The following is a 230,686-nucleotide window of genomic DNA, read 5'->3' as shown; positions in this document are numbered from 1 at the left end:
CAACGCCAAGAGGATGTTTCAGCCCGAATCGAGGACGCTCTACATTGCGCGCTGGTTGCAGCCCGGGCAGCGTGCCTTCCAGCTGGCCACCCAGATCGCGCTGCTGACCCAGGCCGAATTGATCAGCGGTCTCCTGGCGGCCGACGACCAGCTCAGCGACGACGCGCGGGGTGTGGCCCGCATCGGGTTGGCCAACTACTTCGCCGGCGCGCTGTTGTTGCCGTACCAGAGATTTCTGCAGGCCGCCGATAGCGTGCGCTATGACGTCGATCGGCTGTCACGACGATTCGAGGTGGGTTTCGAAACCATCTGCCACCGCCTGTCCACCCTGCAACGCCCCAGCGCGCGCGGTATCCCGTTCATCTTCGTCCGCACCGACAGTGCGGGAAACATCTCTAAACGCCAGTCCGCCACGGCGTTTCATTTCTCCCGCGTCGGCGGCAACTGCCCGCTCTGGGTGGTGCATCACGCGTTCTCACGACCCGGTCAGTTCCTGACGCAGGTGGCCCAGATGCCCGACGGGCGGACCTACTTTTGGATCGCCCGGACGACCACGACGGGTCCCGGTCGCTACCTCGGGCCCGACAAGAGCTTCGCGATCGGCCTCGGGTGCGACGTGGCTCATGCCGAGAAGCTGGTCTATTCGGTCGGCGTGGACCTGACCGACGCCGAGGCGACGGTGCCGATCGGTGCGGGCTGCAAGATCTGCGACCGCCTCGCGTGCCCGCAACGGGCCTTCCCCTACCTCGGCCGTCCGGTGCGGGTGGATCCGCACGCGAGTTCGGACCTACCGTATCCGGCGGCGACTGCCCTCGAAGCCTAGCCCGGCCCGCCGTACTGCCAGACCAGGCTGTGACTGCCCGTCATGGTCGGGTTGCACCACATCGTCTTGCCCTCGGCGTCCTGGGTGGTGGCGTGCAACACCGTGCAGGAATCACCCGGGGACGGCGCCTGTGCTCGCGCCGGACCGCTGCCGGCGACGAATGCGATTGTCGCGGCGGTTACCCCGACCGCCCATCTCAGGTACCGAGGTCCGCGCATGCTCCCCACTCCCTTCGCCCCGTAGCTCACGGTATCGCCCGTGGCGGCGGCTGACCAAGGATTCGGTGCGGTGTGCTGGGCAACTGGCTAGAACACGTTCTAATCTGTGAAACCATGGGATTTCTCAAGCCCCAATTGCCCGAAGTCGACATCGCCGAGTGGAGCAAGGGCACCCGCAGCGAGAAGATCCGCCCGATGGCCCGGCACTGGGCCGAGGTGGGCTTCGGCACGCCGGTGGTGATGCACCTGTTCTACGTGGTCAAGATCCTGCTGTACATCTTGGTGGCGTGGCTGATTGTGCTGGGCACCAAAGGTATTGACGGATTCACCAACGTCCGTGCCTGGTACGCCGAGCCGATCGTCTTCGAGAAGGTCGTGCTGTACACGATGCTCTTCGAGGTGGTGGGGCTGGGCTGCGGCTTCGGCCCGCTCAACAACCGCTTTTTTCCGCCGATGGGCTCGATCCTGTACTGGATGCGCTTCGGCACCATCCGGCTGCCACCCTGGCCGGACCGGGTGCCGTTGACCTTCGGCACCAAACGCAAGCCGGTGGACGTCGCCCTCTATGCCCTGCTGCTGGTGTTGCTGGTGACGGCGTTGTTCACCGACGGCACCGGCCCGATCCCGGCCGTGGGAAGCAAGGTCGGGCTGCTGCCGATGTGGCAGATCGTGGCGATCCTGCTGGTGTTGGCTGCGGCGGGGCTGCGCGACAAGGTGATTTTCCTGGCTGCCCGCGGTGAGGTCTACGGCTCGCTCACCGTGACGTTCCTGTTCGGCGGCTGGAACGCCATCGACATGATCGTCGCGGCCAAGCTGGTGTTCCTGGTGATCTGGATGGGCGCGGCGACGTCCAAACTCAACAAGCACTTCCCGTTCGTGATCTCCACGATGATGTCCAACAACCCGCTGTTCCGGCCGCGGTTCATCAAGCGGATGTTCTTCGAGAAGTTCCCCGACGATCTGCGGCCCGGACTCTTGTCACGGCTGTTCGCTCACGTCAGCACGTTCATCGAGATGTTCGTGCCGTTGGCGCTGTTCTTCTCCCATGGCGGGTGGCCCACCACCGTAGCAGCGATTGTGATGGTGTGTTTCCACCTGGGCATCCTGACCGCAATCCCGATGGGGGTGCCGCTGGAGTGGAACGTGTTCATGATCTTCGGCGTGTTCTCGCTGTTCGTCGGGCATGCCCAGCTGGGCATCAGCGACGTCAAACACCTTGCCCCGGTGGCGATGCTGTTCACCCTGCTGGTGGGCATCGTGATCTTGGGCAATATGTTCCCGCGCAAGATCTCGTTCCTGCCGGGCATGCGCTACTACGCCGGCAACTGGGACACGACGCTGTGGTGCGTCAAGCCGTCCGCGAGCGAGAAGATCGCGCGGGGCATCGTCGCGATCGCCAGCATGCCGCAGGCGCAGCTGGAGCGGTTCTACGGCAAGGATCGTGCGCAGATCCCGATGTACCTCGGGTATGCGTTCCGCGCCATGAACACTCACGGCCGGGCACTGTTCACCCTGGCGCACCGCGCGATGGCCGGACAGAACGAGGACGACTACGTCATCACCGACGGAGAGCGCATCTGCAGCACCGCGATCGGCTGGAACTTCGGTGACGGCCACATGCACAATGAGCAACTGATTGCGGCGATGCAACGGCGCTGCCGATTCGAGCCCGGCGAGGTGCGCGTGGTCCTGCTGGACGCGCAGCCGATCCACCGGCAGATCCAGCGTTATCGGTTAGTCGATGCCGCCACAGGCGAATTCGAGCACGGCTATGTCCGGGTGGCCGACATGGTGACCCGCCAGCCCTGGGCCGACGACGTCCCGGTCGTGGTGGAGGACTGACGCCGGCGAGCTGGCGGCACCTCCCGCTTGCGGGGGAACGCAAAAGCACCTCATTTCGGCACGAAATGGGTGCCTTTGCGGTTGTTCCCGCTACTCGGCCCGCACCTGTTGCGCGGCGGTGACCATGTTGCGCAGTGACGCCGTCACCTCGCCCACGTTGCGGGTCTTCAACCCACAGTCCGGATTCACCCAAAGCCGTTCAGCGGGGACGGCTTTGAGTGCAGCCCTGAAAGACGCGGCCATCTCCTCGGTGCTGGGCACCCGCGGCGAGTGGATGTCGTAGACGCCCGGTCCCACACTGTTGGCGAAGCCGATCGCGTTCAGGTCGTCCAGCACCTCCATGTGCGAGCGCGCCGCCTCGATGGAGGTGACGTCGGCGTCCAGGTCTGCGATCGCGGAAATCACCTCGCCGAACTCCGAATAGCACAGGTGGGTGTGGATCTGGGTCGAGTCCGCGACGCCGGAGGTGGCCAGCCGGAAAGAGCTCACGGCCCAGGACAGATACTCGTCTTGGTCGGCCCGGCGCAGCGGCAGCAGCTCCCGCAGGGCCGGCTCGTCGACCTGGATCACCGCGATACCCGCGGACTGCAGATCCACCGTCTCGTCCCGGATCGCCAGCGCCACCTGGTTGGCGGTGTCGGCCAGGGGCTGGTCGTCTCGGACGAACGACCACGCCAGAATGGTGACCGGTCCGGTCAGCATGCCCTTCACCGGCTTGTCGGTCAGCGACTGCGCATAGGTGATCCAGTCGACCGTCATCGGATGGGTGCGGGCCACGTCACCGAACAGGATCGGCGGACGCACGCAGCGGCTCCCGTAAGACTGCACCCAGCCGTTGTGGGTGGCGAAAAAGCCGTCCAGCTGCTCGGCGAAGTATTGCACCATGTCGTTGCGCTCGGGCTCACCGTGCACCAGCACGTCAATGCCCAGTTCCTCCTGCAGCGCGATGACGTCGGCAATCTCCTGCTTCATCCGCCGCTCGTACTCGGTCTGGTCGATCTCACCGGAACGCAGCGCGGCTCGGGCGATTCGGATCGCCGAGGTCTGCGGGTAGGACCCGATCGTCGTGGTCGGCAGCACCGGCAGTCGCAGGCGGGCCCCCTGGGCGGCCCGACGCTCGGCGGGATCACCACGGTGAACGCCGGACGCGACGATCGAGTCGATGCGGGTCCGCACCTGGTCGTTGTGCAACCGAGGGTCGCTCATGCGGGAGGCCGCCGTGGCATTGGAGGCCGCGATCTCGTCGGCGATGGCGTCGCGTCCCTCGCGTAGCGCCCGGGCCAGCACGACCACCTCGCGGACCTTCTCCTCGCCGAAGGCCAACCAACTGCGCAGGTTGTCGTCGAGATCGGTCTCGAGGTCCAACGCATACGGCACGTGCAGGGTGGAGCACGAAGTCGAAACAGCCACTGCGCCCACGGATTTCAGCAGCGGCGTCAGCTTGCCCAGCGCGGCCTCCAGATCGGTGCGCCAGACGTTGCGGCCGTCGACGATGCCGGCCACCAGCGTCTTGCCCGCCAACTCCGGAACCGCCGCCACCGCGGTATCGGGTCCGTACACCAGGTCGACGCCGATCGCCTCGACCGGCGTGCGGGCCAGCCCCGCCAACGCGGCGCCCGGGTCACCGAAGTAGGTGGCGACGTGGATGGCCGGGCGATTGGCCACCGTACCGAGGGAGTTGTAGACGGCTTCGGCCAGCGCGGGAGCGTCGGGGGAGATGTCGGTGACCAGCCCGGGCTCGTCGAACTGCACCCACTGCGCCCCGCCGTCGGCGAGCAGGGACAACAGCTTGGAATAGATCGGCATCAGCTCCTGCAGCCGCTCGATCGGTGGGCTCGCCCCGTCCACCGCCTTGCTGAGCAGCAGGAAGGTGATTGGCCCGATGATCACCGGACGTGCCGGAATATCTTGGGAATGAGACTCTTTCAACTCGGACAGCACCTTGTCCGCGTTCAGCGAAAACCGGGTCGACGGCCCAATCTCGGGAACCAGGTAGTGATAGTTGGTGTCGAACCACTTCGTCATCTCCAGCGGGGCGACCTCGTCGTTGCCGCGCGCGGCGACGAAGTAGCGGTCCAACTCGTCGGAGATCCCGCTGACCCGGGCCGGCAGCGCGCCCAGTAGCACCGAGGTGTCCAGCATCTGGTCGTAGTAGGAGAACGTGTTGATCGGCACCGAGTCCAGCCCGGCGGCCGCCAGCTCCGACCAGGTGTCGCGGCGCAGGGTGGCCGCGACGGACTCCAGGTCGGAGCGACTGGTGCGGCCGGCCCAGTACCCTTCGGTAGCCCGCTTGAGTTCGCGGCGCGGGCCGATCCGGGGGGAACCGGTGATGGTGGCGGTGAACTTCCGAAAATTTGTTGTGCTCACAAGCGGTCCTTCATTCGACGGTATGGTCACCGCCCGCGGACGCGCAGCCGATCAGCCGGGCGGTGCGCTGGAACCCGCGTACCACCTCGGCTGGCTGGCCAAACGCCCTTTCCACGAGGCGATGTGCCGCCGGGCGCGGCGCGCCCGGCACAGCTGGCAGGTCTTCGGACTCGCGGGCGCGCACCGAGAAGATGCACCTACTGGCCGTCGCTTCCCAGTCCCAGATCGCTCCAAGGACCAGTGCTGTGTGACGGCGGTCGTTCCTGCATACCGCTGCGGGACAGTCCCGGATTCTCACCGGGTTCCCTCTCGCGAGGCGGGTGTGCCTCGCTCGATGCCGGCGCCGCGGGGGCGTCGGCAGACCAGTTGCGAGGCTAACGCTACTCTGCCCGGCGCGACGGTCAGCGCACGGGAGCTAGTGCGTCAGCGATCGGGACCTCCCCGTTGTTGAAGTCGATGGTGCGGCGGATCGTCGCATCGTCGGCCAGCGCGGCCGCGACGACGGCCGCGACATCCTCCCGCGACACCTCGCCCTTGGCTTTGCCCACCGCGATGTGTCCGGTGCCTGGTTCCAGGGTCAGCCGGCCCGGCCCGAGCACGGTCCAGTCGAGATCGCTGGCGCGTAGGTGGGCGTCGGCGGCGGCCTTGGCTTCGGCGTACGCGAAGAACGAATTCTCCGGCGGGACGCCATGTCCGGGCCCCGCACCGAAATACGACACCATCACGAAACGCCGGACGCCGGCCCGGCCGGCGGCGTCGATCACGCGGATGGCCGCATCGCGGTCCACGGCGTACGTGCGTGCCGGGGTGCCGCCACCGGCCCCGGCGGTGAAGACGACCGCGTCATGTCCGGCCAGTAGCTTGGCCAGCGCGTCGGTGTCGAGTTGCTCGATGTCGGCGGTGATCGCCTCGGCGCCGGTGGCCGCCACGTCGTCGCCGTGGTCCGGGTTACGGAATACCGAGCTGACGCGGTCACCGCGCCCGGTGAGAATCCGGGCCAAGTGCAGAGCGACCTTGCCGTGGCCGCCGATAACAACGATGTGCGCCATGCTTCGACGCTACCCGCGCTACTGCCCGGCGCGAACCGCGACACCGCGCAGGACGGTGTCGCGAGCGAGGATGAGCGACGAACGGGCGCCCACCGCGCGCAAGATGTTCTCCGGTATCCACTGCATGCCGATGATGCTGCGGGCCAGCATGGTGATGCTGGGCGCGTCGATCCGGATTTCTGCGGAGCGAATGCCTTCGGACAGAAGCGATTTCATCTGTCGCAGGCGAGTGGTGTACGACCAGCCGGGGTTGGCGGTGTTCGGGGGTGACTGACGCATCCAGGCGAGCTGGATCCGGAACTCGTCGGAGAACTGGCCCAGCGCATTGACGTTGACCCAACTCAGCGCGTCCAGCTTCTCGACCGGCGTCGCCTGGGCGCGCAACACATCCACCCAGCCCGCTTCCACCTTCTGGCCGAAGGAACGCATGATCGAGGCCAGGAGTTCGTCTTTGGACCCGATGACGCGATATACGGTCCCCGTGCCCAGACCCGCCGCCGCCGCGATGTCTCTGATCGTGGTGACTTCATATCCCTTGCGGCCGAACTCCGTTCGCGCCACCGCGCGCAACTGGGCCGCCTTGTCGCTGGGGCCGGCCTCGCTGTCGTCGGCCCAGGATGCGATGACAGCGCCGGCCGCGGCGAAGGCCTGCGACCCGTCCAGAGCTTCGTCGGCAGGCGGCCGAGAGGCCAACCCCTGCAGAATAATCCGGCACATCAGGGCGGCCACCTGGTCGGCGGAGGAGTTGTGCCGAATGACGTCGAGCCCGACTTGCAGCATGGTCTGGCAGATCCGGTCGGCCAGCGTCGGGAGATCGATATCGGCCTTGATGTAGCCGCTCCATCTGGCGGCGCGCAAGGTCTGCAGCATCGCCTCCTGGATGGCGGCCGGCCGCTGCTGCGTCAGCTTCATCAGTTCGGGATCGGTGCTCGGACCCTCGTAGAACGACATTTGCAGGGCGGCCCGATGGCGAACGGCGCAGTTGGCGATCGCCGAGCCCAACTCGATGATCTTCTCGGCGGCCGGCCGCGAGTCCGGTTCGTCCAATCTGGCCTGGGCGCTCTGCCCGATGCGGGTCAGATCGGTTTGGTAGCGGCGAATGAGTTCGACGAGGATCGCTTCCTTGGACTCGAAATGGTGGTAAAGGCTGCCCGGCAGGATGCCTGCCGCATCGGCGATCTCCTGCAGTGAGGTCCGCAGGCCCGACGAGGCGATCAGCGACGCCGCGGTCTCGAGGATTTCGGTCCGGCGAGTGCCGGATTCGAGGGAGCTCCCGGTCATGGTCGGCTGAAAGCGCAGGAGCGCTGTGCCGGCAAGGTGCGCAAGTCGTCCTCCTGCTGAACCAAATCTTTGGTAGAGGCTATCAGACTCGCCGGGCCAAACGTGCTGCTGAGAGACCGTTGCCGGGGCGGGCGAACCCATCATCCTAGGGCGCAGTCGGCGCGCCCGTCAGCCTCCGACACCGCGACGGGCGAGCTGCAAAGAGCCGACCGAGTCCGCGACCGGCGCCGGTGGCGACCGCGACCTGGCCGGCGAAATCCACAGCGTCAGTTATCGTGGCTCTTCTTTACCAGGAGTGCACCGACTTCGGTGAGATAACGGTCCGATCCGCCGTGGAACGCGCTCCAGCCCAACAGGCGCTTGAGATAAAGGTGAGCGTCGTGCTCCCAGGTGTAGCCGATACCGCCGAAAATCTGTATTGCCGTGTCGCCGACGGTGGCCAGCCGCCCGGCGTAGGCCTTGGCCCGCACGGCGGCGAGATGTCTTTCCGCGGTAAAGTTCTCGGCCGCCCACAGGGCGTGGATCACCCCGCTGCGGGCCAGCTCCACTGTCTCGAACATGTCGACGCACAGGTGCTGTATCGCCTGGAAGGACCCGATGGGCGCGCCGAACTGATTGCGTGTCTTGGCATATTCGATGGCCATGCCCATGACGGCAGTGGCGGCTCCCAAGGCATCGGCGGCCATGGCGATCAGCACGTCGTCGATGACCGCTTGGACATCCTCGGGTTGCAGTGTGCCCAGCCGCTGCGCGCTCGCATTGTCGAACTCAACACGAAAATGCTTGCGGCTCTGATCGATTGCGGGTTCGGCCGTCAGCGAAACGCCGGCCGCCGCGGACTCGACCGCGAACAGCCCGGCGCCATCCCAGACCAGCAGCACGTCGGCCGCCGCCGCGTCCGGCGCGGCCAGTGGTGGCGAGCAGACGCAAATGTCCCCGTTGCGGGCAGAAACGAGAGGCTCTTGCATCTGCTCGCCCAAACCTGGCACCGCGACGACGGTGGTGCCGGCCGCGATCCCGGCCAGCAGGTCAGCGGCCTGCTGGCCGGATGCCCGGCCCAGCACACGCGTGGCCGCAACCGCCGTCGACAACCAGGGCCCCGGGTGCAGAGCGGCGCCGAGTTCCTCGGCGACGATGCCCGCCTCGACCATCGTCATGCCCGCGCCGCCGAATTCGGCCGGCACCAGCACACCGATCGCGCCCAGCTCGGCCAGGCCCCGCCACACGGTCGGCGTCGTCCCGGTCGGATCGTCGAGCATCGGCCGCACGTGCCCCGAAATCGAGGCCCGCTCAGCAAGAAAGTGCCGTAGCGTGGCGGCCAGCGCGTCCTGTTCGTCGGTCGGTTCGAGGTTCATGTGCGTGGCAAACCCAATACCCGCTGCGCGGTGATGTTCTTGGTGATTTGGGTGGTGCCGCCCGCGATGGTCAGCGATCGCGAGGTCAACCGGTAGTCGCTCCATCGGCCGTGCCCACCGCGAGTGCCCAGCACGTCGAACGCCAGCGCGGCCAGGTCCTGCCCGATCTCGCCCCACACCGTCTTGGCCAGGCTGGCCGACCCGAACGCCGTCTTCTCCGAACCACCGTGCAGAGCGGCCGAGATGGAGCGCTGACAGAGCACTTCCAGATACTTGATGTGGAGGGCGATTTCGCCCAGACGCCGCAGCACCACCGGCTCCGTCAGCGCCGCGCCGCCGTCGACTTCGGCGAGGTCGGCCACCAGTTCGTCCAGGCGCAATTCCAGTTCCGCATACAGGCGGGCCGCACCGGCGCGTTCATGGCTCAGCGTCGTGGTGGCGACCTGCCAGCCGCCGTTGAGCGGCCCGAGCAGCGCATCGGCCGGCACCCGCACGTCGTGGAAGAACACCTCGGCGAAATCGGTGTCGCCGTTGAGGGTTACCAGTGGACGCGCCTGGATGCCGGGCAGGGTCATGTCCACGATCAGACAGGAGATGCCCTTGTGCTTGGGCGCTTGCGGGTCGGTGCGGACATACAGCTGACACCACTTCGCCTTGTGGCCCAGCGACGTCCAGATCTTCTGTCCGCTGACGACGAAATCATCGCCGTCGCGGACCGCTCGGGTGCGCAGCGCTGCCAGATCGGATCCGGCCTCCGGTTCGGACATACCCTGACACCAGATGTCGTCGGCGCGCATCATCCGGCGCAGCAGCGTCGTCTTCTGCGATTCGGTGCCGTACTGCATGATCGCCGGGGCGATATTGTTCATGCCGATCACGTTCAGCGGCAACGGCGCCCGGGCCCGCGTGGTCTCTTCGGTGTAGACGAGTTGCTCCAGGACGGTCGCACCGCGGCCGCCGTACTCGACCGGCCAGGACACCGCTGCCCAGCACGCGTCCGCCATGGTCGCGTTCCACGCCCGCAGCTTGTCGAATACGGCGTCGTCACGACCGGAGGGCCGACGGGCAGCGATCAATTCCTCGGTCAGATTGGCCGCCAGCCAGGCGCGCAATTCGGCGCGGAACCGCTCCACCTCGGCCGGGTATGAGAAGTCCACGTCTGCTTACGAACCCCGTGTTGGTCTGAGCCTGATTGACTGCGCCTGAACCGGACTCTACGTTGGAACAGATATTTGGTCAATCCAGAGTCGGCCGGAGGTGTGCGCGTGGACGGCACCCAGGCAGACCGGTCCCGCACACTAGACATGGTGGCTTCGGCGGTGGCGGGCATAGCCGTTGCGGTGGCTGAGCTGCCACCCGGCGTACCTGCCTGGACGGACGGCCAGACCATCTATGTCGACGGCTCTGCGGGGGCGCGGTTGCGGCTCGAAGCGGTCGCCGTGCAGGCCGCATTGATCGCCGCCGGCAGCCTGGACGCCGACGTCATGCGCCCCCTGGTCCGGCATCCTCGACTGACCAGGCGCTACCTGGCGATCGAGGGTCACCGCGCGTTGGTCGCCAGTGCCGGTCTGCTGCCACGCATCCTGGCAGAGCTGGGCGATCGCGAGATCGCACGGCGCAGTGACTCACCACATCAGTCGCTGCGCATCGCTGCGGGGCGGGCGGTGATCGACGAGCCGGCGCCGGCGCTCGGCGTCATCCGCCCGTCGAAGCTGCTGGCGGCGCGCACCCGGGCGCCCGAACGGTCGGATCCATCGGCGTGCCAACACGTTCCGCGCAGCGATGCCTCCCGTCAACTGGAAGAGCTCGACGACGGTGAAACCGACGACTCCGACGACCCGGACCTGTTCACCAGCCCGGTCGGCGGCGGTGGCTTCATCGGCAAATGGCTGAAGAAGATGCTCTCCTCGACGCGCAAGACACACGGTGGCGGACCGCCCGGCTCGGACACACCCACGCACCGGACCAATTCGGGCAGACGGCGACCCCACGCCGTCTCATCGCTGGCCGCCACCTCGAACGAGGACGTCGACGACCATGCCGCACAACCCGCCGACGGCCTGCGGTACCCGGAATGGGACGCCACACGCAAGCGCTACCGCCGCGCGTGGTGCACGGTGCGCGAGGTCGAACCGAAGATCGACGCGGCGGCCCGGGCGATCCCGGATATCGAAGCGGCGATCGGCGTGCGGCGCCCACTGGCGCGGCTGGGCATGGGATTGCACCGCCGCCACCGTCAGTCGCAGGGCGACGACATCGATATCGACGCCGCCGTCGAGGCGCGGGTCGAGGTGCTGGCCGGGGCGGTGCCCGCCGAGGCGGTGTACCTCGACAGCCTGCGGCGGCGCCGCGACCTGTCGGTGTTGCTGCTGCTGGATGTGTCGGGTTCGGCGGCCGAGCCGGGGACGCTCGGGCGCACCGTGCATGAACAACAGCGGGTGGGTGTCGCCAATCTGACTGTGGCGCTTCATGATCTGGGCGACCGCGTGGCTCTCTACGCCTACTACTCCAACGGCAGGAGTGCGGTGAGCATGATCCCGGTGAAGCGCTTCGACGATCATCTCGACGCCCGGGTGATGCAGCGGCTGAACAGCCTGGAATCCGGCGCATATTCGCGCCTGGGCGCTGCCGTCCGGCACGGTGCCGCGGTTCTGGAGTCCCGCGGTGGTACCTCGCGCCGGTTGCTGGTGGTGCTGTCGGACGGCCTCGCCTACGACCATGGCTATGAACGGCCCTACGGGGCCGCGGACGCGCGGCGCGCCCTGACCGAAGCCCGCCGCCGGGGCACCGGCTGTGTCTGCTTGACGATCGGAGCCGGGACGGACGTGCCGGCCCTGCGTCGCGTGTTCGGCAGCACCGCCCATGCCACCATCGGGCACCCCGACCAACTTGCCGGTGTCATCGGTCCGCTGTTCCGGTCCGCCCTGCGTTCGGCGGAGGTGCGCCGCAGGCCCACGGTCGCAATGCCGGCTTGAAAACAAACATCTGTTCCGGTTAGCTTCCGGGCGGTCACAGAAGGGAAGGCGGAAGGGAAGTCATGGCCCACGAGTCCGCACTCGCTGCGCGCGCCCGTGCCGAGTCGGAGCCGGTGCGGCCCTACTATCGGGCCGTCGGCAACGAAGAGGCCGTCTTCAAGGCCGCATACCGGCAGCATCTGACGGTCCTGCTCAAGGGCCCCACGGGGTGCGGCAAGACCCGCTTCGTCGAGGCGATGGCCCACGACCTGGGCCGGCCGTTGATCACCGTCGCCTGCCACGACGATCTCACCACCGCCGATCTGGTCGGTCGTTATCTGCTACGGGGCGGCGAGACGGTGTGGGTGGACGGGCCGCTCACCAGGGCCGTGCGGGACGGCGCGATCTGCTACCTCGACGAGGTGGTGGAGGCCCGCCAGGACACCACCGTGGTGCTGCACCCGCTCGCCGACCATCGCCGCCAGCTGCCCATCGAGCGCCTCGGCGTCACGCTCGACGCGGCCGAAGGATTCGGGCTCGTGGTGTCGTACAACCCGGGCTATCAGAGCGTGCTCAAGGACCTCAAGGATTCCACCCGCCAGCGCATGGTGGCCATCGAATTCGGCTTTCCTGCAGCCGATGTGGAACAGGGAATCGTCGCACACGAAGCAGGCGTGGATGCCGCGACGGCCGCTGAGCTGGTGCGTCTCGGCCAGGCCATCCGCCGGCTGGAAACCGGGGGACTGCGCGAGGTCGCCTCCACCCGGGTGCTGATCGCCGCGGGCCGGCTCATCGTGGAGGGGCTGAGCATGTCCGAGGCCGCCCGCGCCGCGATCGCCGGGCCACTGACCGACGATGTGGCGGTGGGTAGGGCGCTGGGCGAGATGATCGAGGTCTATCTGGGTAGCGCCGGCGGAGTCGGCAATTGACGGTCTAGGTGTGCCCGGTTAGGATTCGGAACAAATATTAGGTTTCATCAGGCGGCGGCGCTGGATGAGTCCGGGGAGGTCACATGTCCTACGAAAGCACCGCGGAGCCGATCAAGGTCGGCTACCTGATGGACTTCAAGCTCCCGCCTGGTTTTCCGGAGGAACTGTTCGCCTCGTTCACCCAGACCTTCGACCTCGTCTTCGAAGAGGCTCTCGCCCAGGGTTTGATGGACCGTTCGGTGCAGATGGTCTATCGCGAAGTGGAGGGCCTTCCCAAAGGCTCGGTCAAGGCCGTGATCGACGCCTACGCAGAACTGGTCGACGAGGGCTGCCTGGTGGTCTTCGGTCCGAACATCACCGACAACTGCGTACCATTGCGGGAGGAGGTCGAGGAGCGGTTCAAGGTTCCGGCGATCAGTGTGACGGGGACCGATGACTGGTTGGGGGAGTGGACCTTCGCCTTCCCGCAGGGCTCGATGACCGATGAGCCGATCTTCCTGGCCGACCTCATCGCCAAGCGAGGCATCAGCGAGATCGGCGTGCTGGTCGAACAGAGCCTGATCGGCGAGAGCTACCTGAAAAACCTGCGAAGTGCGTGTCGTCGCAAAGGCATTCGGATCGTGGCGGAAGTCTCGGTCGCCCAGACGGCCCAAGATGTCAACGCCGCGGTGCAGACTCTGCATGAAGCCAAGTCCGAGGCAATCGTGCACCTGGGATTCGGCTTCGGGATCGTGTTCGTGAACCCGGCGCTGGAATCACTCGGCTGGGACCCGCCCCGTTTCACCACCACCGCCTGGCAGAACGCCTGGGTCAACCCGATCATGTGGAACGCCTTCATGGGTTGGACCGGGGTCGACCAGTACGACGAAGCGAACCGGGTCGGTCAGGAGTTCCTCGACTCCTACGCGGCGAAGTACAACGGCAGCCGGCCCGAGTTCTGCGTGACCGTGGTGAATCGCGACGTTGCCGCGACATTGGTGCGCGCCTTCACCGACGCCCATCCACTGAGCCCCCGGGGCGTCAAAGAGGCTTTGGAGCGGGTGAAGATGCTGCCCGCCTCGTCCGGTGCGCCCGGCACGCGAGTGTCGTTCGGCAAATGGACCCGCCGCGCCTGGATGGGCGCGGGCTACCTCGTCGCACGGACCCTCGACGTCGACGGGGTCAACTCGCACCTGGTCGATCGCTTCGGAGAGTGAGGGCGCGGAGATGAGCACTGAGCAATCCATACCGGTTGCCGCCGAAGAAAAGCCGACGTTCCCACGGCGAGGCACGAAACAAGGCTGGGGTGGCTGGATCGCCGGTGCGGCGCTGGCGGCGTTCGCATTGTTCTTCATCGCGAACTGCCGCACCGCCCTCGACCCACGGGTGGCCAATCCCCATGTGCAGGGCCGCCCGCGTCCTGTCGAGTTCATGTTCGGCTTGGACTACATCGCGTTCCTGGACAGCGCCACCGCGGTGGCCCTGGTCGTGCTCCTGGTGGTTTTCGTCAGGGGCTGGCGGCGCAATCCGGGCAGTCCGGCGATGCTGATGTTCCTGTGCACGACGCTGATCGTCTGGCAAGACCCGATCATGAACTGGGCGCCGTTCGCGGTCTATAACCCCGATCTCATCCACTGGCCCGAGTCCTGGCCTTTGGTGTCCCTGTCGCCGACCGTGGAACCCTTCGTGGTGTTCGGCTACGTGATGTTCTACTTCGGCCCTTACTTCCCGGCGGTTGCGATCTTGCGCAAACTGCAGGCAAAGAATGGGCCAGCGCATTTCGTGTCGAGGCATCCCTTGGTCGGCCTGGGCCTGATCACGTGCGCGATCGGCTTCGTCATGGACGCGTTCCTGGAGAACACGTTGATCCACTGGGGGATGTACATCTATTCGCAGGTGATTCCCTGGGGTTCGGTGTTCACCGGCACGACATTCCAGTTCCCGCTGATCTGGGAGTCCTTGTCGGTGACGTTCGTGATGGTCCCCGCGGCAATCCTGTGTTATCGCGACGACACCGGGAAATCGGTAGCCGAGAAACTCGCCGCCAAGGCGAAACTATTTCCGAGCCGCCCGGTACTCGGCACGTTTGTGGTGATGTTCGCCATCATCAACGTGTCTTACTTCGCCTACGGGGCCTGGTTCTGGGCCATCAAGGTGAGCCACGCGGCCACCTCGGTCGCCTGCCCGTGGCCCTTCCCCGAAGCCAAAGTCTATGATCCACAAGGGTTTTACGAGAAGTCCGGTGCCCAGGGTCCGTACTCGGTGGGCATCTGGTCGACCTGGGCAAGCGGGGAGCCTGACGGGCGGCCGCACGTCGATCCGCCGCCGCCCGGCGCGGGTGCCTGCGCAACCCCCAGCCGGCATGGGTGAGCCCCCTAGCGTCGTCATCACCGGCGCTTCCCGCGGCCTCGGCTTCGCCTCGGCGGTTCGGCTCTATCGCGACGGGTGGCGGGTGATCGCGGCCATGCGCAGCCCGGAGCGGGCATTTCCGTTGCTGCAGAGGGCGACCGGAGCGGCCGATGATGACCCACGGCTGGTCCCCGTGCAGCTCGACCTCACCGACGCCGCCTCGATCTCCGCAGCGGCGAAGGCCATCGAAGAAGCCGTGGGCACCCCCTACGGAATAGTGCACAACGCCGGGATCTCCGCCGCCGGAGTGGTCGAGGAGACCGATACGGCGTTGTGGCAGAGGATGTTTGCGACAAGTGTGCTAGGACCCGTCGCGCTCACCCAGGCACTGCTCCCGTCGATGCGCGCCGCGGGCGAGGGTCGTATCGTGCTGGTGTCCAGCGCGGCCGGGGTCCGGGGCCAACCGGCGACCGCGCCGTACTCGGCCGCCAAGGGGGCCCTGGAACGCTGGGGTGAGTCGATGGCGGGTGAGATCGCGCCATTCGGTCTCGGCGTCACGGTGTTGGTGGCCGGCACCTACGACACGGAGATCATCACCGACGCCGGCACCACCGATGACCGCGACTTCGGCGGCCCCTACGCCCGGCTGCACAACACCATGGACACCCGAGGCAGGCTGGCGATGAGGCTTGCCAGGCCACCCGAGCGGTTCGCCGACGGACTACTCAAGGCCCTCGGTGACACGAAGCCGTTCTGCCGCCGCGGCGCAGGGCCGGACGCTTCGATGCTGCTGGGACTCAACAGGATTCTTCCCGCCGCGGGCATGCACCACCTCTCCCGGCTGGTGTTGGGCATACCGAAACAGGGCTCGATGCGGGATGGGGCGTACCCGTTGACCGCCGGACAACGGGCGATGGTGCTCACTGCGCGTGTGCTTCCGCAGCCGGTGCTGCACCGCTTGGCGGCACTTGCCACCAAGCGACAGTCGGGCAAGGGCAAGGGGATTGAGGGGGACTGACAATGGAACAGCTATTCGACGATCTGGAAGACTTCGGCGCCTTCGACGACGCCATTTCCGGGGACGTGCGCGACCCGTACACCGAGTTGGCGCGGTTGCGCCGCGAGGAACCCGTGCAGCGCCTCGACACCTCCGGTGCGCTGCCGCACGAGGAGTCGTTGCCGATGTTCATCGTGTATCGGCACGAGGACGTCCAGCAGATGCTGCGCGACAACGAGACGTTCTCCTCGGCAGCCGTCATCGCGGCGTTCGGTCCGGTGCTGGGCGAGGGTGTCATGCTCGGGATGGACGAACCGGTGCACGGCCGGCTGCGGTCATTGGTGTCAAAAGCTTTCTCGCAGAAGTCATTGGCACGTTGGCAGGACGAACTCGTGGCCCGGGTGGCGAATAGCCTCATCGACAATTTCGCACCCAATGGCAGAGCAGATCTGGTGAAGGAGTTCACCTTCGACTATCCGAGCCAGATCATTGCGGGCCTGCTGGGCCTGCCGGAACAGGACTACCCGCAGTTCCAGCGCTGGTCGATCTCGCTGCTGAGTTGGCTGATGAATCCGCAACGGGGACTTGCGGCCGCGGCGGCGCTGTGCCGTTATTTCGCCCCCATTCTGGAAGCTCGGCGCGCCGAGCCGAAAGACGACCTGATCAGCGCCCTGGCCGCGGCCGAAATCGACGGGCAGAAGCTGGCCGACGAGGAGATCTTCTCGTTCCTGCGGTTACTGCTGCCTGCCGGGGTGGAGACCACCTACCGGTCGCTGGGCAGCCTGCTGCTGGCGCTGCTGTCCGATCCCGGGCAACTCGAAGCGATCCGGGCGGATCGGTCGCTGCTGCCGCAGGCTATCGAAGAGGGCGTGCGTTGGGAGCCTCCGCTGCTCACCATCACCCGGGTGGCCACCCGCGACACCGAACTCGGCGGGGTGGCGATCCCAGCCGGCGCCACGGTGATGCCGATGCTGGGATCGGCGAACCGTCAGGAGGATCGCTATCCCGATCCCGACCGGTTCGACATCCACCGGCAGGCCAGAGCCCACCTGGGTTGGGGGCACGGCGTCCACGTCTGCCTGGGCATGCACCTGGCGCGTCTGGAGATGCGTACGGCGATCAACCTGCTGCTGGACCGGCTGCCCAATCTGCGGCTGGATCCCGACGCCGACGACCCGCACATCCGCGGCCAGGTCTTCCGTTCGCCGACGTCGCTGCCCGTGCTGTTCGATCCCCAGTAGGTCCTTGGGTGCTTTCCGGTAAGGCTCACCGTAGAGTTACTGTCTATCGGGTGGCCGATTACGTCCCGGCGCTCTCACCAGCGCCTTGTCAAAAGAGAGCTGAACAGATATGGCTGACACTGTAAAGGTCCGGTTCGAGCCGAAGATGATGATCGACGGCAAGCTCGTCGACGGACAGGCCGGCACGTTCACCAACATCAACCCGGCGACGGAGGAGTCCCTCGGCGAGGTCGCCGACGCCTCCAAGGAGGACATGCACCGGGCCATCGACGCCGCCCGGCGCGCCTTCGACGAGACCGACTGGTCCACCAACCGCGAGTTGCGCAAGCGCTGTCTGCTGCAACTGCACGACGCGATCGAGGAGGAGAAGGAGGAGCTGCGCGAAGAGCTCATCCTCGAAGTGGGGTCGCCGCGGGCGATCACCTTCGGTCCCCAGCTGGACGCGCCGCTGGCCGACGGCCTGAAGTACCCCGCCCGGCTGATCGACGACTACCCGTGGGAAACCGATCTCGGCGACCGGGTGATCAGCCTGACCGGCGCCAACACGTCCATCAGGCAATGGCGCGAGCCGGTGGGCGTGGTCGGCGCCATCGTGCCGTGGAACTTCCCCTTCGAGGTGACGCTGAACAAGCTCGGCCAGGCACTGGGCACCGGCAACACCGTCGTGCTCAAACCGGCACCCAACACTCCGTTCAACGCGACCCGGCTCGGCCGGCTGATCGCCGAGAAGACCGACATCCCGGCCGGCGTGGTCAACGTCGTCACCGCATCCGATCACTTTGTGGGAGAAGAGCTTACGCTCTCGCCCAAGGTGGATTTGATCTCGTTCACCGGCTCGACGGTGGTGGGCAAGCGGATCATGGAAAAGGGCGCGGCCACCATGAAGCGGCTGTTCCTGGAACTCGGCGGCAAGTCGGCCACCATCGTTCTCGAGGACGCCGACTTCGGGCTGGCCTGCGCGATCGGCATTGCGCCCTGCATGCACGCCGGTCAGGGCTGCGCCAACCCCACCCGGATGCTGCTGCCGCGGTCACGCTACGACGAGGGTGTCGCGATCCTCAAGAGCATCTACGAGAACGTCACCTGCGGTGACCCCCAGGACCCCGGCACCCTGTGCGGCCCGGTGATTTCCGAGCGGCAACGCGATCGCGTCATGGGCTACATCCGCAAGGGTGTCGAGGAGGGAGCCACCGCCCTGGTCGGCGGGCCGGACGCGCCCACCGGATTCGACAAGGGATTCTTCGTCCGCCCAACGCTTTTCACCGACGTCGACAACTCCATGACGATCGCCCAGGAGGAGATCTTCGGCCCGGTGCTCTCGGTCATACCGTTCGACGACGAAGAGGACGCCATCCGCATCGCCAACGACAGCGTCTACGGCCTGGCCGGCAACATCATGTCGGGTTCCCTCGAGCACTCGCTGGCAGTGGCGCGGCGGACCAGGGCCGGCTTCATCGGCGTCAACGGCGGCGCGCCGTACGGGGCCGACGTACCGTTCGGCGGCTACAAGGAGAGCGGCGTGGGACGGCAGAACGGCATCGCCGGATTCGACCAGTACACCGAGATCAAGTCGGTGGGTTACCCGGTCGGATAATTTTTCGGGCGAAGTGTCCTGATCGGCACCACGCGGTTCGTCCTCTTGATGAGATCGGGGAAATGCCCCGACCATGATCGGCACAGGAGGACACCATGCCGCAATACGCCGCACTCACCTACACCAGGGACGTCGACTGGTCGGCCCCCGAACAGGCCGGTGACATGGCCGAGTACATGAAGTTCGGCCAGGACCACGGTGCCGCGATCCGCGGTGGCGCCGCGCTCTACCCGACCGGCACCGCGACCACCGTCCGGGTCAGCGGCGCCCGCGGCGGCGACGTCGTCACCAGCGACGGCCCGTACGCCGAAACCAAAGAGGCCCTCACCGGCTTCTACCTGATCGAGGCTGCCGACCTGGACGAAGCGCTGCGCATCGCGGCCGAAATCCCCGCGGCCTGGGACGGCGCCGTCGAAGTGCGTCCCGTGATCGAATTCGGCGGCTGACCACCGCAGTCGGTCGATGGACACCGACGCGGCACTGGCCGAAACCGTCCGGATGGAGGGCACACGCATCCTGGCGACCCTCATCCGGACGGTCGGCTCGCTACCCATCGCCGAAGACGCGGTGCAGGAGGCCGCACTGCGGGCACTGCGCGAATGGCCCCGCACCGGGGTGCCGAAGGAACCACGCGCCTGGCTGACGGTGACCGCGCGCCGGGTGGCGATCGACCTGCTGCGCCGGGAAGGCGCCCGGGCGCAGAAGGAGCGTGCCAGCGTGGAACTCACGGTTCCCGACCTGCCTCCCGAGAGTGTGGTGGCCGATGACCGGCTGCGGCTGATCTTCACCTGTTGCCACCCGGCGCTGGCGTTGGAGGCCCAGGTCACGCTCGCCCTGCGCACGCTGTGCGGGCTGTCGCCGGCGCAAATCGCGGCGGTGCTGCTCACGAGTGAAGCAGCTGTTGCCAAGCGTCTCACCCGGACACGGAAAAAGATCGCCACCGCGGCGATCCCGTACCGGGTGCCGGCCGACGAGGAGTTGCCGGCGCGTCTGGCAGCGGTGTGCGCGGTGCTGCACACGTCGTACACGATCGCGCACACCGCGGCCGGCGGCGAACGGCTGACGGACGTCGACGGCACCCGTGAGGCGCTGCGGCTGGCGCGCCTGGTCCACGACCTGATGCCCGACGAGCCCTCGCCGATGGCGGTGCTGGCCCTGCAGCTGCTGACCGAATCCCGGCGGGCCGCGCGCGTGGACGCGGCGGGCGAGCCGATCCCGCTGGCCGAACAGAACCGCTCGCTATGGGACGCCGATGCGATCACCGAAGCGCTTGGGCTGCTGAATGATTCACTACGCCGCACCGGCGCGGTCGCCGACCCCTACCAGTTGCAGGCCGCGATCGCCGCCGAGCATGCGCGGGCCGCGTCGTACCAGGCGACCGACTGGTCCGAGATCGTGCGACTCTACGACCTGCTCATGTCCGTCCGGCCGAGCGCCCCGGTAGCCCTGGCCCGGTCCGTCGCGATCGCCGAACGAGACGGGCCGGCAGCGGGATTGCAGGCGCTGGATCAGCTGGTGACTGACCAGCGCTGGTACGCGGTGCGTGGCGAATTGCTGGCCCGAGCGGACCGGTTAGCCGAGGCCGTGGCTGCTACCCGGGCATCGTTAACCGGGGCGGTTGCGGCCCCGGAACGCCGATACCGCGAGCGGCGGATCGCCGAGTGGTCGCAGCGAGTAGTTAAGTGACATGACAGTGAGTTCTGCTCATATCGACGTGGATGAGCCACCCCTTCATCGACCGTGTTGACACACGAACCACTGACAGCGCGCAGAGTCCACGAGCGGCCGGCAATCCTGGCAGCGTCACAACGCCGCACTTGGCGCGGCGCCGGTGCCGCCGGCCCCACCCTTCCCTCCAGAGCTAAACCCCGCATCCGCCAGCAAAAAGTACTGGCCGAGCTGGCCGGCCCCGGGTGGTCCGCCCGGCGTCCCGTTGCTGGCGCCGGCGTTGCCGCCGCTACCGCCGTTGCCGCCGCTGCCGCCAAAACCACCTTCCAGTTGGGCGCCACCTTGTCCCCCATGGCCGCCAGTTCCTCCGAAGCCGCCGATGCCCCCACCGTCCCCGCCGACCCCGCCGCGACCACCAGTCCCGCCATCACCGCCCGTACCGCGGTCGAAGGCCGGTCCACCCGCGCCACCGGAACCTCCCGCGCCGCCAACCCCTCCGCTGAGTACACCGTAACCGCCCGTGCCGCCCACACCGCCGGTGCCACCGCTGCCACCACCAACACTGAACCCGATACCTCCGTCGCCGCCGTCTCCTGCGGCTCCGCCAGCACCGCCGTTAGCACCAGAACCTCCCGTACCGCCCTTGCCTCCATTCCCGCCAGCCGCGAAGAAGGCGAGAGCATCCGCCGCCCCACTGCCCCCTTGTCCACCCAGCCCGCCGGTGCCGCCGTCGCCGGCGGTTCCGGCTTTGCCGGTGGTGGCGCCGGTGCCGCCGAGTCCGGCTGCCCCGCCGGTGCCGCCGGTGCCGCCGGTGCCGCCGGTGGTGGCGGTCGTGGTGGCGGTGGCGTCGGTGCCGCGTCCGCCGGTGCCCCCGGTGCCCCCGGTGCCCCCGGTGCCGCCTTGGCCGCCGGCGCCTTGCTGGCCGGCGGTGCCGCCGTTGGTGGCTCCGGCCGCGCCGCCGCTGCCGCCGGTGCCTCCGGCGGCGCCGCTGCCGCCGCTGCCGCCCTGCTGCCCGGGTGCGGCGGTGCTGGTGTTGTCGGCGCCGCGCCCGCCGCTGCCGCCGGTGCCGCCGGTGCCGCCGTCGCCGGCGGTTCCGGCTTTGCCGGTGGTGGCGCCGGTGCCGCCGAGTCCGGCTGCCCCGCCGGTGCCGCCGGTGCCGCCGGTGCCGCCGGTGGTGGCGGTCGTGGTGGCGGTGGCGTCGGTGCCGCGTCCGCCGGTGCCCCCGGTGCCCCCGGTGCCCCCGGTGCCGCCTTGGCCGCCGGCGCCTTGCTGGCCGGCGGTGCCGCCGTTGGTGGCTCCGGCCGCGCCGCCGCTGCCGCCGGTGCCTCCGGCGGCGCCGCTGCCGCCGCTGCCGCCCTGCTGCCCGGGTGCGGCGGTGCTGGTGTTGTCGGCGCCGCGCCCGCCGCTGCCGCCGGTGCCGCCGGTGCCGCCGTCGCCGGCGGTTCCGGCTTTGCCGGTGGTGGCGCCGGTGCCGCCGAGTCCGGCTGCCCCGCCGGTGCCGCCGGTGCCGCCGGTGCCGCCGGTGGTGGCGGTCGTGGTGGCGGTGGCGTCGGTGCCGCGTCCGCCGGTGCCCCCGGTGCCCCCGGTGCCCCCGGTGCCGCCTTGGCCGCCGGCGCCTTGCTGGCCGGCGGTGCCGCCGTTGGTGGCTCCGGCCGCGCCGCCGCTGCCGCCGGTGCCTCCGGCGGCGCCGCTGCCGCCGCTGCCGCCCTGCTGCCCGGGTGCGGCGGTGCTGGTGTTGTCGGCGCCGCGCCCGCCGCTGCCGCCGGTGCCGCCGGTGCCGCCGTCGCCGGCGGTTCCGGCTTTGCCGGTGGTGGCGCCGGTGCCGCCGAGTCCGGCTGCCCCGCCGGTGCCGCCGGTGCCGCCGGTGCCGCCGGTGGTGGCGGTCGTGGTGGCGGTGGCGTCGGTGCCGCGTCCGCCGGTGCCCCCGGTGCCCCCGGTGCCCCCGGTGCCGCCTTGGCCGCCGGCGCCTTGCTGGCCGGCGGTGCCGCCGTTGGTGGCTCCGGCCGCGCCGCCGCTGCCGCCGGTGCCTCCGGCGGCGCCGCTGCCGCCGCTGCCGCCCTGCTGCCCGGGTGCGGCGGTGCTGGTGTTGTCGGCGCCGCGCCCGCCGCTGCCGCCGGTGCCGCCGGTGCCGCCGTCGCCGGCGGTTCCGGCTTTGCCGGTGGTGGCGCCGGTGCCGCCGAGTCCGGCTGCCCCGCCGGTGCCGCCGGTGCCGCCGGTGCCGCCGGTGGTGGCGGTCGTGGTGGCGGTGGCGTCGGTGCCGCGTCCGCCGGTGCCCCCGGTGCCCCCGGTGCCGCCTTGGCCGCCGGCGCCTTGCTGGCCGGCGGTGCCGCCGTTGGTGGCTCCGGCCGCGCCGCCGCTGCCGCCGGTGCCTCCGGCGGCGCCGCTGCCGCCGCTGCCGCCCTGCTGCCCGGGTGCGGCGGTGCTGGTGTTGTCGGCGCCGCGCCCGCCGCTGCCGCCGGTGCCGCCGGTGCCGCCGTCGCCGGCGGTTCCGGCTTTGCCGGTGGTGGCGCCGGTGCCGCCGAGTCCGGCTGCCCCGCCGGTGCCGCCGGTGCCGCCGGTGCCGCCGGTGGTGGCGGTCGTGGTGGCGGTGGCGTCGGTGCCGCGTCCGCCGGTGCCCCCGGTGCCCCCGGTGCCCCCGGTGCCGCCTTGGCCGCCGGCGCCTTGCTGGCCGGCGGTGCCGCCGTTGGTGGCTCCGGCCGCGCCGCCGCTGCCGCCGGTGCCTCCGGCGGCGCCGCTGCCGCCGCTGCCGCCCTGCTGCCCGGGTGCGGCGGTGCTGGTGTTGTCGGCGCCGCGCCCGCCGCTGCCGCCGGTGCCGCCGGTGCCGCCGTCGCCGGCGGTTCCGGCTTTGCCGGTGGTGGCGCCGGTGCCGCCGAGTCCGGCTGCCCCGCCGGTGCCGCCGGTGCCGCCGGTGCCGCCGGTGGTGGCGGTCGTGGTGGCGGTGGCGTCGGTGCCGCGTCCGCCGGTGCCCCCGGTGCCCCCGGTGCCGCCTTGGCCGCCGGCGCCTTGCTGGCCGGCGGTGCCGCCGTTGGTGGCTCCGGCCGCGCCGCCGCTGCCGCCGGTGCCTCCGGCGGCGCCGCTGCCGCCGCTGCCGCCCTGCTGCCCGGGTGCGGCGGTGCTGGTGTTGTCGGCGCCGCGCCCGCCGCTGCCGCCGGTGCCGCCGGTGCCGCCGTCGCCGGCGGTTCCGGCTTTGCCGGTGGTGGCGCCGGTGCCGCCGAGTCCGGCTGCCCCGCCGGTGCCGCCGGTGCCGCCGGTGCCGCCGGTGGTGGCGGTCGTGGTGGCGGTGGCGTCGGTGCCGCGTCCGCCGGTGCCCCCGGTGCCCCCGGTGCCCCCGGTGCCGCCTTGGCCGCCGGCGCCTTGCTGGCCGGCGGTGCCGCCGTTGGTGGCTCCGGCCGCGCCGCCGCTGCCGCCGGTGCCTCCGGCGGCGCCGCTGCCGCCGCTGCCGCCCTGCTGCCCGGGTGCGGCGGTGCTGGTGTTGTCGGCGCCGCGCCCGCCGCTGCCGCCGGTGCCGCCGGTGCCGCCGTCGCCGGCGGTTCCGGCTTTGCCGGTGGTGGCGCCGGTGCCGCCGAGTCCGGCTGCCCCGCCGGTGCCGCCGGTGCCGCCGGTGCCGCCGGTGGTGGCGGTCGTGGTGGCGGTGGCGTCGGTGCCGCGTCCGCCGGTGCCCCCGGTGCCCCCGGTGCCCCCGGTGCCGCCTTGGCCGCCGGCGCCTTGCTGGCCGGCGGTGCCGCCGTTGGTGGCTCCGGCCGCGCCGCCGCTGCCGCCGGTGCCTCCGGCGGCGCCGCTGCCGCCGCTGCCGCCCTGCTGCCCGGGTGCGGCGGTGCTGGTGTTGTCGGCGCCGCGCCCGCCGCTGCCGCCGGTGCCGCCGGTGCCGCCGTCGCCGGCGGTTCCGGCTTTGCCGGTGGTGGCGCCGGTGCCGCCGAGTCCGGCTGCCCCGCCGGTGCCGCCGGTGCCGCCGGTGCCGCCGGTGGTGGCGGTCGTGGTGGCGGTGGCGTCGGTGCCGCGTCCGCCGGTGCCCCCGGTGCCCCCGGTGCCCCCGGTGCCGCCTTGGCCGCCGGCGCCTTGCTGGCCGGCGGTGCCGCCGTTGGTGGCTCCGGCCGCGCCGCCGCTGCCGCCGGTGCCTCCGGCGGCGCCGCTGCCGCCGCTGCCGCCCTGCTGCCCGGGTGCGGCGGTGCTGGTGTTGTCGGCGCCGCGCCCGCCGCTGCCGCCGGTGCCGCCGGTGCCGCCGTCGCCGGCGGTTCCGGCTTTGCCGGTGGTGGCGCCGGTGCCGCCGAGTCCGGCTGCCCCGCCGGTGCCGCCGGTGCCGCCGGTGCCGCCGGTGGTGGCGGTCGTGGTGGCGGTGGCGTCGGTGCCGCGTCCGCCGGTGCCCCCGGTGCCCCCGGTGCCCCCGGTGCCGCCTTGGCCGCCGGCGCCTTGCTGGCCGGCGGTGCCGCCGTTGGTGGCTCCGGCCGCGCCGCCGCTGCCGCCGGTGCCTCCGGCGGCGCCGCTGCCGCCGCTGCCGCCCTGCTGCCCGGGTGCGGCGGTGCTGGTGTTGTCGGCGCCGCGCCCGCCGCTGCCGCCGGTGCCGCCGGTGCCGCCGTCGCCGGCGGTTCCGGCTTTGCCGGTGGTGGCGCCGGTGCCGCCGAGTCCGGCTGCCCCGCCGGTGCCGCCGGTGCCGCCGGTGCCGCCGGTGGTGGCGGTCGTGGTGGCGGTGGCGTCGGTGCCGCGTCCGCCGGTGCCCCCGGTGCCCCCGGTGCCCCCGGTGCCGCCTTGGCCGCCGGCGCCTTGCTGGCCGGCGGTGCCGCCGTTGGTGGCTCCGGCCGCGCCGCCGCTGCCGCCGGTGCCTCCGGCGGCGCCGCTGCCGCCGCTGCCGCCCTGCTGCCCGGGTGCGGCGGTGCTGGTGTTGTCGGCGCCGCGCCCGCCGCTGCCGCCGGTGCCGCCGGTGCCGCCGTCGCCGGCGGTTCCGGCTTTGCCGGTGGTGGCGCCGGTGCCGCCGAGTCCGGCTGCCCCGCCGGTGCCGCCGGTGCCGCCGGTACCGCCGGTGGTGGCGGTCGTGGTGGCGGTGGCGTCGGTGCCGCGTCCGCCGGTGCCCCCGGTGCCCCCGATGCCCCCGGTGCCGCCGTCGCCGGCGATCCCGGTCGCGCCACCACTTCCGCCACCGCCTCCTGCCCCGCCGGCGCCACCCGCGCCTCCATTGGCGTTAGGGCTTCCGGTACCGCCAGTCGCGGCAGCAGCCCCTGCGCCACCCGCTCCGCCCGTTCCGCCCGTGCCCCCGATGCCGTCAGTGCCACCGGTTCCGCCTACACCGCCGGCTCCGCCATTGCCGCCGGAGCCGCCTGGTGTGACGGCGTCGGCGCCGGCCCCTCCCGCGCCACCGTTGCCGGCTCTCGCAACAGCGCCGGCTGCCCCATCGACTCCCATGGCCAAGCCGGTGCCGCCGGTGCCGCCTGCTCCGCGCAAACCGCTATGACCGCCACTACCGCCGACTCCTCCGATACCCGTGCTGTTGTTGGCAAAGGTGCCGGCGGCGCCGGTGCCCCCATCACCGCCCACACCGGCCGCGCCGCCTCTGCCGCCGGCTCCACCAGCGCCGGGGTGGCTGCCAAGTCCGCCGAGGTATTCGCCACCGCTCGGGCCACCGGCGCCGCCATCGCCGCCCAACCCGCCGCTCCCGCCGGCTCCACCGTTGCCGCCCGCTCCGTTATCAGTCGAAGTCCACGTTCCGGTCACACCGTTGCCGCCCGAACCGCCGGCACCCCCGGCCCCGCCGAGCCCTCCCGTCCCGCCGTCACCCCAGATCAGTCCGCCGGCCCCGCCGTTTCCGCCGCTGCCACCGAGACCACCGTCGGAGCCGTTTCCGCCGGTGTTGCCTGCCACGCCGTTGACGCCTGCACCGCCTGTTCCACCCGTACCGCCGAGGCCGAACAGCCCAGCATGACCCCCGTCGCCGCCCCGACCGGCTGTGACGCCGGGGGCCAGAGCAGCCCCGCCGCTACCGCCGGCGCCACCGCCGCCCAAGAACCAGCTGCCGTTGCCGCCGGCGCCGCCGCTCCCGCCATTGACCCCGCCGCCGCCGCCGGTCCCGCCATTGCCCCAAAGCCAGCCACCATTGCCACCAACTCCACCAGGCGCGCCCGGACCGCCGGCACCGCCGACGCCTCCGTTTCCGATGAGTCCTGCAGCACCTCCAGCGCCGCCGGCCGTGCCGGGGCTGGCACCGGGCGCACCGTGGCCGCCGTTTCCGTAAAGCAAGCCCCCGGCGCCGCCGGGTTGCCCGGGCGCCGAAGCGTTTGCGCCGTCGCCGATCAACGGACGTCCCAGCGTCGCTTGAGTGGGTGCGTTGAGCAAGGCCAGAAGTTCGTCCTGCATCAGAAGCGGAAAGTTGATCGCTTCTGCAGCCTCGTAAGCCATTCCTGCGCCACTCACCGCCTGCACGAATTGGCCATGGAAGGCTGAAACTTGTTCGCTCACCATCTGGAACTCCTGGGCGTGGCTGCTGAACAACGCCGCGACCGCAACTGACACCTCGTCTTCAGCTGCGGCGAGGATATCCATCGTCGGGGTTGCCCCGGCCCGTTGAGCCGCGGCAAGAGTCGATCCAATTCGTTTCAGATCTGCGGCCGACGCGGCCACTAGCTCCGGCATCACCGTTAGATATGGCATGCTGACCTCCCGTCTAGCGGTGCACGACGGCCAGCGGTCGTTCGGTCGCATGGCGATCTCCGAAAGATGGCTCGCGAGTCCCTAGATTGTTCAAGTCCGGTCCTGACAAACGTTGGCACCGGTCCACGCCGGGGTCCATAACAGGATTGCGAACATACCGATGCGTTCGACGCAAGGGTCCTCGTCGCGCTCGCATGGTGAGTGTCGGGTCACTCTGATGGTGACCAACGCGGCCATGCCACCCCGCCCCGTGCTCTCCCAACCGGATGGTTGACAATCTAGGTAACCGCACGTGTCAAAGGAGACATTCTCATGGCTGAAGCAGTCATCGTCGAGGCAGTTCGTTCCCCCATCGGCAAGCGCAACGGAGGACTGTCCGGGGTGCACCCGGCCGAGCTGTCTGCCCAGGTCCTCAACGGTCTGGTGACCAAAGCCGGCATCGACCCCGAGCTCGTCGACGACGTCATCTGGGGCTGCGTGATGCAGGCCGGCGAGCAGGCCCTCGACATCGGCCGCACCGCGCTGCTCACCGCCGGCTGGCCCGAGACGGTGCCCGGCGTGACCGTCGACCGCCAGTGCGGGTCGAGCCAGCAGTCCGTGCACTTCGCCGCGGCCGGCGTGGTGGCCGGTCATTACGACGTGGTGGTCGCCGGCGGTGTCGAGTCGATGTCGCGGACCCCGATGGGTGCTTCTTTGGCCAACGGCGGGCGCCCCTACCCGGAGAACTTCCTGAGCCGCTACGAGGGCAAGATCCCCAATCAGGGCATCGGCGCGGAGATGATCGCCGAGCAGTGGGGCTTGTCCCGTCTCGACCTGGACCAGTTCTCCCTGGACTCGCACGAAAAGGCCGCTGCCGCACAGGATGCCGGTGCTTTCGACGACCAGATCGTCGCCATCAAGGACTCCGAGGGCAACGTCGTGCTGAAGGATGAGGGCATCCGCCGCGGCACCCCGATGGAGAAGATGGCCTCGCTGAAGCCGGCGTTCAAAGAGGACGGCGTGATCCACGCGGGCAACTCCTCGCAGATCTCCGACGGCTCGGCCGCCCTGCTGTTCATGTCGGCCGAGAAGGCCAAGGAACTGGGCATGAAGCCGATCGCCAAGGTGCACACGGCGACGTTGGCCGGGGCCGACCCGGTGATCATGCTGACCGCGCCGATTCCGGCTACCCAGAAGGTGCTCAAGCGCTCCGGGCTGTCCATCGGCGACATCGGCGCCTATGAGGTCAACGAGGCGTTCGCGCCGGTTCCGCTGGCCTGGCTCAAGGACATCGGCGCCGACGAGAGCAAGCTGAACCCCAACGGCGGGGCGATCGCGCTGGGCCACCCGCTCGGCGGCTCCGGTGCCCGAATCATGACCACGCTGCTGTACCACATGCGGGACAAGGGAATTCGTTACGGCCTGCAGACCATGTGCGAGGGTGGCGGGCAGGCCAACGCGACGATCCTGGAGCTGCTGTGACGGACGTTCCCGGCGCTCTCGTCGAGCGACGCGGCAACGTCATGATCATCACCATCAACCGTCCAGAGGCCCGCAACGCGGTCAACGGTGCGGTCAGTATCGGGGTCGGCAACGCCCTCGAGGATGCCCAGCACGATCCCGACGTGCGGGCGGTGGTGATCACCGGCGCGGGCGACAAGTCGTTCTGCGCCGGTGCCGACCTGAAGGCAATCTCGCGGCGGGAGAACATCTACCACCCGGACCGTCCGGAGTGGGGATTCGCCGGTTACGTGCACCACTTCATCGACAAGCCCACCATCGCCGCCGTCAACGGCACCGCCCTGGGTGGCGGCACCGAGCTGGCACTGGCCAGTGACCTGGTGGTGGCCGACGAGCGTGCCCAGTTCGGGCTGCCGGAGGTCAAGCGCGGGTTGATCGCCGCCGCTGGGGGCGTGTTCAGGATCATGGAACAGCTGCCGCACAAGGTCGCGATGGAGTTGCTGCTGACCGGTGAACCGCTGACCGCCTCGGACGCCTACGAGTGGGGCCTGATCAACCAGGTGGTCAAGGAGGGGGCGGTGCTGGATGCCGCTCTGACGCTGGCCGCACGGGTGACCGGAAATGCGCCGCTGTCGGTGCAGGCCAGCAAGCGCATCGCCTACGGCGTTGACGAGGGTGTGATCACCGCCGAGGAAGTGGGCTGGGACCGCACCATGCGCGAGATGCGTTCGCTGATCAGGTCTGAGGACGCCAGGGAAGGTCCACTGGCGTTCGCCGAAAAGCGCGACCCGGTCTGGAAGGCGCGCTAGATCGCGGGGAAAGGTCAGGACGCCAGGACGTTGACGCCCCACTGGAACAGGGGCGGCAATGCCGTGCAGGCCGGGACGATGGCGCGGCGCACCGCATGCGGCGTGCTGGCCAGCACCAGACCGCGGGTGAGCAGCCGGTAGTCGCGGGTCACCCGGTGCCAGGCGCGCTCGTAGGCCTGCGGGGTTTCTTCGGCGAGCGCGCCGACCGCGGCGGCGGCCTGCTTGACGGCGAGGCTGATGCCTTCACCGGTCAGCGCGTCTTCGTAGCCGGCAGCGTCGCCGACCAGCAGCACCCGACCGGCCACCCGGCGCGAGACCACCTGCCGCAGTGGGCCGCACCCGCGCGGCGACGTGCGCTCGGCACCTTCCAAACGCTTTGCCAGCCAAGGAAACCAGTCGAGTTCGGGGCGTTGGCGGGACAGGATCGCCACGCCCACCAGATCCGGCTCTACCGGGGTCACGTACGCCTCACCCCACCGCGACCAATGCACTTCGACGAATTCCGACCAGACGGGCACCCGGTAGTGCCACCGCAGGCCGTGGCGGCGCGGTGTGCCGCGGGTCGCGGCGATCCCGACGGCGCGGCGCACCGTCGAATGCAACCCGTCGGCGCCGACCAGCCACCTGGTTCGGACGCCCGCTGCGGATACACCATGCGCATCCTGCTCGACGAAGCTCACCTTGGTCCGGATCCATTCGGTATCAACCACTTTCGCACGCGCCTCCAGCGCCGCGTGCAGCGTGGTCCGTCGCACCCCCCTGCCCGGGCCGCTGCGGAACAACGCCTCGGCACGGCGATGTTCACTGGCATAGGCGATTCCGCGAAACGGCATACCGGCAGGATCGACGCCGAGTGATGTCAGCTCTTTAAGGCCGCCGGGCATCAGTCCCTCACCGCACGCCTTGTCGATAGGACCTTCCCGGGTTCGGCTACAAGGACCGAAAGTCCTTGGCGCCGTGCATGCAACGCGGCGGCTAAACCGCCGGGGCCGCCCCCGACGACCAGCAGGTCGGCGTCGTAATCGGTCATGCGTAACCTAGCACCGAGTTCTCGACCCGCAACCGGACCGACAGCAAGGCGGCATTGGCCAGGGTGAAGACAACCGCGGTCAGCCAGGCGGTGTGCACCATCGGCAGGGCGACGCCTTCGGCCACCACCGCAACATAATTCGGGTGGTGCATGAATCGGTAGGGACCCTTCTTCACCAGCGGCGCGTGCGGCAGCACGATCACCCGGGTGTTCCACCTCTTGCCCAGCGACGTGATGCACCACCAGCGCAGGCCCTGGCTCAACGCCAGCACCACGACCATCGACCAGCCCAGCCACGGGATGAAGGGGCGGTGCAACGCCGATGGTTCCACCAGGCAGCCCACCAGCAGAGCGGTGTGCAAGATGACCATGACGACGTAGTGCGGCCGGCCGAACTCCTTGCCGCCCTGGGCAAACGACCACTTGGCGTTGCGCCGCGACACCACCAGCTCGGCCAGGCGTTCCAACACGACCGCCAGGATCAACAGGTAATAGGGAACTAGCATTGCAGCGGCACCAGCTCCGAGCAGAACGCCGACACGATTGCGATCAGTTCGATCGAACTTCTTGGTGGCGGGCAGAAAAGTTGTGGGATTAGGCGCATCCAGCACCACCGGCAAGATGTTGCCATGGCTGAGCGACGATTCTCGGGCTTCGTCGATTGCCGCGGGCAGGAACACCTAACCCGCTTTCGACCGCCTCGATCACCCAGGGCCAGCCGGGTTTGCATTCCGGGTTGGGCACATCCTGACGCGCCAACCCAGGGTGGGCAAGGACGTTGCGCATTAATTCCTGCGGTAAGCCTTCGGTCATGCTCGCCCGATTGGCCGACAGAATAATGGTTAGACCATCACTGCCGGGCTCCTGCCGAAGGCACGAACTTATGGGATTCGCCACGCGGTCATTTTCGTGCTGCATAGTTAAACAACCTAACCCTAACCGACCGTGGCTCAGCTTACCTACGTCGACATGAGGAAGCCGCGGCGGTGCGCTGAGCGGTTGCGTTGGGTCGTACCCAGTGTGGGGCATGAATGTAGCTTGGGCGCTGTCGATCACTCGGTGAGGGCGCTGATCTTGATGAGGTTGTGGGTTAACCCGCCGTGTCCGGTCCAGATCGGGTTCCTTCAATGCCGTCGATGCGGGGCCGATCCCAGCCGTTGACCTGTGAGGTCCCAAGACATACGCGACCTGTTGTCGTCGGGACATGGTTACCGTTGGCGGGGGCGGTGGGCGTTGAAGTTGCGGATGGGTTTGGTTGACGTCCGTGCGTGCAGTGATAGCTCTGTAGTGCCGTCCAGCACGCGGAAGTGGTGGTCATCGACTACGACGGTGACGATCGTTCCGACATGCGTTCTGCCGACACGCAGACGTTGGTCGGCGATCATGATTACGCCGTCTTTGGGGACTCGCCGCTGAACGCTTTGGGGGCCGGACGGTGGGGGCGGCGGAAGCGGCGATGCTGCGGGTCTGACCCCCTTGAGCTGCTGGACTTCATTGCTGCTGAATGGGTTTGGCAGTGTCTTGAGCAACATGTTCCCTGCAGTCGCGTGGATGAGGCCACCGTCTAATCTCAACGTCACTCTGGTGCCGGCGATACCCGTACCCAGGGCCAGGTCGCGACCAGCGACCACAACGATGCCGTCGCGGCTTGCTGTGCGGTCGATTTCGATGGGTCCAGGTCGGTTACCCGCGGACACGCCTGTCGCGGCGGGCTCAACCGGGTCTGCTCGCCCGGCGCGGACACCGCGCAGCGACAGGTGCTTAAGGCCAGCGGTGGTGACTCGGGATGGGACAGTTTTGATGACCTCGTCGCCAGGCACGACATGGATGCGGGCGAGGTCAATCCATAAGGTCACCGTCAGGCCGGCGTAGTTCTTGCCGACCCAGAGTTGCTGCAGGCCGGCGATGGCCACGACACCCGAGGAGGGGACGCGGACGTCCATCTCGATGGGTCCGCAGGCGCGGATGTCGGTGGGTTGCAACAGCGGTGCGGCATTGGTGGTCTGGTCGGCGGAATGGGTCTCGTCTGACGGCGTGAGTGTGGATTCGCCAGCCCGGTTTCGAAACAGGCTGGCCGGTGTGGCCATGTCCAGCGATTGGTGTGGGCGGACCGTGTTGTAGGCATGTACCCATTCGTCGATCGCGGCCTGGGCCGCCTCAATGGATTCGAACGCACCGACTTCGTCGAGCAATTCGCGCCGCAGTGTGCGGTGGAAGCGCTCGACCTTGCCGGTGGTCGTCGGCGAACGACGTCTGGTCAAACGAGCCGTGATGCCGTTCTCGCGGCAGATCCGCTCGAAGAGCACCTCGACGGGCAGTGGCCGGGTGAATTTTCCGGTGAACTGCTTACCGTTATCGGTCAGCACCTCAAAGGGTGCACCCCAGCGGTTGATCGCCGCGAGGAACGCCTCACATACCGCAGGGCCGGACGGCTGCGGCAACACGGTGGCAGCGACGACGAATCGGGAATGGTCGTCGATGGCGGATTTTGTGTTCGCGTCCGTTGACCAAGAAGACCCCACCGACGATGTCGAGTTGCCACAGGTGCATCGGCGCCTCCCGCGCCCACCGCTTGTAGACCCGTTTATGTTGCTGCTCTTGAGTATTCACAAGACCGTTGCGCAGCAGAACCCGATGCACAGTCGAACGCGACGGAGCCTGTCCGCCGATTTCACGCTTCAGCTCATAAGCGATTCGTCGCGCTCCCCACCGCCGATGATGCCGGCGCATCTCGCAGATCAACGCTTCAACATCGGCGGCGATGCGGCCCGGGCTGGAATGCGGGCGACGGGACTGATCGGCCAAAGCCTTCAAGCCGCCGGCCTCGTAGCGTTTGCGCCAGGCAGTGACCGTCTGGCGCGTGACGCCATAGCGTTCAGCGACCTCACCAACGGGTGCACCGTCGCTGACTTCAGTGACAGCGCGCAGGCGGACCTCGATCGTGACGCGCGCCGCAACATCGGAATCTGATTCGTAAATCTCTGGATTGACCTCCACCAGCCACGGATTGCCCGTCAACGATGTCCTGGTGACGATCGGTCAACGATGTCCTGAACCCATACACGTCACCGTAGCCACGTTTGAGGGTGCTAGATGCGGCCTTCACGTCCGTTGCGCTACGTGACGGTTTGCCTGAAGCTAACCGGTGTTCTTTGGCTGGTCGCACCTGGGAAGGTTTGCCTTTGCGAGGTATCACTACCGTGCGTACGCCTAGGTCGTGCTGGGCGTCGTCGACGCCTTTCTCGCAGTATCCGCGGTCGGCGGTGATGGCGGCGACCGCGGATGCCCTGGCGCTGCAGATACGCCCACAACTTGAGGCTGCTGTACAAGCTGCCCGCACCGACTCGAGTCTGCCAGCGACCCAGCAGCTGACCGTCTTCTGACGCTCTGACTGGGATGACGTTGCGCTACTCGCTACTTGAGATTGGCTCCGCTCGAAAAGTAGCGGGTTAAAGGGAGATCTCAGCGTCTGCTGCAGCGTAGGTGCTTGGGGTACCTGGACACCATGTCAAGCGAATCCGCTCGGATCAAAGTGCTTCGCCCATGGCGACATCAAGGTGTTTCCAGTAGAGAAAGTTGGCTAGGGCAGAGCGCTGGGCGGCGGGGTTGGTAGCGGCGTAGGCCTCGTTGACGGCGACTTCTCGCGCGTAAGCAGCGTAGGCGTGGAATGCACGAAAATGAGCCCTTTCGTGGCCGGGGGCGTTGCTGGTCATGGGTTTCATCACCTCGAACCATAATTTGGAACCGCGGTCGGCCGGCGGATCGGCGTTTGCAGACGTCGGCCACAACAAAGTGAAGAGGTCGCGCAGACCGCCGGCTTTCCTGAGCTCATCAGCTCCTTTAGCATCCACCACTTCGGGCATTGGACGCGGTTCACGCGCAGGAGCGGGATATGCCGGGGCGGGCGGCAACAGGTCGATTAATCGCCCATCGGTGGTGCCTGCGAGCTGAACTGCTGCCGCGGGGTCGACTACCTCCAACCGGGAACGGCCGAGCATCGCGCCTTTGCGTGGGATGTCTTCCGGTTCGAGCACCACCGTGGCCACGCCAGGGTCGGAATCGACGAAGCGCTCCTTTGCTCCGATGACTGCACGCAGGTGTGTGTTGTGGTGGCTGACCCAGCATTGCAACGCAAACAGCGGCTGGGTGGACCAGCGTGCCCGCTCGGCGACGGGGATGCGCGCGTCGGCGCTAGCCATGGTCACACACTCCGGTAGTTGCAATCCTTCGGGAATGTAGGCCAGTCCATAGCTGTTAGCCACCAAGATCGCACCGTCGTTGGTTACCGCAGCAAGCCAGTAGAAACCGTAGTTTCCCTCATCCTGGTCGGGCGCATGCAAGGCGGCCGCGATGCGTCGCGCCAAGATCAACGGATCATTTCCACCGCTCTTGCCGCGCGGCGGATTGGCCGTGCAGGCCGCGATAGCAGCGTCGCGTGCGGCGCGCGCCGCCGAAACCGGGATCGGTGCCGCAGCAGAATCCGGCCCCGGAGTGTGATCTGCCGCCTTCGGGCGCACAGCGGACTCGCTTTGGGCAGGGGCGCCGGGACTGCGAGTGGTCGCGGCATGGTTGGGTAGCCGGCCCGAGGGCCGCGGTCCGGCACCGGACCCTGCCACCGCGCCGCTCGCGACGGGACTCGATCCGGCCGGCGTCATAGTGGTGGGCGGCGTGCCGGTCGAGGCGATGGGCGCGAACGGCATCGACGAGTCTGGCGCATGGAAAAGACCAACAGGCTGCTGTGCCGACGATGCCTCGCTCAGCCCCTCAGCCCGCCCCGTTGAAGATGCCCGCTGCGTTGCGACCGGAGTCACCGGAACGGCAGGTTCACCCCGCGGCGCACTCGACGCTGCAGAACCGGGTTTGCTGGAGATCGGTGGCGACGATTCAGTTGGCTTCGCAGGTGGTGTAGGTGTCTGTGGGGTCAGGTTGGGTGTCACGTTCAGTGTGGTCGTCCCTGTTGGCGTCGGACGCCATCCAGATGATACGGACGAAGCAATCGTTGGGACACATGAAATGGGGTCGGGCTGGTGCTCAATCCCCTCCCCGACGAGTGGCTTTTCTGGGTTCGATGAGACATGAGAATTGACTGGAAGTGGGCTCGCCGGCGGTGTTTTCTGGTCGAGCAGTTCCGCTAATGCATTGTTTGGAGGCATCCAGGTGCGGCTTTCATGAACCTGCTCGACGAAGTCGGCGACTACACTGACATTGGCACTGCGTGTCGCGATTACCAGAGCATTGATGGCGGAAGTTCGCTGAGCCGGGTCCATGGTGCGGTTGATTTCCAATGCGTTGATCTCGCGGTGAGCAGCCTCCACATTGTCGCTGACGTGCGATTTGGCCTGTACGATCGCCTCGGCGATATATTCGTGCCAGGTAATCGCGGTGACGAGATCGTCTTGCAGTGTTGTTAGTAGCCGTATGTGTCTGTCGAGTTCGCTATTGGCCGCGTCAGCGGCACCCCCTGACCAGATACCGCCGTCGAAGATCTCAGCCTGCTGGCGCCGGCTGGTCGCGAAGACATCGCTGGTCTCTCGCAGGACCTCAATAAAGGCCCGCCTCCGGTCATAGAAAGTGTCTTCGTCGACGTCCGGCCACCCGGACTGACCGACCATCTGGTCGACATGGCTACCTGTCGGCCTTGAAATTCCCACCGTTCATTCCTCCTCTATCGCCGGAATCCGCGTAGTTCACCTCAGTCACTCAGCTGGCGACGAGCAGTGTCATGATGTCGAAGGTAATCGATGTGAAGTCCGTTCACGGGCGGCAAATCGGAGGCTAGCGTCGTGAACGTTGCGTAGCGGAAGTGATCTATGTCGACGGCGCGCACTAGTCGGCTGTTCTCACACGCTTTCCAGAGCTCATCTTCGGGCGTCCGTCGGATGGTAAAGGCCGCCGTTGGGGGAATGCATCCTTCCAGGGGAGCGACCCGGGCGTCGTCGGGCGCCGGCGCAAATGCGTGGATAGGTCCGCTGGCTGGAACACTGCGCTCAGTGGCTGCAACACCAACGCAAGGACGGGCAGAGACGACGTCTCAATGTTCAGCGCTGCACGTTGGTGGCAGGAAAACTTGCGGGCGGCGCAAATATTTATTCGCAATCTTCTTCTAGACGCCTGTGTGCGGCACGCATAGCTTTTCTCGTGACGGTTCTCGCGGGGTTTCAGCCGCACGGGTGCGGGCTTCGCGGCGATAACTGATTTCGCAATTCGCGTCCTGCGGACTGCGGTCAAGTCGGCCTTCGACAAGTGAGGGGCATCTCTTTGGCGAACGTGACGGCGCTGTCGGTCACGCTGGCGTCATCTGGCGTTGATGTGGGGTGTCTCTTGATTAGTGAACCCTCCGCGGGGAGGGAGGCCATTGCCGCAAGCGTGGCACGGGCTGCCCACAGAAGAGGGGCCACCCAATGACGCAACCCCAGGCATCGAGTGTGGAGTTACAGGAACTCTTGTCCCGAGCCGAGGAATTAGAGGTCTCCATCGGACAACTCTATGAGGACAAAATCCAAGCGCCGTCTAACCTCTCAATGGCGATTAAGGCGGTGGAGCAACTTGAATTCTCCGCCTACAACGTGCGGGCTTATATCTCCGCAGGGCAACGGGAGTGGGCAATATTGGCTAAGTCGCTCCGAAACGCGGCCAAAGCCTATGAACAAGTAGACGAGGGCGCTGCCCAGGCCCTGAGTTCGGGCAGCAATTCGGTAGCGCCGGTGATGCCCAGTCTTACCGGCGGGGATCTTCAGGCGGTACCGCCGCTCGGCGCCACACAGCTAGCGGCGACGGGACCCACGTCGCAGTACCAGGATCTTGAACAGCGGGCGTTTGATATAGAGCAAGGTGATAATGGGCCATCGTTAGACGCCTTTGCTGATGCATGGGAGGCGACGCAAGAAGCGTTGCAGCGGGCTGTTTACCGATTTCGACCTTTCTTAAATTGGGATGGCGCCGCGGCCGAGGCTGTCGAGGCAAACTTTGGGCAACAAAGAGCGTGGTCCGCACAGATTGCGGAACTGTGCGGAACGATGGTCTCGCAAGCTCGAGCCCTCGCAGCAACACAACGCTGGGCTTACCAGGAACATATTTTGTACAAGGATGGGAGAGTCGGTTATAAGGACCTAGTCGAGTTCTTAAGCCGGCCTCTTCCTCCTAATCTGATGCCTGATCCAAGACGCTTATTCCTGCAAGTCGTTGCAGAATTGCAACAGAAATCGGATGACGTGATAGCCCAATACCCAAAGAGAGCGGGCCTGCCGCTACCGCCGTTGAATCCGCCGAGTCCTCCCACCGCTTACGCACTGGATCCGCCCTCCGACCACCCGCCGGTAAATCCGGATCCTTCGCCCAGCCTCAACCTGGGCCCTGCCCCCACTGTCAGTGGCGGAGTCCCGCCTTCCCAGACGCTTCCCAACCTGGCTGGATTGCCTCCTATGCCGTTCGGCGGCGCGCCAAGCATGCCGGCTAGTGCGATGCCGGCCCAAGCTTCGACGAGCCGCAATGGGGCCAGAGGCTCGCCCGGAACGGGACTTACTCCTGCGTCGATCCGAGGCGGTGGTGCAATGCCGTCGATACCAATGCAGCCGGCCCCGGGAGCCGGTGAGGCAACATCCCAGGGCGCCGTGCGTCAGGGCTTCGGCATGCCCGGCGCAAATTCCACCGCAGGCAACGCACCGGGCGGTGTTGGCACCGGGTTGGCGCCCACCGGAGCCCCGGGTGCGAGCCAGGGCGGGGCTAACAAGGGCTCACGCGCGCAACAAGACGACGAGCCGCTCTACACCGAAGACAGGCCGTGGACCGAGGGACTCATCGGTATTCCTCCAACCAATGCCATCCCAGACCGCAAGGACTCTAGATGACGACCGAAATGCATCCCCAAGTGGCAGAGGCACTCAGGCAGATGAGGCGGATTCAATCAGCGCTCGAAGATGAGGAACGCCAAGCGAATACTGCGTCTTTCGCGGGAACCGACGAAGCCAAGACCGTCAAAGTAACACTCGATTGGCGCCATTGGTTGACCGATCTGTACATCCAGGATGGCTTATTGAAGCACGGTGCCGAATTGGTAGCACAGCGCATCAACGCAGCGCTGCGCGACGCGGAAGCGAACGCGGCCGCAACGCTTAGGGAGCAGGACCAGCGGCTGAGTGCGTCACTTGCGGACATAGTAAGTGAACTACAGAAGGGCTTAAATTTAACCCTGAAATCTGCTACCTAGTACTGCGGATGTTCCATGCGCAAACTGACCGAAAGACCACTAGGACAAAGGCCCTTCCGTCGCGCTCGTAACGAGTGTGTAACCCAAAATAAGGAATTGCAAAGATGATTGCTGATTCCGTTCGCCTCATTGCTAATCTGGCTGGCATTGGTCAGCAAGCCGCCGGTGCAGGAATTGGTGGCGCCGGTATGGGCGGCAGCGCAAGCGGTGAATATTACGCTTCAGTGTTTTCCAGCGTTGCCGGAGACGCACTGGCTCCTTTTGCGAAACGCATGGCCACATCTCTCACCACATCATTGGTTGATCGATATTTGAGTGTTGCCACTGGAATGCAAGGCGCGGGTTCGGCGGCTGTGGGCTCCGCTGCCCAGATCATCCTGAAAGTTATTGCTGTTGTTGATGTGTTGGAGTTGATGACGGGGTTTGGGCCGCCTGCCGATGGGGGTGACGTGGAGGCTGGTTCGGCAGAATTCAGCGCGCTTTGTGGGCAGTTGAAGTCGGCTCTTCCGGATTCGCGTTGGCAGGGTTCGGCGTCGCAAGCTTATGCTGCTCAGGACACGCTGCTGCAAAATCTTGCGCAGCGGTTGGCGGAGTTGGATCATGCGTTTGCTGGGTTGGTGAAAGATCAGGCCGATTGGGTGGTGCATACCCGGTTGGCGATGGGTGTGGTGAAGGACATCCTTGTCGCGGCGTTCCTGTTGACGTTTGTTCTGGCATTTTCGCCGTGGGCTGGCCCGGTGGTCGCGCGGGTTTTTGCGCTTACCGTTGCTGCGCTTGCGATGTCAACTGTGCTGGGTATGGTTGGCGCTTTGGTTAATTTTTCGGTGAACAATGGGCGTGAGGCTGACAGTTTGGCCGGCGAATATCGTGAAGTCGTCACGGCTGCGGGTGTGGTGTCGCCGAGCGGGTTGGCCAAGGCTGCGGGGTCTGTGCAGGGGCCGGCGGCTGTGCAGTCCGGTGTGGGTAGCGCCGGGTCGGTGGCGGAGGGTGGGTCTGGTGAGTCGGCGATGCCCAGTGTTGCTGTGTTGGCTGGCTCGGGGATGGCGAGCCAGGGCTCTACGGTGACGCAGCGCGCCACGCTGGGTGCGTTGACCGGGGATGGTGCCGGGGTGGGAGACGGCTCGGTGCCCGCGTGGCCCGGGCTGCCGGTGCCGGGGGGCGCGAGGCTGAGCTGGCCTGTCGCCCCCGGGGTGGCGGCGGTGACGCGCGCGGGGCAGGCGAGCGGTGTGTCCGGGTCTGGGGGCCCGCCGGGCAAGGCGGTCGACCAGGGGGGTGCGCCGCTGGGGCTGGTCGCTGCCATGGCGGGTAAGGGTCACGTGCCAGCACCCGCTGCCAGGACTGCTGCCGCGCCGGGGGCGCCGGCGGGGGTCGATCCCCATGACGCGGCTGCTCTGACGGGGGACCTTGAGGGTGCTGGGCCCGACACGAATAGCCAGCTTGGCGAGCGGGCGCCGATCGAGGCTGGTGCGCGCGGTGGCGGAACGGCGCAGCAGCCACACCCCGCACCATGCAACGGGTGAGAAGTGCTCACGTCGTCACGATCGCAGACAGCCACACCATCGCCAGAAAAAGTAAGGAACCCAACTCGTGCCGGACTTAACTGTCACAGCAGGCTACTTGGAACAACTAGCTGCCATGCAGGACCAGGCCGCGACCGCGGCCGGATCCGCGGCCGATGCAGCGTCGGGGATCAAGACCGAGGTGTGGGTCACACACGGTGTGATTTGCGGAGCATCCAACATTGCGTTCACCGGTGCCGAGGAAGTACGCCGCGCAGCGGGTGAGGCTATGAAGCAGGCCTCGATCAACCTCGCGGCAAAGCTGCGGGCCGCCGAAAGTGGTTACCACGGCACCGATGAACAGACGCGGGCAAGTATCGACCAGCAGGTGGTTTCGTCTTGATCGGGCCTGGCGCTGGTTACACCGGCTTTGGTCGGCGCGGTCGGTGTGGCCAATATCAATGCCAGAGCGCTGATGGTGCGGTGTTGGTGCGGGAATGTCGGTTTGGTGATACCCCGCGAGGACCGGTGTTGGCCGGATAGAAAGCTTCCCAAAGAAGCCGTCCTTTGCAGTACATGATCAGAAGAGGGGGCCCATGCGGCAGTGCTTACCCGGAGGCGACGACGACCACGAGGACCTCGGCGCCCTGAACTTTTCCCACGCCGATAGAGAAGACGACGAAGGACTGACCGCTGATGCGTTGCGCGCCTACGCACTGACGGAGCCAGAAGATTGTGAAACCGACTTGGCCGCGATCCGATTCGACTCTGACCAGGACCAGAACTCAGACGACGAGGATCCCGTGGCGTTGTTCACGGTAGCCAATCCCCGCGAAACTGTTTGCGTCTCGGCGGGTCTAGACGGCCGGATTCACCAGGTCGATCTTGCACCGGAGGCGACGAGCATGAATGAATCCGAGCTTGCTGACGAAATTCTCGTTCTCGCGGTTCTGGCCCGGCACAAGGGTTTGGCCGGTCAGCATGCCTATCTCTCCGACGAGGATTCGCTCCCGGAAGCCCTCTGTGAATTGGAATCTTTAGACGGCTGCAAGGTCTTGCATGAGCTTATTGCCACTGGCGTCGCGGCGTGGACACCTGAGCAGGCTGCCGTCGCTCAAGATGAACTGTTTGCCGTCCGATATCAGAGAAACAAATGACTGTGGAGGTGCAAGCTGATTGAGTATTGTGCGCCGAGAAGAATTGCTCACTGGCTCGCTTGTTGCGGAAATTTCTGATGAAAGGAAGCACAGGTGGTTCTCGGTGAAGCCCTGCAGCTGATTGGCAATTTGGTCGGGGTGGGGCAGCAATTCGCTGGCGCAGGACTCGGCGCCGCTGGTATTGGTGGGAAATCGAGTGATGAATATTACGCATCGATGCAGACCAGTATGATCGGCGACGTGTTAAGATATCCGGCTGGAAAATTCTGGTACTTGGACATCATGGATGGCCTGTCGGGCCCGTATTTCGAGCACATAGACGCGTTGTCAGAAGACCAAATAGATTCCTTTCTGCAAGCGGGTGAGATCATCCTGAAAGTTATTGCTGTTGTTGATGTGTTGGAGTTGATGACGGGGTTTGGGCCGCCTGCCGATGGGGGTGACGTGGAGGCTGGTTCGGCAGAATTCAGCGCGCTTTGTGGGCAGTTGAAGTCGGCTCTTCCGGATTCGCGTTGGCAGGGTTCGGCGTCGCAAGCTTATGCTGCTCAGGACACGCTGCTGCAAAATCTTGCGCAGCGGTTGGCGGAGTTGGATCATGCGTTTGCTGGGTTGGTGAAAGATCAGGCCGATTGGGTGGTGCATACCCGGTTGGCGATGGGTGTGGTGAAGGACATCCTTGTCGCGGCGTTCCTGTTGACGTTTGTTCTGGGATTTTCGCCGTGGGCTGGCCCGGTGGTCGCGCGGGTTTTCGCGCTTACCGTTGCTGCGCTTGCGATGTCAACTGTGCTGGGTATGGTTGGCGCTTTGGTTAATTTTTCGGTGAACAATGGGCGTGAGGCTGACAGTTTGGCCGGCGAATATCGTGAAGTCGTCACGGCTGCGGGTGTGGTGTCGCCGAGCGGGTTGGCCAAGGCTGCGGGGTCTGTGCAGGGGCCGGCGGCTGTGCAGTCCGGTGTGGGTAGCGCCGGGTCGGTGGCGGAGGGTGGGTCTGGTGAGTCGGCGATGCCCAGTGTTGCTGTGTTGGCTGGCTCGGGGATGGCGAGCCAGGGCTCTACGGTGACGCAGCGCGCCACGCTGGGTGCGTTGACCGGGGATGGTGCCGGGGTGGGAGACGGCTCGGTGCCCGCGTGGCCCGGGCTGCCGGTGCCGGGGGGCGCGAGGCTGAGCTGGCCTGTCGCCCCCGGGGTGGCGGCGGTGACGCGCGCGGGGCAGGCGAGCGGTGTGTCCGGGTCTGGGGGCCCGCCGGGCAAGGCGGTCGACCAGGGGGGTGCGCCGCTGGGGCTGGTCGCTGCCATGGCGGGTAAGGGTCACGTGCCAGCACCCGCTGCCAGGACTGCTGCCGCGCCGGGGGCGCCGGCGGGGGTCGATCCCCATGACGCGGCTGCTCTGACGGGGGACCTTGAGGGTGCTGGGCCCGACACGAATAGCCAGCTTGGCAGACCGGCGCGGCCAGCCACCATTGACAGCGGCGTAGTAGCACCTTCACGCCCGCCCTTGAACTCAGGGTCAACGCCCTAGATTCGACCTTGCGGCCGGGCTTATCGGGCAGCACCCGCGATGCCGTTGAGGCCTACCTGACCTTCGTGTTCATGGCACTGGCCCGCAGCCGCGAAGTCGAACTCATCGACGTCCGACTGACCGCGTTCGCGGCCCGCCCACCTACCCTGCGGCGATGAAGACCTGCTAACTGATCGCGCAGACCTGACCGCCTACCTGCGGTTCCCGCCCTTAACGTCAGCGCCGTACTTCGGCACTCGAACTTCATCGGACGCGCCTTCGGTGAAACTCGCCGCTGCACAAAGGTTATCGGCCGCTTCCCCGGCGAAACCAGCTGATTCAGCTTCAGCTGGGCCGTACTCGACGGGTCTGCTGCAACGATCCGTTGACAGCACCCGCCCCACACCACCGTCTGCTCACACTAACTGAACGGTATTGCATTTGGGGCGCCTAGACCGAGGCGGCTGCCCAGGGAGGTGCGTTCGTCGGGGGTTCGGGCCTGGCTCTGGGACTGGAGATCCCGATCACCCGCGTTCATGTCGTTGACAGACGTCTCTGGAGCCGGAGGCGGGCCCGTGCTGCTATCGATACCGAGCTGCGTCGGTAAATGGCCACTACCCGAAAGGCTACTCGTGGCGGCCTGCATGAACTGGGGCAAGCTCTGCGCGAGAGGAACGACTGCCGCGACCGCGGTGGCCGGAAGCGCCGACGACGAACCAAGCTGCGATGCCATCTGGGAGCACTCGGCTGTCATTTTGCCGGGTTGCGGCGACGCGGCGTTCAGCTGACTGAGCGCATGCCCCAGCTTCTGATCAATTCCGGCATATATGGCGGCCGCGCTAGAAATGTTTGATCCCGCCTCCTCAAAGGCCTTCCTGGCGGCAGCCAACCCGTCAGTCACCGGCGATTCTATACTCGGCAAGACAGAATCGATCGCCGCAGCAGCCGGATGCGTTCCGGTCACTGCCGCGGGTTCCGGAGCAACCGGGAAAGCCATGCGTTTTAAAGTATTTGCCGCGGCGCTTAGAGCGGAAGTATCAACGGATAGGACTGTCGTCATCTCACGTCTCCTATGCGACTCTAGCGTGAAAAGTGGTATTGCCTGGCGGACGATACGAGTTGAAAAACGGAGCGAGCAACCGCCACTCCCGCCCGGATCTTCTCCGCCAAGCTACGTGAACATTGCGCTTACCGCTGACTCGGTTTGCGCCATCGCTTGGCCCGATTCACTAATCGCTCGAGCTAAGCTTTGCAGAGAGGAGTTTAATTCGTTGGCGGTATTGTCCCATCTCTGCTGGACCGTTTGATAGCTTTCTGAACCGGTTCCACCCCAGGCTGCAGCGAGATTCGTGAGTGACTTCTTCCCATCTTCGAGCAGGCCTTGGGCCATTTGAAAATATCCGAGGATTTCACTTGCGCCTACCTCGATGCCGGCGAAGTTCCAGTGCTGAGTTGTCATTGCTTGACCTTGTCTGTCTGCGGAGGGATCAGAACTGCATCTGTGCGGCGAGCGTTCGATGCTGTTCGTCGTCGGCTGCGGCGTAGTGCCTTCCGGCGGCGTGAATGTTCGTCGAGATTTCGTTGAGCTCTTCGATTTGCTTGATGGCCGCCGCTTGGAAGCGACGCAGAGCGGCCTGCGCGGCGGCACCCGCCTGGCCATGCCACTGGCCGGCCAACGAACTCGATGTCGACTCAACCCTCGCGATCACGCTCTTGAGGTCGCTGGAGATGCGTTCGAAGCTTCTTGCCTCCGTAGCGAGGACCGCGGCATCCGTTGTCAGCTCTGCCATGCTGGACTCCCTTCTTTTATTTCTAGGTGTGATGTCGCTATGCGACGGTGAGTCTTCCGGCGCGGATGGCCGCGAAGTTTTTCAAGTGGCGGCGGTTACCAGTCCTCGTAGCGATCGTCTAAGTACTGTTCTGCGTCGTTTGGCGCGTCGTCGAGTTGTTCGGGTAACGCCATTACCGGGCGGGAATAAGCGTTGGAATGAGGGGAGTGGCCCTTAACGCCGAGTGGGGCTGCGGCGCCTACCGCAGCCGACTCGTCGCTGGCGGCGGCAGGCGCTACCTCGGACCTAGCCGACCCATTGATCAGGTCGGCCATCTGCGATGTTTGGGCTAACGACCCGCCGGCGCCAGGCAAAGAGTCCGCGCGTATCAGTCCGGCGCCCACGCTGGGGCCCGCTCCACCAGCCAAGGGATGGTTGGACAGCGGACTGACCTGGAGCATGCCCGCCTGCGCGACTTCCTGTGCAACATGGCCGCCACCGAAGTTGACTACCGGGCTGGACATTGATCCCGCTTCGTGAAGAGGCTGGATCAGCTGCGTAATTGAACAGCCGGCTTGCGAGGCGATCTGGGTTGCCGCTTGCTCGAGCGGCAACGCGCTATCCGCGATACCGGATTTAGGCGCTGCTGCCGCAATCTGCGCAACAGCGCCGACCAGTCCATTCCATTCCGTGCCGCCCGCAACGATCTGCGGCATCGCCTCAAGCTTCTCGAAGCGCGTGTTGGCAGCGGTTTCCGCCTCATACACTTCCATTGCCGCCGCGGCCTGATTCCACAAGTGGACGAAATAGTCCATTTCCTTGAGTGCCAACGGCACCGCGTTGATACCGAAAAAGTTAGTGACACTGAGGATCGCGTGAGTGATGCGGTTAGTCGCAATTTCGGGCAGCGACGGCGTTGTAGCCAACGCCTGTGTGTACGCTGTGGCCTGCGCCGCGGCCTGCTTCGCCCGCAGTTTCGCTTGTGTTGAGGCGGCTTCTAGCCAAACGACCATCGGCATCGCGGCGGCAATCGCGCGTTCGCTGCTCGACCCAATCCAGAGTTCGCCGAGGGAATGCAGGTGTCGGGCTAAGCTGAGAGCTTGAGCGTCGAGCGCCGCTGCGAAGGTCTCCCAGCCGGCGGCGGCTTCCAACATTGGTGCTGGGCCTGCGCCTGCCATGAGCCGCACGGTGTTCAGCTCTGGTGGCATCGCGTGCCATATCACGGTTACAACCTCCGTCTTTGCGTCGATTTCGCGATTCGATCGTTACATCAAGACTTGTATGTATGCGTCTTTTTTGAACCGGCTTAGAATCATTGTTAATTCGGTGAAGCTAACAAGCAAGCGTTGACCAGCCGAATTGCCAAGCAAGCGTTGACCAGCCGAATTGCGATGCAAATGTCACGCTGGGCATGACTTAGTTTGAACGGCCGAAATCCGCCGATGGGCCATCCGACTTCTACGCTGCGATTCGGTTGGCGTTACGGTGAATGTTGACGATATTGCCGCGTTCGGAATTCCATGTTCTTCACATTGAGGATGCTGCGGGATGGGTCAAACTCGTCACTATCACATCGCAGTGAGCAAAGGCGCGTTTGGTTTCCTTTCGACATGGTCCCCGGCTAATAAAAAGCACGTTACGCAGCCAGGAGTGGCAGCGTCCAGTACAAGGTTGTGAACATAATGTTGTCTTTCCTGCAACTATTGGGGTGGCCTTCGTGCGGGAAGTGCACCGGTTTCGAGTAAGAAGGGGTCGTATCGCGAGGCCAGGAATTGTGCATCCGCTGACGGCGCGTCTTCGACGCCGTGCAGGCCTTCAATCTCCCAGGCTCTAGCTAGCTGACGAAGCGTGCCGATTCGTAGTGACTGCATATTGGGTACCCCCGGATGACAGCTCCGCTGCTGCGCAGTTGTGTGTTCCGTGAGTCGCCCCAAGACAGTTAGGTTGAAACTATGCAAATTCTGGTGACAGGCGCCACCGGCTATGTGGGTTCACGCCTGGTCACGGCGCTACTCGAGGATGACCACGAGGTGGTGGCTACCAGCCGAAACCCAAATAGCCTCAAGCGCTTTGGATGGTCAGATGACGTCAAGGCGGTCAAGCTGGACGCCTCGGATCCGGACTCGGCGCGTGCGGGCTTCGAGGCGGCCGGGCCGGTCGACGTGGTCTATTACCTGGTACACGGCATCGGCCAGGCCAATTTCCGCGAAGCCGACAACGCTTCGGCCGGCAACGTCGCCGCCGCGGCTCGCGATGCCGGCGTGCGCCGCATCGTCTACCTGGGCGGATTCGTGCCCGACGACGGAACGCTGTCCGAACACCTGACCAGCCGGGCCGAAGTGGCCGAATCCCTGATGGTGGCGGACGGTCCGGAGTTGGTGTGGCTGGGCGCGGCGCTGATCATCGGAGCCGGGTCGACCTCGTTCGAGATATTGCGCTACGTCGGCGACCGGTTCCCTTTCATGCCGATGCCGAGCTGGATGCACAACCCCCTCGACCCGATCTCCATCCGCGATGTGCTGCACTACCTGGTGGCCGCGGCTGACCCGGCCCTGGTCCCGCCCGGCGCCTACGACATCAGCGGTCCCGAAACCACGTCGTACCGGGACCTGCTCAAGCGATACGCGCGCATCTCCGGCAGGTGGCACGCCGCATGTCGCGTCCCAGGCATCGACACCTCGATGGCGTCGCTGTTCGCGGCGCTAGCGCTGCCGGTTCCCCGAGGACTGGCCGGCGACCTGGTGGAGTCGCTGGACCATCCGATGCGGGCCTCGGGCAGTGGCCTGCAGAACACGGTGCCGGACCCGCTGGGCGGTCCGATGGGCATCGACGAGGCGATTTCACTGGCCCTGTCCGGACATACCGAGCACCCGCCGCGCCCGGTCAGCGCGCTGGCCGACCCGCATCACCTCGCCGACACCGATCCGGTCTGGGCCGGCGGGGACGCGTTGCGCATCCGGCGGCTCGCTCGGACTGTCACGCCGCCTATCGTGCGGCCCACCCTGCGACTGGTTAACATCGTCCCCGGCCCCCTTGCCGGTGCGTTGCGTACCAGCCTGGACATCCTGCTAACGCTCACCCCGAGGATCCGCACGGCATGACCCAAACTGACACCCCAGAACGCACCAGCGCTTTTCACGAGATCCGCCGCGCGATGGTCAACGTCGCCGTGCCGCATCACGAACCACCCGGGGTGGTGCTGCGCCGGCGCATCGTCGTCGCGATCACGCTGGTGCTCGGCGCGGCGATCCTGGGCGTCTCGCTACGGACCCGGCCGGGCGAGGCCAGCTTCTACTGGCTGACGCTGTCGCTTGCGGCGGTTTGGTTGCTCGGTGCGTTCGCCTCCGGACCGCTGCATCTGGGTGGGATCTGCTGGCGCGGCCGCAACCAGCGCCCCGTCATCACCGGCACCACGATCGGTCTGATCCTCGGCGGCATCTTCGTGGTCGGCGGCATGATCGTCCGCGAGATCCAACCCATCGACGCATGGATCAGCCGTGTGCTGCAGTACGCACACCAGGGGCCGTTCCTGCTGATCGTGCTGATCACGGTGGTCAACGGGGTCACCGAAGAGGTGTTCTTCCGCGGCGCGCTCTACACCGCGCTGGGCCGGCATCACCCGGTGGCCATCTCGACGGTGTTGTACGTCGCGGCGACCATGGCCAGCGGGAACCCGATGCTGGGCTTCGCTGGGGTGATCCTGGGAACCGTGAACGCATTGTCGCGGCGCGCCACCGGCGGTGTGCTCGCTCCGATGCTGACACACTTCGTGTGGGGTCTGATTATGGTGCTGGCGCTGCCGCCGATGTTTGGAGTCCTCTAGGCCCCTAAAGGCCGCTGCCGACGTCGCGGGCCAGCTTACGAAGCTCAGCGGTGTGCAGCGGGCGGAAGAGGAACCAGTACAACCGGCCGGGGATCCCTCGGGGGTAGAAGATCGCCCGTTGCCTGTACTCGCTCGTGCCGTCTGGGCACGGCGTCGTCGTGACCTCCAGCCACGCCTGCCCGGGCGCGCGCACCTCGGACCGCAGCCGCAGTTCGGCGCCCGGCTCGCTCTGCGCCACGCTCCACCGGGTGGGTGATTGCCGCCGCCGCGGCGCCAACGGGAACGAGTACCACCGGCCTCGGTTCGCGGCATGCTCCGCCGCTTTGCACAACTCGCCCGGCGCGGCCGAGGTCACGGCTGTCTGTACATCGTCGAAGATGATCTCGCCGGCCCAGTCCGGGTCGCTCGGCAACAGCTCGGCCGGCTCGGACTCCAGCGACTCCCAGGTGGGATCGGGTAATCCGGCGAACGAGCGACTGAGTGCCACGGCGACGGCACGGCGGTAACCCGTCAGCCCGCCCGGCGGTCGCTCGATGATCGAGTCGATGTCGGAGTTGTGCATCACCGCGTCGCACTCCAGGGACTCGATCAGGGGCCGGGCCAGACCTGGCGGGATCGGCGTCACAGTGCCCACCCACAGGCTCGCGATCGTCGGTGTCAGGAACGGCAACACGATCAGATAGCGCTTGTGCAGGCGGGCTACCTCGGCGTAGATCCGCATCATGTCGCCGTATTCCAGCACGTCGGGACCGCCGATATCCCAGGTGCGCGATGACGGGACGGGCACCGTGGCGGCCGCGACGAGGTAGTACAGCACGTCGCGCACCGCGATCGGTTGAATCTTGTTGTGCACCCATTTCGGGGTGGTCATCACCGGCAGCCGGTCGGTCAGATGCCGGATCATCTCGAACGACGCACTGCCGGACCCGACGACCACGCCGGCCTGCAGCACGACGGTCTCGATCCCGGATTCGATCAGGTGATCTCCGACCGCCTTGCGCGAGCGCAGGTGCGGGGAGAGTTCCTTGTTCTCGGGATGCAGGCCGCTGAGGTAGACGATCCGGCGCACCCCGGCTTGGCGCGCGGCCGTCACGACATTGCGTACCGCGCGGTCCTCCTCGGCGGCGAAGTCTTTCGCGCCGCCACCCATCGAATGCACCAGGTAGTAGACGACGTCCATCCCGTCGAACGCCTCGATCAGGGATTCGACGTCGCCGAGGTCTCCGCGCGCCACCTCGACGTCCGGCCGCCATGGCACCCCGTCCAACTTGCCGGGGTTTCGTGCCAGCGCACGCACGCGATGTCCTTCGTCCAGCAAACGCGGCACCAGCCGCGCGCCGATGTAACCGGTCGCTCCGGTCACCAGGCAATGAATCGGTTCAGCGGCCACAGCACCCCGTTCGTTCACGTTGACCAATTATTCGGAGTAGACGCAAGAACGGATTGGTAATCCTGTCAGGCGTCGGTGAAATCGGGGGCGCGGCGTTCCTGGAACGCTCTGACTCCCTCTTTGAAGTCGGGCGCCTGCAACAGGTCGCGTTGCCCGCTCAATTCCCGCTCGAGGGCGGGACCGAGTTCGGTCAGCGTGGCTTCGTTGATGGCAGCCTTGGTCTTGGCGAATGCCACCGCTGGTCCGGTCAGCAATCGCGAAACTACTTTCTCCACTTCGGCGTCGAATTCCTCGGCAGGATAGACCGCGCTCACCAGGCCCCATGACAGCGCCTCGGTGGCCGTGAGCCGCTCGGGTAGCAACGCCATCCGCAGGGCCCGGATGCGGCCGACCGCCGCGGCGACCAGAGCCGACGCCCCGCCGTCGGGCATCAAGCCGATCTTGGTGAACGCGAGAATGAAAAACGCATTCTCCGAAGCCAACACGACATCGCAAGCCAAAGCGATGGACACCCCCACGCCGGCCGCGGGCCCCTGCACGACGGCAACCACCGGGCGCGGCAGCGTGGTGATCGCCCGGATGAGGCGGTTGATCTCCAGGATGATCTCGTCCGGCGTGACTCGGCTGCCGGCCGTGTCGCCGGCGCTGATGCCGGCCCCAGAGCTGAATCCTCGTCCGGCGCCACCGAGTCGCACCACCCGGACGGCCGGGTCGGTGGCGGCGGCTTCCATCGCGTCGGCGAGGCCGGTGAGGACCGGAGTGATCAGCGAGTTGAGGCTGTCGGGCCGGTTAATCGTCAGCGACAGCACGCCGTCGGTCAGCGCGACGTCGAGCCCCGGGACACGGGCGAGAGCGGCAATTCCAGATTCGGACATGCGATTTACAGTAAGCCTGGGGAGGCGACCCGGATTGCGTGGGCGGTTGTGGTGGCTGCGAAGATGCAATCAACCGGTTGTTAGGGCGTCAAAGCGGACGAAAGGTCGGTGCACCCATGGCGGGACCGCTGCAAGGTTTACGTGTCGTCGAACTGGCGGGGATCGGGCCGGGCCCGCACGCCGCCATGATCCTGGGCGACCTCGGCGCCGACGTGGTGCGGGTGGACCGTCCCGGTCCCGGCGGTCCGGTGAAGGACGCCATGAGCCGCAACCGCCGGATCGTTTCGGCTGACCTCAAGTCCGACGTGGGCCGCGAGCTGGTGCTGAAGCTGGTCGCCAAGGCCGACGTGCTGATCGAGGGTTACCGCCCAGGGGTCGCCGAGCGGCTCGGTCTCGGCCCGGAGGACTGCGCGAAGGTCAACGAGCGCCTGGTTTACGCACGAATGACCGGCTGGGGCCAGACCGGCCCTCGCAGCCAGCAGGCCGGTCACGACATCAACTACATCTCGCTGAACGGCATTCTGCATTCCATCGGCCGGGCGAATGAGCGGCCGGTGCCGCCGCTGAACCTGGTCGGCGACTTCGGTGGCGGCTCGATGTTCCTGCTTCTCGGCATTCTGTCGGCGTTGTGGGAACGGCACGGCTCGGGCAGGGGGCAGGTGGTCGACGCCGCGATGGTCGACGGGTCCAGCGTGCTGGTGCAGATGATGTGGCAGATGCGGGCCTCGGGCCTGTGGACCGATGCGCGCGGCACCAACATGCTCGACGGTGGTGCGCCGTACTACGACACCTACGAATGTGCCGACGGTCGTTATGTCGCGGTCGGCGCGATCGAGCCGCAGTTCTACGCCGCGATGATCGCGGGCCTGGGGCTGGACGCCGCGGCCTTGCCGCCGCAGAACGACGTCACGCGCTGGCCCGAATTGCGGGCGCTGCTGGTCGACGCGTTCGGCAGCCGCGACCGCGACCACTGGGCCAAGGTTTTTGCCGACTCTGACGCGTGCGTGACGCCGATCCTGGCGTTCGGCGAAGCGCACACCGAACCGCACATCGCCGAGCGGAACACGTTGTACGAGGTGGACGGCCATCTGCAGCCGATGCCCGCCCCGCGGTTCTCCCGCACCCCGGCCGATACGCCCCGCTCGGCGCAACCGGTGGGCGACATCGAAGCGATCCTCGCGGACTGGGTATAGTCCCAACCAACCAGTAGGTTGGGAAATGAAAGGAATACTCGCGTGGAGATCAGGGACGCCGTCGCAGTCGTCACCGGAGGGGCATCCGGCCTGGGACTGGCCACCACCAAACGGCTGCTCGACGCCGGGGCGCACGTCGTGGTGTTGGACGTGCGGGGCGAAGAGGCGGTGGCCGCCCTCGGCGACCTGGCGCACTTCGCGCAGACCGACGTCACCGACGAGGACGGCGTCGCCAAGGCGCTGGATCTCGCCGAGTCCCTGGGCCCGGTGCGCATCAACGTCAACTGTGCCGGCATCGGCAACGCGATCAAGACGCTGTCCAAAGACGGGCCGTTCCCGCTGAAGGGCTTTAAGAAGGTGGTCGAGGTCAACCTGATCGGCACCTTCAACGTGCTGCGCCTGGCCGCTGAGCGGATCGCAAAGACCGAGCCGCTAGGGGGAGAGCGGGGCGTCATCATCAACACCGCATCCGTCGCCGCCTTCGACGGCCAGATCGGCCAGGCCGCGTACTCGGCCTCCAAGGGCGGCGTCGTGGGCATGACGCTACCGATCGCCCGGGATCTGTCGCGCGAGCTCATTCGCGTGGTGACCATCGCGCCGGGATTGTTCAAGACCCCGCTGCTGGGTTCCCTGCCCGAAGAAGCGCAGAAGTCGCTGGGCAAGCAGGTCCCGCACCCGGCCCGGTTGGGTGACCCGGACGAGTACGGCGCGCTCGCCGTGCACATCATCGAGAACCCGATGCTCAACGGTGAGGTGATCCGACTGGACGGCGCCATCCGGATGGCGCCGCGCTGAAAGCCCCTCGCCGAGCCTGCATTGTGGTCAGAGGCTTACTTCGTCGCACTTTCGCTGCAGATTTTCAGGCTCGGCGACTGCCGAGACTCCCAGTCCCAAAAACCGAAGAAGCCCCCCGCAATCGCGGGGGGCTTACATCGGAACCACTAGGTGGCTATCGACGAAACCATCGGGAGACGGTGGGTTCGGCCATCAGTAGTCGTGCTATTACGCCCATGGTGTTTACCTCAGCTTGCTGTCGGCAGGGGTTGCCAGTCTTCGAACTGCTCCGAGGTCTCACCTTCGACGAGCATGTCGCCGTGGTAGAGAGCTTCGAAGTCAGCCTTGATGACGTCGGCACTCGAGTCGTCGATCCACATGACATTGAGCGTAAGAGCCTGCATTAAGGAATCCGTGAGTCACGGTTCGGAAAATGGTGGCAATTCTTACCGGTGGGTAGGGTGCGCCGCGAAGCGCGGGGATACCCGATTTGCGCCCCGTTGAACCATCTCCCACCTGCACTCGTATCCCTGCTGGGGTCTTGTTTGACACTTGTAAGTTAGCGTTGCTAAGTTAGCGCCGATAGCTGTGCGATAGCCCGGGATGGCGCGCGGCCAGCGGCCGGAGGGGGACACGACATGCTGCAGGGGATCGCACGACTGGCCATCGCGGCCCCACGACGAATCATCGGGATCGCACTGCTGGTGTTTGTCGCTGCCGCAATCTTCGGCATCCCGGTTGCCAACAGCCTCTCCCCGGGTGGTTTTCAGGACCCGAACTCAGAGTCGGCGCGCGCCATCACGCTGCTGACCGACAAGTTCGGGCAGAGCGGTCAGCAGATGCTGATCCTCGTCACCGCGCCCGGGGGAGCCAGTAGCGATCAGGCCCGCAGCGCGGGCACCGACCTCGTCGACCAGCTCAAGAAGTCGCCGCTGGTGTTCAACGTCACCTCGGCCTGGACGGCGCCGCCGGAAGCCGGCGCCGACCTCATAAGTAAGGACGGTAAGTCCGGCCTGATCGTCGTCAACCTCAAGGGCGGCGAAAACGACGCGCAGAAGAATGCCCAGACCCTGGCCGATCAGTTCGTGCACGACCACGACGGTGTCACCGTCCGCGCGGGTGGCTCGGCCATGGAGTACGCGCAGATCAACAAGCAGAACCAGGCCGACCTGCTGGTCATGGAGATGATCGCGATCCCGTTCAGCTTCCTGGTGTTGGTGTGGGTGTTCGGCGGGTTGTTGACAGCAGCGCTACCGATGGCCCTGGGCGCTCTGGCGGTGGTCGGATCGATGTCGGTGCTGCGGTTGGTCACTTTCACCACCGAAGTGTCGATCTTCGCGCTGAACCTGAGCACCGCCCTGGGACTGGCGCTGGCCATCGACTACACCCTGCTGATCATCAGCCGCTACCGCGACGAATTGGCCGAGGGCTGCGACCGCGAACAGGCGCTGATCCGCACGATGGCCACTTCCGGGCGCACCGTGCTGTTCTCAGCTGTCACTGTGGCGTTGTCCATGGCCGCGACGGTGGCCTTCCCGATGTACTTCCTCAAGTCATTCGCCTACGCCGGGGTGGCGACGGTGGCCTTCGTCGCGACGGCCTCGATCGTGGTCACCCCGGCCGCCATCGTGCTGATGGGTTCGCGGATCGACGCGTTCGATGTGCGACGTCTGCTGCGCCGGGTCTTCCGGCGCTCCGAACCGGTGCACAAGCCGGTTGAGCAGTTGTTCTGGTACCGCTCCAGCAAGTTCGTGATGCGCCACTGGCTGCCGATCGGTTCGGCCGTCGTCGCGCTGCTATTCCTGCTCGGGCTGCCGTTCTTCTCGGTGAAGTGGGGATTTCCGGACGACCGGGTGCTGCCCACCTCGGCGTCGGCGCATCAGGTGGGCGACCAACTGCGCGACAACTTCGCGCGCGACTCGGCGACCGCCGTGCCCATCGTCGTCCCCGACGCCCGCGGCCTGACGTCGGATGACCTCAGCCGGTACGCGGCCGGCCTGTCCCTGGTAACCGACGTGTCGGCGGTCTCCGCCCCAACGGGGACGTTCATCGGTGGCCGGCCGTCGGGCCCGCCGGTCGCGGCCACCGGGATCACCGACGGCAGCGCCTTGCTGACCGTGAGCAGCACCGCGCCGCTGTTCTCGCAAGCCTCGGACAACCAGCTCAAACGGCTGCATCAGGTGGCCGGGCCGGGCGGGCGCAGCGTTGAGATGGCCGGCGTCGCGCAGGTCAACCGGGACAGCGTCGACGCGGTGACCGACCGGCTGCCTCTGGTCCTGGGGTTGATGGCCGCGGTGACCTTCATCCTGCTGTTCCTGCTGACCGGCAGCGTGGTGCTGCCGGTGAAGGCGCTGGTGCTGAACATGCTCTCGTTGAGCGCCGCGTTCGGCGCGCTGGTGTGGATCTTCCAGGACGGCCACCTCGGCGCACTGGGCACCACCCCGAGCGGGACGCTGGTGGCCAACATGCCGGTGCTGCTGTTCTGTATCGCTTTCGGGTTGTCGATGGACTATGAGGTGTTCCTGGTCTCCCGTATTCGGGAGTACTGGCTGGCCTCCGGGGCGGCCCGGCCCGCGAAACCCAGTCCAGCGCAGGCGCACGCCGCCAACGACGAAAGCGTGGCGCTGGGGGTGGCTCGTACCGGTCGGGTGATCACCGCGGCAGCGCTGGTCATGTCGATGTCGTTCGCGGCACTGATCGCCGCGCACGTGTCCTTCATGCGCATGTTCGGTCTGGGCCTGACGCTCGCGGTAATCGCCGACGCCACCCTGGTGCGCATGGTCCTGGTCCCGGCGTTCATGCATGTGATGGGCAGGTGGAACTGGTGGGCGCCCAAACCCCTGGTGTGGATACACCAGCGCTTCGGCATCAGTGAGGGCGGCTCCAGCGAAGAGCCTGCCGGGATTGCCGGCCACCGGGTGCCGAGTGAGGCCGACACCGCCATAATGCCGTCGCAGCGCAATGGACACGACGTCCACGCGTCGGTGACGCGCCGTGGTTGACGTCTCGGTGCACGGGCTGCGCCGCCAGCGCGCCCCACGCGGCTCGGGTGACCGGCTGCGTCACGAAATCCTGGATGCAGCAACGGAATTGCTTCTTGAAACCGGGCAGGCCCGGGCCGTCTCGATTCGATCGGTCGCGCAACGCGTCGGCGTCACATCACCGTCGATCTACCTGCATTTCCAGGACAAGAATGCGTTGCTGGATGCGGTGTGCGCGCGGTATTTGGCCCGACTCGACGAGGCGATGGAGCGGGCCGCAGTAGGGCACGCCGGCACCGTTGAGGTCCTCCGTGCCCAAGCGATGGTCTATGTGCGGTTCGCGCTGCAGACTCCGGAACTGTATCGGCTCGCCACCATGAGCGAGTGGCGCTCTGGGAGCAATGTCGATACGGCACTGGACAGTTCGGCGTTCCGGCACATGCGTGCCTCGGTCCAGTCGCTGATGGATGAGGGCGTCTACCTGACTGACGATCCGACCAGGATCGCCTTGGAGTTGTGGACCGCCGCGCACGGCGTGGCAGCCATTTTGATCGCCAAGCCGCACCTGCCGTTCGGCGACGTCGAGACGTTCGCACAGCGGGTTCTGGGCGCGGTACTGTGCGGTCATATGGTGGCAGGGCTCGTCGGCGCCGACGCGACGTCCCAGCGGTTGGTGGATTGGGTGCTCGAACAGCGCCCCGCGCAGGAGGCGTAGTGATGACCCCGAGCGTCGACAACCCCTTCTTTGCCCGGGTCTGGCCCGTTTTCGCCACCCACGAAGCCGAGTCGGTCCGCGCGCTGCGTCGAGAGAACCTGGCCGGCCTGTCGGGCCGGGTCCTCGAAATCGGGGCCGGCAGCGGAACCAACTTCGCCTACTATCCCGACGCCGTCACCCACGTACTCGCCGTCGAACCCGAGCCGCGGTTGGTGGATCTGGCCAGGGCGGCGGCGGCCGTTGCGCCGATTCCGGTAGTGGTGACCCACGAGACCGCTGAAGAGATCGGCGACGTGGAGCCGTTCGACGCCGTGGTCTGTTCGCTGGTGTTGTGCTCGGTGCAAGATCAGGGGGGCGTGCTGCGACGCTTGCATTCACTGCTGCGGCCCGGCGGGGAGTTGCGCTACCTCGAGCATATTGCCAGCGCCGGCGCGCGGGGCCGCCTGCAGCGGATCGCCGATGCGACCATCTGGCCCAAAATGTTCGGCAACTGCCACACCCATCGCGACACCGAGCGTGCGATCGTCTACTCCGGTTTCGAGGTGCGCACCGCGCGGCGGGAGTGGACGTTGCCGGCGTGGGCACCGCTTCCGGTATCCGAATTGGCGCTGGGTCGGGCGCACCGGCCCTAGTTTCGGCACCGAGTCTGCGCTGAGGGCGTCGGGGCTGCGCTGAGGGCGTCGAGTCTGCGCTGAGGGCGTCGGGCCTGCGCTGAGGGCGCCGTTCCGGCGTTTTGCGCGATCCCACAGCAGTCTCGTTGCCGTCAGCGCAGATTCGACTTCCGACATTCCAGTGCGTCGCGCACTCTGCCCATGATGTTGTCGGGACGATCGGTCATGGTCACCCGGACGACGATCCATCCCAGCCGTTCCAGAGTCTCCCGCCGGTGGTTGTCTTTGGTGTACTGCCAACGGTCGGTGCGGTGGTGTTCGCCGTCGTATTCAACCGCGACCATCAAGTCCTCCCAGCCCATATCGAGGTAGTACACCTTGCCCTCCTGCATGGTCACCGGAATCTGGGTGGCTGGGCGTGGTAGCCCTGCGCGTATGAGCAACAGCCGCAACGACGTTTCCTTCGGTGATTGGGAGCCCGTGTCGACGAGCCCCAGCGCCGTTTCCAACTGTCTGAGTCCCCGTGCGCCCGGGTGCTGCTCGGCTACGGTGTGCACCTCATCGGCGGTGATGGTGGTGGCACGCATCAGGGCGTCCAGGTTGGCGACCGCCGAGCCAAGCGGCGTACGACGGCCGATGTCAAAGGCGGTGCGTCGCGGCGTGGTGATCGGTAAGCCCGCCAGAAAGGCCCCCTCGCCGGGCAGCAGCTGCATGTCGTAGGTACGGACTCCGCGAGGTGGCCGCGCATTCCGCCAGATCAACTCAATCGGCAGATGTTCATCCACCCATTTCGATCCATGCCAGGCGGACGCCGAGAGCCCGGCGATCACACCCTCGCGGCGTGACCACAACCAAGCCGCTACGGTGCGCTGTCGCAACGTAAGGACTTCGTCGCGCGGGATGTAGACGTCGGGCAGGACCGCACGGTAGCGAGAACGCAACTGGTGTCGCCGCAGCTTCCCGCTCGTCACTGCCTCGCTGCCGAGGAATGGGAAAGACGGCTCCGCTCGCATCACGAGCCGCAGCATTACCGATGGTCAGGATGCAAGTCGACCGATCCGGCGACAGCGGGGCCCTACTGTGGACGAAATACGATCTGTGCGCAGGCTCGTCCCCGTAGCGCTGTTCGGGCTAGTTGAACAGTGCGGGCAACCGCTCCAGCAGCCCGGGCAACGCCTGGCTGGCCGACTCGCGCACACATAGTGTGGCGTGTGGCGACAACGGCGTGTCCTCGGGATTGACTTCTATCACTGCGGTGCCGCGGGCCAATGCCAGCTCGGGGAGCCCGGCTGCCGGATAGACGACCGACGAAGTTCCGACCACCACCACCACATCCGCGTTTTCGGTCGCATCGAGTGCGCTCTGCCACGGACCCTGCGGCAGCGACTCGCCGAACCAGACGATGTCGGGCCGGATCAGGCCGCCGCAGTGACACACCGGCGGCTCCACCTCGATTGCGGCCTCCGTCATCACCGGCAGCGGGTCGGTATATGGCAAACCACAACGCGCGCAGCGGAATTCAAAAAGGCTGCCGTGCAGGTGGTGTACCGCTGTGCTGCCCGCACGCTCGTGCAGGTCATCGACATTCTGCGTGACGACGGTGACGGCACTGACCTCCGCGTGTTGCTGCCACTGCGCGATCGCGCGGTGGCCCGCATTGGGTTGCACGTCAGCAACCAGGTAATGGCGCCACAGATACCAGCCCCACACCCGCTCGGGATTGCGCTCCCAGCCCTGGACGCTGGACAGCTCGTACGGGTCGAAGCGGGCCCACAATCCGTTCTTGTCGTCACGGAACGTCGGGACGCCGCTCTCCGCCGAGATCCCCGCGCCGCTCAGCACCGTCACTCGCATCCCACAAAGATAGCCGCGTGTGGGCAATACTGGTCATGTGGAGTTGCGCGATTTGTTGAAGGTCGATGTGAAGGCGGGCAAACCGATATTCGACCAGCTCAGAACGGGAGTGATCGACGGGGTCCGAGCCGGTTCGTTGCCGCCGGGCACCCGACTGCCGACGGTGCGCGACCTGGCGGGTCAGTTGGGCGTCGCCGCCAACACAGTTGCGCGGGCCTACCGCGAGCTCGAGTCCGCGGCAATAGTCGAAACGCGGGGACGCTTCGGCACTTTCATCTCACGGTTCGATCCGACCGATGCCGCGATGGCGGCGGCGGCCAAGGAGTATGTTGAGGTTGCCCGGGCGCTGGGGCTGACCAAGTCCGACGCCATGCGCTATCTCACCAATGTGCCGGACGACTAGAACTTCAAGAGCGTCAGATTCGGGCGCAGCGGGTCCAGCAGCGGTACGCGGTATATCGCCGACAGCGCGGTGTTGAAAATCAGCCCCCTGCCCTTCGGTAGCCGCACGTCGTGAACCGCGGTGACGCCCGGCACCGTTCGGGCGAGATCGGCCGCCTCAGCGACCGAAAGACTGAACGGCATGGCCGGCACTTTGTAGCGCAGCGAAGTGCGGATGCCCAGTCTGCTCCACAGGCTGAACCAGCGCGGCGGCAGGTCGAACAGCATCTGGCCGCCCGGAAATCGCTTCGCGCACTGGGCGATTAGCTCTAGCGATTGTTCGGGTTGCAGATACATCAGCAGCCCCTCGGCGGTGATGAACACCCCGTTCGAGGGATCCAAAGAGTCTATCCAGCTGTAGTCCAGCGCCGACTGGGCCAGGACCGAGATCCGCGGTGACGACGGCAGCAGGCGCTTGCGGATGTCGATGATGGGTGCTAAATCCACTGTCAGCCAACGGAATTGACTCTGAGGAAGAGAGGCTTCCAGGCGCCAGAAGCTGGTTTGCAGACCTTCGGCCAACGCCACCACGGTGGCCGCCGGGTGCGTGCTCAGATATGAGCGGGCGGCGGCGTCGAAGGCTTGCGCCCGGATTGCAATGTCTTGGCGGGTGGGGCCGAACTTGGCGAAGTCGAAATCGATGGAGTCGACCAGCGCGACGGCCATCGGGTCGTCAATGAGCCGATCGTCGCCCCGGCGCGCCTCGGTGGCACGGGCGTTGAGCGTCAGTAAAGCGGTCTCCGAGACGCCGGTGAGAGCGACCTTATGTGTTGGGGTCTTGCTCACGAGAGCACCTTCGCCAGGGTGCGCAGATTGCGCGACGTGGTCGAGGACTTGTAGCGCTTCATGCCCATCGTCTTGCCGATAGTGCTGTCCAGGGTGCCGCCCTTGGGCACCTGCCAGTAGATGACGCCCTCGCCGCGCTCAATCTTCTCGTCCGGGCCGGGGCGAAGCTGTGCTAATTCGTCGAGAATGTCGGCGTCGGTCACGAAGGTGACGTAGGACTGCTGGCCGTCGACGTCGCGATCGAAGGGATAGGCCTCGTTGACGGCACGCACCGTGTCCAGGTCGTAAGCCAGCACCCAGGCGTCGTAGCCGAACCGTTCGCGCAACGCGGTCTCGGCCTTCTTGCGCACTGTCGCGACGTTCGCGGACGATTCCAGAAGCACATTGCCGCTGGCCAGGATGGTGCGCACGTTGTTGAATCCGGCGTCGGTCAGGGCGTCGGCCACTTCGGCCATCCTAAGATTGACCCCCCCGACGTTGACGCCGCGCAGGAATGCCGCGTACTTGGTCATGACCTGATTTCATCAGCCCGTCGGAGAAGGCCGCAACGCGACGTAGGCTTTCGGCATGGGACGCCACGTCTTCGACGACAAGCTGTTGGCCGTGATCAGTTGCAACAAGATCGGAGTGTTGGCCACCATCAAACGAGACGGGCGGCCTCAGTTGTCCAACGTGTCGTACTACTTCGATGCGCGGGGTTTGGTGTTGCAGGTGTCGATCACCGAGCCGCGCGCCAAAACCCGTAATCTGCGCCGGGACCCGCGTGCCTCGCTGTTGGTCGATGCCGATGACGGATGGTCCTACGCGGTCGCCGAGGGTGTGGCCGAACTGACTCCGCCCGCGATGGCGCCCGACGACGACACCGTCGAGGCTCTGATTGCTTTGTACCGCAACATCGCTGGTGAGCATCCGGACTGGGACGAATACCGTGAGGCGATGGTCACCGATCGCCGGGTGCTGCTGACGATGCCGATTTCGCATGTGTACGGCATGCCGCCCGGCAGGCGGTAGTAGATCTGTTCCGGCCCGCTGCGTCACCCGATAGGCTGCCGGTATGGCCGACACGAACCCCCCGGAATCGTCCGAAACCCCGGAGGACGACAACAAGCGCAAGTTCCGCGAAGCCCTCGAACGCAAGATGGCCAAGTCCTCGGGCGGCTCCGACCACCGGGAGGGAGGCGGCAAGCAGTCGCGGGCTCACGGTGCCGCCGGCAACCGTCGGGAGTTCCGTCGTAAGAGCGGCTAGCCGTCTAAAAAGATTGTGCACCAATTCTTTTGGGCGCTGAGTCGACGCTGACACGGTGCGGCGACGTGATCATTCTAGACTGACATCGTGCCGAAACTGCAGCTTGTTCAAGATCGCGCCGCCGACGCGTTGCTGGAGTCCAACCCCTTCGCGCTGCTCGTGGGGATGCTGCTTGACCAGCAGATTCCCATGGAGACGGCCTTCGCCGGCCCCAAGAAGATCGCCGATCGGATGGGCGGTCTCGACGCCGCTGAGATCGCCGACCACGACCCCGACAAGTTCGCCGCGCTCTGCTCGGAAAAGCCTGCGATTCACCGGTTTCCGGTATCGATGGCCAAGCGCATCCAAACGCTGGCACAGACCATCGTCGACCGGTACGACGGGGACACCGCGGCGTTGTGGACGGCCGGGGACCCCGACGGCAAGGAATTGCTGAAGCGGCTCAAGGCGCTTCCCGGGTTCGGCGAGCAGAAGGCCAAGATCTTCCTTGCACTGCTCGGCAAGCAGTACGGCGTGACGCCGACGGGCTGGCGGGCGGCCGCGGGAGAGTACGGCAAAGCGGGCACGCACATGTCTATCGCCGATATCGTCGATGCTGAGTCACTGGGACAGGTGCGGTCGTACAAAAAGCAGATGAAAGCGGCATCGAAAGGAAAGGCGGCAACGTGAAGACACACATAACGTGCCCGTGCGGGGAAGCCATCGTCGGTAAGGACGAGGATGAGTTGGTCGAAATGACTCAGGCTCACCTGGCCAGCGTTCACCCCGGTCTGGACTACGACCGGGACGCCATCTTGTTCATGGCCTACTGACGTAGCGCGCGCGAGCACGCGCGTGTGGACAACGCCACGCCGTGGCCGGTGTACACATGCGCGTGCTCGCGGCAACGCTAGGTGATCAGGGCACCACCGTCGAGCCGATGGTGGGCATGAACTGGCACTGACGATCCTTCGTGGTGACCTGCCCGAAGATCGTCGACATGATGCTGCCCGATCCGGTGTCCACAATGGCGGTCAGCGTCGTCGGACCTTCGCCGTTGATGTCGGTGCGCGGCTTGAGGGTGGCACTGCCCGATTTGCCGGTGGTGAGGTTGACCCACGTGACATTCAGGGGCAGCCGCTGCACCTCCGCGGGCCCGGGGGTACCGACGGCGGTGAACACATAGGCGGTCTGGCCCGGTCCGGGACCCGGCGTCGGGATGGGGGCCGGCCCGGCCACCGATAGCGCTGTGGCCAGGGCATTGGTGCCGTCCCCGAGGCAGTTCGTGCCGATCGACGGGTACATGAAGTCCTGGGTGGGCGGGGCGTCAGGGCCGAATACCGGAGCGGCGGCCGCCGGTGCGGCAGCGGGAGCGGGAGCCGGCGCCGGTGCCGGAGCGGGAGCCGGCGCTGGTTGAGCGGCTGGGGCCGGAGCCGGCGCGGGCGCGGCGGCTGGTGCGGGAGCCGGAGCCGGCGCGGGCGCCGCCGCGGGTGCGGGCGCCGCCGCGGGCGCGGCGGCTGGTGCGGGTGCGGGTAGCGCACGGGGGGCGGGTTCCGGTCCGGGCGGGGGCGGAGATACCGGCCGGGGACTGACCACCGAGGGGACCGCGTCCGGTGCCGCGGGACCCGCTGCGTGGCTCGGGTCGACGCCCGTCGGCAGATGCGGGAGCGTGCCGGGTTCGACGCCGGGCGGCGGCACGTGCGGCACCGCCGCCCCTTCGGGCGGGGTGCCACCGGGAGGTACCTGGCTGCTCAGATGCGGTGTGCCAGCGGGGTCGGCCACGAACTGGTTGACCGACGAGGCGACGTTCTTGGCCTCACTGGGTGCTGTCGGATTGTGGGTGAAGGCCTGCGCGGCGGCCATCAGAAGCTGCGTCGCCTGCCCCGGATTTCCGGCTGCCTGCTGGATTATCGGGCTCAACTCGGTCAACGCCGGCAGGCCCGGAAGCTGTTGAGTGGGGTTGGGCGGCGGTGTCGCCGGGTCGGCTGCCGCGCTCGGAACGAGCATGAGCGCGGCAGCCGAAGTGACGACGACTGCGGCCAAACCTTTGGACAGATTCCAAGTGCTTGCCACGGTGTTTTCTCCCGGTTTGTTGGTAGTAGGTCAGCCGTCGGTGGTGACTGAGCTCAGGGCAGCGCGGCGAGCAACGTCTGCGGACCGCTCGCCCCGGGTGCGCCGGCGCCCGAGAGCCCCGGAATCCCCGACGTGATGGCCGGCAGCGCCGCTTGGGCGAGTCCTGGAATCGAGCTCGCCAGACCGGGCAGTGACGCCGCCGGGGAGGCGGGCACGGCCGGCGCCGCGGGAGCGGTGACACCCGGGATCGGTGTGTTGACCCCGGGGATCGGAATCGACGCCGGGGCGGGTGCCGCCGGAGCGGCCGGCGCGGTGAGGCCCGGCAGCGGTGCGTTCACTCCGGGAATCGACGGAACCGATGCCGGCGCCGGTGCGGCCGGGGCAGCCGGGGCCGCCAGGCTCGGGAGTGGTGCGTTCACTCCGGGAATCGACGGAACCGAAGCCGGGGCGGGTGCTGCCGGGGCGGCGGGTGGGGTGAGACCGGGCAGCGGTGCGTTCACTCCGGGGATGGATGGTGTTGCCGCCGGAGCGGTGGCGGCGGGGGCCGGAGCGGTCGCCCCTGGCAGCACCGACGGCAGGTTCAACCCGCCGGGTGCGGCCGGAGCCGGGTCGGGTGCGCGCAGCACACCTTGGGGTGCCGGCGGAGTGGCACCGAGAGCCGTTGCCAGGTTCTGCAGAATCTGCGGCGCGTTGGCTGCCGACGCGATCAGCTGCTGGGGGATGTTGGGCTGCGCCGGAGCGGGCGCGGGGTCGGCGTGGGCAATGCCGCCGGTGAGTAGCGCGGCGGACGAACCGACCAGGACGGCGGCGGCTCGGACGTAAGTCCAGATGGTTGGCATGGCTCTCCCTGATTGCTGATTGTTCGATGACTGGTCCCAGAGCCGAAGCTATCTTGGTACAGAAGTGACTCAAGTGACACGTGTGGCATTTATGGGATCGTTACCGATACGAGCGGAGGCGGTGACCGCCGACCTGGGAATCGTGTTCGCACCGTTATCAAAGGGCCGGACGCGCGCAGCGCCGGCCGAGTTGTCGGCAAGGCCGTCGGTAAAGTCGGTCCGATAGACACCACTTCGGCCGCTGCGGCGGCACGTGCCGCTGGGCGGCGGGGAGCATTGCTGCACAAGCTGGCGCTGCCGCTGTTGATCCTGAGCATCTCGGCGCGCTTCGCCTGGACGTACCTGGCGCCGAACGGCGCAAACTTCGTCGACCTGCATGTCTATGTCGGTGGCGCCGCTGCCCTGGATCATCCCGGCACCCTGTACAGCTATGTCTACGCCGACCAGACGCCGGACTTCCCGCTGCCGTTCACCTACCCGCCGTTTGCTGCAGTGGTCCTCTACCCGATGCACTTGGTGCCGTTCGGGGTGCTGGCTTTCCTGTGGCACGTCGCGATAGTGGCGGCGCTGTACGCCGTGGTGCGCGTCAGTCAACGGTTGATCGGGACCGCCGCGGACCGGCGGGCCGCGATGTTGTGGACCGCGGTGGGCATCTGGATCGAACCGCTGCGCAGCAATTTCGACTACGGCCAGATCAACGTGTTCCTGGTGCTGGCCGTCTTGTATGCGGTGTACACCACCCGGTGGTGGCTGTCCGGGTTGCTGGTGGGGTCGGCGGCGGCCGTCAAGTTGACTCCCGCGGTCGCGGGCATCTACCTGTTGGGTGCGCGCCGCTGGTCTGCGGCATTGTTCTCGCTGGCGACCTTCCTGTGCACGATCGGGGTGTCGCTCTTCGTGGTCGGCGATCAGGCCCGTTACTACTTCACCGATCTGCTCGGCGACGCGCACCGGGTCGGACCCATCGCCACCTCGTTCAACCAGTCCTGGCGCGGCGCGATCTCTCGAATCGTCGGCTACGACGCCGGCTACGGGCCGTTGGTGCTGGCCGCCCTCGTCGTCACCGCCGTCGTCGCCGTGCTGGCCTGGCGGGCGCTGGCGGAGTCCGACGCGCTGGGCAGGCTGCTGGTGGTCGAACTGTTCGGCCTGCTGCTCTCACCCATTTCCTGGACACACCACTGGGTCTGGCTGGTGCCGCTGATGGTCTGGCTGATCCACGGGCCGCTGGGGGAGCGGCTCGGGGCAAAGGTCCTCGGGTGGGGCTGGCTGCTGCTGACCGTGACCGGCGTGCCGTGGTTGCTGAGTTTCGCGCAGCCGACCATCTGGGTGATCAGCCGACCGTGGTATCTGGCCTGGGCGGGATTGGTCTACGTGGTGGCGGCGATGGCGACGCTGGGGTGGATCGCCGCGACGCGGTCGGCGGGTCGCGCCACACAGGCGTGACGCTCGGCATCGACCGCCGCGCGGCGTGCTGCCCGGCGAGGCGAGTCGAGGCCGACCGGCTCGACTACGCGGACGAGGCGTCCCCGACGATGCCGTTGATGTCGCGCGCCATGTCGACGTCTTTCGGTGTGATCCCGCCCTCGGAATGCGTGACCAACGCGAAAGTAACTGTCCGCCAACGGATGTCGATGTCGGGGTGATGGTCTTTGGCTTCCGCTCGCTCACCCACCCGGCGCACGGCGTCGATACCGGCCAAGAATGACGGGAATTTGATGGAGCGGCGTAACGCACCATCGGCGCGTTCCCAGCCGTCCAGTTCGGGCAGTGCGGCGTCTACTTGCTCATCGGTGAGAACAGCCATGACACCGACGGTATACCGTCACTGGCCATGCCGACCCAGATCGTCGTCGCGGGCGCCATCATAAGCCGGTCGTCGGTATTGGTGGCGCAGCGCAGCCGGCCGCCCGACCTTGCCGGCTTGTGGGAGCTGCCCGGCGGCAAGGTCGCCGACGGGGAGACCGAGCCCGAGGCGCTGGCCCGCGAGCTGGCCGAGGAGTTGGGAGTGGAGGTCAGGGTCGGTGAACGCCTAGGTGAGGACATCACGCTGAACGACACGCTGACGCTGCGCGCCTACCGTGTCGAGTTGTCACGCGGAGAACCACACCCACGTGATCACCAGGCGCTGCGCTGGGTCGCCCCGGCAGAACTCACCGACGTGAATTGGGTGCCGGCCGATCGCAAGTGGCTGCCGGACCTGTTGTTGGCGCTGAGCTGACCGGTCAGCGTTTCGGCGCAGCGGTGCCGACCCGCCGGGCGAGCACGTGTGCGAAGGCGCCGGCGAGGAGCAACAGGGCGCCGACACCACTGGCGATCTGGTAGTTCAGCGCATCGAAGTTCGTCCAATGGCCGATGTAACCGGTCCAGCCGATCAGGCTTAAGGCCAAAATAACTGTGGCACAAGACATACAAGTGCGGGCCAGCGCCCGGCCAGGGTAAACATAGGCGGGAATTGCCAACAGCAGCGAGCCGACCAAGGCCAGCAGCAGAGCCACCGTCGGCGGCACCACGACTGTCCAATGAAGCAGGAGCGGAGCGGGTGCCAGCACGAGTAATCCCCAGCCTGCGACGGTCAGGTCGGCGTACCTCCGCCCCCGTCCGGCCAGCAGCAACGCGACTCCCGGGATCACGCCCAGCAGCAGCATCCAGACCAGAATGCTCGAATAGGTGTACCCGTCCCGCAGGTAGTAACTCAGCTTGAAGTGGCCGCGCCACGGCGCAATGAGGGCAGCGACTGCCAAGGCGAGCGCGGAGACACCGATCAGTGCAGCAGCGAGAGCCCCGGTGGCGGGCGCACGCTCGGCAGGCCGTTGCGGTGCCTGTCGCCGAAGCCACTGACTCGCCAGGCCGCCGGCAGTCGTCACGACCAGGCCCATCGCGACACCTGAGAACAGTGCCATCGCATGCAAGTTCACCCCTTTGAGGGGCGCCTCGGCCAAGTCGAAAAAGCCCAGAGCCAAGACAGCGGAACCACACATCACGTAGGCGCGGGCAAGTGAGCGGGTGGGGGCGGGGAACAGGGCGCCGACCAACAGCACTGACCCGATGACGCCCAGTCCAGCGCTCACGGCGACCAGGTCGCCGGGGAAGAGGACGCGGCACAACGCGGTCCCAACACCGGTGGTGACCAGAGCGGTACCCACGATCGTCCGATCGGGAAAGGCGCGACCGCGGCCCTTCGCCAGCAATACAAGGCCTGGGATCAGGCCGAGAAAGCTCAGCCACATCAGCACGCTCGGCACGAGGTAGCGGATCAGTTGCCACGAGCCACTCCGCCATGGAACGAGCAGGTACGTGGCTGCCAGCGACAGCAAGGCGACACCGGCCAGCGCACACCCCAGCCTGCTTGCGCCGATGGTCGGTCGGGACTCGGCAGGCGCAACGAGGGTGACGGCTTGCTGCGTGGGCAGGTTGGCATGCTGTTGGGTGCCGGGCATGGTCGGGGCAACCGGCCTGACGGGCGACGGGGGCGCCGGGGGCGCCGGTGGTCGCGGTGTCGGGGGAGAACCGCTGATCGCGTCGTGAGCGGCGGCGGCGAGCTCCCCGGCGGTCTGATACCGCTCGTTGGGCTGTTTGGCCATCCCGCGGGCGATGACGTGGTCCAACGCGCTGGGAACGGCGGGGTTGAGCTTGCTGGGTTTCGGCGGATCCATGGTCAGGTGTCCGGCGATCTGCTGCTCCATGCTGTCGCCGGGGAAGGGCCTCGCACCGGTGAGGCATTCGTGCAGCACGCAAGCCAGCGCGTAGACGTCGGCGCGGGCATCGACGGATCCGGCCAGAAATCGCTCGGGCGCCATGTAGGCGAAGGTGCCGACCATCATGCCGGTCTGGGTCATCCGGGTGGCCGAGGCGTCGTGCGCGATGCCGAAATCGATCAGGTACACATGCTCGTCAGCGGTCAACAGCGCGTTGGACGGCTTGACGTCGCGGTGCACCAGCCGGTTGCGGTGGGCGACGCTGAGTGCCGCAGCCAACTGCTGGATCACCCGCACCGCCCGCGCCGGGTCCATCGGGCCCTGCCGCGCCAGCAGTGTCTGCACGTCCACGCCCTCGATCACCGGCATCACCAGGTAGAGGCGGCCGTCGATCTCGCCGGTGTCGTGGATCGGGACGATGTGCGGCTCGGTCAGCCGGGCCGCGATCTGCGCCTCGCGGCGGAATCTCTCCCGGTAACCGGGCAAACCGGCCATTTCCGGCGGCAGCACCTTGATCGCCACCTCGCGGCCGATGACGGTGTCATTCGCCCGGAACACCTGGCCCATGCCGCCTTCGCCGATCAACTCGATCAGCCGGTAGCGCCCGAACGCCACCTCGTCCATAGCGGGGATGTTACTCAGGCACAGACGTCGTGAGCTGGCCAATTCGCCGCCAGTTCGCTATCGGGGGTCCCCCGCTGCCACAATCACCGACGTGCCATTCCGCAATGTCGCCATCGTCGCCCACGTCGACCACGGCAAAACAACCCTGGTCGACGCGATGCTGCGACAATCCGGTGCGCTGACCCACCGTGGTGACGACACCCAGGAACGCATCATGGACAGCGGTGACCTGGAGAAGGAAAAAGGCATCACCATCCTGGCCAAGAACACGGCCGTGCACCGTCACAACGCGGACGGAACGCTGACGGTGATCAATGTCATCGACACGCCCGGTCACGCCGACTTCGGTGGCGAGGTGGAACGCGGCCTGTCCATGGTGGACGGGGTGCTTCTGCTGGTCGACGCCTCGGAGGGCCCGCTGCCGCAGACCCGCTTCGTGCTGCGCAAGGCGCTGCAGGCGCATCTGCCGGTGATCCTCGTCGTCAACAAGACCGACCGGCCGGACGCCCGGATCGGCGAGGTGGTCGACGCCAGCCACGATCTGCTGCTCGACGTCGCCTCCGACCTCGACCCGGAAGCGGCCGCCGCGGCCGAGCATGCGTTGGGCCTGCCGACGCTGTATGCCTCCGGGCGGGCGGGCATCGCCAGCACCGAGCAACCCGCCGACGGTGAGGTGCCCGCCGGCGACAACCTCGACCCGCTGTTCGAGGTGCTGATGGAGCACATTCCGGCACCTCTGGGAGACCCGGAGGCGCCGCTGCAGGCGCTGGTCACCAACCTCGACGCATCGGCCTTCCTGGGCCGGCTGGCCCTGATCCGCATCTACAACGGCAAGCTGCGCAAGGGCCAGCAGGTGGCGTGGATGCGTGAGGTGGACGGAGTGCCCGTCATCACCAACGCCAAGATCACCGAATTGCTGGCCACCGAGGGCGTGGAGCGCAGTCCGACGCAGGAGGCGGCGGCGGGGGACATCGTGGCGGTCGCGGGGTTGCCCGAGATCATGATCGGCGACACACTGGCCGATCCCGACCACGCCCATGCGCTGCCGCGTATCCACGTCGACGAGCCGGCCATTTCGGTGACCATCGGCACCAACACCTCGCCGCTGGCCGGCAAGGTGTCCGGCCACAAGCTGACCGCGCGCATGGTCCGCAACCGGCTGGACGCGGAGTTGGTCGGCAACGTCTCGATCCGGGTCGTCGACATCGGCCGGCCCGACGCGTGGGAGGTCCAGGGCCGCGGCGAGCTCGCGCTGGCCGTGTTGGTCGAGACGATGCGACGGGAGGGATTCGAGCTCACGGTCGGCAAGCCGCAGGTGGTCACCAGAACCATCGACGGCAAACTGCATGAGCCGTTCGAGGCGATGACCATCGACTGCCCCGAGGAATTCGTTGGCGCCATCACGCAACTGATGGCCGCCCGCAAGGGTCGCATGGAGGAGATGACCAACCACGCTGCCGGATGGGTCCGGATGGACTTCATCGTCCCCAGCCGCGGCCTGATCGGTTTCCGCACCGACTTCCTCACCCTGACGCGCGGGACCGGCATCGCCAACGCCGTGTTCGACGGCTACCGGCCATGGGCCGGTGAGATCCGCGCCCGGCACACCGGTTCGCTGGTGTCCGACCGCGCCGGCGCCATCACGCCGTTCGCGCTGATCCAACTCGCCGACCGAGGCCAGTTCTTCGTCGAACCCGGCCAGGACACCTACGAGGGCATGGTCGTCGGGATCAATCCGCGGGCCGAGGATCTCGATGTCAACGTCACCCGGGAAAAGAAGCTCACCAACATGCGGTCGTCGACCGCCGACGTCATCGAGACCCTGGCCAAGCCGCTCGAGCTGGACCTGGAACAGGCGATGGAGTTCTGCGCCCAGGACGAATGCGTCGAGGTGACTCCCGAGATCGTGCGGGTCCGCAAGGTCGAGCTGGACGCCACCTCGCGCGCCCGCAGCCGCTCGCGCGCCAAGGCTCGCGGGTAGGCCGCGTGCGCCTCGATACCCTGATTGGCGTGCTGCACCGAGCCCGCCACGTCCTGGTGGCGATCGGCGTGTTGGTGGCGGCTATCGGCCTGGTGTTGTCGGGATGCACGGTGAGTCCGCCGCCGGCGCCACAGAGCACCGACACCCCGCACAACGCGCCGCCACCGCCGCAGCACCCCACCCAGATCATCATGGGTATCGACTCGATCGGTGCGGGGTTCAACCCGCACCTGCTCTCGGACCTGTCCCCGGTGAACGCGGCGATCAGCGCCCTGGTGCTACCCAGTGCTTTCCGTCCGGTGCCCGATCCCAACTCCTCGACGGGTTCGCGGTGGGAGATGGACCCGACACTGCTGGTGGCGGCCGACGTGACGAGCGAGAACCCGTTCACGGTGACCTACAAGATCCGGCCCGAAGCCCAGTGGACGGACAACGCGCCGATCGCCGCGGACGACTTCTGGTATCTGTGGCGGCAGATGGTCAGTCAGCCCGGGGTGGTGGACCCGGCCGGCTATGACCTCATTACTGCTGTGCAGTCGCTCGAAGGCGGCAAACAGGCTGTCGTCACCTTCGCGCAGCCCTACCCGGCGTGGCGGGAGTTGTTCAACAACCTGCTGCCCGCGCACATCGTCAAAGACGTGCCGGGTGGGTTCGCCTCCGGCCTGGCGCGGGCATTGCCGGTCACCGGTGGGCAGTTCCGGGTGGAGAACATCGACCCGCAACGCGACGAGATCCTGATCGCCCGCAACGACCGATACTGGGGACCGCCCGCCAAGCCGGCGTTGATCCAGTTCCGGCGGGCCGGCGCCCCGGCCGCCCTGGCCGATTCGGTGCGCAACGGCGACACCCAGGTGGCCCAGGTGCACGGCGGGTCGGCAGCCTTCGCCCAGCTGTCCGCGATCCCCGATGTCCGGACCGCCCGCATCGTGACCCCCCGGGTCATGCAGTTGACGCTACGGGCGAACGAGCCCAAGCTGGCCGATTCCCAGGTCCGCAAGGCGATCCTGGGGTTGGTCGACGTCGACCTGCTCGCCGCGGTGGGAGCCGGCAGTGACAACACCGTCACCCTGGCCCAGGCGCAGATTCGTTCGCCCAGTGATCCGGGATATGTGCCGACCGCACCGCCGGCCATGAGCACGATGGCGGCGATGGGACTTCTGGAGGCCGCCGGCTTTCAAATCGAAACCAGCACATCGGTTTCGACGGCGCCCACTTCGACGGCGCCGGTGAGCACCGGACCGCCGGAAGTCATCCGCGGCCGAATCAGCAAGGACGGCAAGCAGTTATCGCTGGTGATCGGGGTGGCGGTGAACGACCCGACGTCGGTTGCGGTCGCGAATACCGCCGCTGACCAGCTGCGGAACGTCGGTATCGCCGCCAGCGTGCTGGCGCTGGACCCGGTGACGCTGTACCGCGACGCGCTGAACAACCACCAGGTGGACGCGTTGGTGGGTTGGCATCAGGCGGGCGGAAACCTGGCCACTTCCTTGGCTTCCCGGTTCGGGTGCCCCGCATTGCAGGCGACCGAGGTGCCCGCCCCGAATACTTCCATTACCCGACGACAACCGCGGCGACATCCCCGTCGCCCTCCGGTGCCACGACGCAGGCAGCACCGGACACCACGTCGGCCCCGACGACCCCCAGCCGCCAGCCCGAGCCGGGTGCCCTGGTGAAAGCACCGTCGAACCTGACTGGAATCTGCGACCGCAGTATCGAATCGAACATCGACGCCGCCCTCAACGGATCCAAGAACATCAATGACGTGATCACCGCGGTGGAGCCACGGCTGTGGAACATGGCGACGGTGCTACCGATCCTGCAGGACACCACCATCGTGGGAGCCGGCCCCAGTGTGCAGAACGTCAGCCTGACCGGCGCGGTCCCGGTCGGCATCGTCGGCGACGCCGGGCAGTGGGTCAAAGTCGGGCAATAGCCCGAATTTCATGCGATCCAAATCATTTGGTCATCTTCCCGAAACTGCGAGCATGCCGCGGGGCTTCGTGCGGACCCACCAATTGGGACTGCGACAAATTGTTACAAAAATCCACGTTTAGAAATCGCACGCTCCGGTCAACCCCCGCGATACGCTTCGGTCGGGGGTAGAGGGCACCTGATCGGGCCGGGGTAAGCCAGCAATCACTGCGGTCAGGGGTCGGTCCATGTCATTTGTCTTTGTCGAGCCACAAATAATGTCGGCGTTCGGCGCAGATCTGTCCGGTATCGGGTCGGCGCTGGGCGCCGCCAATGCGGCAGCGGCTGCGTCAACCACGGGCGTGCTAGCCGCGGCCGCCGACGAAGTGTCAGTGCAGATAGCCGCGCTGTTCTCGGAGAATGCCGCGGGGTATCAACAGGTCAGCGCGCAGGTCGCGGCGTCCTACGAACGTTTCGTGCAGGCCGTGACGGCGGGTGCCGGTGCCTACGCGGCGGCTGAAGCAAATACCGTGCAAGCGTTGGTCAATGGGCTGGCGGCGCCGTCGTTGTCGCTCGAAGGGTTTGGCCAGGCGTGGGCGGGCTTCACCGCCAATGTGGTCAATGCCGAGGTGTCGTTCAACCAGTCGCTGGTGGGCGCCGAGGTGGCGCTGCGGCAGGCCTTGTTGGGTGGCGGCAACGCACTGTCCAATGCTGCCGACGTCGGTCTGAACTTCGCCAACTCACTTGTCGGTGGGGGACAGCAGGCCGTCAATCTGCTTCTCGGAGCACAGGTTCCGGCCAACTTCAATACCAGCCTGGTCATCGACAGCGCCCTCGACGCCAACTTCGGGCCCGGCCTGCTCACCGGTGCCTTCAGCGGCGGGCTCTCCGGCCTCGGCGCACAACTGAACGCTGCCCTGTCCGGCAATCTCAGTGGCGGGCTGCCGGACTTCGCCGCTCTGGGTAATGCGTTCGCGGCCAACGTGAATGGCGGCCTTGCGAGTCTGGCTCAGACCGGCGGCATGCTTACGACCAGCCTGAGTTCCAGCCTGGCCGGGTTGGCTCAGACCGGTGGCAGATTCGCGGCCGACATCAGCGCTGCCTTGGCCGGGCTGCCGAGTTTCGAGGTGACCCTGCCGGCGCTGACGGGTGGGTTCGCCGCGAATCTGCCTGGGCTGGTTGCCAATCTGACCGGCGGGTTCTCGGGACTCGGCGCTCAGCTCAGCACCGCACTGAACGGCGCCTTGTCGGGGAACTTCGCGCTGCCGAACTTCAACTTCGCGCTGCCGAACTTCAACTTCGCAGTGCCCAACTTCGCCGCGTTCACCGAGGCCGGCGCCACCCTGGCGAGCAACCTCAGTGCCGGACTGGCCAACCTGAACGTCAGCCTGCCGGCGCTGGGCGGTCAGGTCAGTGCGGCACTGAGCGGCGCAGTCAACGGCGATACGGCGGGCTTGAACGCGTTGGTGAACGCGGTGGCGGCGCTGCCGACGACGGGGTTGGCTGGCTTCGAGGAATTGCAGAGCGGCATCTTGGGCGGTCTGGTCAGCAACGAAATCGCTTTCAACGAGGCACTTGTCGCCAACGAGATCGCGCTGTTCGGCGCACCGGCGCTGGCCGGACCTCTTGGCTACGCCGTCAACGCGGGGAACTTGCTGGTGGGTACCGGTGAGCAATTGGTCAACGCTGTGGTGGGCGCGCCGGCCGCGGGCCTGACGAGTAGCTTGATCGTCAACGGCGCGCTGGAGGCGCCCGGATTCCCGATCGGTGGAGGTCTGACCGGTGTTGCCCACCAACTGCTTTCGCTGAATGCGGCGCTGGGCGGCATACCAGGTCTCGACACGTCGTTGCTGACACAGCTGAACCTCACGCCGGCCAGTTTGCAGGGTTTGGTGGACAGCCAGTTGGCATTCAACGCCAACCTGGTCGCCAACGAGCAGTTGTTCCAGACAATGGTCTTCGGGACGGGCGGCGCTCTCAACGGGGCGGTGAACAACGCCTTCAACGGGCTGAACCTGCTGCTGGTCGGCACACCGCAGGGAGTCGTCAACGCCCTGCTGGGCGCCCCGGCCGTCGACCTGACCGGCAGCTTGCTGGTCAGCGCTCCGGGAGACGTGTTCGGCGGCGTCACCGCCGGTGGCTTACTGGGCGCGTTCGAGCAGAAGTGGCTGTTCGACGCGGCGGTGCTGAGCAGTCTCTTGTCGCCGATCCAGGTGACCCTCACCGGCGGGTTGCCGAGCCTGCTCGCCAACATCAACGCGACGTTGACGGGCGTACTCACCGGCACTGGCACGATCGGAGGCACCGTCGGTGTCGGCGTCGGTGGTGAAATCGGCGGGGACCTCTAGCCGCTGCGCACGGTACATCCCCTGATCGGCCCGTCATCTACCCGGTGGCGGACCGATCGGATTCGCCGCCGAGTTCGCTGGGCGAAGCGATATCCCCGTCGCGAACAGTTGTTTCGGCTAGCTCCCGGGATATCGGCACAGGGGAGTGCTGTTGCCGAGCAGGGAAACGGGCAGACGTGCCCATTTGGGGGTCGTGCCGGACTATCTGGCATCTGCGGCAACTGATCTGGCCAGCATCGGCTCGCTGGCCGGAGCCGCCGGTTCGGCCGCCGCAGCGGCGACGACCTCGGGGTAGCCCGCTGGCGCGGACGAGGTATTCGCCGCTACGTCAGCACTATTCGGGCACGTACGGGCAGACCTTTCAGGCCCTCGACGCACAGGCGCCACAGTTTGACGACCAGTTTGTGCAGGCCATTCGATCGGCGGCGGCAGGCGCAGATCGCCTTCGATTCGAATCTGGTGTTCGACGAGATCGGCTGAGAGCAAGCAATCTTCGGCTCTGGCAAGGCTCTAGACGGGGTGCTCACGTGCAGGTTCGATCTGGGCAGGGCACCGGCGGACTCGGGCGGGTATGCCGTCAATGCGCTTGTGGGTGAGCAAGTTCCAGCGAACCTCACGTAAAGTCGGTCGACGGGCAGCCGTGCACAGGGTCTTCAGCGGCGGCGCCATTGGTGGTTCGCTGCTTTCGACCGGCGCTTGGCGGCCGGGCTGGATCTGGCTGGTCTGATTACCGGCGGCTGAGTGGCGCGACGTTGCAGCGGATGTCAATTAACATGCGCTGCCTTGCTTTTGGGTGGTATGACGGTATCCACGATCAGCGCCAGTTCCCGGCGGGTCGGCGGTGTGCCGGTGAGCATGAAGTGCTGGTTGATCAGAGCCGATCCGATGCGCGCAGTCAACGGGGTGATCGTCGCCGGATCGATATCTCCATCGTGGACCGCGGCTTTCAAGATCGACTCGACGATCTTGACCCGCGGGACCACCACGGCGTCGACGAAGATCGCCCGCAATTCGGGCTCGTGAATCAGCTGGCTGATGATCGCCAGGCCGGGGAAGTCGGTCTTGCCCGCCAGTACGTCACGATGAGCCGTGAACACCGCGAGCAGATTCTCCCGGGCCGAGCGGCCGGCGCGCGGCTCCGGCAGCGGTGGCACGTTGTGGGTCATAGCGGCCTGTACCAGGTCATGCTTGCTTGCCCAGCGCCGGTATAGCGCCGCCTTGCCGGTGTGTGCGCGGGCCGCGATGCCCTCCATGGTCAGACCGCCGTACCCGGCGGAGGCCAGCTCCGCCAAGGTTGCCGAGTAGAGCGCACGTTCGAGCACTTCGCCGCGCCGGCGGCTGCGGCTGGCGCTCGATGTGGTCCTGGTCCCCTGCGACATTGGTCGATAGTAGCCGTTAGCGTTCCTATCGTTCGCTGAAGGCGGATTTTCCGGCCGCTGACCGGTCGGCGGTAGGGTTCGTCCATGCATGAAACGCCGCGGCTGATGTTCGTCCATGCACATCCCGACGACGAGAGTCTGGCCAACGGCGCCACCATCGCGCACTACACCGCACGCGGTGCGCAGGTCCATGTCGTGACCTGCACCCTCGGGGAGGAAGGTGAGGTTGTCGGGGACCGGTGGGCTCAACTCGCCGTCGACCACGCGGATCAGCTCGGCGGTTACCGCATCAGCGAACTCAGCCGGGCCTTGCACGCACTGGGTGTCGACGGTCCGGTTTATCTTGGCGGAGCGGGCCGTTGGCGCGACTCCGGCATGGCCGGGACCGAGCCGCGCAGCCGGCGCCGATTCGTCGATGCCGACGAGCGTGAAGCCGTCGGCGCCCTCGTCGCGCTGATCCGCGAACTGCGCCCGCATGTGGTGGTGACCTACGACCCCAACGGCGGCTACGGCCATCCGGACCACATCCGCACGCACGCCGTCACGACCTCGGCGGTGGCTGCCGCCGGCGACGCGGACGACTTCCCCGGTGACCCGTGGCCGGTGCCGAAGTTCTACTGGACGGTCCTGGGCCGGAACGCCATGGTCGCCGGCCTGCGATCGTTGGTACCTGAAGACCTGCGTCCCGAATGGATCCTGCCGCCCGAGGACATCCCCTTCGCCTTCCTCGACGAGGACATCAACGCCGTCGTGGAGGCCGGTGCGGACGCACACGCAGCAAAGGTCGCCGCGCTCGCCGCGCACGCCACCCAACTCACCGTGGGCGCGACCGGACGGGCCTGTGCCCTGTCCAATAACCTTGCACTGCCCATCGTCTCGCAGGAGCACTACATTCTGGTCGCGGGTTCGGCAGGGGAGCGGGACGAACGCGGCTGGGAAACGGATTTGCTTGCCGGTCTGGGCATCACCGGCCCGGGCAACTAGGCTTTGACACAGGCCGCCTCGAAAGGAAGAGGAAGGAACTCGCATGGACCCCGACCTGGACCCTAATCTGCAGCACTGGCAGGACCGACTCGACAGCCTGCAGTGGGTACTCGGTTCGATCGCCTCGCAGATCGACAGCGTTCCAACCTGACCGACACACAGCCACGCGTCGTCTCGACTGAGGAGACCGGCGCGACGGATCCGGCCATCCGGTTTGTTGTCTTGGCGTTGCTGGCCGTCGACGGGGTGCTTTCCGCGCTGGCCGGGGCGCTACTGTTGCCCTCCTATATCGGATCGATGCCCTTTCCGATCAGCGCGTTGATCAGCGGTCTGGTCAACGCCGCCCTGGTATGGGCAGCGAGCCGCTGGACCACCTCGCCTCGCATGGCCGCACTCCCGTTGTGGACCTGGCTGCTCACCGTGGCGGTGGCCAGTTTGGGTGGTCCCGGTGGCGACATCATCCTCGGCGGTCAAGGGGCGATGGCGTACGCGGCGCTGGTCTTGATCGTGCTCGGCGTCGCGCCACCGGTATGGGTGCTGTGGCGACGGCGAGCCCACGCCTGAGCGTTACAGCGGCGGCCAGGGCGGCAGCGGCGGGAAGAAGCTCCGGATCCAGTACCACTCGGTGTAGAGGAATTGGTTGATCGACGCCGACGTCGCCGACCAGAAATTGGACAGCCCTTGGCTGAAGGTGATGGTTCCGCTCAACCAGTCCAGCGAGTTGAACAGGGCAGCCTGGACCATCGGTTCGAAGAGGTTGTAGAAGAAGTTGATCTGCGGGGCCAGAATCCCCACGTACGGCAACCAGCCCGCGAAGTACGAAGCCAGGTTGAATCCGTAAGCCACATAGGGCTCAACCGCGTTGTAGAAACCCTCGATAGCGGTCGCCCAAGAGACGGGGATCACCGCCGCCGTCGCCGCCTGCGCAGCCAATGGCCCCAGCAGGGCGCCACTGGCGGCCACGCCGCCCGATCCGCCGGTCGGGGCCAGTCGCAGCGCACTCAGCAGGTTGCCGGCGCCGGCACCTTGGAATGCGCTCTGAACCTGCTTCGCGGCGGCGGCGACCAGGTTCGGGGCGCCCGGACCGATCAGCGGGTGGCCCAGCAGTTGCCGCGCCGGCGCGCTGACCGCACTGTCCAGGGTCCGTGCCGCGCTGGTTTCGGTGTTGGCGTAGGACGCGGCGCTTGCGCCGAGGGCCTGCACAAACTTTTCGTGGAACGCCGCAACCTGGGTGCTGAGCTGCTGGTATCCCTGGGCATGAGACGAGAACAGCGCTGCGACCTGGGCGGAAACCTGATCGGCGGCGGCCGCTACCAGGCCGGTGGTGGGCAGCGACGCCGCCGCGTTGGCCGAGCTGATCTCCGAGCCGATGCCGGCGATGCTGGAGGCGGCCGCCTTCAGCGCCTCGGGCGACGCGTGCAGAAAAGCCATCTCGCTCACCCCCTTTAAATATCAGATTCGGCCAGTCGGTTCGAAATCTGCCAAGCCTTGCTCCGGCCGGCGGACAAGCTTCGATTTTATCGTGGTCGCGGCCGGTGGTGGCTGTACTTGGTGAAATGGGTCGTCAGTATGCATGCTGTCAGTCGCGTGCCGGTCGCCGCCTGCCGCTACTGTTGCGGAGGTGGGAGCGGGGTGCCCGCTTCCCGCGGCGCGGATCGTTCCCACCAGGTGGGACGCGCGGATGAAATCGGAGAGTGGGGAAGTTACACCAACGTGCCAGTAACACCGGGGCCACCGGAGCCGACGGTATTGCCCAATCCCGTCGTGCCACCCAGAGTCAGTAGCTCGGCGTTGCGCCGGGTGTTGCGCCGGGCCCGGGACGGGGTCGCCCTGAACCTTGACGAGGCCGCCGTCGCGATGAGCGCACGCGGAAACGATCTTGCCGATCTGTGCGCCAGTGCGGCGCGTGTCCGGGACGCGGGCCTGGAAACGGCCGGGCGTCGCGGTGCCACCGGACAGTTGCCGATCAGCTACTCGCGTAAGGTGTTCCTCCCGGTCACCCACCTTTGCCGGGATAACTGCCACTACTGCACCTTCGTCACCGTTCCCGGCAAGCTGCGTTCCCGGGGCATGGACATGTACATGGAGCCCGACGAGATCCTCGACGTCGCCCGCCGCGGAGCCGAGCTCGGTTGCAAGGAAGCGCTGTTCACTCTCGGTGACCGGCCCGAGGACCGGTGGCCCCAGGCCCGGGAATGGCTCGACGAGCGCGGCTACGACTCGACCCTGGCCTACGTGCGCGCCATGGCGATCCGGGTGCTGGAAGAGACCGGGTTGCTGCCGCATCTGAATCCCGGCGTCATGACCTGGTCGGAGATGTCCCGACTCAAGCCGGTGGCGCCGTCGATGGGCATGATGCTGGAGACCACCTCGCGGCGGCTGTTCGAAACCAAGGGTCTGGCGCACTACGGCAGCCCGGACAAAGACCCGGCCGTGCGGTTGCGTGCGCTGACCGACGCCGGACGGTTGTCCATTCCGTTCACCACCGGCCTGCTGGTGGGTATCGGTGAGACGCTGGCCGAGCGGGCCGACACGTTGCACGCGATTCGCAAGTCGCACAAGGAATTCGGGCACATCCAGGAAGTGATCGTGCAGAACTTCCGGGCCAAGGAGCACACCGCGATGGCCGACGTCCCCGACGCTGGCATCGAGGACTACCTAGCGACGGTCGCGGTGGCCCGACTGGTGCTCGGACCTGGCATGCGCATCCAGGCGCCGCCGAACCTGGTGTCCCGGGACGAATGCCTGGCGTTGGTCGCGGCCGGCGTCGACGACTGGGGTGGTGTCTCGCCGCTGACGCCCGATCACGTCAACCCCGAACGGCCGTGGCCGGCGTTGGATGACCTGGCCGCCGTCACCGCGCAGGCCGGGTACGACTTGGTTCAGCGGCTGACCGCGCAGCCGCGGTACGTGCAGGCCGGCGCGGCATGGATCGATCCCCGGGTGCGCGGACACGTTGTGGCGCTAGCCGATCCGGCTACCGGTTTCGCCCGCGACGTCAATCCGGTGGGCAAGCCGTGGCAGGAACCCGACGAGGTGACGTCCTCAGGTCGGGTGGACCTGGGCGCGGCGATCGACACCGAGGGCCGCAACAGCGAGGCACGAAGCGATCTCGACAGCGCTTTCGGGGACTGGGAATCCATCCGCTCGCGCGTGGACGAACTGGCGTCCCGCGCACCGGAACGGATCGACACCGATGTTCTGGCCGCGCTGCGCTCGGCGGAACGCGACCCGGGCGGCTGCACCGACGACGAATATCTCGCACTGGCTACAGCCGACGGACCGGCGTTGGAAGCCGTTGCCGCACTTGCTGATACGCTTCGCCGCGAGGTAGTCGGCGAGGACGTGACCTATGTGGTGAACCGCAACATCAACTTCACCAACATCTGCTACACCGGCTGCCGGTTCTGTGCGTTCGCGCAGCGCAAAGGGGACGCTGACGCGTACTCGCTGTCGGCGCAGGAGGTTGCCGACCGCGCCTGGGAGGCGCACGCGGCCGGGGCAACCGAGATCTGCATGCAGGGCGGCATCGACCCCGAGTTGCCGGTGACCGGTTACGCCGATCTGGTGCGGGCGGTCAAGTCTCGGGTGCCGTCGATGCACGTGCACGCGTTCTCCCCGATGGAGATCGCCAATGGCGTGACCAAGAGCGGGTTGAGCATTCGCGAGTGGTTGACCGGGCTGCGCGAGGCCGGACTCGACACCATTCCGGGCACCGCCGCCGAGATTCTCGACGACGAGGTGCGGTGGGTGCTTACCAAGGGCAAGTTGCCGACCTCGTTGTGGGTCGAGATCGTGACCACGGCCCACGAGGTTGGCCTGCGGTCGTCGTCGACCATGATGTACGGCCACGTCGACAGCCCGAAGCACTGGGTGGGGCACCTTAATGTGCTGCGCGGCATTCAGGACCGCACCGGCGGGTTCACGGAGTTCGTGCCGTTGCCGTTCGTGCACCAGAACTCGCCGCTGTATCTGGCTGGTGCCGCGCGGCCGGGGCCCACCCACCGCGACAACCGCGCGGTGCACGCACTGGCCAGGATCATGCTCCATGGGCGCATCGCGCACATTCAGACCAGCTGGGTCAAGCTGGGGGTGCAGCGCACCCAGGTGATGCTCACCGGCGGCGCCAACGACCTGGGCGGCACCCTGATGGAGGAAACGATTTCGCGGATGGCCGGCTCCGAACACGGCTCGGCGAAGTCGGCGGCCGAACTGGCCGCCATCGCGGAGGGAATCGGGCGACCCGCGCGCCAACGGACCACGACCTACGCGACGCTGGTCGCCTAGGTTTCTTTTCGATGGGTGCACCCGCCTCATGTGGAAACGGATTCACCGGGAGGCGGGCGCCCCGAGGGACGAGATGGGCGCAAAAAGCCGCAAGCGCAACGCCGGCTTGACCCCGAAGGATCACGCCGCGGCGTTACGCTCGCGGGTCGAACTCAGTAGTTGTTGCAGACGCCGGCGACTTGACTGACAACGCCGATGTACTTGGAAGCCCCTGGCATGGCCTGCAGCTGCGCGGCCATCTGGGCCCGGGCGGGCGGCGGCGACGCCAGGAAGCGCTGCAGGTAGCTCTGCGCGAGCGGCGAGGAGTTGAACTCCGCGGCGGCGCCAGGGTCGGTCGCGTTCAGCGCGGCGATCACCTGCGGGTAACTGCAGGTGGTGTTGACTACTCCGTCGTACGGGTCTGCCGAGGCGACGCCGGCTCCCAAACCCAAAGACATGGCGGCGGCGCCAGCGGCGACACCCATTCCGATAAACGACAACCTCATATTGTGGACACCTTCCCCAACTATTGCACCGCTAGCTTCAACGGCGACGACATCTGCCCAGCGGTTGCCGTCTGCGGTCAAGGCTACCAGGCCCCCTGGACTTGCTACTACGCAAATTGTTATCGCACGGCAGTGTGCGAATGTAACTATGCCCAGGTCAGGAGCTTGTAAACCAGGGTTTCGCGGTGAGCGAAATCCAGCGCCCAGGCTCCGGTCACAGCCGGGCCGCGAGTTCGGTGCCCTGTCGGATGGCGCGCTTGGCGTCGAGTTCGGCAGCCAACGCGGCGCCGCCGATGACGTGTGCGGCCACGCCGAGGCGGCGCAGATCGCTGTCGAGGTCGCGCACCGACTCCTGGCCGGCACACAGCACCACGTTGTCCACCGGTAGCAGCTGGGGCCGATTGTCGCCGACGCGGACGTGCAGGCCATCGTCGCTGATGCGCTCGTAGCTCACTCCGGAGAGCTGGCGGACGCCCTTGGCGCGCAGCGACGCCCGGTGCACCCACCCGCTGGTTTTGCCCAGCCGTGCTCCCTGCGGGCCCTTGGTGCGCTGCAGCAGGTAGACCTCGCGGGCCGGCGGCCGGGGCTGCGGAGTCGTCAGGCTGCCGCGCGCCGGGTGTGCCTGACCGGGATCGAGGTCTGGGGCGAGGACGCCCCACTCGGCTCTCCATTCCTTGATGTCGAGCGTCGGCGACTGATCGGTGACCAGCAGCTCGCTGACGTCGAATCCGATGCCTCCGGCACCGATCACCGCGACGGATCGGCCGACCCTCCTGACCCCGGTGATTGCCTCGGCATAGGTCAGCACCTTGGGGTGGTCGATCCCTGGAATGCGGGGCCGGCGCGGCAGGACGCCGGTGGCCAGCACGACATCGTCGTACCCGGTGAGGTCGGCGGCGGCGGCTCGGGTGCCGAGCCGGACGTCGACGCCGCGTCTGTCGAGCGTCGTCGCGAAGTAGCGCAGGGTCTCGCTGAACTCCTCCTTGCCGGGGATGCGCCGGGCGAGGTCGAACTGGCCGCCAATGAAGTCGTTGGCGTCGAAGAGGGTGACGCGGTGCCCGCGCTGGGCCGCGCCGACCGCGGTGGCCAGTCCGGCCGGTCCGGCTCCGACGACGGCCACCGAACGCGCCCGCCGCGTCGGCGACAACGTCAACACCGTCTCGTGTCCGGCCCGCGGATTGAGCAGGCATGACACCGTTTTCTTGGCAAAGGCGTGGTCCAGGCAAGCCTGGTTGCAGGCTATGCAGGTGTTGATCTCATCCGCGCGCTCAGAGCGCGCCTTGAGCACCCAGTCTGGATCGCTCAACAACGGTCGGGCCATCGAGATCAGTTGCACGTGAGTCTCAGCCAGGATCTTTTCGGCACCCTGCGGCATGTTGATCCGGTTGGACGCCATGACCGGAACGCTGACCCGCTCGGCCAACGCGCTGCTGATGTCGACGAAGCCACTGTTGGGCACCGAGGTGACGATCGTCGGGATCCGCGCTTCATGCCAGCCGAACCCGGAGTTGATGATGGTGGCGCCGGCAGCCTCCACTTCGACTGCCAGTGAGACGATTTCGTCCCAGCTCTGGCCTTGCTCCACATAGTCGGCCATCGACATCCGGTAGCAGATGATGAAGTCGGGTCCGACGGCGGCGCGGGTGCGGCGCACGATTTCCACCGTGAACCTGCGTCGGTTTGCCGGCGTTCCGCCCCACGCATCGGTGCGCCGGTTCGTGCGCGGCGCCAGGAACTGATTGATCAGGTACCCTTCGCTGCCCATGATCTCGACACCGTCATAGCCGGCCTCCCGGGCCAGCCGTGCGCACCGCACGAAATCCGCGATGGTCGATTCAACGCCCCGGCCGCTCAGAGCCCGAGGCCGAAACGGGTTGATAGGCGCCTTGATTGACGACGCGCTGACCGACAGTGGGTGGTAGGCGTAGCGCCCGGCGTGCAAGATCTGTAACAGGATCTTCGCGCCTTCGTCGTGCACCGCCGTGGTGATCCGCCGGTGCCGCCGGGCGTCGGCCGAAGAGAGCAGCTGCGCTGCGAACGGCAGCAGCCATCCGGTGCGGTTGGGTGCGTAGCCGCCGGTGATGATGAGTCCGACGCCGCCACGGGCCCGTTCGGCGAAGTATTCGGCGAGCCGGTCGGTGTGGCCGGCCCGGTCTTCCAGCCCGGTGTGCATCGAACCCATCGTCACCCGGTTTCGCAGGGTGGTGAAGCCAAGGTTTAACGGAGACAACAGGTTCGGGTACGGCGTCACGGTTTCTCCTGCAGTGCCCGGGCCACCTCGTCGAGCCACTCGACGACGCTTTCCTCGGCGCGGACGCCGCCGCGCAATACCAGGTACTGGTGCAACGCGGCATCGCGCAATGCGGCCGGGTCGGGGAAGTAGCGCTGCTGCAGTCCACGGTAGGTGTCCAGGGACTCGGCGCGCTGCGTGCGCAAGGCGGCGACTTGGGCGCGCACGGCGGCGATGTCGCCGTAGACCGCACCGCGCAGCTTGACGGCGATGTCGCGGGTGCCGTTGTCGCTCAACGCACTACCCCGCCCGGGCCGGGTCGGCCGGAGTGGTTCGGCGATCCAGCGGGCCAGTTCCTGACGTCCGCCGGCGGAGACGGTGTAGACGCGCTTGTCGGGCCGGCCGTGCTGGGCCACTGTTTCGGCACCTACCCAGCCCTTGTTCTCCATGTCGCGCAGCGTCCGGTAGATCTGCTGATGCGTGGCGCTCCAGAAATAGCCGATCGAGCGGTCGAAGCGGCGCGCCAATTCATAACCTGAACCGGCTTGTTCGCACAGCGAGACCAAGATGGCGTGAGGCAGTGCCACCTCGGCACCCTAGACAGGGCAGCGGGTCATATGCAACCAAGTTCATAGCCGTTACCTGGCCGACGGGTGTGCCAATTGCCGGAGTTGTATCTGCGACGTTTAGTATCAGTAACCGAACGCTCACCCTCGAAGCCCCTGGGGTGATGCGACCTGCAGCCCGTTCATGGAGGACACGTTGAGGAGACGTCCGTGACGTACGTGATTTCCCAGCCTTGCGTCGATATCAAGGACAAGGCGTGCATCGAAGAGTGCCCGGTCGACTGCATCTACGAGGGCGCCCGGATGCTCTACATCCACCCCGACGAGTGCGTCGACTGTGGAGCCTGTGAACCGGTGTGTCCCGTCGAGGCGATCTACTACGAAGACGATGTGCCTGACCAATGGAGTCAGTACACCCAGATCAATGCCGACTTCTTCGCCGAGTTGGGCTCGCCCGGCGGCGCGGCGAAGGTCGGCATGACCGAGAACGACCCCCAAGTGGTCAAGGACCTGCCGCCGCAGGGCGAGGACGACTGAGCACGCGGCAGCAACGCCGGGTGTCGGCGGCGCTGCCGGAGTTTCCCTGGGACACTCTGGCAGCGGCGAAAGCTGTCGCCGCGACGCATCCGGACGGCATCGTCGACTTGTCGGTCGGCACCCCGGTAGATCCAGTCGCGCCACTGATACGGCAGGCGCTGGCAGGCGCCAGTTCGGCGCCGGGCTACCCGGCCACCGCGGGCACCGCACGCTTGCGGGAGTCGGTAGTGGCCGCACTGGCCCGCCGCTTCGGCGTCATCGGCCTGTCCGAGGCCGCGGTGCTTCCCGTCATCGGCACCAAGGAATTGATCGCGTGGCTCCCGAGTCTGCTGGGGCTGGGGGCCGCCGATGTGGTCGTCGTGCCGGAACTGGCGTACCCCACCTATGACGTGGGTGCGCGGCTGGCCGGGACGCAGATCGTGCGGGCGGATTCGCTGACGCAGCTCGGCCCGCAGTCCCCGGCGTTGATCTATCTCAATTCGCCGAGCAACCCCACTGGCCGGGTGCTGGGTCCTGATCACCTGCGCAAGGTTGTCGGGTGGGCCCGGGAGCGTGGCGTGCTGGTGGCCTCCGACGAGTGTTACCTGGGGCTGGCCTGGGACGCCGAGCCACTCTCGGTGCTGCACCCGTCGGTGTGCGACGGCGACCACACCGGGTTGTTGGCGGTGCACTCGCTGTCGAAGAGCTCGTCGCTGGCCGGGTACCGGGCCGGTTTCGTCGCCGGTGACCCCGATGTGGTCGCCGAACTGCTGGCCGTGCGCAAGCATGCCGGCATGATCGTGCCGACGCCCGTCCAGGCCGCCATGGTGGCCGCGCTGGACGACGACGAGCACGAGAAGCTGCAACGCGAGCGGTATGCGCAGCGTCGGGCTGTGCTGCTGCCGGCACTGCGGGCCGCGGAATTCTCGGTGGACCATTCCGAGGCCGGACTCTATCTGTGGGCCAGCCGCGGACAGGGCTGCCGAGAGACGGTGCAGTGGCTGGCCGAGCGCGGCATCCTGGTAGCCCCCGGTGAGTTCTACGGTCCCACCGGCGCTCGGCACGTCCGTGTCGCGCTTACTGCCACCGACGAACGCATCCACGCCGCCGCCGCCCGAATGCTGAGCTAGCCTTCTTACCGCGAGCAGACGCAAAGGCACCCGAAATCCGCGTGTTCGGGGTGCTTTTGCGTCTGCTCGGCGAGGAACGAGGCAGGGGGTGCGGTCTTGGCAAGTCCGGCGGCCAGGTCGGTGAGCAGGTTGCGGATCCCGCTGACCCTCGGCGACGTCCTTAAGCGGGTGTTTCTGGGCAAGCCGCTGATCACCGAGCAGCTGGCCGGTGAGCGGTTGTCCAACCGGGTGGCGCTGGGCGCGCTGTCGCCGGACGCCATCTCGTCGACCGCCTATGGTCCCGAGCAGATCCTGATCGAACTGCTGCCGAACGCCGGGCTGGCGGCATTCGCGTTGCTGCTGCCCGTCACCGGCGTCATCCTGCTGATTCTGTTGCTGGTGGCGGCGTCCTACCGGCAGGTCGTGATGGCATACACCCGGGCCGGCGGCTCTTACATCGTTGCGCGCGACAATTTCGGGCCCCGGGTCGCGCAGGTCGCCGCCGCCGCGCTTCTCATCGACTATGTGGTGACGGTTGCCGTGCAGTCGGCGGCCGGGACGGTCGCGGTCGTCTCGGCGGTCCCCGTTCTGGGGCCGTTCAGCCTGGAGATCACGGTCGGTGTGGTCATCCTTATCTGCTACCTGAATCTGCGCGGAATGCGGGAGGCGGGAACGCCTTTCGCGGCCGCGACGTATTTCTTCATCGTCATGGTCGCCGGCACCATCGTGGTGGGCGTTGTCCGCCATCTGTTCTGGGGTTTACCGGTCTACGATCCCAGCCACCTGCCCGGGACGGTGCCCGTGCATCAGGGCGACGGTCTGGTGATGGGTGCGACGATCCTGGTGTTGCTGCGGGCCTTTGCCAACGGCGGTTCGTCGCTGACGGGGGTCGAGGCGATCTCCAACACCGTGGATCTGTTCCAGAAACCGCAGGGCCGCAACGCGCGTCGGGTGCTGACCGCCATGGCGTGCATCCTGGGTTTCCTGTTGGCCGGCGTCGCCTATCTCGCCTACGCCACGCACGCCACCCCGTACCTGACCGAATATCCCTCGGTGCTGTCCCAGATAGGTCGGGCGGTGTTCGGCAACGGCGCGATCGGCAACGTCTTCTTCATCCTGGTGCAGGCGTCGACGGCGGCCATTCTGTTCACCGGGGCCAACACCAGCTTCAACGGGTTCCCGGCGCTGGCCAGTTTTGTGGCCGAAGATCGTTTCCTGCCAAGGCAACTGATGAAACGCGGGCACCGTCTGGTGTTCTCCAACGGCATCATCGCACTCACCGCGCTATCTGTGGTGCTGTTGGTGACGACCGGCGGTTCGGTCAACGCACTGGTGCCGTTCTATGCGATCGGTGTGTTCACCGGTTTCTCGATGGCTGGCTACGGGATGACCAAACATCACCTGACGCACCGGGAACCGGGCTGGCGGCACCGGCTGGCGATCAACCTGTCGGCAGGCATCCTGTCGACGATCGTGGTCGGTATCTTCGCGGTGGCCAAGTTCACCGAGGGGGCCTGGCTGGTGGTCGTGGTCTTCCCGCTGCTGGTGTTCATGCTGATCCGGCTGAATCGCGAATACCGGGCCGAGGCAGCCATTCTCGAGATGTTCCGCACTGACCGGCCCGAACTGGTGAAGTACGCGCGGCACCGCGTGTACATCTTCGTGAACTCGGTCGACCTCGCGGTGATGGAGGCGCTGCGGTACGGCAGAGGATTGCGGGCCGACGAACTGATCGCGGTGCATTTCATGGTGGACGCCGCGCACGCCGCGCATCTTCGAAAGCGGTGGGACGATTTCGGTCTCGACACCCGGTTGCGCATCGTGGACTGTCCCGACCGGCGGATCAACCGCGCCGCGCAGATACTGGTCGCCAAGACGAGCAAGGAGCATCCGGACACCAACGTCACCGTGCTGCTGCCGCGCCGCACCTACGCGCCGCTGCTGGGCCGACTGCTGCACGACCGCACCGCGGACAAGATCGCCCGCGCGGTGAGCCTCATCCCCGATGCCGCGGCCACGATCGTGCCCTACGACGTGGAATCGCGGGTCAAGGAGGCATATCCCGACCGGTTCGAGCAGCGGATCGCGCGGAAACTCGACAATCTCGAAGCCTGGGTCTCCCAGGGCGAGGACCGCAACGTCGAGGCTTACGAACACCCTGAGCGACCGGAAGCGGTGATCACGGTGGCCGGACTGATCCCGGGACAACGCACGACGATCGAAGGCCGGGTTCGCGAGGTCGAGGACATCGGCGAACGTCGGCGCACGGCGCGGCGGGTCGTCGTCGGAGACGAGAGCGGCGATCTGACCGTCACCTTTCGTGCCGGACACGGCGGTGCCGACATCCAACCTGGACAAGTTCTGCGGATCACCGGCAAGGCCCGTCAGAACGGAAACCGCCCCATCACGATGGTCGACCCCGTCTATCGGGTGCTGCAGCAGCCGCAGCAGACCGACGAAGCCGGCGGTTCCGGCGAGGCGGGGGAAACTGGTTGAGAGGGGCCCGAGGCGGGCGGTTAGTTTGGTTGAGGACGCAACCGGCCGACGACGGCCGAGGTCGACGGGAGGGGAAGTCGATGAAGCGGGTAGCAGCGATACTCGTGTCTCTAGCTGGGGTGTTGTTCGTCGTCAACGGCTATCGCCCGGTCAGCAAGCGCGGCTACCTGGCAGGGCACGCGTTCGGGTACGGTCTCTTCGCTACCGAGCTTCCGGTGCCGGCGCTCGCCGCGCAGTTTTCCGCGCTCGCCGCGCTGACTCCCCGGGTGCCGCGTCGCACGCGCCTGGTCAGCTGGTTGCTGGCCACGATATCCGGGCTGGGGCTACTCGGGCTGCATCGCACCGGCCGGGCGGCTGACGAGGTGCTGACTGCCGCGTTGGAGGAGGGGCTGGGTCCAAACCGGCGCACCGAGGCCGGGGACCTGTGGAAGCGGCCGGCCGCGAACGGTGCCACCGCCAAGAAGCCCGGTCCGGCGCGCATGTTGCGCATCTGGCGCGATTACGCGCACGACGTCGACATCAGCTACGGAGAGTTCGGCTCGCGCAACCATCTCGACATCTGGCGGCGGCCCGACCTCGACCGCGCCGAACCGGCACCGGTGCTGTTGCAGGTGCACGGCGGCGCCTGGATGGTCGGCAACAAACGGGGGCAGGCGCATCCGTTGATGAGTCACCTGGCCGAACTGGGCTGGATCTGCGTGTCGGTGAATTACCGGCTCAGCCCGCGTTCGACCTGGCCCGACCAGATCGTCGACGTGAAGCGGGCGATCGCCTGGACGAAGGAGAACATCGCGGAGTACGGCGGCGACCCGGATTGGATTGCGATCACCGGTGGCTCGGCCGGGGGACACTTGTCTTCCCTTGCCGCGCTGACCCCTAACGAGCCGCTGTTTCAGAAGGGCTTCGAGGAGGCGGACACCCGGGTACAGGCAGCCATTCCGTTCTACGGGTTCTACGATTTCACCCGGGACGACGCGGTGCATCCGATGATGCCGGCCATGATGGCCAAGCGGGTGTTCAAACTGGGCCGCGACGAGATTGTCGAGCCCTTGCGGCTCGCCTCGCCGATCACCCACATCTCCGAGGACGCGCCGCCGTTCTTCGTCCTGCACGGCACCAACGACTCGCTGATTCCGGTCGAGCAGGCGCGCAGCTTCACCGCGCGGCTGCGGGAGGTCAGCCGCAACCCCGTGGTCTATGCCGAGTTACCCAGGGCCCAGCACGCTTTCGACATCTTCGGCTCGGTCCGCGCGGCGCACACCGCGGTGGCCGTCGAGCAGTTCCTGGCCGACGTCTACGTCCGCGCCCGGGCAGGAGCGTCGCGGGATGGCCGACGCGTGGGATAGCCGACGCGTCGGGCCGGGGTCGGTTCAGTCGTCGATGTGAATCGGGGGATCGGTGAAGGCGAAGTCCCCCGGGTTCTGACCGGGACCCATCAGGTCGCAGCGCTTGTCCGGCACCAGATACGAACTGGCTCCGTTCGGAACGAGGCGGGCGACCGCCACGCAGCGTTGCCAGGTGCCGTCGGGCGAAACGGGCCCGTCGCACTTGCTGATGAAGGGACCTCCGTACAGGCAGCCGGCGTTGGCCGGCGGCGCCGACCCGATCAGCCCCCCAGCCATCAGCAGGACAGCCATTGCTCCGACGATGCCGTACCTCATCATGGTTTCTCCCGTCGACGGCCGCGGTTCGCTGCCACCGACGTTACCGCTCAACCAGCGGTTCTCGCGGAATTGCTAGCGCGGCGGGCGAGGACTGACGTCGTTGAGCAGGCTGATGACCTGAGCGGCGAGTTCGTCGATGTCGGCGTTGGTGGTGTCCAGCACGAGGTCGGGGTTCTCCGGTGGCTCGTAGGGCGCGTCAATTCCGGTCAGGCCCTTGAGTTCGCCGCTGCGGGCTCGCGCGTAAAGCCCTTTGGGGTCGCGCTTTTCGCATTCGGACAGTGAGGTGGCGACGTGTATTTCCAGGAACGGCAGTTTGGCGGCCTCGCTGAGCGCCCGGGCGGTTTCGCGGTCCGACTTCAGCGGCGATACCAGCGATGCCAGCGCCACCACCCCCGCGTCGGCCAGTAGTCGCGTCAAATGTCCTACCCGCCTGATGTTTTCGGTGCGGTCACCGGGTGAGAAGCCGAGGTCGTCGGAGAGACCGTGGCGCAGGTTGTCGCCGTCCAGCAGGTACGCGACCCGGCCCGATTCGACGAGAGCACGTTCCACGGCCACCGCGACCGTGGACTTGCCGGACGCCGGCAGCCCGGTGAACCACAGGGTGGCGCCCGGTTGGCCAGTAGCGGTCCAGCGGTGCTTGCGATCCAACGCCGACGGGTGCCAGCGGATGTCGGTGCGCTGGTGGCTGCCCGGCTTCACTTCCCGTGCCTCGACGATGGTGCCGGCGCCGACGGTGTCGTTGCTCGCCTCGTCGATCAGGATGAAGGCTCCGCTGTCGCGGTTCTCGTCGTAGGGGTCGGCGATGACGACCGAGCTGGTTCGCAGCGTCACGGTGCCGATGTCGTTGAGCACCAGTTCGACTGGTCCGTCGAGCTCGTCGAGGGTCTCAGGGTCCAGCCGTGAGTGCAACTCCTGCACGGTCGCCCGCACGCTCTTGGTGGTCTGCTTGAGGGCGAGCCGGTCACCGGCACGCAGCGGGGAGTCGACGAACCAGCACACAATCGCGTCAAGCTCGCGGGCCAGCACCGGCGGTACCGCATCGTCGGCGCCGCTGATGAAGACGTCGCCGCGCCCGACGTCGATGTCGTCGGCGAGTTCGATCGAAACAGAAAGCGGCGCAACGCCTGTCGTTCGCGCCTCGTCAAGGGTGTCCAGCGCGGTCACCGTGGAGCGGGTGCCGGCCGGCAGCGAGATCACCGGATCGCCGACACTCAGTGTGCCGGCCGCGAGCCGCCCCGTGTAACGGCGACGCACCTCGGCGGTGGGGCGCGACACCCACTGCACGGGCAGCCGCAACCAGGATGCCTGTGCCTGCGGGGCGACCAGTTCCACCTTCTCCAGATACTCCAGCAGGGTGGGTCCGCTATACCACGGCGTGTGGTCGGAACGATGCACGACGTTGTCTCCGAGCTTGGCGGCCAACGGGATCACCGTCAGGTCGACCTCGCCGAGGCGCGCCGCGACATGACCCAGCTCCTCCTCGACCTTGGCGAAGCCGGCCTGGTCGAAGTCGATCAGGTCGATCTTGTTGACCGCGGCGACGAAGTGCTTGATGCCCAGGAGTTTTGCGATCCGTGCATGCCTGCGGGTCTGGCGCAATACGCCGGCACGCGCGTCGACCAGCAGGATTGCCACGTGCGCATTGGAGGCGCCGGTGAACATGTTGCGGGTGTAGCGCTCATGCCCGGGAGTGTCGGCCAGGATGTAGCTGCGGTTCTGGGTGGAGAAGAAGCGATAGGCGACGTCGATGGTGATGCCTTGCTCGCGCTCGGCGCGCAGCCCATCGGACAGCGCCGCCAGGTCGGCGATGCCCTCCTCGTCGGTGACCGCTTCCAAGTGGTCCAGCGGCAGGCTGTCGGTGTCGTGCAACAACCGACCGATCAGGGTGCTCTTGCCGTCGTCCACCGACCCCGCCGTGGCGATGCGCAGCAACTGGCGCGTCACGCCCTTGCCAGACGCCACTGCTGCGGCCTCGTCGGTCGTCGTCATCAGAAGTACCCCTCTCGCTTGCGGTCTTCCATCGCAGCCGCCGACGTGCGGTCGTCGGCGCGGGTCTCGCCGCGCTCGGACACCGTCGCCGCCGAGATTTCGCTGATGACCCGGGTGATGTCGGTGGCCTCCGACCGCACCGCCCCGGTGATGGTGAGGTCGCCGACGGTCCGGTAGCGCACCCACTCCACCGCGGCGGTTTCGCCGTCCTGCGGGCCGGCATATGCCGAGACTGCCAGCAAAATGCCGTCCCGCTCGAACACCTCGCGTTCGTGGGCGAAGTAGATCGAGGGAATCTCCAGGTCTTCCAGTTCGATGTAGCGCCAGACGTCGATCTCGGTCCAGTTGCTCAGCGGGAATACCCGGACTTGTTCACCCTTCTTGATCCGGCCGTTGTACAGGCTCCACGGTTCCGGACGCTGCGCCCGGGGATCCCACTGGCCGAACTCGTCGCGGAAACTCAGAATCCGTTCCTTGGCGCGGGCGCGTTCCTCGTCGCGCCGGGCGCCGCCGAAAGCCGCGTCGAAGCCGCCCTCTTCGAGTGCGTCGAGCAATGTGCGCGTCTGGGCGCGGTTGCGCGACGCGCTGGGACCCGGATCCGGCACCCGTCCCTTGTCGATCGACTCCTGTACCGAAGCGACGATCAGCCTATGCCCCTGGCCGGTCACCCGGCGGTCGCGGAACTCGATCACCTCGGGGAAATTGTGTCCGGTGTCGACGTGCATCACCGGGAACGGCAGTGCCAGCGGTCGAAAAGCCTTCTCCGCCAAGCGAAGGAGAACGATCGAGTCCTTGCCGGCGGAGAACAGCAGCACCGGCCGCTCCAGTTCCGCGACCACCTCTCGGATGATGTGCACCGCCTCGGCTTCGAGCAGACGCAACTCGTCGACGTGCGTGGTGTCGGGCACTGCACTCATTGGAGCCGCTCCTCCTCATCTCTTCGTTCTGCATCGTCGCCGGCTCGGTTCATGGGAGCCGCTCCTCCTCATCACTTCGTTCTGCATCGTCGCCGGCTCGGTTCATGGGAGCCGCTCCTCCTCATCACTTCGTTCTGCATCGTCGCCGGCTCGGTTCATGGGAGCCGCTCCTCCTCATCACTTCGTTCTGCATCGTCGCCGGCTCGGTTCATGGGAGCCGCTCCTCCTCATCACTTCGTTCTGCATCGTCGCCGGCTCGGTTCATGTTGGCAGCCCCTCTCTTTCGGCATCCTCCCGGTAGCGGTCCACCCACTCGTCGGAGCGCTGGTCGGCCTGACGTTGCAGCACCGGCTCAGGGGCCAGGCGCCGGTCCAGGCCGAGCCGCTCGAGGATGTCACCGACCACTTCGGTCAGATTGCGCCACAACACGGGATAGGAGATCTCGATGGGCTTCACGTTCTCTTCGGCGAACCAGGCCTGCCAGCCAGCCTCCTGCTCCTGCAGCATCCTGACCACGTACGCGATCGCGCCGGCGTGATAGGTGGCCCTGGCGTCGCGCACCGGGTCCGGCCTGCCCCGCCATACCCGGGTCTGCACCGCTCGCCAGAACGACACGGCCTGCGAGATGACATCGGGCCGGTGGATGTGAATGAGTAACGGATCTTCGCCGACCACGTCTCGGATCGCGGCCGACAGTCCCTCGCCGGATCGCTCCTGCAGGCCCGCCACCCGGTCCAACAGCAGCGGCGTTTGATTCCACATCAGCTTTCCGCCCCACACGCCGTTGGGGGTGCGACCGACGGTACGGATGTAGTCACGCCAGATCTCGGCCGGTGCCAGGTCGGGCTTGCCTTCGTCCAACGGGTCCAGCAGATTCAGGATCGATTCATCCTCGACCCCGGCGAACCACTCGCGGGGCTGCGGGGACTGACTGGTGGTAGGCAGGTACTGAAAGAACTCCTGAGGCTCGCCGGCCACACCGGTCGCGCGCAGCGATTCCACCAGGAGCGTGCTGCCGCTGCGCTGGGATGCCAGCACCAGATACGACGACGGATGATCGGCCACCAACGAAGCCTAACCGCACGCACGCAAATGCGGTGCAACACTTGCGGTTACCTTCACGGTGAGGGTAACCATTGCGGCGCAACGAATACCGCCCCATGAGGAGGCTGCTGGTTCCGCGCCGGTGGCGCTTGGGCGACTGGCCAGACCGTCAACGGGGTGTTCAGGTGGGCGAAAGGTCATACGCCGGGAGCGGCGAGGCAGTTGCGCGCTATCCCCTAGCGGCTGCGTTTGCCCTCGGCGCCACCGGCCAGTAGGGCGAACCCGCGCACATCCAGAAGGCGCCGGAGATGGTGAAAGCGCGCAACCCTGCACGGCCCAGCCGCAGGCCAGCGGTCCATTCGCGCTCCGGACGAAGGCCGATCTGCGCCTGACGCGAGGTGGACGCGAACGCTCGTCACACTGCTGAGAAAAGGAGCCCGGAACTTTTTGAAGAAAACCTCACCAACATCCTGGATCCGAGATACAGTCTTGACGAAAAATTCAGTTGGTTCGGCCGGGTGCTCACCGAGCCGACGGATCAGACAGGAAGAGGCTATGGCGAACTTTGCGGTGTTGCCGCCGGAAATCAACTCGTTACTGATGTTCAGTGGTGCCGGTCCGGCCCCCATGCTCGAGGCGGCGGCGGCATGGGACGGTCTGTCTCGCGAGCTGTCGGCGGCCGGATCGTCTTTTATGTCTACTACTTCAGCCCTGACCAGCCAGGCCTGGCAGGGCTCGGCATCGGCGGCGATGGCAGCGGCGGCGGCCCCCTACGCGGGATTCCTGGACGCCGCCGCCACGGAGGCCGCGACTGCGGCTGCTAACGCCGGGACAGTGGCAAGTGTGTTCGAGGCTGCAAAGGCGTCCATGGTGGATCCATTGGCTGTCGAAGCCAACCGCCAGGCGTTCGTGCAGCTGGTGCGAACCAACTGGTTGGGGCTCAACGCGCCGGCGATCATGGCCGCCGAGAGTGGATATGAGCAGATGTGGGCCGTCGACGTGGCGGCCATGAGTGGCTATCACGCCGGAGTCTCGGCGGCTGCTGCAGAACTGGGTTCCCTGCCGGAAAATCTGCGGCAGTTCTTGCAAGCCTTGCCCGACTTGGGTATTGGCAATAAAGGCAACGGCAACCTGGGCAACGGCAACACCGGCAACGACAACTTCGGCAGCGGGAATCGCGGCAGCTCCAACATCGGTCTTGGGAACGACGGCGACAGCAACGTCGGCAGCGGAAACTTCGGCTCCAACAATATCGGCAGCGGAAACCGGGAGAGCGGGAATATTGGCTGGGGAAATAGGGGGAGTACGTTTGGTGGCCCTAACTCAGGCTACAACGTTGGTATGGGGAACTTCGGCGATCGCAACTTCGGCTTCGGAAATCGCGGTAACGCAAATACGGGCGGCGGTAATTTCGGCAACTCCAACATCGGTGCGGGCAACACGGGCAGCAACAACTTTGGCTTCGGAAACACCGGGAACAACAATATCGGGATTGGCCTTACCGGAGACAATCAGATGGGTATCAACCTCGCCGGATTGTTGAACTCCGGTACTGGCAACATTGGCATAGGAAATTCCGGTGCCAACAACATTGGATTTTTCAACTCCGGCGACGGCAATGTGGGCGTCTTCAACACCGGCAGCAACGCGTTGCAGCCGGGCCACCTTAACAGCATTGGCATCGGTAACGCGGGCACTCGAAGCTTTGGCGTTGGCAATGCAGGCGGCAGTACGGGCTTCGGTAACGGCGGTTCGGGCAACACCGGTTTCGGCAATGGTGGTCTCTACAACACCGGCTTTGGGAACGCGGGCTCGGTGAACACTGGTCTGTGGAATGCGGGTGGCTACAACACTGGCAACGCGAATTCGGGCGACGCGAACACTGGGTTTTGGAATTCGGGAAATGTGAACACAGGGTTCGGTGAAACGACGGATACCGGCTTGTTGATTTCCGGTTTCAACAATTCCGCTTCAGGCGGCACGAGCAGCACTAGCAACGGGTACATCTCTGGCTTCAATAATACGGCGTCGGGAAGTTATTACAACAACGGGCGGATGTCGGGCTTCAACAATTCGGCGACCGGCGGCTTGAATAGTTCCGGCTTGATCTCCGGATTCGGTAATACGGGAGTCCCGAGCTCCATTCGACCCCTCTTCAGCGGGGTGACTTCGGGCTTCTTCAATACCGGCTCCGATCTGACGGGGTTCTTCAATCTTAGGGCGCTGTTGTCATAGGGAAAAATGAGGCTGTCGCTCGACTTTCCGAGTGTCGAGGTGCGCGCGATCGTCCGGGTGCCTTCCGGCGCCGCGGTGCCCAGTGCCTGAATTGCAAGGACGCTGTTGGAAAGTGCAAGTAGTGACCTGTCCGATGCCTCAGCACGGGGTGTGCGCTGGTCGTCAAGTCAGTTCCGGGTGTCCGCCGGGGGCCTGTCAGGCATCTCGCCCGAGAATCTCAGGGCCGATGGGGAGGTGGTCACAGGTGTAGGGCCGGAGTGATCGACGCTCACTGGCGAGGAAGGGTTGCAACCGGGTGTCGTCGTCGGAGGATGGTTGCGGTCAAGCCTGCGCGCTGATCGAGGTGCCCTGAGAACTGTAGTTGTCTTCTTCGTGGTCGTGCCGGTGGATCGACCCAAAGATGATGGCGGCCAACAGGAATGCGAATGTGAGGCCACTGATCACGATTCCCGCTATCGCCAGACCGCGGCCGCCTTCGCCGGTGCGTTTGATCTGACCCAGCCCGACCACACCGAAGATCAGCCCGAGAATGTTCCCGATTCCGCACGTGAAGATCCCTGCTATCGCGGCGACGAGCGATGCGATGGCCAGTGCATTCGTCCTGGGTGTCGAATACATCGGCGGATAGCCGTACCCGCCGGGGGACGCCGGGTGGTTCGGGGGCGGATAGCCGTACCCGCCGGGGGACGGTGGTGGATAGTTCGGTGGCGGAAAATTGGGCGGTTGTTCCGTCACGGCTACCTCCACGGCTCGCAACCAGTGCTCGCGTTGAGCGCCACAAACTCTACTCTGCGCAATCCCGGTTGTGGCCAAACCTCCGGCGCCCGGCGCTAAGCCGGCCGCTCGGTGGCTCGCAGCCCAAGCGAAAAGAGAAGTCGCACATCGGGATCCGTCAACGAAGTGGTCAACAGCTTCTCGATGCGGCGCACCCGGTAGCGGATGGTGTTGGGGTGCACCTGCAGCCAGCCCGCTGCGGCGGCCACGTCGCCGAAGCAGTCCAGATAGGCCCGGAGCGTCTCGGTCAACAGCGGATCCCGTGCGTGCAGCTCGCGTAACCGTGGATCGATCAACCGCTCGTCGGCCCCGACGAGGGTGACGATCTCGTCGAGCAGCACCGCGGTGCGCGCTTCGGCGAGTGACGTCACCCGGCCGAACGAGACCGGATGGCGTTCGGCGCTGTCCAGCACCCGGTCCACCTCGATGCGAGCCGCCGCCACGGCGGCCAGACCGTTGACCGGCGCGGCGATGGCAGCCCGCAACTCGACGTTCAACTCCGTCCGTAGCGCGCCGATCGTGCCGCGCACCCAGGAGGCGACCGACCGGGTCTTCGAGATCCGCGGAAACAACGCGTAGATACGTGAACCGTTCGACGCCACCTGCGCGTCATATCGAAAAGCGCTGGCGCTCAATGCCACAACATCGGCAAGACGGCTCGGGCGTGTTGTTCCGGCGATGGTGTCCCAACCGATCACCGCGCCGGTCCCGTCGACCGGCAGCCCGAGCTCACCCGCGATGGCTGCGACGTCGCCAGGCTCGCCCTGGTCCAGTCCGAGAAGGTGCTGGACCTGTCGGACATGCGGCGATGGCCGCGCCGCCAGCCGGGCCATGATCCTGGCGGCCAATATCGCGGCTCCCCGCAGCATCTCCTCGGCGTCGTCGGCCAGGGGTTGCGAACCCTGTTGCACCCAGATGGTGCCGGCGAACGTCGGCGGCCGAGTGTGATGGATGCCGACCGCCAGCCGCGGGCGAAGCCCCAACTCGGGTCGCTCGTCGACCCGCACCACGTCACCGCCCGCCCGGAGCGCGTCGAAGATGCCCCACTGGCCGATCCACTGCAGGTGCTCGGGCGGACCGGCACGACCCAGGATGGACAGGCGCCGCAACTCGTCGGCGTCGTCGCTGGAGGCCGAGTAGGCCAGCACGTGTGACTGGGCGTCTTCGATGCTGACCATGCCGTGGATGCGGTCGGCCAGGGACTGGGCCAGGCCGAACAGGTCGGTGCCCGAGTCTTCCAGTGGATCGGCGCGGTCCCCGTGGTGCTCCAGGACGTGGTTGACCAGTTGATAGACCCGTTCCCAGCGTGCCTGTGGCTCGACGGCAACCACCGCGGCACCGGCTCGCACCGCCTTGCTGACGAGCGCATCCGACGGCTCCTTGACGAACACCGCCACCGGGTGGTTGACCTGCTTACCGATCCAGCGCGCCGCGTCGTCGTCGCCGACCCCGACGAAGAAGAACACGTCGGCCGAGCCGGCAGCACGTGCCAGACCCAGGCGCACATCGTCGGGGTCGATCAAGGCTGCCGAGCCCACGGGCAGATCCAGACCGCGGGGAGCCTGAACCAGGGCGACCATGGTCGCGTCCAGTGCGAGCAGCAACTGCCCCAGACCGACGCCCGCCATGTTGTCGGATTCTACTAGTCAAAAGCTGCGATCTTGTCTGATCGGCCAACCGATGGGCCTGTCTCGGCGGGCATCCTGACGAAATGGACGCGATCACCCAGGTGCCGATGCCGGCAAATGAGCCGGTGCACGACTACGCTCCGCAGTCACCCGAACGCACGCGGCTGCGTGCGGCACTGACAGCCCTGGCCGACCGCCCGGTCGACCTACCGCACGTGATCGCCGGCAAACACCGCATGGGCGATGGTGAGCACATCGACGTGGTTGCGCCGCATCGGCATGCCGCGAGGTTGGGCACGCTGACCAACGCCACGCATCGGGACGCATCAGCCGCGGTCGAGGCGGCCACTGCCGCCAAGGCTTCGTGGGCCACCACACCGTTCGACGAGCGCGCCGCGGTCTTCCTGCGGGCGGCCGACCTGCTGGCCGGGCCCTGGCGGGAAAAGATTGCGGCCGCCACCATGTTGGGCCAGTCCAAGTCGGCGTATCAAGCAGAAATCGACGCGCCGTGCGAGCAGATCGACTTCTGGCGGTTCAATGTCGCGTTTGCCCGCCAGATCCTGGCGCAGCAGCCGATCAGCGGTCCGGGGGAGTGGAACCGCAGTGACTACCGCCCGTTGGACGGCTTCGTCTACGCGATCACCCCGTTCAACTTCACGTCCATCGCGGCCAATCTGCCGACGGCGCCGGCCCTGATGGGCAACACCGTGGTGTGGAAGCCGTCGATCACGCAGACGCTGTCGGCCTACCTCACCATGCAGCTGCTCGAGGCGGCCGGCCTGCCGCCCGGTGTGGTCAACCTGGTGACCGGGGACGGTCTGGCGGTATCGGATGTGGCGCTGCGTGATCCGCGGTTGGCCGGCATTCACTTCACCGGATCGACGGCGACATTCCAGCACTTGTGGCAGCAAGTGGGCGCCAATATCGCCGGCTATCAGAGTTATCCGCGGCTGGTGGGGGAGACGGGCGGCAAGGACTTTGTGCTCGCGCACGCGTCGGCGCGCCCGGATGTGTTGAGCACCGCGCTGATTCGGGGTGCCTTCGATTACCAGGGCCAGAAGTGTTCTGCGGCGTCGCGGGCGTTCATCGCCCATTCGGTGTGGCAGCGGATGGGCGACGACTTTCTGGACACCGTAGGCACGTTGCGCTACGGAGACATCACCGATCTTTCCAACTTCGGTGGCGCCGTGATCGACCGGCGCGCCTTCACCAAGAACGTCGACGCCATCGAGAGGGCCAAGGGCGCGGACGGCGTCACCATCGCCGTCGGCGGCGAATACGACGACAGCGAAGGCTATTTCGTGCGCCCCACCGTGCTGCTGTCCGACGACCCGACCGACGAGGCGTTTGCCACCGAATACTTCGGGCCGCTGCTGTCGGTGCACGTCTATCCCGATGACCAGTACGACCGGATCCTCGACGTGATCGACACGGGCTCGCGATATGCGTTGACCGGAGCGGTGATAGCCGACGAACGCCAGGCCGTGCTGACCGCACAGGAACGGTTACGCTTCGCCGCCGGCAACTTCTACGTCAACGACAAGCCGACCGGAGCCGTCGTGGGACGCCAGCCGTTCGGCGGATCGCGCGGATCCGGCACCAATGACAAGGCCGGCTCACCGCTGAACCTGCTGCGCTGGACGTCGGCGCGAACCCTCAAGGAGACGTTCGTCCCGGCCACCGACCACACCTACCCGCACATGGCGGTGCACTGATGGCCGGGTTGTTCGCGCACACCCTGCGTCCGGCACTGCTGGCGGCCAGTCGGGTCGAGCGATTGCGCCGCGCCGCGGATCGCTCGGCGCTGACCCGCCGGGTGGTGCGCAGGTTCGTACCAGGGGACAGCCTCGATGAAGTTGTGGAAGTCGTTGTGGCGCTGCGTGATTCCGGGCGCTATATTAGCAGCGACTACCTGGGCGAGAATGTCACCGACGCAGACGACGCGGCGGATACGGTGCGGGCCTACCTCGGTCTGCTCGATGCGCTGGGACGCCGCGACGACTGCGCCTTCGACGGGGTTCGGCCGCTGGAGGTGTCGGTCAAACTGTCGGCGCTGGGTCAGGCGCTGGATCGCGACGGTCAGAAGGTCGCGCTGGAGAACGCCCGCACCATCTGCGAGCGGGCGCAGGCGATCGGCGCCTGGGTGACGGTGGACGCCGAGGACCACACCACCACCGATTCGACGTTGTCGATATCCGGGGACCTGCGGGTCGATTTCCCCTGGCTCGGAACGGTTCTGCAGGCCTACCTACGCCGTACGCACGGTGACTGCGCCGAGCTGGCGTCTCAGGGAGCACGGGTCCGACTGTGCAAGGGCGCCTACGACGAGCCCGCTTCCGTGGCTTACCGGGACACCGCCGACGTTACCGACTCGTATCTGCGCTGCCTGCGGGTGCTCTTCGCCGGCGGTGGATACCCGATGGTGGCCTCACACGACCCGGCGATCATCGCAGCGGTACCTGCCCTGGCGAGCGAATTCGGCTGCGATGCTTACGAATACCAGATGCTCTACGGGATCCGCGACGCCGAACAGCGGCGGCTGGCGGCGACGGGCAACGCGGTTCGGGTCTACGTGCCGTTCGGCACCCAGTGGTACGGCTATTTCATGCGCCGACTGGCCGAGCGGCCGGCGAATCTCGCGTTCTTCGTGCGGGCGCTGTCAGCGCGTACGTGAGGCGCCGCGGCCCGGTCGCGAGGAGTCGTTGGCGAAGCCGCGCACCACATGCGCGCCGACGAACTCAGCGACGACGGCAGGGTCGTCCATGTCCCGAATCGGCGACGCCGTGCTGAATAGCGAGAACAGAATGCGTGCGAACCACTCGCCGGCCGCCTGCACATCGAGGTCTTTGCGGACCTCGCCGGTGAGCTTGGCAGCCGAGAGGTAGGGCGCGAAGAAGTCGATGCATTCGCGCAGCAGCACCGCGGCGTCCTTGGTGAGCAGCAGACTGATCGCGTCTTGGTCGAAGTACTCCTCGGAGGCGATGGCGCGCCGCGCCTGCGTGACGAAAACCGCTGCGTTGGAGAGCTTTTCCTCCAGTGAGCCGCCGCGGTCCATGGCGCGTGACATCTCGCGGTAGAACTGCTCGGAGGCGTGCTCGGCACAGGCTTCAAGGATGGCGCCCTTGTCGCGGAAGTACTCGTAGATCGTGCTGCGGGAGACGTTGGCCGCCCGCGCGATGTCCACGATCGTCGTCTTCAGCAGCCCGTGTTTGCGAAAACACGCATAGGCGGAGTCCAGGATGAGTTCGCGCGTGTCGGTCGACGCAGATGCCTGGGTCATGACCCCACCTAGCCGGCGCCGGCGAGAATCAGGCCGCTGGTGGGCACCCCGGTACCCGAGGTGACCAGAACGTGCTCGACGTGCTGCACCTGGTTGTAGGAGGTTCCCCGGATCTGACGGACGCCCTCGGTGATGCCGTTCATGCCGTGGATGTACGCCTCGCCGAGCAGCCCGCCGTTGGTGTTGATCGGGAAGTCGCCGCCCAGCGAGAGCCGTTCGATGGTGGCGAAATCCTTCGCCTCGCCCCGGCCGCAGAAGCCCAGCTCTTCCAGCTGGGTGAATACGAACGGGGTGAAATGGTCGTAGATGAACGCGGTTTGGATGTCGGCGGGCTTGAGGCCGGAATCCCGCCACAGCCGGTCGGCGACGACACCCATCTCGGGTAACCCGGTGATGTCGTCGCGGTAGTAACTCGTCATCATCTCGCCGTTGGCGGCCGCGCCTTGGGCCGCCGCGGTGATAATGGCCGGCGGCTGACGCAGGTCGCGCGCGCGTTCGGCGCTGGTGATCACCAGCGCGACACCGCCGTCGCTCTCCTGGCAGCAATCCAGCAGTCGCAGCACCGGTTCGATGATCCACCGCGAATTCTGGTGGTCCTCCAGCGCGATCGGACGCTCGTAGAACCAGGCGTCGGGATTGCGGGCCGCGTGGGCGCGGTCGACGACGGCGATACGGCCGAAGTCTTCGTTGGTGACCCCGTAGGTCGACATGTACCGCTGCGCGTGCATGGCCACCCACGCCGCGGGGGTGAGCAAGCCGAACGGCGCATAGTGCGCCATGAACAGCGGCATCCCCAGGTCGGTGCGTCCGCTGCCGCCGAAGCGGAACCCAGAGCGCTCGTTGAAGGCACGCCAGCACACCACCACGTCGGCCACTCCGGTGGCGACGGCCATCGCGGCATGCACGACGGTGCCCGCCGCCGCACCACCGCCGTGGTGAACCCGGCTGAAAAAGCTCAGGTCACCGATGCCCACGTTGCGGGCGATCTCGATCTCGTCGCTGGAATCCATCGTGAACGTGACCATGCCGTCGACATCGCCGGGCGCCAACCCGGCGTCGTCAAGCGCGGCGCTGACCGCCTCACACGCCAATTGCAGTTCGCTGCGCCCGGATTCCTTGGAGAACTCGGTTTGGCCGATTCCCACGATGGCCGCAGCACCTGGCAGGGTGCTGCTCATCGCGCGGCCCCGTCCAGCAGGCTCAGCACCGCGGTGCCGGAGACATGGTCGCCGAGGCTGTTGGCGGCCCGGAACGTCACTTCGACGAAGTTCTCGCCTGCTAGATCGGCCGAGCTGCCTTCGGTCTTGCCGGTCACCGTGCCCGTGAAGCGCAGCGGGTCGTCCGGAAAACACGGCACACCAAGGCGAATCGACAGTTTCTTGATCATCGTCTCAGGCCCGGCCCAGTCGGTGAGGAAGCGCACGCAGTAGCCGTTGCTGGTCAGGATATTCATGAACAGGTTGGGCGAGCCCTGCTTGTTGGCGTAATCGCGGTCGTGGTGCACGGGCATGAAGTCGCGCGAGGCGATCGCGCCGGCGACGATCATCGTTGTGGTGATCGGGATTTCGAGCGGGGTGACTTCGTCGCCCTCGGAGATGTCCTGCCATCTCAGGGTGGTGGTGCGGCTGTCGGTGGTGGTCATGCGGGTCCTTCCGAATACCTCGCGCCATATGTTGCGCCGAGTTGGGCAAGTTGTTGAGACGCCGGGCCCAGGGTCAGTTCGTTGTGCTTGGCCCACAGAAAATAGCGGTGCAGCGGATAAGTCGTGTCGATCCCGATGCCGCCGTGCACCTGCTGGGCGGTGGCGGCGACGCGGGCCCCCGCTTCGCAGGCCCAGAATTTGGCGATGCGGGCTGCCCGCTCGGCCGGACGTCCGTTGGCCAGCAGCCAGGCCGCATGCCAGGTGGTCCACCGGATCGCTTCGACGTCGATGAAGGCGTCGGCCATCCGCTGCTGCACGGCCTGAAAGCTGCCGATCGCCCGGCCGAACTGTTCACGCTCGCTGGTATAGCCAGCCGCGATGTGCAAGGCCCGGTCGACCACGCCGAGTTGAATGGCGCATAGCGCGACCAGGGCGCGGGTGTGCAGCGACTCGATGTCACCGTCCAGCCGTTCCTGATCGGAAACCGTTGCACCGTCGATGAATACGTCTGCGTGCGGTTCGCGGTTGGTGGTCGGAACGGGCCGCACCTCGACACCGCGAGCATCGGCGGCCAGCAAGAACAGCCCCACCTCACCGTCGTCCGTCGTAGCCGGAATCAGCACGGTGTCGGCCAATTGCGCGGCCGGCACGAGCTCCTTCACACCGTCCAGGCGCCAGGTCCTTCCGTCGCGGCGGGCAGACGTGCTCGGAAACCGGGGATCGGAGCGGCCCGGCTCGGCCAGCCCCGCGGTGAGGATGCGCTCGCCGGACACGACGCCGGGCAGGTAGCGCTGCTGTTGTTCTGGATCACCGTGCCGGGCAATAGGATCTGCGCCGAGCACCAAGGTGGCGAAGGCCGGAACCGGGGCCACCGCCCACCCCACCTCGGCCAGCAAGACGCCCAGCTCCACGAAGCCGCCGCCGTTACCGCCCATCGATTCCGGCAGTGCGGTGCCGAGCAGGTCGACAGCGGCAAGCTCGGTCCACAGAGCCTCGTCATAACGGACTGCGGATTCGAGTTCGGTGAGTCGCGCCGGGGTGGCGCGGCGCTCGAACAGCTCGCGGGCGAGCTTGGCGATCGTCTCCTGCTCGTCGGTGAAGGTGAAGTCCATGGTCAGCTACCCGGCCGGAACTGATGCAGCACCAGGTCGTCGTTGAAGCTCTGGAAGTAGACCTCGACGGGCATCCCGACGGTCACATCGGCGGGGTCGATGTCGGTCAGGTTGCTGACCAACCGGATGCCTTCCTCGAGTTCCACCAGTGCGACGACGTAGGGGTAGTCGAAGAACGGGAACCGGGGTTCGTGTGGCATCACGAAGCTGTAGACCGTGCCCCGACCGGTCGACTCGACCGTGTCCCAGTCCAGTGAGCGGCAGTGCGGGCACATCGGCCGTGGCGGGTGGCGCAGCTCACCACAGCCGCCGCAGCGCTGGATCAGCAACTTGTTCTCCCGCAACCCGTTCCAGAAGAACTCGCTGTCGGGGCTGATCGTGGGCGGCAGCCGGGTGGCCATCAGTTGGCCGGCCTGAAGCGCAGGACGCGGAATCGCTGGCGGCCCAGCACTTCACCGTGTTGATCGGTATAGGTGGTCAACCAGGTCAGGAAGAATCCGGTGCCCAGAGCGGTCGTCTTCTCGTCGGAGACCGACTCGTAGACCGCCGTCGAACTGATCACGTCGCCCAACCGGGGATAGCGTTCGATCTCGAACTCGGAGTTAGTGGCCACCGTGCTGGTGTAGCCGGCCTCGTCCAGGAATGCCGTTGGGTTGGATTTGATTTCGACCGGGGCGCCACCCCGCTCACCGATTCCTTCGAGTTTCGGGGATGGCATGATCCAGGTCTGCAACATCACCGGTGGCGACACGATGCCGCCGAACCGTGTCGTCGCCGCGAATTCGGGGTCGAGGTACACCGGGTTGAAATCGGCGAGCGCGTGCGCCCAGTGCCGGATCATCGGCTGATTGACCGGATCGGGTGCCAGCTGGGGCTTCCCGGTTCCGCCGGTGGGCTGGCCTACCAAGGCCCGTACCTTGGCTAGCAGCTCAGCATCTGTCACGCAGATCCTCCTCCTGACTTCTCGGTTGCTCGCAGATCACGCGGTGCCCGTGGCATGCCCAGGCCGGCCATGGCGATGATGTCACGCTGAATCTCGTTGGCGCCGCCACCGAAGGTGTTGATGACCGCGTGCCGGTACGCCGTTTCCAGTGCACCCCGCAGCGGCGCCTGGGCGCCGCGGCGTATCCCGTTGCCGTCCAACACCTCCAGTAGCTGCCGGGCCACCTGCTGGGTGAGTTCGGTGCCGAATACCTTGGCCGCGGACGCTTCGCCCATGTCCAGGATGCCTTTGGACATCGCGGCGTTCACCCGCAGATTGACGAGTTTGTAGGCGGCGACCTGGGCTTCGACCCGGGCCAGCGCGAGTTGCACCCAGGGCTGGTCGATGACCCGGCCCCCATCGAGTTCGGTGGTGGTGGCCCACTGCAGGGTTTTATCGAACAGCGGCTCGAGCGCGCCGAGGTTGCCCAGCGCGGCACGTTCGAAGTTCAGCTGGGTGGTGATCAGCTGCCAGCCCCGGTTCTCTTCGCCCACCAGCGCGCTCACCGGCACCCGGACGTTGTCGTAGAACGTGTAGAAGGTGGATATGCCGGGCATGGTGTGCAGGGTTTGCCAGGAGAAGCCGGGCGACGAGGTAGGCACGATCAGGATCGAAATGCCTTTGTGCTTCTTGGCATCCGGGTCGGTGCGGACCGCCAGCCAGATGTAGTCGGCATAGGCTGCGCCGCTGGTGAACATCTTCTGGCCGTTGATGACGTACTCGTCCCCGTCGCGGACCGCGGTGGTGCGTATCGACGCCAGATCGCTGCCCGCCCCAGGTTCGGAATAGCCGATGGCGAATTCGACGCTGCCGTCCAGGATGGCCGGCAGGAACCGTTGCTGCTGCTCCTCGGTACCTTGCTGCATCAGCGTCGGGCCCACCGTATTCAGTGTCACCAACGGGATCGGCGCGCCGACCCGGCGGGCCTCCTCGGAGAAGATGAACTGCTCGATCGCCGAAAAGCCCCGCCCGCCATATTCTTCGGGCCATCCGACGCCGAGCAGGCCGGCCTGCGCCAGCGCGCGCACGGTGTCCCGCACCGCGGGACCACCCTCGATGTTGTCGCCGATCGCCGCCGTGCGCTCGGGCGTCATGACCCGCTCCAGCGTCGCGCGCATCTCGGCGCGCAGCCGTTCCTGTTCGGGGCTGTATTCGAGGTGCACCGGCTCAGGCTCCAAGCCGCACGGGCATCCGCTTCACCCCGGGCACCATGGTGGCTTTCATCCGGTCGACCTGTCCGACGAGTTCGAGCCGGGGAAAGCGGCGCAACAACTCCTCGAAGAACACCGTCGCTTCCAACCGCGCCAATTGCGCTCCGATGCAGGAATGTTCGCCACACCCGAACGCGATGTGCGGATTGGGGTGTCGGGTAACGCGGAATTCCTCGGAATCAGCGCCGAAGACGTCCTCGTCCCGGTTGGCCGAGCCGTACAACATGGTGACCACCTCACCCTCGCGGATCAGTTGGCCGCGGATCTCGGTATCGGCCGTCGCCACGCGCGACATGCTGACCACCGGGCTGGTCCAGCGCAGCATCTCCTCGACGGCACCCGGGATCGAGGTCGGGTTCTGCATCAGTGACTGGCACTGATCGGGGTGGTCGATCAGGGCCAGGGTGCCCAGCGCGATCAGGTTGCGGGTGGTCTCGTTTCCCGCGACCAGCAGCAGGAAGGAGAAGTTGAGCAGATCCTCGTCGGTCAGCCGGTGCTCGTCGATCTCCGCCGCGCACAGCACCGAGAGCAGGTCGTCGCGCGGTTCGACGCGCCGGACGGCGATCAGCTTCTGGAAGTACTCGAACAGCTGTCCGATGGCTACGAATGCGTCGAGCTCGATCTCGGGATCGGCAGTGCCGGTGGCGGCGTCCGACCAGGCGCGGAATTGCTCCCAGTCCTCCGCCGGGGCGCCGATCAGTTCGGCAATCATCCGGGTGGGCAAGGGGGCGGCGAGCTCCTCGGCGAAGTCGTGCACCGAGCCGGGCTCCACCTGGTCGAGGATCCCGCGCACGATCTCGCGGATCTTCGGCTCGAGCACGGCGACGCGACGCCGGGTGAAACCCGCGTTGATCAGCTTGCGCATCTGCCGGTGCCGCGGCGGATCGGTGAAGATGAGGTTGCCCGCCTGCACTGGATTAGGCACCTGGGGATCCGGTATCGAGATGCCTTTGGTGGAGGTGAACAGCGCCGGGGTGCTCGAGACGTAGCGGATGTCTTCGTATTTCAGCAGGGCCCAGAATCCGGTGACGTCGTTCCAGTGCACCGGAGACGTCGCGCGCAGCTCCCGATAGGTCGGATAGGGGTCGCCTGCATAGAAGTCGGGGGAGTGTAGCGGAGCATCGGTGAGCACGGCACGCCTCCCTGCGATCCGACACATTGCCATGAAGTGTCTTGTGGACCGTGTTTACTCCGAGTCGTGTACCGCTGTCAACACAAGGACAAAGCAATGGAATAGTGGGTGATTCATCGTGGGCGATGATTGACCCCAGATCTCGACGGGTGTACACCAGGTTGATAGATGACCGACATTTTGGGGTGAGGAAGCAGATGGCCGAACTACCGCCCACCGGACTGATCGACACATACCAGCTCTACATCGACGGCCGTTGGGTGGAACCCGAAGAGGGTCGCTACGACGACATCTCGCCGGCCACCGAGCAGGTCATCGCCACCGCGCCGGACGCGAGCGTCGGGCAGGTCAGCGACGCGGTGGCCGCCGCCCGTCGGGCGTTCGACGACGGACCGTGGGCCGCGATGAGCGCGGAGCAGCGCGGGAACTGCCTGGGCCAGCTCGGCGACGCACTGGCCAAGTACGCCGATGACTTTTTCGCGCTGGCCCAGGTGGAGTGGGGCTGCACCGCGAACGAGCGCATGATGCAGATCGACGGTGCCGCGTTCATGTCCATGCATGCCGCGCAGCTCGCCAAGCAACTGGCCGATCAGTCCGTCACCGGGATCGGCGCCGGCACCACGGTGCTGCGGCACGTGCCTCTCGGCGTGGTCTCCGTCCTGACGCCGTGGAATTTTCCCCACCTGCTCAACGTGATGAAGCTGAACCACGCGCTGACCGCGGGCAACACCGTGGTCCTCAAGCCATCGCCGCTGACACCGCTGGCCGGGCTCGCCCTCGCGCGAATCATCGACGAGCACACCGATTTCCCGCCCGGGGTCATCAATGTCGTCACGCCGTCGGGCATGGAGGGGGCCCAGCTGCTCACCACCGATCCGCGGATCGACATGGTTAGCTTCACCGGCAGCACCGTCGTCGGCCGCCAGGTGATGTCCGCCGCGGGGGACACGATGAAACGGCTCCTGCTGGAGCTCGGCGGAAAATCGGCGTGCATTGTTCTCGATGACGCCGAAGTCACCGACGACATGCTGCAACAGATGCTCTTCGACTGTTGCTCAATGCATTCCGGGCAGGCCTGCGTTCTGCAGAGCCGCCTGTTGCTGCCCGATAGCCGGTACGACGACGTGGTCGAGCGGCTGGTCACGCTGGCGCGGGCCGTGAAGGTCGGCGATCCCACCGATCTCGATGTGCAGATGGGACCGCTGATCAGCGATGCGCAACGCGGCCGGGTGGAGGCGCACGTCGCGGCGGCGCTGAACGAGGGCGCCAGGCTGGCCACCGGCGGCCGTCGGCCTGCCGCATTGAACACCGGCTTCTACTTCGAGCCGACCATTCTCACTGACGTGGAACCGGACTCCACGATCGCCCAAGAGGAAGTGTTCGGACCCGTCCTGAGCGTGCTGCGCTATCGCGACGACGACGATGCGGTCACCATTGCCAACAACTCCCGCTACGGCCTGTCCGGGTCGGTGTGGGGCGGTGACGTGGATCGCGCGGTGCGCGTAGCCCGCCGTATCCGGACCGGTCAGGTCGCAATCAACGGGTGCGGGGCCGGCGCCGCCCCCTTCGGAGGCTTCAAACTCAGCGGTCTGGGCCGGGAGGGCGGCGGGATCGGCGGGGTCTATCAGTACATGGAGCAGATGGCGATCGGGGTTCCCGCGTGAGCGGACCCCTCACGGGGCTCCACGTCGTCGAAATCGCCACCCAGATCTCCGGTCCTTATGCCGCAAAGCTTCTCGTCGATCTTGGTGCCGAGGTCATCAAGATCGAACCGCCCGAGGGCGGTCCGCTGCGGCGATGGGGGCCGCTCCCCGGCGACGTACCCGGTGAACCGGGTGGCCTGTTCGAGTATCTCAATGCCGGCAAGCGCGGTGCGACAGTGGATTTCGACGCACCGACCGGGCAGGCGGCTGCCCGTGAGCTCATCGCCGGCGCGGATCTGCTGATCGAGAACCTGCCGCCCGGAACTCTGCGGGCCCTCGGACTGACTCCGGCGGTTGCTAAAACGTTGCAGGTCAGTATTTCTCACTTCGGCCAGGCGGGACCGTGGCGGGACCGTGCCGCTACCCCGCTGACCATGCAGGCGGTGTCGGGATGGATCAGCGCCCGGGATCCCCAGCGCCCGCCGGTACAGGCCGGTGCCCGGATATCCGAGTACGTCGCGGGAGCCTACGCCGCGCTCGGGGCGTTGACGGCGTTACGGCTCGGTGGTACGGGCCGCGTGGTCGACGTGTCCGAGTTCGAGTCGCTGCTGTCGACGCTGCCGTATCCGATGCTGATGTCCGAGCGGATGCGCAGCCTCGGGTTGCCGCCGAATGTGCGGTCGGCGCCGATGCTGGGCGTGGTGGCCGCGGCCGACGGCTGGGTGGGCATCAATTGCCTGACCGGGCAGCACTGGCTCGATGTGTGCGCCATGCTGGGATTGCCCGAGTACGGCGAGCACCAGGTCGCCATCATGCTCGGCGGTCCCGAACGCGCCGAGTTCTTCGCCAGGGCGGAGCCGCTGCTGGCCGGGCGCTCCGTCGCCGACACCGTCGAACTCTGCCAGGCGATGCGCATCCCGGCCGCACCGGTCAACGATGGTGCCACCGTGCTGGAATGCCCGCAGTACGCCAAGCGCGGCTTCTTCATCGAGACTGCAGGCTTTCGGCGTCCCGGTGCGCCGTTCCGGCTGTCGAAAACCCCCGTGGCATCACCGCGGCCGGCACCACGGCTCGGCACGCGCACCGAGTGGTCCACTCGGGCCGCATCCTGGTCACCGGTGCCGGGTTGCATGCCTTTCGCCGGGCTGCGGGTGCTGGACTTGTCCACCTTCTGGGCCGGCGCGTATCTCACTTGCTATCTGGGGGCGTTCGGCGCCGACATCGTCAAGGTCGAGTCCATTCAGCGTCCCGACGGGCACCGCTATTCGGGCGCCTTCCCGTTCGAAGGCCGGGACTGGTACGAACGCAGCGCCCTGTGGCAGGCCACGAACCTCAACAAGAAAGACCTCACGCTGGACCTGACCTCGCAGCGCGGACGCGAGATCGCGTGCCGACTGGCCGCCGACGCCGACGTCGTCGTGGAGAACTTCTCCCCGCGCGTGGTCGAACAATTCGGTCTGGACTACGAGTCGCTGGTGGCGATCAAGCCGGACGTCATCGCGGTGCGGATGCCTGGTTTCGGGCTGGAAGGTCCGTGGCGCGACTACGTCGGCTGGGCGCTCAACATCGAACAGACCTCCGGAATGACGGCTGCGACCGGCTACGCCGAGGGGCCGCCGTGCAACCTGCAGGGTCCGGCCGATCCTGTCGTCGGCGTGCACGCCGCCGTGGCACTGCTGGCCGCATTGGAGCATCGGCGCCGCACCGGTGAGGGCCAGCTGGTCGAGATCGCCCAGATCGAGGTCGCCGCCTGCCTCACCGCGGAACCGGTGATCGGATACTCGATGAACGGTATCGTTGCGCCCCGCTCGGGCAACCGGGCCCGCGGGTATCTGCAGGGCGTCTACCCGACGAGCGAAGAGGACGTCTGGGTTGCGGTGTCCGTGCCCGACCAGGGCGCGCTCGACCCTGACATGTTCGACGAACTCGTCGCGGGCTGGACTCGCACCCAGAGCGCCGCAGCTACCGTCGAAAAGCTACGGGCGCAGGGTGTTCCGGCTGAACAGGTGGCCACCGGCGACGCCATGTACGAGTTCGCCCAACTCGGCGCGCGGCGATTCTACGAAGAGTTCACCCACCCGGTCACCGGTCCGCGACGGTATCCCGGCTGGCCGTTTCGCATCACCCCCGGGCCGGCGAGTCACCACCGCACCGGTGCGCCGACCCTGGGCCAGCACAACGACGAGATCCTGCGCGGCCTCGGTCTGTCCGACGACGAACTGGCCGTCCTGCGTGAGCAACGGGTGATCGGGGAGCGGGTGCTGCACGGCTGAGGATCTACCGTTGCGGGGTGACGTGGAAGAGGTGCGAGGGTAGAGCCATCGCGGACAGTGCCCTTGGCGACGACGCCCGGGACGCCCAGCTCGAGGACTACATCCGTATGCACAACCCCCAGCTGACCGACATCCGGCTGGCAGCGGCGACCCCGCTCGACGAATCCGACATCAGCGTGCAGCCGCCCCGGCGGTGGTACCGCGTCGTCTATCTGGCCAACGACTGAACCTCGCTGAACTGCGCCTTTCCGTTATCCGATGCGAGAATGTATCGGATATCACGTTCTGAAACGGCGGGAAAGTAGTGCGTCGCGGCCCCTTCGCATGACAAGCTGCACGGCATGGTTGTCGCGATTGCCCGTCCCAAGATCGAAGGAAGCATCGCCGTCGGCGAAGACCGGCAGATCGGCTTCGCCGAATTCGGCGCGCCGCAGGGACGCGCGGTTTTCTGGCTGCACGGCACCCCCGGGGCGCGCCGGCAGATCCCGACCGAGGCCCGTGTCTACGCCGACCACCACGACATTCGCCTGATCGGCGTCGATCGGCCCGGCATCGGCTCGTCGACGCCCTATCAGTACGAGGCCGTCTTAGCATTCGCCGACGACCTGCGTGCCATCGCCGACACCCTGGGCATCGACAAGATGGCCGTCGTCGGACTGTCCGGCGGGGGCCCGTACGCCCTCGCCTGTGCGGCCGGGCTGGCCGATCGCGTGGTCGCGGCCGGTGTGCTCGGTGGCGTGGCGCCGACCCAGGGACCGGACGCGATCAGCGGCGGCCTGATGAACCTCGGGCTGCGCGTCGCGCCATTGCTGCGGATCGGCGGCACCCCTTTGCGGCTGGGCGCGAGCCTGATGATCCGGGCCGCCCGTCCGATCGCCTCCCCGGCACTGGACGTCTACGCGCTGCTCTCACCCGAAGCCGACCGTCATCTGCTCGCCCGGCCCGAGTTCAAGGCGATGTTCCTCGACGATCTGCTCAACGGCAGCCGCAAGCAGCTTGCCGCGCCGTTCAACGACGTGATCGTCTTCGCCCGCGACTGGGGATTCCGGCTCGAGGAGGTGACTGTCCCGATCCGCTGGTGGCACGGCGACCACGACCACATCATTCCGTTCTCGCACGGGGAGCACGTCGTGTCCCGGCTGCCCCACGCGGAGCTGTTTCACCTGCCGGGTGAGAGCCACCTCGCCGGGCTCGGCCGCGGCGAGGAGATCCTGGCCACCCTGATGAAAGTTTGGGACGAGGAGGCGTGATGACGCTGGCCGAAGCCACCGAAGCGGGTATGGACCGTCCCGTATTCCCGGTCCACGCCACCGCGGTTGCGCCCGGAGTCGGACTCTGGCTCACCGACGTCCCGCGCGCCGTCATCGAGTACGGCCAGTTGGTTGCCGCGCTGCCGCTGCGCCGCAAGCTCCCGACCGGCGACGGGCATCCGGTGCTGGTGTTGCCCGGTCTGCTCGCCGGCGACAGCACCACCTGGACACTGCGCCGCCTGCTGACCCGCCTCGGATATCGGGCGCACGGGTGGGGGCTCGGCGTCAACATCGGGCCGACCACCAAGGTGGTCGCGGGCATGGCCGCGCTTCTCGACGACATGCACACCCGCTATGACGCCCCGGTCAGTCTGATCGGCTGGAGCCTGGGCGGCATCTTCGCGCGCCGGCTGGCTCGCCGCAATCCCGCGGCCGTGCGGCAGGTGATCACCCTGGGCAGCCCGTACCGGATGCAGCACGAGGGCCAGTCCCGCGCCGCCCGTCACTTCAACCTGTTCGCGCGCCTGCACGCCGAGCGGCACGAGTTGCCGCTGTCGATGGAAAGCGAGCCGCTGGCGGTGCCCGCGACGTCCATCTACTCACGCTACGACGGCATGGTGGCATGGCAGACGTGTATCGACGCCACTTCCGAGCGCGCGGAGAACATCGCGGTGCTCAGCAGTCACATCGGCTACGGCCATCACCCGGCGACCATCTGGGCCATCGCGGATCGACTCGCACAGCCGGCCGACAGCTGGGCTCCATTCCGGCCGCCGGCGGCACTGCGCCCGTTGTTCCCGACGCCGCACGGGTAACCTCCCAAAGGTGTTGCTGACCTCGCTGAATCCTTCGGCCGCTGCCGCCACCGACATCCCGGATGCGGTCAGCATCGACGGGTGCACACTGAGCCGTAGCGACCTGGTCGGTGCCGCGACTTCGGTGGCAGAGCGGGTGGCTGGCGCCAGCAGGGTCGCGGTGCTGGCCGCGCCCACGGCGTCGACCGTGCTGGCGATCACCGGGTGCCTGATCGCGGGGGTGCCGGTCGTCCCGGTGCCCGCTGATGTCGGCGTGGCTGAACGCCGGCACATGCTCACTGATTCCGGGGCCCAGGCGTGGCTGGGTCCGACGCCCGACGATCCGGAAGGCCTGCCGCACATTCCGGTACGGCTGCACGCCCGCTCGTGGCACCGCTACGCCGAACCGGCGCCGGATTCGTTGGCGATGGTGGTGTACACCTCGGGTACCACGGGATTGCCCAAGGGCGTGCAGGTCAGCCGGCGAGCCATCGCGGCCGACCTTGACGCGCTGGCCGAGGCTTGGCAGTGGACACCGGACGACGTTTTGGTGCACGGGTTGCCGCTGTATCACATCCACGGTCTGGTGCTCGGCCTGCTCGGCTCGCTGCGAGTGGGAAATCGCTTCGTGCACACCGGGAAGCCGACGCCGGCCGGATACGCCGGCGCGGGCGGGACGTTGTACTTCGGGGTGCCGACGGTGTGGTCGCGGGTGGTGAACGACGCCGCGGCCGCCGAGGCGCTGCGCCCGGCTCGCTTGTTGGTGTCCGGCAGCGCAGGGCTGCCGGTGCCGGTGTTCGAGCGGCTCGAGCAGTTGACCGGCCACCGGCCGATCGAACGCTACGGCGCTTCGGAGTCGCTGATCACGTTGTCGACGCGCGCCGACGGCGAACGCCGTCCCGGCTGGGTGGGTCTGCCCCTGCCCGGCGTGCAGACCCGGTTGATCGACGACCACGGTGAGCCGGTCGCGCATGACGCCGAAACAGTCGGCAAGCTTCTTGTTCGGGGTCCGACGATGTTCGACGGCTACCTGAACCGGCCCGAGGCCACCGCCGAGGCATTCGACCCTGATGGCTGGTACCGCACCGGAGACGTCGCGGTGGTCGACGGCGGCGGTATGCACCGGATCGTCGGGCGCGAGTCTGTCGATCTGATTAAGTCCGGCGGATACCGGATCGGCGCGGGGGAGATCGAGACGGTGCTACTCGGGCATCCGGGCGTGGCGGAGGTCGCGGTGGTCGGGCCGCCGGACGAGGATCTGGGACAGCGGATCGTCGCGTACGTGGTCGGCTCCGCCGATTCGGATGAGTTGATAAACTATGTGGCTCAACAACTTTCGGTGCACAAGCGACCGCGTGAGGTGCGATTCGTCGAGTCGCTGCCCCGCAACGCGCTGGGCAAGGTGCTCAAGAAGCAGCTGCTCGCCGAGGGCTGAATGTCAGGCGGGCACGCTGTTGTCGCGGTCGCTGGTCTTGGTGCCGCGCCATTGCAGCGCTTCCAGGGCAACCGCCACGTTGACCGATGTGTGATCCAGTGGTCGCGGCAGCAGCCGTTGTGCCGACTCGAGTCGGCGCAGCAAGGTGTTCCGGTGTGTGTTGAGGCGTTTGGCCGCGCGCGAGGCATTGCACTGTTCGTTGATGAAAGCTAGCAGGGTGGCCTGCAACTCGGGGCTGGCCGCCTCGAGTTCGCCGAGCGTGCTGGTGATGAACGCCGTTGCCGCATCGCCGTTTTGGGTGATCAGCGAGACGATCTGCACATCGGCGGAGAACGCCACCCGCTGATTGGAGCGCAGCCGCGCCAGAGTGCGCTGCGTGGTCAGCGCCTCGAGGTGGCTGCGCCGGAAACCCTCGAGCCCGAACGCGCTGGTTCCGACCGCGATGCGGGCACCCGGTGCGTCGGCAACCGCGGCGTGGACGGCGTCGGCATCGAGGCTTGCGGCCTCGGACACCCACACCCACCGGCTGGCCAGGCCACCGACGACGGTCAGTGGTCGCGCCGAACCGGTGGCGCGGCAGAACGCGTCGGCGGCGCGGTCGAGGTTGCCGTGGTCCCCGTCGAGCTCGTCGCTCCAGATGACGGCAGCGGTGTGGTGTCGGGCCAGGGCGTAGCCCAGCCGCGCTTCGGCGCGCTCGCGGCTCATCGGGGCGCCATCGATGATCAGCCCGACCACTTCGAGACGCTCGGCATGGGTGCCGCGGGTTAGCTCGTCATGCTCCTGCTGGACTTGCGTGGCGATGCCCGCCAGCGTGGCCTCGATGAACTCGTTGACGGACTTGGCGGAGACGTCCAACAACTCGCGTAGCTCGTCGGGATCGGAGGTGAGGTCGAACGCGATCGACATCCACAGCCGCCAGGCCATGTACTCGCCGATCCGGTAAATATCGAGGGCCAGTGCGTCCAGTCCGCGACGCACCAGGTCCCTCGCCATCCTGAGCGGCTCCGTGCCGAGATTGGCCGGCACCGGGGCGCCGGGGTCGCGCATGTTTGCCGCTGCCCAGTGCACCAGGTTGGCCCGGTTGGCTTTCTGGATCACCTTCGCCAGTACCGGGTCGGCGGCGACCGCGGGGTTGGCGGCGATGGTGGCCCGATCGAGTTGCTCGATCCACTCTGCGCCCGGATTCAGGGCGATGCGCGCTCCCTCGCGAATGAGCTCACGAATGCGCGGCGAGGGTTGTTGCCATGCCACGCGCTGATTTTAAGGGCGCGCGGCGCTGTGCGCACTTTGCGTTCTAACTGTTCGGCGGGATTTAACCTGCTGCGCCGCATGCATATTCGCAATCGGGATGAATCGAAATCGGGTTCCGGTTCCGCATTGTCCGCTCATAGCACACCCGCAGCCATTGCATAGAATGACTTGCAGCACAGTGCATGTCGGAAGGTCGGCGGATGGTAGCCCTACCGCTCCCGCCGCACCAGAGGCGGTTGCTGAAAGTTCGGAGGTGCAGTTTGCACCATCTCCGGTGACCCGTTGGGGAAAATCAACCTGGCTTGGCGCGGAACGGTGCACACTGCACTTCGGCTCAAAGTGATTGGGATTTATTGGCCTATCGCGGCCTCTCGCGGCGCGGCAATGATGTGCAGCAGTTTCCGTCACCACCAAAGCAGTCAGTGACGAGCACCACATCGCCGAATCATTCTTGAGGAGTTGAACGCATGTCCTTTGTCACGGCACAACCAGAGATGCTGGCAGCCGCCGCCGACGTACTGCAGAGCATCGGTGCGGCCACCGCCGCGAGCAACGGGGCCGCGGCCGCACCGACCACGGGCGTCTTACCTCCAGCGGCCGATGAGGTGTCGTTGCTCACGGCGGCGCAGTTCGCCACCCACGCAGCGATGTACCAGTCGGTCGGCGCCAGGGCCGCCGTCATCTACGACCGGTTCGTGGCCACGCTGGCCAGCAGCGCCGGTTCCTATGCGAGCACCGAAGCCGCCAACGCGGCGGCCGCTCACTGAGCCGGGGGTATCGAAGAGATGGATTTCGGTTCGTTGCCACCAGAAGTCAACTCCGGGCGGATGTACACCGGCCCCGGTGCCGGTTCGCTGCTGGTCGCCGCGGAGATGTGGGAGATCCTGGCACTGGATCTGTATTCGGCGGCGTCGTCGGTGCAGTCGGTGGTCTGGGGGATGACGGTGGGGCCGTGGATAGGTTCGTCCGCCGCCCTGATGGCCGCCGCGGCAGCCCCGTATCTGGCCTGGATCAATGTCACCGCCGCGCAGGCCGAACTGACCGCCAACCAGGCCAGGACCACTGCGGCGGCCTTCGAGTCCGCGTTCGCCATGACCGTGCCGCCCCCCGTGATCGCCGAGAACCGCACCCAGTTGATGGTGCTGATCGCGACCAACCTCTTGGGTCAGAACACTCCCGCGATCGCGGTGACCGAGGCCGAGTACGGCGAGATGTGGGCACAGGATGCCGCCGCGATGTACGGCTACGCGGGCATCGCGGCCGCCGCGACGGAGACGCTCTCGGTGTTCGAGGAAGCTCCAGAGATCACCACCATGGGAGGCGTGGCCGAGGAGGTCCTGAGTGGGTCTGCGGTGGAGCAGGCAACCGACTCCGCGGCCGCCACCCAGCTGATGTCCAACGTCCCGCAGGCGCTGCAGCAACTGGCTACTCCCACTCAGCAGGGTTCCACGCAGACGTCGTGGCTGAGTGGCACCTGGAAGGCCGTCAGCCCGCATCTGTCGCCGATCAGCAACATCATCTCGATGGTCAACAACAACTTTTCGATGCTCAATTCCGGTGTGTCGATGACGAATACGACCAGCTCTTTCATGAAGGGGATGGTGCCCGCAGCGGCCAAAGCGGTGGAGGGAGCGGTCGACAGCGGCGCCCGGGCGATGGGCACCCTGGGCAATGGGGTGGGCGCTCCGGGCGGTGCGGGCGTGGTGGCCGGCCTCGGGCGGGCCGCCGCCGTCGGGGAATTGTCGGTGCCGCAGGGCTGGGCCGCGGCCAATCAGGCCGTCACACCCGCTGCCCGGGCGCTCACCACCGTGGCCGGTGCCGGTGCCGTCGATGCCGCGCCGGAGCACGTGCCGAGCGGGCTTCCGGTCGGCCAGCTGGGTGGCCGGGCCGGCAGCGGGTTGAGCCTCAGCAACGTGCTGCGCGTGCCCCCTCGTGCGTACGTCATGCCGCGTAGCCCGGCGGCCGGGTAGCGCCTACCCCCGAGGGGCGATGCTGCGAGGGCGCACGAATGTATGAGGACAGCCGTAGCCGCCGGTTTTTCGCGCTCCCTCGCGGCGGGAGGGGGCTCAGGGCACCATCGCCCAGAAAGGATGGGTGACCGACCAGACCGGGTGAGTCAAATCGTCGGTGTAGTGGTAGATCGGGTGCGTCGGCGGCGGGGTCGGCCGCAGCGGCGCCATCGGTGCATGGATCGGACCCAGGTCAGGCTGACCGGGGGCGGCCGCGGCGACTGCCGGTCCAGCCAGGCCGGCCGCCAGCGACAGTCCGGCGGCGCACAACACCCCCGCCGACAAGATGCGGATTTTCGACATTTCTTACTCCCTTCGAGTAACTGTCAACTCTGGTTGACAGTTACTCACATTACGACCGGTCGGGTACCTTGTCAATAATGGTTGACGAGCAGCGGCCGCGATCGCCGCAGACCGAGCTCGGTCAGGGCATGCGCATGGCCTGGTGGAGTTACGTCACTAGGCTGGATAACGACATGGAAGCCGCCGGATTCCCGGAACGGCGCTTCGCGATGAACTACGTTTTCGCCCTCTACGCGCAGCCCGGACCGATGACGATTTCGGACATGGGGCGACAATTCGACGTCTCGCGGCAGGCGGCCAGCAAACTCGTCGGCGAACTGCGCCGCGACGGTTACGTGGAGACCGAGGTCTCGCCCAATGACCAACGCGAGAAAGTGGTGGTACTGACGCCGAAGGCAGTCGAGTATGTCACCGCACGCCGGCGCGCGGCCGCCGCACTCGACCACGCGATCGCCGAACGCGTGGGCGAAGCCGGTCTGGCCGAGTTGCGGCGGCTACTGCACGAGGTTGGTGATGTGTCGACGACCGGATTCGACTACGACCCCACCAACGTCTACAAGTCGCCCAAGCTGTGGGGATGACGCGCGCCCAGGACCCAGGATGTTTCCAGCTTGTTCACGGCGCTCACCGGGTTTGACGCCGTAATCTCGCTCGCTGTGCGCCGATCAGAAGTTGACCCCCACGCGTCGTCCATGAGGCGGATTGCCCTCGCCTGTCTGGTCGGCTCGACGGTCGAGTATTACGACTTCTTCATCTACGGCACCGCGGCGGCACTGGTGTTTCCGACCGTCTTTTATCCGCAGCTGAGTCCCACCATGGCCACTGTCGCGTCGATGGGCACATTCGCCACCGCATTCCTGTCCCGGCCACTGGGTGCGGTGGTCTTCGGGCACTTCGGAGATCGTTTGGGGCGCAAGCGGACTCTGGTCGCGACCCTGCTGATCATGGCGCTGTCCACCGTGACCGTCGGCCTGGTTCCTCCTACCGCGACGGTGGGTGGCGCGGCTCCGTTGATCCTGGTCGCCCTTCGGCTTCTACAAGGTTTCGCGGTGGGCGGTGAGTGGGCGGGTTCGGCGCTGTTGAGCGCCGAGACGGCCCCGCCAGGAAAACGTGGGCGGTACGGGATGTTCACCGTAATCGGCGGCGGCATCGCCCTGGTGCTGACCAGTCTGACTTTCCTCGGCGTGAATTTCACCATCGGCGCGCGCAGTTCGGCGTTCATGAGTTGGGGCTGGCGTATTCCGTTCCTGTTCAGCGGGGTGCTGATCGCGATCGCGCTGTACGTGCGGCTGAATATCGGGGAAACCCCGGTGTTCGCACAGCAAGAGTCTCAGAACGCCGCTGCGGGAACGCCGTTCGTCCAGGTGCTGCGACGGCAACGACGCGAGGTGGTGCTGGCCGCCGGCTGCGCGCTGGGCTGCTTCGGTCTGGTGTATCTGGCCAGCACCTACCTGACCGCATACGCGAACACCCATCTCGGGTATTCGCGCAACGTCATCCTGCTGGTGGGCGCGTTGGGTGGCCTGACTTGTATCGCAGCGGCGGCGCTCACGTCGACACTCAGCGACAGGTTTGGTCGCCGTCGTGTCCTGTTGGTGTGTTGGGCCCTGGCCGTGCCCTGGGCGCTGTTGGTGATGCCGATGGTCGACTCGGGCGACGTCGGCTTGTTCGTGTTGGCGCTTGCCGGGCTGTTCGCCGTCGACGGGGCCGTTTTCGGGCCCGTCTCCGTGTTCGTCCCCGAATTGTTCGCGACGCGTTACCGGTACACCGGGACGGCGCTGTCGGTCAATGCCGCCGGGGTCATCGGCGGGGCGGTGCCGCCGCTGATCGCGGACCCGCTGTTAGAGCATTACGGCAGCTGGGCGATCGGGCTCATGATGGCGACTTTGGCACTGGTCAGCCTGGGGGCCACCTATCTGCTGCCCGAGACCAACGGTGTCGCGCTCGCCGAGCCAGCGGGGAAACCCGCTCAGTTGGCATGCAGTTCGGCGTTGAGTGCGATGCCCTGACCGTCGCGGGACACCACCTCGACCGCACCGGTCAGCGAATTGCGGCGGAACAGCAGGTTGCTGCCGCCGGACAGGTCGCGTGCCTTGACTGAATCCCCTTCGGGCGTCGTCACTTTGGTGCCCGCGGTGATGTAGAGGCCCGCTTCCACCACGCAGTCGTCGCCCAGCGATATGCCCAGTCCGGCGTTTGCCCCCAGCAGGCAGCGCTTGCCGATCGAGATGACTTGTGCGCCACCTCCGGACAACGTGCCCATGATCGAGGCACCACCGCCGATGTCGGAGCCGTCACCGACGACGACGCCCGCCGAGATGCGGCCTTCGACCATGGAGGCGCCCAGGGTTCCGGCGTTGAAGTTGACGAAGCCCTCGTGCATCACGGTGGTGCCCGGGGCCAGGTGGGCGCCGAGCCGGACGCGGTCGGCATCGGCGATGCGAACTCCCGACGGCAGTACGTAGTCGACCATCCGCGGGAATTTGTCGACGCCGTAGACGGTCACCGGTCCGAGTCGGCGCAGCCGCGCCCGCACCGCTTCGAAACCTTCGACCGCGCAGGGACCACGGTTGGTCCACACCACATTGGTCAATACCCCGAACAGGCCGCCGGCGTTCAGCCCGTGCGGTGCCACCAGGCGGTGCGACAGTAGGTGCAGCCGCAGGTAGGCGTCGTAGGCGTCGGCGGCCGCATCGTCCAGCGAGCCGATCGCGGTGCGGATCGCGATGGTCTCGGTCTGGCGGTCGTCGTCGCGGCCGACGAGCGTGCCCAGCACCGCGGGCAGGTCGGACAACGCCAGCCGTGTCGTCGCGGTGGTTTCCGATTCGGTCAGTTCGGGTTCGGGGAACCATGCGTCGAGGACAGATCCGTCGGAGGCAAGGGTCGCCAGGCCAATGCCTGCAGCTCCAGTCACGGCGGTCAGGTTACTTTCCTGACCGAGCAGACACAAAAGCACCCGACACGCCGACGAAAAGGGTGCTTCCGTGTCTCCTCGGCATACTGGGGACGTGCTGGATTTACGCGGAGACCCGGTCGAGCTGACCGCGGCGCTGGTCGATATCCCCAGCGAGTCGCGTGACGAGGCCCGCATCGCCGACGAAGTCGAGGCGGCCCTGCGTGACCAGGCCTCGGGGTTCGAGATCATTCGCAATGGCAACGCGATCCTGGCGCGCACGGCGCTGGGCCGGCCGTCGCGGGTGCTGCTGGCCGGGCATCTGGACACCGTCCCGGTGGCCGGTAACCTGCCCAGCCGCATCGAGAACGGCGACCTGCATGGCTGCGGCACCTCCGATATGAAATCCGGCGACGCCGTCTTCCTGCACCTGGCGGCCACGGTCGCCGAACCGGCGCACGACCTGACCCTGGTGTTCTACGACTGCGAGGAGATCGAGTCCGCGGCAAACGGCTTGGGCCGACTGGAGCGTGAGCTGCCAGATTGGCTGGCAGCCGATGTCGCCATCCTGGGCGAGCCCACCGGCGGGTTCATCGAGGCTGGTTGCCAGGGCACGTTGCGGGTGGTCGTCAGCGCCACCGGAACCCGCGCGCACTCTGCCCGTTCCTGGTTGGGAGACAACGCTATTCACAAGTTGGGTGCCGTGCTTGATCGACTTGCGGGCTACTCGGCGCGCAGCGTCGACATCGACGGCTGCGTGTATCGGGAGGGATTGTCGGCGGTACGGGTCGACGGCGGCATCGCGGGAAACGTGATTCCGGATGCAGCTTCGGTCACGGTCAACTTCCGCTTCGCGCCGGACCGCTCGCCCGGCGAAGCTCTGCAGCACGTCCACCAGGTGCTCGACGGGCTCGACGTGTCCATTGATCTGACCGACTCCGCGGCCGGTGCGCTACCCGGCCTGGCGGCGCCGGCCGCCAAGTCTCTCGTCGAGGCCGCGGGGGGCCAGGTGCGGGCGAAGTACGGCTGGACCGACGTCTCGCGGTTCGCGGCGCGAGGAATCCCCGCGCTGAACTACGGGCCCGGCGACCCCAATCTGGCGCATAAGCGCGACGAGCGGGTGCCGGTCGCCGCGATCAGCGCCGCGGTGGACATGCTGCGGAGTTACCTCAGCGGTTAAGCACCGAACTGCTGGGCTTGCCGGCGCGCATCCCCGGCAGCGGCACCCATCCCGATCGCAGCCAGTTCGTCAGCCACCGCCAGGAGTTCGCCCGCATCGCCGGCCACCAGGGCGCGGACGTGCTGGACGATGAGATGGCCTACCGGACAGTCGATTTCGGATGCGATCCGGGTGGCCGGGTCGGCCGCCCGCCGGTCGCCAAGCCGGACGGCGTCATGCCAGGCCAGCAATGCCACCGCCGACTGCCCGGCCCGCTCGGCGGATCTGGCCGCCTCCCGCGCCGCCGTGACGGCGCCGGTGTCGTCCCGGGCGGTTGCCCGGGTCCAAGCCCGCGCCAGCCCGAGCTCGGGCGCGAACAGGGCGGACTTCGTCCCGTGCCGGGACTCCGCGCGCCGCAACGCTTTCGCCGAGCCGGGAATATCGCCCTGCCTGGCGATGGACGTCGTCAACAACATCAGCGACAACGGGCCCCAGGAATAGCCGGTGTGTTCCAACTCGGCCGCGGCTGGTTCCAAAAGTGCTGCCGCGGTGCCGAATTCACCTTTGACGAGGAGCACGTAAGCGGTCAGCACTTCACCGATCGCCCGTCCGGGCTGTTGCAGCTCGGCGAAGTCGGTGAATTGCTGGGCCAGCGTCTGGGCCTGCGCCACCTCGCCCGCCATCAACAGTGACGTGATCTGGCCGAGCCCGACCGTGAACCGCAACAGCCCGGGATGCTCGGCGGCTGCCGCCTGCACTGCCAGTCGTTCGACATCACCGAAGCGGCCCATCCGGGCCGAGGACAACACGGCCGCACTGGCCGCCCACGACACCGCCATGTCACCGGCCGACGACCCCGACAGCACCTCGGTCGCCAGAGTCATTGCGCGCCGTAGGTTTCCGGCGTTCATCGCAAACGTGGCATTCAACCCGTCCAGGACGGTGCGTGCTGCCGGATCGGTGAGCCGACCGCGGGTGGTCTGCAGAAATGCGGTGGCCTTCTCCGGCTCGCCCAGCATGAAGAACTGGTTGGCGGCCCGCGGCACCGCCCACGCCATCAAGTCGGATTCCGAGAGCTCGCCCGGATTCACCGCCGCCAGCACGGCACCGGCTTCGCGGCCGCGGCCCTGCCATCCCAGTGCTTGTCCCAGCACCAGGCGCGCATCCAGTGCGCCCGACCGGTCCACGGCCACGCGCGCCAACCGTTCGGCGAGCAGCAGGTCACCCAGGCGCAGCGCCTGCTGCGCGGCGGCGGCCACCTCGCTTACCGGCTGGGGGGCGTCGCAGTCCAGCGCCAGCGACGCCAGCCGCAGCCGGGCGCTGGGGTGTTCCGACGGATGCTGCGAGAGCAGATTGACCAGTTCGGTACGGCGCCGGCGAGCACCGTCCGGGCCCATCGCCGCCGCCGCGCGCTCGCCGAACAACGGGTGCGCGGTGTACACCATGGGCTCGTCGGAATCACCGCCGCGCAGCCGGATTTCCGCGGCGCCCAGTTCCTCGGCCAGGCTGACCGCTCCGTCGCCGGCCAGGGCCGTCAGATCGGCCAGCGACAGCGGCTCGGCAATCGCTAGATAGTCCAGCACGGATCGTGCCGGCGCCGGCAACTCACCGAGGAATTCGTCGACCTCAGCCGCAGTCGTCGCCCCGCCGGGAGGTTCGAGATCGATACGGTCGAGCAGGCCGTCGGTCCACAACGCCGCGATCGCCTGCGGTGCCGCATCAGCACGGGCCGTGACGATCATCCGGGCCGCGTGGGTGAGCGCCATCTGGTACACCAGCGTGGCCGACAGGATGTCCAGGTCGTGGGCCTCGTCGACGATGAGCAGCAGATCACCCTCCTCGGCTGCACGGACCAGCGAGGTGCGGGCGGCGCGCAACAGCGCGGCGGGCTTGCCGATGTCGGCGGTTTCGACCAGATGCCCAAAGGCCCCGAACGGAACCACGCGCTCAGCCGGAGTGCCGATCACCCAACGGGTTGTCGTAGTGGGGTGTTGAGCGCAGAACTCTTCAGCGGCCAACCGCGCCAAGGTGGACTTGCCGACTCCGTCGGGTCCGAGTACCACGGCGCCACCCGTGTCGGCCAAGGCGGCGGTGAGCCGCTGCAGCGCGACCGTGTGCTGGGGGACGTTCCAACGAATCGGCACCGTTGCGAGTCTATGGCCCTGGTTCGGTACGCAGTCGGTGCAGGGTTGGTCTACGTTTCGGATATGCCTTCTGCAACCAGTGGCCGGTGGACGGTCGCGGTGTACTGCGCCGCGTCGCCGACGCACCCGGAGTTGCTGGAGCTCGCGGCGGCCCTCGGTGCTGCGATTGCCGAGCGGGGCTGGACGCTGGTGTGGGGCGGCGGTCACGTGTCGGCGATGGGGGCGGTGGCCTCGGCGGCCCGGGCGCACGGCGGTTGGACCGTCGGGGTAATACCCACCATGTTGCTGGAACGCGAACTGGCCGATCACGATTCGGACGAGTTGATCGTCACGGACACGCTGCGTGAGCGCAAGCAGGTGATGGAGGAGCGGGCCGACGCTTTCATCGCGTTGCCGGGCGGTGTCGGCACCCTGGACGAATTGCTGAGCGCCTGGACCGAGGGATATCTGGGCGTACACGAGAAGCCCATCGTGCTGCTGGACCCGTGGGGTCACTACGACGGTGTGCGCGCCTGGGTTTACGGATTGATCGACAGCGGCTACATCTCACAGGCCGCCGTCGACCGGCTGATCGTGGTCGATAAAGTCGGCGATGCGCTACAGGCGTGCGCGCCCGACTGACGGGCCCAGCGGGAACTAACGAAGCGAGGGATCACGTGTCCGATCGAGGCGCACGCGCACGAGTCAAGCTCACCGACATCGCCATGCAGGTGCCCGGCCTCATCGCCGACGCGCCGTCGATCGCAAGGGGGGTGGGTGGCCTGCTGGCCCGCCCCAGCTCCAAAACGTCGATCGCCTCGGTGTTCCAGGACCGGGCCGCCCGGTATGCGGACCGCGTCTTCTTGAGGTTCGGCGATCAACAGCTCACCTACCGCGAAGCCAACGCCACGGCGAACCGGTACGCCGCCGTGCTGGCTGCGCGCGGGGTCGGCCCCGGAGACGTCGTCGGTGTCATGCTGCGCAACTCGCCGCACGCAGTACTGACGATGCTGGCCGTGGTCAAGTGCGGGGCGGTCGCGGGCATGCTCAACTACCACCAGCGCGGCGACGTCCTTGCACACAGCCTGGGTCTGCTGGACGCCAAGGTGCTGATCGCCGAGTCCGACTTGGTCAGTGCCATCAGCGAATCCGGCGGCTCGGTCGGTGACGTGCTCACCGTTGAAGACCTGGCACGATTCGCCACCACCGCCCCGGCCACAAACCCGGCCTCGTCGACGGCGGTGCGTGCCAAGGACACCGCGTTTTACATCTTCACCTCCGGCACCACCGGTTATCCGAAGGCCAGCGTGATGACGCATTACCGCTGGCTGAAGGCGCTGGGCGCGTTCGGCGGGCTGGGGTTGCGGTTGCGGAGCTCCGACACGCTGTACAGCTGCCTGCCGCTCTATCACAACAACGCGCTGACCGTCGCGGTGTCGTCGGTGATCAACTCCGGGGCGACACTGGCACTGGGGAAATCGTTTTCGGCGTCGCGGTTCTGGGACGAGGTGATCGACGCCCGCGCCACCGCGTTCATCTACATCGGCGAGGTCTGTCGATACCTGCTCAACCAGCCGGCCAAGCCGACCGACCGCAAGCACAAGATCCGCGTCATCGCCGGCAACGGCCTGCGCCCGGACATCTGGGACGAATTCACCGAACGCTTTGGCATCTCCCGGGTTTGCGAGTTCTACGCCGCCAGCGAAGGCACCACCGCGTTCATCAACGTCTTCAATGTGCCTCGCAGCACCGGGATTTCGCCGATGCCGCTGGCTTACGTCGAATACGACCCGGACACCGGTGAACCGGTTCGCGACGACAACGGGCGGGTCCGCCGGGTACCCGCGGGCGAGCCCGGCCTGTTGCTCAGTCCGGTCAATCGGCTGCAGCCGTTTGACGGCTACACCGACAAGTCGGCGAGTGAAAAGAAGTTGGTGCGCAACGCTTTCAAAGAGGGCGACTGCTGGTTCAACACTGGTGACGTGATGAGCCCGCAGGGTTTATTCCACGCGGCGTTCGTCGACCGGTTGGGCGACACGTTCCGTTGGAAGGGCGAGAACGTGGCCACCACGCAGGTCGAGGCGGCGGTGGCCGCGGATAAGCCGGTGGAGGAGTGCACGGTGTTCGGCGTCGAGGTGCCCGACACCGGCGGGCGGGCCGGGATGGCCGCGATCAAGTTGCGAGAGGGCACCGAATTCGACGGCCAGTCGTTGGCCCGCGCCGTGTACGACAAGCTGCCCTCCTACGCGCTGCCGCTATTCGTCCGGTTGGTGGAGTCGCTCGAGCACACCACGACGTTCAAGAGCCGCAAGGTGGAGTTGCGTAAGCAGGCGTATGGTGCTGACGTCGAAGACCCGCTGTACGTGTTGGCCGGCCGCAAAGAGGGCTATGTGCCGTTCTATGACGAGTATCCGGGCGAGGTTGCGGCGGGTAAGCGGCCGCAGGGCTGAACTGGCTCATGACGATCCGTTGTTCGCTTGACCCGGTTGCAGATGATGCTCTTGAAGTTTCACTGCAGAGCTTGAAGTCTTACTGCGGAGGCAGTCTTCGACGCCACGCTTATGACAATTTCCATTCGCCAAGCCAACAAATTTGTGATGCTCGCGGACTTCCGTCGCTGATGACCATTGTGGAAAACTATTGATGATTTCCGCGTCAGATAGTTCGTTCATGTCAGGTGGGGCACCCGTCCAATCCCTGAATATGCCCAACGTAGATCTGAGCGGCGGCTCCCGACACTGACAATTGGCCGAATTTGAGTACGTACGCATCTTGCGGATCTCATGTCTCATGTCGCTTATCTGACGGTTCGGTAAGTGTCTCCGGTTGATCTGTATTTTCTTGGACATTTGACGCCCAGGCATTCTGACGAGAATTATTCCAAGGTAGAAATGGCACTCCCGACCACGTGGGACCGCTTGGATTCTAGTTTCCGGTAACGGGCATGCCAAGGGAGCGTCCGTGCCTGATCGTCATTGGACGAACAGAGGTTTCCGACACCCGTCAACACTACCTAACGCGGCATTGCAATTTGCAAAATCCTGACACCAGCGAATAGCATATAGATGCCAATCCGGATCGCTGCGGCGACAAACGCATGTCGATGAACTCGGCTTCATCGAAGGCCCCCGGTGAATACCAGTGGATTACGTCGTCGGCTCACTGACGATCCGACGTCAGGAGTCGACTCGTAGAGCTGGCGTATGGAAAATAGCTTTTACAACGGTGGTCTTCCCTTACTATGACAAAGGAATGTGTGCATAGTCATCTGAAGTCGGCACTGGCCGCCAGTTGATCGGGTTGACTGTCTGCCCATCTCGTTCATAGATACTGTATATCCATTTGGGTACTGGACTGTGGGTTCCATGACACGGATCGCTGTAACACGCGGATCGATTAAGGACTGTCCGGGCTGCATAGGAAAAAGCCAACATTTTCCAGAATCTGTGGGTCCGATAGCACTGGCTCCCAGTCGCGCGCCAGGGAGAGTATAGTTGTGAGGGCCGATCACACTCTCTGGCGGATGTTGATGAAACAAGACATCCAGATATTGCCGCTTTTCTGCGTTGAGCCGCTCGGTGTCGACATTAAAATCGGCCCGTCTTGGGTGATTGGGCGAAAGCGACTCGATAAGTGGTTTTCGACACGGTTGTGCTCCCATATTCTGGCGTCAATATCACGCGGGCCGGCTTTCGCCTGCTCGCGTGTCATCGATGGTCCTGGCTGCGGGTCCTGCGCGAACGGGCCGCCCGGACTTAGCGGAACGCGGTAATCAACAGAGTGGACGCCTTTGCGTGGATCGCCTGCCGAGCTGCCGAAGGGCATCCGAACCGCGTCTCGGTCTCGGCTCATCTGAGCAGATACCGGCTGCTCGGCTTCCCACCAGTCTTGGGCGGCGGTCTTTATCTCCCTGGAGAACCGAAAGCTGGCTTGCCGATACTTCTGTGCCATCGCTTCGCCCATCGCTGCTGGCTGTGACCAGGACAGCGACGGGTGTTGACGACGGTCGAAAACTAGGCCACAGACGACGGTGAAAAGTAGGCCACGTGGTCGGTGGTTATTGTGCCGTGTTGTCGGCTCTGGCGGAGGGCAGGGTGTCGATTCCGGTGTCTTTGAGCCGGTAGCTGGAGCCTTTGAGGGTCAGGACGTCGGCGTGGTGGACGATGCGGTCGATCATCGCCGCGGCGACGACTTGATCTCCGAACACGTCGCCCCAGCGGGCGAAGGGCAGGTTCGAGGTCAGAATCAGCGAGGCGTGTTCGTAGCGGCTGGAGACCAGTTGGAAGAACAAGTTCGCGGCGTCCTGTTCGAAGGGGATGTATCCGACCTCGTCGACGACGAGAAGGCCGATGCGGCGCAACTTGGCCAACTCGACGGGCAGTCGCCCCGCGGTGTGGGCGGCCTTGAGGCGAGCGACCCAGTCCACCGCGGTGGCGAACGCGATGCGATGCCCGGTCTGGGCGGCTTTGATGGCCAATCCGATGGCGAGGTGAGTCTTGCCGGTTCCCGGTGGGCCGAGCAGCACCACGTTGCGGGACCTGGCCAGGAACGCACCCGTGCCTAGGTGGGCGACCATGTCCCGGTTCAAGGCCGGTTGGTGATCGAAGTTGAAGTCTTCCAACGACTTGCGCGTCGGAAACCCCGCCGAGCGGATGCGGGTCGCCGCACCGGAGGCTTCCCGGGCCGCGACCTCCCGGGAAAGCACCGCCGCCAGATACTCCTCATGAGTCCAGTTGGCGTCACGGGCTTGCTCGGCGAGCCGGGCGGCGGCGTCGCGGATGCGCGGCGCCTTAAGGGCCTGGGCGTAATGCAGGACGGATTTGATCGGATCCTCGGCCATGATCACGCCACCTCCCCGTCGGAAGTGACTGTTGCCGTGGTGAAGTCGACACCGAACGCGCGGTCGTAGTCGGCCAGATCACGGACCAGGTAATCACCGACCACCGGTGGTGGGCCGGTTTGGAACTGTCGACGCAATGCTGCGGCAGTCGCGACGTGGGTGGGATCGGTCAGCGTTTGTCGTACCGCCCAGCAGCGGTCATGAGCCGCCAGCTGGCGCCCCGCTCGGGTCACCACCACCTGATTCAAGGTGGTCCTCACCTCGACGAGCTGTCCGATCGCATGCGGGTCCACGGAGTAGTCGTTGCCGGCCACCCGCACGTAGTAGTCGCGCCCCAGCCGCACCGAGGTCACCGCCTCGGTGACCGGCGCCACGGGCGGCAACGCCAGCATCTGGGCTCGATCGCCGTCGAGGAAGTCGACCGGACGACCATCGAGGACCCGCACCCGACGGGCGTTGGCGGTCGGAAGCCATTGGCCCAGTTGAGTGTTGAAGTCCGCTGGCGAAGTGAAGCTGCGCCCCGGCAGGAACGAGGTCTCCAAATAGCGGTTGGCTCGCTCCACGATCCCCTTGGATTCGGGGTCATAGGGTTTGAGTTGCACCAGCCGCGACCCGAGCGTGCCCATCAACGCGGTGACCGGATCGGTCAACCGACCGCGGCGTCCGATCCCGGCCTCGTTGTCCCACCACAACTCATGGGGTGCCGCGGTGAAGCTGCCCGAGAGTAGCTGCCACATCCCGGCCACCAGGTCCATCGTCTGACGCGAGGGCAGCATCATTGCGGCGATGAACCGGGAGAACGCCGCGACCATCACCAGCACCGGCAGCATCGCCTCCTGGCCGAACCCGACCGCGATCCTGGGTGCCGGGAACCACAGGTCGCACTGAACCGCTCGCCCCGGAGGATGGTCGAGGCGGTCAACCGGATCGGCGAGCAGGTGCTCCGGGCGGATCGCTCGGACCCGCTCGCGGAACCAGGAGATCGAACCCGTCCACCCGACCCGCTCGGCGAGCACCGTCGCCGGCATCTGCGGATAGGCCGACAGCAACGCCCGGATCCGCGGCTCCACCTCGCTGATCGCCGACGGCGCCGAAGCTCGCTCGTACTTCGGTGGACCATCGCCGGCCAGCGCCCCGGCCACCGTGTCACGCGCGATGCCGAGCTGGCGTGCAATGGCCCGCTGCGACAAACCCTCGCTGCGATGAAGATGCCGGATCAACGCCCAGTCTTCCAAGGAGATCACCCATCCAATCTGATTGGGTGGCCTACTTTTCAACCGTTGCGAGTGGCCGGACTTTCAACCGTCGCCAACAACGGGTCGTCGTTGACCGTGAAGCCGAGCCGTTCGGCATTGTCAATCATCGCCCGCGCGTTCGTCAGTTTGGGCTCTACCGACTCCGTCAGGTCACGAAACGCTCGGATCGCCATCGTCTGGATCGCATCGGAGCTGTGGACGATGGTCCTACGATCGGCGTGCGCAGCCGTCACAGCGGCCTCGGCGAAACGTCCCGACCACGGTTGCCCGCCGGGTTTCTCCATAAGCTGGACATATTCGTCGGCATGGGTCTCCAAATCCTTAACGGTGTTTCGCCGAGATTGGATCCACTCCAACACCAAATCCGGCCGTGCCGCGTCGATCTGGCTGCGTGTCACCGTCAACCGCTAGCTCCGAAGCCGCGCTCGATCATAGTGAAAACGACGATCACCGAGAAGGCGGTTTACGGTCCGCAGCAGCGACCGGTGCGGACCGGTCCGCCTCAGCGTTCGCGAAATGAGTACATGTGTGATCGACGTCGTCGGCCACTCGGCCGAAACGGATGGCCACCGCGGTTCGTATCGCCAGGAGAGTCTCTACGCTCACCGATCTCGCGATCACCATGGTCGGAGTGTCACTTGCCGGATCAGTAGCCAAGCCCGGTGGTGTCTGTTCCAGCACCGTCGACATTCTGCGTAGCTGCGGGCCGAGCAGCGATAGCGTTTGCAGCTCCAGTCTCGAGGTCGCGGCGGGTAAGCGACAGCAGGGCTGAAAGCCCTGCTTTGTAAGGACGAGGCCAGCATCCGACGCCTCGTTCGGTATCGCCAATTAGGTTGGCGCGAAGGATGATTCGCGATCCCAGGGCGCCAGAGGCGAGTGTCTCAAGAGATAATCAGACGATTCGTGGTGTGGCGTGGGTTCCGATCGTCAGACGCCGAAAGAACGTAATAGGGCGTCCTCGGCGTCGTTCAAGTACTTCTCGAGGAGGTCAGCGGCCAACTCTGTAGCGCCGGCACGCAACGCGCCGGCAATTTCTTCATGCCGCTTCAGAAACGCAGCGTGGAAAAGCTGAGTGTCTCGCATGTGAGCGTAAGCCAACCGAAATTCAGCCAGCACACCGGACATGATGGAGGACAACCGATCGCTCTCGACGAGGTCGATGAGCGACTCGTGGAACTTGATGCTCGCGGCGGCCACAGCGTCCCAGTGACACTCGTCGGCAGCGGCCTGACCCTCCTCGATTGCGGCCGAGAGCTTTCGTAAACCATTGGGGGTCAGTGTTTTGCTATGCCTGAGCGCCGCGCATTCGACGACTCGCCGCACTTCGTAGAGGTCGGCGATGTCGTCGCGCGAGAGCTGGCGCACAAACACACCCCGGCTGAGTTCGTGTACGAGCAGACGTTCGCGAATCAGCCACTGGAATGCTTCACGCAGGGTGCTGCGTGAAACTCCGTAGGCTTCGCGGACGTGTTCTTCGGACAGGCGTGAGCCAGGGGCGAGCTCGCCAGCGACGATCTGGGCGCGAAGTGCCTCGGCCAATCTGCTGGTGGCACCCGTCGTCTCACCCATGAATGATCCCCCTGCTCCTCGCACCTGTGGCCGAAGGCGACTGACTGCGGGGACCAGCGTAGCTCCTCCTGGTCGCGCCAATCTAGATTGTCGGACGATCTTGTTGTAGATCGTCTGACGATTCGGTAGGGTAGGCCGAATGCAAGCGGGCGAATCGAGCGACGGCGCATGGAAGGTGAAGTCGGAGGTGTCCTTTTTGGTGCCGATGTTTGGTGTCGTCGGTCAGTCCAAGTGCACCCGTTTGGACGACGATCGATGACCAGTGCTCCGGCAAGCGCGGTGACGACGCATTCGGTAAATCCGGGTTCGCATCCGCCCTGTGGCAAACCGCTTCATCCGCTACTCGACGCACCACACGGTGCACTCATCAAAGCCGGATTCGGCCAATCTAAAACCGGGGCTGACCTATGTTCAGCCGTCTCGGATTTGCCTGCCGGTGCTGCGAATGCGAGGCCAACAGAGAACCGCGCGACGGCACCCGTCGAATGTCGATAATTGGGTCCCCGGATTGCACGACGACAGCGCACGTTGCTCATTCAACTGACATAATCTGAAGACGCTCCGTGGTGCAGTCCCGATCTTTTTCGATGCCGCCGGCGACCGTTCATCTCTGCGCTCATTCGCAAAATCGCCATATGATCATTCGAGTTAATCCGGGCTATGCATCCGGGATCTGTGCTCACATGAAAATGAATAACATCGATTAACGTCGCGGTCATCATCGCGGACTAGGGCCGGCATCCTGTCGTAACAGAGTGCTGCATAGGTCAACTCTCGGCTGAGGACGATTCGAGCAAGGCTCTTGCAGCGATTTGATGCGCCGGCGGGGAATGGACGCGGAACCTTGAAGGCGTAGAGGCCGCGACCTTCCGTTCTGTGCCGATTCGAGCGGAGCTGGGTTGGGCGCTGCTGCCGGCCATCGGTGCTTCCAAAATCGCATGTAGTCGAGTCGCATTCAACCTTTGCGAAGATGATGCTTACATTTATTTTGAAGGCTAGTTCTAATTTGTAATTCTGCTTGTGATCAGAGTCGTTGATTGCGCCACGACCGGATTTAGAGAGTTTTACTCGGCATGATTTTATCTCATTTTAGAAGACTATTCCGCGATGACTTGTGCAATTTTTCTGTGAGATTCACGAGCCTCTGCCCAGTTCAGGCTGGGAATAGATCGTCTTGTCGGATAGGCGGCGCCAAGTTCGAGGCACCATGAGGCGGTCAAGACCGTCCTACGTCGAAGACGAAACGCGGAAACTGGACCTGATCCAAATTTTCCAAATGGGTAGTGATCAAGTATTCCTCTACATGTCTGTATTGCGCTCCGATGCAACCAATAGGACACCTCGGTGCTCAGCACCAAATATCAAGTGCATCGCGGTTATCGGTCATTTTGAGAGGAATCTAGATGTCGTTTGTGGTAGCAACCCCGGAAATGCTTGCTGCGGCGGCAGTTGACCTGGAGCGAATCGGCGCAGGCATTAGCGAGGCTAGTCGGGCGGCTACGGGAGCTACTACGGAGTTGTTGCCGGCTGCGGCAGACGAGATCTCATCCGCTATTGCCAGCATGTTTGCCAACCATGGGCGGATCTACCAAGCGATCAGTGCGCAAGCGAGTTCGTTTCACAACCAGTTTGTGCAAACTTTGGGCCGCGTTGCGTCGGCCTACAACGCGGCGGACCTGAACAATGCGGCCTGTCTGGCTTCGGGTGGTCGCTCGGCCGGGGGGGAGGCGGTGCCGGGGGACACCGCGGTAGGGCATTCCGTTGGAGGGTTCGATTCACCCGCTGGCACTGGTGGTGCCCAACCAGCTGGCGGCACTGGCTCAACTCCCCCTTACAGCGGGGGTGGAGGCACTCCTACATCGGGCGGTAGTGGCGTTGATACACCTACAAATCCGGGCATCGGTACCGGTTCGGGCGAGCAGCCCAGCAGCGGCGGTGCCGTAAGCGAAGGAAGTCCTGTCAATACCCCGACTAGTGGCCCGAGTGAGAGGGGAACTGGGGGAAGTGATTCGGCCGCCTCACCGAGTGGCGTGACGCGAGGTGGCGGCGACGGGACGGCCGCCAGCGAAGTGTCTTCCGGTCGTGGCAACGGTACGGCCGATTCACCAACAGTCACTGGTGGTGGGAGTGACGGATCGCAAGCATCGGAGGGGCGTGTGTCTGAGGCAGACAGTGCCGTCGCGCCCGCTGGTGGGGACCCGCGTTCGGTGGTGGTTGCGCCGGGTAGTGGGGATCCGAGTGGGGTGGCGGTGTCGCCGGGTAGTGGGGTTTCTGGTGGGGATCCGAGTGGGGTGGCGGTGTCGCCGGGTAGTGGGGTTTCTGGTGGGGATCCGAGTGGGGTGGCGGTGTCGCCGGGTAGTGGGGTCTCTGGTGGGGATCCGAGTGGGGTGGCGGTGACGCCGGGTAGTGGGGTCTCTGGTGTGGATCCGAGTGGGGTGGCGGTGACGCCGGGTAGTGGGGACCCCAGTGGGGTGGCGGTGTCGCCGGGTAGTGGGGATCCCAGTGGGGTGGCGGTGACGCCGGGTAGTGGGGTCTCTGGTGGGGATCCGAGTGGGGTGGCGGTGTCGCCGGGTAGTGGGGTTTCTGGTGGGGATCCGAGTGGGGTGGCGGTGACGCCGGGTAGTGGGGTCGATCCGAGTGGGGTGGCGGTGACGCCGGGTAGTGGGGTCTCTGGTGGGGATCCGAGTGGGGTGGCGGTGACGCCGGGTAGTGGGGATCCCAGTGGGGTGGCGGTGTCGCCGGGTAGTGGGGTTTCTGGTGGGGATCCGAGTGGGGTGGCGGTGACGCCGGGCAGTGGGGACCCCAGTGGGGTGGCGGTAACGCCGGGCAGTGGGGTGGCGGTGGCGCCGGGTAGTGGAGATCCTAGTGGGGTGGCGGTGGCGCCGGGCCGTGCGGTTTCTAGCGGCGGCGACGCGGCTGCGTTGGTCACCCATGGGAGTCACGATCTGCGGAATGCAACGGTGGCGCACAGACAGGTGACGCGGTTTCGACTACTGCCGCGGCAAGACCTGTGGGGCCCGCCAGCGGCGGTACCACCACTAAAGGCGGTGGGCGGGTCGGCAGCGGTCAAATTTCCAAGCTCGCCGGATCGCATTCGCGCTAAGCGAACAGGAGTTTGCGGCGCCGCGTCCGGCGACATCGCAGAGTAGGCAGCTTCGCGATCGGTACTGGCAGCCGGCGGCAGTTACGAAGGCAGCAGGCACTATGGAAGCGTGCAGGCAACCCTGTGCGGCCGCCCCGTCGCCGGTGACCGCGCGCTGATCATGGCGATCATCAATCGCACCCCGGACTCGTTCTACGACAAGGGCGCGACCTTTGCCGACGACGCTGCCCGCGAGGCCGTGCACCGCGCTGTGGCCGAGGGCGCCGACGTCATCGACATCGGCGGGGTCAAGGCGGGCCCCGGGGAGAACGTCGACACCGAGACCGAGATTGCCCGGCTGGTGCCTTTTGTCGAGTGGTTGCGCGGCGCCTACCCCGACCAACTGATTAGCGTCGACACCTGGCGCTCGGAGGTGGCCAGGCTGGCGTGCGCGGCCGGGGCGGACATCATCAACGACACCTGGGGCGGCGTGGACCGGCAGTTGCAAGAGGTGGCCGCCGAGTTCGACGCCGGCTTGGTGTGTGCGCACACCGGGGGAGCGTTACCACGCACCCGGCCCTTCCGGGTGAGTTACGGTACGTCTACCCGCGGCGTGGTGGACGACGTGATTGCCCAGGTCACAGCCGCCGCCGAGCGGGCAGTCGCGGCCGGGGTAGCCCGCGACCGGGTACTCATCGATCCGGCCCACGATTTCGGCAAGAACACTTTCCACGGGCTGGTGCTGTTGCGACACGTGGCCGATCTTGTTAAGACCGGGTGGCCGGTGCTCATGGCTTTGAGTAATAAGGACTTCGTCGGGGAGACTCTAGGCGTGGACGTGACCGAACGGCTCGAGGGAACGCTGGCCGCAACCGCGCTGGCCGCGGCCGCCGGAGCCCGCATGTTCCGCGTCCACCAGGTCGCGGCGACCAGGAGGGTGCTGGAGATGGTGGCCTCGATTCAGGGGATCCGGCCGCCGACGCGCACCGTAAGGGGGCTGGGATGACCGCATCCGATCTGGTCGCGGCCGACCTCGTCGGTGACCTGGCCGACCGTAGTTGGAACCGTCCGCGCTGGACCGTGAGCGAACTCGTCGCGGCCAAAGCGGGCCGGACGATCTCGGTCGTGCTACCGGCGCTCAATGAGGAAGACACTGTCGAATCGGTGATCGACAGCATCTCGCCGTTGGTCGACGGATTGGTCGACGAACTGATCGTGCTGGATTCGGGGTCCACCGACGACACCGAAATCCGGGCCATCGCCGCCGGCGCCCGAGTAGTGAGCCGCGAGCAGGCAGTGCCGGAGCTACCGGCGCGGCCCGGCAAAGGCGAGGCGCTATGGCGTTCACTTGCTGCCACCACCGGGGACATCGTGGTGTTCATTGACTCCGACCTGATCGACCCGGATCCGATGTTCGTGCCCAATCTGGTCGGTCCGCTACTCACCGGGGACGGCATTCACCTGGTCAAAGGCTTCTACCGGCGTCCGCTCGGCGTCGGCGACGCCAGCGGCGACGCCGGATCCACCGGTGGTGGCCGGGTCACAGAACTGGTGGCGCGACCGCTGCTGGCAGCGCTACGTCCCGAGTTGGGCTGGGTGTTGCAGCCGCTGGGCGGGGAATACGCGGCCACTCGGGAGTTGCTGACGTCGTTGCCCTTCGCGCCGGGCTACGGCGTGGAAATCGGCCTGCTGATCGACACCTTCGACCGGCTGGGCCTGGACGCGATCGCCCAGGTCAACCTGGGTGTGCGGGCCCACCGCAATAGGCCGTTGGAAGAGCTTGGCGCCATGAGTCGTCAGGTGATCGCGACGCTCCTTTCCCGCTGCGGCATTCCCGATTCCGGAGTCGGGTTGACCCAGTTCTTCCCCGTCGGTGACGGGTACGCCCAGCACATCGTGCCGGTGTCGCTGTCGGATCGCCCACCGATGAGCGTGCTCAGGCCTCACTGATCGCGGCATGTCGGTGCGGTAGGGCAAGATCGACTCTCGTGGCGTTGGTGTTGCTTTACCTGGTGGTTCTGACCCTGGTGGCAGTCGTTTTGTTCGGCGTGGCCAGCCTGTTGTTCGGTCGCGGTGAGCAGTTGCCGCCGCTGCCGCGCGCGACGACGGCGACGGTACTGCCGGCCTACGGCGTCACGGCCGCAGACGTCGAGGCCGTGAAATTCACCCAGGTACTGCGTGGATACAAGACGAGCGAAGTCGACTGGGTGTTGGACCGCCTGGGCCGCGAGCTGGACACGCTGCGGGGCCAGATAGCGGCGCTGCAAGCCTCGGGCACGGAGGCACAACCTGGTGATGACATCGAGTCATCAGATGTCGATGCCGTCGCGGCAGACCGCTCCGGGCCCACATGAGTGACGACGGTCTGGTTCGCTGCGGCTGGGCCGTCGTTCGACCCGGGCCCGACGCCGACCTCTACCGCAACTATCACGATCAGGAGTGGGGTAACCCGCTCAAAGACGGCACCGCGTTGTTCGAGCGGATGAGCCTGGAGGCGTTCCAGAGCGGGCTGTCGTGGCTGATCATTTTGCGCAAGCGGGATAATTTCCGCCGCGCGTTCCACGGTTTCGACGTCGAGCAGGTCGCCCGCTTCACCGAGGACGACGTTCAGCGACTGCTGGCCGACGACGGCATCGTGCGCAACCGGGCCAAGATCGAATCGACGGTTGCCAACGCGCGTGCGGTTCTCGATCTGGGTTCCCCGCAAGACCTGTCTGACCTGCTGTGGTCGTTCGCGCCACCGCCCCGCCCCCGGTTTGCTGATCTGTCCGATATCCCCTCCACCAGTCCGGAATCCAAGGCCATGGCCCGCGAGCTGAAGCGCCGCGGTTTCCGCTTCGTCGGACCGACCACTGCCTACGCACTGATGCAGGCCACCGGCATGGTCGACGACCACATCAGCGCTTGCTGGGTCCAGACGAGTGGTTCCAAGCAGACTCCGTAGAACGAGCGGAATCGCTTCTGCTGCACATATGCGTGAATATGGTTCAGAATCTTGCCTCGTCGTCGATCCGTCGCTGGCCGCGGGCGCCAACGTGACAACGTGACAACGTGACAACGTGACAACGTGACAACGCAGTGCACCAGCGCCCGATGATTGGAGCGCTTAGGAGAGGTCCCCGCGCAGGCCGGTCGACGCCAGCCGGTTCGGCAAACGTCTAAAGAGTTGTGGCTTGCCGCTTTGCGGCGGCAGGAACATCGCCCTTATCGGATTGGACGCTTCGGTCACCTGCGCTGACCGAAGCGCCATTCTTCGGAAGCGGCCCTAGTAGGCCCGCCGCGTGGTCGTGGAGCAGGGCAGCGACGGTTTGTTCGGCGCAGGTGCGATTTGTCCCGATCACACCCGACGGACCGCGTTTGATCCACCCGGTCGTGTAGACGCCGGTCACGGGTGCGCCGCTGGGTGAGCTGAGGACTCGGCCGTCGGCGTGTGGGATGGTGCCAGAGGCGAGGTCGAACGGAACACCGGGGATCTGTTGGCCACGAGAGCCGATGGCGTGGATGACGATGTCGGCATCGACGCATTCTCCGTTCGACAGGGTAACGCCGATGATGCGTCGTGTGCCTTGGATGCTGACCGGGGTGGCGTGGAAGCGCAGCACGAGGCGTTTGGCACCTGATGTTGACGGGTTCGCCGCGATCCTGGAAAGCAGTTTCAGCTTCCGGTTGGTGTCGGGCCCGTGCGCCGTCGATTCGGCGGCAGCGATGTCGCAGGGATCGACGATGATGTCGATGTCGGTGCGGTGCGCTAGGGCCAGTATCTCCGGAAGTGTGAACGAGGCGTGCTCGGCGCCGCGGCGACCGATGAGCATCACTTCGTCGATGGTGCTGGCGCGCAACGACTTAACAGCGCGGGGGGAAATGGTGGTGCGGGCCAGGACATCGGGGTCGGTGAGGAGGATGCGGGCAACGTCGAGGGCGACGTTGCCGTTGCCGATGACCACCGCGCGTCGCCCCGTCAGTTGCGGGTTGAGGTGCTCGTAGTCGGGGTGTCCGTTGTACCAGCCGACGAACGCTGTGGCCGCTACGGATTCCGGCAGTTCGCTGCCCGGAATGTCGAGGCGGCGTGGATTGAAGGCTCCGTGGGCGTAGATGACCGCGTCGTGGTTCGTCTGCAGATCGGCATGGTGCAGATCGGTCCCGACGTCGACGCCCAGGTGGGTGTGGAGTCGTCGCTTCTTGTCACCGATGAACTGGAACTGCCCGACGACGGCTTTAGTGGCGGGATGGTCGGGTGCGACGCCGTAGTTGATGAGGCCGCCGGTGGTCGGTAACCGGTCATACATGTGGACGTGGACGCCGGGATGGCGAAGTAGGGCTTTGGCACTGTAGAGACCGGCGGGCCCGGTTCCGACGATGGCGACATCCAGCGGTGCGTCGCTGGTGATCAGCGGCTGCGGTGCGGGGACGCGGCGAAATACGTTCGGCGTGCGGTGATCTCGGTAATAGTCGGCGTTCAACTCGATGAACGGCCGTTCCGCCGAGGAGAGCGCGGTGGCGGGTCGGATGGCGTCGACGGGGCAGGCGTCGGCGCAGGCTCCGCAGTCGATACAGGTGTTGGGGTCGATGTGGAGCATCTCCGCAGACTCGAAGGCGGGCTCGTCAGGTGACGGGTGGATGCAGCTCACGGGGCAGACGGCGACGCAGGAGGCGTCGTTGCAGCAGTTCTGGGTGATGACGTAGGCCATGAGGAATCCTTGCGCGGCAGAGGGTTTGGGTTGAGAACTCGGACAAGCCGCGTACTACGAATATCGAGGCGCAGTAATTCGCGTCCTTGGGTGCGGCGGTGATCCGTTCGAGTTCGGCTTCGCTCGTCCCGGAGAGGCGGCCGTGGACCGCGACCCGGCGCAGCGTCGAACCGTCGCCGAGAGTGCGTCACGCATGGCGTGGCTGCGGGGTTGCCATGGTGGGCGCCTGGTCGGCTTCGCGCGGATACGGCGCGCGGCCGTAGCCGGTGATGTGGACACCGCCCCACGGGTCGGAGTCGATCAGGCAGGCGTCGACGGGTTCGCCGCCCGGAATGCGTAGGCGGACGGGTTGGTTAGCGTGCCGGTATGCCTGGTCCAGGGCGTCCGTGGGATCGATGCGTCCCGACCAGTGCAGCTGGTTGTCGACGGGTTGATACACCGCCACGAGGTGGACCCTTACGGCGAGTTCGGTTTCGTGTTCGATGAGTAGCGCGGGGCCGTGATACTCGTCCGCCCGCTCGCGGTCTACGGCGCGGGTGAATTCGAAGTCGGTCAGTGCCGGTGTGCGGGTGCGGCGCCAGTAGGACACAGTGGAACCGGGCCACAGTGCGCGGTTGACACCCTGTCCGTCGAGGTACCAGCTGCGGCACCCGCCCGAGGTCCACACCGTGCCCTGCGACCGGCGTTGCAGTTCCCGATTGAAGTGTTGTTGCACATGGGGTTTCACGTCGATCCTGGTGCTACCCCGGTCACGCATGGCGCGCAACAGGGACACGATGTAGTGGGTTTGCGCTTCGATCATGAACACGATCGACTGGTTGCCGACACCTGAGTTGGGGCCCATCACCATGAAGTGGTTCGGCATCGCGTGCGTGGCGACGCCGAGGTAAGCCTGCGGTCCATCCCGCCACACCTGCTGAATCGTCCGTCCGGACGTGCCGACCTGGGTGTGGTCGCCCCACTTGTCGGTGACCTTGAAGCCGGTGCCGTAGACGATGACGTCGACCGGCCGTTCAACCCCGTCGGGAGTGCGGATGCCGGTGGGCGTGATCGCGTCGATGGAATCGGTGATCAACGCTACGTTGTGGCGCTGCAACGCCGGGTAGTAGTGGTTATCGATGATCATGCGCTTGCAGCCGACTTCGTAGTCCGGCGTCAACCGGGCCCGCAGGTCCGCGTCGCCGACTTGTCGGCACAGATGTGCGGTCGCCACGGCGCGAACCGCGCGCATGTACCGCGGGTGCAGGAATGCGCCGACGAGTGCTTCGTGGCTGGCGTAGATTCCCGCGCGGATCAGCCTGCGCAGTCCGGGGATCGCGCGGTAGGCGACGCGCTCTGCGCGAGTGATGGGGCGATCGAATTTGGGCAGCACCCAGGCCGGGGTTCGTTGGTACACGTCGAGGTGCGCGGCACTTTCGGCGAGGTGCGGGATGAACTGCACCGCGCTGGCGCCGGTGCCGATCACCGCGACTCGCTTGCCGGTGAAGTCGGTGTCGTGGTCCCACCGGGCCGAGTGGAAGGCGGTGCCGCCGAAGGCGGTGCTGCCGGGCAGTTCTGGGATGTTGGGAATGTGCAGCGGTCCGGTCGCGTCGATAACCGCCCGGCACACGGTTCTCGCCCCGTCGGCGTCCGTCAGTGTCCAGGTGTCGCTGTCGTCATCGAACTCGCGCGACACCACGTCGATGCCGAAGCGGATGGAGCGCCGCAGGTCGTATCGGGCGGCGACGCGCCGCAGATAATCGAGGATCTCGGGTTGGCGGGCGTATCCGCGCGTCCAGTTCGGGTTGGGCGCAAAGGAGAATGAGTACATCAGTGACATCACGTCGCATGCCGCGCCGGGATAGGTGTTCTCCCGCCAGGTGCCGCCGACGTCGTGGGCCTTCTCCAGAACGACGAAATCGTCGATGCCCGCTTCACGCAGGGTGATCGCCGCGCACAACCCGCCGAACCCGGCGCCGATGACGACGACGTCCACGTCGAGATCTTCTGGGGATGTGGTGTCGGCGTTCATCCGAGGAAGCCGAAACGCCGCCACAGGAAGCGCGATATGCCGTTGAGCAGACCGTTCTCGTCGAGGAAGCGGTAAAGGCCCTCGAATGCCTCTCGGCGCCGGGCGTTGACCTGTTCGTTGGCGCGGGCCTGCCGCATCGCCTCGGCGACGTCGAGCCCGCAGCGGGCGTACACCTTCTTGTCGTAGCTAAGGCGGCGCAGGATGAAGCCGGCGCCGCCATTAGCGGTGGCGACGAGCTGGCGTTCCCACCAGCGCGCGCGCTGCACGCGGCGGCGTACGCCTTCGCGGGCGTAGCGGATGTGCCGGGCTTCCTCGGTGACGTGAATCCGCATGATCTGCGCCATGATCGGTTGCAGTTGCGGGTGGTGGAGGTAATTGCGCTGCATGTCGTCGATCAGTTCCTCGCCGCACAGCGCCGCGACCCACAGGAGCAGCCCGCGATAGAAGAACGGGAACAGCTGCACCGCCATCGCCTCCAGCGTCGACAGCCGGTAGGGCAGTGCGCCGATCGCGGACACTCCGCGGCCGAACATAATCATGTGCCGGGTCTCGTCGCCGAGTTCGGTGAGTGCGTAGTGCACGTGTCGTGAGGTCGGGTCTTGGTGCAGCATGGCGCGCAGCAGGCCCTGATTGAGCGTGTTCTCGAACCACACCGCCCGGCTCAGAGTGTTGGCGGCCTCCTGTCGCGACAACTCGACCCGCTCGCGGTGGGACATGCTCTCCCACAGGGGAGTGCCGTACAGCGAAATGGCCTCCGGCGGAACGTAGAACAGATCCGGATCCTGCGGGGCGTCCCAGTCGACGTCGACCGCCGAGTCGTAGGACCGCCGCAGTGAACCCGCGATCAGCCGATCCGCCGCCCGATCGCGTGTTGCGGTGTGGTCGTGCCGCACATCCGCTGTCGTCATCGCCATTCCCCCTTCTCGACCGGCAGGTGAGTGGCGTCGCCGACGGAGCGGCGACCCTACCTGGATGGAAGAATAGACGATTTATGTCTATTCGTCTACCTTTATTCTGTGTTGATGACATCGCCCGCCTCGGAGAAGGTCGCCGATAAGACCGCCGATGCCCGCGCCCGGATCTTCGACGCGGTGCTGTCGTGGGCGGGGGCCACGGGCCTGCGCAAGCTGTCGATGGACGAGGTGGCCCAACGCGCACGAGTCGGCCGCGCCACGTTGTACAAGTACTTCCCCGGCCGCGACGCACTGATCGAAGCGTTCGTGCGCGACCAACTCGCCAAGTTCTTCGCCGACGTCCAAGTCACCGTCGAGCGGTACAGGGATCCCGACGACCGTTTGGTGCACGGCTTCGCCCACGCCTACCGGTTGCTGCGTGACCATCGGGCGGTCGGTCCGGTGCTGCGGCTCAACCCGGAATTGCTTCTGCCCTATGTCATCTCTGATCACAGCTACGCACTCGACCTGGGCCGCTCCTTCGTCGACACCATGACTCCTGCCGGTGACCTTCCGGATCGGGCGCGGGCGCAGTTCGCCGAGCACGTGGCACGGGCCTTCCACACCTTGATCCTCATCCCGTCCACTGTCCTGAGCTTGGACGAGCCCGACGGCCCCGAGGAATACGCCCGTCACTTCCTCTTGCCGGTCAAACACCACTTGGCGGCTACCGGTACCTGATATCAGCGCCCCACCGCTTTCACGGGCTCGTGGTGACTAACGCGTCGACCAGTGGCACGTCAGGTTGATCATGTCGAAGAAGTTGACCGCCATGACGCGCTTGAGGTCCGTGCAGCCGCGCTCTCGGACACGCGCGCCGGATGGAGCGGCCCGCGTCGTTCACCAGCAGGTTCATCGCACGTCGTTGCGCAGACGGGCGTGGTAGCGCGCACGGGCTGCCACGTCGGTCGCGGTGAACGCGGTGTCCAGGCCTGCCGCGCGTTCCAGGCGCTGCCGCGGACCCGTGGGAATCAGCGCCATCACCGCCAGCATGGCCCCCAGTGCCCGCGGAACGACGACCCGGTCGCGTTCGCGTTCTACGGCGTCCACAACCGCGGCGGCGACGTCGTCAGGATCGACCTCGCTAACGGGGAGTAGCCATTTCGGGGTGCTGTTGCCGGCCGAGAGTTCGGTACGCACCAAACCCGGTAGCACCACGGTGACACCGATTCCTTTGTCTACCAGCTCCCTTCGCAAGGCGTCGGAGAATCCGATTACCGCGTGTTTGGTGCCGCAGTAGGTGGCCACCCCGCGGTGGGCACTCACCCCCGCCAATGAGGCGATGTTGACGATGCGGGCATTGGGTGCAGACAGGTGCGCTATGGCGAGCTTGCAGCCGGTGATCACACCCCCGACGTTGATGGCGATCAGCTTGTCGGTGATTTCGTCGTCCTCGTCGACCAAGAGCCCGGTAGGCATGATGCCGGCGTTGTTGACCAGCGTGTCCAGCGGGCCGAGTCGCGACTCGGCCTCGGTGAGGAAGGCATCGAAGGACTCCCGGTGGGTGACGTCGAGCGGGAGGCCGTGCGCGGTGCCTCCGGTTGAGGCGGACAGGGCAGCCGCGGACTCTTCGGCCAGTGCGGCGTCGAGGTCTCCCAGGGCCACCGATGCACCGGCGCGCGCGAACGCGGCGCCGATCGCCAGGCCGATCCCTCGCGCCCCCCCGGTGATGGCCACGGTTCGGTGAATGTCGATGTGCTGTCGTGTCATTGGTGCCCGGCCTTCTTCGTTGTGGAGGCGTACATATCGTCGATGTCGGACGCGCGGTTAAGGGTGATCGCCTTGCGTCCGAGTTTTCCGGTGGGCGTTGACTTGTGATCTGCCGTCGTGGCGCTGCGTAATCCGCGCCTCGGTCTTCCCGGGCGCCGTCAGCGAGCGCGGGCGGTGCTACGCCCTCAGTAGGCTCTTCGCGACATGGGTGATCTGTACCTCGTTGCTACCGGCGTAGATCATGAGCGACTTGGCGTCGCGAGCCAATTGCTCGACGCGGTATTCGGCCATGTACCCGTTGCCGCCGAACAACTGCACGGCATCCATCGCCACCTCGGTGGCCACCTCCGAGGAGTACCACTTCACCGCCGATGCCTCGCCCAGCGACGGCAGCTTGCCGTCCTTGAGTCGCGTCAGGGTCTGAAAGACCATGTTCTGCACGTTGATCCGAGCCACTTCCATTTTGGCTAGCTTGAGCTGAATCAACTGAAACTGCCCGATCTCCTTGCCCCACAGCGTGCGGGACTTCGCATAATCGATGCACAGCCGACGACACTCGTTGATGATGCCCAGTGACATCGCCGCCACGCCCAGGCGCTCGGCGACGAAATTGGCGCGCGCGCTGTCACGCCCGTCCCCGCCTGAGTGTTGTTCGGTCTCTCCCAGCAGCCGATCGGGAGTGAGCCGCACGTCATCGAAGAATAGTTCGCCGGTGGGCGAGGACATCATGCCCATCTTCTTGAACGCCTTGCCCTGCGTCAGACCGGGCATGCCCGCGTCGAGTACGAACGTCAGCACCTGGCGGTCACGCGGGTCGGATTTGCCCGCATTGTCTTCCGCGAGTTTGGCGTACACGATCAGCACATCGGCGTCGGGGCCGTTGGTGATGAACGTCTTCTGCCCGTTGAGCAGATAATCCTGCCCATCGCGTTTGACGTAAGTCTTCATACCGCCGAACGCATCCGAACCGGCATCGGGTTCGGTGATCGCCCAGGCCGCGATCTTCTCCAGCGTCATCAACTCTGGCAGCCATCGCTCCTTCTGCGCCAACGTGCCACGGCTGGCGATGGTCGCCGCCCCCAGTCCCAAACTCACTCCGACCGTGCTTAACAGGCCGATACTGACCCCGGACAGTTCGGACACCATCGCCACTGCCATCGACGCCTGAGCACCGAAGCCGCCCGCATCCATCTTCTTCTCGGCCTCGCGGACGGCGCCATCCCGCTTGGCGCGCTCCTTGTCCAACATCGTCTTGACTGCCTCGGCGGCCATCGCGTCCAGACCGAACTCGCTGAACAGCTTGCGCGCCAACGGATATGGCGATAGCTCGCCACTCTCCAGCGCGTCCAGGTGCGGGCGGATTTCGCGATCGATGAACGCGCGCATACTGTCGCGCATCAGGATGTCGGTTGCAGACCATTCGTACATCAGCGGGGGAGCCTGTCTTCGATGTCGTGAATTTGCCAGAGACCATCGGTTTCGATCGTCTTGACGTCGTGCCATCCGGCGAGTTGGGAGATCGCGCCCCCCTGCACCGCATACACCCGCCCGGTCACCGGGCACTTCTCCGTCGCGAGATAGGCGACAAGCGGGGAGATGTTGGCCGGCGCGAACAGATCGACCTCGCCGGGTTCCGGTTCGCTCATGAGCGAACCCATTCCGGGCGTGGCCAGGGTGAGTCGGGTTCGTGCGATCGGCGCGATGGCGTTGACCCGCACTCCGTAGCGCTGCAATTCGTCAGCGGCCACCAGGGTCATGGCCGCGATCGCCGCCTTCGCCGAGCCGTAGTTGACCTGCCCGGCGTTGGGAATCGTCGTCCCGGAGCCGGATGCGGTGTTGATGACCGACGCCATCGGCTGATCCCCGGCCTTCGACTGCCCCTTCCAATACTCGGCGGCGTGACGCAGCACCGAGAAGTGTCCCTTCAGGTGTACCGCGATGACGGCATCCCAGTCCGCTTCGGACAGGCCGGCGATGAAGCCATCACGCAAAATGCCGGCGTTGTTCACCACCACGTCCAGCCGGCCGAACTCCTCGACCGCCTGATTGACCAGAGACCTCGCACCGTCCCAGGTGGCGATGTTCTCGGTGTTGGCCACCGCGGCGCCGCCCGCGGCGCGGATCTCCTCGACCACCTCGTGCGCGGGACCGGCGTCAGTGCCGTCTCCGGAGTTGCTGCCGCCAAGGTCGTTGACCACGACGCTGGCTCCCTTCGCGGCGAACAGCAGGGCGTGTTCGCGCCCGATGCCGCGGCCGGCGCCGGAGATGACGGCGACGCGGCCGTCCAGTGCGCCCATCCTCATCAGGCCTCCTTGATTTCGGCCAGGCCGTCGGTGATGGCCTTCTCGCCATCGCTGCCCACCCTGGTGGTTTCGAACAGGTAGGTGCTCACCCCATCGCGGGTATCCCGCTTCCAGAGGCGTGTTTCGAGGTCATCGCCGGGCAGCACCATTTTGGAAAACCGCACCGCAAACCGTTTGAGCCGGTTGACGTCCGATTTGGCGACCTGGGTGAGCAGCGCCCATGACGTGAATGCCATCGTGCACAAACCGTGCGCGATGATGCCGGGTAACCCGGCGTCCCTGGCAACTTCCGCGTCCAGGTGGATCGGCATTGGATCCCCCGACGCCTGCGAGTACCGAAACGTCTGATCCTCGTCGACGTGCTGCACGACGGTCGCCACCGGCTGCTGGCCGCGCAGCGCCTCGTCGAACTTGTGCGACGGGCTGAGCACCCCAACCGACCTCCCGGCCTGGAAGCCGCGCACGAATGTCGTCGCATACTGCTCATTGACGAGTTCGCCTGCCTCCGTGCGGCATTCGAGTTTTATCGCCGCCCGAGTGCCGTTGTCCAGCCCCTCGTAGCCGATCATCTTGCCGCGCGATATCAGCTTGTCGCCCGGACGGATCGGGCGGTGAAAATGGAAGTCCTGCTCGCCGTGGACGACTCGCGGGATCAGCTCCACGGGAAGGACGTCGATGGCCGGCATGAGCAGCGACTCGAAGACCGGAACGATGCCGAACACCGGCGCAGCGATCTCACCTCGGCGGTGTGCGGGGATGGGGTCGTTGGTCGCCGCGGCGTACTCGGCGAGCCGTGGCGCGGTGACCTCGAACCGATCCTCCTCGGTCCAGGTATCCAGGCCGCTGTCATCGAACACCAGCTCCTGACCTGAAGCCACCCCGTTCGCGGCGCTCACGCGGCGGCCGCCGCGAGGGCTTGGAGTTTGTCCAGGCTGGTGTCGAGCTGCTTGGCGCCGTCTTTCTCGACCGCCTTGGCCATGGCGCCCTTGATCAGGGCGCCCTCGAAGTCACCGGCCACCGCGATTGTGGAGCCGTCGACCTTCGGGGTGATCGTGAACGCGAACCGCGCCTTCACGCCGGCCATGCCCGTTCCGGCGAGCACCAGAGTCGTCGGCGCCTCGACGGTTTCCACCGCCCAGTCGATCTTGTTGGCCATGCCGAGCATGACGATCTTGGCGGTCAGTTTGGCTCCCGCGCTCAGTGCCGCCGGCGGCTCCTCGAGCCAGCGGTCGTGCACGGTGAACCACTCGCCCCAGGTATGAGGGTCGCTGACGGTCGCCCACAGCTCGTCCGCCCCGACGGCGAGATCCTTCGTTGCTTCGATGTGTCCCATGACGTCTACTTCCTTCTGCGTTGGTGGTGGACGGTTCAGCGGTCTGCGCGCTGGTAGGCGGTGACGACGGCGGCGCCACCCAGTCCGATGTTGTGCTGCAATGCCGCCGTAACCCCGTCGACTTGACGTTGGTCGGCGGTTCCGCGCAGCTGCCAGGTCAGCTCGGCGCACTGGGCCAAGCCGGTCGCGCCCAACGGATGCCCCTTCGAGATGAGCCCCCCGGAGGGGTTGACGACCCAGCGGCCGCCGTAGGTCGTGTCGCCGCTGTCGATGAGCTTGGCGGCCTGGCCTTCCTCGCACAGCCCCAGCGCCTCGTAGAGCAGCAGCTCGTTGGCCGAGAAGCAGTCGTGCAGCTCCACGACCTGAAAGTCGTGTGGGCCCAACCCCGACTGCTCGTACACCCGCTGAGCGGCATCGACGTTCATGTGATAGCCGATCAGGCTCTTGCAGGATCCGTCGAAACTGTTCTCGAAGTCCGTGGTCATCACTTGCCCAACGATCTCGACGGCCTGTTCGCTGAGGTCGTGTCGGTCGACGAACGCCTCGCTGGCCAGGATGGCCGCGCCGGAACCGTTGGAGGTGGGTGAGCACTGCAGCTTGGTCAGCGGGTCGTAGATCATCTTGGCGTCAAGGATGTCGTCGAGCGAGTACTCCTGCTGGAACTGCGCGTAGGGGTTGTTGACCGAGTGCTTGTGGTTCTTGAAACCGATCTTCGCGAAATGCTCTGCCGTCGAGCCGAATTGCTGCATGTGCTCGCGACCGGCGGCGCCGAACATCCACGGCGCAGGGGGAAATCTCACCTCCGAGATCTCTGCCATGGCCAGCATGTGACGCTCCATGGGCTGGGCGCGATCGTCGTACGTCGTGCCCAATGAGCCCGGCTGCATCTTCTCGAAGCCCAACGCCAGCGTGCAGTCGGCCAGCCCGCCGCGGATCGCCCGCGCCGCCAGATACAGCGCGGTTGACCCCGTCGAACAGTTGTTGTTGACGTTGACCACGGGCAGGCCGGACAAGCCGAGCGCGTACACTGCCCGCTGGCCCGCCGTCGACTCCCCGTACACGTAACCGACGTAGGCCTCGTCGATCTTGTGGAATTCGATCCCGGCATCCGACAGCGCCTTGCTGCCAGACTCCCTGGCCATGTCGGGGTAATCCCAGCCGTCGCGGCTGCCCGGCTTCTCAAACTTCGTCATACCCACGCCGACGACAAACACTTTTTGCGTCACATTGCCTCCTCGGTGTGCAAAAACATACCAATTGGATTGTAAGTGTACAAGCAGCGCCTACCGCCCGGACACTTCACCAGCCGCTATGAAGGCATGCCGCCGCCCCGTCCGGCGGCAGCGGTCACCCCAGGGGCGATTCAGAAGAGTGGGCGGAAGACCGGTCCCATCGGGTCAGTAGGGCTGGTCATCACCGAAGGTGACCTTGAGCAGCATCCGCACATGTCTGCACACGCGATCCCAGCGGCGCCGCGACCGGTTCGGATCGGGATCGCCGAAACTCGACACCAGGATGCCTCGCAACGCGTCCATCGCCGTATAGATAATGTCGCGGAGTTCCTTCTGCCCGGACCGCTCGGGCAGCAGTTGCGCAATCGCGCCGACAAGAGCGGCGTTAACGACCGGCTCGACCCGATCGACGTGCTGTGCCAGCACCGGATCGGTACGCGCTGCGACCCAAAGCTCCACCGTCGCAGAAAAAGTCGGGCCTTGGTGCGACTCCCAGATGTAATCCAACGCCGCTGACACGGGGTCAGGAGTGGCTTTCACGCGCGCAAGCTCGCGAATGGTGTCCCGTGCCCGCTGCTCGGCGAGATGCTCGATCGCGGCGACCACCAAATCTTCCTTCGACCGAAAGTGGTGCACTTGAGCTCCCCGGGTGACGCCGGCGAGTTCCACGACACGATGCGTGGACGTGCCGCCGTAACCGTGCGCGACCAGACACTCGACAGTCGCATCCAGTAGCCGTGTCCGCATGGCCGCTGTCCGCTGCGCCTGAGTGCGACGCACCACCCTGCGGTCATCGCTACCGATTGTCGCCAACGATCTGCTCCCACTCTTCACCGTTGCGCTACTGCAGCTTGGCGACGACCTCGGGGCGAGCCGGAAAAACAAACCGAATGGTATGTCGAAGCCGAACGCACTATGGAATTAATGTACGTCGCAACGGGGGGCAAGCGCAGGTGAGCCGGCTCCGATGAGCAGGGCATCGGAATCGCACATGTGTTCGCAACGGGAGGGTGGTGTCGTTAGTCCCGAGGAATAGGGCGCGCTGGGAATACGTGCACGCCGCCGGGATTAAGCGTCAGGTTGGCCTCACAAGCGGGTCTTTGTGCACCTGGTCTCCCGGATAGGGAACAATGGGGGGGTGATTTGGCAGTTCAATGTCGGGTATGGCTGGAAATTCACTGGCGGGGCATGCTCGGCGCCAGCCAGGTCCGCGCTTGCGGGCCAGCTCGAATCTGGAGGGAGCACTCGATGGCGGCGATGAAGCCCCGGACCGGTGACGGTCCACTTGAAGCAACCAAAGAGGGGCGCGGCATCGTGATGCGGGTACCACTGGAAGGTGGCGGACGCCTCGTGGTCGAGTTGACGCCGGACGAGGCTGCCGCGCTGGGCGACGAGCTGAAGGGTGTCACCAGCTAACCCGCAGACAGGCAATCCGTCTGCGTCAAGCACACACCTTCCGGTAGATGTCGAGCGTCTGCTCGGCGATGTGTGCCCACGAGAATTCCTCGATACAGCGTTGCCGTCCCGCGTGGCCGTACTGTTGCGCCTTGGCGGGGTCTGCCACCAGCGCGTTGACGGCCTCGGCCAGCCGTGCCTCGAAGGCGTCCGAATAATCGGCGTCGTAATGCACCAATGACCCGGTGACGCCGTCGGCGACCACCTCGGGGATGCCGCCGACGTCGGAGGCGACGACCGCCGTCGCGCACGCCATTGCCTCCAGGTTTACGATGCCCAACGGCTCGTACACTGATGGGCACACGAATACCGTTGCCGCCGTTAATATTTCGCGCAACCTCGTCTTGTGCAGCATGTCCCGTATCCAGAACACTCCGGTCCGGCTGCGCTCCAGTCTGGCGACCGCCGAGCGCACTTCCTCCGCGATTTCGGGGGTATCGGGCGCGCCCGCGCACAGCACCAACTGAATGTCCGGACTGAACTGGTGCGCTGCCGCCACCAGGTGTGGAACGCCCTTCTGCCGAGTGATACGTCCGACGAACGCGACGATGGGCCGGTTCGGGTCGACACCATGCTCTTCCAGCACCGAACCGGTGTGAACCGGGCCGGCCGGATGCCAGAAGTCGGTGTCGATTCCGTTGCGGATCACGTGCACCGCATTCGGGTCCAGCGTCGGATAGACGCGCAGGATGTCGTCGCGCATGCCGGAACTGACGGCGATCACCGCATCGGCGGCAAGCGCTGCGGTCTGCTCGACCCAGGAGGACACGTGATAGCCGCCGCCCAGTTGTTCGGCTTTCCACGGGCGCATCGGCTCGAGCGAATGGGCGGTCAGCACGTGCGGAACGTTGTAGAGCAGCTTGGCCAGATGGCCGGCCATGCCGGTGTACCAGGTGTGCGAATGCACGACGGTGGCTGCGTTGGCGGCATTGGCCATCACCAGGTCGGCCGACAGCGTGGACAGTGCGGCGTTGGCGCCCCGCAGGCGAGGGTCGGGTTGATGGGCGACGGCGCCGGGGCGGTCAGCTCCCATGCAATGCACGTCGACAGCGCAGAGCCTGCGCAATTGGGATACCAGTTCGGTGACGTGTACGCCGGCTCCGCCGTAGACCTCCGGAGGGTATTCCCGAGTCATCATCGCCACCCGCATACCCGAACGGTAGTTCGGCGACGAGGCGGCCCGCATATCGGGCTGATGAGGAGCCGGACAGTCCAACCGGTGCCGGCGACGAGGCGGCCCGCATATCGGGCTGCTGAGGAGCCGGACAGTCCAACCGGTGCCGGCGACGAGGCGGCCCGCATATCGGGCTACTGAGGGGTTCCCCCAGATTGCGGAGCACCGGCGGACGGGAAGCGTCCTAACTGCACCAACATACTTAAGTAGCCGGTCGTCTAGCGACTGGACAATCGGGGCCTACCGGTGGCAGCGCTCGGTGGCTGCCGATAGGTTTGAGCCATGAGGGAAGCGCCGCACGTGCTCGGCATCGTGCTGGCCGGTGGTGAGGGCAAACGGCTTTATCCCTTGACCGCCGACCGCGCCAAGCCTGCGGTTCCCTTCGGCGGGGCCTACCGGCTGATCGACTTCGTGCTATCCAACCTGGTCAACGCCCGCTATCTGCGGATCTGCGTGCTGACGCAGTACAAGTCGCACTCGTTGGACCGCCACATCTCCCAGAACTGGCGTCTGTCGGGTTTGGCCGGCGAGTACATCACCCCGGTGCCGGCTCAACAGCGCCTCGGCCCCCGTTGGTACACCGGTTCAGCCGACGCGATCTACCAGTCGCTCAACCTCATCCACGACGAAGATCCGGACTACATCGTGGTTTTCGGCGCCGATCACGTTTACCGGATGGACCCCGAGCAGATGGTGCGGTTTCACATCGACAGCGGAGCCGGTGCCACCGTGGCCGGTATCCGGGTGCCGCGGACCGACGCGAGCGCCTTCGGCTGCATCGACGCCGACGAGTCGGGCCGGATCCGCAATTTCGTCGAGAAGCCGTTGGACCCGCCGGGCACCCCCGACGATCCTTCGAGCACGTTCGTCTCGATGGGTAACTACATCTTCACCACCAAGGTGCTGATCGACGCGATTCGCGCCGACGCCGACGATGACCACTCCGATCACGACATGGGCGGCGACATCATTCCGCGACTGGTGGAGGACGGGATGGCCGCCGTCTACGACTTCAGCGACAACGAAGTGCCGGGCGCCACGGACCGCGACCGCGCCTATTGGCGCGATGTCGGGACGCTGGACGCGTTCTACGACGCGCACATGGATCTGGTGTCGGTACACCCGGTTTTCAACTTGTACAACAAGCGCTGGCCGATCCGGGGGGAGTCGGAGAACCTGGCGCCGGCGAAGTTCGTCAACGGCGGCTCGGCCCAGGAATCCGTGGTGGGTGCCGGCAGCATCATCTCGGCGGCGTCGGTACGCAATTCGGTGCTGTCATCGAACGTCGTGGTGGACGACGGCGCGATTGTGGAAGGCAGTGTGATCATGCCCGGCGCGCGAGTCGGCCGCGGCGCGGTGGTGCGCCACGCGATCCTGGACAAGAACGTGGTCGTCGGGCCGGGCGAGATGGTCGGGGTCGATCTGGAAAAGGATCGCGAGCGTTTCGCGATCAGCGCCGGTGGTGTGGTGGCGGTCGGCAAGGGCGTCTGGATCTAGCGGTCTGCTCGGCGCACCGACTAGGGGATCTCGGGAATCAGCAGGTGGGCGTCATAGCGCGGGCCCCAACGCAACGTGACCAGCCCCCGCGGAGGGGCGGGATAGGCCGCCGGAAACTGGCCGGTCAGCGGGTTGCGTGGCGACAGCCATCGCCCACCCACCACAAGCCGCAACTGTTCGCCCGCGCGGAACAACGTCGCAGAGGGACCCAGCGCCACATCGAGCGCAATCACCTCGCCGGGACGTACCGGCTGCGGCCGATCACAGGCCGGGACCGGCTCCCACGGCTTGGAAAGCCGGGTGTCCAGCGTGCGCAGCGACATTCGTTGCCAGCCGGTGGTGACGCGGTCGCGGCCGTAACCGTACGAACCTTCGAACCCGACGTAGTGCCCGTCTCGCCACTTCTCTACCCCGACGAAGATATTTGCGTCGTCGAAGCCGTCGAGCTGGACCCACAGCCGCGCGGCCATGGGCCCGGTCAACTCGATGTCCTCCGGCACGGTCCAGTTGAAAGCTGCTGCGCGTGCATGGGTTTCGAAAGTAATGCTGCCGGCAGTGGTCGGCGGTCCGGTCGCCAGCGCTCCGGCTCCCGTCAAATACAGGCGCCGCCAGCGCGTTCGGGCCAAGGGCCATTCGGTCTCCTCACGGACCGAGGCCACGGTGTCGCGGTCCTCACGAACTTCGAGGCGCACGGTGCGGGACACGGGCGCACCGCCAAGCGCAGCGCGGAAAAACTGCAGCTGTTCGGCCAGCGCGCTCTGGGAGTAGAACTGCTCCCACTTGCCGCCGCGGTGCGTATACAAACGCGCATGGCGGGATCCGGCCGAGGTGAACGCCCGGACGGAGCCTCGGCTGTGCAAGTTGTTGTCCGAGAAGCTGCCGCATACCAGCATCGGCACGCTGATCGCCGACAGATCGGGCGCGAGCGACCGCCACATGTCGTCGCGCAGCGGGTGCTCGTCCTGCACCTCCTGCAAGCTGTAGGTCTGCCGGGTTCGGCTCACCATCCGGGACCACAACCTGGTGAAGCCGAACTCCCGGATGCCCCCGGGGAAGGTCAGGTCGCGATAGGCGTCGGTGAAGCCCTCCCACGGGCAGATTGCCGACAGCGCCGGGGGCCGCAGTGCGGCCACGGCGTACTGGCTGATTGCGAGATAGGACACGCCGAGCATGACGACGTGGCCGTCGCTGAAGGGCTGTTCGGCCAACCACTGCACCAGGTCGTAGGTGTCCTCGGCTTCCTGCTGGGACAACAACTTTCCGGTGCCACCCGAGTGGCCGCAGCCGCGCGAGTCGGCATTGACGACGGTGAAACCCTGTGCGGTCCACCATGCCGGGTCGGGCGCCTCCCATCCGGTCAGCGCAGAGAAGCTCAGCGGTCCGGGTTGGCGCAGGGCGCGGAACTGCGGCGAGATTCGCCAACGGTTACGTCCCCGCCGGGGCAGATTATCCTTGCCGTATGGGTGAATGCCGACGAGGACGGGCTGTGCCACGGACCCGGCGCGGCGAAAAATGTTGACCCGCAACAGGGTCCCGTCGCGGGTGGGCACTTCGACATCACGGTCGACGATGATGTCCGTCGGCGGGTCCGTCACCGTCACCGGCGGCCGCGCGATACGGCGAATGCGCTCCAGGGCATACCGTGCCGCGCCGGGACGTCGCCAGGGCCGGTCCAGGGCAGGTGCCGGGTCTCGCGCCACGCCGTTACCTTAAACGCGCCCCGCCTCCTTGCGCGAGCAGACACAAAATCCCGCTGGAACAAGCGCTCCTGGGTGATTTTGCGTCTGCTCGCCCGGAACGGGTTACCAGAGGTAGGGGACCAGGCGGTAGCGCACCCGCTGGGTGTACTCGCGGTAGCCCGCCAGCTCGGTGGTCAGCAACTTCTCCTCGTCGAGGATTCGCAGCACCAGCACAACCACGCCTGCCGCGACGAACAACAGGCCCCAGTAGGAACCGAGCGCCAGCGGAATACCTACCATCATGAGCAGCGAGCCGCTGTACATCGGGTGCCGGACCAACCCGTACAGTCCGTCGGTCGTCACCGTCTGGCCCTGCTCGACCGTGATAGTCGCTGCCGCATAACTATTTTGGACGACGACCAGTAGGGCTGAACCCAGCCCGACCGCGACCATCACCTCCCCGGCCACCGACACCCACGCCGGGACCGAAGACCAGCCCATCCGGTGGTCGAACGCGCTGAAAGCCATTGCCCCCATGGCCGTCACAAACAAGGCGGTGACGAGTACCTTCTGCACGGTCCTGCCCTCGGCGCGAGGGCCGGCGCGCATGCGTCGTCGCAGCGCTGCTGGGTTGGTGACGCCCAGCCAGACGGTGGAGATAGTGGTGATGCCCATCGCGATCGCAACGAACGTCCACCCCTGCCAGTAGTGCAAAGTTCCCGCCGGCACGAACACCAGCACGCTGTATAGCACCACCCCGTACAGCAGCGACGCGACGATCTTCAGAGCCGTTTTCACGATCGCAGATCCCGTCGGCGGAAGGCGATGGCGCCCAGTGCAATCAAGGCGAAGTCAAGGCCCAGCAGCCAGAGCAGTGGAACGGGGGTGAACTCATCGCCGACCCGCGGGATGTGCGTGAACGGTTCGAGGTCGAGCAACCACTGCGGCGATCCCGAGAGAGAGCCGAGGAGATACAGCGCGACGAACCCGACCAGCACGCCCCACGCGACGGGTGTCAATCGCGGTGTCACACCGAACAATACGACTGTCACCGCCGACACCAGCCACACGGCGGGCAGTTGCACCGCCGCGGTGGCCACGACCGTGGGCAGCTTGCCCGATACGTCACCGGCTGCCACGCCGTAGGCCAGCCCACCGGTCAACCCGGAGAGCACGATGGCAAACGTCGAACCGCCCAGCGCCATCAGCGAATGACTCGCCAGCAGACGGGAGCGCGAGACCGACCCGGCCAGCAGGGTTTCGGCGTGCTGACTGGTCTCCTCCTGATGCACCCGCAGCGAGAGCGAGACCGCAAATGCCGCCGCGATCATGGCCAGCATGACGTATCCCACGGTGATGAAGCCCTGCTCCAGGGCGCTGGTGCCGCCCAGTCGCGCGAGGACATCGCGACCGGCCGCCCCGCCCAACTCGTCCCCGACACCGTGCGCGACGCTCCCGATCAACAGCCCGTACAGCACCAGTCCGACCGTCCACACCACGAGCGCGCCGCGATCCAGGCGCCACGCCAAGCCGAAAGCGCCGCCCAGCGCCGCGGAAGCGGTGCCACGTCCGGTGCGTTCGGCGAACAACCCGGAACCGACGTCGCGGCCTGCCAGCAACCGGTACGCCACGAAGGTGAGCACCACCGTCGTCACCAGATGCAGCAGTAGCACCCACCAGCGATCACCCGCGTACGGGCGAAGTTGCAGTGACCATCCCAGCGGCGACAACCACGACAAGGCGCCGGAGCCCGCGTCGCCGACCGCGCGCAGCGTGAACGCGGCGCCGAGCACCGCGAACGCAACCCCCCGAGCGACCCGGGCGCTCGGCGACAACTGCGCGGCCACCGCGGCCACGGCCGTGAAGACGAGTCCGGAAGCGGCCAGCGCCGCGCAGAATGCCAGCGATCCGCCGGCAGGAACGTCGGTCATCAGCAGACCGGCAGCACCGATCAACCCGGCGGCCACGGACGCCCCGAACGACAACAGCAGCGCGGCGGTGAGGCTGGCATAGCGGCCGACCGCGGTCGAGTCGATCAGTTCGGCGCGCCCGCTCTCCTCGTCGGCACGGGTGTGCCGGATCACGGTGAGAATGACCGCCACCGCGATCAGGGCGTGAAACATTCCGGCTTTCCAGATGCCGACGGCGCCGAGGCTGTCGTTGTAGACCTGGCCGTAGAGGGCCCGTTGCGCGGGGCTGGCCATGATGGTGGCGGCGAACCTGGCCCGCTCGGTATCGGTGGCATAGACCTTTTCGATGCTGCCGATGTAGACGCTGCCCAGCGGGACGGACAGCAGCAGTACCCAGAGCGGCAGGGAGACCCGATCGCGGCGCAGGTACAGCCGCAGCAGCCCCAGCGTCCCAGCGAGATGCGAACTGCGTTGCGGCGCAACCGCGTGGCGATCCAGCAGCGTAGTGCTCATCGTGCCGCCACCTCCTTCGCGTCCCGTGGGCCGTTGGTGCTGTAGTGGCGCATGAACAGCTCCTCAAGGGAGGGTGGCTGGCTGACCAAGCTGCGCACCCCGGCGTCACCGAGCGCCCGAATCAGTTCTCCGAGGCTGTCGCTGTCGACCTGGGCGCGCAGCGTGTTGCCTTCGATGCTGAGGTCCGCGACACCCTTGATCCGGGTGAGATCGCCTGGATCACCGATCAATTCGGCTTTGATCGAGGTTCGGCTCAGATGCCGCATGGATTCCAGGGAACCGCTCTCGACGGTCCTGCCCGCCTGGATGATGGTCAGCCGCTCGCACAGCGCTTCCGTCTCGGCCAGGATGTGACTGGACAGGAGCACTGTTACACCACGGGCCCGCGCCTCGGCGACACATTGCTGAAAGACGTTCTCCATCAACGGGTCCAGCCCGCTGGTCGGCTCGTCGAGCAGCAACAGCCTGGCCCGCGACGAGAACGCGGAGATCAGGGAGACCTTCTGGCGGTTGCCTTTGGAGTAAGTGCGCACCTTCTTGGTCGGGTCGAACTCGAAGCGCTCGATCAATTCTGCCCGCAAGCTGGTGTCGATTCCGCCGCGCATCCGCGCCAGCAGGTCAATGGTCTCACCACCGGTGAGCGATGGCCACAGCGTGACATCTCCCGGCACGTAAGCGATCTGGCGGTGCAGCTGAACTGCGTCGGCCCACGGGTCCGCCCCCAACAGTCGCACGCTGCCGCCGTCGGCTTTGACCACCCCGAGCAGTATGCGGATGGTGGTGGACTTGCCTGCGCCGTTGGGGCCCAGGAAGCCGTGGACTTCTCCTTCGTGGACGGTGAGGTCGAGGCCGTTGAGCGCCCGGACGTTGCCGAAATTCTTGGTGAGACCACGAACATCGATAGGCGCCTGCTGATTAATCGTCATGTGACCCTCCTTGGTCCGCTCTGGCGAGAAACGCGTCGTACATGGTGTGGTCGGTCAGCAGGCCCTCGGAATAGACCTCGAGGGCGGGCAGCACCATGTCACGGGCGTAGTCGCGCAATACTGCGCGCAAATCGTTTGGGGTTTCGTGCATTTGCAGATAGAGCAGGAAGCCGCCGCCGCCGGTGATCGACAGGTATTTGGCTCGGGCGTGCGGGTCGCGGCTCGGCTTGACGGTGCCGGCCCGTACGCCTTCCTCCATATACGCTTCCGTATTGTCGATCATTCGCTGCCACAGCATTTTCGCGAGTTCGCCACCGGACACCATGCTGCGCACCAGGTAAGCCATCAACGGCGCATAAGACTCGATTTCGGCCATCTGGCCCAGCCAGGTCGCTGGGTCGTTGGACCGAATCGTCTCGGACTTGCCGGTGCGGATCTCCTCGGCGACGTAGTCGTCGCAGGCCTTGCGCAAACCGTCCTTGGAACCGAAATGGTGGATGACCAGCGCTGCGCTGACCCCGGCGGCCTCCGCGATGCTGCGCAGGCCCACCCCGAATCCGTGCTCGCCGAACTGCTCGATGGCCGCGTCGCGTATCCGGGCCATCGCAGTCAGGTCGGCTGAACGCATGTTCAGAATGCTAAACGCATGTTCAGTGGATCGTCAAGGGCCACCCGAAAGGCGACGTCGGCCGCGCAGAAGTTCGGACTCCGGCGCAGGCGCAGCACAGCCGAAGTGGCGCGAAAGCGTCTGCACCGCTGACCTTTTCGGTCTGCTTTGCCTGGGGGTGAGTCTGGTCTCAGCATCGTCCGGCAGTGGTCGGCTAGGCGCTTCAGGGGCGTGATGAATTTCTCGATATCGCCGCCGGAGATCACCTCGGTCCGTCGCGGCGTTGCGTGCGTTTTCTGACGGCAGGCGAACTCGCGGTTTCGCGCCGTTTTACTGCACATGGTGCCAAGATGTCGGCCGGGCTTCATTACGCATCGATGAGTCGCGAAATGTCATTTGTGGTGGCGGCACTGGACATGATCGAAACGGCGTCGGCGGATGCAGCGCAGATCGGAGCGGCGGTCGGCGCCGGCACCGCGGGTGCGGTGATCCCGACGACTCAGCTGGCCGCCGCGGCGGCCGACGAAGTGTCCGTCGCGATCGCGTCGCTGTTCGGGACGCACGCCACCGATTACCGGGCGGCAGCGGCACAGGCGGCCGTTTACCACCAGGAGTTCGTCAAGAACCTCGGTGCGGCGGCGGCCTCCTACGGCGGTGCCGAAGCGGCGATTCCGGCGCGGCTGGAGGCGACCCTGCTCGGGGGAGGGTTCGCCGCCGCTCCTGTGGAAGCGCTGAACGAATTCATTGCCGGCGCGTTTCAGACGCTCATCTACAAGCCGGTCCACCAGGCCGGGCAGGCATGGATCGCCAGCCCCCTCGGCCAGGTGGTCGACCCGATCATCAACGCGCCCACCCAGGCGTTGTTCGGCCGCGACCTGATCGGCAACGGCGTCGCGGGAACAGCGGCCCACCCCAACGGCGGAGCCGGCGGATTCCTGCTGGGCGACGGTGGAGCCGGCCATTCCCCGACTGGCGGATTGCTGGCCCTGACGGGTGGAACCGGCGGGAGCGCCGGGTTGATCGGTACCGGCGGCACTGGCGGTAACGGTTGGGCCGTCGGCACGGGGGCGCCGGCGGTAGCACCATCGGAGCCACCGGGGCCCGCGGTTTCCCTGGCCTGTTCGTCGGCCTGGGCGGTGCCACGGTTCCGGTCCGCAACGATCAGTTGGTGACCATCGAGTTCGTCCGGCACGGCCAGACGGCGAGCAACGCGGCCAACCTGCTCGACACGGCGATACCCGGGCCGCCGCTCACCGCACTCGGCCGGACCCAAGCCCTCAACATCGCCAACGTGCTCGCACCGCAAAGCCCGTTCGCGGGAATCTTCGAATCCCAGCTCATCAGGACACAGCAGACCGCCGCACCCCTGGCTGCCCTGCTGGGGATGCCGATTCAGCTGCCACTGGCGGGTCTCAACGAGATCAATGCCGGCCTGTTCGAAGACTTGCCGCAGATCCCGGCGGGATTGCTGTATCTGGGCGGTCCGCTGGTATGGACGCTCGGACTGCCCGCTTTCCCGATGCTGGCCCCGCTATCCACGAACCCCACCGGGTTGGATTTCGCCGCCGGATTCAACAACGCGGTGCAGACCATGTACGACGTCGGTGCCGCAGGACCCAGCCATGCCGTGGTCGCCTACTCCAGCGCACTGACCATCGAGACCGGCACGATGATGATGGTCGACAACCCCAACCCGCTGTTCCTGATCACCCGCTCATTGCCGAACACCGGCGTCGTCGTGGTGCAGGGCAGTCCCGCGACCGGCTGGACCATGGTGAGCTACGACGGCGTGCCCGTCGGACCTGCCAGTCTGCCGACCCAGTTGTTCGTCGACCTGCGCAACTTCATTGCGGCGCCGCAGTACGCGGGTTACGACATCGGGACCGCCGTGCTGACCGGAAACCCGGCGACGATCGTCAACGCGGTACGCGACGGTGTTCGGGAGGTCACCACCGCCACCGTGCACTTCCCGTTCGCGATCGCCGAAACCCAGCTCGGCTCCTGACCTAATCGCGGACGGCGGCCAAGAGCCCGTCACCCAGCGGTATCAACGCCGGCGTCAAGCGTTCGTCTTCGGCGATCAACCGCGCCGCTTCGCGCACCGCCGCCACCTCGGCGTCACGGGCTTCAGGATCACCGGCGCGGCCGCCCAAAGCGGCCCGATGCACGACGATGACCCCGCCGGATCGCAACAAACGGACCCCTTCCACGACGTAGTCCGGCTGGTCGATCGGGTCGGCGTCGATGAACACCAGGTCGTAGGAGTCGTCCGCGAGGCGGGTGAGGACTTCCTGGGCGCGTCCGCTGATGAGCCGGGTGCGTGACGGCCCGATATGCGCCTCGCCGAAGGTCTGCCGGGCCAGCCGAACATATTCCGGTTCGATATCGATGGTGGTCAGGACGCCGTCGTCACTCATGCCCGACAGCAACCACAACCCGCTGACTCCGGCCCCGGTGCCGACCTCGGCGACCGCCTTGCCGCCGCTCAGTTTGGCCAGCACGCTCAGCAGCGCGCCGACCGCGGGTGTGACGGCGCCGGCCCCACTGTCGACGGCGCGTTCCCGGGCACCGGCAAGGACCGCGTCCTCAGATATCGACCCTTCGGCGTGCGCCACAAGCGAATCCGCCCTGCTGCGCGTCGTGTGACCGGTCTCGTCGCTGGTGTCAGACGTGCCCTCCATGTCCGCAGAGTATGCCCAACCGGTGCACCCGTCGCTCAGGCGCGCCCGTCGGGCCGGACACCGACACACCCGAGAAGAGTGGCCGGACAGAGGTCACAGCAAACTCAATAACTGCTGGAAGATGCAGGTAACAGTATGGTTTCTCAGCTAAAGCTCAGACTGCTCATACCTCGCCCACACTCGGGTACGCGACGGTAGGCCGTATGGAACGCGGCGCGCTCTGGGGCGAGGATCACGGGAATACACGGTGGGAACTTCGTGTTTCGGCGAGTGAAGAAATGCCGACCCTGGATGGCAGGGGAAAACCGGAGGAACAAAAAATCACCACTTTGAGCCCGACCACCATGTCGCACCCGCAACAGGTTGCCGATGACGACTGGGTGGAACCATCTGACACGTTGCTTGGCACCGCGATTTTCGACGCGACCGGCGACAAGGCCACCATGCCCTCCTGGGATGAGTTGGTGCGTCAGCACGCCGACCGCGTGTACCGGCTGGCCTACCGCCTCTCGGGCAATCAACACGACGCCGAGGACTTGACACAAGAGACCTTCATCAGGGTTTTTCGGTCTGTCCAGAACTACCAGCCCGGTACTTTCGAGGGCTGGCTGCACCGCATCACCACCAACCTCTTCCTCGACATGGTGCGCCGCCGGGCCCGCATCCGGATGGAGGCACTGCCCGAGGACTACGACCGGGTGCCCGCCGACGAGCCCAACCCGGAGCAGATCTACCACGACTCTCGGCTGGGGCCGGATCTGCAAGCGGCGCTCGATTCACTGCCGCCGGAATTCCGCGCCGCGGTGGTTCTGTGCGATATCGAGGGTCTGTCCTACGAGGAGATCGGCGCCACCTTGGGCGTCAAGCTCGGCACGGTACGCAGCCGGATTCACCGTGGGCGCCAAGCGCTGCGCGACTACCTGGCCGCTCATCCCGAGATCGGCCTACACGACGACCGTTCGATGCGGACGGCCAGCTAAGTCGCCTGGGGTGGCCGAGTCATCATTTCGGCCACCGCACGGTTGCCAACCGATCCCAAATTCCGGGGTTTGAAGGGCCGATCATGGTTATCAAGCAGCACACCGCGCTACATTCGAGATACAAATGGCTTACTAGGGCGCGGAGGGAGCTGGTGATGGCCGACCGGGGAGCTGTTTTCCGGCGTGCGTTCTCGTGGCTGCCTGCCCAATTCGCCTCCCAGAGCGACGCGCCGGTGGGCGCGCCTCGTCAGTTCCGGTCGACCGAGCACCTCTCCATCGAGGCCATCGCGGCATTCGTGGACGGTGAGCTGCGGATGAACGCCCATCTCCGGGCGGCGCACCACCTGTCGCTGTGTGCGCAGTGCGCGGCCGAAGTCGACGATCACAGCCTCGCCCGTGCGGCGCTGCGCGATTCACACCCGATCCGCATTCCGAGCTCTTTGTTGGGGTTGCTGTCCGAAATACCGCACTACCCGCATGATGACGCTCTTCCGCTCTCGGACAATCTTGCCGAGCGCGACGATCAGCGGAAGCGTCGTTAGCTTGAGGTTTGCGTCCCCGCGCGGCCTTCGCGTGCGTTCGTGGCGACCGGCCGGGATCCGTGGATACTAGGGTGGACATCGACAAGACTGCCAGGACCATGCGGTCCTTTGCTGTGCGTACGGCCGGCCCGGTGCCGGGCTCCGAGACGGATCTAGAAGAGGAACCGTGACCTCCGACGAAGGCAACAACGGCCAGGACACCGAACGGCTGGCACCGCGTCCCATCTATCGGCCGCCGGTCGACCCTGGGGCCCGTCAGACGTTCGGCCGCCCGCCCGGGCAGCAGGGATCATTTGTCGCTGATCGCGTGCGACCGCAGAAGTTTCGCGATCAGTCCGAGTTCCACGCCCACGACCAGCCGGCTGACCCGGTGCTCGCCGAGGCCTTCGGCCGCCCCTTCGGCGGCACCGAGACTCTGCAGCGGCACCCCATCGACTCTGCGGCACTGGCCGCTGAGAAGAACGGCGAGCCCGACGATCCAGACGACCCGTGGCGCGATCCCGCCGCGGCTGCCGCGTTGGGCACCCCGGCGCTACCGCCGGTAGTCGCCCACGGCGAGTTCCGCCACAGCGGCAAGCTCGGCGTTCGCGATGTGCTGTTCGGCGGAAAGGTGTCCTACCTGGCGCTGGCCGTGCTGCTGATCATCGCCCTGGTGATCGGTGCGCTCGGCGGGATCATCGGGCGCAAGACGGCCGAGGTGGTCGAGGCGTTCACCACGTCCAAGGTGACGCTCTCGACCGCCGGCAACGCCGAGGAGCCGGCCGGCCGATTCACCAAGGTGGCAGCCGCCGTCGCCGACTCCGTGGTGACTATCGAGTCCAAGAGCGACCAGGAGGGAATGCAGGGCTCCGGGGTCGTCATCGACGGGCGTGGCTACATCGTCACCAACAACCACGTCATCTCCGAAGCCGCCAACAACCCCAGCCAGTTCAAAACGACGGTGGTGTTCAACGACGGCAAGGAAGTGCCCGCCAGCCTGGTGGGACGCGACCCCAAGACCGACCTGGCCGTTCTAAAGGTCGACAATGTCGACAACCTGAGCGTGGCCCGGCTCGGCGATTCGGACAAGGTGCGGGTCGGCGACGAGGTGATCGCGGCCGGTGCTCCGCTGGGTCTGCGTAGCACGGTGACGCACGGCATCATCAGCGCGCTGCACCGCCCGGTCCCGCTGTCGGGCGAGGGTTCTGACACCGACACCGTCATCGATGCACTGCAGACCGACGCCTCGATCAACCACGGCAACTCCGGCGGCCCGCTGATCGACATGGACTCCCAGGTGATCGGGATCAACACCGCCGGCAAGTCGCTGTCCGACAGCGCCAGCGGACTGGGCTTCGCGATCCCGGTGAACGAGATGAAATTGGTCGCGCAAACGCTGATCAAGGACGGGAAGATCCTGCACCCGACGCTGGGCATCAGCACCCGGTCGGTGAGCAACGAGATCGCCTCGGGCGCCCAGGTGGCCAATGTGAAGGCCGGGGGACCGGCGCAAAAGGGCGGAATCCTGGAGAACGACGTAATCGTCAAGATCGGGGGCCGTAAGGTCGCTGACTCCGACGAGGCCGTCGTCGCCGTGCGGCAGCTGACCATCGGCCAGGACGCGCCGATCGAGGTGGTCCGCGACGGCCGTCATGTCACGCTGACCGTCAAACCTGACCCCGACACCAGCTCGTGATGAGCGCAAGCGCGGCGCAGCCGGGCGCTGCGGGTCATCACCGTCCGATCCCGATGAGCGCAAGCGCGGCCCAGCCGGGCGCTGCGGGTCATCACCATCCGACCTGATGTTCGCCAACATCGGCTGGGGGGAGATGCTGGTCCTCGTCGTGGTCGGACTGGTGGTGCTCGGGCCGGAGCGGTTGCCCGGCGCCATTCGCTGGACGGCGGGCGCGCTGCGCCAGGCGCGCGATTACCTCAGCGGGGTGTCCAACCAGCTGCGCGAGGACATGGGTCCGGAGTTCGACGACATTCGCGGTCAACTGAGCGAGCTGCAGAAGTTGCGCGGCATGACCCCGCGTGCTGCGCTGACCAAGCACCTGCTCGACGGGGACGATTCGATTTTCACCGGTAACTTCGACGCGCCTGCGCCCGCGAAGCAACAGGATGCGCCGGCCACGACGGAGCCCTCGTCGCCGCCTGTGGCGCCCGAGTGCACCCCGTTCGACACGGACGCCACCTAGTAGCTGCTCGCCGGTCTAGCGGCGGGTGGGGTCCAGACCGAGTGACATGCCTGCCAGGCCGCGGCGACGCGACGACAACCCGTCGGCGATGCGGCCCAGTTCCTTGCCCACTGCCGAGTCCGGCGTGCTGAGCACCATGGGTACGCCCGTATCGCCCGCGGCGACCAGTGCGGGGTCTAGGGGGATCTGGCCCAGCAGTGGCACGTCGGCCCCCACCGCCCGTGACAACCGCTCGGCCACCTGTCGGCCGCCGCCCTCGCCGAATACCTGCATCGTGGTGCCGTCGGGCAGCGTGAGTCCGGACATGTTCTCCACCACGCCCGCGATACGCTGGCGCGTTTGGATCGCGATGCTGCCGGCTCGTTCGGCCACCTCGGCCGCGGCCAGCTGAGGCGTGGTCACCACCAGGATTTCGGCGTTAGGCAGCAGTTGTGCCAGCGAGATGGCGACGTCGCCGGTGCCGGGGGGTAGGTCGAGCAGCAGCACGTCCAGATCGCCCCAGTACACGTCGGACAGAAACTGCTGCAGCGCGCGGTGCAGCATCGGCCCCCGCCACACCACCGGGGTGTTGTCCTTGGTGAACTGGGCGATAGAGATGACCTTCACCTCATGGGCGATGGGGGGCAGGATCATCGATTCCACCTGGGTGGGCCGGTCGGTGGTGCCCATCATCCGAGGAATGGAATGGCCGTGGATGTCGGCGTCCAGCAGACCGACGGCCAGGCCACGCGCCGCCATCGCCGCGGCCAGATTGACCGTGACGGTGGACTTGCCGACGCCGCCCTTTCCGGACGCCACCGCATAAACCCGGGTCAGGGAGCTGGCCTGGGCGAAGGGAATGACGGGTTCGGCGGCATCTCCGCGCAACTGCTTGCGGAGCTCGGTGCGTTGCTCGTCGTTCATCACGTCCAGGCTGACCCGTACCGCCCCGGTGCCCGGCACGTCGGCGACCGCCTGGGTCACCCGTTCGCTGATCTCCGTCTTCTTCGGGCAGGCAGCGGTGGTCAGATAGATCTGCACGTGCACGCCCCCGTCGGGAGCGACGTCGATGCTCTTGACCATGCCGAGTTCGGTGATGGGGCGGCGTAGCTCCGGATCGATCACCTTGCCCAGCGCCGAGCGGATAGCGTTGGTCAGATCGGTTGCGTCATCTTGGTTTGCGGACATCAACGCCGAGTGTAGGCGTCGCGAACCCGGCCCCGGCTGACGGTCAGCTGACGGGGGCCAGCACCGGTTCGCCGGGAGCCGGCGGGCTCGGCTGCGCAGGACCGGCCGGCTTAGGCGCTGGTGCGCCGTTGGGCGCCCGGTTTGCCGGTGCCGGTGCCGGTGCCGGTGTCGCCGGCGCCGCCGGGGCGGGTGCCACGGGTGGCGCGGCCGGGGGCAGCGGCGGCGTGGCGAACGGGTCGGGCAAGGCTGGGGCGGCCGGCGGGGGCGCCGCGGGTGCGATGACGATTCCGCCGTTGGGGATCGGCGCGCCGCCGGGCGGCAGCGAGTCGGGGGTTTGTGAACTGATGCAGATCAGCGTGCAGCCCGGGGTGGCCACCGGAGCAGGCTGCGGCACCTGGGCCGGTGGCATCCACGGCCACATCGGCGTCTGCGGGTTCGGGAAGGTGGACGCCGGGTACTGGGAGAGGATCTGCGGCTGCCCGAAGTCGATCAGCGGCATGTGCTGCCCCATCGGGTCGCCGATTCCCAGGCCGGTGACATTCAGCGGCAGATTCGGCCCGAGCCCCTCCGGGTGCTCGAGGTGGGCATCGCCGATCGGAGGCGGTGGACCGGTGATCGGCGGCAGGTCGACGGGAACCACGCCGGTGGCGTACGCGGCGGCCCAGCCCAGCACGTTCTGGGCGTAGGACATCGAGTTGTTGTAGCGCAGAATCGCGGCCATCACCTGCGACGGGTCGCGCAGGTTGAGGCCGCCGCTGCACAGGTAGCGGGCGGCGGCCAGCGTTGCGTCGAACAGGTTCTGCGGGTCGGGGATGCCGTCGCCGTCACCGTCGACGGCGTAGCGCGCCCAGGTGCCGGGCAGGAACTGCATCGGCCCCATGGCGCGGGCGTAGGTCACCCGATTGCCCTGGTCTCGCTGGACGATGACCTCATTGCCGGGCAGCGTGCCATCCAGAGCCGGACCGTAGATCGGGTTGGTGGCGGTGCCGCGGGCATCGACGGCGCCGCCACCCGCGTGACCAGACTCGATGCGCCCGATGCCGGCAAGTAGGTTCCAGCTGACCCCACAGCCGGGTTGCGCGGCCGCCATCTTCTGCTCGGCGTTGCGGTATGCCGACAGGGCCATTATCGGAATGCCAAGTGCGCCAGGGGTATTCACGACCGTGGGAGGTGGCGGGGCGGAACTGGTGGCCGCTGCGACGTGGAAGCTGGTGGGCACCCGCTGGATGGAGATGACGGTGGGACCGGACAGGTCGGTGTGGGGGGCCGGGCCCACCGCGGCCACCGGCGTGATGGCCGCGCGGTGGGGTTGGTTCTTGCCGTGCAATGAAGGCGCGGCAGCGCCGACGGCACTGGCGAAAATCAAGGGAGAGATCATGACGACGCCGAAGACGGGGGTGCGTGTGACACGTACCGCTGTATGACGCACCTTTGCGACGGCCGGGTTGTCAGCCCAGCGTCCCCCAATATGCACCTCGACCGTCCTCAAATTCCGTGAGCCGCCGGGAAACTGACCACTTGTTAGCTTCGTGAACTAGATCACCATACATAACTCTCGTCACGCGAGTAGCGCAATGGCCCTCTTGAATCTCAGCTGGTTTTCTTACTACGCCGTTCGGAGCCGTCGGAACTCCGGGTCCCGCCATCCGGACCGGTCGTTTGCATGTTCGCCAACAGCGTCCGCAGTCCTTCCAGTTCGTGGCGCAGGTAGTCCCGGGTCGGGACCTCGCCGATGGACAGTCGCAGCGCAGCCAATTCGCGGGCCAGATACTCGGTGTCGGCCTTGGTCTGCGCGGCTCGGCGGCGATCCTCTTCCAGCGCAACGCGGTCGCGATTCTCTTGCCGGTTCTGGGCGAGCAGGATCAGCGGCGCGGCGTAGGCGGCCTGGGTGGAGAAGGCCAGGTTGAGCAGGATGAACGGGTAGGGGTCCCAACGCCAGCGGACCGCGATCAGGTTGATCGCAATCCACACGATCACCACGATGGTCTGCAACAGCAGATAGCGGCCGGTTCCGAAAAACCTCGCGATGGATTCGGTGAACTGCCCCACCGTCTCGGCGTCCACCCGCGGCGTGTAGCGACGCGAGGTCCGCGGCGTGTACAGCCGCCGCGGCGTCTGCGACTTGCTCACAAGGCATCTCCGGTCCGTGGCGGCCTGCCGGCGGGATCGAGCTGCTGGACGTCCACACGCCAGTCATGCGGCAACAGGTGGTCCAGCAGGTCATCCACCGTCACCGCGCCCAACAGGTGGTTCTGGTCGTCGACCACCGGACCGCAGACCAGATTGTAGGCAGCGAAATATCTGGTGACCGCGCCCAACTGGGTCTCCGGTGAAAGCGTGAGCAGGTCGGTGTCGACGATGCCGCCGACCAGCTCGGACGGTGGATCGCGCAGCAGTCGCTGTAGGTGGACGCAGCCCAGGTAGTGGCCGGTCGGCGTGGCCGTCGGTGGGCGCGCCACGAACACCATCGATGCCAATGCCGGGGTCAGGTCGGGATCGCGCAGTCGGGCCAGGGCCTCGGCCACCGAGGTGTCGGGCGTGAGGACCACCGGATCGGAGGTCATCAGACCGCCGGCCGTGTCGGGGGAGTGCGTGAGCAGTCGGCGCACCGGGTCGGAGTCGTCGGGATCCATGCGGGTCAACAACATTTCGGCATCGGTCGGGTTCAGGACACCCAGCACGTCGGCGGCGTCGTCGGGATCCATCTCCTCGAGGATGTCGGCTGCGCGTTCGGTACCCAGTTGGGTCAACACTTCGGCCTGATCCAGTTCGGGCAGCTCCTGCAGGATGTCGGCAAGCCGGTTGTCGTCGAGCGCCTTGAACACCTCGTAGCGGCGTTTGGTGGGTAGCCCGCGGATGGCGTCGGCGACGTCGACGGCCCGTCGTCCCTCGAACTGGTCGAGCAGTTGTGCGACGCCCTGGCCCGGCATGGCCAGGGCCGACGGAGTGAGCCCCTGGACGTTCTGCCAGTCCACGATGTGCACCGGGCCACGACGTCCGAGCCGGCGCTGTGTGCGCACCGCCACCTTGGTCACCACCCAGTCGCGGGTGCGCGTCTGCTCGATGCCCAGGTCGGCGACCACGACGTCGACACCAGCCAGGGTGGGCAGATCGGGGTCGCTGATCCTGACCTGGGTGTCGAGCACCTGGCCCATCGCCAGCACCTCGCCGGGGCGTTGCTCGAAGTGGCGCAGCGACACGTTGCCGCTGCGCAGGGTCACCGCGTCGGGTTCGATCGCGGCGACCCGCAGGATGGGGATGAAGATGCTGCGCCGCGTCGCGAGATCGACGACGAGGCCGAGCACGCGCGGTTGCTGACGGACGATGCTGATGCTGATCACGACGTCGCGGACGCGCCCGAACGACTCGCCGAGTGGGCCGAGCACCATCATCCGCGGCAGCCGCGCCACATACACCCTGTTGACCGACGCCATAGGACAGAGCGTAGGCAGCGGCGCTCGGCCCGGGTGGATCAGCATGCAGCAACGGCGGGCGTTGCGCGCGGACCCGTGGACGCATCTGCGTGTGCGGGCCATGCCGGAGACGCGTTTTCCGCACCGCTTCATGCCGACAGCTCGCCGCACGGCCAAGCGGAAGTGGAGCGAGCCCGGGCCAACAGAACTGCGAATCACGACGCCCCTTGCGACGCTGACTGGTCCCCGGCGCCCTATGATGCGGGTGGCGCAGGTGCAATCGGCCGGTGCGCCGTCGCACCCGCCGCATCAAGCCCGGGAGACGCACATGACTGAGCGGCAATCTGCCTTTTTCGACGACGTCGCAGCCACCGCGCTGGGCGAGCCCGGCGTAGCTCCGGGCACCATGATGGGCTTTCCCTGTTTGCGGGTTGATGGAGAGTTCTTCGCCTCCTGCGACCATCGCACCGGCGATCTCATCGTGAAACTGCCGCGACAGCGGGTCGCTGAACTCATCGACGCCGGTGTGGGCAAACCTTTCGCGCCCGCTGGACGCACCTTCCGCGAGTGGGTCCTCATCGACGATCGCAATGAGGCCCGATGGACCGCGCTGATGCAGGAGGCCCGCCTGTTCGTGAGTGGGCACGCATGAGTTTCGCCGGCTTCCCACCCGCGGGGCTCTCGTTGCTCGCTCGACTGCCTACCCTTGATGCCGCCGCCTTCGCCGCCGTGCGGCCTGACTGGCAGGCGTATGTGTTGGACCCCTCCCGCCAGCTCGTCGACGACCTGGGCGTCTGCCTGATCGAGCAGATCTCGCCTGGTCTCATTGCCGACCCGAAGGTCAACGGCTCGATCGCTCCCATCCACCGCGACCTGCGTTTCGACCCGCATGGCCCACGCTATAAGGATCATCTGTTGTTCCGTTGGTGGGAGGGGACGCCCAAGAAGACCGCGCCTACGCTCTTGTTGCGGCTCGACCCGAGTCAAATCGGTTTCGCCGCCGGTGTGTTGTTTGCCTCGACAGGCACCTGGCGCACGGTGGTCGGCGAGCGACCCGCTGGCCAGCAGCTAACGCTGCTGATCAATGACATCAAACGCGCCTCGCCCGATGTCGAGATCGCTGGCGCCGACCTCAAGCGCGTTCCCTCGCCATTCCCGGCCGACCACCCGGCTGCCGATCTGTTGCGGCACAGAGCGACGTTTCAGATCCGATGGGCCGAACCTCTGCCCGCGGACGTCTCGACGGGCGCTTTGACCGATTACTGCGCGGCGCGGCTGCGCAGGCTCGCGGGGCTGCACCGCTGGCTGGTTACCGAGATCGGCACCCGCTGAGTCTGGCTCGTGCCGCCCGGAGGGTGTCCGTTGTCGCCAGTGCGGCAGGCGTTGGCCTGCACCGCACACCCCGGGGCGCGATGGCGATCGCTTGGACATGATCAGTGTGCGACGATTCCGAACATCACCGCGATGAAGTACACCAGTACGGTCGCTGCGCTGATCACGATGCCGGCGACTGCCAGACCGAAGCCGTCTTCGCGGGTCTGCTTGATTTGGTTGATCCCGACTATGCCGCACACCAGGCCCACAACCGAGCCGATAAAGCAAAAGATTCCGGCGGCACCGGCGACCAGGGAGATGATCGCCATGGTGTTGGTACCGGGTTGCATCCCGCCGTAACCGACGACGTGGTTCGGCCCTGGGTAGTAGCCGCCTGAATAGGAGTCATACGGGCCGGTAGCGGGCGGCGACGGATAGGGCGTCGGGCGGGCGAAGCTGTGGGGCGGCGCGCCGTACGACTGGAATCCGGGAGGCGGGTAGGCCGACGGTGGATTCGGTGGTGCGACGCCGGCCGCCAGGTTCGGTGGGTAGCCGGGCAGCCACGCCGTCTGGGTGGGCGGGTAGTCCACGGGTGGCGGGTAGTCCAGCGGAGGTGGGTATTCCACGACCGGGGACGATGTCGGCGAAGCCCACGGAGCATCGGGTAATGGCTGCTCAGCGGCTTGCGTCTGGTCGGAAGTGGGTTGCGGCGCGCTGTCGTTGCCCTCGCCGGAGCCCTCGCCGGGAGCTGTCATGGTGAAGAACGTAGCGTATGTGCCGCCATCGGGTATCGCGGTGACAGAGGGCACCCGGACAGGGTCCCGGCCAGGCGAAATGTCGGTGCCGCAGGGTGCGGAGGGTGCGCCCTGATTGCCGAGATGGAACGATGGCTTGGGTAAAGGCGGGCAGGAGGAGAATGAGGTACCAATGACTAGCCCATTCCAACCCGGACAACCACCCGCCGGTGGGGCCGCGGGTAGACGCAACGTGCCCGGACTGCCGACGCCGCCCAAAGGATGGCCGGTCGGCTCGTATCCCACTTATGCCGAGGCGCAGCGCGCCGTCGACTACCTGTCCGATCAGGAGTTTCCCGTCCAGCAGGTGACCATCGTCGGCGTCGACCTGATGCAGGTGGAGCGTGTCACCGGCAGGTTGAGTTGGGGCAAGGTACTCGGGGGTGGCGTGCTCAGCGGCGCCTGGCTCGGTCTGTTCATCGGTCTGGTGCTCGGCTTCTTCAGCCCGAATCCGTGGGGCGCGCTGATCACCGGCCTGGTCGCCGGCGTGTTCTTCGGGCTCATCACCTCGGCGGTCCCGTACGCCATGGCGCGCGGAACGAGAGACTTCAGCTCGACGATGCAACTGGTTGCCGGCCGCTACGACGTGCTGTGCGACCCCCAGAACGCCGAGAAAGCGCGGGATCTGCTGGCGCGTTTGGCGATCTGACTGGTGAACCGTCGCGTGCGGCGGTGGGGGGCGGTCGCACTGGCGGCGTTGACCACCGCGTCGGTTCTCTCGGGCTGCGGATCGGGCGCTCACGGCTTGGTGATCAGCTTCTACACGCCGGCCACCGACGGCGCGACGTTCACCGCCGTCGCTCAGCGCTGCACGCAACAAGCCGGTGGGCGGTACCGCATCCAGCATGTGAGCCTGGCCAGATCGCCCGACCAGCAACGGCTACAACTATCCCGGCGGCTGACCGGGCGTGACGACACCCTGGACGTGATGGCGCTCGACGTGGTGTGGACCGCGGAGTTCGCGGAAGCGGGGTGGGCGTTGCCGCTGTCCGACGACCCGTCCGGCCTGACCGAGTCCGACGCCACCGGCGACACGCTGCCAGGTCCGCTGAAGTCCGCAAATTGGAAGGGTCGTCTCTACGGCGCCCCGGTTACCACGAACACTCAATTGCTCTGGTATCGAACAGATTTGGTAGGTCAGCCGCCTCGTGATTGGGCGGCCATGGTGACCGAGGCGGGCCGCCTGCACGCCGCCGGCGATCCCGGCTGGATCGCCGTGCAGGCCAACGAGGCCGAAGGTCTGGTGGTGTGGTTCAACACGCTGCTGGTCAGTGCCGGCGGGCAGGTGCTCTCCGAGGACGGCAAGCGCGTCACCCTGACCGATACCCCCGAACATCGCGCTGCCACCGTGGCTGCGCTGCGGATCTTGCAGTCGGTGGCAACTGCGCCGGGTGCGGACCCGTCGATCACCCGCAGTGACGAGGGCGCAGCACGCCTGGCGGTCGAACAGGGCAAGGCGGCGCTGGAAGTCAACTGGCCCTATGTGTTCGCCTCCATGCTGGAGAACGCGGCCAAAGGTGGTGTGGCTTTCCTACCGCTGGACCGTGAGCCCGCATTGGCCGGCAGCATCAATGGCGTCGGCACGTTTGCGCCCACCGACGAACAGTTCGGTATCGCCTACGCGGCCAGCCAGAAGGTGTTCGGTTTCGCCCGCTACCCGGCGGTGGCGCCGGGGCAGCCGGCCAAGGTGACGATCGGCGGATTGAATCTGGCGGTGGCCAGCACCAGCCGGCACCGGGGCGAGGCATTCGAAGCCGTCCGGTGCATACGCGATCTGCAGAACCAGAAGTACGTCGCGATCGAGGGCGGCCTGCCTCCGGTCCGGACCTCGCTGTACTCCGATCCGCAGTTTCAGGCGAAGTACCCGATGTACGGCATCATTCGTCAACAGCTCACCGATGCTGCGGTGCGGCCCGCGACTCCGGCCTATCAGGCGGTGTCGATCCGGATGGCCTCGGCGCTGAGCCCGATCAGCGCCATCGACCCCGAGCGTACGGCGGACGAACTCGCGGCCCAGATACAGAAGGCGATCGACGGCAAGGGGTTGCTGCCGTGATGTCATCGGATCGGCGGCTGGCCTACCTTTTGGTGGCACCCGCGGTGACGCTGATGCTGGCGGTGACGGCCTACCCGATCGGTTACGCGTCGTGGCTGAGCCTGCAGCGCAACAACCTGGCCACCCCCGGCGACACGGCGTTCATCGGGCTGGGCAACTACCAGACGATCCTGACCGACCGGTACTGGTGGACCGCGCTGAGCGTGACGCTGGGGATCACCGCGGTCTCGGTGACCCTCGAGTTCGTGCTCGGCCTGTCCCTGGCGCTGGTCATGCACCGCACGCTGGTCGGCAAGGGGCTGGTGCGCACCGCGGTGCTGATCCCGTACGGCATCGTCACGGTGGTTGCGTCGTACAGCTGGTATTACGCCTGGACGCCGGGCACCGGCTACCTGGCCAACCTGTTGCCCGACGGGAGTGCGCCACTGACGCAACAGATTCCGTCGCTCGGCGTGGTGGTGATCGCCGAGGTCTGGAAGACGACACCGTTCATGGCGCTGCTGCTGCTGGCCGGATTGGCGCTGGTGCCCGAGGACCTGTTGAAGGCGGCACAGGTCGACGGCGCGGACGCCTGGCGGCGGCTGACCAGGATCATCCTGCCGATCATCAAGCCGGCGGTGGTGGTGGCGTTGCTGTTTCGGACCCTGGACGCCTTCCGGATTTTCGACAACATCTACGTGCTGACCGCCGGAGCCAACAACACCGGTTCGGTGTCAATTCTGGGCTATGACAACCTATTCAAGGGTTTCAACGTGGGCCTGGGTTCGGCGATCAGTGTGCTGATCTTTCTGTGCGTGGGAATCATCGCGCTGGTGTTCATCAAGCTGTTCGGCGCGTCGGCACCCGGGAGTGACGCCGATGTCCGATGAGCGGTTGAGGCGTGCGACGTGCTGGGTAGTGATCGACATCCTGGTGGTGGCATACGCACTGCTTCCGGTGCTGTGGATACTCAGCCTGTCGCTCAAGCCGAGCTCAATGGTCAAGGACGGCAGGTTGATTCCGTCCTCGGTGACGCTGGACAACTATCGTGGCATCTTCCGTGGTGACTTCTTCAGCTCAGCGCTGGTCAACTCGATCGGAATCGGGTTGACCACCACCGTGATCGCGGTGGTGCTCGGCGCCATGGCAGCCTATGCGGTCGCCCGGCTGGAATTTCCCGGCAAGCGTGCGCTGATCGCAATGACCCTGTTGATCACCATGTTTCCCGCGATATCCCTGGTGACACCGTTGTTCGAGATCGAACGCGCCGTCGGTTTGTTCGACACCTGGCCTGGGCTGATCCTGCCGTACATCACGTTCGCGCTGCCGCTGGCGATCTACACCCTGTCGGCGTTCTTCCGGGAAATCCCCTGGGATTTGGAGAAGGCGGCCAAGATGGACGGCGCTACGCCCAGCCAGGCATTCGTCAAGGTGATCGTCCCGCTGGCGGCCCCGGGTCTGGTGACGGCAGCGATCCTGGTCTTCATCTTCGCCTGGAACGATCTGCTGCTCGCCCTGTCGCTGACCGCTACCAAGGCGGCGATCACTGCGCCGGTGGCGATCGCGAACTTCACCGGCAGTTCGCAATTCGAGGAGCCGACCGGGTCGATCGCGGCCGGCGCGATCGTGATCACGATCCCGATCGTTATCTTCGTCCTCATCTTTCAACGGCGGATCGTCGCCGGGTTGACCTCTGGGGCTGTGAAGGGATAGCGCGATGGCCGAGATTGTGCTGGAACACATCAGGAAGAGTTACGCCGACGGTCATACCGCGGTGCAGGACCTCAGCATCACCATCGCCGACGGCGAGTTCCTGATCCTGGTCGGGCCATCCGGCTGCGGCAAGACCACCACCCTGAACATGATCGCCGGCCTGGAAAATATCTCCTCGGGCGAGTTGCGGATCGGCGGCGAGCGGGTCAACGAGAAGGCGCCGAAGGACCGCGACATCGCGATGGTGTTTCAGTCTTATGCGCTGTATCCGCACATGACAGTCCGGCAGAACATCGCGTTCCCGCTGACGCTGGCGAAGATGAAGAAGGCGGACATCGCCCAGAAGGTCGAGGAGACCGCAAAGATCCTGGACCTGACCGATCTGCTGGATCGCCGTCCCTCGCAGCTGTCGGGTGGTCAGCGCCAGCGGGTGGCGATGGGCAGGGCAATTGTGCGACAGCCCAAGGCGTTTCTGATGGACGAGCCGTTGTCCAACTTGGATGCCAAGCTGCGGGTGCAGATGCGCGGCGAGATCGCGCGCCTGCAGAAGAGACTGGGCACCACCACCGTCTACGTCACCCACGACCAGACCGAGGCCATGACGCTGGGGGACCGGGTGGTGGTGATGCACGGCGGTGTCGCACAGCAGATCGGTACGCCCACTGAACTTTACGAGCGGCCCGCGAATCTTTTCGTGGCGGGCTTCATCGGCTCACCCGCGATGAACTTCTTCCCGGCCACATTGACCTCGATGGGGCTGACCCTGTCGTTCGGTGAGGTGACGTTGGCACCGGAGGTGCAGCAGATGATCGCCGGACACCCGAAACCGGAGAATGTCATCGTGGGGTTGCGGCCCGAGCACATCCACGACGCGGCATTGATCGACGGTTATCAGCGAATCAGCTCGGTGGTTTTCGAGGTGACTGTCGAATTGGTCGAGTCGTTAGGCTCCGACAAGTACGTGTACTTCACCACCGCCGGCCCACAGGTGCACTCGGCCCGGCTGGACGAAGTCGCAGCCGAATCAGAAGTCCATGAGAACCTCTTTGTGGCAAGGGTTCCCGCCGAGTCCAAGGCCACAACCGGGCAGCTCGTCGAGCTGGCCTTCGACCCGGCCAGACTCGCCGTCTTCGACGCCGACTCCGGTGTCAACCTGACGGTGCCGGCCGCGCAGTGATTCTCGATCGCGTGCGGGCGCAGCTGCGCGGCCACTTCGGCACCGAGCCCGACTCGGCGAGCGTGACATTTCTCGGTGCCGAACCCATTGAGGTGTTGCGGTTCCGGGATCAGCCCGTGGTGCACTATGCGTCGCTGGGTTGCTCTCGGTATCCGATGACCGACCCGACCGAGCTGGTTGCCGACCATCTGCGCGGGCCGCGCGCCGAAGTGGTGCTGGCCCTTCGTGATCCCGGTCCGATCAAAGGACTGGTGCGCACCATAGCGATTCTGGCCGCCACGCCGGCGGTGGACGGACTGGTATTGGTGCCCGATGCGTTGATCGATCTCGGCTCGCCGTTGTGGTCACGGGCCCCATTCACGGCGGTGCTGTTGGGCCGCAGCGACATTCCCGATCTGCCGCTCGATCCGCCGCGGGAGCCGGTGCAGTTCCTGTCCGCGACGCCCATTACCGCAAATGAAGCGGCCTGGGTGCGGCTCAAGGGCGCTGAAGCCATGCGGGAGGCGTGGCGCAGCGACTGTGTGGACGTGCTGGACCCCGACCGGCCTGCCGCGCAGCCTCGGTGAGGGCCTGGCCGACCGCGAGTTCCACGACGCAGCTACGCCGATGCCGCGTCGCAGATTGCACACTCGAATGGGTGCGGAGCGCCTAGAGCCAGTCGCGCCGGCGGAAACTGAAGTAGAGGGCGATACAGATGACCACCATGGCGGTGATGACCGAGGGGTAGCCCCACTTGGAGTCCAGCTCCGGCATGAAATGGAAGTTCATGCCGTAGATTCCGGCCACCATGGTGGGCACCGCGATGATACCGGCCCAGGCCGAGATCTTGCGCATGTCCATGTTCTGCTGCATGCCCACGCGAGCCAGCGCGGCCTGCACCAGTGAATTGAGCATGTCGTCGTAGCTGGCGATCTGCTCCGCGGCCTGGGTCTGGTGGTCGGCGACGTCGCGCAGGTAGCGGCGCACTTCCTTGTTGATCAGATCCTTGTTCTCGATCTGCATGCGCTGGAACGCGCCCGAGAGCGGCGCCACACACCGGCGCAATTCCACCACCTCGCGCTTGAGCAGATAGATCGGCTCGACGTCGATCTTCTTTCCGGGAGCGAAGGCGACCACCTCGATGGCGTCCACGTCGTCTTCCATCAGGCTGGTGACACCGAGGTAGTGGTCGACGACATAGTCGGCGATCGCATGCATCACCGCGTACGGGCCCAGACGCAAGTGATCGGGGGCGCAGTCCATCCGCTTGCGGACCTCGTGCAGTCCGCCATGCTCGCCGTGGCGGACGGTGACGACGAAGTCAGTGCCGACGAAGATCATGATCTCGCCGGTCTCGACGATCTCACGGGCCCGCGCCACCGACTCGTGCGGGACGTAGTTGACGGTCTTGAGCACCAGGAACAGCGAGTCGTCGTAGCGCTCCAGTTTGGGGCGCTGGTGGGCGACCACGGCGTCCTCCACGGCCAACGGGTGCAGGCCGTAGGCGTCGGCCACCTCCTGCATCTGCGCTTCTCCGGGTTCGTGCAGCCCTATCCAGGCGAATGCCTCCTGGCCGCCGCGCTGAATGTCTCGGACCTTGGCGAGCGCCTCGGCGGGGGTGAGCTTGCCGGGCAGTCGATGTCCGTCGACGTAGACGCCGCAGTCGACCAACGTCTGGACCGGCGGATTGGCGACCGGATGTATGTGCTGCTGACGGGTACGAGCGACGGGTCGAAGAGCTTCGGGTAGTGCGTCAAACCCTGGGAACACGTCCACCTCCAATCGCAGCGCCGGTCTGCGGGCCGTGGTCATGCTACGCGCCCCGGGGCAACAAAAAGGGACGTAACGGTGTGCTCAGGAGCCAATTCCCCGCCGCGGCAGAGACCGCCGATGTCCCAGCGGCGGCGGTGCGCTAGTTTCGACGCGAACCCGTCTTACCCAAAGGAGCAGAACCGACGTGAGCGCAAGTCCTCTCAAGGTCGCCGTCACCGGTGCGGCCGGGCAGATCGGCTACAGCCTGTTGTTCCGCCTGGCCAGCGGCTCGCTGCTCGGCCCGGACCGTCCGATCGAGCTGCGCCTACTCGAGATCGAGCCGGCGCTCAAAGCGCTCGAGGGCGTGGTGATGGAACTCGATGACTGCGCGTTCCCGCTGCTGGCCGGCGTGGAGATCGGCGCCGACGCCAACAAGATCTTCGACGGCGTCAACCTGGCTCTGCTGGTCGGCGCGCGGCCGCGCGGGCCGGGCATGGAGCGCGGTGACCTGCTGGAGGCCAACGGCGCCATTTTCACCGCCCAGGGCAAGGCGCTGAACTCGGTCGCCGCCGACGACGTACGCATCGGTGTGACCGGGAACCCAGCCAACACCAACGCGCTGATCGCGCTGAGCAACGCCCCCGACATCCCGAAGGAGCGGTTCTCCGCGCTGACCCGCCTGGACCACAACCGGGCGATCTCCCAGCTGGCCCGCAAGACTGGGGCCAAGGTCACCGACATCAAGAAGATGACGATCTGGGGTAACCACTCGGCCACCCAGTACCCGGACATCTTCCATGCCGAGGTCGGCGGCAAGAACGCCGCCGAGGTGGTCAACGACCAGGACTGGATCGAGAACGACTTCATCCCGACCGTCGCCAAGCGCGGAGCGGCCATCATCGACGCCCGCGGCGCGTCGTCGGCGGCATCGGCCGCGTCGGCCACCGTCGATGCGGCTCGTTCCTGGCTGCTAGGCAGCCCGGACGGTGACTGGGTTTCGATGGCCGTCTATTCCGACGGTTCCTACGGTGTGCCGGAGGGGATCGTCTCGTCGTTCCCGGTGACCACCAAGGACGGCGACTGGTCGATCGTGCAGGGCCTGGAGATCGACGACTTCTCCCGGGCCCGGATCGACAAGTCCACCGCGGAGCTGGTCGACGAGCGCAACGCCGTGACCGAGCTCAAGCTGATCTAGCGATCTCGCGATTAGGGCCATCAGGGGCCGCGCAGTACCCTGATGGCCGTGTCCGAAACGCTTGACATGGTGAAAAGCCTTCCCGAGCAAGGCCCGCAGGTCGTCATCGCTGACGAGGAAATCTTCGAGGCACATTTGGGCGGCAAGCTGTCAGTAGGCCTGACGGCGCCGCTGGACACCAAACGTGCGCTGTCGATCGCCTACACCCCCGGTGTGGCGCAGGTCAGTCGCGCGATCGCCACCGACCGCACCCTGGCCGGCCGCTACACCTGGGCCAGCCGACTGGTCGCCGTGGTCAGCGACGGCACCGCGGTGCTCGGCCTGGGCGACATCGGGCCGGCCGCCTCGCTGCCGGTGATGGAAGGCAAGTGCGCGCTGTTCAAGGAGTACGGCGGGCTGAACGCCATCCCGATCGTGCTGGACACCAAGGATCCCGACGAGATCGTCGAAACCCTGGTGCGGCTGCGGCCGACGTTCGGAGCCGTCAACCTCGAGGACATCTCGGCGCCGCGTTGCTTCGAGATCGAGCGGCGTGTCATCGAGGCGCTGGACTGCCCGGTGATGCACGACGACCAGCACGGCACTGCGGTGGTGTCGCTGGCGGCGCTGATGGGCGCCGCCAAGGTGCTGGGCCGGGACATGGCCGCGCTGCGGGTGGTGGTCTCCGGTGCCGGAGCGGCCGGCGTCGCGTGCACCAATCTTCTTCTTGCCAGCGGTGTTTCGGACATTACGGTGCTGGACTCGCGGGGCATCGTGCACCGCGGACGCGACGACATGAACAGCGTCAAGAACGAACTGGCCTGCCGCACCAACCCGGCCGGGCGCACCGGTGGATTGGTCGAGGCACTCGACGGCGCCGACGTCTTTCTCGGGGTGTCGGGCGGGTTGGTCCCCGAAGAGTTGATCGCGACCATGGCGCCCGACGGGATCGTGTTCGCACTGTCCAATCCCGATCCCGAAATCCATCCCGACGTCGCTGCCAAGTACGCGGCGATCGTGGCCACCGGACGCAGTGACTTCCCAAATCAGATCAACAACGTGCTGGCCTTCCCGGGAATTTTCCGGGGTGCCCTGGACGTCGGCGCGCGCCGGATCACCGAGAAGATGATGGTGGCGGCGGCCGAAGCGATCTTTTCGATCGCCAGCGAAGACCTCGCGGCAGACCGGATCGTGCCGAGTCCTTTGGACCGGCGCGTCGGTGAGGCCGTGGCCACCGCGGTGGCGCTGGCCGCAGAAGACTCCAACTGGGTGTGAGCATCAGCAGGCTGGCCGCGCTGCTGCTCGGCCTGGTGCTGATCGTTACCGGCTGCTCGGGTCACCACGGTCACCGGCAGCCGGATCTGGTGGTCGGATCTACCTCGAACGTTGACGCCAAGGTGCTTGCGGCGCTTTATGTTTCGGCATTGCGGTCGTACGGTTTCCCCTCGCACGCCGAGACGGCCGCGGACCCCATGGCCAAGTTGGACGCCGGGGCGTTCACGGTCGTTCCCGGGTACACGGGTCGGGTGTTGCGGCAGTTGCAACCCGGTGCCCCGGAGTTGTCCGACAAGCAGGTGTATCAGGCGATGAACGCCGCCCTGCCCGAGGGCGTGGCCGCGGGCGATTACGCCACTGCGGCCGAGGACAAACCGACGCTGATCGTCACGCCGGCGACCGCCGCGGCGTGGGGCGGCAACGATCTGAGTCAGCTACCGGGGCATTGTGCGGGCCTGTTGGTCGGTGTGGTGACCGGGCATGCGGTCCCGGCGACGGTAGCTGCCTGCAGGTTGCCCGCACCACGCGAATTCACCGACGACGCAACGATGTTCGCCGCGCTGCGAGCGGGTCGGTTAACCGCGGCGTGGGCCACCTCGGCCGACCCGGGCATTCCGCCGGACCTGATCGCATTAGCCGACGGCAGCAAGAACTCGCTGATTCAGGCGGAGAATGTGGTGCCGCTGTACCGACGCAACGCGCTGTCCATCCGACAGTTGTTGGCGGTCAATGAGATCGCCGGGGTCTTGGACACCGCCGCACTGGCCGACATGCGCCGTCGCGTGGCCGCCGGTGCCGACCCGCAGGTGGTGGCCGACGGATGGCTGGGGGAGCACCCGCTGGGACGCTGATCGCTGAGGCGGGACCTGGAACTTCACTATTGCCTTACTGAAACATCAGTAATAGCTTTGTGAAATATCACAGGTTATCGACGGGGAGTGGACGCCATGACCGGACTGAGTGAAAGCCGCTATCCCTTCCAGAAGGGACTACTCGATCTCGGCGGCGGGCTCTACACGTTTCAATCCGGCAGCGACGCCTTTGGGTTGTCGAATGCAGGCTTAATCACCAGCAAGGACGAGACCCTGGTGATCGACACGCTCTACGACCTCACGCACGCCCAGGAGATGGTCGACGCGATCACCCCGGTGACCGCGTCTGCACCGGTGAGATACGTGTTCAACACCCATAGCGACGGCGACCACATTTTCGGCAACCAGCTGTTCCCCGACGATGCCGAGATCGTGGCTACCGGGGCGGCGAGCGCGTTGATGACGCAAGATCAGGCAGACCTGACCGCCTCGTTGTTCGACGACAGCCAGCACCCTGACTCACCGCTGCATCCGCTGGCGGCGATGGGACTCGCCAAGCCGTTTGACTTCCACCCGATACAGGTCCGACCGGCAGATGTCACTTTTTCCGGCGAACGCTCGCTCCGCGTGGGCGAGCTCGAAGTCGAGCTGCACGAGTTGGGACCCGCTCACACGGTCGGCGATGCGATCGCGTTCATCCCCGAGCACGGGGTGCTGTTCGCCGGCGACCTGCTGACGCACAACATCGTCAAGATCGTCTGGTCGGGTTCGATCGCCAACTGGATCACCGCACTCGACAGGATTCGCGCGTTCGATGCAAAGGTCATCGTCGCCGGTCACGGGCCGGTGCTGTGCGGGGACGGCATCAACGCTGCCCTGGACCGAAACAGAGCGTTCTGGTCGTACCTGCATGAAGAGGCCTATACGCTCTTCGACCGCGGCATACCTGTCGACGAAGCCGCAGCTCACATCGATGTGAACGACTACCCTGACGTCGTCCCGACGCTTCCGACCATCATCGCCGCGATCTACCACGAACGGGACTCGAAGGTCCCCTATCAAACCCTGCCCGAAACGTTCGCGTCGATCGCCAAGCAGATCGCCGAACTCATGCGGAGTTACTCATGAGCAACGACGTCGACACACTGCTGACCGAGCAGGTCCGGCGCGCTCGATTCGAGCGAGGCGCAGAGGTCCTGGACAAGATCAGCGGGATCGCGGGAGCTGGCCAGGCCTGCTATGACGGGCTGGCCGACATCGCGCCCGCACTGGCAGAGGATGTCGTCGCGCACGGGTGTGGCGACGTGTACGCAACGACATGCTTGACCCCGCCGCAGCGGCAACTGGTCACGATCGGGATCCTGACCGCGCTGGGTGGATGTGAATCGCAGCTGGAGATGCACCTCAGCATCGCCCTGAATGTCGGTTTGACGCCGACCGAGATCGTCGACGCCATCCGTCACGCCGCGGTCTACTGCGGAATGCCCAAGGCGCTCAACGCGATCGGTGTCGCCAGGAACGTCTTCGCCTACCGCGACCTGTTGCCGGTCACCACCGCCACGTAGATCTCTTGCACCGCCGGACACCGGAGGTCTCAGTCGAATCCGGCGACGCGACCTGCCGGCACGTCCCGGCCGCTGGGTCATGACAAACTTGCATGTTCGCACCCTCCGGATCGCTGAAGGACAGAACCACTGTGCCCGAGCCAGCCGACGTCGAATTGCCGCTCGGGGAAGCGGCGTATCGCCGGCTCCGGGCCGATATCGTGGGCTGCCGACTCGGCCCGGGCGAGCGACTGACCGAGCGGGGCTTGGCCTCCCAACTGGGAATCGGTGTCTCACCGATCCGCGACGCGCTGACCCGTCTGGACCACGAGGGATTGGTGCGGACCATCCCTCGCAAGGGCTATCAGGTCACCCCCCTGACCATCCAGTCGGTCAACGAGCTGTTCGAATTCTGGGCCGTGGTCGGACCCGAACTCGTCCGGCGCGGTATCGCCGGCGCCAGTGATGACCAGTTCGACCGAGCCCGCCTGCTGGCAACGAAGTTTGCGCAGGTCACCAGACGCCACGATGAGGACACCCGCAAGCTGGTGCTCGGGAATGTGGAGGCCATCAGCCAGTTCTTCGACCTCCTCGCGGAGGCCACCGGCAACAGGTATCTCATGGCCGCCCAACGCCAGATCATCGGCGAGGTGATGCGGGTCTGGACGCTCGTCATCGAATCCGAATTGCTCGACCTCGGCCGCAGGGTCGACGACCTGGACGACATCGGCGACGCGATGGTTCGCAGGGACGCCGACGGCGCCGCTGAACTCATCCGTGGCCACATCGAGCGATCCCACGCCCGGGTGCTGGAAGTCCTGGCGCGTTGGCCCTCGGTGGCCAACGCCGAAGTCACTTAGCTGGGAATGATGCGCCCCGTCACCAGCTCTACGACCCGCTGGTAGTTCGAGCCGGTCACCCGCACCATCAGGTCAAGCGCGACGGCGTCCGGTCCGACGAGCACGCGGGCCTTGTTCTTGCGCACCGCGTTCAGGATGATCGTGGCGGCCTTCTTCGGGCTGGTGTTGGCCAGCCGCTTGTCAAACAGCTGGGCCAGCTCGTCGCGGTCCAGGCCCTCGGCCACCGTGGCGTTGCGGGCGATCGCCGTCTTGATGCCGCCCGGATGCACGGTGGTGACGCCGACGCGGTGGCCGCTCTGCCGCATCTCCTGACGCAGCGCCTCGGTGTAGCCGCGCACCGCGAACTTGGCGGCGTTATAGGCGGAATAGCCGGGCACCGAGAACAGGCCGAACACGCTGGAGATGTTGATGACGTGCCCGTCGCCGGAGGCGATCAGGTGCGGCAGGAAAGCCTTGGTGCCGTTCACGACGCCCCAGAAGTCGACGTCCATCACCCGCTCGATGTCCTTGAACTGCTCGACCTCGACGTTGCCGGTGTGACCGATGCCGGCGTTGTTGTAGATCTGGTTCACTTTGCCGAAGTGGTCTTTGACCTCGTCGGCGTAGAGCAGGAAGCTCTCGCGCTCGGTGACATTGAGCCGGTCGGCCTTGACCTGCACACCGATCGCCTTGAGCTGCTCCTCGGTGTCGGCTAGACCCTCTGTGTCGATGTCGCTGATCGCCAGACTGGCGCCGGAGCGGCCCAGCTCGATCGCAAGCGCCTGTCCGATGCCCGAACCCGCGCCGGTCACCACGGCGACCTTTCCGGCGAACCCCTCCATGAGCACCCTCCCTCGTCTGAAGCTCAGCGTTGAGATTAGCCGGTACCGGTGGTCTCGAATACCGGTGGGTGGTCGGACTCCGGTGGCCGGCCGCCGGTTGATGGGTGAGGTGCCCGGTCTCGCGAGGACGTCCCCAATCGTCGCGTCGGCACCTGGCCGGCGTACCCGTTCACGAAGCCGTAACTGACGTGTGTGTCTGCGGTAATGTCGTCGACGGCCGCCACAGAGCTGGCGATCAGGTAATGGGTGAAGCACTGTGAACGTAGGTGAGCCGCTGCCGTTCGGGACGGTGACGTGGTTGCTCGGTGAGGCCGCGGACTCGACGCGGCTGTGGCGCACCGACGCGCCGGCCATGAATTCCGCGGTCGCCCGCCTCGATCAGGCAGTCTGCGATGTGATCACCACCTACGAGGACGTGCGGCGGCTGGATCAAGGCGAGGCCGGACGATTCGTCCTTGCGTTTGCCCGGCCCTCCGACGCTGTGGCCGCCGCCCTCGACTTGCAGCGAGCACCGTTGCGCCCGATCGCGTTGCGCATCGCTCTGCACACCGCCGAGGTTCGGGCGCGCGGCGACACCAACGATGCCGGACTCACGGTCGACAAGACGGCACGGCTGCGTGATCTGGCCCATGGCGGCCAGACGGTGATGTCGGCCGCGACGGAGAACCTGATCGTCGACCGGTTGCCCGATGGAGCGTGGTTGACCGACCTAGGGACTCACCGGCTGCGCGACATCCCGCGGGCCGAGCGCGTGGTGCAGTTGTGTCATCCGGACGTGCGTGTCGAGTTCCCGCCGCTGCGCAGCTTCAGCGACGGTGTCGCGCGCTGGCTCCCCGCGCAGTTGACGAGTTTCGTCGGGCGCGGTGCGCAGATCGAGCAGATCCGCCTGGCGCTGGCCGACAACCGGCTGGTCACGTTGACCGGGACCGGCGGCGTTGGCAAGTCGCGGCTCGCAGCAGAAGTGGCAGCGCAAATGGCCGGAGAGTTCAGCGCTGCCTGGTATGTGGATTTGGCGCCGATCAGCGAGCCGGACCTGGTCGCCATCGCGGTTGCGCGCACCCTCGGCCTCCACGACCAGCCGGGCAGCCCCACTCTGGATAGCGCGCTGCGTTACCTCGCCGAAAGTCACGCCCTGCTGGTGTTGGACAACTGTGAGCACCTGCTCGATGCGATAGCGGCCGTGGCGGTTGCCTTTCTGGACGGGTGCCCGAATATGCGCTTGCTGGCCACTAGCCGTGAGCCGCTGCGGATCGCCGGAGAAGTGAACTGGCGCGTGCCACCGCTATCACTGGGCGACGAGGCGGTCGAGTTGTTCTACGACCGGGCGCGACGCGCTCGGCCGGATTTCCGCCCCACCAAGGACGACGCCGCCATCGTGACGAAAATCTGCGCCGCCCTGGATGGTGTGCCACTGGCGATCGAGCTGGCGGCCGCACGGGTGCGAGCGCTCACCCTGTCCGAGATCGCCGACGGTTTGAGTGACCGGTTCCAGCTGCTGACCGGCAGTGCCCGCACCACAGCTCCGCGACAGCAGACGCTGTGGGCTTCGGTGGATTGGTCCTACCTGCTGCTGACCGGGGCTGAACAGGTCCTGTTCCGGCGCATCGGCGTCTTCGTGGGTTGCTTCAGCCTCGATGCCGCGCAGGCCGTGGCGGGGGCGGAGGACTTCAAGCGGCATCAGGTCCTCGACGGGCTCACGCTACTTGTCGACAAGTCGCTGGCGGTGGCCGAGGAAAAGGGCGGGCGCATGTGCTACCGCTTGCTGGAAACGGTTCGCCACTACGCCCTGGAGAAACTCACCGATTCCGGCGAAGTGGACCTGGTGCGGCAACGGCACCGGGACCATTACCTGGCAGTGGCCGCCTCGCTGGAGGACCCGGCCCAGCCTGACTACGCACGGCGCGTCCTTCGGGCCGAGATCGAACTCGGTAACCTGCGGGCGGCCTTTGCGTGGAGCAGCGAACGTGCCGAGTTCGAGGTGGCCCTGACGCTAGCGTCTTCGCTGCTGCCGGTGTGGATCGAGCGCGGCCGGGTCGGCGAGGGACGGGCCTGGTTCGCCAGCGTCCTGGACTCCCCGCAGTGGGCACAGCATCGGGTCGCCGCGGCGGTGCATGCCCGCGCACTGGCCGACAAGGCCATGCTCGACGTTTTCTCCGACGTCCGTTCGGGCATCGAGCAAGCCGAGCTTGCCCTGGAGATCGCGCGCGAACTGGGCGACCCGAGCCTGCACTGCTGGGCGCTCACCGCCCGTGGCTTGATCACCATGGTCGTGGTGAGCGCTGAGGACGCAGCGCTCTACTTCGCCGAGGCGATCGAGCTCGCGCGGGCAGTCCAGGATCGCTGGAGGCTGACCCAGATTCTCACCCTGCAAGCCCTCGACGCACTCATGGCAGGTTGTCCTGTTGCCGCCGGCGAGGCCGCCGAAGAGGGGCGCGATCTGGCCGATTCCATCGGCTACCGGACGGCGTCGATGTGGTGCCGCTGGTGTCTGGCGTGGTCGGCCATGATGCGAGGTGAATTGGCGTCGGCCGTCGAACAGTTCACCACTTTGGTCGAGGAAGCAGAGGCGGCTCACGAGGTGATGCACCGGGCCAATAGCCTGCAGGGTCTGACCTACGCCCTGACGCACCAAGGGAAGCTGGAAGCGGCGCGCGCCGCGGCCAATGGTGCCGTGCAGGCGGCAAAATTGGGGGGCTACTACGCCGGCATGGGCTATTCGGCACTGGTCCGGGTGGCGCTGGCGGCCGGGGACATGGAAACTGCCGCAGGCGCGAGCGCGGCGGCATGGAAATTCCTCAGCATGGCCGTACCGCGGACGGCGGCGGCCCGCAGCGCCATCCCTGCCCAGGTAGCCCTTGCCTACGGCGATCTGGAAACGGCTCGCCGCTGGGCCGACCACGCGGTGCAGGTGACTAGTGGCCGGCACCTGGTGGTCGCCCTGATCACCCGTGCGCGGGTCGCGATAGCGGAAGGAAAGCCAGAACAAGCCGAGCGCGACGCCTGCGACGCACTTGCCTCTGCGGGCGACAGCGGGGCGCACCTGGACATTCCAGAGATTCTCGAATGCCTCGCTGCCGTGAGCTGTGACGCCGGTGCCTATGTCGAGGCCGCGAGACTTTGCGGTGCGGCGGAGGCTTTCCGGCAACGTCAGGGTTCGGTCAGATTTGTCATTCACCAAGCTGCATATGACTCCGTCATTCAGGCCATGCGTGATGGGCTGGACCCAACGGAGTTCGACGTCGCTTGGGGCGACGGGGCGTCACTATCGATTGACGATGTGATCGGCTATGGCCAGCGAGGCCAGCCCGGTCGAAAACGACCGGTGGCGGGTTGGGCGTCGCTCACCCCAACCGAACGAGACGTTGCGCGGTTGGTCGGCGAGGGACTGTCCAACAAGGGCGTGGCCACCCGGCTGTTCATCTCGCCGCGGACGGTGCAGACGCACCTGACTCACGTCTATGCAAAGCTCGGCATCTCGTCCCGAGTGCAATTGGTGCAACAGGCGGTCAGCGGCGAGGCATGACTGCCCTCGCGGAGCCGTCGCGACGACACCGGGTCCGATGCCGCGGGTATGAGCGAGTTCAACCAGGGCCGAGACCAGCCGATCGGATTCGGTTTCGGATCTTCGTCAGGTCGATCAACCGGGTGCTGCCGCCATCGAAAATGGAGGCCCAGTCTTGCCACCCATCCAGTGCGGCATCAATAGCGGACCGCACAACGTCGGGGTGGCTGATGGCCGTCTCGGTGCGGCTGTCGGGGCCGCAGGGGTCAGCGATGACGCCGATGAGCTGACCCGTTTCAGCGTCACAATCTAGATTTGCTATTGCATTCGAATTGGGTCGAAATCGCAGTTGCCAGGGTCTTCCGTCGCTGTCAATGAATTGCCACGCGATGGCATAGTCTATTTCCACGCCGCCGGTCCTCCGTCGGGTCAGGTAAAGCAGGTCGCGTGAACGAGGGCCTTGTGATGGTCACCTTCGGAACCTGCATGTCACCACTAAAAACAATGTCTATTGACAACTGTTGCAACTAGGGCCCTTCGGCGGTATCGGCATTTGTGCGTAATTGCCGACGTCACACGTCGTAGGCCGCGTAGTCGCGCCGCGTGGGCCTGTACGCGCCGTGCGTAAACGACGATGCCGCGTGCCCGGGGAGCAAGGACTCGACGCTTGCCCGACGCTTGCCCGAAGTCGGACGTCATGTCTGACGGCCGCGCGTTCGACCTGGCCTCCGTCAGCGCGGCCTGATGGCCAGACTCCTCAGCACGCCGCACGCGGCGCGCATCGTCGTCAGCGCGGCCTGATGGCCAGACTCCTCAGCACGCCGCACGCGGCGCGCATCGTCATCAGCGCGGCCTGATGGCCAGACTCCTCAGCACGCCGCACGCGGCGCGCATCGTCATCAGCGCGGCCTGATGGCCAGACTCCTCAGCACGCCGCACGCGGCGCGCATCGTCATCAGCGCGGCCTGATGGCCAGACTCCTCAGCACGCCGCACGCGGCGCGCATCGTCATCAGCGCAGCCTGATGGCCAGACTCCTCAGCACGCCGCACGCGGCGCGCATCGTCGTCAGGCGAAAGCGGTGTCGATGATTTCCTGCTGCTCCACCGCATGCACCTTCGATGACCCCGATGACGGCGCCGACATGGCCCGTCGCGAGATCCGCTTGATTCCGCTGAACCGCTCCGGCAGCACCTCCGGCAGGGTGAGCCCCAGCGACGGCCAGGCGCCCTGGTTGGCTGGCTCCTCCTGCACCCAGAAATACTGCTTGGCGTTCTCGTAGCGGTTCAGCGTTTCATCGAGCCGGCGCCGCGGCAACGGGGCGAGCTGTTCGAGCCGGACGATCGCCACGTCGTCGCGCTTGTCCTTGGCCTTGCGCGCGGCCAGCTCGTAATAGAGCTTGCCGCTGGTCAGCAGGATCCGGGTGACCTTGCTGCGGTCGCCGTCGCCCTCTTCGTAGGTCGCCTCCTCGATCACCGAGCGGAACTTCATCTCGGTGAACTCCTTGATGTCGCTGACCGCGGCTTTGTTGCGCAGCATCGACTTCGGCGTGAAGACGATCAGTGGCCGCTTGACACCGTCCAGGGCATGCCGGCGCAACAGGTGGAAGTAGTTGGCGGGGGTCGAGGGCATCGCGATCGTCATCGAACCCTCCGCCCACAGCTGCAGGAAGCGTTCGATGCGCCCGGACGTATGGTCGGGGCCCTGTCCCTCATGTCCGTGCGGCAGCAACAGCACCACCGTCGAGAGCTGGCCCCACTTGGCCTCACCGGAGCTGATGAACTCGTCGATGATCGACTGCGCACCGTTGACGAAGTCGCCGAACTGCGCCTCCCACAGCACCACCGCGTCCGGGTTGCCCACGGTGTAGCCATACTCGAAGCCCACCGCGGCGTACTCCGACAGCGGCGAGTCGTAGACCAGGAACTTGCCGCCGGTGGGGGCGCCGTCCGTACTGACCGCCAGGAGCTGCAGCGGCGTGAACTCCGCGCCGGTGCTGCGGTCGATGATCACCGAGTGCCGCTGTGAGAAGGTGCCGCGGCGGGTGTCCTGGCCGGAGAACCGGACCAGCTTGCCCTCCGCGACCAGCGAGCCCAGCGCGAGCAGCTCGCCGAACGCCCAGTCGATCTTGCCCTCGTAAGCCATCTCGCGGCGCTTGTCCAGCACCGGCTGCACGCGTGGGTGTGTGGTGAATCCCTCCGGCACCGCCTTGAACGCGTCGCCGATGCGCGCCAGCAGCGACTTGTCCACCGAGGTGTCCAGGCCGGCCGGGATCATCTGCAGCGACTCAACGGACTCGCTGGGCTGGGCGCCGTGCTTCTCCAGCTCCTTGACCTCGTTGAACACCCGCTCCAGCTGACCCTGGTAGTCGCGCAGCGCGTCCTCGGCCTCTTTGAGGGAGATGTCGCCACGGCCGATGAGGGCTTCGGTGTAGCTCTTGCGCACTCCGCGCTTGTTGTCGACGACGTCGTACATGTACGGGTTGGTCATCGACGGGTCGTCGCCCTCGTTGTGACCGCGGCGCCGGTAGCAGAGCATGTCGATGATGACGTCCTTGTGGAACCGCTGCCGGAAGTCGACGGCCAGCTGGGCCACCCACACGCACGCCTCGGGGTCGTCGCCGTTGACGTGGAAGATCGGGGCGCCGATCATCTTGGCGACGTCGGTGCAGTACTCGCTGGACCGCGAGTACTCCGGCGCGGTGGTGAAACCGATCTGGTTGTTGACGATGATGTGGATGGTGCCGCCCACCCGGTAGCCGGGCAGGTGCGCCAGGTTCAGCGTCTCGGCGACCACACCCTGGCCGGCGAACGCCGCGTCGCCATGCAGCATCATCGGCACCACCGAGAATGCCTTCTCGCCTTCGCTGTCGGTATCGCCGTGGTTGAGCAGATCCTGCTTGGCCCGCACCAGACCCTCAAGCACCGGGTCGACGGCCTCCAGGTGCGATGGATTGGCGGTGAGCGACACCTGAATGTCGTTGTCGCCGAACATCTGTAGGTAGACCCCGGTCGCCCCGAGGTGGTACTTCACGTCACCAGAGCCGTGCGCCTGCGACGGGTTCAGGTTGCCCTCGAACTCGCTGAAGATCTGCGAGTACGGCTTGCCGACGATGTTGGCCAGCACGTTGAGCCGGCCGCGGTGCGGCATCCCGATGACCACCTCGTCCAGGCCGTGCTCGGCGCACTGGTCGATCGCGGCGTCCATCATTGGGATGACGCTCTCGGCCCCCTCCAGGGAGAACCGCTTCTGCCCGACGTATTTGGTCTGCAAGAACGTTTCGAAGGCCTCGGCGGCATTCAGCCGGCTCAAGATGTACTTCTGTTGCGCCACAGTGGGTTTGACGTGCTTGGTTTCGACCCGCTGTTCCAGCCAGCGCAGTTGCTCGGGGTCGAGGATGTGGTTGTACTCCACGCCGATGTGACGGCAGTACGCGTCGCGAAGCAGGCCCAGCACGTCGCGCAGCTTCTTGTACTCCGCGCCGGCGAATCCGTTGACCTTGAACACCCGGTCCAGGTCCCACAGGGTCAGGCCGTGGGTGAGCACCTCGAGGTCGGGATGGCTGCGGAACCGGGTCTTGTCCAGCCGCAGCGGGTCGGTGTCGGCCATCAGGTGGCCGCGGTTGCGGTACGCCGCGATGAGGTTCATCACGCGGGCGTTCTTGTCGACGATCGAGTCCGGGTTGTCGGTGCTCCAGCGCACCGGCAGGTACGGGATGCTCAGCTCGTGGAAGATCTCGTCCCAGAAGTCGTCCGAGAGCAGCATCTGGTGGATCGTCCGCAGGAAGTCGCCGGATTCGGCGCCCTGGATGATGCGGTGGTCATAGGTCGAGGTCAGCGTGATCAGCTTGCCGATGCCCAGTTCGGCGATGCGTTCCTCGCTCGCGCCCTGGAACTCGGCGGGATATTCCATGGCGCCGACGCCGATGATGGCGCCCTGGCCGGCCATCAGGCGCGGCACCGAGTGCACGGTGCCGATGGTGCCCGGGTTGGTCAATGAAATGGTCACGCCGCCAAAGTCTTCGGCGGTCAGTTTGCCGTCGCGGGCCCGGCGCACGATGTCTTCGTAGGCTGAGACGAATTCCGCGAAGCGCAGTTCTTCGCACCGCTTGATGCCGGCCACAACCAGGGAGCGCTTGCCGTCCTTGCCCTGCAGGTCGATCGCCAGGCCCAGGTTCGTGTGCGCGGGGGTGACCGCGTTGGGTTTCCCGTCGACCTCGGTGTAGTGGCGGTTCATGTTCGGGAACTGCTTGACCGCCTGCACCAGCGCGTAGCCCAGCAGGTGGGTGAACGAGATCTTGCCGCCGCGGGTGCGCTTCAACTGGTTGTTGATGACGATCCTGTTGTCGATCAGCAGCTTGGCCGGGATGGCCCGCACACTGGTCGCCGTCGGCACATCGAGCGAGGCCGACATGTTCTTGACCACGGCCGCGGCCGCACCCCGCAGCACCTGAACCTCGTCGCCTTCGGCAGGCGGGGGAGGCGCGGCCTTCGGGGCCGCCGGGGCGGGGGCCGGTGTGCCGTTGCCGGCGGCGCCAGCGGCGGTGGATTTGGCCGGCTTGACGGGTTCTGGCGCTGGTTTGGGCTGCGCGGCCGGTTGGGCCTCCGCGGGCTTGGCTTCAGCGGGCCTGGTTGCGACGGGCTTGACCTCGGCGGGCTTGGCCTCGGCGGGCTTGGCCTTCGTGGCCGCGGGACCGCCCTGGCTCGCCTCGCCGGAGTATTCCGGGTTGTAGTCGACCAGGAACTCATGCCAGCTCTCGTCGACCGAGGAGGGGTCGTCGCGGAACTTGCGGTACATCTCTTCGACCAGCCACTCGTTTTGCCCGAATGGAGAACTTATGTTGGCCACAGCCGCTGTTCGCCTCAATTCTTGTGTCCTGCAAGCGTTTTGGGCCAACGCCTGCGACTGCTGGCGCCCCGGGTGGCGGGGCGCCTCACACCCCTCGGTGGTCGGTTACGGGTCCCGACCGTTTCTGACCCATAAAGGCTAGCGCTTTGCCCGCGATCCGCGAGAGAGACTAAGCGCTTTGGCCGCTATCCGCGTCAGCTGGCATCTCGCACGGTCGGCAGCACGTGCAGGGTGACGGGCCACCGCTCCGGTGCCGGACCGAAGGCCGAGCGCGAATTGCGGACCAGCTTCTTGCCGACCATCCGGTTGCCGATGGCGCCGATGATCGCACCGATGCCGACCGGTAGCAGCTTGCCGAACATGAGTGCGCCCCGCTTGAGCGCGAACCTCTTGACGAAACGCTTGAGCAGGCTGTTGTTCAGCTTGGACACCGCCGGCAACGGCAACGAGGCCATGCTCTCCGACACCCAGCCGCCACTGGTGCGCCCACCCCCGATCAGCTCCGCCACCGCGGCCTTGCTGTTGTCGCCGACCAGCACGGCCAGCACCAGGGCGCGACGACGTTCCCGATGGTCGAGGGGGATGCCGTACACCGACGCCAGGGACAACACCAACAGTGCGGTCGCTTCCAGGAACACCGCCGTCTCACCTGCGGCGGCCGACAATGCGGCCAACGTGCCGATCCCGGGCAACGTCGCCGCGGCGCCGACCGCCGCGCCACTTGCCGTCACCGCGGCCACGAAGCGTTTCTCGAGCTTGGTCACGATCTCGGCCGGGCTGGCACCCGGGTGCGCCCGGCGCAGGCGTGCCACGTACGCCTCGGCGGCGGGACCCTGAATGCGCGAACTACGTTCGATGATCCGCGCCAACGCACGACTGGATGCCTTGGGCTTGCCGCCGGGGCTTGCGTCGCCGGCGGTCTCCTGGTCCGGTAACGACTTGCTGCGTCGAGCGCTCATAGTGCCTCTCTTCGGGACGGCGTCTCTTCAGGCTAACGCGCGTCTCGCAAGATGAGTGCCGGGCAGAAGAGCTTCGCACAATCCGGCCGTCGGGTCTGGGGTCGTCCCCTGGCCGAAGCGCGCAGTCGGGAACGCAACGGGAATAATGCGGGCTGGACCCGTACGAGACCTGACGCGGGGCCGAAACGAGGTGCGATATATGAGCACGGCGACGAGCCGGGTGAACCGGGACAGCCTCGCCGGGAGCCCCTGGGCCGCGCTGTGGGCGATGCTGATCGGCTTCTTCATGATCATGCTCGACTCGACGATCGTGGCGGTGGCCAATCCGACTATCATGACCGCGCTGCACATCGGATACGACACGGTCGTCTGGGTGACCAGCGCCTACCTGCTGGGGTATGCGGTGGTATTGCTGGTTGCCGGCCGCCTCGGCGACCGGTTCGGGCCCAGGAATCTCTATGTGATCGGCCTGGTGGTCTTCACCTTCGCGTCGGTGTGGTGCGGGCTATCCGGCAGCGCCGCCATGTTGATCGCGGCCCGCGTGGTCCAGGGCGTGGGCGCCGGCCTGCTCACCCCGCAGACGTTGTCGATGCTCACTCGGATCTTCCCGGCTCACCATCGCGGCCCCGCGATGAGCATGTGGGGCGCCACCGCCGGCGTCGCCAGCCTGGTCGGACCGCTGGCCGGGGGGACGCTGGTCGACAGCCTGGGCTGGCAATGGATCTTTTTCGTCAACGTGCCGGTCGGCGTGATAGCCCTGGCGTTGGCGATCTGGCTGGTGCCGGTCCTGCCGATCCGCGAGCAGGGCTTCGATCTGATCGGCGTCGCGTTGTCCGGCGTCGGCATGTTCCTGTTGGTGTTCGGCCTGCAGGAAGGCGAATCGGCGCACTGGAAGCCGTGGATCTGGGCCGTATTGGTGGCCGGCGTCGGGTTCATGTCGGCGTTCATCTATTGGCAGGCGATCAACAAGCGGGCGCCGTTGGTGCCGCTGAGCATGTTCGCCGACCGCGACTTCAGCCTGTGCAACATCGGAGTGGCCATCGTTTCCTTCGGCTCGACGGCGATGATGCTGCCACTGACCTTCTACGCCCAGTCGGTGTGCGGCCTGTCGCCGACGCGTTCGGCGCTGCTGATCGCGCCGGTGGCCGTCAGCAGCGGGCTGCTGGCCCCACTCGTCGGGCTGATCATCGACAAATCTCACCCAGTGCCGGTCCTGGGTTTCGGGTTTTCGGCACTGGCGATCTCGATGACCTGGCTCGCGATGGAGTTGGAGCCCGGCACGCCGGTCTGGCGGCTGGTGTTGCCGTTCGTCGGGATCGGGGTGGGGATGGCCTTTGTCTGGTCGCCGCTGGCCGCCACCGCGACCCGCAACCTGCCGACCGAGCAGTCGGGCGCAGGTTCGGGCGTCTACAACGCCACCCGGCAGCTCGGCGCGGTGCTCGGTAGTGCGGGTATGGCCGCGTTTATGACGTGGCGTATTGGCGCCGAGGTGCCGGGGGGTGCCGCGGCGTCCACCGGGGAGGACGCGGCACTGCAGCTGCCCGCGTTCCTGCGGGAACCCTTCTCGGCGGCGATGTCGCAGTCGATGCTGCTGCCGGCGTTCGTCACGCTGTTCGGGATCGTCGCCTCGGTGTTCCTGGTCGGCGCGGTGGGTTCGGCCCTGGGCCGGCGCGACGTCGACGAACTGGCCGGATACGTGCTGCCCGCAGACCCGGAGGACGACGACGACGGCTACGTCGAATACATCCTGCGCCGCGAACCGGACTCCGGCTACGACGTCAGCACGCAACCGTTGGTCGCCATGCCCCGGCGCAACGGTGTTCCCAGGGTCGACGTGCGCCCGGTGGTGGATTATGCGCGCCAGCCAGATCCCGACGATCCGGTCGGCGGCCGCGTCTGAATGTCACGGCGCCGCGGTGAGTGCCAGGAAGGCGCCGAGGTCAACCAGGCCGGCCGGGGTCGCCGGCAGGTACTGGGTCAGCAACTCCGACCGTACGATGACCGCCGCGTACTGCGCGCGGCTGATGGCGACGTTGAGCCGGTTGCGGTTGAGCAGGAAGGAGATACCTCGGGGCACATCGTCGATCGACGACGCCGTCATGGAGACGAAGACGACCGGGGCCTGCCCGCCCTGGAACTTGTCGACCGTGCCGACCCGGACCCCAGGCAGGCCGGCTTGCGCGAGCTGGTGGCGGATCAGGGTCACCTGCGCGTTGTACGGCGCCAGCACCAGTACCTCCGAGGCGGCCAGCGGCCGGGTACCGTGCTCATCTGTCCACGGCCGGCCGAGCAGACGTTCGATCTCATCCACGATGGCCGCAGCCTCTTCGAGGCTGTCGATCGAATTGCCTTGGTGGCGAACGGATAACACATGCACGCCGGGGTCGTGGCCGTGCAGTCGGCGAGCGGCGGTGCGCTGGGCGTGCGAACGCAGCCGGCCTTCGTAGGACAGCGCCGAGACGGCGGCGCACACGTCCGGATGCATCCGGAAGGACAGATCCAAGAAATACCCGCGGTCGTCGGGTAGTGTCTGATGTCCGTCGACCAGCCATTCCAGCGCGGAGATGTCGACCTTTTCCGGATGGGTGCCCTGACTGACCTGCGGTAGTTGCTGGGGATCCCCGAGAAGTAACAGGTTGGTGGCCGCCGGTGCCACCGCGATGGTGTTGGCCAGGCAGAATTGACCCGCCTCGTCGATCACCAGCAGATCCAGGCAGCCCGGCGGCACTCGCTGCGCATTGGCGAAATCCCAGGCCGTGCCGCCGATCACGCAGCCCGCGTGGTCGGCGATGAACGTCGGGTACCGGCTCGCGTCGATCTCCTGCCAACGCGCGCCAGCGCTGCCCTTTTTGCCGACGAGAGCCGGATCGAGGCCGGCATCGATCACGCAGTTCAACACGTTCTCCACCGCGGCGTGCGATTGTGCGACCACGCCGACGCGCCAGGAATGTTCGGTGACCAGAGTTTTGATCACCCGGGCAGCGGTGTGCGTCTTGCCAGTGCCGGGCGGTCCGTGCACCGCCAGGTAGGACGAATCCAGGCTCAGCGTGGCGGTCGTGATGTCGGTGATGGTGTCGTTGCTGCGCGGCAACGCCGTAGCGCCGTGGGTGCGCGGTGGCTGTCGCAGCAGTAGGTCCATGAGCGCGGTGCGGGGCAGCGTCGGCAATGCCGTGGCGACGGCCTGTGCCGTCGACGCGATGGACTCGCGCAGCGCTGTCGTCTTCACCGGCGGGCCGGGTGTCAACGCGAAGGGCAGCTGACCAAAGGTGTTTCCGTCCTTGCCTGTTCGTTCCACAATCGTCACCTCGGCAGGCAGGCTGAGGTCGTCGACATCGACGACCTGGGCGCGCCCCGCCCCGCGACGGTCGGGATCCTCGGCCATGCCGGCCGGCGCCGGCGGTTCGTAGAGAGCGAAAACCTCCGAATTCAGGTCGCCGCGGGCCAGCTCACCATGCAGCCGCAGCCGGCGTTGCGGCTTGCGGGCCCGCGGCGGAGTGTGCCAGTCGGTGACCACGGATGCCGATTCGACGACGAAAACGTCTGTGTTGTCCGACCATTCGTCGAGGGGATAGTTCAACCGGTCGAAGTGCGACCACCAGAACGGTTTGTCCTCGCGTTGGTGATATCCACGGGCGGCCGCTACCAGGGCGACGGCCGTCTGCTCGGGGGTGCGGTCACCGGCCGCGGCGTCGCCGGTGAACGTCGCCAGAGCCGCCGCCAGCTCGTCGTGTGCTTTGATGGCGTCGCGCTCGAGGACCGGCTGAACGCCGATCGGTGTCACACCCGATTCCCACGCCAGAATCAGCAACCAGTCCCGTAGCTTGCGGGTGGACAGACAGTCGTAATGGTTGTATTCCTCGATCTCCTCGAGCACCGTAGCAGCCTCGTCCGCCCGGCCGCCGGCCGCCAATTCGCAGTACCGCGCATAGGAGGTGATCGAGTCGGTGGCGGTGGTGACATCACCCGAGCGCAACTGGGTGCCCATGTACAGCGGCTCGAGCGCCTTCAGGCTCAGGCTTTCGGCGCCGACGCGAATGCTCTTGCGTACCAAGGGATAAAGGTCTACTAGCACCCCGTTGCGCAACAAATCGTCGACTTCGTCTTCACCGACGCCGTAGCGCCCGGCAAGCCGCAATAACGCGGTCTTCTCGTAGGCCGCGTAGTGGTAGATGTGCATGTTCGGGTAGCGCTTACGCCGCTTGGCCACCAGAGCCAGAAACTGCTTGAGCGCCTTTCGCTCGTCGATGCGATCATGTGCCCACAGCGGACGGAATCGTCCCGCCGGCCCGGATTCCAGGACGCCGAACAGATACTCCAAGCCCCACTGGTTGCCGTCGGCAGTCCACAGTGGGTCGCCTTCGAAGTCGAAGAACAGGTCGCCTGGGTTCGGCTCCGGCAACAGCGCCAGTTGCTGTGGATCGGCCACCTCGAACTGAGCGGTACCGCTATCGCGTTGCCGTATCTGCAGTTTGGCCTGTGCGGTCAGCTTGCCGAGCGCCTGGCTGCCCAGCCCGGGCACCGGCCGGCCGCGGGCGGCCAGCTCGCCGACGGTGCTGACTCCGGCGTCAATCAACTTCTCGCGCTGGCTGATTCGCATGCCGGCGACCAGCAGCAGGTCGTCGGCGGCACGCAATTGCTCGGTGCACAGCGGGCAACGGAAGCAGGCCTGGATTCCGGCGTCCTCCCAGCGCACCGCGCGGCCGGCGGCGAAGTGCTCATCCAGCAGCCTCTGCAGCTGTGCGCGCTGGGTCCGGTAGACCGGCATCAGGTCACTGAGGCGGTAGCGGACCACCGTGCCGTCCCCGAGTTCGAGTTCGGCATCCGGGGCGACGGGCACGCCGCCGGCCGTGAGTGCGTCGGCGTATGCGGCCAGCTGCAGCAGCGCGGTGACCTTCGGCGAGCGGGCCAGCTTGGTGTCGGTGACCCGGTAGCGCTCGCCGTCGCGGATCAGGAAGTCCGAGAAACCGACGAAGCGGCCGTCGAACATGGCAGCCTGATAGACCACCGGGGCGCCGGCGGCGATGGCGCGGCGGGTGGCGTCGGCCGCGGCCGTGAGACCGGCGTAGGTGTAGGCGGGACGGCCGATGACCGTGATCCTGTCCCCGAACTGTGCGCGCAGGCGATCCAACCTGCGGCGTTCGTGGTCATCGCCGAGTACGGCGGTGCGTGCCAGCAATTCGTCTTCGACGGACACCGCCGGGCCGCGCCCGAGCTTGGCGTCGAAATCCCGCAGCAAGGCGTACTCGCACCGCGCGGCGGACGCGAGATCCGAGGCGCTGTAGACGATGTTGCCGGCGGTGACGAACACAGCTGCAACGGTAGGCCAGCAGTGTGACACGACGGCGGGCGACGGTTGCGTCGTGCGCAACAGCGTCTTCGAAAGCTTCTGCTAGACCACGATTTCGACGGGTGCCTAACGTATGTGACGCAGATCACGCGACCTGCGCAGGATTCGGCATCGGCGCCGAAACGAAGTGGGTGACGGCCATGGCGACGACAGGGTCAGGCGGGCGCGGCGTCGTGCCCGCGGCTGCGCTGAATACGGCTCACTCCAACGACTTTCGCAGGCTGGGAGCGATCCTGGCGACCATGCTGGTAGGCCGTTTCATGATCCTGGTCGACTCGACGGTGGTTGTGGTGGCCAATCCGAGCATCATGGCCTCGCTGCACACCACCTACCACGCCGTGATCTGGGTGACCAGCGCCTACCTCCTGGCGTTCGCGGTGCCGTTGCTGGTCGCCGGACGCCTCGGAGACCGGTTCGGCCAGAAGAGCCTCTACGTGCTGGGTCTGGCGATTTTCGTCGGCGCCTCGGCGTGGTGCGGGTTTTCCGGCACCGTGGGCATGCTGATCGCCGCCCGTGCCGTGCAGGGGGTCGGGGCGGCTTTGCTTGCCCCACAGATACTGTCGATGGTCACTCGCCTGTTTCCGCCGCGGCGGCGGGGTGCAGCGATGAGCGTGTGGGGCGTCACCGCCGCGATCGCGACCCTGGTCGGGCCGCTGGCCAGCGGGGTGCTGGTGGACACCCTCGGTTGGCAGTGGATCTTCTTCGTCAACGTCCCGATCGGTGTGGTGGCACTGGCGTTGGCGGTCAGGTGCATCCCGGCTCTGCCGACTCAACGCCACCGGTTCGACTGGGTCGGTGTGGGCTTGTCCACGGTTGGAGTGTTCCTGATCGTGTTCGGACTTCAGCAGGGCCAGGCCGCCCAGTGGCAGTCATGGATCTTCGCCATGATCGTCGCCGGCGTAGCAATCATGTCGGTGTTCGTCTACTGGCAGTCGATCAACGCCCGCGAGCCGCTGGTCCCGCCGCGCATCTTCGGGGATCGGGGCTTCATCGTGTCCACGATCGGCGTGGCGGCGATGTCGTTCACGATGACGTCGATGACGTTGCCGGTGATGTTCTACGCGCAGGCGGTGTGCGGGTTGCCGCCGATCCGCGCGGCCCTGTTGACGGCCTCGATGGCGATCGTCAGTGGTGGCCTGGCTCCGGTGGTGGGCCGGATCGTGGACAGGTCGCACCCGCGGCACGTCATCGGGTTCGGCTTCTCGGTGGTGGCGATCGGACTGACGTGGTTGTCGGTCGAGATGTCTCCGTCGACGCCGGTGTGGCGGCTGACAGCACCCTTCCTCGCCATGGGAATCGGTGTCGCGTTCGTTTGGTCTCCCTTGGCTGCCAACGCAACTCGCAACCTGCCAGCGCATCTGGCCGGGGCCAGTTCTGGTGTGTACGACGCCACCCGTCAACTCGGGGCGGTGCTGGGGAGCGCCGGCATGGCGGCACTGATGACCTCGAGGATCAGCGCCGAGGTGCCAGTGACGTCCGGTAGCGTGCCACCCGTGCCAGGGGTCGGCGGTGCGGGCCTGCTACTGCCTGAACTCTTGCGGGAGCCGTTCTGTGCGGCGACGGCACAGTCGATGTGGCTGCCCGCCTCCGTTGCGTTGCTGGGCGTCGTTGCAGCGCTGTTCATGGTCGGCATTGCTGCTCCGGCCGGCCGAATCGGCCGGCACGGATGATGGACTGGCCTGAGCTGGCGACGGTGGTCACGGCGTTGGGGGCGAGGTGTACGCCGGCAGCGCCGGCGAATCCGCCGGAGCGCTCAGCGGCCCGGCGTGTTACTGATGATCTCCACCCCGCTGCCGTTCCACCGGAACTTGACCGTGGCTGGCAGACCGACCCCGCTGACGTACGTCAGCGCCACGGTGTCCCCGGTGCTCTGCGCCGCGTCGACCCCGTTGAATCCGTACGTGTCGGGCACGCCCTGCGGAATGAACTTGCCCAGGTGGAACAGCACCGCCCGGGTCGTCGGACTGTCGCCGTTGGTATTGGCTTTGATGATCACCGCCGACAACTGCGCGCACTCGTTGTAGTTTCCGCCCAGCGGTTCGGGTTCCAGGGTTGCTGACTGCGCGGGTCGCGGGGGAGCTCCGAGACGACCTTGGCAATGGTGGGTGAGCCCAGGTTGAGCGCGCACGGGTCCGGGGGCGGTTCGCTCGTGCTCGGTGGGGCGGCGGTGCCCGGCGAGGGATTGACGGGGCCCGCCGTCATCGCCGCGGAGGTGGGTTTGGTGGCCTGCGGCGTCTTGGCGACCGTGGAGTCCCCCGAGCCGCATCCGGCCAGCGTCGCCGCCGCGACGGCAGCAACGACCGTCAGCCGCGCGGCGCGGTAGGGCAGCATCCACACACCGGGCACCGTACCGTCACCGGGCCCGGGGGTGCGGCAGGCATGGCCGCCCGGATGGCAGGCTCTAGACTTCATCTCCTGATGGCAATCCCGGACAGTCCCCCCGAAACGCCCGTTACCACGTTCGCCGACCTGCACATTCATCCCGATGTCGTGCGCGCGATCGCCGCCGTGGGCTACGAATCCCCGACCGGGATCCAGGAGGCGACGATTCCGGCGCTGATGGCGGGTTCGGACGTGGTGGGCCTGGCCCAGACCGGCACCGGCAAGACGGCGGCGTTCGCACTGCCGATCCTGTCCAAAATCGACACCACCAGCAAGGCGACCCAGGCGCTGGTGCTGGCGCCCACCCGCGAATTGGCCCTGCAGGTGGCCGAGGCGTTCAGCCGGTACGGCGCCCAGCTGCGGCAGCTCAACGTCCTGCCGATCTACGGCGGCTCGTCGTACACCGTCCAACTTGCCGGACTCAAGCGCGGCGCCCAGGTCGTGGTCGGCACCCCGGGCCGTGTCATCGACCACCTGGAACGCGGGACGCTGGATCTTTCGCGGGTGGACTACCTGGTGCTCGACGAGGCCGACGAGATGCTCACCATGGGTTTCGCCGAAGAAGTCGACCGCATCTTGTCCGAGACGCCGGAGTACAAGCAGGTGGCTCTCTTCTCGGCCACCATGCCACCGGCCATCCGCAAGATCACCACCAAATACCTGCACGATCCGCTGGAAGTCACGTCCAAAGCGAAAACCGCTACCGCCGAGAATATTTCACAGCGTTACATCCAGGTGGCAGGCCCGCGCAAGATGGACGCGCTGACGCGGGTGCTCGAGGTCGAGCCGTTCGAGGCGATGATCGTTTTCGTGCGCACCAAGCAGGCCACCGAGGAAGTCGCCGAAAGGTTACGCGCCCGCGGCTTCTCCGCGGCCGCCATCAACGGCGACATCCCGCAGGGCCAGCGGGAGCGAACCATTGCGGCCCTCAAGGACGGGAGCATCGACATTCTGGTCGCCACCGACGTCGCCGCCCGGGGGCTCGACGTGGAGCGCATATCCCACGTCCTTAACTACGACATCCCGCACGACACCGAGTCCTACGTGCACCGCATCGGGCGCACCGGCCGGGCCGGAAGGTCCGGCAGCGCGCTGTTGTTCGTTTCGCCTCGGGAACGCCACCTGCTCAAGGCAATCGAAAAGGCCACGCGGCAAACACTCACCGAGGCCGAGTTGCCCTCCGTCGAGGACGTCAACGCCCAGCGGGTGGCCAAGTTCGCCGACTCGATCACCGATGCGCTGGGCAGCCCGGGCATCGAATTGTTCCGCCGGCTGGTGGAGGACTACGAACGCGAACACGACGTGCCGATGGCCGATATCGCGGCGGCGCTTGCGTTGCAGTCCCGCGACGGTGAGGCATTTCTGCTCGCACCGGAACCGCCACCGGAGCGCCGTGAGCGACGCCAAGATCGCGACGAACACCGCGATCGTACCGAAAGGCCAAGGCAGACAAAGCCTTTCACAACTTACCGGATCGACGTGGGCAAGCGGCACCGGATTGGGCCGGGCGCGATCGTGGGCGCCATCGCCAACGAGGGGGGTCTGCATCGTAGCGATTTCGGTCATATCGCCATCGGGCCGGACTTCTCCATGGTCGAACTTCCGGCCAAGCTGCCCCGGGCGACGCTGAAAAAGCTGGAACAGACCCGTATTTCGGGAGTGCTGATCAACCTCCGGCCGGACCGGCGTTCCGACAAAGTCCGGACGCCCCGGCAACCCAGCGGCAAGGGCAAGCCGAGCCGAAAGCGCGACGCATGACGGTATCGGAAGCCGAGGACGCCCAGGGCGGTCTCGAGCAGACCTCTGGCGTCGACCGGGTCGCATCGCTGACCGGTGTCCGCGCCGTCGCCGCGCTGCTGGTGGTGGGCACCCACGCGGCCTACACCACCGGCAAGTACACCCACGGCTACTGGGGTCTGGTCGGTGCGCGTATGGAGATCGGCGTGCCGATGTTCTTCGTGTTGTCTGGTTACCTGCTGTTCCGACCGTGGGTGAAATCGGCAGCCACCGGCGCGCCGTGGCCTTCGGTGCGGCGCTATGCCCGCAACCGGGTGCGGCGCATCATGCCCGCCTATGTCGTCACGGTGTCGATCGCATATGTGCTGTACCACTATCGCGAGGCCGGGCCCAACCCCGGGCACAGCTGGCTGGGCTTGATCCGAAACCTCACACTGACGCAGATTTACACCGACGGCTACCTCGGCAAATACCTGCACCAGGGTCTGACCCAGATGTGGAGCCTGGCGGTCGAGGCGGCCTTTTACGTGACGCTTCCGCTGCTGGCCTACCTGTTGCTGGTGGTGCTCAGCCGCCGACGGTGGCAACCGAAATTGGTGCTGGCAGCGCTGGCGGCGTTGACACTGATCAGCCCCGGCTGGCTGGTGCTGGTGCACATCGACCGGTTTTTTCCCGACGGCGCGCGACTGTGGCTGCCCACTTACCTCGCCTGGTTTCTAGGCGGAATGATGCTGACGGTGCTGCAGCAGATGGGCGTGCGCTGCTACGCGTTCGCGGCCATCACGCTTGCCGTCATCTGCTACTTCATCGTCTCCACGCCGATCGCGGGCGCCCCCACCACCTCACCGGCGTCGCTGCCCGAAGCGCTGTGGAAGACCGGGTTCTACGCGGTGATCGCCACGCTGGCGGTCGCGCCGCTGGCGCTGGGAGACACCGGTTGGTATTCCCGGCTGCTGGCCAGCAGGCCGATGGTCTGGCTCGGTGAGATCTCCTATGAAATCTTCTTGATCCATTTGATCACCATGGAATTCGCGATGGTGTATATCGTCCGGGCGCACGTCTATACCGGCCCGATGCTGAACCTGTTCATCGCGACGATGGTGGTGACCATCCCGTTGGCCTGGCTGCTGCACCGGTTCACCCGGGTTCGGTGACGTCGGCGTTGCCGAGGCGGCCCCTGTGGCGATCGCCGCGGCAGATCGCGGCACGTTGCGGTGAATTCAACCGGCTCTGGGCAGACGCGCGTAGAGTCCCGCAACGATCGTGAACTTTGGTGTCGTCAAATCTCCGGGGAGCCTAGATGTCGTCTTACCTGTTCGCAGTGCCCGAAGCCGTCGCGGCGGCCTCCGCGGACCTGACCGGGCTCGGAGCGGCGATACAACGGGCCAATGCGGCGGCGGCGAACTCGACCACCGGGTTGGTGTCCGCGGCCGCCGATGAGGTGTCGACGTCGATCGCGCAGTTGTTCGGTGGTTATGCCCAGGAATACCAGTCGATCAGCGCACAAGTGTTGGCGTTTCACGAAGACTTCGTGCTCGCCTTGGCCCAGGCCGGCCTGGCCTATGGGGCGGCTGAAGCGGCCAGCGTTAACCCGCTGCAAACCGTGATCGACGACATACTGGCGGTGATCAACGCTCCCACGAAGTTTCTGCTGAACCGTCCGCTGATCGGCAACGGCACCGACGGGATCGCGGGCACCGGCCAAGCGGGCGGCGCTGGTGGAATCTTGTTCGGCAACGGGGGCAACGGCGGGTCCGGTGCACCCGGCCAGGCCGGCGGTACCGGTGGCGCCGCCGGGATCTTCTATGGCATCGGTGGCACCGGAGGGGCCGGTGGCGCCGGGGCGGCTGGCGGTGACGGCGGGGCTTCCGCCTTCCTGTTCGGTGCCGGCGGTACCGGAGGCGTCGGTGGGGCCGGGGCGGCCGGCGGTCGGGGTGGGGCCGGCGCGTTCTTCTTCGGCAACGGCGGCTCCGGTGGCGCCGGCGGGGCCGGCGGGGCGGGCGGCGTGGGTGGCACGGCAGGCTTCTTCGGCAACGGCGGTGCCGGCGGTGCCGGCGGGGCCGGCGCGACGGGCGTGGGTGGCGCGGGCGGTGCCGGCGGAAACAGCGGGGTGCTGTTCGGCAACGGCGGATCGGGAGGCGCCGGTGGCGCGGGGGCGGCCGGTGGCCACGCGGGTGGGGCCGGCGGCGCCGGTGGGACCGTTTCCGCACTGGCCGGGGGCTATGCGGGCAGCGGCGGCGCCGGCGGGGCCGGCGGAATCGGCGCCACGGGTGCTGATGGCGCCATCGGGGGTCAAGGCGGGGTCGGCGGCACCGGCGGCGCTGGAGGCGAGGTTCGTTCGCTGTTCGGCGGGTTCGGCGGCGCCGGCGGTGCCGGTGGCGCCGGTGGACAGGGCGGAACCGGCGGAGTCGGCGTCGGGTTGGGTGTCGGTGGGACGGGCGGCACTGGTGGCACCGGGGGCCTGGCCGGCGCCGGCGGCGCCGGCGGTCTGTTCGGCGGCGCCGGGGCGAGCGGCGCGAGTGGTACCGGTGGCCAGGGTGGCACGGGTGGCGCCGGTGCGCAGGGAGCGACCAGCACGACCGCTGGGGTGGATGGCGGTCTCGGTGGGACCGGCGGTGTCGGTGGCCAGGGCGGCGTGGGCGGCGCCTCGGTGGCGGGTGGTGCCGCCGGCGCCGGTGGCGTGGGCGGTACGGGCGGTGCCGGGGGTCAGGGGGGTACCGGATTCGCCGACGATGGGTTGAGCGGCGCGACCGCTGGCGGTACCGGCGGTGTCGGTGGCGCCGCCGGTGCGGGCGGCGCGGCCGGCAACGGCGGTCCCGCGGCCGGGTATGGCACGGGAGGGCAAGGTGGGCAGGGCGGCACCGGCGGTGCGGGGCTGAATGGGCAGACGAGCACGATTGCCGGCGTCGACGGCGGCGTGGGTACCGCCGGAGGCGCTGGCGGTCAGGGCGGGGTGGGTGGCGATTCGAACGCTGGTGGCACGGCCGGTGCCGGCGGTGTGGGTGGTACTGGTGGTGCCGGTGGTAAGGGTGGTACCGGGTTTGCTGGTACTGCGACGGACGCGGCGACCGCTGGTGGTGACGGCGGCGCCGGTGGCGCGGCGGGTGCCGGGGGCGCGGCCGGCACTGGCGGCGCGCCGGGTGTTGCCGGTGGCTTCGGGGCGGGCGGGCAGGGTGGTGCCGGGGGCACCGGGGGTGCGGGCGTGCAGGGGCTGACCAGCACGACGGCTGGGCAGGATGGCGGCGCCGGCGGTGCCGGGGGCGGCGGCGGTAAGGGCGGGGTGGGTGGCAATTCGGGTGCCGGTGGCACGGCCGGTGCCGGCGGTGTGGGTGGTGCCGGCGGGGCCGGTGGTAAGGGTGGTACGGGCTTTGCTGGTACTGCGACGGACGCGGCGACCGCTGGTGGTGACGGCGGCGCCGGTGGCGCGGCGGGTGCCGGGGGCGCGGCCGGCACTGGCGGCGCGCCGGGTGTTGCCGGTGGCTTCGGGGCGGGCGGGCAGGGTGGTGCCGGGGGCACCGGGGGTGCGGGCGTGCAGGGGCTGACCAGCACGACGGCTGGGCAGGATGGCGGCGCCGGCGGTGCCGGGGGCGGCGGCGGTAAGGGCGGGGTGGGTGGCAATTCGGGTGCCGGTGGCACGGCCGGTGCCGGCGGTGTGGGTGGTGCCGGCGGGGCCGGTGGTAAGGGTGGTACGGGCTTTGCTGGTACTGCGACGGACGCGGCGACCGCTGGTGGTGACGGCGGCGCCGGTGGCGCGGCGGGTGCCGGGGGCGCGGCCGGCACTGGCGGCGCGCCGGGTGTTGCCGGTGGCTTCGGGGCGGGCGGGCAGGGTGGCGCCGGGGGCACCGGGGGTGCGGGCGTGCAGGGGCTGACCAGCACGACGGCTGGGCAGGATGGCGGCGCCGGCGGTGCCGGGGGCGGCGGCGGTAAGGGCGGGGTGGGTGGCAATTCGGGTGCCGGTGGCACGGCCGGTGCCGGCGGTGTGGGTGGTGCCGGCGGGGCCGGTGGTAAGGGTGGTACGGGCTTTGCTGGTACTGCGACGGACGCGGCGACCGCTGGTGGTGACGGCGGCGCCGGTGGCGCGGCGGGTGCCGGGGGCGCGGCCGGCAGCGGTGGTGCGGCGGGTGTGGCCGGCGGGTTTGGCCAGGGCGGTCAGGGTGGCCAAGGTGGCACCGGAGGCGCGGGTGTGCAAGGGCAGACGAGCACGGCGCCGGGCGGCCAGGGTGGTACCGGTGGCGCCGCGGGCGGTGGCGGCAAGGGTGGTGTGGGCGGCAACTCCGGCGCGGGTGGCACGAACGGTCTTGGTGGTGCAGGCGGCACCGGCGGGGCGGGCGGTGCCGGTGGCACCGGATTTGCCGATGATGGCAGCAACAATGCGGGTGCCGGTGGAACCGGTGGCGTCGGCGGTGTAGGGGGCCTCGGCGGCGCTGCCGGCAGTGGCGGCACCGGAGGCAGTGCGGGTGTGGGTGGCCAGGGTGGCGGTGGCGGTCAGGGAGGTGCAGGCGGCACCACGACCAGCAAGGGTCACACCGCCGGTGCCGGTGGTGTTGGTGGTAACGGTGGCCAGGGCGGTACCGGGGCCGCAGGGACTGCCACTGCCCTCGCCTCAGCGGGCGGCGTCGGTGGTCAAGGCGGCGCCGGTGGCGTCGGCGGTACTGCCGCGTCCGACGCCACGAACGGCGCCGGTGGTGCGGGTGGGATTGGCGGTCAGGGTGGTGCGGGTGGCGCCGGGTTTGCGGACAACGGCGTCAACGATGCCGGTGACGGCGGTACCGGTGGCGCCGGCGGCGTGGGCGGTACCGCAGGTGCTGCCGGTAGCGGGGGCACGGGAGGCACCGCGGGTGCGGCCGGGGCCGGCGGCAAGGGTGGTGTCGGCGGTACTGGCGGTGGTGCCAACGCGGCGGGTGAAACGGCCGGTAAAGGGGGTGCCGGTGGTGTCGGCGGTCAGGGCGGCACCGGAGCCGCCGGTGTGGCTGGTGACGTGGGATCGGTCGGTGGGGTCGGCGGCGGGGGCGGCTCCGGTGGTGCCGGCGGTACCGCGGTAACCGGCGCCACCAATGGCGTCGGCGGCGCGGGCGGCGCAGGCGGGCAGGGCGGCACCGGTGGCGCCGGGTCTATCGATAGCGGCCTCGGCGATGCGAGTGCCGGCGGGGCCGGCGGGGCCGGCGGCACCGGCGGGGCCGGTGGTGCGGCAGGTGCCGGCGGGTCGGGAGGCGGTGCGGGGGCAGCGGGTGCCGGCGGAAGCGGCGGCACCGGTGGCTTAGGTGGCGCCGCAACCTTCGGCAACGACGCCGGTGACGGCGGTGCCGGCGGCATGGGTGGCGCAGGCGGCGTGGGCGCCGGTGGCACGGCCAGTGCGGCGGGAGCTGTTGGTGGTGTCGGCGGGCAAGGCGGCGCCGGTGGTGGCGGCGGTGCAGTGTCGGGTGGAGGTGGGGTCAACGGCAAGGGCGGCATCGGTGGTACCGGCGGCCAGGGTGGCGCCGGTGGAGCCGGGTTTGTTGACGACGGCAGCAATAACGCCGGTGCCGGCGGAACCGGAGGCGCCGGTGGCGCCGGTGGTAGCGGTGGCGCGGCGGGCACGGGAGGTACGGGCGGCACCGTCGGGGCAGCGGGGACCGGCGGTAAGGGCGGATCTGGCGGCGCGGGTGGGGCCACCGCGAAGGCGGGTAACACTGCCGGCGCCGGTGGGGCCGGCGGTCAGGGCGGTGCCGGTGGCGTCGGGGTCGCGGGTGCGCCCGGCGTTGCGGGATCTGCCGGTGGTCTCGGTGGGCAGGGTGGCACCGGTGGTGCTGGTGGCGGTGCGGTGACCGGTGCCACGAACGGTGCCGGCGGTGCCGGCGGTGCCGGCGGTCAGGGCGGTGCTGGCGGTGCTGGGTTCGATGACGACGGGGTCGCCCTGGCGACGGCTGGTGGCGCCGGGGGGACAGGCGGCGTCGGCGGAGCCGGCGGTGCGCTAGGTAGCGGCGGGTCGGGAGGTAATGCCGGGGCCGCGGGAACGGGCGGCAAAGGCGGTTTGGGTGGCGTCGGTGGAGCGGCCAAGGCGGGTCATACCGCCGGGACCGGCGGCGCCGGAGGTGCGGGCGGTCAGGGCGCTATCGGTGCCACGGGGGCGGCCAGCGGTGCCGGGTCCGCCGGCGGCCTCGGCGGGCAGGGCGGCGCCGGCGGCGCCGGCGGTGCCGCGGCGGTGGGTGCCGTCAACGGCAATGGCGGCGTCGGGGGTGTCGGAGGCCAGGGTGGTGCTGGCGGCGCTGGATTCTTGGACGACGGCAGCAACAACGCGGGTGCCGGCGGGATCGGCGGTACCGGTGGCGGCGGCGGCGCCGGGGGCGCAGTGGGAACCGGCGGTACCGGGGGTAGTGCGGGAGCGGCCGGGGCCGGTGGCAAGGGCGGCGTAGGCGGCATAGGCGGGGCCACCGCCAAGGCCGGCAACACCGCCGGGGCCGGGGGTGCCGGTGGAGCGGGCGGCGCCGGCGGCGTCGGGGCCGTCGGTGCGGCCAGCGGTGTCGGGTCGGCCGGTGGTGCCGGCGGGCAGGGCGGCGCCGGCGGCGCTGGTGGCGGTGCAGTGGTTGGTGCCACCAACGGCAAGGGCGGCAACGGGGGCGTCGGAGGTCAGGGCGGTACCGGCGGTGCCGGGTTCGCCGATAACGGCGGCAACAATGCGGGCGCCGGTGGAACCGGCGGGGGCGGCGGTACCGGTGGCGCCGGCGGTGCGGTCGGCGCCGGCGGCACTGGAGGCACCGCGGGCGTCGGTGGTGCCGGCGGCCAGGGCGGCGGCGGCGGTGTGGGCGGGGCCACGACCAGTAAGGGCCACTCCGCCGGCGTCGGTGGTAACGGAGGCCAGGGTGGCACCGGCGGTGGCGGGGCTGACGGTGCGGTCAGCGGCGGCGCGGCAGCCAACGCGGGTCAGGGCGGCAAGGGCGGGGTCGGCGGCGCGGGAGGAACGAACACGGCAGGCGTCGGCGGTACCGGCGGTAAAGGCGGCAACGGTGGGACGGGTGGAATCGGTGGCAACGGCACCGGCGGCAACCTGGGCGGATTCGGCGGCAACGGGGGCTCCGGCGGTAACGGTGGTGTCGGCGGAACCGGTTCCAGCGGCAATCCCGGTGCCGGTGGCGATGATGGCGGTGCCGGCAACACCGGCGCTGCCCCGACCGGGGGCGGCAACTCTACGGGAGGGGTAGGGGGATCCGGCGGTGCCGGCGGTGCCGGCGGTGCCGGATCTGCCTAGGTCTGTCGCTCACCGTGGCAGGGTCACCGCCATGTGGTGACCTCCGGCTCACCCGGGTTCGATCCGCAGCAACGGTTACCCTAACCTAAGTCCGGGTGGGATAGCGACGGAGGGTTAGGACGGATGAGCGAACAGAAGACGTCTCGAGGTTTTGCCGGGGCTGTGCTCAAGCTGCTTCGAGCGGGGGATTATCGCCTCACCGTGACCGGCCGGCGCGAGATCAGTCCGAACTACCATCGCCTGAGCTTCCAGGCAGGAGGTTTGCTCAGCGCCCACGAGGTGCATCCGACCATGTGGATACGGTTGTGGTTCGCCGACGGCGACAAATCGCATCAGCGCGGTTACACGCTGGTCGATCCCGACCCCGCGAGTGACACGTTCGACATCGAGTTCGCGCTGCACGACGGCATCGCATCGGATTGGGCGCGCGCCGCGCAACCTGGCGACACCATCGAGGCGACGGTGATGGGCAGCAAGTTTGCGATCCCCGAACCGCGTCCGACCGGCTACATCATCGTCGGCGACTGCGCCTCGCTGCCCGCGATCAACTCGCTGCTGACGGCTATCGGCGATGCCCCTGCACAGGTCTTCCTGGAAGCCGGTTGCGACGACGACAAGCACCTTCCGGTAGCGCGCGACACCGACGTCACGTGGGTGGACCGCAAGGATGGGGCGCTGCTGGAGGCGGTACGGGGGGCGGCGTGTGAGGGTGCTTGTCACTTCGGGTGGGTGGCCTGCGACAGCCGCACCACCCGCTCCGTCGTCAAGGTGTTGCGGGACGACTTCGGGATCCCGAGGAAATCCATTAAGTCGCAGGCTTATTGGGTGGCCTGACGCGCGGCGGCCGCGTCGGCGAAATCGCCGCCGGGGCGCGGCACCTTGTGGTATTCGAAACAGAACGAATTCGGCTACCCCTGAAAAGGCGTGCGCATGTCCCACCGAGACGCGATACACGATCGCACCACGCTGCCACTTCCTGACACACCGAGTGGCGGCAGGGCCGGTCCCACGATCGCCGAATCGGTGATGCCGACCATCGCGCCCATCCGACCCCCGCAGGGCGCCCCGAACGTGGTCATCGTGCTGCTCGACGACGTCGGGTTCGGGGCCACCGCGACCTTCGGCGGTCCAATTCCCTCGCCCACCGGCGATCTGTTGGCGCGAGAAGGTCTGCGCTACAATCGGTTTCATACCACGGCGTTGTGTTCACCGACGCGGGCGGCACTGCTCACCGGCAGGAACCACCATGCGGTCAACACCGGCAACATCACCGAGTGGGCCACCGGTTACGACGGCTACAACAGCATCATCCCGAAATCGGCCGCCACCATTGCCGAGACGCTACGGCTCAACGGATACAGCACCGCGGCGTTCGGCAAATGGCACAACACCCCGGTGTGGGAGGTCAGCCCGGCCGGCCCGTTCGATCGGTGGCCCACCGGAATGGGCTTCGAGGAGTTCTACGGGTTCATGGGTGGGGAAGCGCACCAATATAATCCGGGCCTTTACCACGGCACCACACCAATCGAACGTCCCGAGGGTGTCGAGAACTACCACCTGACGACCGACCTCGCCGATCGGATGATCGAGTGGGTGCGTCGCGGGCGAGCCGTTGCGCCGGACCGGCCCTTTTTCGCCTACTGGGCTCCCGGGGCTACCCACGCCCCGCATCAGGTCTCACCCGAGTGGAGCGAGCCCTTTCGGGGCCGCTTCGACGCGGGCTGGGACACCCTTCGCGAGCAGATCTTCACCCGCCAGAAACAGCTGGGCGTGATCCCCGCGGACACCGAGTTGACGGCGCGGCACGACTCCATTCCCGCGTGGAACTCCATCTCCCCCGATAGGCAGCGCATCGCAGCCAGGCTGATGGAGGTCTACGCGGGATTCCTGGCCCACACCGACCACGAAATCGGGCGGATGGTCCAGGCTCTCAAAGACATGTCGGAGTGGGACAACACCTTGTTCATCTACATCATCGGCGACAACGGGGCCGCCCCGGCCGGGGGAATCGACGGTGTCTTCAACGAAATGGTGGCACTGAACGGACTGCAGGAGGACGTCGCGGTGGTGCTGTCGAAAATGGACGAATTCGGCGGGCCGAAGGCCAACAACGAATACCCAGTCGGATTCGCATGGTCGATGTGCACACCGTTCCAATTCACCAAGCAGTTCGCCAGCCACTTCGGGGGCACTCGTAACCCGATGATCGTGACCTGGCCCCGTCGGATCGCCGACCGGGGAGGGCTGCGTTGCCAGTTTCACCATGTCATCGACATCGCCCCCACGGTCCTGGAAGCCGCGGGTGTCCCGCAACCGACGGACGTCCACGGTATAGCCCAAAAGCCCTATGACGGAATCAGTCTGGCGTACACCTTCGACGATGCCGAGGCCGAGGGTCGTCGTCGCACTCAGTATTTCGAGATCCAGGGAACCCGCGGTATCTATCACGAGGAATGGATGGCGTGCACCTACCACGCCAAGATTCAGTGGCGCAAAGGCGCGCTGCCGGCGTTCTCCGATGACCGCTGGGAGCTGTACGACCTGCGCAGCGACTACAGTCAGGCCACCGACCTCGCTGCCGAGCGTCCAGACAAGCTCGCCGAACTGCAGGCCCTGTTTGACGCCGAAGCCGCCGCCTGCAATGTGTTCCCGCTCGATGACCGCGGACCCATCCGTGCGATGGGCGCGCGCCCCACGATTCTGGGCGAGCGGTCCTCGATTTCCTTCGGACAGGGGGCAATCCGGATGCCCGAGGACATCATCCGCAGCGCGTTCAACCGGTCGTATTCGATCACCGCGTCAATCGACACCCCTGGCGGTGCGGCGGTATCGGGGGTCCTGTTGGCAGCTGGCGGCTACTTCGCGGGGATGTCGCTGTACGTGCTCAACGGGCTGCCCGCATTCACATACAACTACTTCGGCTCGGAGTACACCACCGTCACCGCGACGAAGGTGTTGCCCGCCGGAGCGGCGACGGTTGCGATCGAATTCGATTACGACGGTGGCGGTCTGGGCAAAGGTGGGCTGGCTAGATTGCTGGTGGACGGCCGCCAGGTCGGTGCGTCACGGATCGAGCGCACTGTGCCATTCGGCTTCAGCGCCGACGAAGGGGTCGACGTCGGCATGGACGGTGGAACCCCGGCGGCCGACACCTATGACGGCACGTTTGCCTTCAACGGCACCATCGACGAGGTGACGATCCGGCTGCGATGATCCTTGCAGGTGGATCGCATCGAGCGCTCGCTACGTCGTTATCAGGCGGGAATCGGCACTGGCGACCGCAGGTCGGACCGCTCATGGGACGGCCGTGACCGGTTGTCACATCAGCCACCACCCCCTTCCTCAAGGCCACTCCGCACCAACGATTTTGCGTTATCGATTACGGTCTCAAGCGAGCCGCGTCGCGGATCCCATCATTCGACAGCCAATTCAATGCTCCCCGGGTTAGCCTTCGCGGCGAGGGCCGTGGTCCTGGGCTTTGAACGCGCGTTCTGATCGCGTAGGCCAATCCGACGGCGCGAAAAGCTCTGCGCGAATCGGTTTGGGCGGCAGCGGAAGCGGCCAGTGCGTCGGCCAGCTGCTCGTAACCAACCGCAGCGACAGCCGCCAGAAAGCCTGCCGCGGTGCTGAAGTGGCGCGCCGGCGCGGCATGGCTAACCCCCACCATCATGGCGGCCACTCGGATTTGCACCGTCTCCGGGCCGCCCTCATCCAGTAGTTGCAGACCGGCCTCTACCAGTGCCGCCCGCAGGTTTGCGTGGTGATAAGTCCTGATATCCACGCCTCTCCTCAATGTTGACGTTGACAACATTAGCGGCTATCTTGATGTTGTCGGAGTCAACATGAGGTCGGAGTTTTGTTGCAATGAGAGTCACCTTGCTTGGCGCCACGGGATTGACCGGCACCCTGTTGCTTCCCATGCTCGAACGCGAACACACTGTCACAGTGCTGGCACGCGACGTAGAGCGTGTCGGAACACGTTGCGCGACAACACGTGTCATCGGCGGTGATGCTACCGACCAGATGGCGGTCACCGATGCGGTGGGTGCTGCCGATGCCGTTATCACGCTGGTCGCGCCGCGCCGTGACGGCGATGTCGGCACGGTGCGCTCCGATGCAACGAAGGTGCTGTTGTCGGCGGTCGCCGACGTGGCAACCGACGCACATCTGATCGTGGTGTCAGCCCTGGGCGGCGCAGCAAGCGCGGGACGACTGTCCTGGTTCGGCCGGTTGGTCTATACCAGAGCCGTTGGCCGAGAACGACTGACTGAAGTGGACAGACAAGAAGAGCTGATCGCAGGTTGCGAGCTCCGAATCACTGTAGTGCGGCCACCGCGGCTTGATGACGAATCAGCCTCCACTCCAATCGAAGTCGCCGGTCGGGTCGGGTCGAGGCAAACGTTGCACCGATCAGACCTGGCTCACTATCTCTGCGCCGAGGTAGCCCGTCGTCCCACAGCCACCCGCTGGGTGACCCTGGTGTCGGAATGAGCTGCAAAGACAATCCCTGGCCCGGCACCGCTGTCGATGCGAACGTAACGGGGTGGCAACTTAGGTGTTGCTGCGGACATCACCGGTCACCAGCCGGAACGATCCGATCGTTAACGACGGCTCACCGCCCGTGCTCAGGCGGCCGATCGGTGCGGAACACCAGCCGGAATCTGCCGATCTGCGCCGAATAGCGTCGCGATTGTTGCCGTCGAAACCTCGTGGGCGCCGGCGGCGAGCACGTTGGTGGTGGCGCCCGCTGCAGCCACGTCGGCCGCGACGATGCCGGAGCCGATTTTCGCGACACCGGTAGCGGTTGCCGACAGCAGTTGCGGCGTAATCGACAGGAATGACATGGCGCGCCTCCCACTTTGTGCGACGCCGTCACACCGACAGTCGTCACTGTGGATTTGTCGAGAACATACATCATCGCGAAGCCGGTAAACATCCATAGCCGGCATAACTACGGCCGCGGACAGCGGATCGGAATCGGGTCCGTATACAACGGCATAACGCCGGGGAAAATCAGAGCGACCAGATGTCGGGATGCCGATTCGGGTCAGCCTTCTCGGTGAGCGTCGAGGTCCTGGGGATGGACGGAGTCCGATTCATGAGCGGGGCGCAGGTGCTTACCATGCCGGTGAACAAGATGGCCGAGACCGTCTCACCATGAGCGAGGGATGATCCGGCTGCGATCATCCGGCTTTTATTAGTGCCTGCAATGTTGAGCTCGAATACAATTCCGAATTCGACTATCTGTAGACGCAGCGGAACTTTCCCGACAAACTCGACGTAATCCCGAGTTTTGGGGCCAAATATCGACGGGAACGGAACCATGACGAACCCGACCGCTGCTATCGGTGATCGATCCCCCAGCAACACAGTCAGTTCCGTCCGGAGCCGGGTAATTTTCGCTGCGCTTGCGCTTGGCGTGGTAGTCGCGGCGATGGACCAGGCCATGGTGGTGCCCGCGTTACCGACGATCGTGGCAGATCTGGGCGACGCCGGACAGCAGTCGTGGGCGGTCACCGCGTATCTGCTCGGCGGCATCGTCGTCGTCCCGGCAGCCGGCAAGCTCGGCGACCTGCTGGGCCGCAAACGGGTGCTGGGCAGTGCGGCCATGATTTTTCTGACCGGCTCGGTGTTGTGCGCGTGCTCCCAAACGATGGCCATGTTGGCTGGTTCCCGCATGGTGCAGGGCGTCGGCGCGGGTGCCATCGCCGTGACGTCCGCCGCACTGGTCGGTGAAGTGTTTCCGCTGCGCAGCCGCGGCACCTTTCAGGGAGCCCTCGGGGCGATATTCGGGGTCGGCACGGTGGCTGGCCCGTTCCTGGGTGGCCTGTGCGCCGACTACCTGAACTGGCGCTGGGCGTTCTGGGTCAATGTGCCCACTTCCCTCACGGTTCTCGCGGTGGCCGCCGCAGCCATCCCCGCGCTGCCCCGACGGCCCAGACCGGCCATCGACTACGTCGGAATACTTGTGATCGGCTTCGCCGCCACGGCTTTGATCATGGCCACGAGTTGGGGCGGCACCACCTACGCCTGGGGTTCGCTGCCGATCATGGCGCTGTTCGCTGCCGCCGGTCTAGCGCTGGTGCTTTTCGTCTGGGTGGAAAGTCGTGCGGCTGCGGGCATTTTGCCGCCCCGACTATTCCGCAGCCCGGTCTTCTCGGTGTGTGCGGTGCTGTCATTGTTGGTGGGATTCGCGATGCTGGGCGCGTTGACCTTCGTGCCGATGTATCTGCGCTACGTCGATGGTGTCTCGGCGACCACCTCCGGCCTGCGCACGCTGCCCATGGTGGTCGGTTTGTTGACCACATCGTTGGCCGTCGGCATTCTGGTTGGTCGGACCGGCCGGTACAAAATCTTCCCGCTGGCGGGCACGGCGCTGATGGCCGTCGGCTTCCTGCTGCTGGCCCGGATGGACGAGTCGACGCCCTGGGCGGTGCAGTCGTTCTACCTCGTGATCCTCGGCGCGGGCATCGGTTTCGCCATGCAGGTCCTCATCCTCATCGTGCAGAACACGTCGTGTTTTCAAGACCTTGGGGTCGCCACTTCGGGAGTGACCTTCTTCCGTCTGGTCGGTGGGGCATTCGGCGCCGCCATCTTCGGCGCGCTGTTCGCCAACTTCCTGGGCGGGCGAGTGGGTTCGGTCCTGACGGCCAACGGCATGTCTGCCGAGGTCATGCATTCGCCGGCAGCCATGCACCATCTCCCGCAGCATCTCGCGTCGCTGATGGTCGGGGCGTACGCCCGCTCGTTGTCGCAAGTGTTCCTGTGCGCGGCATTCGTCGCGTTGACCGGCTTCGTTTTCGCGCTCTTCCTGCATGAGGCTCCCCTCACCGGGGTTCACGACAGCCCCACCTGCCTGGGAGACGGTTTCGCTGTGCCGAGAGTCAAGACGCCAGCGGACGTCCTGGAGATCGCGGTCGCAAACCTGCTGTCCGAGACGCCGCAGGTGCACCTGGAAGACCTTGCTTCCCAACCTGATTGTGAACTCGACGTCGCGGGGCTGTGGGGGGTACTGCGGGTCTACCAGGACGAACGATCCGGGGAGACCGCGCGGCTCATCGACATCGCCCGTCGGTTCCACTTACCTCATCAAGTCTTCGAACCTGTCTTCGACCGTCTGGTGCAACTCGGTTACGTGTCGCGCGCCGGCGGCGAGCTTTCGCTGACCGCCGAGGGGCTACGTCAGGTCGACTCCGTGTCTGCTCTGATCCGGCGCTGGGTTGTCGACAACCTCACACTGCCAGCCGGCTTCGCCGATGAGGGCGACGAAGAGTTCGACGCTGCCCTGCAGCGGATAGCGGATGACGTTCTAGTCCAACGGGATTGGTATCACGACTGCGACGAGCTAGCGGAGGCCGCCGACCTCGCAGCCGTCCGATAACTCGCCCCTTTCGAGCCAGTGCGCGCACTGGCTGCCCAATTTCTGCACGGCGACCTGGTCGAAGCGCGCAACCTGTTCCGACGTGAGCTCGCTGCGGTAATCACGCGTGGGCCCCTTGTGGAAGAAGGCTTGGGCGCTCGACATGTGTGCCCCGTTGAACGGAGCCATCTTGTCCGCGTGGCCGCGCATGTAGTCGAACGAGCAATGCTCGGCAATGACACCGATGTCCAACGATGCCGGGTCGATGCCGATGAATGCGGCGAGTCGGGTGATCTGGCCCGGGAGATCATCAGTGAGCTGCCGGTAGTGCAGCAGTAGGACATTCGGCTCGCCGCGCAATTCCCACCACGACCGCACCAGGTCGAACAGGTCGCCGCAGCCGCTGCCGCCGGTATCGAGCCACAGATCGAAGAATGCCTGCAAGTTCTCGGGAACCACCAATGGTGTCGATTCGCCCGACCACTTCGCGTAGGTCTGGTTGATCGTCGACATCGTCGATTCGGAGTAGTTGGTAAGCATGTTGTGGAAGCTGATTCCCGAGTCCTTGCCGTTTCTCCCGACGAACACGTACCGAGCCTCTGCGGCGATCGGCAGCGCGTCCGCGGGTAGATGGGATTTGATGACCCGCCTGCCCCCAAGCTCGCGCTGGCGCGCGAGCACGTCGAGCATCTCAGCGTGATCGCCCCAGCTGGAATCCAGCCACGGCGAGGTATCCGAGAGGCTACCGCCGTTCTCAGCCCCATTGCGCAGGATCTGCTGGACTATTCGCTGGGTCCACGTCGTCCCGGACTTGACGGGGGTGACGATGACGATGTCGCCGTTGACGAAGCCACCTTGAACCAGAAAATCCCTCCACACCAACGAATTGCACAAGTAGTCCCGGAAGACTCTGGTCGGAGCGATCAACGGTTTCGTCATCACAAACCCTGCCTCTGTCGTACCCGTCCCGAAACACGTACGCCTGCTGCGCGCAGTTTACGACGCAGGATCAATTGCGGGTAGAGACCGGTGCCACGACCGGGACCAGAAACTCGTCGATCATCGCCCGCTCGTCGTCCGCGTCGCCGCCGGGGAACATCAGCATCGAGACGATCACCCGCACCGCCCACCGCGCGCGGCGTTCGATGGCGCCGTCCACGTCACCTGGCGGCGGGCCCAGGGAGGCGAGGAATCCCGATGCCAGTGCGGTGATCACCTCCGACTGTCCGGCCATTTCGCCACCGATCGGCAATCGGGTGGACCCGAACCATGCTGCCAACGCTGGGTTTTCGCGAACCATTCGCAAGGTGGCCGTGATGCCGGCGACCAGCCGCTCCCTCGGCTCCTTGATGCGTTCGATCAAAGCGAGGATCTCACGTCCCAGTCGATGGGTCTCGCGATGGACGTAGGCAATGCGCAACGACTCCCGGCTGTCGAAATACCGGTACAGGGTCGCGCGGGAACAGCCCGCGGCCCTGGCTATTTCATTCATGCCGACGGACGCCGGGTCGTGTTCGGTGAAGAGTTGCTCGGCGGCGTCGAGGATCCGGTCCGCGGCGACCTCGTTGCGTCGATCGCCTAGCCAGTCACCCGCCATCAGGTCCGGACCCGAATCGGAACCGAGAGCGGACGCCGGACGTAGTGGCCGCCGGACCACTCGATGTTGGCCGCATCGACCTCGAAACCCGGGCAGCGGCTGAGCAATTCGCCCAGTGCGACCCGCGATTGCATCCGCGCCGCCGCCGACCCGAGGCAGTGGTGTGCGCCGTGGCTGAAGGTCAAGATGTTGCGTGGCCGGCGCGTGACGTCGAGTTCGGCGGCGTTGTCGCCGTATTGGCGCTCGTCGCGATTAGCCGACCCGTAGAGCAGCAGCACCCGGCGACCGGCCGGAATGGTGGTGTTCTCGATCGTGACGTCGCGGGTGACGGTGCGGGCCAGGCCCTGCACCGGCGAGGTGAGCCGCAGCAGTTCCTCGACAGCATCGGGGATCAGGTCCGGATCCTCGACCAGAAGCCGACGCTGGTCGGGCCGTTCGTGCAGCAACGGCATTGAGCCGCCGAGCATGCCGGTGACGGTGTCGTTGCCTCCGGTGACCATGGTGAACGTGAAGCCCAGGATGGCCAGGATGCCGGAGATGTCTCCATCGGCGCCGACCCCGGCGGCGACCAGGTGCGAAATCGTGTCGTCCTCGGGTTGGACCCGGCGTCGTTCGATCAGCGCCGTGAAGTAGGACATCATGGTCCCCACCGCCTCGCCGACGGTTTCCAGCGCGCCGGCTATCCCGCCCTCGGCGGTGTTGGCCGCGACGATGGCCTGGGTCCAGCCGTCGAACTGAGCCCAATCCTTTTCCGGCACACCGAGATAATGCGCAACGACCATCGACGGCAGGGGCTTGAACAATTCGGCGACGATGTCGCCTTCGCCGCGCGCCCGGATGCTTTCGATGCGCTCGACGACGAACTCGCGCACCCTGGGTTCGACGGCCTCGACCTGGCGCGGCGTGAACCCGCGGGACACCAGCTTGCGGAACTGGGTGTGCACCGGCGGATCCTGCATCACCATCGGTGGGTTGTCCCGCAGCCCGATCATGTCCAGGTCGCCATAGTTGACGGTCAGGCCCTCTGCCGAGGAGAACGTCTGGTGGTCGCGGGCGGCCGCCCAGACGTCGGCGTGTCGTGACAACACGTAGTAGTCGTGGTCGGGATGCCCCGCCGGCACGACGTGATGCACCGGGTCGCGGTCGCGCAGCGCCCGGTACATCGGCCAGGGGTTCGACCAGGTTTCGGCCGTGGCGAGCACGAACGTAGCCGGCGCGGCGTGAGACACAACTGCAGTCATGTCTTATTGGTACGACACACTCGCTAGTCTGTCAATCGCCCCGGCGGGCCAAGGTCCGCAATTAGATACCCGACCCAGGGTTGAGAATCCCGTCCGGGTCGAGGGCCGCCTTGATGCGCCGGTTCAGGTCCATGACCTCGGGTCCCAGATAGTCGGCCAGCCACGGCCGCTTCAGTCGGCCGACACCGTGTTCGCCGGTGATCGTCCCGCCCAGTCTGACTGCCAGATCCATGATCTCCCCGTAGGCGACCTGCGCCCGGTCGGCCATCGCCGCATCCTCCGGGTCGAACACCAGCAGTGGGTGGGTGTTGCCGTCTCCGGCGTGGGCGATGACCGAGATCATCAGGTCCCGCTGGTCGGCGATCCGGGCGATCCCGGTGACCAGTGCGCCCAGCGCCGGGAGCGGCACCCCGACGTCTTCGAGCAACAGCGATCCCTTGGCCTCCACCGCCGGAATGCAGAACCGGCGGGCGGCGACGAACGCCTCGCCCTCGTCCGGATCGTCGGTCGAAAACACTTCGGTCGCACCATGTTCGGCGAATACCGCGGCCATCACCTCGGCGTCCTCGGTGCCGGCGCGTCCGCGTTCGTCCGACCCGGCCACTAGCATGGCCGCCGCGGAACGGTCCAGGTCCATCCGTAACGTGTCCTCGACGGCGTTGATGGCCACCTGGTCCATGAACTCGAGCATCGACGGGCGAAGCCGCGCGCTGACTCCGAGCACCGCGTCGACTGCCGACCCCACCGAGGCGAAGCTGGCCACCACAATGCTCGACGCGTTCTGCGCGGGCAACAGCCGCAGCGTCACCTCCGTGACGATGCCGAGCGTTCCTTCGCTGCCGACGAACAGCTTGGTCAGCGAAAGTCCCGCAACGTCTTTCAGCCGGGGACCGCCCAACCGGACGGCCGTGCCGTCGGCCAGCACCACTTGCATGCCCAGCACGTAGTCGGTGGTGACTCCGTACTTGACGCAGCACAGGCCACCGGCGTTGGTAGCGATGTTGCCGCCGATGCTGCAGATCTCGTAGGACGACGGATCGGGCGGGTACCACAGCCCGTGATCGGCGGCCGCCTTCTTCACCTCGGCGTTGAACAGCCCCGGCTGGCACACCGCGGTACGGGTCACCGGGTCGATGGTGATGTCGCGCATCTTCTCGGTGGACAGCACGATTCCGTCGTCGACCGCCGTGGCTCCGCCGGACAGGCCGCTGCCCGCCCCGCGGGTCACCACTGGCACCTTGTGCGCGGCGGCCCAGCGCAGCACTGTCTGCACCTCTTTGGTCTGCCGCGGGCGGACCACGGCCAGCGGCTTGCCTGCCGACGGGTCCAGCGCTCGGTCCTGCCGGTAGCCCTCGGTGACGGCGGGATCGGTGACCACCATACCTTCGGGCAGTTCGGCGATCAGGCTGGCCAGCACGTCCACCGGATCGATCCTACGTATGGCCAGGGGAGCCGGACAGCCGGTCCGGAGCGGACGGTGTCAGGCGTCGACGCCGGGGGATTCAGGACTTCCGCCAGGTCCCGCCGCTGGTACCGGCGCCTGCAACGCCAGCATGCCCCGGCGACGGCGCCACGGCCACCGAAATTACTCGGCGGAACACATCCAGAATTAGCGGTTTACACCTCCGGCTGCCGCTACCGACGCCCGGACCGCAGGGGCACTGCGTCGCCCACCGGTCCTAGTTGGGTTCGGCGGCGAACTGCGGCGCGCGGTCAAGTTCCCGCAACGACGGCAGCCGGATGCAGAACACCCCGGTGACCACGATCGGCAGCGCCAGTGCGAGGAACGCCACCTGCAACCCGGCGGCATCGGTCAACGGACCCGCCAACACCAGCCCCAGCGGGCCCGCCGCGTAGGCCAGCGACGTCATGACTCCGAGCGCCCGTCCCCTCAGATGTGCCGGCGCCCTGGTCTGCAAAATATAGGCGTAGATCGGCTGAATCGGACCGTAGACCAGCCCCACCAACCCCACCAGCGCCAAGATCACCGGCAGCGGCGGCAACAACGCGATGACCGCCGCCGTCACACCAAGTGTCAGCACTGCGGTCAACATGATGATGCGGCGCGACAACCGCTTCACCAGCCCCACGTAGCCCAGCGCACCGACCAATCCACCGAGCGATAGCGCCATCAGCACCGAGCCCAGCGCACCCGGTTGGTGGCGATCGCTGAAGTACTTGGGAAACAGCACGCTCTCCATCGGCAGGTACAGCGCGGTGACGGTGAGGTCGATCAACGCCAGCGTGCGCAGCACCCGCAGGCTCCACACGAATCGCAGGCCTTCGGAGATCCCCGACCACAGACCGTCAGGGCGGGAGGCGTGCATTGGCTTACCGGCGCCGTCCAGACGCAGCAGGGCGATCGCCACGATGGACAGCGCGAAGGCTCCCGCGGTGATCCACATCGTGTTGACGCCGCCGAGCGTTGCGATCATCAGTCCGCCGATTCCCGGTCCGACCATGAAAGCCAGGTTCAGGATCGCCTCGTAGCCGCTGTTGACCCGGTCCAGCGACCAACCCGCCCGGGCGGCGGCCTCGGGCAGCATCGATTGGCGGGCGGTGATCCCGGCCGGGTCGAAGGCGGCCGCACACGCACCCAGCGCCGCCAGCACCGCCACGTTGACCGCCTCGGTGCCGTACGCCCAGGCGATGACGGGAACCGCGGCCACGGCGGCCCCCGAGAGGGCGTCGGAGACCATCGACACCCGGCGACGACCGAAGTAATCAACGGCGGTGCCGGCTAGCAGCGTGGAGAACAACAGCGGCAGTGTGGTCGCCCCCGCCACGATCGACGCCTGCCCCGCGCTGCCCTGGCGCTGCAGCACCAGCCAGGGGAAAGCGACGATCGAGATGCCGTCGCCCGCACACGCCATCAACGTGGCGAACAGCAGCAGGAATGCCGGGCGGCGGCTTTTTTCGGTCATGGGATATCGCGGCTGAATCTAGCGCCATAGGCGTCGCCGGGACCACTGAATTTCTCCGGCGGCAGGATGTAGACGTGCTCAACCATCCCAACACCGGCCGGGCCTTCGCGTCGCCGGTGCCGCCCGGCGCCGGATGGCCGGGTGACCCGGCGACGTCGCGCACCCCGGTGGCCGCCGACGCTGCCGGCGTCGCGGCGCTGGCTGACGCGTCCGGATCGGTCGCCGAACTCGACGCCGCGATCAGCATGTGCCGGGCCTGCCCCCGGCTGGTCACCTGGCGCGAGGACGTCGCCCTGGCCAAACGGCGAGCCTTCGCCGACCAGCCGTACTGGGGCCGTCCGGTGCCGGGCTGGGGGGCGAAGCGGCCGCGGCTGCTGATCGTCGGCCTGGCGCCCGCCGCGCACGGCGCCAATCGGACGGGCCGGATGTTCACCGGCGACCGTTCCGGCGACCAGCTGTACGCGGCCCTGTACCGGGCCGGAATGGTCAATCAGCCCACCAGCGTCGACGCCGCGGACGGGTTGCGTGCCAAGGAGATTCGCATCGTGGCGCCGGTGCGCTGCGCGCCACCGGCCAATGCCCCGACCCCGGCCGAACGGGACACCTGTGCGCCGTGGCTGGACGCCGAATGGCGGTTGGTCGCCCCGCATGTCAGGGTGGTGGTCGCACTCGGCGGGTTTGCCTGGCAGATCGCCTTGCGCCTCAACGGCGGGGCGGGTAAGCCGAAGTTCGGCCACGGCGTCGTCGCCGAGTTGCCCGCCGGGGTGCGACTGCTGGGCTGCTACCACCCGAGCCAACAGAACATGTTCACGGGTAGGTTGACTCCGGCAATGCTTGATGAGGTGTTCGAGGACGCGAAGAAGCTGGCAGGAATCAGGTAATGGTGGAATCGGTGCTGGTGTCCGGCGCCAGTGTGGCCGGGCTCACCGCGGCCTACTGGCTGCAGCGCAATGGCTATGCGGTCACCGTGGTGGAGCGTTATCCCGGGCTGCGTCCCGGGGGTCAGGCGATCGACGTTCGCGGTCCGGCCCTCGAGGTGCTCGACCGGATGGGCCTGCGCGCCGCGGCACAGGACTGCAAGACCAACATCCAGGGATCCTCGGTCGTCGACCGGGACGGCAACGTGCTTTCCGAAGACACCGAATCGACGCCGACCGGCGGGCCGATCAACAACCCGGACATCGAGTTGTTGCGCGACGACCTGGTCGGATTGCTCTATGACGAAACGAAATTGAAGACCGAGTTCCTGTTCGACGACAGCATCGACACCCTGGAGAACCTCGGTCCCGCGGTCAACGTCACCTTCGAGAACTCCGACCCACGCAGCTTCGACCTGGTGATCGGCGCCGACGGCCTGCACTCCAACGTGCGCCGGCTGGTTTTCGGCCCCGAAGAACGATTCATCAAGCGGCTCGGCACCTTTGCGGCGATCTTCACCGTGCCGAATTTTCTGGACCTGGACTACTGGCAGAAGTGGCACTACGGCGACTCCAGCATGGCCGGGGTCTACAGTGCGCGCCGCAACTCCGAAGCGCGGGCGATGTTGGGGTTTATGGACCCGGAGCTGCGAATCGACTACCGCGACACCGAAGCTCAGTTCGCCGAGCTGGAGCGGCGGATGGCCGACGACGGCTGGGTGCGACCGCAGCTGCTGGAGCTCATGCGCACGGCGCCGGACTTCTACTTCGACGAGATGTCCCAGATTGTGATGGACCACTGGTCAATTGGGCGGGTTGCGCTCGTCGGTGACGCCGCTTACTGCGCCTCGCCGCTGTCCGGGCAGGGCACCAGCCTTGCATTGCTGGGCGCAACCGTCCTGGCCGGCGAACTCAAACTGGCCCGCATCGATCACGGGCTCGGATTCGCCAACTATTTCAAGCGCTTCCACGCCTACACCGAGCGCACCCAGTTCCTGGCCAGCGACAGCATCCCCGGTGGTGCGCCCATTTCCCAGGAGCAGTTCGACCTCATCGTGAATTCGTTCACGCTGCTGAACTACTGACTCGGGGAACATCTGCCCACCCGGATGCGTTGTGCCCACCGTGCGCCTTTCCGTCCTTGACCTGGTTCCGGTGCGCAGCGACCAGTCCACCGGCGACGCGCTTGCGGCCACCGTGTCGCTGGCGCAGACGGCCGACCGGCTGGGCTGCACGCGCTACTGGGTGGCCGAGCACCACAACATGCCCTCGGTGGGCGCCACCAGCCCGCCGGTCCTGATCGCCTACCTGGCCGCGCAAACCCACCAGCTACGCCTCGGCTCGGGAGGGGTGATGCTGCCCAACCACGCGCCGTTGGCCGTGGCCGAGCAGTTCGCCCTGCTGGAGGCCGCCGCGCCGGGTCGCATCGACCTCGGCATCGGCCGTGCCCCCGGCTCCGATCCGGTCACGTCCTACGCGCTGCGCGGCGGCCGCGACGACCGCGATATCGGGAATTTCCCTGAGTACCTCGACGATGTGGTCGCGCTGATGAGTCCCCGCGGCGTCCGGGTGCCGCTGCGTTCGGGGGACTACACGCTCAAGGCGACCCCGGCGGCCGCCAGCGAGCCGCGACTGTGGCTACTGGGTTCATCGATGTACTCGGCGCGCCTGGCCGCCGCCAAAGGGCTGCCCTACGTGTTCGCCCACCATTTCTCCGGGCAGGGGACCGAGGAAGCGTTGCAGTACTACCGCGACCATTTCCGGCCCAGCGACGTTACGCCCCAGCCGGTCACGTTCTTGACGGTCAACGCGTCAGTAGCCGAAACCCGGGACGAGGCAATGGAATTGATACTGCCCAATCTCCAGATCATGGCCCGGCTGCGTACCGGCCAGCCGCTGGGCCCGGTGCACCTGGTCGAAGCGGCGCGGCAGGCCACCCTCACCCCGCAACAGCAGCACATCGTGGACAGCGGGCTGGCGCGGGCGGTCGTCGGCGCGCCCGCCGAGGCCGCCGATCAGGTACGGGCGCTGGCTGAACGCTTCGGTGTCGACGAGGTGATGGTGCACCCGGTGGCCTCGGCTCGTCGTGGCACCGATCCCCGGACCGCACCGGCCCGGGTGGCCACGCTGGAACTGCTGGCCAAGGAGCTCTACTAGAGATGGTGGCGACCCGCGGCGCCCGGCCACGTGCCGCGCTTGCGATCGCCACGTCTAGTCGGTAACCCCGGCCTGCTCAGGTTCGCTCGCCACCTCATCAGGGGCATGGTCGGCGATCCACCGCAGCAGATCACCGGCCGGCATCGGCGGACTGTGCACAAACCCTTGAGTGATGGTGCATCCGTACTGCCGCAGCGCGCGCAGGGTCGCCTCGTCTTCGACGCCCTCGGCTATCAGGTCCGCGCCGAGGCTTGCGGCCAGGGCCACCGTGGAGCGCACGATCGCCACCGAGCGCGGGTCCTGGGCAAGACGCGCCACGAACACCCGGTCGAGTTTCAGCTCGTCGACCGAGACGTCCTGCAGGCGGGCCAGCGACGACCATCCGGTTCCGTAGTCGTCGAGGGAGATTCGCACCCCGAGGCGCTGCAGCGCGGCCACGGTGCTGCGCGAGCGTGCGGAGTCTACGAGGGTGCTTTCGGTGATCTCGATGATGAGTTCGTCGGCGGGCAAACCATGGGTCGTCAGCAGTTGTTCGATGGTGCCGACGAGGTCGAGGTCCAGCAGGTTCGTCGTGGACAGGTTGACGGCCACCGTCAGCGCCATGCCCTGCTCGCGCCAGCACCGAGCCTGTTCGAGAGCGAGGTTGACGGTGCGGTTGGCCACCTTGCGCATCAGACCGGCACGCTCGGCGGCCGGCAGGAACTCCTCCGGCAACAGCAGCCCGCGGTTGGGGTGGTGCCAGCGCAATAACGCCTCCACGCTGTGCACGCTGCCGTCGCTCGCGTTGACCTTGGGCTGGTAGTGGCACGTCAGCTGTTCGTTACCGTCGGCCAGCGCCGCACGTAGCTCCTCGACGAGGTTGGGGTCGTTGTCGCGATACAACTCGTATGCCGCGTCGTACACCGCGATCTTGCCCTTGGCGGATTTGGCGTGCGGCAGAGCGATTTCGGCGCGATTGAGCAGTTCCTGGGGATGATCGCAATGATCGGGGAACAGGGCGATGGCGATGAAGGCGTCCACCTGCACGGTCATCGGATCCAGCGTGAACGGCTCGTTCAGCGCTTCCAGCAGCCGGCCCGCCTGCGCGCGCGCGGAGATCAGATCGGCGCCCTCGGCAAGCAGAATCGCGAACTCGTCGTTGCCCGCACGGGCAAGCATGTCTTCGCGACGCACGTTCAGGCTCAGCCGATTGGCGATCTGACACAGCAGGTCGTCGCCGAAGCGGTGTCCCACCGTGTCGGAGATCTCGTCGAACTCGTGCAATTGCAGTAACAGCAGCGCCCGGCGGGCCGGCCCCCTGGTGCTCAACGCGGGGCCGACAGCCGGCGGCAGGGCGAGTGGTACGGCAGTCAGTGTGGTTGCCAGGGAGCGCCGGTTGGGCAGTGTGGTCAGCTGATCGGTCATGGCCTGTTTGTGCTTTTCGGCCATGATGCTCACTTCCCGGAAGGTCACCGAGAATCGAGCCGCCACGGCGATCAGGCTCAGCGCGGCCAGCACCGACGCGGCGCGCGACTCGTTGCTCGAGGCGGTGACCGCCAGCGCGACGATGGTGCTGGCAACCGGAGCTACGTAGGAGCCCAGCGAGCGTCTGGGTGACGGCGGCGCCGACGACCACGCCGTCCAGCCGGCGACCGCGATCAGTAGGTACGACGCCGGCCAGAAGGCGTCCAGCATTGTGCCGACCCGGTACGACCCGGCCGAAGTCTCGAACAGGTACGCGGTGTCGGCGGCCGCGAACAGAACGAACCCGATAACGAGCAGGCCCCAACGGAATTCGTGGCGCCAGCCCAGGATCGGCAGCATGCCGGCGGCCAGCGCCAACAGGACCAGGTCGAGCCACGGATAGATCAGGCCCACCAGCACCGTGGCCGGCGCCTTCGTCGCGGCCGTGTGGATGGGTCCGGCTGTCAGAGCGGCAGCCAC

Annotated in this window: 185 protein-coding genes, 6 pseudogenes and 1 riboswitch (2 of these 192 cut by a window edge); of the genes and pseudogenes, 102 read left to right on the top strand and 89 right to left on the bottom strand. The window is 66.7% G+C overall.

All coding sequences use genetic code 11. The annotated features are described in order from the left end of the window. A protein-coding gene (locus JX552_RS23950) for a short-chain fatty acyl-CoA regulator family protein (RefSeq protein ID WP_205874317.1) crosses the window boundary here: on the top strand, positions 1-823 show its 3' portion. It extends 599 nt beyond the left edge of the window; 823 of the gene's 1,422 nt are visible here — the last part of the coding sequence; its start codon lies beyond the left edge, outside the window; its stop codon occupies positions 821-823. On the opposite strand, the gene JX552_RS23945 is transcribed toward JX552_RS23950, so the two are convergent. Next, a complete protein-coding gene (locus tag JX552_RS23945; RefSeq protein WP_205874316.1) occupies positions 820-1,041 on the bottom strand; it encodes a hypothetical protein in 222 nt (73 codons plus the stop codon). The genes JX552_RS23950 and JX552_RS23945 overlap by 4 nt on opposite strands. A gap of 114 nt (positions 1,042-1,155) precedes the next feature. On the opposite strand from JX552_RS23945, the gene JX552_RS23940 reads away from it, so the two are divergent. After that, positions 1,156-2,883 carry a DUF3556 domain-containing protein gene (locus JX552_RS23940; RefSeq protein WP_205874315.1) on the top strand — a complete coding sequence of 576 codons (1,728 nt, stop codon included), beginning with the start codon at positions 1,156-1,158 and terminating at the stop codon, positions 2,881-2,883. Between the two features lie 90 nt (positions 2,884-2,973). On the opposite strand, the gene metE is transcribed toward JX552_RS23940, so the two are convergent. The 5 genes from metE to JX552_RS23915 form a co-directional block, all read right to left on the bottom strand. Then, entirely contained in the window at positions 2,974-5,250 is a 2,277-nt protein-coding gene (metE, locus tag JX552_RS23935; RefSeq protein WP_205874314.1) for a 5-methyltetrahydropteroyltriglutamate--homocysteine S-methyltransferase, read from the bottom strand. A gap of 138 nt (positions 5,251-5,388) precedes the next feature. Then, positions 5,389-5,632: riboswitch (cobalamin riboswitch) on the bottom strand. 19 nt (positions 5,633-5,651) lie between these two features. Further along, positions 5,652-6,299: an SDR family oxidoreductase gene (locus tag JX552_RS23930; protein WP_205874313.1), complete on the bottom strand. Its 648-nt coding sequence runs from the start codon at positions 6,297-6,299 to the stop codon at positions 5,652-5,654. An 18-nt stretch (positions 6,300-6,317) separates the two neighbouring features. Next, a complete protein-coding gene (locus JX552_RS23925) occupies positions 6,318-7,580 on the bottom strand; it encodes a TetR/AcrR family transcriptional regulator (protein WP_205874312.1) in 1,263 nt (420 codons plus the stop codon). A gap of 266 nt (positions 7,581-7,846) precedes the next feature. Further along, positions 7,847-8,935, bottom strand: coding sequence for an acyl-CoA dehydrogenase family protein (locus JX552_RS23920; protein WP_205874311.1), 1,089 nt, complete (start codon positions 8,933-8,935; stop codon positions 7,847-7,849). Then, positions 8,932-10,092 (bottom strand): acyl-CoA dehydrogenase family protein, encoded by a 1,161-nt coding sequence (locus JX552_RS23915; RefSeq protein WP_205874310.1) that lies wholly within the window; start codon positions 10,090-10,092, stop codon positions 8,932-8,934. The genes JX552_RS23920 and JX552_RS23915 overlap by 4 nt, the downstream gene beginning before the upstream one ends. A 147-nt stretch (positions 10,093-10,239) precedes the next feature. Between JX552_RS23915 and JX552_RS23910 the strand changes: the two genes are divergently transcribed. The 9 genes from JX552_RS23910 to JX552_RS23870 all read left to right on the top strand — a co-directional run bounded on the left by JX552_RS23910 (position 10,240) and on the right by JX552_RS23870 (position 20,664). After that, entirely contained in the window at positions 10,240-11,910 is a 1,671-nt protein-coding gene (locus JX552_RS23910; protein ID WP_205878651.1) for a nitric oxide reductase activation protein NorD, read from the top strand. 62 nt (positions 11,911-11,972) lie between these two features. Continuing rightward, complete coding sequence (locus JX552_RS23905) at positions 11,973-12,818, top strand: CbbQ/NirQ/NorQ/GpvN family protein (protein ID WP_205874309.1); 846 nt, start codon at positions 11,973-11,975, stop codon at positions 12,816-12,818. Positions 12,819-12,901: 83 nt separating this feature from the next. After that, the gene (locus JX552_RS23900) at positions 12,902-14,014 is read left to right on the top strand and encodes an ABC transporter substrate-binding protein (RefSeq protein WP_205874308.1); all 1,113 of its coding nucleotides are present in this window, start codon (positions 12,902-12,904) and stop codon (positions 14,012-14,014) included. Between the two features lie 10 nt (positions 14,015-14,024). Beyond that, positions 14,025-15,167 carry a spirocyclase AveC family protein gene (locus JX552_RS23895; protein WP_205874307.1) on the top strand — a complete coding sequence of 381 codons (1,143 nt, stop codon included), beginning with the start codon at positions 14,025-14,027 and terminating at the stop codon, positions 15,165-15,167. Further along, the gene (locus tag JX552_RS23890; protein WP_205874306.1) at positions 15,160-16,164 is read left to right on the top strand and encodes an SDR family oxidoreductase; all 1,005 of its coding nucleotides are present in this window, start codon (positions 15,160-15,162) and stop codon (positions 16,162-16,164) included. The genes JX552_RS23895 and JX552_RS23890 overlap by 8 nt, the downstream gene beginning before the upstream one ends. A gap of 2 nt (positions 16,165-16,166) precedes the next feature. Beyond that, positions 16,167-17,384 carry a cytochrome P450 gene (locus tag JX552_RS23885; protein ID WP_205874305.1) on the top strand — a complete coding sequence of 406 codons (1,218 nt, stop codon included), beginning with the start codon at positions 16,167-16,169 and terminating at the stop codon, positions 17,382-17,384. 109 nt (positions 17,385-17,493) lie between these two features. Continuing rightward, positions 17,494-18,978, top strand: a complete 1,485-nt coding sequence (locus tag JX552_RS23880; protein WP_205874304.1) for an aldehyde dehydrogenase family protein — start codon at positions 17,494-17,496, stop codon at positions 18,976-18,978. Between the two features lie 95 nt (positions 18,979-19,073). Beyond that, positions 19,074-19,424 (top strand): YciI family protein, encoded by a 351-nt coding sequence (locus tag JX552_RS23875; protein ID WP_055579814.1) that lies wholly within the window; start codon positions 19,074-19,076, stop codon positions 19,422-19,424. A gap of 16 nt (positions 19,425-19,440) precedes the next feature. After that, positions 19,441-20,664 carry an RNA polymerase sigma factor gene (locus JX552_RS23870; protein WP_205874303.1) on the top strand — a complete coding sequence of 408 codons (1,224 nt, stop codon included), beginning with the start codon at positions 19,441-19,443 and terminating at the stop codon, positions 20,662-20,664. Between the two features lie 117 nt (positions 20,665-20,781). Here the strand turns inward: JX552_RS23870 and JX552_RS23865 are convergent, their stop codons facing one another. Next, the gene (locus JX552_RS23865; RefSeq protein WP_205874302.1) at positions 20,782-27,282 is read right to left on the bottom strand and encodes a PE family protein; all 6,501 of its coding nucleotides are present in this window, start codon (positions 27,280-27,282) and stop codon (positions 20,782-20,784) included. Between the two features lie 312 nt (positions 27,283-27,594). Here JX552_RS23865 and JX552_RS23860 point away from each other — a divergent pair, with 312 nt between their 5' ends. Both JX552_RS23860 and JX552_RS23855 read left to right on the top strand, forming a co-directional pair. Beyond that, the gene (locus JX552_RS23860) at positions 27,595-28,743 is read left to right on the top strand and encodes a thiolase family protein (RefSeq protein WP_205874301.1); all 1,149 of its coding nucleotides are present in this window, start codon (positions 27,595-27,597) and stop codon (positions 28,741-28,743) included. After that, on the top strand, positions 28,740-29,531 hold the full coding sequence (locus JX552_RS23855; protein ID WP_205874300.1) for a crotonase/enoyl-CoA hydratase family protein: 792 nt from the start codon (positions 28,740-28,742) through the stop codon (positions 29,529-29,531). The genes JX552_RS23860 and JX552_RS23855 overlap by 4 nt, the downstream gene beginning before the upstream one ends. 14 nt (positions 29,532-29,545) lie before the next feature. Here JX552_RS23855 and JX552_RS23850 read toward each other — a convergent pair. The 5 genes and pseudogenes from JX552_RS23850 to JX552_RS23830 all read right to left on the bottom strand — a co-directional run bounded on the left by JX552_RS23850 (position 29,546) and on the right by JX552_RS23830 (position 36,212). Next, positions 29,546-30,561 (bottom strand): annotated as a pseudogene (locus tag JX552_RS23850) (NAD(P)/FAD-dependent oxidoreductase). Continuing rightward, complete coding sequence (locus tag JX552_RS23845; protein ID WP_205878650.1) at positions 30,558-31,067, bottom strand: isoprenylcysteine carboxyl methyltransferase family protein; 510 nt, start codon at positions 31,065-31,067, stop codon at positions 30,558-30,560. Before JX552_RS23845 ends, JX552_RS23850 begins: the two are co-directional and overlap by 4 nt. Positions 31,068-31,769: 702 nt before the next feature. Continuing rightward, positions 31,770-33,002: an integrase core domain-containing protein gene (locus JX552_RS23840; RefSeq protein ID WP_241010695.1), complete on the bottom strand. Its 1,233-nt coding sequence runs from the start codon at positions 33,000-33,002 to the stop codon at positions 31,770-31,772. Next, a complete protein-coding gene (locus JX552_RS23835; protein WP_205874298.1) occupies positions 32,971-33,579 on the bottom strand; it encodes a helix-turn-helix domain-containing protein in 609 nt (202 codons plus the stop codon). Before JX552_RS23835 ends, JX552_RS23840 begins: the two co-directional genes overlap by 32 nt. Positions 33,580-34,088: 509 nt before the next feature. After that, positions 34,089-36,212 (bottom strand): secretion protein EspK, encoded by a 2,124-nt coding sequence (locus JX552_RS23830; RefSeq protein WP_205874297.1) that lies wholly within the window; start codon positions 36,210-36,212, stop codon positions 34,089-34,091. Between the two features lie 750 nt (positions 36,213-36,962). Here JX552_RS23830 and espB point away from each other — a divergent pair. The 7 genes and pseudogenes from espB to JX552_RS34275 all read left to right on the top strand — a co-directional run. Then, positions 36,963-38,408, top strand: a complete 1,446-nt coding sequence (espB, locus tag JX552_RS34425; protein ID WP_205874296.1) for an EspB family ESX-1 secretion system-associated protein — start codon at positions 36,963-36,965, stop codon at positions 38,406-38,408. Then, positions 38,405-38,767, top strand: coding sequence for a YbaB/EbfC family nucleoid-associated protein (locus JX552_RS23820; protein WP_205874295.1), 363 nt, complete (start codon positions 38,405-38,407; stop codon positions 38,765-38,767). Before espB ends, JX552_RS23820 begins: the two co-directional genes overlap by 4 nt. Positions 38,768-38,871: 104 nt before the next feature. Beyond that, on the top strand, positions 38,872-40,287 hold the full coding sequence (locus tag JX552_RS23815) for an EspA/EspE family type VII secretion system effector (RefSeq protein WP_346779287.1): 1,416 nt from the start codon (positions 38,872-38,874) through the stop codon (positions 40,285-40,287). Between the two features lie 67 nt (positions 40,288-40,354). Continuing rightward, positions 40,355-40,669, top strand: coding sequence for an ESX-1 secretion-associated protein (locus tag JX552_RS23810; RefSeq protein ID WP_205874293.1), 315 nt, complete (start codon positions 40,355-40,357; stop codon positions 40,667-40,669). 193 nt (positions 40,670-40,862) lie between these two features. Beyond that, the gene (locus JX552_RS23805) at positions 40,863-41,423 is read left to right on the top strand and encodes a DUF2694 domain-containing protein (protein WP_205874292.1); all 561 of its coding nucleotides are present in this window, start codon (positions 40,863-40,865) and stop codon (positions 41,421-41,423) included. Positions 41,424-41,516: 93 nt separating this feature from the next. Then, a complete protein-coding gene (locus tag JX552_RS23800) occupies positions 41,517-42,941 on the top strand; it encodes an EspA/EspE family type VII secretion system effector (protein WP_205874291.1) in 1,425 nt (474 codons plus the stop codon). Positions 42,942-43,036: 95 nt separating this feature from the next. Next, positions 43,037-43,255: pseudogene (locus JX552_RS34275) on the top strand (transposase); the annotation flags it as partial. A gap of 836 nt (positions 43,256-44,091) precedes the next feature. On the opposite strand, the gene JX552_RS23790 reads toward JX552_RS34275, so the two are convergent. From JX552_RS23790 to JX552_RS23780, 3 genes are all read right to left on the bottom strand, one after another. Beyond that, positions 44,092-44,379: a WXG100 family type VII secretion target gene (locus tag JX552_RS23790; protein WP_205874289.1), complete on the bottom strand. Its 288-nt coding sequence runs from the start codon at positions 44,377-44,379 to the stop codon at positions 44,092-44,094. Between the two features lie 28 nt (positions 44,380-44,407). Next, the gene (locus JX552_RS23785; protein WP_205874288.1) at positions 44,408-44,710 is read right to left on the bottom strand and encodes a WXG100 family type VII secretion target; all 303 of its coding nucleotides are present in this window, start codon (positions 44,708-44,710) and stop codon (positions 44,408-44,410) included. A gap of 95 nt (positions 44,711-44,805) precedes the next feature. Then, positions 44,806-45,897, bottom strand: coding sequence for a PPE family protein (locus JX552_RS23780; RefSeq protein WP_277396006.1), 1,092 nt, complete (start codon positions 45,895-45,897; stop codon positions 44,806-44,808). Positions 45,898-46,641: 744 nt separating this feature from the next. Between JX552_RS23780 and JX552_RS23775 the strand changes: the two genes are divergently transcribed. Both JX552_RS23775 and JX552_RS23770 read left to right on the top strand, forming a co-directional pair. Next, positions 46,642-47,790, top strand: a complete 1,149-nt coding sequence (locus JX552_RS23775) for an NAD(P)H-binding protein (protein ID WP_205874286.1) — start codon at positions 46,642-46,644, stop codon at positions 47,788-47,790. Next, positions 47,787-48,512, top strand: a complete 726-nt coding sequence (locus tag JX552_RS23770; protein ID WP_205874285.1) for a CPBP family intramembrane glutamic endopeptidase — start codon at positions 47,787-47,789, stop codon at positions 48,510-48,512. Before JX552_RS23775 ends, JX552_RS23770 begins: the two co-directional genes overlap by 4 nt. Before the next feature lie 4 nt (positions 48,513-48,516). Here JX552_RS23770 and JX552_RS23765 read toward each other — a convergent pair whose 3' ends face one another. Then, entirely contained in the window at positions 48,517-49,920 is a 1,404-nt protein-coding gene (locus JX552_RS23765) for a DUF2867 domain-containing protein (RefSeq protein WP_431195889.1), read from the bottom strand. A 47-nt stretch (positions 49,921-49,967) separates the two neighbouring features. Further along, the gene (locus JX552_RS23760) at positions 49,968-50,777 is read right to left on the bottom strand and encodes an enoyl-CoA hydratase (RefSeq protein ID WP_205874284.1); all 810 of its coding nucleotides are present in this window, start codon (positions 50,775-50,777) and stop codon (positions 49,968-49,970) included. Positions 50,778-50,893: 116 nt separating this feature from the next. Between JX552_RS23760 and JX552_RS23755 the strand changes: the two genes are divergently transcribed. Together JX552_RS23755 and JX552_RS23750 are read left to right on the top strand one after the other, a co-directional pair. Then, positions 50,894-51,970, top strand: coding sequence for a CaiB/BaiF CoA transferase family protein (locus JX552_RS23755; RefSeq protein ID WP_205874283.1), 1,077 nt, complete (start codon positions 50,894-50,896; stop codon positions 51,968-51,970). A gap of 42 nt (positions 51,971-52,012) precedes the next feature. After that, the gene (locus JX552_RS23750) at positions 52,013-52,765 is read left to right on the top strand and encodes a 3-hydroxyacyl-CoA dehydrogenase (protein ID WP_205874282.1); all 753 of its coding nucleotides are present in this window, start codon (positions 52,013-52,015) and stop codon (positions 52,763-52,765) included. Between the two features lie 227 nt (positions 52,766-52,992). Here the strand turns inward: JX552_RS23750 and JX552_RS33490 are convergent, their stop codons facing one another. Further along, the gene (locus JX552_RS33490; protein ID WP_156166572.1) at positions 52,993-53,124 is read right to left on the bottom strand and encodes a hypothetical protein; all 132 of its coding nucleotides are present in this window, start codon (positions 53,122-53,124) and stop codon (positions 52,993-52,995) included. Between the two features lie 258 nt (positions 53,125-53,382). Here JX552_RS33490 and JX552_RS23745 point away from each other — a divergent pair, with 258 nt between their 5' ends. Genes JX552_RS23745 through JX552_RS23735 form a run of 3 tightly spaced genes read left to right on the top strand, consistent with a single transcriptional unit; the run spans position 53,383 to position 57,072 of the window. After that, on the top strand, positions 53,383-55,746 hold the full coding sequence (locus JX552_RS23745) for an MMPL family transporter (RefSeq protein ID WP_205874281.1): 2,364 nt from the start codon (positions 53,383-53,385) through the stop codon (positions 55,744-55,746). A 7-nt stretch (positions 55,747-55,753) separates the two neighbouring features. Beyond that, positions 55,754-56,440, top strand: a complete 687-nt coding sequence (locus tag JX552_RS23740) for a TetR/AcrR family transcriptional regulator (protein WP_205878648.1) — start codon at positions 55,754-55,756, stop codon at positions 56,438-56,440. Positions 56,441-56,442: 2 nt separating this feature from the next. After that, a complete protein-coding gene (locus tag JX552_RS23735) occupies positions 56,443-57,072 on the top strand; it encodes a class I SAM-dependent methyltransferase (RefSeq protein ID WP_205874280.1) in 630 nt (209 codons plus the stop codon). A 131-nt stretch (positions 57,073-57,203) separates the two neighbouring features. Here the strand turns inward: JX552_RS23735 and JX552_RS23730 are convergent, their stop codons facing one another. Together JX552_RS23730 and JX552_RS23725 are read right to left on the bottom strand one after the other, a co-directional pair. After that, positions 57,204-58,064 carry an endonuclease domain-containing protein gene (locus JX552_RS23730; RefSeq protein ID WP_205878647.1) on the bottom strand — a complete coding sequence of 287 codons (861 nt, stop codon included), beginning with the start codon at positions 58,062-58,064 and terminating at the stop codon, positions 57,204-57,206. A 118-nt stretch (positions 58,065-58,182) separates the two neighbouring features. After that, positions 58,183-58,905: an NAD-dependent deacylase gene (locus tag JX552_RS23725; RefSeq protein ID WP_205874279.1), complete on the bottom strand. Its 723-nt coding sequence runs from the start codon at positions 58,903-58,905 to the stop codon at positions 58,183-58,185. 37 nt (positions 58,906-58,942) lie between these two features. Here JX552_RS23725 and JX552_RS23720 point away from each other — a divergent pair, with 37 nt between their 5' ends. Beyond that, complete coding sequence (locus JX552_RS23720) at positions 58,943-59,308, top strand: Rv1152 family transcriptional regulator (RefSeq protein ID WP_065050128.1); 366 nt, start codon at positions 58,943-58,945, stop codon at positions 59,306-59,308. Here JX552_RS23720 and JX552_RS23715 read toward each other — a convergent pair. Together JX552_RS23715 and JX552_RS23710 are read right to left on the bottom strand one after the other, a co-directional pair. Next, positions 59,305-60,132, bottom strand: coding sequence for a class I SAM-dependent methyltransferase (locus JX552_RS23715; RefSeq protein ID WP_205874278.1), 828 nt, complete (start codon positions 60,130-60,132; stop codon positions 59,305-59,307). The genes JX552_RS23720 and JX552_RS23715 overlap by 4 nt on opposite strands. Next, the gene (locus JX552_RS23710) at positions 60,129-60,644 is read right to left on the bottom strand and encodes a DUF1697 domain-containing protein (protein WP_205874277.1); all 516 of its coding nucleotides are present in this window, start codon (positions 60,642-60,644) and stop codon (positions 60,129-60,131) included. The genes JX552_RS23715 and JX552_RS23710 overlap by 4 nt, the downstream gene beginning before the upstream one ends. Positions 60,645-60,699: 55 nt before the next feature. Between JX552_RS23710 and JX552_RS23705 the strand changes: the two genes are divergently transcribed. The 4 genes from JX552_RS23705 (at position 60,700) to JX552_RS23690 (ending at position 62,190) form a co-directional block, all read left to right on the top strand. Beyond that, on the top strand, positions 60,700-61,143 hold the full coding sequence (locus tag JX552_RS23705; RefSeq protein WP_205874276.1) for a PPOX class F420-dependent oxidoreductase: 444 nt from the start codon (positions 60,700-60,702) through the stop codon (positions 61,141-61,143). Between the two features lie 43 nt (positions 61,144-61,186). Then, positions 61,187-61,378 (top strand): DUF5302 domain-containing protein, encoded by a 192-nt coding sequence (locus JX552_RS23700; RefSeq protein ID WP_205874275.1) that lies wholly within the window; start codon positions 61,187-61,189, stop codon positions 61,376-61,378. 87 nt (positions 61,379-61,465) lie between these two features. Then, positions 61,466-62,047: an HhH-GPD-type base excision DNA repair protein gene (locus JX552_RS23695; RefSeq protein ID WP_205874274.1), complete on the top strand. Its 582-nt coding sequence runs from the start codon at positions 61,466-61,468 to the stop codon at positions 62,045-62,047. Next, positions 62,044-62,190: a DUF1059 domain-containing protein gene (locus JX552_RS23690; RefSeq protein WP_205874273.1), complete on the top strand. Its 147-nt coding sequence runs from the start codon at positions 62,044-62,046 to the stop codon at positions 62,188-62,190. Before JX552_RS23695 ends, JX552_RS23690 begins: the two co-directional genes overlap by 4 nt. Before the next feature lie 85 nt (positions 62,191-62,275). Here the strand turns inward: JX552_RS23690 and JX552_RS23685 are convergent, their stop codons facing one another. Together JX552_RS23685 and JX552_RS23680 are read right to left on the bottom strand one after the other, a co-directional pair. Next, positions 62,276-63,430 carry an Rv1157c family protein gene (locus JX552_RS23685; protein WP_205874272.1) on the bottom strand — a complete coding sequence of 385 codons (1,155 nt, stop codon included), beginning with the start codon at positions 63,428-63,430 and terminating at the stop codon, positions 62,276-62,278. A gap of 53 nt (positions 63,431-63,483) precedes the next feature. Then, positions 63,484-64,269, bottom strand: a complete 786-nt coding sequence (locus tag JX552_RS23680; RefSeq protein ID WP_205874271.1) for a hypothetical protein — start codon at positions 64,267-64,269, stop codon at positions 63,484-63,486. 156 nt (positions 64,270-64,425) lie between these two features. On the opposite strand from JX552_RS23680, the gene JX552_RS23675 reads away from it, so the two are divergent. Next, entirely contained in the window at positions 64,426-65,709 is a 1,284-nt protein-coding gene (locus JX552_RS23675; RefSeq protein ID WP_205878646.1) for a mannosyltransferase, read from the top strand. Positions 65,710-65,773: 64 nt separating this feature from the next. Here JX552_RS23675 and JX552_RS23670 read toward each other — a convergent pair whose 3' ends face one another. Next, complete coding sequence (locus tag JX552_RS23670) at positions 65,774-66,070, bottom strand: 4a-hydroxytetrahydrobiopterin dehydratase (protein WP_205874270.1); 297 nt, start codon at positions 66,068-66,070, stop codon at positions 65,774-65,776. 27 nt (positions 66,071-66,097) lie between these two features. Here JX552_RS23670 and JX552_RS23665 point away from each other — a divergent pair, with 27 nt between their 5' ends. Continuing rightward, positions 66,098-66,484, top strand: a complete 387-nt coding sequence (locus tag JX552_RS23665) for a (deoxy)nucleoside triphosphate pyrophosphohydrolase (protein ID WP_205874269.1) — start codon at positions 66,098-66,100, stop codon at positions 66,482-66,484. A 4-nt stretch (positions 66,485-66,488) separates the two neighbouring features. Here the strand turns inward: JX552_RS23665 and JX552_RS23660 are convergent, their stop codons facing one another. Then, positions 66,489-68,585: a serine/threonine-protein kinase gene (locus tag JX552_RS23660; protein WP_205874268.1), complete on the bottom strand. Its 2,097-nt coding sequence runs from the start codon at positions 68,583-68,585 to the stop codon at positions 66,489-66,491. Between the two features lie 91 nt (positions 68,586-68,676). On the opposite strand from JX552_RS23660, the gene typA reads away from it, so the two are divergent. The 4 genes and pseudogenes from typA to JX552_RS23640 all read left to right on the top strand — a co-directional run bounded on the left by typA (position 68,677) and on the right by JX552_RS23640 (position 75,120). Then, positions 68,677-70,566: a translational GTPase TypA gene (gene typA / locus JX552_RS23655; protein WP_205874267.1), complete on the top strand. Its 1,890-nt coding sequence runs from the start codon at positions 68,677-68,679 to the stop codon at positions 70,564-70,566. Positions 70,567-70,589: 23 nt separating this feature from the next. Next, positions 70,590-72,499: pseudogene (locus JX552_RS23650) on the top strand (ABC transporter family substrate-binding protein). A gap of 226 nt (positions 72,500-72,725) precedes the next feature. After that, the gene (locus JX552_RS33485) at positions 72,726-74,825 is read left to right on the top strand and encodes a PE domain-containing protein (protein ID WP_205874266.1); all 2,100 of its coding nucleotides are present in this window, start codon (positions 72,726-72,728) and stop codon (positions 74,823-74,825) included. 151 nt (positions 74,826-74,976) lie between these two features. After that, complete coding sequence (locus JX552_RS23640) at positions 74,977-75,120, top strand: PE domain-containing protein (RefSeq protein ID WP_205874265.1); 144 nt, start codon at positions 74,977-74,979, stop codon at positions 75,118-75,120. 469 nt (positions 75,121-75,589) lie between these two features. Here the strand turns inward: JX552_RS23640 and JX552_RS23635 are convergent, their stop codons facing one another. Further along, positions 75,590-76,204, bottom strand: a complete 615-nt coding sequence (locus JX552_RS23635) for a TetR/AcrR family transcriptional regulator (RefSeq protein ID WP_205874264.1) — start codon at positions 76,202-76,204, stop codon at positions 75,590-75,592. 84 nt (positions 76,205-76,288) lie between these two features. Between JX552_RS23635 and mshB the strand changes: the two genes are divergently transcribed. Both mshB and JX552_RS23625 read left to right on the top strand, forming a co-directional pair. Continuing rightward, a complete protein-coding gene (gene mshB, locus JX552_RS23630) occupies positions 76,289-77,188 on the top strand; it encodes an N-acetyl-1-D-myo-inositol-2-amino-2-deoxy-alpha-D-glucopyranoside deacetylase (protein WP_205874263.1) in 900 nt (299 codons plus the stop codon). A gap of 102 nt (positions 77,189-77,290) precedes the next feature. Continuing rightward, positions 77,291-77,752 carry a hypothetical protein gene (locus tag JX552_RS23625; RefSeq protein WP_205874262.1) on the top strand — a complete coding sequence of 154 codons (462 nt, stop codon included), beginning with the start codon at positions 77,291-77,293 and terminating at the stop codon, positions 77,750-77,752. A 3-nt stretch (positions 77,753-77,755) separates the two neighbouring features. On the opposite strand, the gene JX552_RS33480 is transcribed toward JX552_RS23625, so the two are convergent. After that, positions 77,756-78,619: a PE family protein gene (locus JX552_RS33480; RefSeq protein WP_205874261.1), complete on the bottom strand. Its 864-nt coding sequence runs from the start codon at positions 78,617-78,619 to the stop codon at positions 77,756-77,758. A 282-nt stretch (positions 78,620-78,901) separates the two neighbouring features. Between JX552_RS33480 and JX552_RS23615 the strand changes: the two genes are divergently transcribed. Next, positions 78,902-81,475 carry a bifunctional FO biosynthesis protein CofGH gene (locus JX552_RS23615; protein ID WP_205878645.1) on the top strand — a complete coding sequence of 858 codons (2,574 nt, stop codon included), beginning with the start codon at positions 78,902-78,904 and terminating at the stop codon, positions 81,473-81,475. A gap of 152 nt (positions 81,476-81,627) precedes the next feature. On the opposite strand, the gene JX552_RS23610 is transcribed toward JX552_RS23615, so the two are convergent. From JX552_RS23610 to JX552_RS23600, 3 genes are all read right to left on the bottom strand, one after another. Beyond that, entirely contained in the window at positions 81,628-81,960 is a 333-nt protein-coding gene (locus JX552_RS23610; RefSeq protein WP_205874260.1) for a hemophore-related protein, read from the bottom strand. A 214-nt stretch (positions 81,961-82,174) separates the two neighbouring features. Then, positions 82,175-84,211 (bottom strand): NADPH-dependent 2,4-dienoyl-CoA reductase, encoded by a 2,037-nt coding sequence (locus JX552_RS23605; protein ID WP_205874259.1) that lies wholly within the window; start codon positions 84,209-84,211, stop codon positions 82,175-82,177. Further along, complete coding sequence (locus JX552_RS23600) at positions 84,208-84,777, bottom strand: PadR family transcriptional regulator (protein ID WP_205874258.1); 570 nt, start codon at positions 84,775-84,777, stop codon at positions 84,208-84,210. Before JX552_RS23600 ends, JX552_RS23605 begins: the two co-directional genes overlap by 4 nt. A gap of 189 nt (positions 84,778-84,966) precedes the next feature. Between JX552_RS23600 and fdxA the strand changes: the two genes are divergently transcribed. The 4 genes from fdxA to JX552_RS23580 all read left to right on the top strand — a co-directional run bounded on the left by fdxA (position 84,967) and on the right by JX552_RS23580 (position 90,223). Continuing rightward, positions 84,967-85,293 (top strand): ferredoxin, encoded by a 327-nt coding sequence (gene fdxA, locus JX552_RS23595; RefSeq protein WP_205874257.1) that lies wholly within the window; start codon positions 84,967-84,969, stop codon positions 85,291-85,293. Positions 85,294-85,313: 20 nt separating this feature from the next. Further along, the gene (dapC, locus tag JX552_RS23590) at positions 85,314-86,402 is read left to right on the top strand and encodes a succinyldiaminopimelate transaminase (RefSeq protein ID WP_205874256.1); all 1,089 of its coding nucleotides are present in this window, start codon (positions 85,314-85,316) and stop codon (positions 86,400-86,402) included. Between the two features lie 96 nt (positions 86,403-86,498). Continuing rightward, positions 86,499-88,877 carry an APC family permease gene (locus tag JX552_RS23585; RefSeq protein ID WP_241010693.1) on the top strand — a complete coding sequence of 793 codons (2,379 nt, stop codon included), beginning with the start codon at positions 86,499-86,501 and terminating at the stop codon, positions 88,875-88,877. Between the two features lie 80 nt (positions 88,878-88,957). Then, positions 88,958-90,223, top strand: coding sequence for an alpha/beta hydrolase (locus tag JX552_RS23580; RefSeq protein ID WP_205874255.1), 1,266 nt, complete (start codon positions 88,958-88,960; stop codon positions 90,221-90,223). Positions 90,224-90,247: 24 nt separating this feature from the next. On the opposite strand, the gene JX552_RS23575 is transcribed toward JX552_RS23580, so the two are convergent. The 4 genes from JX552_RS23575 to stf0 form a co-directional block, all read right to left on the bottom strand. Beyond that, positions 90,248-90,538 carry a CDGP domain-containing protein gene (locus JX552_RS23575; RefSeq protein ID WP_205878643.1) on the bottom strand — a complete coding sequence of 97 codons (291 nt, stop codon included), beginning with the start codon at positions 90,536-90,538 and terminating at the stop codon, positions 90,248-90,250. A gap of 75 nt (positions 90,539-90,613) precedes the next feature. Continuing rightward, the gene (gene cysC / locus JX552_RS23570; protein ID WP_431195888.1) at positions 90,614-92,530 is read right to left on the bottom strand and encodes an adenylyl-sulfate kinase; all 1,917 of its coding nucleotides are present in this window, start codon (positions 92,528-92,530) and stop codon (positions 90,614-90,616) included. Then, positions 92,530-93,447: a sulfate adenylyltransferase subunit CysD gene (gene cysD / locus JX552_RS23565; RefSeq protein ID WP_205874254.1), complete on the bottom strand. Its 918-nt coding sequence runs from the start codon at positions 93,445-93,447 to the stop codon at positions 92,530-92,532. Before cysD ends, cysC begins: the two co-directional genes overlap by 1 nt. Positions 93,448-93,708: 261 nt before the next feature. After that, entirely contained in the window at positions 93,709-94,512 is an 804-nt protein-coding gene (gene stf0, locus JX552_RS23560) for a trehalose 2-sulfotransferase (RefSeq protein WP_205874253.1), read from the bottom strand. A 534-nt stretch (positions 94,513-95,046) separates the two neighbouring features. Here stf0 and JX552_RS23555 point away from each other — a divergent pair. Then, positions 95,047-96,726: a PPE family protein gene (locus JX552_RS23555; protein ID WP_205874252.1), complete on the top strand. Its 1,680-nt coding sequence runs from the start codon at positions 95,047-95,049 to the stop codon at positions 96,724-96,726. A gap of 321 nt (positions 96,727-97,047) precedes the next feature. Here the strand turns inward: JX552_RS23555 and JX552_RS23550 are convergent, their stop codons facing one another. Further along, positions 97,048-97,461, bottom strand: coding sequence for a DUF4190 domain-containing protein (locus JX552_RS23550; protein WP_241010692.1), 414 nt, complete (start codon positions 97,459-97,461; stop codon positions 97,048-97,050). Between the two features lie 95 nt (positions 97,462-97,556). After that, positions 97,557-99,128 (bottom strand): PucR family transcriptional regulator, encoded by a 1,572-nt coding sequence (locus JX552_RS23545; RefSeq protein WP_205874250.1) that lies wholly within the window; start codon positions 99,126-99,128, stop codon positions 97,557-97,559. Positions 99,129-99,211: 83 nt separating this feature from the next. Between JX552_RS23545 and pruA the strand changes: the two genes are divergently transcribed. Then, entirely contained in the window at positions 99,212-100,843 is a 1,632-nt protein-coding gene (gene pruA, locus JX552_RS23540) for an L-glutamate gamma-semialdehyde dehydrogenase (RefSeq protein WP_205874249.1), read from the top strand. Continuing rightward, positions 100,843-101,802, top strand: coding sequence for a proline dehydrogenase family protein (locus tag JX552_RS23535; RefSeq protein ID WP_205874248.1), 960 nt, complete (start codon positions 100,843-100,845; stop codon positions 101,800-101,802). The genes pruA and JX552_RS23535 overlap by 1 nt, the downstream gene beginning before the upstream one ends. Here the strand turns inward: JX552_RS23535 and JX552_RS23530 are convergent. The 8 genes from JX552_RS23530 to JX552_RS23495 are packed head-to-tail and all read right to left on the bottom strand — an operon-like array spanning position 101,788 to position 108,514. Continuing rightward, positions 101,788-102,408: a TetR/AcrR family transcriptional regulator gene (locus JX552_RS23530; protein WP_205874247.1), complete on the bottom strand. Its 621-nt coding sequence runs from the start codon at positions 102,406-102,408 to the stop codon at positions 101,788-101,790. The genes JX552_RS23535 and JX552_RS23530 overlap by 15 nt on opposite strands. Before the next feature lie 8 nt (positions 102,409-102,416). Further along, entirely contained in the window at positions 102,417-103,586 is a 1,170-nt protein-coding gene (locus tag JX552_RS23525) for a lipid-transfer protein (RefSeq protein WP_205874246.1), read from the bottom strand. Continuing rightward, complete coding sequence (locus JX552_RS23520; protein WP_205874245.1) at positions 103,583-104,050, bottom strand: MaoC family dehydratase; 468 nt, start codon at positions 104,048-104,050, stop codon at positions 103,583-103,585. Before JX552_RS23520 ends, JX552_RS23525 begins: the two co-directional genes overlap by 4 nt. After that, a complete protein-coding gene (locus JX552_RS23515) occupies positions 104,047-105,162 on the bottom strand; it encodes an acyl-CoA dehydrogenase family protein (RefSeq protein ID WP_205874244.1) in 1,116 nt (371 codons plus the stop codon). Before JX552_RS23515 ends, JX552_RS23520 begins: the two co-directional genes overlap by 4 nt. Positions 105,163-105,164: 2 nt before the next feature. Next, positions 105,165-105,563: a Zn-ribbon domain-containing OB-fold protein gene (locus JX552_RS23510; protein ID WP_205874243.1), complete on the bottom strand. Its 399-nt coding sequence runs from the start codon at positions 105,561-105,563 to the stop codon at positions 105,165-105,167. Beyond that, complete coding sequence (locus tag JX552_RS23505) at positions 105,563-106,105, bottom strand: FAS1-like dehydratase domain-containing protein (RefSeq protein ID WP_205874242.1); 543 nt, start codon at positions 106,103-106,105, stop codon at positions 105,563-105,565. Before JX552_RS23505 ends, JX552_RS23510 begins: the two co-directional genes overlap by 1 nt. After that, complete coding sequence (locus JX552_RS23500) at positions 106,102-107,307, bottom strand: acyl-CoA dehydrogenase family protein (protein ID WP_205874241.1); 1,206 nt, start codon at positions 107,305-107,307, stop codon at positions 106,102-106,104. Before JX552_RS23500 ends, JX552_RS23505 begins: the two co-directional genes overlap by 4 nt. Before the next feature lie 4 nt (positions 107,308-107,311). Then, positions 107,312-108,514: a cytochrome P450 gene (locus JX552_RS23495; RefSeq protein ID WP_205874240.1), complete on the bottom strand. Its 1,203-nt coding sequence runs from the start codon at positions 108,512-108,514 to the stop codon at positions 107,312-107,314. A 170-nt stretch (positions 108,515-108,684) separates the two neighbouring features. Between JX552_RS23495 and JX552_RS23490 the strand changes: the two genes are divergently transcribed. The 6 genes from JX552_RS23490 to JX552_RS23465 all read left to right on the top strand — a co-directional run bounded on the left by JX552_RS23490 (position 108,685) and on the right by JX552_RS23465 (position 115,882). Continuing rightward, the gene (locus JX552_RS23490) at positions 108,685-110,151 is read left to right on the top strand and encodes an aldehyde dehydrogenase family protein (protein WP_205874239.1); all 1,467 of its coding nucleotides are present in this window, start codon (positions 108,685-108,687) and stop codon (positions 110,149-110,151) included. Beyond that, the gene (locus JX552_RS23485) at positions 110,148-112,403 is read left to right on the top strand and encodes a CaiB/BaiF CoA transferase family protein (RefSeq protein WP_205874238.1); all 2,256 of its coding nucleotides are present in this window, start codon (positions 110,148-110,150) and stop codon (positions 112,401-112,403) included. Before JX552_RS23490 ends, JX552_RS23485 begins: the two co-directional genes overlap by 4 nt. A gap of 17 nt (positions 112,404-112,420) precedes the next feature. Continuing rightward, positions 112,421-112,630, top strand: a complete 210-nt coding sequence (locus tag JX552_RS23480; RefSeq protein WP_205874237.1) for a hypothetical protein — start codon at positions 112,421-112,423, stop codon at positions 112,628-112,630. 114 nt (positions 112,631-112,744) lie between these two features. After that, positions 112,745-113,653 carry an alpha/beta fold hydrolase gene (locus JX552_RS23475; protein WP_205874236.1) on the top strand — a complete coding sequence of 303 codons (909 nt, stop codon included), beginning with the start codon at positions 112,745-112,747 and terminating at the stop codon, positions 113,651-113,653. A 29-nt stretch (positions 113,654-113,682) separates the two neighbouring features. Further along, entirely contained in the window at positions 113,683-114,468 is a 786-nt protein-coding gene (locus JX552_RS23470; RefSeq protein WP_205878641.1) for an alpha/beta hydrolase, read from the top strand. Between the two features lie 10 nt (positions 114,469-114,478). Further along, complete coding sequence (locus JX552_RS23465; RefSeq protein WP_205874235.1) at positions 114,479-115,882, top strand: acyl-CoA synthetase; 1,404 nt, start codon at positions 114,479-114,481, stop codon at positions 115,880-115,882. 3 nt (positions 115,883-115,885) lie between these two features. Here the strand turns inward: JX552_RS23465 and JX552_RS23460 are convergent, their stop codons facing one another. Beyond that, positions 115,886-117,133, bottom strand: coding sequence for an Rv1453 family transcriptional regulator (locus JX552_RS23460; protein WP_205874234.1), 1,248 nt, complete (start codon positions 117,131-117,133; stop codon positions 115,886-115,888). 467 nt (positions 117,134-117,600) lie between these two features. Here JX552_RS23460 and JX552_RS23455 point away from each other — a divergent pair, with 467 nt between their 5' ends. Together JX552_RS23455 and JX552_RS23450 are read left to right on the top strand one after the other, a co-directional pair. Next, positions 117,601-117,900: a PE family protein gene (locus JX552_RS23455; RefSeq protein ID WP_205874233.1), complete on the top strand. Its 300-nt coding sequence runs from the start codon at positions 117,601-117,603 to the stop codon at positions 117,898-117,900. An 18-nt stretch (positions 117,901-117,918) separates the two neighbouring features. Further along, positions 117,919-119,103: a PPE family protein gene (locus JX552_RS23450; protein WP_205874232.1), complete on the top strand. Its 1,185-nt coding sequence runs from the start codon at positions 117,919-117,921 to the stop codon at positions 119,101-119,103. Positions 119,104-119,199: 96 nt separating this feature from the next. Here JX552_RS23450 and JX552_RS23445 read toward each other — a convergent pair whose 3' ends face one another. Then, a complete protein-coding gene (locus JX552_RS23445) occupies positions 119,200-119,445 on the bottom strand; it encodes a hypothetical protein (protein WP_205874231.1) in 246 nt (81 codons plus the stop codon). 77 nt (positions 119,446-119,522) lie between these two features. Here JX552_RS23445 and JX552_RS23440 point away from each other — a divergent pair, with 77 nt between their 5' ends. Both JX552_RS23440 and JX552_RS23435 read left to right on the top strand, forming a co-directional pair. Next, positions 119,523-120,026: a MarR family winged helix-turn-helix transcriptional regulator gene (locus JX552_RS23440; RefSeq protein WP_205874230.1), complete on the top strand. Its 504-nt coding sequence runs from the start codon at positions 119,523-119,525 to the stop codon at positions 120,024-120,026. A gap of 111 nt (positions 120,027-120,137) precedes the next feature. Then, complete coding sequence (locus JX552_RS23435) at positions 120,138-121,454, top strand: MFS transporter (RefSeq protein WP_205874229.1); 1,317 nt, start codon at positions 120,138-120,140, stop codon at positions 121,452-121,454. Here JX552_RS23435 and dapD read toward each other — a convergent pair. Further along, the gene (dapD, locus tag JX552_RS23430) at positions 121,415-122,368 is read right to left on the bottom strand and encodes a 2,3,4,5-tetrahydropyridine-2,6-dicarboxylate N-succinyltransferase (protein WP_205878640.1); all 954 of its coding nucleotides are present in this window, start codon (positions 122,366-122,368) and stop codon (positions 121,415-121,417) included. The two genes, JX552_RS23435 and dapD, sit on opposite strands and share 40 nt — an antisense overlap. 85 nt (positions 122,369-122,453) lie before the next feature. On the opposite strand from dapD, the gene dapE reads away from it, so the two are divergent. Then, positions 122,454-123,518 (top strand): succinyl-diaminopimelate desuccinylase, encoded by a 1,065-nt coding sequence (dapE, locus tag JX552_RS23425; RefSeq protein ID WP_205874228.1) that lies wholly within the window; start codon positions 122,454-122,456, stop codon positions 123,516-123,518. Here the strand turns inward: dapE and JX552_RS23420 are convergent. After that, on the bottom strand, positions 123,515-125,641 hold the full coding sequence (locus JX552_RS23420; protein ID WP_205874227.1) for a GTPase domain-containing protein: 2,127 nt from the start codon (positions 125,639-125,641) through the stop codon (positions 123,515-123,517). The two genes, dapE and JX552_RS23420, sit on opposite strands and share 4 nt — an antisense overlap. Before the next feature lie 63 nt (positions 125,642-125,704). Here JX552_RS23420 and log point away from each other — a divergent pair, with 63 nt between their 5' ends. Together log and fadD6 are read left to right on the top strand one after the other, a co-directional pair. Further along, entirely contained in the window at positions 125,705-126,262 is a 558-nt protein-coding gene (log, locus tag JX552_RS23415; RefSeq protein ID WP_205874226.1) for a cytokinin riboside 5'-monophosphate phosphoribohydrolase, read from the top strand. A 35-nt stretch (positions 126,263-126,297) separates the two neighbouring features. Then, complete coding sequence (gene fadD6, locus JX552_RS23410; RefSeq protein ID WP_205874225.1) at positions 126,298-128,070, top strand: long-chain-acyl-CoA synthetase FadD6; 1,773 nt, start codon at positions 126,298-126,300, stop codon at positions 128,068-128,070. A 1,057-nt stretch (positions 128,071-129,127) separates the two neighbouring features. Here fadD6 and JX552_RS23405 read toward each other — a convergent pair. The 5 genes from JX552_RS23405 to JX552_RS23385 form a co-directional block, all read right to left on the bottom strand. Next, positions 129,128-129,583 carry a hypothetical protein gene (locus tag JX552_RS23405; protein ID WP_205874224.1) on the bottom strand — a complete coding sequence of 152 codons (456 nt, stop codon included), beginning with the start codon at positions 129,581-129,583 and terminating at the stop codon, positions 129,128-129,130. Positions 129,584-129,677: 94 nt separating this feature from the next. Continuing rightward, complete coding sequence (gene istB, locus JX552_RS23400; protein WP_205873160.1) at positions 129,678-130,460, bottom strand: IS21-like element helper ATPase IstB; 783 nt, start codon at positions 130,458-130,460, stop codon at positions 129,678-129,680. A gap of 2 nt (positions 130,461-130,462) precedes the next feature. After that, positions 130,463-131,704, bottom strand: a complete 1,242-nt coding sequence (gene istA / locus JX552_RS23395; protein ID WP_205873161.1) for an IS21 family transposase — start codon at positions 131,702-131,704, stop codon at positions 130,463-130,465. A 29-nt stretch (positions 131,705-131,733) separates the two neighbouring features. Next, complete coding sequence (locus JX552_RS23390; RefSeq protein ID WP_205874223.1) at positions 131,734-132,120, bottom strand: hypothetical protein; 387 nt, start codon at positions 132,118-132,120, stop codon at positions 131,734-131,736. Between the two features lie 523 nt (positions 132,121-132,643). After that, positions 132,644-133,285 (bottom strand): GntR family transcriptional regulator, encoded by a 642-nt coding sequence (locus JX552_RS23385; protein WP_205874222.1) that lies wholly within the window; start codon positions 133,283-133,285, stop codon positions 132,644-132,646. A 1,403-nt stretch (positions 133,286-134,688) separates the two neighbouring features. Here JX552_RS23385 and JX552_RS34270 point away from each other — a divergent pair. The 6 genes and pseudogenes from JX552_RS34270 to JX552_RS23360 all read left to right on the top strand — a co-directional run. After that, positions 134,689-134,958, top strand: a pseudogene (locus tag JX552_RS34270) (PE family protein); the annotation flags it as partial. Positions 134,959-135,441: 483 nt separating this feature from the next. Then, positions 135,442-136,434: a serine-rich family protein gene (locus tag JX552_RS32700; protein ID WP_241010691.1), complete on the top strand. Its 993-nt coding sequence runs from the start codon at positions 135,442-135,444 to the stop codon at positions 136,432-136,434. Positions 136,435-136,548: 114 nt separating this feature from the next. Then, positions 136,549-137,373 carry a dihydropteroate synthase gene (folP, locus tag JX552_RS23375; RefSeq protein WP_205878639.1) on the top strand — a complete coding sequence of 275 codons (825 nt, stop codon included), beginning with the start codon at positions 136,549-136,551 and terminating at the stop codon, positions 137,371-137,373. Then, positions 137,370-138,317: a glucosyl-3-phosphoglycerate synthase gene (locus JX552_RS23370; protein ID WP_205874220.1), complete on the top strand. Its 948-nt coding sequence runs from the start codon at positions 137,370-137,372 to the stop codon at positions 138,315-138,317. Before folP ends, JX552_RS23370 begins: the two co-directional genes overlap by 4 nt. A gap of 38 nt (positions 138,318-138,355) precedes the next feature. After that, complete coding sequence (locus JX552_RS23365) at positions 138,356-138,721, top strand: DivIVA domain-containing protein (protein WP_241010690.1); 366 nt, start codon at positions 138,356-138,358, stop codon at positions 138,719-138,721. Next, positions 138,718-139,311: a DNA-3-methyladenine glycosylase I gene (locus JX552_RS23360; protein ID WP_205874219.1), complete on the top strand. Its 594-nt coding sequence runs from the start codon at positions 138,718-138,720 to the stop codon at positions 139,309-139,311. Before JX552_RS23365 ends, JX552_RS23360 begins: the two co-directional genes overlap by 4 nt. Before the next feature lie 214 nt (positions 139,312-139,525). Here the strand turns inward: JX552_RS23360 and JX552_RS23355 are convergent, their stop codons facing one another. The 3 genes from JX552_RS23355 to JX552_RS23345 form a co-directional block, all read right to left on the bottom strand. Then, on the bottom strand, positions 139,526-141,055 hold the full coding sequence (locus JX552_RS23355; RefSeq protein ID WP_205874218.1) for an FAD-dependent oxidoreductase: 1,530 nt from the start codon (positions 141,053-141,055) through the stop codon (positions 139,526-139,528). A 187-nt stretch (positions 141,056-141,242) separates the two neighbouring features. Then, positions 141,243-143,066, bottom strand: coding sequence for a DUF4873 domain-containing protein (locus tag JX552_RS23350; protein ID WP_205874217.1), 1,824 nt, complete (start codon positions 143,064-143,066; stop codon positions 141,243-141,245). Beyond that, the gene (locus JX552_RS23345) at positions 143,063-143,974 is read right to left on the bottom strand and encodes an AurF N-oxygenase family protein (RefSeq protein ID WP_205874216.1); all 912 of its coding nucleotides are present in this window, start codon (positions 143,972-143,974) and stop codon (positions 143,063-143,065) included. The genes JX552_RS23350 and JX552_RS23345 overlap by 4 nt, the downstream gene beginning before the upstream one ends. A gap of 114 nt (positions 143,975-144,088) precedes the next feature. Here JX552_RS23345 and JX552_RS23340 point away from each other — a divergent pair, with 114 nt between their 5' ends. Beyond that, positions 144,089-144,700 carry a TetR/AcrR family transcriptional regulator gene (locus JX552_RS23340; protein WP_205874215.1) on the top strand — a complete coding sequence of 204 codons (612 nt, stop codon included), beginning with the start codon at positions 144,089-144,091 and terminating at the stop codon, positions 144,698-144,700. Positions 144,701-144,871: 171 nt separating this feature from the next. Here JX552_RS23340 and JX552_RS23335 read toward each other — a convergent pair whose 3' ends face one another. From JX552_RS23335 to JX552_RS23305, 7 genes are all read right to left on the bottom strand, one after another. Further along, complete coding sequence (locus JX552_RS23335) at positions 144,872-145,729, bottom strand: SDR family NAD(P)-dependent oxidoreductase (protein WP_205874214.1); 858 nt, start codon at positions 145,727-145,729, stop codon at positions 144,872-144,874. 177 nt (positions 145,730-145,906) lie between these two features. Next, entirely contained in the window at positions 145,907-147,157 is a 1,251-nt protein-coding gene (locus JX552_RS23330; RefSeq protein WP_205874213.1) for an acyl-CoA dehydrogenase family protein, read from the bottom strand. After that, positions 147,157-148,026, bottom strand: coding sequence for an SDR family oxidoreductase (locus JX552_RS23325; protein WP_205878638.1), 870 nt, complete (start codon positions 148,024-148,026; stop codon positions 147,157-147,159). Before JX552_RS23325 ends, JX552_RS23330 begins: the two co-directional genes overlap by 1 nt. Before the next feature lie 5 nt (positions 148,027-148,031). After that, positions 148,032-148,928 (bottom strand): MaoC/PaaZ C-terminal domain-containing protein, encoded by an 897-nt coding sequence (locus JX552_RS23320; RefSeq protein ID WP_205874212.1) that lies wholly within the window; start codon positions 148,926-148,928, stop codon positions 148,032-148,034. Beyond that, on the bottom strand, positions 148,925-149,365 hold the full coding sequence (locus JX552_RS23315; protein WP_205874211.1) for a type II toxin-antitoxin system Rv0910 family toxin: 441 nt from the start codon (positions 149,363-149,365) through the stop codon (positions 148,925-148,927). The genes JX552_RS23320 and JX552_RS23315 overlap by 4 nt, the downstream gene beginning before the upstream one ends. A 35-nt stretch (positions 149,366-149,400) precedes the next feature. Further along, a complete protein-coding gene (locus JX552_RS23310) occupies positions 149,401-150,591 on the bottom strand; it encodes a lipid-transfer protein (protein WP_205874210.1) in 1,191 nt (396 codons plus the stop codon). A 171-nt stretch (positions 150,592-150,762) separates the two neighbouring features. After that, the gene (locus tag JX552_RS23305; protein ID WP_205878637.1) at positions 150,763-151,344 is read right to left on the bottom strand and encodes a TetR/AcrR family transcriptional regulator; all 582 of its coding nucleotides are present in this window, start codon (positions 151,342-151,344) and stop codon (positions 150,763-150,765) included. Positions 151,345-151,845: 501 nt separating this feature from the next. Here JX552_RS23305 and JX552_RS23300 point away from each other — a divergent pair. Next, positions 151,846-152,013: a DUF3117 domain-containing protein gene (locus JX552_RS23300; RefSeq protein ID WP_003406247.1), complete on the top strand. Its 168-nt coding sequence runs from the start codon at positions 151,846-151,848 to the stop codon at positions 152,011-152,013. Between the two features lie 25 nt (positions 152,014-152,038). Here JX552_RS23300 and glgA read toward each other — a convergent pair whose 3' ends face one another. Then, positions 152,039-153,202 carry a glycogen synthase gene (gene glgA / locus JX552_RS23295; protein WP_205874209.1) on the bottom strand — a complete coding sequence of 388 codons (1,164 nt, stop codon included), beginning with the start codon at positions 153,200-153,202 and terminating at the stop codon, positions 152,039-152,041. A 306-nt stretch (positions 153,203-153,508) separates the two neighbouring features. On the opposite strand from glgA, the gene glgC reads away from it, so the two are divergent. Next, entirely contained in the window at positions 153,509-154,723 is a 1,215-nt protein-coding gene (gene glgC / locus JX552_RS23290; protein ID WP_205874208.1) for a glucose-1-phosphate adenylyltransferase, read from the top strand. A gap of 20 nt (positions 154,724-154,743) precedes the next feature. Here the strand turns inward: glgC and JX552_RS23285 are convergent, their stop codons facing one another. From JX552_RS23285 to JX552_RS23265, 5 genes are all read right to left on the bottom strand, one after another. Beyond that, positions 154,744-156,423 carry a CocE/NonD family hydrolase gene (locus JX552_RS23285; RefSeq protein ID WP_205874207.1) on the bottom strand — a complete coding sequence of 560 codons (1,680 nt, stop codon included), beginning with the start codon at positions 156,421-156,423 and terminating at the stop codon, positions 154,744-154,746. Positions 156,424-156,525: 102 nt separating this feature from the next. Beyond that, positions 156,526-157,200 carry a methyltransferase family protein gene (locus JX552_RS23280; protein ID WP_205874206.1) on the bottom strand — a complete coding sequence of 225 codons (675 nt, stop codon included), beginning with the start codon at positions 157,198-157,200 and terminating at the stop codon, positions 156,526-156,528. Continuing rightward, positions 157,197-158,825 carry an ABC transporter permease gene (locus JX552_RS23275; RefSeq protein ID WP_205874205.1) on the bottom strand — a complete coding sequence of 543 codons (1,629 nt, stop codon included), beginning with the start codon at positions 158,823-158,825 and terminating at the stop codon, positions 157,197-157,199. The genes JX552_RS23280 and JX552_RS23275 overlap by 4 nt, the downstream gene beginning before the upstream one ends. Next, positions 158,822-159,751, bottom strand: coding sequence for an ABC transporter ATP-binding protein (locus JX552_RS23270; RefSeq protein ID WP_205874204.1), 930 nt, complete (start codon positions 159,749-159,751; stop codon positions 158,822-158,824). The genes JX552_RS23275 and JX552_RS23270 overlap by 4 nt, the downstream gene beginning before the upstream one ends. Continuing rightward, on the bottom strand, positions 159,741-160,379 hold the full coding sequence (locus tag JX552_RS23265; protein WP_205874203.1) for a TetR/AcrR family transcriptional regulator: 639 nt from the start codon (positions 160,377-160,379) through the stop codon (positions 159,741-159,743). Before JX552_RS23265 ends, JX552_RS23270 begins: the two co-directional genes overlap by 11 nt. Positions 160,380-160,747: 368 nt before the next feature. On the opposite strand from JX552_RS23265, the pseudogene JX552_RS23260 reads away from it, so the two are divergent. Next, positions 160,748-162,345, top strand: a pseudogene (locus tag JX552_RS23260) (PE domain-containing protein); the annotation flags it as partial. Between the two features lie 19 nt (positions 162,346-162,364). Here the strand turns inward: JX552_RS23260 and JX552_RS23255 are convergent. After that, on the bottom strand, positions 162,365-163,039 hold the full coding sequence (locus JX552_RS23255) for an O-methyltransferase (RefSeq protein ID WP_205874202.1): 675 nt from the start codon (positions 163,037-163,039) through the stop codon (positions 162,365-162,367). A 278-nt stretch (positions 163,040-163,317) separates the two neighbouring features. On the opposite strand from JX552_RS23255, the gene sigE reads away from it, so the two are divergent. The 4 genes from sigE (at position 163,318) to tatB (ending at position 166,738) form a co-directional block, all read left to right on the top strand. Next, complete coding sequence (gene sigE, locus JX552_RS23250) at positions 163,318-164,019, top strand: RNA polymerase sigma factor SigE (RefSeq protein WP_431195887.1); 702 nt, start codon at positions 163,318-163,320, stop codon at positions 164,017-164,019. A 155-nt stretch (positions 164,020-164,174) separates the two neighbouring features. Further along, a complete protein-coding gene (gene rseA / locus JX552_RS23245) occupies positions 164,175-164,561 on the top strand; it encodes an anti-sigma E factor RseA (RefSeq protein WP_205874200.1) in 387 nt (128 codons plus the stop codon). Positions 164,562-164,727: 166 nt separating this feature from the next. After that, positions 164,728-166,236 (top strand): serine protease HtrA, encoded by a 1,509-nt coding sequence (htrA, locus tag JX552_RS23240; RefSeq protein ID WP_205874199.1) that lies wholly within the window; start codon positions 164,728-164,730, stop codon positions 166,234-166,236. Between the two features lie 106 nt (positions 166,237-166,342). After that, positions 166,343-166,738: a Sec-independent protein translocase protein TatB gene (tatB, locus tag JX552_RS23230; protein ID WP_205874198.1), complete on the top strand. Its 396-nt coding sequence runs from the start codon at positions 166,343-166,345 to the stop codon at positions 166,736-166,738. A 15-nt stretch (positions 166,739-166,753) separates the two neighbouring features. Here the strand turns inward: tatB and JX552_RS23225 are convergent, their stop codons facing one another. The 4 genes from JX552_RS23225 to JX552_RS23210 form a co-directional block, all read right to left on the bottom strand. Beyond that, positions 166,754-167,905: an Mrp/NBP35 family ATP-binding protein gene (locus JX552_RS23225; protein WP_205874197.1), complete on the bottom strand. Its 1,152-nt coding sequence runs from the start codon at positions 167,903-167,905 to the stop codon at positions 166,754-166,756. A gap of 43 nt (positions 167,906-167,948) precedes the next feature. Continuing rightward, positions 167,949-169,379: a lytic transglycosylase domain-containing protein gene (locus JX552_RS23220; protein ID WP_205874196.1), complete on the bottom strand. Its 1,431-nt coding sequence runs from the start codon at positions 169,377-169,379 to the stop codon at positions 167,949-167,951. 116 nt (positions 169,380-169,495) lie between these two features. Further along, positions 169,496-170,035, bottom strand: a complete 540-nt coding sequence (locus JX552_RS23215; protein ID WP_205874195.1) for a DUF1003 domain-containing protein — start codon at positions 170,033-170,035, stop codon at positions 169,496-169,498. Continuing rightward, a complete protein-coding gene (locus JX552_RS23210; protein ID WP_205874194.1) occupies positions 170,032-171,339 on the bottom strand; it encodes a magnesium transporter MgtE N-terminal domain-containing protein in 1,308 nt (435 codons plus the stop codon). Before JX552_RS23210 ends, JX552_RS23215 begins: the two co-directional genes overlap by 4 nt. A 244-nt stretch (positions 171,340-171,583) precedes the next feature. On the opposite strand from JX552_RS23210, the gene JX552_RS23205 reads away from it, so the two are divergent. Next, positions 171,584-171,970 carry a hypothetical protein gene (locus JX552_RS23205; protein WP_205874193.1) on the top strand — a complete coding sequence of 129 codons (387 nt, stop codon included), beginning with the start codon at positions 171,584-171,586 and terminating at the stop codon, positions 171,968-171,970. Continuing rightward, positions 171,919-172,650: a DUF2461 family protein gene (locus tag JX552_RS23200; protein ID WP_346779286.1), complete on the top strand. Its 732-nt coding sequence runs from the start codon at positions 171,919-171,921 to the stop codon at positions 172,648-172,650. The genes JX552_RS23205 and JX552_RS23200 overlap by 52 nt, the downstream gene beginning before the upstream one ends. 101 nt (positions 172,651-172,751) lie before the next feature. On the opposite strand, the gene JX552_RS23195 is transcribed toward JX552_RS23200, so the two are convergent. After that, positions 172,752-173,387 (bottom strand): DUF4190 domain-containing protein, encoded by a 636-nt coding sequence (locus JX552_RS23195; RefSeq protein WP_205874191.1) that lies wholly within the window; start codon positions 173,385-173,387, stop codon positions 172,752-172,754. Between the two features lie 172 nt (positions 173,388-173,559). Between JX552_RS23195 and JX552_RS23190 the strand changes: the two genes are divergently transcribed. Genes JX552_RS23190 through JX552_RS23165 form a run of 6 tightly spaced genes read left to right on the top strand, consistent with a single transcriptional unit; the run spans position 173,560 to position 178,917 of the window. Beyond that, the gene (locus JX552_RS23190) at positions 173,560-174,075 is read left to right on the top strand and encodes a YflT domain-containing protein (protein ID WP_205874190.1); all 516 of its coding nucleotides are present in this window, start codon (positions 173,560-173,562) and stop codon (positions 174,073-174,075) included. Continuing rightward, entirely contained in the window at positions 174,076-175,482 is a 1,407-nt protein-coding gene (locus tag JX552_RS23185; RefSeq protein ID WP_205878636.1) for an extracellular solute-binding protein, read from the top strand. Beyond that, positions 175,482-176,351 carry a carbohydrate ABC transporter permease gene (locus JX552_RS23180; protein WP_205874189.1) on the top strand — a complete coding sequence of 290 codons (870 nt, stop codon included), beginning with the start codon at positions 175,482-175,484 and terminating at the stop codon, positions 176,349-176,351. The genes JX552_RS23185 and JX552_RS23180 overlap by 1 nt, the downstream gene beginning before the upstream one ends. After that, on the top strand, positions 176,341-177,174 hold the full coding sequence (locus JX552_RS23175; protein WP_205874188.1) for a carbohydrate ABC transporter permease: 834 nt from the start codon (positions 176,341-176,343) through the stop codon (positions 177,172-177,174). The genes JX552_RS23180 and JX552_RS23175 overlap by 11 nt, the downstream gene beginning before the upstream one ends. Positions 177,175-177,178: 4 nt before the next feature. Continuing rightward, positions 177,179-178,351, top strand: coding sequence for an ABC transporter ATP-binding protein (locus JX552_RS23170; protein WP_205874187.1), 1,173 nt, complete (start codon positions 177,179-177,181; stop codon positions 178,349-178,351). Beyond that, the gene (locus JX552_RS23165; protein WP_205874186.1) at positions 178,348-178,917 is read left to right on the top strand and encodes a suppressor of fused domain protein; all 570 of its coding nucleotides are present in this window, start codon (positions 178,348-178,350) and stop codon (positions 178,915-178,917) included. Before JX552_RS23170 ends, JX552_RS23165 begins: the two co-directional genes overlap by 4 nt. Before the next feature lie 82 nt (positions 178,918-178,999). Here the strand turns inward: JX552_RS23165 and corA are convergent, their stop codons facing one another. Then, positions 179,000-180,100 carry a magnesium/cobalt transporter CorA gene (gene corA, locus JX552_RS23160; RefSeq protein WP_205878635.1) on the bottom strand — a complete coding sequence of 367 codons (1,101 nt, stop codon included), beginning with the start codon at positions 180,098-180,100 and terminating at the stop codon, positions 179,000-179,002. Between the two features lie 187 nt (positions 180,101-180,287). Between corA and JX552_RS23155 the strand changes: the two genes are divergently transcribed. The 6 genes from JX552_RS23155 to JX552_RS23130 all read left to right on the top strand — a co-directional run bounded on the left by JX552_RS23155 (position 180,288) and on the right by JX552_RS23130 (position 185,747). Beyond that, complete coding sequence (locus JX552_RS23155; RefSeq protein WP_205874185.1) at positions 180,288-181,277, top strand: malate dehydrogenase; 990 nt, start codon at positions 180,288-180,290, stop codon at positions 181,275-181,277. Positions 181,278-181,343: 66 nt separating this feature from the next. Continuing rightward, the gene (locus JX552_RS23150) at positions 181,344-182,531 is read left to right on the top strand and encodes an NAD(P)-dependent malic enzyme (protein WP_431196007.1); all 1,188 of its coding nucleotides are present in this window, start codon (positions 181,344-181,346) and stop codon (positions 182,529-182,531) included. Continuing rightward, complete coding sequence (locus tag JX552_RS23145; protein WP_205874183.1) at positions 182,528-183,382, top strand: glycine betaine ABC transporter substrate-binding protein; 855 nt, start codon at positions 182,528-182,530, stop codon at positions 183,380-183,382. Before JX552_RS23150 ends, JX552_RS23145 begins: the two co-directional genes overlap by 4 nt. A 96-nt stretch (positions 183,383-183,478) precedes the next feature. Continuing rightward, positions 183,479-184,471, top strand: a complete 993-nt coding sequence (locus JX552_RS23140; protein WP_205878634.1) for an MBL fold metallo-hydrolase — start codon at positions 183,479-183,481, stop codon at positions 184,469-184,471. Beyond that, positions 184,468-184,908 (top strand): carboxymuconolactone decarboxylase family protein, encoded by a 441-nt coding sequence (locus JX552_RS23135; protein WP_205874182.1) that lies wholly within the window; start codon positions 184,468-184,470, stop codon positions 184,906-184,908. The genes JX552_RS23140 and JX552_RS23135 overlap by 4 nt, the downstream gene beginning before the upstream one ends. A 131-nt stretch (positions 184,909-185,039) precedes the next feature. Then, positions 185,040-185,747 (top strand): GntR family transcriptional regulator, encoded by a 708-nt coding sequence (locus JX552_RS23130; protein ID WP_205874181.1) that lies wholly within the window; start codon positions 185,040-185,042, stop codon positions 185,745-185,747. Here JX552_RS23130 and JX552_RS23125 read toward each other — a convergent pair. Beyond that, entirely contained in the window at positions 185,744-186,568 is an 825-nt protein-coding gene (locus JX552_RS23125) for an SDR family NAD(P)-dependent oxidoreductase (RefSeq protein WP_205874180.1), read from the bottom strand. The two genes, JX552_RS23130 and JX552_RS23125, sit on opposite strands and share 4 nt — an antisense overlap. Before the next feature lie 256 nt (positions 186,569-186,824). Between JX552_RS23125 and JX552_RS23120 the strand changes: the two genes are divergently transcribed. Beyond that, a complete protein-coding gene (locus JX552_RS23120; protein WP_241010689.1) occupies positions 186,825-190,091 on the top strand; it encodes a helix-turn-helix transcriptional regulator in 3,267 nt (1,088 codons plus the stop codon). 1,046 nt (positions 190,092-191,137) lie between these two features. Here the strand turns inward: JX552_RS23120 and JX552_RS23115 are convergent. Next, the gene (locus JX552_RS23115; RefSeq protein ID WP_205874179.1) at positions 191,138-194,917 is read right to left on the bottom strand and encodes a multifunctional oxoglutarate decarboxylase/oxoglutarate dehydrogenase thiamine pyrophosphate-binding subunit/dihydrolipoyllysine-residue succinyltransferase subunit; all 3,780 of its coding nucleotides are present in this window, start codon (positions 194,915-194,917) and stop codon (positions 191,138-191,140) included. Between the two features lie 194 nt (positions 194,918-195,111). After that, positions 195,112-195,876, bottom strand: a complete 765-nt coding sequence (locus tag JX552_RS23110) for a hypothetical protein (RefSeq protein ID WP_205874178.1) — start codon at positions 195,874-195,876, stop codon at positions 195,112-195,114. A gap of 199 nt (positions 195,877-196,075) precedes the next feature. Here JX552_RS23110 and JX552_RS23105 point away from each other — a divergent pair, with 199 nt between their 5' ends. Next, on the top strand, positions 196,076-197,776 hold the full coding sequence (locus JX552_RS23105) for an MFS transporter (RefSeq protein ID WP_205874177.1): 1,701 nt from the start codon (positions 196,076-196,078) through the stop codon (positions 197,774-197,776). A gap of 3 nt (positions 197,777-197,779) precedes the next feature. Here the strand turns inward: JX552_RS23105 and JX552_RS23100 are convergent, their stop codons facing one another. Continuing rightward, positions 197,780-201,184 carry a TM0106 family RecB-like putative nuclease gene (locus JX552_RS23100; RefSeq protein ID WP_205874176.1) on the bottom strand — a complete coding sequence of 1,135 codons (3,405 nt, stop codon included), beginning with the start codon at positions 201,182-201,184 and terminating at the stop codon, positions 197,780-197,782. 281 nt (positions 201,185-201,465) lie between these two features. On the opposite strand from JX552_RS23100, the gene JX552_RS23095 reads away from it, so the two are divergent. Continuing rightward, entirely contained in the window at positions 201,466-202,893 is a 1,428-nt protein-coding gene (locus JX552_RS23095) for an MFS transporter (RefSeq protein ID WP_431196006.1), read from the top strand. 83 nt (positions 202,894-202,976) lie between these two features. Here JX552_RS23095 and JX552_RS23090 read toward each other — a convergent pair. Continuing rightward, a pseudogene (locus JX552_RS23090) lies at positions 202,977-203,554 on the bottom strand (LppP/LprE family lipoprotein). Positions 203,555-203,641: 87 nt separating this feature from the next. Here JX552_RS23090 and JX552_RS23085 point away from each other — a divergent pair. From JX552_RS23085 to JX552_RS23060, 6 genes are all read left to right on the top strand, one after another. After that, positions 203,642-205,363 (top strand): DEAD/DEAH box helicase, encoded by a 1,722-nt coding sequence (locus JX552_RS23085; RefSeq protein WP_205874174.1) that lies wholly within the window; start codon positions 203,642-203,644, stop codon positions 205,361-205,363. Beyond that, the gene (locus JX552_RS23080; protein ID WP_205874173.1) at positions 205,360-206,496 is read left to right on the top strand and encodes an acyltransferase family protein; all 1,137 of its coding nucleotides are present in this window, start codon (positions 205,360-205,362) and stop codon (positions 206,494-206,496) included. The genes JX552_RS23085 and JX552_RS23080 overlap by 4 nt, the downstream gene beginning before the upstream one ends. 146 nt (positions 206,497-206,642) lie before the next feature. Beyond that, positions 206,643-212,567 (top strand): PE family protein, encoded by a 5,925-nt coding sequence (locus tag JX552_RS33475; protein WP_205874172.1) that lies wholly within the window; start codon positions 206,643-206,645, stop codon positions 212,565-212,567. 123 nt (positions 212,568-212,690) lie between these two features. Next, the gene (locus JX552_RS23070) at positions 212,691-213,401 is read left to right on the top strand and encodes a siderophore-interacting protein (protein ID WP_205874171.1); all 711 of its coding nucleotides are present in this window, start codon (positions 212,691-212,693) and stop codon (positions 213,399-213,401) included. Between the two features lie 96 nt (positions 213,402-213,497). After that, positions 213,498-215,780 carry an arylsulfatase gene (locus JX552_RS23065; RefSeq protein ID WP_205874170.1) on the top strand — a complete coding sequence of 761 codons (2,283 nt, stop codon included), beginning with the start codon at positions 213,498-213,500 and terminating at the stop codon, positions 215,778-215,780. Between the two features lie 651 nt (positions 215,781-216,431). Next, a complete protein-coding gene (locus JX552_RS23060) occupies positions 216,432-217,058 on the top strand; it encodes an NAD(P)-dependent oxidoreductase (protein ID WP_205874169.1) in 627 nt (208 codons plus the stop codon). Positions 217,059-217,192: 134 nt separating this feature from the next. Here JX552_RS23060 and JX552_RS23055 read toward each other — a convergent pair whose 3' ends face one another. Further along, positions 217,193-217,411, bottom strand: a complete 219-nt coding sequence (locus JX552_RS23055; protein WP_205874168.1) for a PE family protein — start codon at positions 217,409-217,411, stop codon at positions 217,193-217,195. Between the two features lie 479 nt (positions 217,412-217,890). Here JX552_RS23055 and JX552_RS23050 point away from each other — a divergent pair, with 479 nt between their 5' ends. Next, entirely contained in the window at positions 217,891-219,948 is a 2,058-nt protein-coding gene (locus JX552_RS23050; RefSeq protein ID WP_205874167.1) for an MDR family MFS transporter, read from the top strand. Here the strand turns inward: JX552_RS23050 and JX552_RS23045 are convergent. From JX552_RS23045 to tap, 5 genes are all read right to left on the bottom strand, one after another. Further along, complete coding sequence (locus JX552_RS23045) at positions 219,913-220,866, bottom strand: sulfotransferase domain-containing protein (protein ID WP_205874166.1); 954 nt, start codon at positions 220,864-220,866, stop codon at positions 219,913-219,915. The genes JX552_RS23050 and JX552_RS23045 overlap by 36 nt on opposite strands. A gap of 70 nt (positions 220,867-220,936) precedes the next feature. Then, on the bottom strand, positions 220,937-221,524 hold the full coding sequence (locus tag JX552_RS23040) for a TetR/AcrR family transcriptional regulator (protein ID WP_205874165.1): 588 nt from the start codon (positions 221,522-221,524) through the stop codon (positions 220,937-220,939). Next, positions 221,524-222,765 carry a cytochrome P450 gene (locus JX552_RS23035; protein WP_205874164.1) on the bottom strand — a complete coding sequence of 414 codons (1,242 nt, stop codon included), beginning with the start codon at positions 222,763-222,765 and terminating at the stop codon, positions 221,524-221,526. Before JX552_RS23035 ends, JX552_RS23040 begins: the two co-directional genes overlap by 1 nt. Before the next feature lie 61 nt (positions 222,766-222,826). Next, on the bottom strand, positions 222,827-224,146 hold the full coding sequence (locus JX552_RS23030) for an FAD-binding oxidoreductase (protein ID WP_205878632.1): 1,320 nt from the start codon (positions 224,144-224,146) through the stop codon (positions 222,827-222,829). Between the two features lie 298 nt (positions 224,147-224,444). Further along, positions 224,445-225,689, bottom strand: coding sequence for a multidrug efflux MFS transporter Tap (tap, locus tag JX552_RS23025; RefSeq protein WP_205874163.1), 1,245 nt, complete (start codon positions 225,687-225,689; stop codon positions 224,445-224,447). Positions 225,690-225,763: 74 nt separating this feature from the next. On the opposite strand from tap, the gene JX552_RS23020 reads away from it, so the two are divergent. Genes JX552_RS23020 through JX552_RS23010 form a run of 3 tightly spaced genes read left to right on the top strand, consistent with a single transcriptional unit; the run spans position 225,764 to position 228,763 of the window. Further along, positions 225,764-226,570, top strand: coding sequence for a uracil-DNA glycosylase (locus JX552_RS23020; protein ID WP_241010688.1), 807 nt, complete (start codon positions 225,764-225,766; stop codon positions 226,568-226,570). 2 nt (positions 226,571-226,572) lie between these two features. Beyond that, positions 226,573-227,691 (top strand): FAD-binding protein, encoded by a 1,119-nt coding sequence (locus JX552_RS23015; protein ID WP_205878631.1) that lies wholly within the window; start codon positions 226,573-226,575, stop codon positions 227,689-227,691. Positions 227,692-227,731: 40 nt separating this feature from the next. Further along, complete coding sequence (locus JX552_RS23010; protein WP_205878630.1) at positions 227,732-228,763, top strand: LLM class flavin-dependent oxidoreductase; 1,032 nt, start codon at positions 227,732-227,734, stop codon at positions 228,761-228,763. A 54-nt stretch (positions 228,764-228,817) separates the two neighbouring features. On the opposite strand, the gene JX552_RS23005 is transcribed toward JX552_RS23010, so the two are convergent. After that, a protein-coding gene (locus JX552_RS23005; RefSeq protein WP_241011207.1) for a diguanylate cyclase domain-containing protein crosses the window boundary here: on the bottom strand, positions 228,818-230,686 show its 3' portion. The gene runs 2,109 nt beyond the window's last position; 1,869 of the gene's 3,978 nt are visible here — the last part of the coding sequence; its start codon lies beyond the right edge, outside the window; it ends in the stop codon at positions 228,818-228,820.

Source organism: Mycobacterium gordonae (genome assembly GCF_017086405.1).
Taxonomy (GTDB): domain Bacteria; phylum Actinomycetota; class Actinomycetes; order Mycobacteriales; family Mycobacteriaceae; genus Mycobacterium; species Mycobacterium gordonae_D.
Note: the sequence above shows the minus strand (reverse complement) of the source record. Positions and strands in the feature narration are given on the sequence as shown.

Coding starts and splice junctions, on each gene's coding strand:
- JX552_RS23880 (WP_205874304.1), top strand. CDS start 17,494: ATGGCTGACACTGTAAAGGTCCGGTTCGAGCCGAAGATGATGATCGAC.
- JX552_RS23785 (WP_205874288.1), bottom strand. CDS start 44,710: ATGGCAGAGCTGACAACGGATGCCGCGGTCCTCGCTACGGAGGCAAGA.
- JX552_RS23700 (WP_205874275.1), top strand. CDS start 61,187: ATGGCCGACACGAACCCCCCGGAATCGTCCGAAACCCCGGAGGACGAC.
- JX552_RS23455 (WP_205874233.1), top strand. CDS start 117,601: ATGTCCTTTGTCACGGCACAACCAGAGATGCTGGCAGCCGCCGCCGAC.
- JX552_RS23580 (WP_205874255.1), top strand. CDS start 88,958: ATGAAGCGGGTAGCAGCGATACTCGTGTCTCTAGCTGGGGTGTTGTTC.
- JX552_RS23555 (WP_205874252.1), top strand. CDS start 95,047: ATGGCGAACTTTGCGGTGTTGCCGCCGGAAATCAACTCGTTACTGATG.
- JX552_RS23265 (WP_205874203.1), bottom strand. CDS start 160,379: ATGCGTTCAGCCGACCTGACTGCGATGGCCCGGATACGCGACGCGGCC.
- JX552_RS23355 (WP_205874218.1), bottom strand. CDS start 141,055: ATGGCCTACGTCATCACCCAGAACTGCTGCAACGACGCCTCCTGCGTC.
- JX552_RS23845 (WP_205878650.1), bottom strand. CDS start 31,067: ATGCTAGTTCCCTATTACCTGTTGATCCTGGCGGTCGTGTTGGAACGC.
- JX552_RS23745 (WP_205874281.1), top strand. CDS start 53,383: ATGCTGCAGGGGATCGCACGACTGGCCATCGCGGCCCCACGACGAATC.
- JX552_RS33485 (WP_205874266.1), top strand. CDS start 72,726: ATGTCATTTGTCTTTGTCGAGCCACAAATAATGTCGGCGTTCGGCGCA.
- mshB (WP_205874263.1), top strand. CDS start 76,289: ATGCATGAAACGCCGCGGCTGATGTTCGTCCATGCACATCCCGACGAC.
- JX552_RS23755 (WP_205874283.1), top strand. CDS start 50,894: ATGGCGGGACCGCTGCAAGGTTTACGTGTCGTCGAACTGGCGGGGATC.
- JX552_RS23940 (WP_205874315.1), top strand. CDS start 1,156: ATGGGATTTCTCAAGCCCCAATTGCCCGAAGTCGACATCGCCGAGTGG.
- JX552_RS23705 (WP_205874276.1), top strand. CDS start 60,700: ATGGGACGCCACGTCTTCGACGACAAGCTGTTGGCCGTGATCAGTTGC.
- JX552_RS23450 (WP_205874232.1), top strand. CDS start 117,919: ATGGATTTCGGTTCGTTGCCACCAGAAGTCAACTCCGGGCGGATGTAC.
- JX552_RS33480 (WP_205874261.1), bottom strand. CDS start 78,619: ATGGCTTTTCTGCACGCGTCGCCCGAGGCGCTGAAGGCGGCCGCCTCC.
- sigE (WP_431195887.1), top strand. CDS start 163,318: ATGCCGACCCTGGATGGCAGGGGAAAACCGGAGGAACAAAAAATCACC.
- JX552_RS23360 (WP_205874219.1), top strand. CDS start 138,718: ATGAGTGACGACGGTCTGGTTCGCTGCGGCTGGGCCGTCGTTCGACCC.
- JX552_RS23040 (WP_205874165.1), bottom strand. CDS start 221,524: ATGGCGGGTGACTGGCTAGGCGATCGACGCAACGAGGTCGCCGCGGAC.
- JX552_RS23180 (WP_205874189.1), top strand. CDS start 175,482: ATGTCATCGGATCGGCGGCTGGCCTACCTTTTGGTGGCACCCGCGGTG.
- folP (WP_205878639.1), top strand. CDS start 136,549: ATGGCGATCATCAATCGCACCCCGGACTCGTTCTACGACAAGGGCGCG.
- glgA (WP_205874209.1), bottom strand. CDS start 153,202: ATGCGGGTGGCGATGATGACTCGGGAATACCCTCCGGAGGTCTACGGC.
- JX552_RS23885 (WP_205874305.1), top strand. CDS start 16,167: ATGGAACAGCTATTCGACGATCTGGAAGACTTCGGCGCCTTCGACGAC.
- JX552_RS23925 (WP_205874312.1), bottom strand. CDS start 7,580: ATGACCGGGAGCTCCCTCGAATCCGGCACTCGCCGGACCGAAATCCTC.
- JX552_RS23490 (WP_205874239.1), top strand. CDS start 108,685: ATGGCCGAACTACCGCCCACCGGACTGATCGACACATACCAGCTCTAC.
- JX552_RS23135 (WP_205874182.1), top strand. CDS start 184,468: ATGAGCAACGACGTCGACACACTGCTGACCGAGCAGGTCCGGCGCGCT.
- JX552_RS23065 (WP_205874170.1), top strand. CDS start 213,498: ATGTCCCACCGAGACGCGATACACGATCGCACCACGCTGCCACTTCCT.
- JX552_RS23330 (WP_205874213.1), bottom strand. CDS start 147,157: ATGTACGAATGGTCTGCAACCGACATCCTGATGCGCGACAGTATGCGC.
- JX552_RS23475 (WP_205874236.1), top strand. CDS start 112,745: ATGGTTGTCGCGATTGCCCGTCCCAAGATCGAAGGAAGCATCGCCGTC.
- istB (WP_205873160.1), bottom strand. CDS start 130,460: ATGGCCGAGGATCCGATCAAATCCGTCCTGCATTACGCCCAGGCCCTT.
- JX552_RS23225 (WP_205874197.1), bottom strand. CDS start 167,905: ATGTCCGCAAACCAAGATGACGCAACCGATCTGACCAACGCTATCCGC.
- JX552_RS23210 (WP_205874194.1), bottom strand. CDS start 171,339: ATGGCGTCGGTCAACAGGGTGTATGTGGCGCGGCTGCCGCGGATGATG.
- JX552_RS23865 (WP_205874302.1), bottom strand. CDS start 27,282: ATGCCATATCTAACGGTGATGCCGGAGCTAGTGGCCGCGTCGGCCGCA.
- JX552_RS23945 (WP_205874316.1), bottom strand. CDS start 1,041: ATGCGCGGACCTCGGTACCTGAGATGGGCGGTCGGGGTAACCGCCGCG.
- JX552_RS23805 (WP_205874292.1), top strand. CDS start 40,863: ATGCGGCAGTGCTTACCCGGAGGCGACGACGACCACGAGGACCTCGGC.
- tatB (WP_205874198.1), top strand. CDS start 166,343: ATGTTCGCCAACATCGGCTGGGGGGAGATGCTGGTCCTCGTCGTGGTC.
- JX552_RS23335 (WP_205874214.1), bottom strand. CDS start 145,729: ATGACACGACAGCACATCGACATTCACCGAACCGTGGCCATCACCGGG.
- JX552_RS33475 (WP_205874172.1), top strand. CDS start 206,643: ATGTCGTCTTACCTGTTCGCAGTGCCCGAAGCCGTCGCGGCGGCCTCC.
- JX552_RS23325 (WP_205878638.1), bottom strand. CDS start 148,026: ATGGGCGCACTGGACGGCCGCGTCGCCGTCATCTCCGGCGCCGGCCGC.
- JX552_RS33490 (WP_156166572.1), bottom strand. CDS start 53,124: ATGTGGATCGACGACTCGAGTGCCGACGTCATCAAGGCTGACTTCGAA.
- JX552_RS23725 (WP_205874279.1), bottom strand. CDS start 58,905: ATGCGAGTGACGGTGCTGAGCGGCGCGGGGATCTCGGCGGAGAGCGGC.
- JX552_RS23545 (WP_205874250.1), bottom strand. CDS start 99,128: ATGGCGGGCGTCGGTCTGGGGCAGTTGCTGCTCGCACTGGACGCGACC.
- JX552_RS23105 (WP_205874177.1), top strand. CDS start 196,076: ATGAGCACGGCGACGAGCCGGGTGAACCGGGACAGCCTCGCCGGGAGC.
- cysC (WP_431195888.1), bottom strand. CDS start 92,530: ATGACGACGACCGACGAGGCCGCAGCAGTGGCGTCTGGCAAGGGCGTG.
- cysD (WP_205874254.1), bottom strand. CDS start 93,447: ATGAGTGCAGTGCCCGACACCACGCACGTCGACGAGTTGCGTCTGCTC.
- JX552_RS23345 (WP_205874216.1), bottom strand. CDS start 143,974: ATGACGACAGCGGATGTGCGGCACGACCACACCGCAACACGCGATCGG.
- JX552_RS23085 (WP_205874174.1), top strand. CDS start 203,642: ATGGCAATCCCGGACAGTCCCCCCGAAACGCCCGTTACCACGTTCGCC.
- JX552_RS23170 (WP_205874187.1), top strand. CDS start 177,179: ATGGCCGAGATTGTGCTGGAACACATCAGGAAGAGTTACGCCGACGGT.
- JX552_RS23070 (WP_205874171.1), top strand. CDS start 212,691: ATGAGCGAACAGAAGACGTCTCGAGGTTTTGCCGGGGCTGTGCTCAAG.
- JX552_RS23815 (WP_346779287.1), top strand. CDS start 38,872: ATGATTGCTGATTCCGTTCGCCTCATTGCTAATCTGGCTGGCATTGGT.
- JX552_RS23060 (WP_205874169.1), top strand. CDS start 216,432: ATGAGAGTCACCTTGCTTGGCGCCACGGGATTGACCGGCACCCTGTTG.
- JX552_RS23195 (WP_205874191.1), bottom strand. CDS start 173,387: ATGACAGCTCCCGGCGAGGGCTCCGGCGAGGGCAACGACAGCGCGCCG.
- JX552_RS23680 (WP_205874271.1), bottom strand. CDS start 64,269: ATGCCAACCATCTGGACTTACGTCCGAGCCGCCGCCGTCCTGGTCGGT.
- JX552_RS23470 (WP_205878641.1), top strand. CDS start 113,683: ATGGACCGTCCCGTATTCCCGGTCCACGCCACCGCGGTTGCGCCCGGA.
- JX552_RS23780 (WP_277396006.1), bottom strand. CDS start 45,897: ATGCCACCAGAGCTGAACACCGTGCGGCTCATGGCAGGCGCAGGCCCA.
- JX552_RS23900 (WP_205874308.1), top strand. CDS start 12,902: ATGTCCTACGAAAGCACCGCGGAGCCGATCAAGGTCGGCTACCTGATG.
- pruA (WP_205874249.1), top strand. CDS start 99,212: ATGGACGCGATCACCCAGGTGCCGATGCCGGCAAATGAGCCGGTGCAC.
- JX552_RS23870 (WP_205874303.1), top strand. CDS start 19,441: ATGGACACCGACGCGGCACTGGCCGAAACCGTCCGGATGGAGGGCACA.
- JX552_RS23660 (WP_205874268.1), bottom strand. CDS start 68,585: ATGGACGAGGTGGCGTTCGGGCGCTACCGGCTGATCGAGTTGATCGGC.
- tap (WP_205874163.1), bottom strand. CDS start 225,689: ATGACCGAAAAAAGCCGCCGCCCGGCATTCCTGCTGCTGTTCGCCACG.
- JX552_RS23435 (WP_205874229.1), top strand. CDS start 120,138: ATGAGGCGGATTGCCCTCGCCTGTCTGGTCGGCTCGACGGTCGAGTAT.
- JX552_RS23445 (WP_205874231.1), bottom strand. CDS start 119,445: ATGTCGAAAATCCGCATCTTGTCGGCGGGGGTGTTGTGCGCCGCCGGA.
- JX552_RS23735 (WP_205874280.1), top strand. CDS start 56,443: ATGACCCCGAGCGTCGACAACCCCTTCTTTGCCCGGGTCTGGCCCGTT.
- JX552_RS23775 (WP_205874286.1), top strand. CDS start 46,642: ATGCAAATTCTGGTGACAGGCGCCACCGGCTATGTGGGTTCACGCCTG.
- JX552_RS23080 (WP_205874173.1), top strand. CDS start 205,360: ATGACGGTATCGGAAGCCGAGGACGCCCAGGGCGGTCTCGAGCAGACC.
- JX552_RS23535 (WP_205874248.1), top strand. CDS start 100,843: ATGGCCGGGTTGTTCGCGCACACCCTGCGTCCGGCACTGCTGGCGGCC.
- JX552_RS23875 (WP_055579814.1), top strand. CDS start 19,074: ATGCCGCAATACGCCGCACTCACCTACACCAGGGACGTCGACTGGTCG.
- JX552_RS23770 (WP_205874285.1), top strand. CDS start 47,787: ATGACCCAAACTGACACCCCAGAACGCACCAGCGCTTTTCACGAGATC.
- JX552_RS23270 (WP_205874204.1), bottom strand. CDS start 159,751: ATGACGATTAATCAGCAGGCGCCTATCGATGTTCGTGGTCTCACCAAG.
- JX552_RS23890 (WP_205874306.1), top strand. CDS start 15,160: ATGGGTGAGCCCCCTAGCGTCGTCATCACCGGCGCTTCCCGCGGCCTC.
- JX552_RS23045 (WP_205874166.1), bottom strand. CDS start 220,866: ATGACGAAACCGTTGATCGCTCCGACCAGAGTCTTCCGGGACTACTTG.
- JX552_RS23140 (WP_205878634.1), top strand. CDS start 183,479: ATGACCGGACTGAGTGAAAGCCGCTATCCCTTCCAGAAGGGACTACTC.
- JX552_RS23910 (WP_205878651.1), top strand. CDS start 10,240: ATGGTGGCTTCGGCGGTGGCGGGCATAGCCGTTGCGGTGGCTGAGCTG.
- JX552_RS23175 (WP_205874188.1), top strand. CDS start 176,341: ATGTCCGATGAGCGGTTGAGGCGTGCGACGTGCTGGGTAGTGATCGAC.
- JX552_RS23860 (WP_205874301.1), top strand. CDS start 27,595: ATGGCTGAAGCAGTCATCGTCGAGGCAGTTCGTTCCCCCATCGGCAAG.
- JX552_RS23255 (WP_205874202.1), bottom strand. CDS start 163,039: ATGGAGGGCACGTCTGACACCAGCGACGAGACCGGTCACACGACGCGC.
- JX552_RS23530 (WP_205874247.1), bottom strand. CDS start 102,408: ATGACCCAGGCATCTGCGTCGACCGACACGCGCGAACTCATCCTGGAC.
- JX552_RS23315 (WP_205874211.1), bottom strand. CDS start 149,365: ATGGGACACATCGAAGCAACGAAGGATCTCGCCGTCGGGGCGGACGAG.
- JX552_RS23920 (WP_205874311.1), bottom strand. CDS start 8,935: ATGAACCTCGAACCGACCGACGAACAGGACGCGCTGGCCGCCACGCTA.
- JX552_RS23730 (WP_205878647.1), bottom strand. CDS start 58,064: ATGCGAGCGGAGCCGTCTTTCCCATTCCTCGGCAGCGAGGCAGTGACG.
- JX552_RS23055 (WP_205874168.1), bottom strand. CDS start 217,411: ATGTCATTCCTGTCGATTACGCCGCAACTGCTGTCGGCAACCGCTACC.
- JX552_RS23050 (WP_205874167.1), top strand. CDS start 217,891: ATGACGAACCCGACCGCTGCTATCGGTGATCGATCCCCCAGCAACACA.
- JX552_RS23520 (WP_205874245.1), bottom strand. CDS start 104,050: ATGACCACCACCGACAGCCGCACCACCACCCTGAGATGGCAGGACATC.
- JX552_RS23790 (WP_205874289.1), bottom strand. CDS start 44,379: ATGACAACTCAGCACTGGAACTTCGCCGGCATCGAGGTAGGCGCAAGT.
- JX552_RS23525 (WP_205874246.1), bottom strand. CDS start 103,586: ATGAGCAGCACCCTGCCAGGTGCTGCGGCCATCGTGGGAATCGGCCAA.
- JX552_RS23275 (WP_205874205.1), bottom strand. CDS start 158,825: ATGAGCACTACGCTGCTGGATCGCCACGCGGTTGCGCCGCAACGCAGT.
- JX552_RS23820 (WP_205874295.1), top strand. CDS start 38,405: ATGACGACCGAAATGCATCCCCAAGTGGCAGAGGCACTCAGGCAGATG.
- JX552_RS23405 (WP_205874224.1), bottom strand. CDS start 129,583: ATGGGCGAAGCGATGGCACAGAAGTATCGGCAAGCCAGCTTTCGGTTC.
- JX552_RS23125 (WP_205874180.1), bottom strand. CDS start 186,568: ATGGAGGGGTTCGCCGGAAAGGTCGCCGTGGTGACCGGCGCGGGTTCG.
- JX552_RS23200 (WP_346779286.1), top strand. CDS start 171,919: ATGGACCGCGCTGATGCAGGAGGCCCGCCTGTTCGTGAGTGGGCACGC.
- JX552_RS23300 (WP_003406247.1), top strand. CDS start 151,846: ATGGCGGCGATGAAGCCCCGGACCGGTGACGGTCCACTTGAAGCAACC.
- JX552_RS23340 (WP_205874215.1), top strand. CDS start 144,089: ATGACATCGCCCGCCTCGGAGAAGGTCGCCGATAAGACCGCCGATGCC.
- JX552_RS23610 (WP_205874260.1), bottom strand. CDS start 81,960: ATGAGGTTGTCGTTTATCGGAATGGGTGTCGCCGCTGGCGCCGCCGCC.
- JX552_RS23575 (WP_205878643.1), bottom strand. CDS start 90,538: ATGAGGTACGGCATCGTCGGAGCAATGGCTGTCCTGCTGATGGCTGGG.
- JX552_RS23370 (WP_205874220.1), top strand. CDS start 137,370: ATGACCGCATCCGATCTGGTCGCGGCCGACCTCGTCGGTGACCTGGCC.
- JX552_RS23760 (WP_205874284.1), bottom strand. CDS start 50,777: ATGTCCGAATCTGGAATTGCCGCTCTCGCCCGTGTCCCGGGGCTCGAC.
- JX552_RS23440 (WP_205874230.1), top strand. CDS start 119,523: ATGGTTGACGAGCAGCGGCCGCGATCGCCGCAGACCGAGCTCGGTCAG.
- JX552_RS23930 (WP_205874313.1), bottom strand. CDS start 6,299: ATGGCGCACATCGTTGTTATCGGCGGCCACGGCAAGGTCGCTCTGCAC.
- JX552_RS23305 (WP_205878637.1), bottom strand. CDS start 151,344: ATGCGGACACGGCTACTGGATGCGACTGTCGAGTGTCTGGTCGCGCAC.
- JX552_RS23110 (WP_205874178.1), bottom strand. CDS start 195,876: ATGAGCGCTCGACGCAGCAAGTCGTTACCGGACCAGGAGACCGCCGGC.
- JX552_RS23030 (WP_205878632.1), bottom strand. CDS start 224,146: ATGGTGGTCACCGATCCCGCCGTCACCGAGGGCTACCGGCAGGACCGA.
- rseA (WP_205874200.1), top strand. CDS start 164,175: ATGGCCGACCGGGGAGCTGTTTTCCGGCGTGCGTTCTCGTGGCTGCCT.
- glgC (WP_205874208.1), top strand. CDS start 153,509: ATGAGGGAAGCGCCGCACGTGCTCGGCATCGTGCTGGCCGGTGGTGAG.
- JX552_RS23095 (WP_431196006.1), top strand. CDS start 201,466: ATGCTGGTAGGCCGTTTCATGATCCTGGTCGACTCGACGGTGGTTGTG.
- JX552_RS23495 (WP_205874240.1), bottom strand. CDS start 108,514: ATGTGTCGGATCGCAGGGAGGCGTGCCGTGCTCACCGATGCTCCGCTA.
- JX552_RS23350 (WP_205874217.1), bottom strand. CDS start 143,066: ATGAACGCCGACACCACATCCCCAGAAGATCTCGACGTGGACGTCGTC.
- JX552_RS23665 (WP_205874269.1), top strand. CDS start 66,098: ATGCCGACCCAGATCGTCGTCGCGGGCGCCATCATAAGCCGGTCGTCG.
- JX552_RS23895 (WP_205874307.1), top strand. CDS start 14,025: ATGAGCACTGAGCAATCCATACCGGTTGCCGCCGAAGAAAAGCCGACG.
- JX552_RS23190 (WP_205874190.1), top strand. CDS start 173,560: ATGACTAGCCCATTCCAACCCGGACAACCACCCGCCGGTGGGGCCGCG.
- JX552_RS23635 (WP_205874264.1), bottom strand. CDS start 76,204: ATGTCGCAGGGGACCAGGACCACATCGAGCGCCAGCCGCAGCCGCCGG.
- JX552_RS23385 (WP_205874222.1), bottom strand. CDS start 133,285: ATGGGTGAGACGACGGGTGCCACCAGCAGATTGGCCGAGGCACTTCGC.
- JX552_RS23510 (WP_205874243.1), bottom strand. CDS start 105,563: ATGGCCACCCGGCTGCCGCCCACGATCAGCCCCGACAGCGAGTTCTTC.
- JX552_RS23150 (WP_431196007.1), top strand. CDS start 181,344: ATGGTGAAAAGCCTTCCCGAGCAAGGCCCGCAGGTCGTCATCGCTGAC.
- JX552_RS23710 (WP_205874277.1), bottom strand. CDS start 60,644: ATGACCAAGTACGCGGCATTCCTGCGCGGCGTCAACGTCGGGGGGGTC.
- JX552_RS23670 (WP_205874270.1), bottom strand. CDS start 66,070: ATGGCTGTTCTCACCGATGAGCAAGTAGACGCCGCACTGCCCGAACTG.
- espB (WP_205874296.1), top strand. CDS start 36,963: ATGACGCAACCCCAGGCATCGAGTGTGGAGTTACAGGAACTCTTGTCC.
- JX552_RS23035 (WP_205874164.1), bottom strand. CDS start 222,765: ATGACTGCAGTTGTGTCTCACGCCGCGCCGGCTACGTTCGTGCTCGCC.
- JX552_RS23515 (WP_205874244.1), bottom strand. CDS start 105,162: ATGGACTTCACCTTCACCGACGAGCAGGAGACGATCGCCAAGCTCGCC.
- log (WP_205874226.1), top strand. CDS start 125,705: ATGCCTTCTGCAACCAGTGGCCGGTGGACGGTCGCGGTGTACTGCGCC.
- JX552_RS23905 (WP_205874309.1), top strand. CDS start 11,973: ATGGCCCACGAGTCCGCACTCGCTGCGCGCGCCCGTGCCGAGTCGGAG.